A 224,632-nucleotide genomic window follows, 5' to 3' on the forward strand; every position below is an offset into this window, starting at 1 on the left:
TGCAGAAGGATCTGTCGCGGGTGGCCTGGTCCTTCTGCAAGGCGGTGCGGCTGCTGATGCTGATCTCCTGCCCCATCTATCTGGGCATGGCCGTCACCGCAGAACCGCTGGTCGAGACATTGTTCGGCCAGAAATGGCTGGAGATGGCACCGTTTGTCTCGATCCTGGCGCTCGCCATGCCGTTCATGACGCTGCAGGTGATGTTCGCGCCGGTCAGCAATGCGCTGGGCCGCCCCGGCACCACCGCCCGAATCGCCGCGATCGGGGCGATATTGATGGCCGGCGCCTTCCTGATCGGTATCCAGTGGGGGGCGATCGGCCTGGCCTGGGCGTGGCTGGGCGCCTTCCCGATCCTCACCATCGTCACCGCCCGGCTCGCCGGCGGGCCGATGGGGCTGCGCGCGATCGATCTGATCCGTGCCGCCGCGCCGGGGCTGGGCTGTGCCATATTGATGGCCGGGGTCGTGCTGATGATCGACCGCCTGCTGCCGCCGCTCGCCGCGCCGATCCGGTTGGCGATCCTGGTGCCGGCCGGCGGCATCGCCTTCCTGGCGGCGCTGATGCTGTGCGCGCGCGGCACGCTGATGGAGCTGGTGCACCTGATCGTGCGCCGCGCGCCGCCGGTGCAGGCGCCCGCCTGACGGACCGGCGGACGCCCGGCCTTCGTCAGGCGGTCTGGATATAGTCGCGCAGGGCAGCGGCTTCCGATTCGATATTGTCGATGCGGAACTTCACCAGATCGCCGATCGAGACCAGGCCGATCAGGTCGCTGCCCTTCACCACCGGCAGATGGCGGATGCGCCGCTTGGTCATCAGCGACAGGGCATGGATCACCGGCATCTGGTCGTCGATAGTGATCGCAGGCCGGGTCATCACATCGGCGACCGTGTGGTTCAATGCCTCTGCCCCTTGCTGGGCCAGACGATAGACGACATCGCGTTCGGAAAAGATGCCGACCACCTGACCGCCATCGACCACCGGCACGCAGCCGATCCGCCGATCCGCCAGCAAGGTCACCACCGACAATACGCTGTCGGTCGACTGGACCTGGACGACGTCGCGCCCCTTGCCCTGCAAGATTGCCGCGATGGTCATGGCCGCTCTCCTTTTGTGGACTTACTGTCTCTGCGCTTGATGATCCCACTTTCGCGGCGCAAAGAAAAGGGAGGAGAGCAAGAGAATGACAGAGAAAAAGGGCCTGGACGATCCCCGGATCGCGGCAATCGCCTGGTCGCGATTCCGCCGGATCATGCTCTGGATGGCGCTGATCGGCGCATTATGCGTCGGCGCGGCCCTGCTGTTCCTGCGGCTATGGACCGGGCCGATGCCGGTTCACATGATCATCGCCACCATATTGGGCGTCTGGTTGACCTTCATGCTGGGAACGGGCTTGATGGCGCTCGTCTTCCTCTCCGCCGGGACGGGGCATGACGACCAGGTAATGGACCGGCTGAAGGACGAGGTGCCGCTTGACGATTGATCCCCATCGCGAAGTGATATTGCGGGTCGTGCCGCGCCCGGCCGACATCAACAGCAATGGCCATATCTTCGGCGGCTGGGTGTTGAGCCAGATGGATATCGCCGGCGGCATCGTCGCGGGGCGAATCGCCCAGGGCGCGGTGGCGACGGTCGCGATCGAGAGCATGAAGTTCATCTCGCCGATCCTGATGGGCGATCTGGTGTCAGTCTATGCGCAGGAAGAGAAGCGCGGCCGCACATCGGTGGCGATCCGCATCGACGTGGTGGCGACTCGCGGCGGCGGCGCGGAAACGGTGGCGCTGACCAGCGGCGTCTTCACCTTCGTCGCACTGGACGAGACGCACCGCCCCCGCCCCATTCCCGGCGACTGAGGAGGTCAGCGCAGCTTCTGGTCATAGCTGTAGCTGACCTGCCCATTGGCCGGGATGATGGCGCGCCAGACCCAGCTATTGCCGCGGCGCTCCATCTGCGTCGGACGCGGCGCGATGTCATGGGGAATGAGGATTTCCGCCGTCGCGTCGAACGGCCGTGCATTGGTGAGGGTCAGCGTCCAGCGCCGCGCCTTGGCCGACTGGCCGCCGATGACCGCCATGATGCGGACATCGGCGCTCTGGGCAATATCATAATCGACCCGCTCGCCTTCCGCCTTGTCGCCAATATCGGTTTCGCCCGCGAGCAGGCGCTGGCCGTCGATCGTCTCGAACAGGGCGACCCGGCCCGAAGGCATGGCGAGTCCCAGACCGTCGGCCTTGCGATTCTGGAGCCGCAACCGCAGCGTCATCGGGCGTGAGCGGCCATTGCCGTCGCTATAGTCGAGGGTCGCGGCATAGAGGCGCTCCACCAGCACGTCGGGCTGGCGCAGCAGGGCGACCTGTTTCTGGCCTTTCGCCGCGACATCCACCGTCACCGGGACGCGATAGAGTTTGAGGTCGCCGACATCCTCCGGCGGAGGAGGAGGTGGAGGCGGCGGGGGTGGCGGCGGGGGTGGCGGCGCGGCCATCATCGGCGCGGGTGCGCGCATCGACGTCACGACAATTTCCTGCGCCGAATCCATCATCGCCTCGGCCTGCGGCATGTCGATCGGGAACAGTTCCCACTGTGGATGAGTGCTGGTGATGTCCATTGGCCAGCAGCGCAGCTGCAGCGGTCCGCCGGTCGAACGGGGTTGCACCTTGCGCCCCTGTTTGTTGGGCTGGCCGGCGATGACGCTGAGCCGGGCGTCGGCAAAGCCGGTGACGCCGCCATTGGCCACGGTCAGCCAGGCCATGAGATCGAGATGGCGGCCATCGTCCTGCATGTCGGCGACATAATTGGCGGCCCAGTCGAATCCCTCGGCCAGATAGGTGAGCTGCAGCGTCACGCGGGCGGACCGGGCGCTGGTGGCGATCACCGATAGCGTCGGGCGCGGCGACAGGTCGGTCGGCACGCGCGGATAGAGCATGCGTTCGGGCAGGCCGCTGCACCCCAGCGCCTCATAGCCCTGCGCCGTCTGGACGATGACGCCGCCCATCGGCCCGGCGCTGATGATCGCATCCTGCTCGCTGACCTTGCCGGTCTTGCGGTCGGTGCGGCGCAGGGTGACGCTGCGCTTGAGATAGGCGTCGACCAGACCGGCGGGCGAGAGCAGCCGGGCATCGCGATTCTTCTCGCGCACGCCCTGCGGCATGCCCGAGAGGATCGCGGTTTCGGGCATCAGCCCCTCTGCTACCCCCTCGAACCGCACCACCGAGTCGCCTTTGGGCAGGTCGATGATGCGAGTCTCGTTGATCAGCGCATAGCCGCCAGGCCATTTGGGATCGATCGCCCCCTTGGCGCGATCGGGCTGGCGATAGACGGTGACCGAGACCGAATCCGCCTTGGCCGAAACCACCGTCCCCGCCCGCGCCGGCGCGATGCCGAGGCAGAGCAGAAGTAGGGCGAGGACGCGCAGCAGCACGGCGCCGGCCCGGTCAGTAGCGCGAATCGAAGGTGACGCTGAGATCCACCGCGCCATTGGCCGGCACCGGCACGCTCCATTCCATCCGGTCGGCCGAGACGCGCTTGCCTTCCAGGCTTTGTGCGGTAACGCGGGTGTCGCCCCACAGCCCCTGCTGGGCCAGGTCGATCGTCACCGCTTCGGGCCGGGCATTGGTGAGCGTGTAGCGCATCCGCGTTTCCCAGCGCTGGCTGCCCTTCTTCGTGCGCTGCTCGACGGTCGGGCGCACCTTGACGTCGAATGCCTCGCCGGTGCGCAGCGCCATGGAGGAGCCCATCGGCGTATGGTCGATGCTGTTTTCGCCGATGAACTGCGGATCACCGCGCGCGTCGCGCATATAGACGCGGATCGTGCCGGCGGGCAGTTGATCGCCAAGGCCACCCTGTTTCGAGGTCGAGAATTTGAGCACGCTCGATGCGCTCACCGGTTCGGTCGAACTGCCCATCCAGCTATTGAGATATTCATAGGTCGCGCGCGCCGGCGCGCCCTTCACATCGAGGAAGCTGACCTGCTTCTGCTGGGCATTGGCGATGGTCGTGCGATCGGCCAGCGGATAGAGATAATAGTCACCCAGCCGCTCGCGCGGGCCGCTTTCGGTGCCGACCTGGTCGATCGTCCCACTCGACGACTGCCACCAGTTATGCCTTCCGCCACCATTGGCCGGATTGCCGGCGACCAGGATGGTCTTCGCATTGGTGAAGCTCGTGCCCGTATTGTTGGTGAGCGTCACCCAGCCCTGCATGTCCATCGCGCCCTTGGTCGCGTCGAACAGCGCGACATAATCGGCCGTCCAGCCAAGATTGGGCGTCAGATAGGATAACCGGGCCGGCACGGTGCCGCCGCGCGCCGCCTCGATCGTCACCGACAGGGTCGGACGGGCGCGCAGATTGGGCGGCACCCGGTCGAAGATCACCCGCACCGGTAGGCCGTCGTCGCGCAGCACCTCGATCCGCGAACCGATCTGCATGACGATGCCGCCATTGGCCGCGAGTATCTTGGCGCGCTCGCGAGTCTCGGCGCCGGTCGCGGGATTGGTGCGCACCAGCGTCACCTCCTGCCCCACCGCCTTGTCCATCAGCTTGTCGGGCGAGAGCAGGTCGAAATCGAAATTCTGCTCGACGATCGAGAAGCCGGGGCCGGAGAGATTGACCGTTTCGGGCCGGATGCGGGCCGAGACGTCAGGAAATTCGATGCGGTTGCGGCCGGCATTGACGCTCAACTGCCGGTCATCCTGCACCAGCGACGGGCCGCCATTATAGATGGTGACGGCGACATCGCCCTGGGCGGTGGCGCCGGTGGGATCGACAGCAGCGGTCTGGGCAAAGACGGCGGCCGGCAGCAGCAGCGCCAGACCGGTCAACAGGCGGACAGTCGTCATCAGGTCGCACTCCCCTTATGCGACGATCTTCTGCCCCAAGCAGCTATATTTGCAAATAAAAAGGGCGGCGCCGGGATGGCACCGCCCTTTTTGTTTTTGGGGTTGCCCGAAAGCCGCGCTTATTCGGCGGCTTCGGTCGCCGGACGGGCGCGACGGGTGCGCTTGCGGGGCGCTTCCTCGGTCACGTCCGTGTCGCTGTCATTATCGGCGCGGGCGATCGAGGGCGGCAGGATGCTGACATCCAGGCCTTCATTCGCTTCGGTCGGCGCGGCATCGGCCTTGCGCGGGCGACCGCGACGCGGCTTGGGCGCTTCGGCGGCCGGCTCGGTTGCGAGTTCTGCGGGCTGTTCGGCTGCCACCGGCTGCTGCTCGGCGCCTTCCTCGGCCACCGGACGATCACGACGATTGCGGTCACGACGGTTGCGGTCGCCCCGGTCGCCACGATCATTGCGGTCACCGCGATCCTGGCGTTCGCCGCGCGGTTCGCGACGGTCATAATCACGTTCGGCGCGCTCGGGCTGTTCGGTGCGGCCCTCTTCGGCGCCGTCCTCATTGCCCTCGAAATCTTCGCCCTCATCGTCGAAATTCTCGTCATTCCGGCGGAAGCGCTGCTGCTGCTCCTCCTGGCGCGAACGATTGTCGGCCAGCACGCGGAAATAATGATCGGCGAACTGCAGATAATATTCGGCGTTCACACGGTCGCCGGCCATCTGGGCATCGCGCGCCATATTCTTGTATTTCTCAAGAAGCTGGGCCGCATTGCCGCGGGCGCGGTTGTCGATACGGTTGCCGTTGTCGCCACCACCCCGGTTACCGCCATTGGGACGACCGTTGTTGTTATTATTCCGGCCGCGATTGCGGCGACCGGCCTGCCGGTTGTTGATCAAGACATGATCCTTGCGTTCGCTATGATAATATTCACTGAAAACACTGTTCAGCTGCTATCCCCAAGCACCGCCCCTTCCGTGGGGCCGGATGTGGCTCCGCCGGACATGATCCGAACCGGACCACGCCCTCAGCCACCAGAGGCGCTTGCGCAGCAGCGCCATCTTGACTTTCAGGAGCAGGAAAATGCCTTATCCATCAATGGCCTGATAAGGCCATGTCGCCGGAATGGCGGTTTTCCTGATCCCGATGTAATGGCATTCACGCGATAAACCAAGCAATTTTCGCTGTGGTGGCGTGAAATCCCGCCTTCTTATTCGCCCGGCGTGGCGACGAGGCAGCGATCATGCCCCGCAAGGTCGCGGCGCAGCGACACGCCCAGCCCCTGTGCCCGCAGCAGCGCCGACACGCTTTGCCCCTGATCATAGCCGATCTCGATCGCGGCCATGCCGCCCGGCGCGATCAGCGCGGGCAGTTGCGGCGCGATGCGGCGATAATCGTCCAGCCCGTCGGCGCCGGCAAACAGGGCGCTGGCCGGATCGTGCAGCACATCGCCGGCGAGCGGCGCGTCGGTGGCGATATAGGGCGGGTTGATCAGCAGCAGGTCGAACGGCCCAGTCACGCCGGCCGCCCAATCACCCAGCTGGAAGCGCGCGCGCGTCCCCATGCCCAGCCGGTCGGCATTGTCCTGCGCCACCGCCAGCGCGGCGGCAGACGCGTCGATGCCCAGCCCTGTCGCATCAGGCCACTGGTCGAGCGCGGCGAGCAGCAGCGCGCCCGATCCGGTGCCCAGATCCAATATGGTCGTGGGCGCACGATCACGGAAATGATCGACCGCCGCCTCGATCAGCGTCTCGCTGTCGGGGCGCGGGATCAGCACATCGGGCGTGACGGTCAGGCTGATCGTCCAGAAATCGCGGCTGCCCAGGATATGGGCGACCGGTGCGCCGGTCAGCCGCCGCTGAACATGGACAGCGAAATTGACAGGGACAGACAGGTCGCGCTGGCGCAGCAACAGGTCATTGCGGCCGATGCCCAGTGCATGGGCCATCAGCAGTTCGGCGTCGAGCCGGGGGGTGTCGCTGATCGTGCTTAAGCTGACAGTGGCGTCGCGCAGCGCATCGGCGACGCTCACGCCACCCCGTCCAGCTGGGCGAGGCGCGCGGCCTCATCCTCGGCCACCAGCGCGTCGATCACTTCGGCAAGGCCCGGCCCTTCGAGAATTTCGGGCAGGCGGTGCAGGGTCAGGTTGATGCGGTGGTCGGTCACCCGCCCCTGCGGGAAATTATAGGTACGAATGCGCTCCGACCGGTCGCCCGATCCGACCATCGCCTTGCGCGCGCCGGCCTGTTCGCTCTGGGTGCGCTCGCGCTCCGCCTCATAGATGCGGGCACGCAGCACCTGCATCGCCTTGGCCTTGTTCTTGTGCTGCGACCGCTCATCCTGCTGCGTCACGACGATGCCGGTCGGCAAATGGGTGATGCGCACGGCGGAATCGGTGGTGTTGACGTGCTGGCCACCGGCGCCCGACGCGCGATAAATGTCGATCTTGAGGTCGGAATCGGCGATCTGGACATCGACTTCTTCCGGCTCGGGCAGGATCGCAACGGTCGCGGCGCTGGTATGAATGCGGCCGCCGCTTTCGGTGACCGGCACGCGCTGGACGCGATGCACGCCGCTCTCGAACTTCAGCTTGGCGAAGACGCCGGTGCCGTTGATGCTGGCCACCACTTCCTTGAAACCGCCCTGTTCCGAGGCGTTGGCGGAGAGCATCTCCATCTTCCAGCCCTGGGTATCGGCATAGCGCTGATACATGCGGAACAGATCGCCGGCGAACAAAGCCGCCTCATCCCCGCCGGTGCCGGCGCGGATTTCCAGCATCGCCGGGCGGGCATCGGCCGAATCCTTGGGCAGCAGCTGCAGCGCCAGCGCGCGCTCGGCATCGGGCAACTGCCCCTTAAGCAGCTGCATTTCCTCCTGCGCCATTTCGCGCATCAGCGGATCGGCGTCGCTCTCCTCGCCGCCGGCCATCTGTTCGAGGGCGCGCAGTTCCTGGCGCAACCGGCGCAGCTCATGCGCCGCCCGGGCGACCGGCTCGATCTCGGCATATTCCTTGGACAGTTTCACGAACGCATCGGGCGCGAGGTCGGCGCGCGTCATCGACGCCTGCACCTCGTCCCGGCGCGCCTCGATCTGCGCGATGCGTTCGGCGGAAATGTGCATCAGAGCGCCGTCATCGTGCCAATCAGCGCATCCAGTGCGACCGCCTGCTGCTCGCCAGTGCCAAGGTTGCGGACCGCCGCTTCGCCCCGTGCCAGTTCGTCGTCACCCAGGATGATCGCGCAGGCGGCACCCGACGCGTTGGCGCGCTGCATCCGCTTCTTCATATTGCCGCGATAGCCCATGTCGCAGGCGATGCCGGCACGGCGCAGATCGGCGATGATGCCGGTCGCCTTCGCCTCGGCCGCCTCGCCCATCGGGATCAGCACGATCTGCGGCTTGTCGATCGCCGGCTGGTCGATCAGCATCGCCAGCCGTTCGATCCCCGCTGCCCAGCCGACCGCCGGGGTGGACGGACCGCCCAGATTTTCGATCAGGCCGTCATAGCGGCCGCCGCCCAGCACCGTGCCCTGCGCGCCCAGCCGGTCGGTGATGAACTCGAACGCGGTGTGGCGATAATAATCGAGGCCACGCACCAGCCGCGAATTACGCTCCCATGCGACACCGGCAGCGTCGAGGCCGCTGGTCACCTTGTCGAAGAAGCTGCGCGCCTCGTCGGTCAGATAGGCGTCGATGTCCGGCGCGCTGTCGGCGATCGGGCGGTCGCGCGGATCCTTGCTGTCGAGGATGCGCAGCGGGTTCTTCGCCAGCCGGTCGATGCTTTCTTCCGACAGTTCGCCACGATGCGCCTCGAAATGGGCGATCAGCGCGGCGCGCCAGGCTTCGCGGCTTTCCGCGTCGCCCAGCGTGTTGAGATTGAGGGTCACGCCTTCCGACACGCCCAGTTCGCGCAGCAGCTGGTCGGCCAGCACCAGCAGCTCGACATCGGCCGCCGGCTCGCCCGCGCCCAGGATTTCGGCGTCGAGCTGGTGGAACTGGCGGAAGCGGCCCTTTTGCGGGCGTTCATAGCGGAACAGCGGACCATGGGTCGCGACCTTCAGCGGCGCAAATTGCTGCCAGCCCTCGGTAATATAGGCGCGCGAGATACCGGCGGTGAATTCGGGGCGCAGGGTGATGCTGTCGCCGCCGCGATCCTCGAACGTGTACATTTCCTTCGACACGACGTCGGTGCTTTCGCCCAGCGAACGGGCGAACACCGCGGTCGATTCAAAGACGGGCACTTCAACCCGCTGGAATCCATAGAGTTTGCGCACCCGGTCAAAGGTGGCGACGACATGGGCGAAGCGTTCCTGAAACGCCTCCGCCGTGCCGCCCAACATGTCCTGCGTTCCGCGCACCGGGCGCGGCGTTTCGATCTTCGCCATGGGGCAGCGCCTTTAACGATAATCGCGGCCCAAGGAAACGCGCTTTTTATGGCGGCATAAGGGGTGGACGCGGGCGATTCGCCCCGCCATGCTTGGGACAGACGGGCCGTCCGGCCCCCGTTCCTTTTCTGGAGACCGTCATGATCCGCAGCCTTGCTGCCGCCCTTTGCCTTTCGACCGCGATTGCCAGCCCGTTGCTGGCGCAGGACGTCATCCGTTCCAAGCCGACCGCCCTGCCCGTCGACAGCGCCAAGCCGATGCCCAAGGATGTCCCCTATCCGGGCGGCACGATCCGCCTTGACGTCGACGCCACCGACACGGTGCAGCGCATCTTCCGCGTGAAGGAAACCATTCCCGTCGCGTCGAGCGGCCCGATGACCCTGCTCATGCCCGAATGGCTGCCGGGCAACCATGCCCCGCGCGGCCCGATCGAGAAGCTGACCGGCCTGACCTTCACCGCCGATGGCAAGCCGATCAGCTGGAAGCGCAATCCGCTCAACGTCTATGCGTTCGAGATCGACGTGCCGGCCGGCACCAAGCAGGTGGTCGCATCTTTCCAGTTCCTGTCGGCGACCGCGACCAACCAGGGCCGCGTCGTCGTGACCCCCAAGATGCAGAATATCCAGTGGGAAGATGTGTCGCTCTACCCGGCCGGCTATTATACCCGCCAGATCCCGGTGCAGGCCAATGTCACCTATCCCGCCGGCTGGCAGGCGGCGACCGCGCTGCGCGGCAAGCGCAGCGGCGACACCATCGCCTATGACGTGATCGACTATGAGGCGCTGCAGGACTCGCCGGTCTTTGCCGGCACCCATTTCAAGGCGGTGGACCTGGGCCACAACGTCACGCTGAACATCGTTGCCGACGATGCCGACGAACTGGTGTTCAACACCGACCAGATCGCCAAGCACAAGAAGCTGGTGGCCGAAGCCGGCGCCGCGTTCGGCACCTATCATTTCGACCATTATGATTTCCTGCTGTCGATCACCGACGAAATGGGCGGCATTGGCCTGGAACATCATCGCTCGTCCGAGAATCAGGTCGAGCCGGGCTATTTCAAGAAGTGGGATTCGGGCGAGGCGCTGCTCGACCGCAACCTGCTGCCGCATGAATTCACCCATAGCTGGGACGGCAAGTTCCGCCGCCCCGACCTGCTGTGGACGCCCAATTTCGACGTGCCGATGCAGGACAGCCTGCTGTGGGTCTATGAAGGCCAGACCCAGTTCTGGGGCTATGTGCTGGGCGCGCGTTCGGGCATGTTCTCCAAGCAGGAGACGCTGGATGCCTATGCCCAGATCGCAGCGAAGCTGGACACTACGCGCGGCCGCGAATGGCGCCCGATGGTCGACACCACCAATGATCCGATCATCTCCGCCCGCCGTCCCAAGGGCTGGGCCAACTGGCAGCGGTCGGAGGATTATTATAATGAAGGCCTGATGATCTGGCTGGAGGTCGACGGCATCCTGCGCCAGCAGACCAAGGGCGCCAAGGGCATCGACGATTTCGCCAAGGCCTTTTTCGGCATCAAGCCGGGCGACTGGGGCCAGGTCGTCTATAATCGCCAGGACGTGATCGACACGCTGAACGGCGTCGCCCCCTATGACTGGGCCGGCCTGTTCCACAAATATGTCGACAGCCCCACCACGGAAACGCCCAAGGGCGGCTTCACCCTGGGCGGCTACAAGCTGGTCTATACCGATACCCCCAATGCCATCACCAAGGCGGCCGAAGGCGCGCAGAAGACGGTCGACCAGAGCTTTGGCGTGGGCCTGACGGTCAAGAATGACGGCGATATCGCGGCGGTGATCTGGAACAGCGCCGCGTTCAAGGCTGGTCTTGCGGTAGGATCTAAGATTATTGCGGTGAACGGCAATGAATATTCGAGCGACGCATTCAAGACGGCGCTGACCGAGGCTAAGGACGCGAAGAAGCCGATACAGCTTATCCTAAAGCAGGACAAATATTATCGCACCCTGACCCTCGCTTATTCGGATGGCCTGCGCTATCCGCACCTCGAAAAGACCGGCACCGGCGAAGGCAGCCTCGACAAGCTGCTGCAGCCGCGCACCTGAAGATTTCCAAGCAACCGCATGTAAAAGGCGAAGATGCATGAATATTGACCTGATCCCCGTCGGCGAAGATCCGCCAAACAGCCTGAACGTCATCATCGAGGTGCCGGTTGGCGGCGAACCCGTGAAGTACGAGTTCGACAAGGCCTCGGGCGCGCTGTTCGTCGATCGCATCCTGCACACGCCGATGCGCTATCCGGCGAATTACGGCTTCGTGCCGCACACCCTGTCGCCCGATGGCGATCCGCTCGACGCGCTGGTCATCGCCCGCTCGCCGTTCGTGCCCGGCTCGGTCGTGCGCGCACGCCCGATCGCCGTGCTGAACCTGGAAGACGAAGCCGGCGGCGACGAGAAGCTGGTCTGCGTGCCGGACAACAAGACCTTCCCCTATTATAATAATGTCGGCGAGAAGGACGATCTGCCCACCATCGTGATGGAGCAGATCGAGCATTTCTTCACCCACTATAAGGATCTGGAAAAGACCAAGTGGGTGCGCATCGGCACCTGGGGTGGCGCGGAAGACGCCAAGCGGATCACGCTGGAAGCGATCGAACGCTATCAGGCCGAGAAGAAGAAGGGCTGAGCCCTTCTCGGTATAGCCGATTGAAAAGGGCCGCGCGGTGATGTTCCGCGCGGCCCTTTTCTTATGGGTCAGATTTAAAGATTAGAGCCTGATTCACGCCATCGGTGAAAACGCGAAGCGCTTCCACCTCAGACGATCAGGCTCTAGATCAATCGGTCGGCCTCCAGGGCGAGGGCCAGCGGATCGCGGCCGCGCGGGGTGCGGGCGTGGAGCCGGGCATCGGCCTCCACCAGTCGGGCGACGCCCATGTCGAGCTGCGCCTCCGGCAGGGTGAAGGGCAGGCGCAGGAACCGCTCGAACGCGCCATTGACGCCGAAGCGCGGCCCCGCCGCGATGCGCACGCCATGATTGCCGGCCAATGCCGCCAGCGCGCTCGCCTCCGCGCGGGGCAGTTCGGCCCAGAGCGACAGGCCACCGGCCGGCGATTCCACCCGCCAGTGCGGCAGATGTTGTTCCAGCTGCGCCAGCAGATGGTCGCGCCGGTCGCGCAGCATCGCCGCGCGCGGCCCCAGCCCCTCGTCCGCATCCATCAGCTGGGCGACGGCGAGTTGCTCGACCACCGGACTGGCCATGTCCATCGTCGTGCGGATGCGGCCGAGCGCGGCCACGGTCTGCGGATCGGCACGAATCCAGCCAACCCGAAGCCCGCCCCAGAAGATCTTGCTGGCCGATCCCAAAGTGATGACATGGCGGCCGGATGGGTCATGGCAGGCGACCGGCGGCGGCGGCGATCCGTCGAGGCCCATCGCCACCATCGTCTCGTCGATCACCAGCGGCGTGTGGGTGCGCATCGCCACCGCAACCAGCGCGCGACGGGTCGCCGGGTCCATGCTGCGTCCGGTGGGATTGTGGAAATCGGCGATGATATAGGCAAAGCGCGGCGCGGTCTGGCGGAAGGCCGCGTCCATCGCGTCGATGTCCCAGCCATAGACCGGCAGGCCGACCGGCACCGGCACGACATTGGCCCGCTGCAACGCCTGGATCGCATTATGATAGGTGGGATGGTCGATTACCGCCCGGTCGCCCGGCCCCGCCAGCCATTGCAGCAGCAGCGAGAAGCCCTGCTGCGCACCATTGGTGATCATGATCTGGTCGGGATCGGTCGGGCAACCGCGCCGCTCATAATGGGCGGCGATCGCCCGGCGCAGCACCGGCAGGCCGAGCGGGTCATAGCCCAGGTCGCCCAGATAGGCCGGCAGCGCCTCGACCGCATGGGCATAGGCGAGGCCCACGCCGGGCGCTGCCGGCAGCGCGGCATGGGTCCAGTTGAGCAGATTGTCGCCAGTGACCCCGTCGATGTCGGGCGTCGGGGTCTCGACCCGGCCGGGCGGCAAGCGGGTGACGCTGCCCGACCCCTGCCGGCTTTCCAGATAGCCCTCGTCGCGCAGCCGGTCGAAGGCGGCGGCGATGGTCGTGCGGCTGAGCCCCAGCGCGGCGGCCAGTTCCCGCTCGCCCGGCAACCGGACATTGAGGCCGATCCGCCCGTCCAGCACCAGCATCCGCAGCGCCTGCGCCAATTGGCGATAGGCCGGCTCGGCACTGTCCTGCGCGCGCCAGGCGCCCAGCAACCGCAGCAGCGAGGGGGGCCGAAGGAAGGAAGTGGACATGGCAATCAATCCAATCAGAGAGATTTGAAGGCCACTTACGCGTCATTGGTCCTTTTGTAAAAGGCCAATTTGGCTAGGTCTGATGCCCATGATGATGACCCGCCGCCTTTTCCAGCTCTTCTGGGGCCTTGTGCTTTACGGCTTTGCCATGGCGCTGATGCTGCGCGCCAATCTGGGGCTCGATCCCTGGGATGTGCTGCATCAGGGACTGGCGCCCAAGCTCGGCCTCAGCTTCGGCATGACGGTCAACCTGGTCGGCGCGGTCGTGCTGCTGCTCTGGTGGCCATTGCGGCAGCGGCCGGGGATCGGCACGGTCTGCAACATAGTGGTGATCGGCACGGCGGTGGACATCAGCCTCCATTATCTGCCGACGCCGGACGGCTATGCGATGCGCGCCGCCTGGCTGGGCGCGGGGATCATACTGAATGGGATTGCCGGTGGCGCCTATATCGGTGCCGGGCTTGGGCCGGGCCCGCGCGATGGATTGATGACCGGCCTGTGCCGCCGCAATGGCTGGCCGGTCAAATGGGTGCGCACCGGCATCGAGATCGCGGTGCTGGCGACCGGCTGGATGCTGGGCGGCACGGTCGGCATCGGCACCATCGTCTATGCCGCGACGATCGGCTGGATCGTCCACCATGCCCTGCCCTTCTTCACGATCAAGCCGCCCGAGCGCCCGGCGATCGCGGCATAAGTTGCCCCCTGACCGGCCGACAGAAACCCGTCGGCCGGTCCTTTTCCCGTTGAAAATGCGTCGCACCTTCCTTGATCGGACCGGCCTTGACCGGACCTTCCTTGACCGGATCGGGCAGTCGGGCATGATCCCGCCTCCGCCATTCCCGACGATCAAGGAGTCCCCGCCATGCGCGCCTTCCTCGCCGCTGCCCTCGCCCTGCCCTTCGCCGTTGCCGCCTCCGCCGCGCCGCCGGAGCAGGCGCTCGCCCCCCTCGCCTTCGAACAGATCGCACCCGCCGGCACCAAAATGCCGCGCTTCAAGGTGGATGCCGCCTGGCCGGCGATGCCCGATGACCTGCTGCTGGGCCAGGTCAGCGGTGTCGCCGTCGGTCCGGACGATTCGGTCTGGGTCGTGCATCGCCCGCACAGCCTGACCGCGACCGACACGGGCCTTGCCGAATCGCCCGCCACCGCCGTCTGCTGCAAGCCGGCCCCGCCGGTGGTGCGCTTCGCCAGGGATGGCCGCTATCTGGGCGGCTGGGGCGGCGCGGACAGTGCGCCCACGGTCGATGGCGTCAACCAATGGCCCGCCAGCCTGCACGGCATCTTCGTCGACAAGGCCGGCAGCGTCTGGTTCGGCGGCAATGGCAAGGGCGACCATGTCGTCATGAACTATACGCCGGAGGGCCAATATATCCGCAGCTTCGGCCGGCGCGAGAAGACCGGTGGCAATGACGCGACCGACCAGCTCGGCAACCCGTCCGACGTCAATCACAGCGACGGCATGGTGCTGATATCCGACGGCTATGTGAACCGCCGGGTGATCGGCTTCGACGACCGGACCAACAGCTATAAGGGCCGCTGGGGCGCCTATGCCAAGCCGCCGAGCGGACCGGTGCTACAGGGCACGTTCGACCAGAGCCATGCCGTCGATCCTAGCCGGGTCGCCGATCCCAAGTCCGCCATCTTCAACAGCATCGTCCATTGCGTGGTGCCGACGCGGGACGGCCACCTCTATGTCTGCGACCGCAACAACAATCGCGCGCAACTGTTCAAGCGCGAGAAGGATGGCGGCCTGACCTTCGTGCGCGACCTGGCGATCGCGCCGGAGACCGGCGGCACCCACACGGTCACCGACATCGCCTTCTCGCCCGATCCGGAACAGACCTATCTCTACGTCGCCGACATGATGAACGGCCGCATCTGGGTGCTGGAACGCAAGACGCACACCGTGCTTGGCGCCTTCGGCCGGATCGGGCGGCAGGCCGGGCAATTCACCTGGCTGCACAGCATTGATACCGACAGCGCCGGCAATATCTATGCAACCGAAGTGAATACCGGCCGCCGCGTGCAGAAGCTGGTCTTCACCGGCATCGAATGAAGGGAATCCTCGCAACGTGGCGACCGAACTTTACGACCTGACCGTCCCGGCCTTCCTGCGCGGCCTGCGCGTCCTCTCCACCCTGCTCGACAAGGGCGCCGCCTTTGCCGCCGAACAGGGGATCGATCCCGCCACGCTGACCGGCGCCCGCCTGATCGAGGATATGCGCCCGCTGACCGCGCAGGTGCAGCTTGCCACCGACAGCGCCAAGGGCGCGGTCATCCGCATCGGCGAGCTGGAGCCCTTCCCCCTGCCCGACACGGAGGAGACGTTCGCCGACCTGCAGGATCGCATCGCGCGGACCATCGCCTTCCTGGAATCGGTGCCGCGCGACCGGATCGACGGGCGCGAGGAGGCGACGGTCATCCTCAAGACTTCGCGCGGTGAATTTTCCTCCACCGGGCGCAGCCATGTGCTGACCTTCTCGCTACCCAATTTCTATTTCCACCTGACGACCGCCTATGCCCTGCTGCGCCAGGCCGGCGTGCCGCTGGGCAAGCTGGATTATCTGGGCGGGCTGTAATCAGCCCGCCACCAGCCGGACATAGGCGCTGGAGACCCAGCCGCTGGTGCAGGGACCGGCATAAGCCTGCTTGCGGTCGACCGGTTCGCGCACGCCGCAATCGGTCGGCGTCGCGCCTTCGCTCGCTGGCGGCGGGATCACCACGCCCAGCCATTTCTGGTCGATGCTGCGGGTGCAGACATGCACCCGTGCGCCTTCGGCCAGTTGGGCCAGCGCCTTCGCCTCGGCAAAGGGGGCGGACCGGACGCTCAACCCCTGCGGGCCGACACGGGTCGCCTGTCCCATCGCGCCGCAGGCATCCAGCCGGGGGCCATCCTCGCCGATCGTCACCGGTCGGGCCAGGGTCGCCTCGATCCGGGTTTCGGGCATCGCTTCGCGCGGGGCGCCGGCCAGCGAGCTGTTGGGCAATTCGTCGGCCACTTCGCTGCTGCGCGAGCAGGCGGAAAGCAGCATCAGGGCAAGGATCGGGACAACACGCATGAGCGCCTGATAAACCGCCCCAAAGCCGGGTGGAAGCCGCCATGTTTCGCTTTAGTTTCGAGGCGCCATTCCCTATATGCTGGGTATGAGCGACGAACAGCAGAACAGCCCCAACAGCAATGAATATGGCGCCGACAGCATCAAGGTGCTGAAAGGCCTCGACGCCGTGCGCAAGCGGCCCGGCATGTATATCGGCGACACCGACGACGGGTCGGGCCTGCACCATATGGTGTTCGAGGTCAGCGACAATGCGATCGACGAGGCGCTGGCCGGCCATTGCGACCGGATCGTCATCACGCTCAACCCCGACAACAGCGTCAGCGTCGAGGATAATGGCCGCGGCATCCCGACCGGCATCCACAAGGAAGAAGGCGTGTCGGCGGCCGAGGTCATCATGACCCAGCTACACGCGGGCGGCAAGTTCGAGAACACGTCGGACGACAATGCCTATAAGGTATCGGGCGGCCTGCACGGCGTGGGCGTCTCGGTGGTGAACGCCCTGTCCGAATGGCTGGACCTCAACATCTGGCGCGACGGCAAGGAACATTGGATGCGCTTCGCCTATGGCGATGCCACCGCGCCGCTCAAGGTGATCGGCGATGCGCCCGAGGGCAAGAAGGGCACGCGCGTGACCTTCCTCGCCTCGACCGAGAAGGTGCCGGGCGATGGCGGCACGTTCAAGAACCAGACCGAATATGATTTCGACAAGCTGGAGCATCGCTATCGCGAGCTGGCTTTCCTCAACAGCGGCGTGCGCCTGTTCCTGGTCGATGCGCGCCATGAGGAGAAGAAGGAAGTCGAGCTTTATTATGAGGGCGGCATTGCGGCCTTCGTCAAATATCTCGACCGCAACAAGAATGCGCTGATGCCCGATCCGATCGCGATCGCCGGCACCCGCGACGATGTGACCATCGACGTCGCGCTGGAGTGGAACGATTCTTATTACGAGAATGTCCTCTGCTTCACCAACAACATCCCGCAGCGCGACGGCGGCACGCACTTGGCCGCGTTCCGCGCCGCGCTGACCCGCACCCTCAACAGCTATGCCGAAAAGACCGGCCTGCTGAAGAAGGAGAAGGTGAGCCTCACCGGTGAGGATATGCGCGAAGGCCTGACCGCGATCGTCTCGGTCAAGCTGCCCGATCCCAAATTCAGCTCGCAGACCAAGGACAAGCTGGTCAGTTCCGAAGTGCGCCAGCCGCTCGAAAGCCTGATGGCCGACAAGATGGCCGAATGGCTGGAAGAAAATCCCGGCCACGGCAAGATGATCGTCCAGAAGGTGATCGACGCCGCCGCCGCCCGTGAGGCGGCCAAGCGCGCGCGCGAACTGACCCGCCGCAAGGGGGCGATGGACATCGCCTCGCTGCCCGGCAAGCTGGCCGACTGTCAGGAACGCGACCCCGCCAAGTCCGAACTCTTCCTGGTCGAAGGTGACTCGGCCGGTGGGTCGGCCAAGCAGGGGCGCAACCGCCACAATCAGGCGATCCTGCCGCTGAAGGGCAAGATCCTGAACGTCGAGCGCGCGCGCTTCGACAAGATGCTCTCGTCCAAGGAAGTCGGCACGCTGATCCAGGCGATGGGCACCGGCATTCGCGACGATTTCAACCTGGACAAGCTGCGCTACCACAAGATCGTCATCATGACCGACGCCGACGTCGACGGCGCGCATATCCGCACGCTGCTGCTGACCTTCTTCTATCGCCAGATGCCGCAGATCATCGAGGCGGGCCATCTCTTCATCGCCCAGCCGCCGCTCTACAAGGCGAGCCGTGGCCGCTCCGAAGTCTATCTGAAGGACGAAGCCGCGCTGGAGCAATATCTGGTCGACAATGGCGTCGACACGATGGCGCTGGAAACCACCGGCGGCGCCCGCACCGGCGACGATCTGCGCAGTCTGATCGACCATGCCCGCCGCATGCGCGCGGTGATGCGCTATGTGCCGCGCCGCTACGACCCGGCCATCATCGAGGCGCTGGGCCTGACCGGCGCGCTCGATCCCGAACTGTCCGAGGCGCAGCTGGCCGAACGGCTGGCAACCGCCGTCGCCTGGATCGCGTCGCATGATCCCGAGGGCAAGTGGACCGGCCGCATCGCCGAGGGCGGCGGCTTCCATTTCGAGCGGCTGTGGCGCGGCGTGACCGACCATCATGTCATCGAACATGGCTTCCTGGGATCGGCCGAAGCGCGCAAGCTGCACGGCACCGCCAGCGAAGAGGCGGAAAGCTATGCCAGGGGCAGCCGCCTGGTCTCGGCCAAGGCCGTCGCCGCGCAGGACGAACTGGGCGAGGACGAATTGCCGGCGGTTTCGGCCAAGGGCGTCAACATCTCGCGGCCCAGCGAATTGCTGGAAGCGATCCTGTCCGCCGGCCGCAAGGGCCTGTCGATCCAGCGCTACAAGGGTCTGGGCGAAATGAACGCGGAACAGCTGTGGGAAACCACGCTGGACCCGGACAATCGCTCGATGCTGCGCGTCGAGGTGGAACAGGCCGACGTCGCCGACGAAATCTTCACCAAGCTGATGGGCGACGTGGTCGAACCGCGTCGCGAATTCATCCAGGACAATGCGCTGAACGTCGCCAACCTGGACGTTTGATCGAATGACTGCGCCAGCCCGCAACCCCGCCCGGCCACCCAATCAGGATAATCTCTTGGGCGGCCGGGTGGGGGTGCGGGCCGGTGCGGCTCCGTGCGCCGTCAGGCGCACCCAAAACCGATGACCGATCTGCCACGCTGCAGCTGGGTGGGACCGGACCCACTCTACCAAAGCTATCATGACGAAGAATGGGGCGTGCCCCAGCATGATTCGCGCATGCTGTGGGAAATGCTGATGCTGGAAGGGTTCCAGGCGGGGCTCAGCTGGATCACCATCTTGCGCAAACGCGAGGGGTTTCGCGCCGCCTTTGCCGGCTTCGATCCGGACAAGGTTGCCGCCTTCGGTCCCGACGATGTCGAACGGCTGATGGCCGATCCCGGCATCGTCCGCGCCCGCGCCAAGATCGAGGCGACGATCAGGGGCGCGCACATCTATCGCGCGATGCGCGACGCCGGCGAGGATTTCGCCGCCTATGTCTGGTCCTTCGCGCCCGACGGGCCGATCGTCGGCGACGGCACGACCTTCCCGACCCAGACCGCCCTGTCGGAGGCGATTTCCAAGGATCTCAAGAAGCGCGGCTTCAAATTCGTCGGGCCGACCATCGTCTATGCCTGGATGCAGGCGATCGGCATGGTCGACGATCATGCCGCCCATTGTTTCCGGCGGGCCAGCGCGTGAAAGTGGCGGCGATGGTGACAGGGCTCTTAGCCCTTGCCGCCTGCTCGGGCGATCCCGTGCCGCCGAACAGGGTCGACAATCGCGCCGACAATGCGATCGCCAACGCGGCCCCGGCGCTCAACCAGGCGATCGTCGCCAATGAGAGCGCCACGCCCGAACCGGCCCCTGCCCCGGCTGCGCAACCGGCGCCCGCCACTGTTTCCCGTGAAACACCGCCTCCCCCGCCACCGCAGGAGGAGTATCGCGCGATCGGCACCGAGCCTTTCTGAGCGGTGATCGTCAATGGATCGGTCGCGACCTTGCAGCGGCCCGATCATCGTCCGCAGCGCTATCCCGTCACCCGCACCGATGATCCCCGCGCCATCCGCTTCATGGGCGATGGCTTTGCCATGACGGTGATCGAAGGACCGTGCAGCGACGGGATGAGCGACGCCATCTGGTCCGATCGGGTGCAGCTTTCCTTCGGCGAAGGCGTGCTGAAGGGCTGCGGCGGCACCAAGGACGGCGGCGAATAGGCGGGATCGCCGCCATCGCTCGTCTAACCCGGCAAACAGGGAGCATGTGACGATGAGCGACCAGCCCAAAGCCGATGTTGCGCGGCGCAACTTTCTCCTGACCGCCGGAATCGCGCTCGCCGCGACCGGCACGACGGTCTCTGCGCAACTTTCCGTCCAGCCGCCCGTGCCGCCAAGCGGGCCAAAGAAGAAGCTCGGCATGGTGTTGTTCGACGGGTTCGAACTGCTCGACGTGTTCGGCCCGCTGGAAATGTTCGGCATGCTGAAAGACCGGGTCGAGATTGTCATGATCGCCGACAAGGCCGGACCAGTGCGCAGCGGCGCCGGGCCGCAGACGATCGCCGATCATGGCTTTGCCGATGCGCCGAAACTCGACATCGTGATGATCCCCGGCGGCCTCGGCACCCGGCGGGAGGTGAACAACGCCGACTTCCTCGCCGCCGTCCGCACGCTGGCGCAGGATACGCCGCAGGTGGCAACGATCTGCACCGGATCGGGCCTGCTGGCCAAGACCGGGCTGATCGACGGGGTGAAGGCGACCAGTAACAAGATGGCTTGGGCCTGGGCGACGGCGCAGGGGGCGAAGGTCGCCTGGATCCCCCATGCGCGCTGGGTGGAGGATGGCAAATATATCTCCTCCTCCGGCATTTCGGCGGGCACGGACATGGCGCTGGGCCTGATCGCCAAACTCTATGGCAAGGAGATGGCCCGCTGGGTCGCCAACCGGACCGAATATCGCTGGCAGGAGGATGCGAGCGACGATCCCTTTGCGAAACTGAACGGGTTGCCGGGGTAAGCCCAAAACCTCCCCCATTCCGTCATGCCAGCGCAGGCTGGCATCTCTCTTTCTTGGCATCAGTGGAAGAAAGAAGCGGGATCCCAGCCTTCGCTGGGATGACGGTAGTGGAGAGTGGTGGTTCCTGCCCCCCTCAATCCGCGCGCATGGCTTCCGCCACCAGCGCCTCGGCCTCGATCAGCAGCGCGTCCTCGGCATCGCGCTGCGCCACCTGTTCGCGGCCGATCAGGATCAGCAGCGGCACCGCGAGCGGGCTGACCCGGTCGAGCGGCACATGCAGCATGGTCGACGCCGCCCGGTCAATGAGGTCGCCCAGCCGCCCGACATCGGTCATCCGCGCCCGCGCATCGGCCCAGGCGGCCTTGAGCAGCAGATGGTCGGGCTGATATTTGCGCAGCACATCATAGATGAGGTCGGTGGAGAAAGTGACCTGCCGCCCGGTCTTGCGCTTGCCGGGATGCTGCCGCTCGATCAGGCCGGAGATCACGGCGACGTCGCGGAACGCGCGCTTGAGCAAGCTCGACTGTTCGACCCATTCGACAAATTCATGGTCGAGGATGTCGGCGGAAAACAGGCTCTGCGGATCGGTCACGGGCTTGAGGCCATAGACCGCCAGCGCATAATCGTTCGACACGAAGCCCAGCGGCATCAGCCCCTGCGCGTCCATCCGCCGCGTCAGCAACATGCCGAGCGACTGGTGCGCGTTCCAGCCCTCGAAACTGTAGCAGACCATATAATGGCGCCCTTCATGCGGGAAAGTTTCGACCAGCAATTGCCCCGGCTGCGGCAGGGCGGAGCGGGCGCGCTGCACCTCCAGCCATTCGCGCACATCGTCGGGAAAGCGGTGCCAGGCGTCGGGTTCGGCCAGGAAATGGCGCACCCGATCGGCCAGCCGCGTCGACATCGCCATGCGGGTGCCGCCCCAGCTGGGGATGCGCGCACTCTTGCTCGTGGCGCGGACCACCAGGTCGCTGGTATCCATCCGCACCACCTCCAGCGCCATGCCGGAGAAGAAGAAGCTGTCGCCCGGCCGCAGGGTGGCGGCGAACCCCTCCTCCACCGTGCCGAGCTTGCGCCCATTGGCGAAGCGCACTGCGAGTGCGGGCTGATCGACGATGATGCCGGCATTCATCCGGTGCTGCTGGATGAATTTGGGGTGCGACACCCGCCATGTGCCGTCACCCTCGCGCACCAGCCGCTTGAACCGGTCATAGGCGCGCAGCGCATAGCCGCCGCCCTCGATGAAATGCAGCACATGGGCAAAGCCCTCGTCGGTCAGCGCGCTATAGGGGGTGGCGGATCGGATTTCGGCCAGCAACTCCTCCTCGCGAAACGGCCCGGCACAGGCGATCGCCATCACATGCTGGGCCAGCACGTCGAGCGCGCCGGGGCGGAAATCATCGGCGTCCCGCTCGCCCGCCTCGACTGCGTCCAGTGCCGCCCGCGCCTCCAGATATTCGAAGCGATTGCCGGGGATCAGGATGGCCTCCGACGCCATGTCGAGCCGGTGATTGGCGCGGCCGATGCGCTGGAGCAGGCGCGAGCTGCCCTTGGGCGCGCCCATCTGGATCACGCAGTCGACATTGCCCCAGTCGACGCCGAGGTCCAGCGAAGCGGTCGCCACCAGCGCGCGCAGCTTGCCCGCCGCCATCGCCGTCTCGACCTTGCGCCGCGCCTCGATCGACAGGCTGCCATGATGGATGGCGATCGGCAGGTTCGCGTCATTGACCGACCATAATTCCTGAAAGATGAGTTCAGCGAGGCCGCGCGTGTTGCAGAAGACGAGCGTGGTCTGCCGCGCGGCGATCTCCGCCATCACCTGGCTCGCGGCATATTTGCCCGAATGGCCCGACCAGGGCACCCGCCCTTCCGGAATCAGGATGGTGACGTCCGGCTCGGCCCCTGCCTCCCCCAGCACCGGCGTCACCGCATCGATATCGCCATCGGGCGCCAGCCAGGCGCGATAGGCATCGACATCGGCCACCGTCGCCGACAGCGCCACCCGGCGCAGGCCCGGATTGATCGCCTGCAACCGCGCCATGGAGAGATTGAGCAGGTCGCCGCGCTTCTGCGTGGCAAAGGCATGGACCTCATCAACGATGACGGTGCGCAGATGTTCGAACAGCAGCGCCGCGTCGGGATAGCTCAGCAGCAGCGACAGGGATTCGGGCGTGGTCAGCAGGATGTGCGGCGGCCGCACCCGCTGCCGCGCCTTGCGGTCGGACGGGGTATCTCCGGTGCGGGTCTCCACCCGCACGGCCAACCCCATTTCCTCGATCGGCGTCAGCAGGTTGCGCCGTACATCGACCGCCAGCGCCTTCAAGGGCGAGACATAGAGGGTGTGCAGCCCGTCGGCGGGGTTCGCGATCAGGTCGGAAAGCGTCGGCAGGAAGCCCGCCAGCGTCTTCCCCGCCCCGGTCGGCGCGACCAGCAGCGCATGCTCCCCCCGCTGCGCCGCCGCCAGCATATCCACCTGATGCCGTCGCACCCGCCAGCCGCGCGCGGCGAACCAGTCGGCGAGGATGGGAGGGAGCACGGGCGGCATTGGAGGAGATGTAGGGGCTGTGGCGGATGGGGGGAAGTGGTGGCGGAATTGGCGCTGCCTGCCGCTTGGCGACAAAGACGGCCATTCGGCTGCAAAGACAGACTCGCCGTATCGAGCGCAGCTGATTTCCGTCAGCATGATCCTAATATGTTTTTGAAGGACGCTCGGTTGCCTTGTCGCGTTGGTAATGATGACGTATATACGATATCATTACCAGACGGAGTGGAGATCATGGCCAAGGAAGCCGTTTTTACGATGAAGCTGGAAGCCGATCTCCGGGCAGATTTCATGGCTGAGACGGATGCCCTGCATCGACCGGCGTCGCAGGTCGTGCGGGAACTGATGCGGGAATTTATCGAGCGCCAACGGATGAAGCGTGATCATAGTGGTTTCGTCGAGCGCAAGGTGGCTCTGGCGCGCACCTCGATGCAGGCGGGCCAAGGTTATTACCATGACGAGATTGAAGCGGAATTCGCCAGCCGCCGCGCGCGCCTTTCCGATCAAGCGTGAAAATTCTCTGGACGCCGGAGGCGCGCCAGGACCGCGTCGATATATGGGACTATCTCGCGGCGCACGATGGCGATGCCGCCGTCAGGATCGATGATCTGTTCAGCGAGGCGGTCGCCCGACTCGCCGATTTCCCGATGCTGGGGCATGAAGGCGAAGTGCCCGGCACGCGGGAACTCACGCCGCACAGCAGTTACCGATTAATCTATGAGATATACGCAGACACCATCTGGATTCTCACCATCATTCATACCAAGCGCCAATGGCCACCGCTGCGCGGTTGAGACGTTCGGCGCCCTCAGAAACAATCATACCCCGCCACGAAAGATTATATCACTCTCCGCTGGCCCCCTGCCCCGCTCCTGCGTTACAGTCCCGCCATCCATGAGCGGCACAGCAGAGGCCGCCAGACGCAGGAGAATGACATGACCGGCGAAACCCCGCCCCCCGTCACCGAGGCCGACCTGACCGGCGCCGAGCCGCCCCATAATCGCCGCCGCCCCAAGGCCCCGATCCTGGAGATTGACGGCCGCAAGCTGAAGCCCGCGACCCTGATGATGGGCCATGGCTATGACCCGACTCTATCCGAAGGATCGCTGAAACCGCCGATCTTCCTCACCTCCACCTTCGCCTTCGAGAGCGCGGCCGCGGGCAAGCGCCATTTCGAGGGGGTGACCGGCATCCGGCCCGGCGGCGCGGAGGGCCTCGTCTATTCGCGCTTCAACGGTCCCAACCAGGAAATTGCCGAGGATCGGCTGTCGGTGTGGGAGGAAGCGGAGGACGCCCTGCTCTTTTCCAGCGGCATGTCGGCGATCGCCACCACCCTGCTCGCCTTGGTGCAGCCGGGCGACGTGATCGTCCATTCGGCGCCCCTCTATGCCGCGACCGAATCGCTGATCGGCCGCATCCTCGGCCGCTTCGGGGTGCAGTGGCTCGATTTCCCCGCCGGCGCGACCGAGGCGGAGATTGGCGCGGTGATCGAGAAGGCCAAGGGGCTGGGCCGGGTCGCCATGCTCTATCTGGAAAGCCCGGCCAATCCGACCAATGTGCTGGTCGATCTGGAGGCGGTGGTCGCGCGCCGCGACGCGCTGTTCGCCGGCGAGGATCATGTCCCGCCGATCGCGATCGACAATACCTTCCTGGGGCCGCTGTGGCATCGGCCGATCAACCATGGCGCCGACCTCGTCATCTACAGCCTGACCAAATATGCCGGCGGGCATAGCGATCTGGTCGCGGGCGGCGTGCTCGGCTCCAACGCGCTCATCAACAGCATTCGCCTGATGCGCAACACGATCGGTACGATCCTGGACCCGCACAGCGCCTGGATGCTGTTGCGCAGCCTGGAGACGCTGGAATTGCGGATGAGCCGTGCGGGCGAGAATGCGCAGAAGGTCTGCACCTGGCTGAAGGACCAGCCGCAGGTGGAGAAGGTCGTCTATCTGGGCTTCCCCGAGACCGAGCGGCAGGCCGATATCTATCGCCGCCACTGCACCGGCGCCGGCTCCACCTTCTCGCTCTATCTGAAAGGTGGCGAGGCGGAGGCCTTCGCCTTCCTTGACGCGCTCAAGATCGCCAAGCTGGCGGTGAGTCTCGGCGGCACCGAGACGCTGGCCAGCCATCCCGCCGCGATGACCCATTTGTCGGTGCCGGCCGAGCGCAAGAAGGCGCTGGCGATCGGCGACAATATGGTGCGTATCTCGATCGGCTGCGAGGATGCCGACGATCTGATCGCCGACTTCGCCCAGGCGCTGAAGGCGATAGGATAATGGCCCATCTGCGCCCGGTCATCCTGATCGCCCAGCCCCATCTGGCGCCGCTGCTGCCGATCCTGGCGATGCAATATGACGTCATGGGGCTATGGGAGGAGGCTGGGCGCACCCGCCTTGCCGAGGCGGAGATACTCGTCACCGCCGGCGAGTTCCGGCTCGATCCCGCCATGCTGGCGGCGATGGACCGGCTGCGGCTGATCGCCTGCTTCACCGTCGGCTATGACGGGGTCGACCTCGACTGGGCCCGGGCAAACGGCATCGCCGTCAGCCATGCGGGCGACGCCAATGCGGAGGATGTCGCAGACCATGCGATCGGCCTGATCCTCGCCCATCGGCGCCAGATCGTCAGCGGCGACCGGGCGCTGCGCGCGGGCGAATGGCTGCCCGGCGGCAAGACCATCACCCGCTCGGTCGCCGGCGCCCGGCTGGGCATCGTCGGCATGGGCAGCATCGGCATCGCCATCGCGGCACGCGCCGATGTCCTGCGCATGACGACCCGCTGGTGGGGGCCGCGCGACAAGCCCGGCCTCGCCTGGCCGCGCAGCGAGAGCCTGGCGGCACTGGCGAGCGAGAGCGACATATTGGTCGTCGCGGCGCGGGCGACCGACGACAATCGCGGCATGATCTCCGCCGCCATCCTCGATGCGCTTGGTCCCAATGGCCTGCTCGTCAATGTCGCGCGCGGGCAGCTGGTGGACGAGGACGCGCTGATCGACGCCCTGCGCGCCGGCCGGCTGGGCGGCGCGGCGCTTGACGTCTATGCGCAGGAACCGACCGATCCGGCGCGCTGGGCCGATGTGCCGAACTGCATCCTGACCCCGCACACCGGCGGCGCGACCGACGCGGCGGTGGCGCAGATGGCGCAGATGCTGCTCGCCAATATCCGTGCCTTCGTGGCGGAAGAACCGCTGCCCAATCGCGTGCTCTGAACCAAGCCGCAACGCCGCGCGTTGAGCGCCGACACGGCCGACCGGGCCGGACGGGAGAGCGATGCGGATGGCCAGCGGGGCAAAAGGATGGGTGGCGCGTGGGCTGGTGGGCCTGATCCTGCTTTGCGCGATCCTGCTGCTGGCACTGGCCGCCTTTCCCTGGGGCTGGATGAAGGGACCGATCGAGCGCCGCCTGTCCGACCGCATCGGCAAGCCGGTGACGATCGGCGCGATGGCGCGGGCGGACAGCCTGTCCTTCCACCCCGTCGTCACCCTGCGCGACCTGCGCGTGCCGCAACCCGGCTGGGTGAAGCCCGCACTGCCCGACCTGGCCCAAATCGGCGAGATCCGCGCCGGCTTTTCGGTCTGGGGCCTGCTGACCGGCGGGCCGGTGCTGGAGCGGCTGGAAGCGCGGCGTGCCCGGCTCCATTTCTATCGCGACGCGCAGGGCCGCGAGAATTGGAGCGGCGAGCGCAGCAAGGGCAGTGACAGGCGCGGCGGCCGTCCGGCGCTGCACAGCCTGATCGTCGCCGACAGCCGCATCGCCTATCGCGACGACAAGCGCGAGCGATCGGTCGATGCCGCGCTGACCGTCGATCCGCGCGGCCTGCGCCTGTCGGGCAGCGGCGATGTGCGCGGCCATCCCGTGACCGTCACCGCGATCGGCGGTCCGATCCTCGACAGCCGGCCGGGCCAGCGCTGGCCGTTCGACGCAGCGATCAGCGGCGACGCCGTCGGCTTCACCCTGAAAGGCACGATGGATGGCCCGCTCGACATCGGCCATCTGCGGGGCGAAGCGACCGCCCATGGCACCGACCTCGCCCTGCTCGACGCCATCATCGAGGCCGGCCTGCCCGGCACCCAACCGGTCCGCCTGACCGCGCGGGTCACGCGCGACCGGCCGGACTGGATCGTCGAAGGGCTGAAAGGCACGATCGGCCGGTCCGACATTGCCGGCCATGCCACCATCCGCAAACGTGACGGCCGCACCCGGATCGACGGCGCGCTGAGCGCCGACCGCTTCGATTTCGACGATCTGGCGAGCAATGCCGGCAAGGCGAAGGCGGCGGCCAAGCGCGCGCAGCTCGGACCGCGGCTGATCCCCGATACGGCGATCGACCTCGCCACCGTCGATCACACCGACGGCAAACTGGACCTCCAGGTCCGGCAATTGCTGTGGCCCGGCCCCAGCCCGTTCCGCTCGCTCCATGGCACGATCAGCCTGGAGCGCAGCCGGCTGTCGGTCGAACCGCTGACGCTGGGCCTCACACGCGGCACGCTGTCGGGCCGGATCGGCGTCGATCAGCGCAACGGCGGTCCCCTGCTCGACATCGCCATGACGATGCGCGGCGCACGGCTGCTCGATTTCTTCCCCGACGCCCGGATCGACGGCGCCCTGGTCGGCCGGGTCGCGATCAAGGGACGCGGCAGAACCATCCGTCAGGCACTGGGCACATCGACCGGCACGATCGCCCTCGTCGCCCGCGACGGCCGCATCCCGGACCGCACCGCCGCGCTGATGGGGCAGGATGTCGGCCGCGGCCTGACCCTGTCGAAGCGGAAGGAGGCGGTCCTGCGCTGCATCATCACCCGGCTGGATGTGCGGGACGGTATCGCCCGGCCGGGTCCGGTGCTGATCGACACATCCCGCGCCCAGACCCATGCCACGGGCACGATACGCCTGTCGGACGAGCGGCTGGCGCTGGCACTGAATGGGGTTCCCAAGCAGGACAGCCTGTTAGGGCTGAAGGGCAGCGTACCGGTCGGCGGCACGATCAAGACCCCCGATATTCAGCTGCCCAGGGATGCCCGTTCGGCCAAGGGCATAATCAGGATGATCGGCGATGCGATCGGCGGCGAGAAGCAGCCGACCGTGGGCGACGCCGATTGCGATAGCCTCGCCCGCACCGCGATGCGCTGATCCCTTAGCTCCAGTCCACCCGCGTCCAGCCGCGCTCGGCCGCCAGCCTGGCGAGCGGCGGGTGCGGGTTGGACGCGAAGGCCTCATCGGCGAATTCCAGCATCGGCGCGTCCGACACATGGTCGGAATAGGCGCGGATATGCGCCTGGCTGCGGTCGATCGCCTCGGCCGCCATCCACGCCTTGATCATCCGCAGCTTGCCGGTGTCGTAGCAATTCTCGCCGGAAATCTTGGCGCGGACATAGGGCAGATCCTGCCCGACATGGTCAGTCGCGATCACCGTGTCGAAGCCCAGCCGCCGCGCGATCGCCTCGACATAGAGGCGGTAGGAGGCGGTGGCGAGCACCAGCCGATAACCGGCCGCGCGATCCTTGGCGATCTGCTCCAGCGCGCCGGCACGGACATTCTTCGCCATCACCTTGTCGGCATAGCTTTCGATATGCGGCTGCAACTTCGCCCGGTCGGCGCGGCCGCCGATCATCAGCCACTGGTTGGTTTCCTTGAGCGTCTGGCGGCTGATCAGCTTCACCACATAGGCCAGCATGACGAAGGGAATGAGCGGCAGGAAGATCAATCGCCAGGGCGCCATATGGGAGGCCACATGGATGAGGAAGCCGGTATAGGTGCCCGAAAAGGTCACCGTGCGGTCCATGTCGTAAATCGCCAACCTGTATGTCATGCCGTGTCCGAAACTTTTATCCCTGCCCGTCGTTCTGTCTGGCGGATGGGCCGTTTCGGCTTGCCGCGCAACCGATAATGGACCACTAATCCCTCCACATGAACAAAGCCGCTGATCTCGTTGAGGAAAGCCGCGACGACGGCGGCAAGGTCATACGCCTGTCCGGCACCTGGTCGATCGCCTGTCTGCACGACATGCCGAACCGGCTGGATGCCATTTCCGGCCCGGTCGCCAGCATCGACGTCGCCGATATCGATCATATGGACACGATCGGCGCCTGGACCATCCACCGCACCGCCAAGCGGCTGGAAACCGAAGTGTCCGGCGGCAGCACGGACTGCAAGCGACTGATCGGCGCGGTCGGCAAGATCGACGAGCCGGTCGATATCCGCCCGACCTATGTTTCCCCCTTCAACCGGGTATTGGGCCAGATCGGCGAGGCGGTGATCAATTCCGTCAACACGCTGGTCGGCCTGCTCGGCTTCTTTGGCGGCGTGCTGGTCACGGTCTGGGGCCTGATCCGCCATCCCAGCCGCTTCCGCATCAATGCCGTGGTCCAGCGGTTCGAGGTGGTCGGCGTCTCGGCGCTGGGCATCATCGGCCTGATGAGCTTCCTGATCGGCATCGTCATCGCCCAGCAGGGCGCGGTCCAGTTGCGCCAGTTCGGCATGGAGATGCTGACCATCAACCTGGTCGGCCGCCTCACCTTCCGCGAACTGGGCGTGCTGATGACCGCGATCATGGTCGCCGGTCGTTCCGGCTCGGCCTTTGCGGCCCAGCTCGGCACGATGAAGCTGACCGAGGAGGTCGATGCGATGCGCACCATCGGCGTCTCGCCGATGGAGGCGCTGGTGCTGCCGCGCACCCTGGCGGTGGTCGTGATGATGCCGCTGCTCGGCTTCTATTCCTCGATCATCGCGATCATCGGCGGCGGCTTCCTGTGCGCCGTGTCGCTCGACATTCCGCCGATCACCTTCGTCCAGCGCCTGCGCGAAGTGGTGCCGATCCACGATCTGTGGGTGGGCCTGATCAAGGCGCCGGTGTTCGGCCTCATCATCGGCATCAGCGGCTGTTTCCAGGGCATGCAGGTCAAGGCCAATGCCGAGGAAGTCGGCCTGCGCACCACGGCGGCCGTGGTCCAGGCGATCTTCCTGGTGATCGTGCTCGACGCCTTCTTCGCCGTCTTCTTCACCTGGGTGGGCTGGAACTGATGACCACCGATGAACGCCAGGCCAAGGAAGAGCGGATCGAACGCGCGGTCGCGTCCGACGACATCGCCATTTCGGTGCGCGGGCTGAAAAACAGCTTCGGCGACCAGACTGTCCACGAAAATCTCGACCTCGACGTGCGCAAGGGCGAGATATTGGGCGTGGTCGGCGGATCGGGCACCGGCAAGTCGGTGCTGATGCGCTCGATCATCGGCCTCCAGGTGCCCGATGAGGGCGAAGTCCATGTCTTTGGCGAGGATATGGTCGGCCGCCTGGACGATGACGAGGCACTGGCGATCCGCAAGCGCTGGGGCGTGCTGTTCCAGGGCGGCGCCCTCTTCTCGACCCTGACCGTGGCCGAGAATGTCGAAGTGCCGATCCGCGAATATTATCCCAATATCGGCCCGGTGCTGCGCGACGAGATCGCCGCCTACAAGATCCGCATGACCGGCCTGCCGGCCGAAGCCGGCCCCAAATATCCGGCCGAACTGTCGGGCGGCATGAAGAAGCGCGCCGGCCTGGCCCGCGCCCTGGCGCTCGACCCCGACCTCTTGTTCCTCGACGAGCCGACCGCCGGCCTCGACCCGATCGGCGCGGCCGCATTCGACGACCAGACGCGCAAGTTGCAGGAGACGCTAGGCCTCACCGTCTTCCTCATCACCCATGATCTCGACACCCTCTATTCGATCTGCGACCGTGTCGCGGTGCTGGCCGACAAGAAGGTGATCGCGGTCGGGACGATCGACGAATTGCTGGCGCTCGATCACCCCTGGATTCAGGAATATTTCAACGGTCCGCGTGGCCGCGCCGCAACCGCGGCGGTCACGCGCGAACGCGGCAAGGCCGCTGCCGAAAAACAAGCGGACGGAAGGCAATAGGATATGGAAACCCGGTCCAATCATGTGCTGGTCGGCGCGGTCACGCTGCTGCTGCTGGCCGCCATCATGGCGGCGGCCTTCTGGTTCTCGCGCCTGTCGCAGGGCGACAACAAGGAATATGACATCTTCTTCAAGCAGTCGGTGAACGGCCTCGCCAAGGGATCGGGCGTCAATTATTCCGGCGTCCCTTCCGGCCAGGTCGAGAAGATCGAGCTGTGGAAGCGCGACCCCAGCTTCGTGAAGGTGCGCATTTCGGTGAAGGACGGCACCCCCGTGCTGCAAGGCACGACCGCGACCATCGCCGGCGTCGGCTTCACCGGCGTCAGCGAGATCGTGCTGGACGGCGCGGTCAAGGGCGCGCCGCCGATCCTCTGCCCGGCCGAGAATATCACTTCCGCCTGTCCCGACGGCGTGCCGGTGATCCCGACCAAGCCGGGTGCGCTGGGCGAACTGCTCAACAATGCGCCGCAGCTGCTGGAGCGGCTGTCGACCCTGACCGAGAAGCTGACCGAGCTGCTCAATGACAAGAATCAGCAGTCGATTGCCGGCATCCTCGCCAATCTTGACCGGGTGACCGGATCGCTGGCCGATCGCAGCCCCGAAATCGCCGCGACCCTCGCCGAAGCGCGCATCGCGGTGCAGCGCACCGGCGTCGCCGCGCAGCAGATTGGCGAGCTGGCCGCGACCACCAACGGCCTGATCAATGACGAAGGCCGCCCGCTGATGGCCGACCTGCGCAAGAGCGTCGCTTCCGCCAGCCGCAGCATCGACACGCTCGACAAGACGATCGCCGAAGCGCAGCCGGGCGTGCATGCCTTCAGCAACCAGACCATGCCGGAAGTGAACCGCCTGGTTCGCGACCTGCGCGAAATGTCGCGCGCCTTCCGCGGCGTCGCCGAAAAACTCGACCAGCAGGGCGCGGGCTCGATCGTCGGATCGCCCCAGCTGCCCGACTATAAGCCATGAAAGGGAGCCGGATGATGGTCCACAAGAAACTGGGTGGCGCATCGCTGGCGCTGGCCGCTGCAATCGCCCTGTCCGGCTGCGTCTCGATCGGCAGCAAGCCGCCGCAGCAGTTGCTGACGCTCGACGCCGCGCACAAGGTGCCGACCGGCGCGCAGAGCAATGCCGGCGGTGGCCGCTCGATCATCATTACCGATCCCGAAGCCGCGCGCGTCATCGACACGGTGCGCGTGCCGGTGCAGGTGACGCCGACCTCGGTCGCCTATGTCACCAAGGTGCAGTGGGCCGAAACGCCCCGCCATCTGTTCCGCCGCCTGCTGGCCGAAACCGTATCGGCAACCACCGACCGGATCGTGCTTGATCCCGGCCAGTTTTCCGGTGACGGCGGCCAACGCCTGAGCGGCGAGCTGATCAGCTTCACCATCGACCAGGCCAGCAACAACGCCGTCGTCACCTTCGACGCGGCGCTGATGACCCCGGCCGGCGTCGCGATCGCCCGCCAGCGCTTCACCGCCAGCGCGCCGGTCGGCGGCAAGATCGACGCCAGCAGCGTCGGCGCGCCGCTCAACAGCGCCGCCAACAAGGTGGCGACCGACGTCGCCGCCTGGGTCGCGGCGCAAAAGGACTGATGGCCCGGCCGGGGTTTGAACGCCCCGGCCGCCGCCTTTCCCTTATCCCTCCAGGCTCTTGCTCGCCTGCTCGGTCACGTCCTTGGACAGGCCGGGCTCGTTCAGGATGCGCTGCAGTTCCGCCCGCATCAGTGCGGCGCGGCCTTCATCGAAGCGCTTCCAGCGACCGAGCGGCGGCACCAGCCGCGCCGCCGTCTGCGGATTGAGCTTGTCGAGCGCAATGATGCAGTCGGCGACCAGCCGATAGCCCTTGCCCGACTTGTGGTGGAACGCCCACTGGTTGCCGGCAAAGGCGCCATAGAGCGATCGCACCCGGTTCGGGTTATTGAGCGTGAACGCCTTGTGCTGGCCCAGCTCTGCAACCAGCTCCACCGTATCGGGATGGAAGGCGAAGGCCTGGGTCTGGAACCATTTGTCCAGGGTCAGCGCATCGTCACTGTAGCGATTGTAGAAGATGTCGAGCGCCGCCTCCCGCTCAGGGCTGGTGCCGCTTGCCAGCGTCGCCAGCGCCGACTGGCGCTCGGTCATATTGTCGGCGTCGCTGAATTGGCCATAGGCGATCGCCGGCCCGTCGTCCGCGCCCGAGGCAACCAGATAGAGCAGCGCGACATTGCGCAGCTTACGCGCGCCCTTGGCGGCCGGGGAGACCGCAAAGCCGTTCGCCTTGGTTCTGGCATGGATATCGCGCCACAGCGGCTCCAGATCGGCGCCCAGGCGCGTCTGGAGGGCATCGCGGGCGGCATGGATAGCATCCGGGTCCACCTGCTTCATCTGGTCGCCCAGATAGGCTTCGCTCGGCAGGCGCACCGCCTCGGCGACGAAGGCCGGATCGAGCAGCGGATCGGTGATGGTGTTGCGCACCGCGTCGACCACCGCGCTCACATCGACGCTCTGGCCCGCCACCTGGCCGACCAGCACATTGACCATCAGCTGCTGCATCGCCTCATAACGGGCGAAGGGATCGTCATCATGCGCCGACAGGAAGGCCAGGTCCGCCTGGCTGCGGTTGGTCTCGACGATCACCGGCGCGGAAAAGCCGCGGTTGATCGACAGGATCGGCAGGCTGGCGAAATTGTCGAACGTGAAACGCTGCTGCGCCTCCGTCAGCATCAGCAGCTCATCACCATGATGGCTCCCGGTCGCCGGATCATAGAGCGCGACGCGCAGCGGGATCGCCATCGGCCGCTTGTCGGGCTGGCCCGGCGTCGGCGGTACGCTCTGTTCCAGCAGCAGTTCGGCGGTGCGGCTGACCGGATCATGGCTCAGCAGCGCGCGGACATGGGGCGTGCCGGCCTGCTCATACCAGCGGCGGAACTGGCCAAGGTCAATCTCGCCGCCCTCCTCCATCGCGCGGACAAAATCCTCGCAGGTCGCCGCCTCGCCATCATGCCGGTCGAAATAGAGGTCGGTGCCGGCGCGGAAGCGCTCCGCGCCCAGCATCAGCGCCATCATGCGGATCAGCTCGGCGCCCTTGTTATAGATGGTCGCGGTGTAGAAGTTGCTGATTTCCATGTAGGATTCGGGCCGGACCGGATGCGCCAGGGGGCCTGAATCCTCCTGGAACTGGGCCGCGCGCAGGATCCGCACATCCTCGATCCGCTTGACCGCGTGGCTGCCCATGTCGGCCGAGAAATTCTGATCGCGAAAGACGGTGAAGCCTTCCTTCAGCGACAGCTGGAACCAGTCGCGACAGGTGACGCGATTGCCCGACCAGTTGTGGAAATATTCATGCGCCACCACGCCCTCGACACCATCATAGTCGATGTCGGTCGCGGTCTCCGGATCGGCCAATATGTAGCGCGAATTGAAGATGTTGAGGCCCTTGTTCTCCATCGCGCCGAAATTGAAGTCGGCCACCGCGACGATGTTGAACACGTCCAGATCATATTCGCGGCCATAGACGCGCTCGTCCCAGGCCATGCTGTTCTTGAGCGCCTGCATCGCATGGTCGGTGCGCGGCAGATCGGCCTCGCGCACCCAGATGCCCAGCGCCACCTCGCGCCCGCTCATCGTCACGAACCGGTCGGCGTTGCAGGCAAGGTCGCCGGCCACCAGCGCGAACAGATAGCAGGGCTTGGGGAAAGGATCATTCCACAGCGCCCAATGGCGGCCCCCCTCCAGATCGCCCTGCTCGACCGGATCGCCATTGGCGAGCAGGATCGGGTAGCGCGCCTTGTCGGCGGTCAGCTTCACGCTGTAGCGCGACAGGATATCCGGCCGGTCGGGGAAGAAGGTGATCCGGCGGAAGCCCTCCGCCTCGCACTGGGTGCAGAGCAGCCCGCCACTGGCATAAAGGCCCATCAGCTTGCTGTTGCTCTCCGGCGCCAGCTCGACCAGCACCTCGACCTTGTGCGTCGCGCCGCCGAGGGGGACAACCAGCGCGCCGGCCTCCAGCGTCCATTCCGTTTCGTTGAGGGTGCGGCCGTCGACCTTCACCGCCAGCGGCACCAGCCCGTCACCGTCCAGCCGCAGCGGCCGGTCATGGTCGCCATTGCGCGCCACCGACATGTCGGACCAGACCCGCGTCCGCGCGGCATCCAGGTCGAAGTCGAGGGCGATGTCGGGGATCAGCCAGTCGGGCACGCGATAATCGGCGCGGCGGATGATGGCGGGGGCGGCGGCTTGGGTGGATTGGATATCGGCCATGGCACCAGCCTAGTGCCTGATTCTGTGAGGGGGAAGCGCTTTGCACGTCCCCCTCATCCAGAACCGAACCGACGCGGCGTTTTTAGATCCGCTCGCCCGACAGGCGCTGGCAAAGCATGTCCAGCTGGTCGAGGGTCGAATAGCGCAGCGACAATGTACCTGGTCCCTCACCGCTATCGGCAATCTCGACCTTCAGGCCAAGAATATCGGCCAGATGCTGCTCCAGTGCCGCGATATCGGCATCCTTGCCGCCGGGAGTTGCGCCGCGCGACTTGGGCTCGGCATCCTCGCCCTTCTTGGTCTTGCGCACCAGTTGCTCGGTCTCGCGGACCGAAAGCCCCTTCTGCTCGACCATCAACGCCATCGATTCGCAGCCCGGCACGCCGATCAGCGCGCGGGCATGGCCCATGCTGATCCGCCCGTGCGACACCGCCTGCTGCACCGGATCGGGCAGGTCGAGCAGGCGCATCAGATTGGCGATATGGCTGCGCGACTTGCCGACGATGCGGCCCAGCGCTTCCTGGCTATGATGGAATTCGCCGATCAGCTTGCGATAGGCCTCGGCTTCTTCGATCGGGTTGAGATCCTCGCGCTGGATATTCTCGACCAGCGCGATTTCCAGCGTTTCCTGCTCGTCGAAGTCGCGCACGATCGCCGGGATGCGATGCAGCTGCGCCTTCTGCGCCGCGCGCCAGCGCCGCTCGCCCGCGACGATCTGGAAACCACCGCCATGCGGACGCACGATGATCGGCTGGATCACGCCACGCTTGGCGATGCTGTCGGCCAGTTCCTGCAACGCGTCCTGGTCGAAATGCCGGCGCGGCTGTTCGGGGTGCGGCTGTATCAGCGCGACCTCGATATTCTGCACCGCCTTGCTCGACGGCGCGGCGCTGTTGGCGCTCGCCGCCACCGGCTCTTCCCGGCTGACATCGCCCAGCAGCGCCGACAGGCCGCGACCCAGACCGTGCGGCCGCTTTACCGGCTTCTGCTTTTCCCCAATTTCGTCGCTCAAGCCGCTACCTCCTGTCGGGGAAGACGCGCGATCAGTTCGCGCGCCAGACGCATATAGGCTTCCGACCCCGAACAGCGGAAATCATAGATGAGCGCCGGCACGCCATGGCTCGGCGCCTCGGACAGGCGCACATTGCGCGGAATGACGGTGGTGAAGACAAGGTCGCCCAGCACCGCGCGAACATCGTCGGCGACCTGATCGGTCAGCCGGTTGCGGCGATCATACATGGTCAGCGCCACGCCCAGGATCGACAGGCCGGTGTTGAACCGGCTGCGGATGCGCTCGACCGTCTGCAACAGCTGGGACAGGCCTTCCAGCGCAAAGAATTCGCACTGCAACGGCACCAGCAGCGACTGCGCGGCGACCATCGCATTGACCGTCAACAGGCCGAGCGAAGGCGGGCAGTCGATCAGGCAGATGTCCCAGCGGCCGGCGGGCGCCTCGGCCAGCACCCGTTCCAACCGATGGGTGCGCTGCTCATAGTCGATCAGCTCGATCTCCGCCCCGGACAGATCCTGGGTCGCCGGGATCAGGTCCAGCTTGGGCACACGGGTGGTGACGACCGCCTCGTCCAGTTCGCAATTGCCGACCAGCAGGTCATAGCTCGACCGTTCGCGATCGGCATGATTGACGCCCAGCCCGGTCGAGGCATTGCCCTGCGGATCGAGATCGACCAGCAACACGCGCAGCCCCGTCGCGGCCAGGCCGGTCGCCAGATTGATAGCCGTGGTGGTCTTGCCGACTCCGCCCTTCTGATTGGCGATGGCGATACAAATCATCCTCGACCCTTCTTTTTGACAGGTTTGACGGATCGCGCGACGATGATGGCGCTGTCGGCGTCGGTCACGCTGCGTTCCACATGAAACGCACCTTGCCATGCCGGACGCGCGGTCTCCAGTTCATTCTGCGCATTTCGTCCCTTGGGCAGCACCCAAATCGTCTTTTCATCGGACAGATGCTGGGCCGACTGGAGCAATTTGGGCAGCGGCGCATAGGCGCGGGCGCTGATGACGGCGGACTTGGTCGGCGGCGCGACCTCGACCCGCCCGCCAAAGACGGAGGCGTTGGTCAGCCCCAGCTCCGCGATCACATCATTGAGGAAGTCGATCCGCTTGCGGCGCGATTCGACCATTATCAGCGGCCGGTCGGACATGCTGGCGACGACAATGCCGGGCAGGCCGGCACCCGAGCCGAGGTCCATCCAAGGCCCCTCCCCTGCATCCCTGGCATGCAACAGCAGTTGGGCCGAATCGACGATATGCCGGGCCCAGACATGGGGCCGGGTCGATTCGGCGATCAGATTCTGCTCATCCATGGCGGACAGCAAAAGCGACACATAGCGCTCCAGCCGATCCCATGTTTCACGTGGAACATCAAAATGCGCGTCGAGCCAGGCCCGCGCTTCGTCTTCGGTCATGCTGCCTTCCGCCGCACATGGACAAGGATGGCGGCGAGCGCCGCCGGGGTGATGCCGCGGATACGGCCCGCAGCGGCCAGCGTGTCGGGACGGGCCCCGTCCAGCCGCTCGATCATCTCGGTCGACAGGCCGCCGACACTGGCAAAGTCGAAATCCGCCGGAATGGCCACGCGCTCATCCCGACGCAGGGCCGCAATCTCCGCATCCTGTCGTTCGAGATAGGGCGCATAATGGGCGTCCTCCAATATCTCGGCGCGCAGGTCAGCCGGCGCCTCTGCCAGGCTCGGCGCCAGCGTCACCAGCAGATCGGCCTGCACCTCGGGGAAGCGTGCCCATTCGAACAGGCTGCGCCGCGCGCCATCCTGCCGCACACTCGCCCCTGCCCGCGCCATCTCGGTCGCGGTATAGGGCCGGGCTAGGTCGCCCTCGATCACAGCTCGCGCACTGGCCCGTGCAGCGAAGCGCGCCGCCCGATCCGGACCGATGATGCCATGGGTCAGGCCGATCTCGCCCAGCCGCGTCTCGGCATTGTCGGCGCGCAGCCGCAGCCGATATTCGGCCCGCGCGGTCAGCATGCGATAGGGTTCGGTCACGCCCTGCAGCACCAGATCATCGATCATCACGCCGATATAGGAGCTGGCCCTATCGAGGATCATCGGCGCTTCATCCCGTGCCCGCGCCGCAGCATTGGTGCCGGCGACCAGCCCCTGGGCCGCCGCCTCCTCATAGCCGGTCGTGCCATTGATCTGCCCCGCGCAGAAGAGGCCGGGCAGCGCCCGCACTTCCAGGCTGGCATCCAGCGCGCGCGGATCGATATGGTCATATTCGACCGCATAGCCGGGCACGACGATCTCCGCCTGCTCCAGCCCGCGCATCGACCGGATCATCGCCCGCTGCACATCAGCCGGCAGCGAGGTGCTGATGCCATTGGGATAGACCAGCGCATCATCCAGCCCCTCGGGCTCCAGGAAGATCTGATGGCCGTCGCGATCGCCGAAGCGGATCACCTTGTCCTCGATCGACGGGCAATAGCGCGGCCCCCGCCCCTCGATCGCACCACTGAACAAAGGCGAACGTCCCAGCCCCTCGCGGATGATCGCATGGGTTCGTTCATTGGTGCGGGTGATGGCACAAGCCAGTTGCGGCAGCGGCCGATGATCCGACAACGGCGACATGGTCCAGCCCTCGCCGTCCGACGCCTGCTCCTCCAGCACCGCCCAGTCGATGGTGCGGCCGTCGATGCGCGGCGGCGTCCCGGTCTTCAGCCGGCCGATCGGCAGGCCGATCTCGCGCAACTGCACGCCCAGCGCGGTTGCCGCCCGCTCGCCAGTGCGACCGCCGACATCCACATCCTCACCCCGGAACAGCTTGCCGCCCAGGAAGGTGCCGGTCGCCAGCACGACCGAGGGCGCCGCCAGCGTCCGGCCATCGGCCAGCGCCAGACCCGCCACCGCACCATCGCAGACCATCAGGCCCACCGCCTCGCCTTCGACAATCTCCAACCCCGCCTGGGCATCAAGCATCTGGTGGATTGCCGCCTTGTAGCGCTTGCGGTCGGCCTGCACGCGCGGCCCCTGAACTGCCGCGCCCTTGCTGCTGTTGAGCATGCGATAATGGATCGCCCCGGCATCAGCGGCGCGACCAATCAACCCGTCGAGGGCATCCACTTCACGGACGAGATGACCCTTGCCCAGACCGCCGATCGCCGGGTTGCAGGACATGGCACCCACCGTTGCCCGCTCGAAGGTCAGCAGCGCCACCGCTGCGCCCTTGCGCGCTGCCGCAGCGGCCGCCTCGCAGCCGGCATGGCCGCCACCGACCACGATCACATCATAGCTTGTTCGCATGGCGGCCCCATATCAGATTCAGGGGCCTGCGGTCAAAAGCGTTCCACGTGGAACATCGCACTATCAGCCATCACTCGCGCAAATTTCACTTACTTCCCGATACAGAATCCCGAGAAGAGACGGTCGAGCATATCCTCGGTCCCCGCCTGCCCGGTCAACGCATCGATCGTCCGCCGACCCAGGCGCAATTCCTCCGCCAGCACCAGCAGGTCGCGAGCCTGTCCTGCGGCGAGCAGATGATCGTGCAGTTGGCGTACGCCGTCCCGCTGCCGCGCGTGCAGGGCATAGTCGCCCTCGCCCGGCAGCAGCGTCGCCGCCCGATCGAGCAGCATCGTCACGAGCGCGTCCACCCCCTCACCCGTCCGCGCCGACAGACGCAGACCGGGCCGGTCGGAACCGTACAGCGCGACATCGCTCTGCGCCGCGATCAGCAGCGCATCCTCGCGCGGTGCCTCGGCCGGGTCGCCCAGCCACAGGATGATGTCCGCCGCCTCCAGCGCCGCCCGTGCGCGATCGATGCCGATCGCCTCGATCGCGTCGCCGGTCTCGTCGCGCAGCCCGGCCGTGTCGGTGAACAGGAAAGCGGTGCCGCCGATCGAAGCGGGCACCTCGATCCGGTCGCGGGTGGTGCCGGCAATGTCGGACACGATCGCCGCCTCGCGTCCCACCAACCGGTTGAGCAAGGTCGACTTGCCGGCATTGGGCGGCCCAGCCAGCACCACCCGGATACCGTCGCGCAGCCGCTCGGCAGAAGGTGCGGATATCAGTGCGCCGACATCATCCGCCAGTGCCATCACCCCCTGCCCGATCCGCGCCTCGATATCGGCGTCGGGGACATCATCCTCGTCGGAGAAGTCGAGCGCCGCTTCGGCCATCGCCGACAGATCGAGCAGCCGCATCCGCCAGCCGTCGATCCGCTGCGAGAAATGGCCCTCCATCATCGCCAGCGCTGCCCGCCGCTGCTGCTGCGTCTCGGCCGCCAGCAGGTCAGCCAGTCCCTCCACCTCGTTCAGGTCCATGCGGCCATGGGCGAAGGCGCGGCGGGTGAATTCGCCCGCAGTTGCGCGGCGCAACTCTGGCATCGCGCCCAGTGCTGCCTCGACCGCTGCGATCACCGCCCGGCCGCCATGGCAATGCAATTCGGCCATATCCTCGCCCGTCACCGTACGCGGCCCCGGCAACCACAAGAGCAACGCCCGGTCGAGCGGCGCGCCATCGCGCGGATCGCTCAGCAGCGCCAGGCTCGCCATGCGGGGGGTGGGCAGTCGCCCGGCCAGCGCCTGCAGCGCATTGCCCGCCATCGGGCCGCTGACGCGCACCACGCCAATCCCCGCCGGCGGCGCACCGCTCGACAGGGCGAAGATCGTCTCGCTCACTTAATCCTTCTTGTCGCCATTCTTGCCCGCCATGCCGGACAGGCCGATATCCATCATCTGCTTGAACAGGCGCACGCCGGCATCGCCCATTGGCGAGAAGCTCTTGAACAGAGTCTCCATCTGCTCGACGCTGCCGATGCCGTCCATGCTGTCCAGCATCGTCTTGATATATTTGTCGTGGATGGGGCTGACGTCCGGCAGGCCCAGAAAGGCGCGCGCCTCGGCCGGGGTGCAATCCACGTCGACGGTCACTTTCATCTGCTGCCCTTCCCTGTCGCGGTCATCCGCCTGTCGCTCCATCTCATGCCGCAAACAGGCCGGCGATGGCAAATTTTTTGGGCGTGACAGCGCGCTTGCGCCCCTCGCCCAAGGCGCCAATATGCGCCTCGACCAACAGACTCCCCAAGGCGGAAGGATATCCCATGGCAGACTATATTCCGATCAAGACGCTGGAAGGCGACGGCCAGTTCGACGCCTATGTCGCCACGCCCGACAGCCCGGCCAAGGCGGCGATCATCGTCATCCAGGAAATTTTCGGCGTCAATGAAGGCATCCGCCGCAAATGCGACAGCTGGGCCCGCGCCGGTTATCTGGCGATCGCGCCCGACCTGTTCTGGCGCATCGATCCGCATATCGAGCTGGACGCTGACATCCCCGAGCAGATGCAGCAGGCGCTCGACTATATCCCCCGCTTCAACCAGGATCAGGGCGTCCGCGATATCGAGGCGACGATCCGCGCCGCGCGCGCGATGCTGGAAGGCCCGGCCAAGGTCGGCGTCGTCGGCTATTGCCTGGGCGGCCGCGTTGCCTTCATGACCGCCTGCCGCACCGATGGCGATGCCTTTGTCGGCTATTATGGCGTGGGCATCGACGGGCTGCTGGGCGAACAACATGCCATCGGCAAGCCGACCATGCTGCATATCCCGACCAATGACGGCTTCGTCCCCGCCGACGTTCAGGCCAAGATGCATGACGGGCTGAAGGACAACCGCCACGTCACCCTGCATGATTATGAAGGGCTGGATCATGGCTTCGCCGCCGAGATGGGCGATCGCCGGGTCGAGGAAGCCGCCCAGCTGGCCGACCGTCGCACCGCCGACTTCTTCGCGCAGGCGCTCGCCTGATGTCGGGTGATGCATACCGGATGATCGTCCGGGCCCATGGCGGGCCCGAGACGATCGAGCGCGAGAATTTCGATCCGGGCACGCCCGGCGAAGGCGAGGTCCTGATCGCGCAGGATGCGGTCGGCCTCAACTTCATCGACACCTATTATCGCACCGGCCTCTACCCCGCCCCCCTGCCCCTGACGCTGGGATCGGAAGGTGCAGGCCATGTCGTTGCGGTTGGTGCGGGCGTCAGTGGCATTGCCGTGGGGGACAAGGTCGGCTGCGCGGCGGGCCTGGGCGCCTATGCCACCCACCGCATCGTCCCGGCCGATCGGGTCGTGCGCATCCCCGATGCGGTCAGCACGCGCGATGCCGCCGCGATGATGCTCAAGGGCATGACCGCCTGTTATCTGGCGGAGGACATGATCGACCTGCTGCCCGGCGATGTCGCCTTGGTTCATGCCGCCGCGGGCGGCGTGGGATCGGTGCTGGTGCCCTGGCTGCGCGACAAGGGCGTGGTCGTGATCGCCCATAGCGGATCGCCGGAAAAGGCGGCCAAAGTCGATGCCGACCACAGCCTGTCCGGCCCGCTCGACGATCTGGTGGCACAGGTGCGCGACCTGACCGACGGCAAGGGCGTCGCCGTCGCCTATGATGGCGTCGGCAAGGATAGCTGGGCCGCATCACTCGCCAGCCTGCGCCGCCGCGGCCTGCTGGTCAGCTATGGCAATGCGTCGGGTGCCGTCCCGCCGATCAGCCTGCTCGATCTCAGCCGCAATGGCTCGCTCTATGTCAGCCGCCCGACCCTGTTCGACTATGTCGCGACGGCGGAAGAACTGGCCAACACCGCCGAACGCCTGTTCGACCGTATGGCACGCGGGATCGTGTCAGCGCAGATCGGCCAGAGCTTCGCTCTCGCCGACGCTGCGGACGCCCATCGCGCATTGGAAGGGCGCCAGACGACCGGCAGCACCATCCTGATCCCCTAAGCCTCTGGTTGATCTGCATAATCCTATCAGGGACGGCATTTGCACATGCCGTCCCTTTTTTTGTGCAGGCGGTCTGCCCGCCCTTCCCTATTGATCGCCATTTGCAGTATCCGACAGGAGATGCAGCCGTCCCGGAAGAACAAGAACATGCCCCGATTGGCCAAGCTGATCCTGCTGCCATGGTGGACCGTGCAGCTGGCGACCGGCGCCAAATCTTTTCTCGACAATCCGCTGATCGGTTCGTCCCGGCTCAATGCGCTGGGCCTCCATGTCGGGCGCGTCAGGCTCGCCCAATGGATGACAGCCCGTCGTCGCTCGCGTCTCGCCGCAAATCTCTCCGCAGCCGATCGTCATGCCTTTGATCGCGACGGTTTCATCGAGATTCGCGACTTCCTGCCGCCGGAGCAGTTTGCTGCCCTGCGCGAGCAGATTGCAGCCTATCAGGCTGTTCCACGTGAAATGGCACAGGGCCATACCATCACCCGCCGTTACGCACTGGACGGGGCTGCACGGCGCGCCATGCCCGCTATGGCCCGCTTTCTCGATCATCCCCGCTGGCGTGCGCTGGCGCGCTATGCCGCCGGCTTCAACGTCGAGCCGCTGATCTACATCCAGACCATTCTCACCCATCGGCGGGACGGCGCGCCCGATCCGCAGACCCAACTGCACGCCGATACCTTCCATCCCGCGATGAAGGCCTGGCTGTTCCTGGAGGATGTCCCGGCCGAAGGCGGCCCCTTCACCTATGTGCCCGGATCGCATCGCTTGACCCCCGCGCGCGCGGCCTGGGAGAAACAGCGCAGCCTGACAGCGCGTGATGGCGATTGCCGCCTGTCGGCGCGCGGATCGCTGCGGATCGACGAAGCGGAACTGGCCGGTCTTGGCCTCCCCCCGCCGCGCCAGTTTCCGGTCCCTGCCAACACATTGGTGATCGCCGACACATTCGGCTTCCATGCGCGCGGAGAAGCGGCACAGCGTTCCACCCGCGTCGAACTCTGGGCCTATGGCCGGCGCAACCCCTTCCGCCCGCTGGTGGGGCTCGACATTTGGAGCCTGCCCGGCATCACCGAACGGCGCATCAACCTGCGCTGGGGGCTGCGCGATGCCGTGGCGCGCTGGATCGGCCACCCCTGGCGGCACGCAGGCATGAAAAGGCCCGCCGACGACTGAGCGTGGGCGGGCCGATTGGGATAGCGTCGATCAGATCGATCAGAAGAGCGTCAATATGCCGACCGACCGGTCCATGATGCCGTCATAGATCATCGAGCAGGCAACATAGACGATCACCGCCAGGCCCAGATAGGCCAGCCAGCGGAAGCGCTCGATATATTTGGCGATGATGTTCGCCGCGATGCCCATCATCGCCACCGACAGGATCAGGCCGATGATCAGGATGCCGGGATGTTCCCGCGCCGCACCGGCCACGGCCAGCACATTGTCCAGGCTCATGCTGACGTCGGCGATCGCCACCGACCAAGCGGCGGCGGCAAAGCTCTTGGCCGGGCGCACGCCCGATACATCGTCGTCGCTCGGATCATCAGGCGTATGCGCGCCGGCATTGGGGCGCAATTCGCGCCACATCTTCCAGCTGACCCACAGCAGCAACAGGCCGCCGGCCAGGATCAGGCCGACAATCTGCATCAGCTGGCTGACCACCAGCGCGAAGCCGATGCGCAGCACCAGCGCGGCGATGATGCCGATCAGGATGACCTGCTGGCGCTGCTTGGGCGGCAGGCCGGCGGCCAGCGCGCCGACGACGATCGCATTGTCGCCCGCCAGCAGGATATCGATCATCAACACCTGGCCGAAGGCGGCTAGGGCGCTGGGCGTCCCGATATTGCTGAAGTCGTTGACGATATGCTGCCAGATATCCGCCGGGGAACCGAGCCCCTGGGCGGCCGAAGCGGCGGTGGCGATAAGGTCGAGCATGACGGCCTAACGTCCCTGTATGTGAAAATGAAGAAAGCCGGACCATATACATGGCCCGGCTCTCACCGCAAAATATATGGCAGGGTGGCCGCACATCCGTGCAGCCGCCGCCGCGCTTACTGGTTCATGGTCGCGAAGAAATCCTCGTTGGTCTTGGAATCCTTCATCTTGTCGAGCAGGAATTCCATCGCGTCGACCGTGCCCATCTGCATGAGGATGCGGCGCAGCACCCACATCTTGCTGAGCGTCGGCTTCTCGACCAGCAGCTCTTCCTTGCGGGTGCCGGACTTGCCGACGTCCAGCGCCGGGAAGATGCGCTTGTCCGCAACCTTGCGGTCCAGCACGATTTCCGAGTTACCGGTGCCCTTGAACTCTTCGAAGATGACTTCGTCCATGCGGCTGCCGGTGTCGATCAGCGCGGTCGCGATGATCGAGAGCGAGCCGCCCTCCTCGATGTTGCGCGCGGCGCCGAAGAAGCGCTTCGGGCGCTGCAGCGCGTTGGCGTCGACACCGCCGGTCAGCACCTTGCCCGACGAGGGCACGACGGTGTTGTAGGCGCGGCCGAGGCGAGTGATCGAGTCGAGCAGGATGACGACATCCTTCTTGTGCTCGACCAGACGCTTGGCCTTCTCGATCACCATTTCAGCGACCTGGACGTGGCGGGTGGCAGGCTCGTCGAAGGTCGAGGAGACGACCTCGCCCTTCACGCTGCGCTGCATGTCGGTGACTTCTTCCGGACGCTCGTCGATCAGCAGGACGATCAGGAAGACTTCGGGATGATTGTCGGTGATGGCCTTGGCGATGTTCTGCAGCATCACCGTCTTGCCGACGCGCGGCGGCGCGACGATCAGCGTACGCTGGCCCTTGCCCTGCGGCGAGACGATGTCGATGACGCGGGCCGACTTGTCCTTGATGGTCGGGTCCAGCGTGTCGAGGCGCAGCTTCTGCTCGGGATAGAGCGGGGTCAGGTTGTCGAAATTGACGCGATGGCGGACGACGTCCGGATCATCGAAATTGACCGACAGCAGCTTGGTCAGGGCGAAATAGCGCTCGCCATCCTTGGGCGCGCGGATCTCGCCCTCGACCGTGTCGCCGGTGCGCAGGCCGAAGCGACGGACCTGATTGGGCGAGACATAGATGTCGTCGGGACCAGCGAGGAAATTCGCCTCCGGGCTGCGCAGGAAGCCGAAGCCGTCCGGCAGCACCTCGATCGTGCCCTCACCCATGATCTGCGCGCCATTTTCGGCCTCGGCCTTCAGGATGGCGAACATCAGATCCTGCTTGCGCAGGGTCGATGCGCCCTCGACGCCCAGTTCTTCCGCCATGGTGACGAGGTCGGCGGGAACTGTCTTCTTGAGGTCCTTGAGATGCATTGCGAGTCGGTCCGATGGAGTGAGGGATAGAATAGCCGGGTAAGAAAGGAGATTTTGCCCGGTCAATGTCTCGGGAAAGCCTCGCGCCGGACGGGCGAGGGGAATAGTCGGCGTTTAGCGAGCGCCCGGCCCTCAAGTCAAGCGAGGACATTTCCCTATTCCGCCTGAAATCATGGGCGATCCGGGGATTTTCGACAGGTGGTGCCCCATCTGCGGCGATGGACGACATATCCTGCCCCATGATATGATGAGACATAAAATATCGGAAGGATGAGGAAATGCGTTATTTCCGTGCCCTGATGGCGATCGCCACGGGCGCGCTCACCGCGCTGCCACTCGCCGCGCAGGATAGCCCCCCGCTCGATCCCGACATACCCCCCACCGTCGTCCGCACCGGCCCCTCGCTCGACGACCGCGTCACCATTCCCATCAATATCGACGGCAAGGGGCCGTGGAACTTCGTGATCGACACCGGCTCGCAGCGCACGGTCATCGCCCGCGACCTGGCCGACCGGCTCGCCCTGCCCAATCGGCGGATCGTCACCATCCTCAGCATGACCGGCAAGGCGGAGGTGCCGACCGTCGCCGTGCCCCGGCTCGGCTTCGGCGCGACCACGGTGGACGATATAGAGGCACCGGTGCTGAATGGCGAGCATCTTGGCGCCGCCGGCCTGCTCGGCCTCGACAGCCTGCATGCCAAGCGGGTGCTGCTCAATTTCCGCACTGGCCGGATGGAGATCAGCGAAAGCCGCCGCCTGGCCCCGCGCGATCCCGACGCGATCATCGTCGAGGCGCGCCGGCGCAAGGGGCAGCTGATCCTGCTCGATTCCGACGTCAACGGGATGAAGGTGAACATCATCCTGGATACGGGCGCCAATTTCAGCGTCGGCAATCTGGCACTGCGCGACAAGCTGGTCCGCAAGAAGCGCGCGCCCGCACTGCTGCAGGCCAGCCTGATCAGCGTGACCGGCGACACGCTGACCGGCGATGTCGGGCGACTGGATTTCGTGCGCATGGGCCGGGTCAAGCTGACCGGCGTGCCGGTGCTGTTCGCCGAGGCCAGCCCCTTTGCCGAGCTGGGCCTGGCCGACAAGCCGGCGCTGATGCTGGGGATGAACGCACTGCGGCTGTTCGACCGGGTGGCGATCGACTTCGGCCGGGGCAAGGTGGATTTCCTGCTGCCCGATACCGGCGCGCTCGATCCGGTCCGGCTGGCGGCCTCAGCGCCCCGTCAGGGACGCTGAGGCACGGGATCAGGGATTTTCGGGTCGCTGCTGCTGGGCCGGCTGGCGCTGGCGCGGCGTGCGGCCCAGCACATTGTCGATCCACTGCTGGTCCAGGCGCGGCGGCGCCGGGCGATCGGCCGGATCGGGCTGGGCCGCCTCCTCGCCATCCTCCGCCTCGCTGCCGGCCGGCCGGGCGCGGTCGATCGGCAGGCCATTTTCATCGACCATCATGCCGCCTTCCATGCCGTTATCCGGCTGGCCGTAATAGGCTTCCTCGTCCGGCTCCAGCTGCCATTCCGGCAGGGTGACCTGGGTCTCGAACTGCTCCACCGGCCGCTTGGCGACGGCGACCTTCATATAATCGGCGAAGGCGTGGGCGGGTGCGCGACCGCCATAGAGCGAAGGCACCGCCTTGGCGTCATCGCGACCAACCCAGACGCCAGTGGTGATGCCGCTGGAAAAGCCCAGGAACCAGCCATCCTTGCCACTGTTGGTGGTGCCGGTCTTGCCCGCGACCGGGCGACCGATCTGCGCCGCCCTGCCGGTGCCGGTGCTGACCGCGGTCTGCATCAGGTCGGTCATGCCCGCCGCGACCCAGGGCGCCACCAGCACGCGGCTGGTATCGTCCTGATGCTGGTAGAGCATCCGTCCATCGGCAGTCGTCACCTTGGTGATGCCATAGGGGGTCACCGCCACGCCCTTGCGCGCGATCGAGGCAAAGGCGCGGGTCATGTCGATCAGCCGCACATCCGACGTGCCCAGCACCATCGAGGGGTGGGTGTTGATCGGCGTGGTGATGCCGAAGCGGCGCGCCATGTCGGCGACGGTCGGGAAGCCGACCTCCACGCCCAGCTTCGCCGCGACCGTGTTGATCGAATAGGCAAAGGCGGTGCGGATATCGATCGCGCCGGCAAAGCGGCCATTGCTGTTGCGCGGGCTCCAGCCATTGATCGTCACCGGCTCGTCGGTAACGCCGGTATCGGGCGTATAGCCCGCCTCCAGCGCCGCCATGTAGACGAAGATCTTCCAGGCCGAGCCGGGCTGGCGCACGGCGGTCGTCGCGCGGTTATAGTTGGACGTCACATAGTCGAGCCCGCCGACCATGGCGCGCACTGCCCCATCGCGGTCCAGGCTGACCAGCGCGCCCTGCATGCCGTTCGACACGTTTGCCTTCACTGCAGCGGTCGCCGCATTCTGCATGCCAAGGTCGATGGTGGTATAGACTTCCAGCGGCTCATTGGGCTCGTCGATCAGCGTGTCGAGCTGCGGCAGCGCCCAGTCGGTGAAATAGCGCACGCTGTTCTGCGGCGGCTCGGGCGCCATGCGCACGCCGTCCAGATTGGCATTGGCATGATCGGTAGCGCTGATCTTGCCATTTTCCTGCATCAGGTCGAGCACCACCCCGGCGCGGCCGATCGCGGCCTCGGCATCGGCGGTGGGGGAATAGCTGGACGGCGCCTTCACCAGGCCGGCGATGATCGCCGCCTCGGGCAGGTCCAGGCTCTGCGCGGGATGGCCGAAGAATTTGCGGCTGGCAGCGTCGATGCCATAGGCCCCGCCGCCGAAATAGACCTTGTTGAGATAGAGTTCCAGGATCTGCTGCTTGGAGAATTTGCGCTCCAGCGCCATCGCCAGCACCATCTCGCGGACCTTGCGGCCCCAGCTATAGCTGTTGTTGAGGAAGATGTTGCGCGCGACCTGCTGGGTGATGGTCGAGGCACCCTGCCAGCGCCGGCCGCTGCCGCGCCGTTCCAGCGCGACCCAGGCCGCGCGTGCCATGCCGACCGGATCGACGCCGGGGTGCATGTAGAAACGGCGATCCTCCGTCGACACCATCGCATCGACCATGACCGAGGGGATCTGGTCATAGCTCAGCCAGCGGCCGAAGCTCGGCCCCAGGGAAACGATGACCGATCCGTCCGCCGCATGGACGCGGATCATCTGGCCATTGGGGGAGGATTTGAGGCTGTTATAGTCGGGCAGCGACTGCATCGCGATGAACACGGCCACGCCGATCGCGACCAGACCGGCAAAGGCGCCGACCAGACCGATCTTGAGCCCGCGCACCAGCCATTTCTTCGCCTTGCCCGGCGCCTTCTTGCTCTTGTCAGATCGTGCCATTTGCCGCCCCGGATACGCGCTATTACCGGCCCGGACCAGCGCAAATCAGGGCGCTCGTCCGGAAAACTCCCCGGTCTGTAAGGATGATGCGGCTTTACCCGCGATGAATATTCTCGGTGGAGGTCCGAACAAGCCGGGGCGGGCAGGACATACTGCCCCCGCTCCGCAGCGGTCCGTCCCTCTGTCGTTCCTATTCCGCGTCGTCGCGCGACTTGAAATCCAGCGACGCGCTGTTCATGCAGTAACGCAGGCCGTTGACGCCGGGGCCGTCAGGGAAGACATGGCCCAGATGGCCCTCGCAGGTGGCACAGCGCACCTCGGTGCGGATCATGCCATGGCTGGCGTCGCGAATTTCCTCGACCGCGTCGATATCGACCGGCGCGGTGAAGCTGGGCCAGCCCGACCCGCTGTCATATTTTTCCTCGGCATCGAACAGCTCCGCGCCGCAGCCGGCGCAATAATAGACGCCGTCAGCCTTGTTGCTGTTATATTTGCCGGTGAAGGCCCGTTCGGTGCCCGCTTCGCGCAGCACATGATATTGTTCGGGGGAAAGGCGCGCACGCCATTCGGCTTCGCTCAGGTCCAGCTTTTCCATGGCCGCAATATGGCGTCCGCCGAAGCCCTTATCAAGTCCGCGATCAGGCCCGCTCGCGCGCCGCCTGTCGGGCGATCGCCAGCAGCTCGTGCCGCACCAGCAGATCGCCCAGCCCCTTGCCGCCGCGGCTGGACCGTTCGGCCTGGGCCAGACGCTGGATGACGCGGGCGATGCCGGTCGCGTCCCACAGCCGCACCTGGCGGGTGACCAGCCCCTTCTCCTTCCAGAAGACCGCCTTGCCGGCCGATTCCACCGCCGCCTCCAGCCGCCCGCTGCTGTCGAAATCGGCGCGGATATTGGCGATCAGCATGGCACGGGTCAGCAGCGGCCGGATCACCGACGCCATGGCCGCGCCGATCTCCGCCAGATTGTTGAGTTCCTTGTGCATCGCCCTGAGGTCACCGCCCAGCACCGCATTGACCAGCGGCGCGGCATCGGAATCGGGATTGTCGGCCGACAGCGCGTCCAGCGCCTCCGCCGTCGCCTCACGCGGCTGTTCCGGCGCGGCGTCGAGATAGAGGACCAGCTTCTCGATCTCGATTCCCATCAGCGCCCGGTCGCCATTGGCCAGGTCGACGATGCGGCGCGCCAGTTCCTGCGGCAGACGCAGGCCGTTCTCGCGCGCGGTCGCCATCGCGATCTGCTCCGCCTCGCGGGCATCGGGCTGATAGGAGATGAAGGCCATGCAGCCCTTGTGGTCGAGCGCCAGCTTGACCAGCTTCGACGTCGCCTTAAGCGCGCCGGCGATCGCGATCACCGGATTGCCCGCCGCCTCCGCCTCCAGCAACGCCGTCACCGCCGGCAACGATTCGTCGCCCATGCCGTTGATCCGCACCCAGCGCTTGTCGCCGAACATGGAGAAGGACGCCGCTTCGTCCGCCAGCCGTGCCGGATCCTCGCGCAGCGTGGCCACGTCCAGATCAACCCGCTCGGCCCCCGGCCCCATCGCCCGCTCCAGCCGCCTGGCAAGCGCGGTGCTGCCCGCCTCGTCAGGACCGTAGAGCAGGAAGAAGCGGATATCCGACGGCGGCGCGTCGAGCGCCTTTTCTATCTGGCCGCGATTGGCTTTCACTGGCCGGTCGACGCCGCCGGCGATGGGGCCGACGATGGCGCCGCCTGGGCGCCTTCCTTGCGCGTCGCATACAGCGCCAGGCGGGTGACGATCTGGTCGGCGACGATCTCCGACAGCCGCTCCAGCGCCGTGTCTTCGGCCGCGATCGTCGCATATTCGCTCGACGTCGCGTTGATGCCGGCATCCGACCCGGCGCTGTCGTCCAGCACCTGCGCGCCGGTCGCTTCATCGATCAGCTGATAGCGCGCCCGCAGCGTACGCCGCTCACGGGTGATGGCCGCGTCGGACCGCAGACCGAAACCGCTGATCTGGTCGTCCAGCTTCACCACCAGCTTGTAGCTGGGGCCGGAACCATTGCTGATCGCGCCAAGCCGGTCGTTGAGGGCGTTGCGCATCAGCCAGCCGCCCTTGCCCGCAATATCCTGCACTTCGACATGGCCCAGCCCCTGCGCCACCGCGCCATGGCTACCGCCGCCATAGACCGGGCGCAGCCCGCAAGCGGTGAGAAGAGTCAGGGCGACGAGGGGAAGGATGCGCTTCATGGGCATGATCCTTATCCCGTCACCCCGCCCTTGTCGAACCAAAGGTCGGGGTGACGGGCACAGGTCAGATGACCAGATTGACCAGACGATCGGGCACCACGATCACCTTCTTGGGGGTGGCGCCATCCAGCGTGCGAACGACGTTCGGCGCGGCCAGTGCCAGCTTTTCCAGTTCATCCTTGGGCGTGCCCTTGGGCACGGTGATGGTGTCGCGCAGCTTGCCCATCACCTGGCAGGCGATGGTCACTTCATCCTCGACCAGCAGTGCCGGATCGACCGCCGGCCAGGCGGCTTCGGCGATCAGGCCCGGCTGCGCCATCTCGGCCCAGCCCTCTTCGGCCAGATGCGGGGTCATCGGCGCGACCAGCAGCGCCAGCGCGCGGATCGCCGCGGTACGGCTGGCCGACGGCTTGGCCTTCTCGATCGCGTTCACCAGCTCATAGATCTTGGCGACGGCCTTGTTGAAGCCCAGCGCCTCGATATCCTTGGAAACGCCGTCGATCGTCTGGTGCAGCTTGCGGTCCAGGGCCTTGTCCTGGCCCTCTGCCGCCGCATCGGCTTCGCCGAACAGGCGCCAGACGCGGTTGACGAAGCGCCAGCTGCCCTCGATGCCAGCCTCGGTCCAGGGCAGGTCGCGCTCGGGCGGGCTGTCCGACAGCATGAACCAGCGCACGGCGTCGGCGCCATATTGTTCGATGATGTCATCGGGATCGACGACATTCTTCTTCGACTTGGACATCTTCTCGACGCGGCCGACTTCGACCTCAATACCACCGCCAAGAGTATAGACTTTCCCGTCACGGCGTTCGATTTCAGCCGGAGAAAGAAACTGGGTCGTTCCGTTAACCGGCGTAATTTCTACGCCATCAACAACCATTTTCGGCTTTTCGATCTTGTAAGTCTCGTGCGTCACCATGCCCTGGGTGAACAGGCCGGTGAAGGGCTCGGCAAAGCCCAGCTGGCCCATATGCTGCAGCGCGCGGGTCCAGAAACGGGCGTAGAGAAGATGCAGGATCGCATGTTCCACGCCGCCAATATATTGGCCGACCGGCAGCCACTGCTCGACGGTCGCACGATCGAACGGCTTGTCGTCGGGCTGGCTGGCGAAGCGGATGAAATACCAGCTCGAATCCGCGAAGGTGTCGAGCGTGTCGGTCTCGCGCCGCGCCGCCTTGCCGCAGGTGGGGCAATCGACATGCTTCCAGGTCGGATGGCGGTCCAGCGGGTTGCCGGGAATGTCGAAGGTCACATCCTCGGGCAGCGTCACCGGCAGCTGGTCCTTGGGCACGCCCACCACGCCGCAATCATCGCAATGGATGACCGGGATCGGGGTGCCCCAGTAACGCTGGCGCGACACGCCCCAGTCGCGCAGGCGGAACACGGTCTTGCCCGCGCCCCAGCCTTCACCCTCGGCGCGCGCGATGACGGCGGCCTTGGCGGCTTCGACCGCCATGCCGTCCAGGAAGCGCGAGTTCACCAGATGGCCGGGGCCCGTATAGGCCTCGTCATGGATCGGCTTGTCGGCTTCGCCATCCAGCGCGACGACGCGCTCGACCGGCAGCATATATTTGCGCGCGAAGTCGAGGTCGCGCTGGTCATGCGCGGGCACGCCCATGACGGCCCCGGTGCCATAGTCCATCAGCACGAAATTGGCGATGAAGACGGGCAGGTGCCATTCCGGATCGAACGGATGCGCGACCGTCAGGCCGGTGTCGAAGCCCAGCTTCTCCGCCGTTTCCAGCTCGGCGGCGGTGGTGCCGCCTTCCTTGCACTTCTCGATGAAGGCAACGGCATCGGGATTGTTCGCGGCAACGGCCTGCGCGACCGGATGGTCGGCGGCGATCGCGACGAAGCTGGCGCCGAAGATGGTGTCGGGGCGGGTCGAATAGACCTCGATCTCGCTGTCGAACGGCGCGACCGGCTTGAAGCTGAACTGCAGGCCGACCGACTTGCCGATCCAGTTTTCCTGCATCAGGCGCACCTTGTCGGGCCACTGGTCGAGCGTATTGAGGCCCTCCAGCAGATCGTCGGCAAACTGGGTGATCTTGAGGAACCACTGGTTGAGCTTGCGCTTCTCGACCAGCGCGCCCGAACGCCAGCCGCGCCCGTCGATCACCTGCTCGTTCGCCAGCACGGTCATGTCGACCGGATCCCAGTTGACCTGGCTTTCCTTGCGATAGACCAGGCCTGATTCCAGCATGTCCAAGAACAGCGCCTGTTCATGGCCATAATAATCCGGCTCGCAGGTGGCGAGTTCGCGACTCCAGTCGATCGCGAAACCCAGCTTCTTCAGCTGCGCGCGCATATTGGCGATGTTCGACCGGGTCCATTCGCCCGGATGCACCTTCTTTTCCATCGCCGCATTTTCGGCCGGCATGCCGAACGCGTCCCAGCCCATCGGATGCAGCACTTCATGGCCGGTCATCCGGCGGAAGCGTGCCAGCACGTCGCCCATCGAGTAGTTGCGGACATGACCGATATGGATGCGCCCCGACGGATAGGGGAACATCTCCAGCACGTAGCTGCGCGGCTTCGTCGAGGCATCGTCCGCCTTGAAGCTCTGCTTCTCGTCCCAGACGGCCTGCCAGCGGGCGTCGGCCTCCAGCGGGTTGAAGCGCCTTTGCATGTCATGTCCTTACAAATGCAAGCGGGCTGGGCTCTGTGAAAGCCCAGCCCCGATGGTTTGAAAACAGGGCGTTACCGTATCAGTCGCGCCCGAAAGGGGTGGTTCAGCCGATCGCCATGCGGCGCAGGTCGCGCGCCTTGGTCAGGATGATCTCTTCCAGCTTCTGCACCGTCGCGGCCTGCACCGGGGCATCGACCCACTGGCCATTCTGGTTGACCTGACGGCTGGCGGCCACGCGCAGCGCGTCGGCGCGCAGATCCTGGTCCAGGATCGACACGGTGACCTTCATCCGCTCACTCGGCGTGTTGGGATTGGTATACCAGTCGGTGACGATGACGCCGCCGTTGGAATCGGTCTGCACCATCGGCATGAAGGACAGCGTGTCCAGGCTGGCGCGCCACAGATAGGCGTTGACGCCGATGGTGGTGACCTTCGACGCGGCCAGATCGGCCTTGGGCCGTTCCTTCGCGCCGCCCCCGCATGCGGCAAGCGGCAGGAGCGCAGCCAGCAGAAGACCGGAGGAAAGGGTAACGGGAAGGCGACGGACCATCAGGCATGTCCTAGCTTGAAAAAGACGAAAAACGCCCCGCTTCTATAGTCGACGCGCGCCATTGGGCAAGGGGGCGCGCGGGTCCGACACGCCACGGATCGTCGCAACCCGTCCTCGGAGTCTGTGTGCTCTGTGCAACAGCTCAGACAAAAAGCGGATAGCGCCTCTGGTCAATGGCGCTTTTTGGTGTCTAATGCGTCTTGAAAAATAACCGGTGGGGAAGAGATTCGAATCATGCGCGTGAAACGGGGACATTTGGCATTGGCAGGCTCGGCGATCGCCGTTGCTGGCTTCATGCTGTCGCCCGCTTTTGGCGCCGCAACCGATCTCGTCCGCATGCGTGAGGAAGCCCCGGTGTCGCTCGGCGCGCTGGGCAGCATTTCCTCCTTCACCCCCACGACCAAGGATTCGCGCCTGGCTGCGGCCTATGCGAAGATCGCCGCCTCGGCCGGTCGCCAGAATTTCCGCTTCACGCCGACCAGCGGTTCGCTCAGCGGCCAGCGCTCGATCACCGTCATGGTCCGCGCCAGCGACGTCGATCGCGTTGCCGCCAACCGCTCGGTGGTGCCGGTCAACATCGCGCCCGTCAGCTTCAGCCTGAACGGCGAGCATGGCTGGCGCAAGTTCGCCCTGCCGGAAAATACCGGCCGCAAGGCGCTGGACCCGGTGCCGGTCGAAACCATGGTCGATGCGAAGAATTTCTCGCTGGATGACGGCAAGAAGGATCGCTTCAGCACCAAGGTGCTGTTGGAAAGCCGTCGCGAGCCGACGGCGACCGTCCGCAACCCGAGCGCGGACAAGGATTATTCGCTGGATCTGGCCAGCTCCTATTCGCTGACCCGCAACCTGAACGTGACGGCGGGCATCCGCTACAACAACAGCGTGGCCGGCCGCCTGACCCCGATGACCGACGAGCGCCAGGACAACCAGGCCGTCTATCTGGGCACCATCTTCAAATTCTGATCGCCTGAAAAGGCAGGGATACGGACGATAGGCATCGCCTGATGCCGATCGCTCCAACGCGTCAACAGTAACTGCCGCCACCCTTGGCGCAGAGCATGACCGGCTCCGTCTCGATCAGGCGCAATGACTGCACCATGTCGGCGGTGCCCTGCTTATATTTCAGGAAATGCGGTGTCTTGAGATGCGCCTGATAGGCCGCGTTACTGGCATAGACTTCCAGCAGGCGGATGCTGGCAGGCTTCCCGGCGATCGCCACCGCCGACAGCGACAGCACGCCCGGCTCCTGCGCCACCGATGCGGCAATCTCCTCGCGCAGATAGGCCTTATACTGCTCGATCTGCGCCGGATCGATCTCCAGCTCCGCGATCCGCACGATCGGCCTATCCGGGGCGGCCTGCGCCCTCGCCTGCCGCCCGGCCCCGACGCCCAGCATGAAGGCGGCCAGCGTCAATGCGCCCATCGCCGCCTTACCCCTGCGCATCGTCGAACAGCTTACGGGCGATCCCCAGCGCCGTCATCGCCGGCGGCCAGCCGGCATAGAAGGCCAGATGGGTGATGGTCGCGATGATCTCCTCGCGCGTCAGCCCATTGTCCAGTGCCCGCTGCAGGTGAAAGGGCAGCTCATTGCCGCGATAGAGCGAGATGAGGCTGGTGATGGTGATGAGGCTGCGGTCGCGCGGCGACAGTGCCGGATCGGCCCAGACTTCGCCGAACAGGGTCTTGTCGGTCATTTCCGCCAGATGAGGCGCCAGATCGCCAAAGGATCGGCGCGCGTCAGTGGGTTCGGTCATGTTGGGTCTCCGCAAAATGGACGGCGTCTCTCCAACCTACCCGACTTATCCACAGGCTATTAGGCCCGTATCCGCGCTAGGCCCCATGACCCGGATTCATATATCATCGGTCAATCCATCGATCGCCGCCCAGCCCGCCGCGCCGATCCCGCGCAGCATATGCCGGTGCTTTACCCTGACCCCGCCCAGCGCGATCACGGGGGCCTTCGCCTGCCGCGCGAGCGCCGCAAAACCGATCCGCCCCAGCGCCCCGGCGCCGGGATGCGACCGGGTCGGGAACAGCGGCGACAGGAAGACCAGGTCAGCCGACCGTGCCACCACGACCTCCCGCCGGTCATGCGCCGCCAGGCTGTGGATAAGTCTGTGGAAATTTTTCGACCCATCCCGCCCATGCCAGCCATCCGCGCGCCAGGCCGCCGCCGTCCGCGCGTCCCCCGCCAGCATCAGCACCAGCCGCCGCTGCCGCGCAATCGCCCGCAACGCCTCGAACAGCGCGCGTCGTTTCACCGCTTCGGTATGATAATGGCGAAAGACGATTCCCGCGCGCCCGCATGGCAAGCGCGCCGCCGCCGCCAGCAACGACGCATCCTCCACCCGCTCATCGGTCATCAGCCAGAGGCCGGGCAGCTTTTTGCGGTGGCGGGCGTGCATGGCCATCGCCTATAGCAGCCGCCATGACCACCGACATCCCCGAAGCTGCGGCCCGCCTCGCCACCCTGCGCGACCAGATCGACCGCGCCGCCCGCCTGACCCAGCGCAGCGCTGATGACATCAACCTGATCGCCGTGTCCAAGACCCAGCCGGCCGAAGCGATCCTTCCGCTGATCCACGCCGGCCAGCGCGTCTTCGGCGAAAACCGCGTCCAGGAAAGCCAGGACAAATGGCCCGCCCTGCGCGAGCAATTTTCGGATCTGACCCTGCATCTGGTCGGCCAGTTGCAATCGAACAAGGCGGCCGATGCCGTCGCCCTGTTCGACGTCATCCATTCGCTCGATCGCCTCTCGCTGCTGACCGCGCTCGCCAAGGCGATGGACGCCGCGGGCAAGCGCCTGCCCTGCTTCATCCAGGTGAATATCGGTGCCGAGGAACAGAAGGGCGGCTGTCCGATCGCCGATGTCCCGGCGCTGATCGCCGCCGCGCGCGACGCCGACATCCCGCTGCTCGGCCTGATGTGCGTGCCGCCGGCCGATATGGAGCCCGCCCCCTATTTTGCCCTGCTCGCGAAAATGGCGCGGGAAGAGGGCCTCCCGCGCCTGTCGATGGGCATGTCGGGCGATTTCGAAACCGCCCTGATGCTGGGCGCCACCGACATTCGCGTGGGCACCGCCCTGTTCGGCGAACGCGCCCCCGTCAGCCGCCCCGTTCCCCGGAGCGGCCTGGGGATGATCAAAAACGCCCCCGCAAGGTAATGCCATAGGTGCGGGGTTCGGCCAGATAGGCGGAGATGAGCTGGTTCGCCATCGGCGCCCCTTGCGCGAACTGCCCGGTGGTCGATGTCGCCGGGCTGCTCGACTGGAGCGGGCTGCTGAAGGCGACCTGGGTATAATCCTGGTTGAAGATATTCTGGCCCCAGAATTCGACCGCCCAGCGCTGGTCCTTGCCCCGCAGACCGACGCGCGCGTTGAACACCGCAAAGCCGTCCTGCGCCTTTTCCGGGAACAGGTCGGACCCGGTATTATAATCGCTCATCATGCGGCCATCGATGTAGAAGAGCGCGGACAGGCCGTTCGACCCGATATCGGGGGTCCAGGCCATGCTCGCGGTCGTCACCAGTTGCGGCGCATTGCTGTTGATCGATCCCGGCAGCAGGAACAGTGCCGGATCGAGCGGCACGCTGCCATCGCCGCTGCCGACCAGCCGCTTGGCGAATTTCGCCCGTGCATAGGTCAGGCCGCCGGTCAGGCGGAAATGGCGCACCGGTGAAGCGGTCAGTTCCAATTCCACGCCCTGGCTGATCAGGCCCGGCCCGACATCGCCGGAATCGCAGGTCCGCGCCGCCGACAGGGCGCTGTCACAGCCATTGATATTCTGCACGACGAAGCTGGTGCCGTTGAAGGTGTTCAGCTGGAAATTCTTGAACTCCTGACGGAAGGCCGCGATGTTCGCGCTCCATTTCGGCTGAGTATATTTAAGGCCGATTTCAAAGGCATCGACCTTCTCCGCGGCAAAGCGCAGGCTCGTCACATCGGCATTGGTGCGCGGCGCATAGACCGCCGGCACGCTGTTCAGGCCGGTCGATCCCAGCTGGAAGCGGTCGAGGTTGAAGCCGCCCGCCTTATAGCCCTTGGAATAGCTGCCATAGACCAGCATCTCGTCGATCGGCTTCCACGACAGCACCGCCGTGCCGCTAAACTCTCCGTCGCTGATCTTGTCGTTGAGATCGAGCGCATTGAGCGTCGTCGAGCCATTGCCAAGGCAGCCGAGCGTCAGGATGCCGCCCGCCAGCGCCGCCGCACTGCCCAGCGACGCATTGGTCGCCAGCGTCGGCAGCGAAGAGGCCTGCAACGCCGCGCAGGTCGCGTTGTTGTTATTGAAATCCGAAGAGAATTTCTTCGATTCATGGGTGTAGCGCAGGCCCAGGGTCAGATCGAGCCGCTTGGTGATGTGGATGATATTATGGGTGAAGAGCGCCCAATTCTCGCTCTTCTGGCGATAGATGGAGGCAACGTCACCGGTGCCTTCCGGGATCGCCGCCAGCGCGCGCAGGCCGTTGCCAAGGCCGGTGGAGATCGCCCCCGCCTGCGCCGCCGCGACGCCGGCCGGCAACCCGGCATTGATCAGCGCGGCGGTCAGGCCGGCGTTGAGGTTCGCCTGCGTGCCGCCGATCAGCGCCGACGTGGCAAGACCGCTGCCGCAGGCCGCCAGTTGTGCTGCGGTGAAGTTGCTGTTGACGCCCGCGCCCGCCATCAGGCGGCAGGCAGCAAAGCGGCCATAATCGGCGCCAAAGCGGATATTATCTTCCAGCGTCAGCTTCTCATTGGCGTAATAGCCGCCCACCAGCCAGTCGAGCGCCTCGTTGAAGGCCGAACCCTGCGCCCGCAATTCCTGGGTGAAGGTCTTGAACTGGCGATAGGTGTTGGGATCGCGATAGAGAAGGTCGGCGCCCGAATAGTCATAATCGCCATAGTCGCGGGATTTATAGTCGCGATAGGCGGTGATGCTGGTCAGTTTCGCGCCGCCCAGATCATAGTTGATCTCGCCCGACACGCCCCAGTCCTTGAGCTTGCTGACATAGTCGCGCCCTTCGGTGATGGTCAGCTCGCGATCATAGGGATCGGCGGGGAAGACGCTGCCCTGCCCGGCCAGGATCGCGCCGATGCGGTTGAACGGCGCCGTGCTATAGCCGCCGCCGGTCGCCGGCCGCCGTTCGCGCGTCTCGACATAGGCCGCGCCGCAGCAGCTTTCGTCGCGATTGGTATAATCGCCGATCAGCCGGATCGACAGGGCATCACTGGGTTCGATCAACGCCTGACCGCGCAGGAAATAGCGGTCGCGATCATTGGTATCGCCGACCTTGTTGCCGCTGGCATCGACCAGATCATAGAAACCGTCGCGCTTCGACCAGACGCCGTCCAGGCTCAGCGCAATCCCCTTGGCGATCGGGCCGGTGATGCGCCCGGCCAGGCGCCAATAATCATAATTGCCATAGGTCGCCTCGGCCATGCCGCCCAGGGTGAATTCCGGCGCCTTGCTGACGATGTTGATCAGGCCGGCCGACGCATTGCGGCCGAACAACGTACCCTGCGGCCCGCGCAGCACCTCGACCCGCTCGATCTCGCCCAGATCATTGAGGCCCGCGCCGGTGCGCGAACGATAGACGCCGTCGATGAACACCGCGACCGAGCTTTCCAGGCCGGGATTGTCGCCGACCGTGCCGATGCCGCGAATGCGGGCCGAACCATTGGCCTCCGTCCCGGTCGAAGAGACCAGCAGGGACGGCGCCAGCTGGTTGAGCGCGCGAATATCGTTGGCGCCGCTATTCTGCATCGCCTGCTGGCCGACCGCCGACACCGCGATCGGCACGTCGGACAACGGGCTGGCGCGGCGGGTCGCGGTGACGATGATGTCGACGCTTTCGGTGTCCACCGCCGCCTGCGGCGCGGCATCCTGGGCATGGGCAAGCGGTATGGCGCCCACCAGCGCGACGGCACCGGCGGACAGCAGCCAAAGGCTCTTGTGCATCATGATGTGCATCCTCTCCTGGCCCGCCTGGCTTTTTGCCGGGTCGGGACTATGCGCGATTATGCTGCCACAGTCGGAATAACGCAATATATCGCGTGATTCCGGGCTTTTTCCGCAGTTGCGTGATGATGGCTGCATGGCCCTGTTGCCTAGCAGCAACAATTTAACGCCCGGTTTCCGTAGCGTTTGCTTACGTCAGCGGAAAGCGCAGCAATCGGTCGGAAACGGGTATCAACGCCATTGCACCCGGCCCGACGGCCTTTTGTATCTCGCCATGGCCTGCATCCAGCCCGCCGGTCAGCGCACCCAGCGCCGGCAGGATCAGCTTGGTCGGCGATCCGACGAAGCAGCGGCGCGATACATGCCGGCCGCGCAGCGACAGGCGCAGCTTGGGGTGGAAATGGCCCGATATCTCCGGCCGGGGATCGGCCGGGTCGGCTTCATGCCGCAGCCAGACGCCGTCCACCTCCGCCTCCACCGCGCGGCGTCCGCCCGGCATCTGCGCCACGCCGACGTCATGATTGCCAGTTATCCACAGCCAGTCGAGCCGTTCGGTCAGCGCCTGCAATCGCGCCCGCGCCCGCGGGTCCAGCCGCGCCGCGCCATCGGCATCGTGGAAACTGTCGCCCAGCGACCAGATCGCCCGCGCGCCGGTGCGCGCCGCCAGTGCCTCGATCATGTCCAGCGTCGCCGCGCTGTCGTGCGGCGGCAGGAACTGGCCGAAGCGCGCATACCAGCTCGCCTTCTCGAAATGCAGGTCGGCCACCAGCAGAGCGCCCTGCGCCGGCCAGAACAACGCCGCCTCCGGCAAAGCCAGGAAATCATGACCTGCGAACGAAAGGGGAACCATCGCCCGGCTATGCGCCCTCTTCGCCCGGCTTTCAAGTATGCGCGCCAGCGCCTATAGGGCTCCCCATGTTCACCGTCGCAGCCCTCTACCGTTTCGCCACCTTCGCCGACCCGCAGGCAACAGCCGCCGATCTGCGCCTGCTGTGCGCCGATCTCGGCACCTGCGGCACGCTGATCCTGGCGCGCGAGGGCATCAACGGCACGGTCGCCGGCACGGCCGACGCGATCGAGCGGCTGGTCGCCCATATCCGCGCCCTGCCCGGCTGCGCCGATGTCGACGTCAAATATGCGACCGCCGACAGCGCGCCCTTCGGCAAGATGAAGGTCAAGGTGAAGGCGGAGATCGTGACCCTGGGCGCGGGCGACCTGGACCCCGCCCATCAGGCCGGCGTGCATCTCGATCCTACGGACTGGAATGCGCTGATCGCCGATCCCGACACCGTCATCATCGACACGCGCAACGCCTATGAGGTCGCGGTCGGCACGTTCGAGAATGCGATCGATCCGGCCACCCGCTCCTTCCGCGAATTTCCCGCCTGGTTCGACGATTTCGCCGCCAAGCTGCGCGACGAAGGCCGCAGCCCCAAGATCGCGATGTTCTGCACCGGCGGCATCCGCTGCGAAAAATCGACCGCGCTGGTCAAGGCGCGCGGCTTTGACGAAGTCTATCACCTCAAGGGCGGGATCCTGCGCTATCTGGAGGAAATGCCACAGGCGCAAAGCCGCTGGCAGGGCGACTGCTATGTCTTCGACGAGCGGGTTGCGGTCGGCCACGGCCTGAAACAGGGCCATTATGCCACCTGCAGCGCCTGTGGCCTGCCCTATCCGCGCGATACCGACCATGACTGCCCCGGCGGCGACGCCGACGGCGCCTGGCCGCATCGGGGCTAGTCCGCGCTTTCCACCAGTTCGACCATCTCGAACTGATAGGATGTCCAGCCGCGCATCCGTGCGCCATCGGGCGCGGCCGCGCGCTTCTTCTTCGCCTCGGCCAGCGAGCGGGTATGGCCCCAGAACACTTCGGTCTTGCCATTTTCCAATATGGCGACGATCCGCCAATAATGGGTGAAGGGGTCGGCGGTCGGCCCGATCTTCTTCACATAGCCATCCGGCATGGTGGCGGTCAGATAGCGTTTCCGGCGCGCCATCGGTTCAGGCCTGATAGCGGTGCAGGCCCGCCCCATGCGCCTTCAGCCAGGCGCGCGCCGGGCGCGGATCCTCGCCATAGATGCGCGCATGGGCGGCGTGGAAGGCGGGGCTATGGTCCATGTGCAGCAGATGCGCCAGCTCATGCGCCACGGTCGAACGCCGCACCCAGGCCGGCGCCAGGATCAGCCGCCAGCTATAGCGGATCGCCCCGCTCGACGTGCAACTGCCCCAGCGGCTCCGCGTATCCCCGGTGCCGACCGAGGCGACGATCAGGCCATGATCCTGCGCCATCGCCAGCGTCTCCGCCTCCAGCACGGCCTTCGCCCGCGTCTTGAGCCAGCGCAGCACCCGCGCACCGACCGATTCCGCGGCTCCGCCCAGGATCAGCCGGTCGCCCTCCAGCCGGATCGTCCGGGTCGCCCCCGCGATCCAGCAGATGCGCACCTCGCGCCCTTCCAGCGGGAAGGTCGCGCCATCGCCCAGCAGCGTCACCGCCGGCGTCACCGCCATCTGCGCCCGGACCCAATCCTCATGCCCCTGCGCCCAGCCCAGCGCGCGCTTGAGGTTTGCCCGCGCCGGCAGCGACAGGCGCAATTCGCCACGCAGCCCGTCGATCGTCAGCTTGTAGGCGCGCGCCCGCGCCGACCGGCGCACCCGCACCGGCATGGCGACGCCATCGATCAGGATTTCTGCCTCAGAGCTCTCGGTCGACAAGATGATGTTCCCAATCGCCCGCATCGGCCTCCGCCACGGTCCAGCCGCGCACGGATTCCTTGGCCCGATGCACCGCCTCGCGATCGCCGCAGACCAGATAATGCCAGTCGGGCAGCGGCAGCCCCGCCTCGCGCAGCCGATAGGCACAGGTGCGCGGCAGCCAGCTGATCTGCTTCACCTTGGCCGGGGTCAGCCGCACGCAATCGGGCACGAACCGCCGCCGGTCGGGATAGTTGGTGCATTGGCCGCTATGCCGGTCGAGCAGGCGGCAGGCGACATTGGTCGGATAGATGCGGCCCGTGTCCTCATCCTCCGCCTTGTGCAGGCAGCATTTGCCGCAACCGTCGCACAGCGCTTCCCATTCGGCGCGGTTCAGCTTGTCGAGGGGCTTGTCCCAGAAGTCCAAATGTCACTTGATCCATTTTTCGAGAAAGGCGCGCACGATATCCGGCGCACCCTCGTCCACGTCCGGCGTGCCCGGATCATCCACCGGCACCAGCGCGATCGGCTTGCCGTCCGGCCCGAACAGATAGGGCGTGCGGCTGTGGCTGACCAGATAGTCGCTCGCCCCTTCCGGCTTTTCCGCATTGTAGAGGACGACGAAGTCCTTGGCCACCTTTGCGATCTGTTCCGGCGTGCCGGTCAGGCCGACGAGGCGCGGGTGGAAGGCCGCGACATAGGTTTTCAGCACCGCCGGCGTGTCCCGCTTCGGGTCCACACTGATAAAGATCGGCTGCACCTTCGCGGCGCGGGCGGGCGCTGCCTTCTCGAAGGCACTGAACGCCTGCATGATCCGCTGCAGATCGACCGGGCAGACATCCGGGCAATAGGTATAGCCGAAATAGACGATCCGATACTGGCCCTTATAATCGTCCCAATGCACGGTCTTGCCATCCTGGTCGGTCAGGGTGAAGGGCGCACCGATGCGCGCACCGACCAGATTGCCCTGCTCGCTCTCGCCGCTTGATGCATTGCCGCCAGCCCCCATATTGCATGCCGTCAGCAAGGCCAGAAGCGGCAGGGCGAGCGAGATCAGCGCTTTGTTCATGGTGTCGCCTGCCATGCCTTGCTATGGGCCGATTTGCAAATCGAACGGGGCGCGCGACGATGAAGATTGGGATGAAGAGCGGACTTTCCACCTGGCTGTTTCTGGCGCGGCCTGCCGCCATCACCCTGGCACTGATGGCCCCGGTTGCGGCCCAGGCCCAGTTTTCCAACAATTACAACTTCCTCAAGGCGGTGAAGGACGCCGACGGCGAAAAGGCGACCGACCTGCTGCAGAAGCCGGGTTCGACCGTCATCAACAGCCGTGACGTCACCACCGGCGAAACCGCGCTGCACATCGTCATCGGCCGCCGTGACACGACATGGCTCAACTTCATGCTGTCGAAGGGCGCCAATCCGAACCTGGCCGACAATAATGGCACCACGCCGCTGCTGCTCGCCGTGCAGAACCGGTACGAGGAAGGCGTGCGCCTGCTGCTCGCCCGCGGTGCCCAGGTCGACAAGACCAATGGCAGCGGCGAGACCGCATTGATCCGTGCGGTGCAGCTGCGCGACATCGGCCTGGTCCGCCTGCTGGTGGCGCAGGGCGCCAATGCGGACAAGCGCGACACGATCGCCGGCATGTCCGCCCGCGACTATGCCGAACGCGACAGCCGCACCCCCGGTCTGGTCGAAGCGCTCGATTCCGCCAAGGCCAACGCCGCAGCGCCCAAGGGCCCGGTCCAGGGTCCGGTTTTCTGATATGAAAAAGGGCGGCCTGACCGCCCTTTTCTTTAACCCTTACCAGCCCAATTCCGCCGCATAATCCGGGTCGGCCAGCGCCGACAGGCGGCGAGCGGCGCGGCGGGCAAAGCGCAGCGTCTCTGCCTTGCGCCGGGCGGCGGCCAGCGGCTCGAACGGCGCGGCGCGCACCAGTTCGGCATCATATTGGTCGGCGACGATCAGGCCGGTGCGCGTCGGCCACAGCGCCTCGCTGTCGAACAGGCCGGTGTCGAAGCCCGATGGCACCGCCCAGAAATAGCGGTCGCAATAGTCGAAATAATCCGGCCATTTCATGTCGCCCAGCAGGTCCGCCCGGCTGCACTTGATCTCGACGATGGTCAGGCGCCCGGCGCTGTCGATCGCCATGATGTCGGCCCGCCGGCCATTGGGCAGCGGCACTTCCAATATGCCGTTCATGTCATGGCGGTGGAACAGGCGCAGCGTGCCGCGCGCAACCGCCAGCGCGGTCCCGTCGGTCAGCGGTGAACAGCGATCGGCGTCTTGGGCGGCGTCTTGGATGGTCATGGCACCAGATTAGAACAGGAAGGGAACAAAAGAAAAGACCGATTCGGACATGGGGTCCGAACCGGCCTTCAAAAGGGCGTCACTGTCGCGCGGTGAGCGCGGATCAGCGATAGAAGACGTGATTGTCGATCGACGCCAGCTTGGTCTTGCCCCAGCCCGGCGACACGCGGCGGGCATGGAAGAACAGTGCGCCTTCGGCCTGGCTGTCCCAGCTGTCGTCGAGGGCGATCTGCGCGATCGCAACCGCCTCGCGCCAGGAATCGCTGGCGATGTTGATCGGCGGCATGCCGTGACCACGCACGAAGCTGAACTGGCTCGGCTGATAGATGACGCCGCACAGGCTGCTGGCGAAGCGGCCCGACTTGGCGCGGTTGATGATGACGCGAGCAACGGCCAGCTGGCCCTCCAGCGTTTCACCCTTGGATTCGAAATAGACCGCACCGGCCAGGCACTTCATGTCGCCTTCGACATCCTCGGGAGCGCCTTGCGCATCAACCAGGGCTGCCAGGGTCTCGGCCTTGGGCTCGATATCGGTCGAAAAATTGCTGCCAGCCTTGGAGCCGGAATCCAGCGACTGCGCGACTTCCTGCGGCGCAGCGAAAACGACGGCGGGCTTGGTGCCGGCCGTGGGTGCGCTAGTCAGCGCGGCGGTTTCCGGCAGGGAAACCGTGGACAGGGAGGCCTCGCTGGCGCTCGACATGTCCGACGCCGTAACAGCCGCAGCGGCCGACAGCGTAAATGCCGCGATGATCGCGGCCTTCAGACGAAAACTCATTATTGCTCAAAATCGTGCGGTTATTGGCCAGAAACGTCGATTGTAACCGATATTCTGTGACGTTCGGCCGCCCCCCGTCTGCGTGTTTACCGGCCCGCCCCCCATGGACGAATGCAGGCAACCTGCGCGTTCAGCGTTGGCCGCCATTGCCCGCGCGCGTGCAAGGAGTCAACGATCAGCAGATCGTTTCAGCGGCGAACCGTTCCGCATCCGCGATATCAAGCTCCACCAGCCACAGGTCGGGGTCCGATCTGCGCCGGCGTTCGGCATAGGCGGCGAACGCCTCAGGCCCCTCTTCCGCAGGGGGTCCACAGCGCATCAATGCATGGCCGCCGCGAAAGTTCGATACCCGTTCGAAAATTGCGGATTCCCGCCCCTTGTCCATCACCTGGACCAGGATGACGCCGCTCATTGCATCGCCCTTGGCCAGGATCATGGCAAATCCGCCGGCGGCATTCACCCGCTTCACCAGCGCGCCGACCAGCATCGCGCTGGTCAGCCGCGCGGCCGGACTGTCCTCAGCCATGATATCCCGGCAGCGATGACAGCGGAATCTGCGATCGCATGAAGGTGCCGGTGCCCCGGCCCACCTCTTCCCCGTCCGAATCGAGGATGCTCGCCTCGGCGACATAGACACGGCGCTTGCCGCTGATCCAGCGCCCCTCGGCGCGCAGCTTTCCGGGACCGATCGGCCGGGTGAACAGCAGGTTGAAGGCGGTGGTCAGCAGGAAACGATCGCTGACCAGACTGTTAGCGGCATAGAAGGCCGCATCGTCCAGCATCTTGAAATAGACGGTGCCATGCACCGCGCCGGCGGCATGGAAATGCCGCTCGTCGACCTCGAAATCGATCACCGACCGGCCGGGTTCCGGCACGCGCAGGGTCGACAGGAACAGGTCGTTGATCGGCGCGCTGTTGTAGAGATGCTCCAGCGCGCGAAAATGCGCCGCCTCGCCACTGGCGAGCGCGGCGGCCTCAGGCGGCGTCACGCGCCTCACCACCGGCCAGCAGCGCATGCAGCGCCTCGGCCGACTTGGCACCGCGCAGGCGCGTCACCTGCGCCTCGTCGCGCAGATAGCGGGACACACGCGCCAGCGTCTTGAGATGCTCGGCGCCGCTGTCCTGCGGCGACAGCAGCGCGAACACGATATCGACCGGCGCATCATCGACCGCGTCGAACGGCGCCGGCGGATCGAGCAGCACGACCACGCCGCACATGCGATCGAGGCCCGGCAGCTTGGCATGGGGAATGGCAACGCCGCCACCGAAACCGGTGGAGCCCAGACGCTCGCGCTCCAGCAGCGCATCGGCGGCCGCTTCGGCATCCACGCCATAGGATTGCGCGGCAAGAGCCGCGATCTTCTGGAACAGCATCTTCTTGCCGTTCACAGTCACCTCGGTGGCCAGCGCGTCCGGCGAGACAATATCGTTGAAATGCACCATTTTACTTCCGGGGGCAGCCGAGGCGCGCCCAGCCTGTCGAAAAAAATGCGCGTTGCTCGGAGAAACTAAAGCCCGGCCCCATAGGCCGCCTGCACCCGGAGGTCAACAGGCGGCCCGGCTTGGCAGGGGGTCAGCCGCGCGGCTCGACCCAGCCGATCGTGCCGTCCTGACGGCGATAGACCATATTATAGGCCGACGTTCCGGCATTGAGGAACAGCAGCGCATTGGTGTTGCGCAGGTCCAGCATCATCACCGCGTCGGACACGCTGGCTTCGGGAATGTCGACCCGCGTTTCGGCGACGATCAGGGGCGCATCGGCCACTTCGGCCTCCTCGTCGGCGGCACCGGCGAAGATGGTGTAACCCGCACCGTCGATATCATCGACACTATAGCCATTGGCGCGCTGCGCCTCGGCAGCGGCGGCCTGGATGCTGCGGTCCTTCAGGCGGCGCATATAGCGGCGCAGCTGCTTCTCGATCCGGTCCGATGCCTGGTCGAAGGCGGGATGCGCCTCCTGCGCCTCGCCGGCGCCCTTCAGGATCAGGCCGGTCATCACATGGCAGACGATATCACAATGAAAGGCGCCATGCGGGGCCGGTCGGAAGGTCACCTGGGCGGAAATCGTGCGGGAGAAATATTTCTCGGCTATCGCTTCCAGCCGGTCGCTGACGTGCTGCTTGAGCGCCTCGCCCGTCTCGACCTGATGCCCGGAAACACGGATATCCATATGCCTTCTCCTTATTCTTGCCGGGACGCCGGATCAGCGGCCCGGTTGGCACGTGGCAAACGCCGGCAGGTTCAGGCCGGCGGCGCCTCCTCGAGCCAGAGCGGCTTATCCAGCTTCGCGACGAAAGCGGCATGCCTCTCCAGCTCCTCCGCGCTCGCCGTGAAGACGCGCGCGGGACGAACAGGGCGAACAACGGCGGTTTCCGTCAGTTCCACCCTGACGATCTCTTTCTCTTCCTCCTGTGCAAGACCCAGGCCGATCTGACGGCCGCCGGTCAATTCGACATAGAGCTGCGCCAGCAGTTCGGCGTCGAGCAGCGCGCCATGCTTGACGCGATGGCTGCGGTCGATGCCGTAACGGGTGCAGAGCGCGTCCAGGCTGTGCTTGGCGCCGGGATGCAGGGTGCGAGCGATCGCCACCGTGTCGATCATCCGGTCCATCGACACGGCGTCGCGCGCGCACAGCTTCAATTCGTGATTGAGGAATCCGAAGTCGAAGCGCGCATTATGCGCCACCAGCGGACTGTCCTCCAGGAAATCCATCAGTTCGGCCACGCCCTCGCGGAACAGCGGCTTGTCCGACAGGAACTGGCTCGACAGGCCATGCACCGCCTCGGCGGCGGAGGGCATGTCGCGCTGTGGATTATAATAGGCGTGGAAGGTGCGGCCGGTCGGCACGCGATTGATAAGCTCTATGCACCCGATTTCGACCAGCCGATCGCCGGATGCCGGATCAAATCCCGTCGTTTCGGTGTCGAAAATGATCTCGCGCATCGCCCTTTTGAACCGACTCTCTATGACTCTACTTATCTGCCTGTCCGGGCGCCAAGGCAAGCGACCAGACGCCTGACCTGTGCCCGGGTTGCGGCAAATGTCGTACCCGTGTTGATGATATAGTCTGCCCTTAGCCGCTTTTCAGCATCAGGCAGCTGCAAGTGCAGGATTCTACGAAATTTTGCCACCGTCATGCCTGGCCGGGCCAGCACCCGCCGCCGCTGTTTCCAGGCGGGCGCACTGACGACGATGATCCCCGCCATGCGCCGGTAGCCACCTGTCTCGAACAGCAAGGGCACGTCCAGGATCACGAATTGGCGCGATCGATGGCGTTTGAGGAATCGCCGCCGCGACTCGCCCACGGCGGGATGGACGATCGCCTCCAGTGCCTTGAGTTCCACGGGATGGCCGAACACCGCCGCGCCCAGCTTCGCCCGGTCGACCCCCTGCGGCCCGGTGGTGCCGGGAAAGCGCGCCTCGATCGCCGGGATCAGCCGGCCGCCCGGCCCCTGCAGCCGATGCACCTCGGCATCGGCATCGAACACCGGCACGCCCTCGCGGCGAAACATCGCCGCAACCGCCGACTTGCCCATGCCGATCGAGCCGGTGAGGCCGTAAATCTTCACCCCGTCCCCGTTCAGTCCGCCGCCAGCAGCAGCGCGCGCAGTTCCGCGTCCAGCTCGCGCGGTGCCTCCGCATCGAAGAAGATGTCGAATGCCAGCGCCGCCTGGCCGATCAGCATTTCCAGCCCGTCCAGTGTCTTGAGGCCCCGGTCGCGCGCCGCCTTCAGCAAGCCCGTCTCCAGCGGCGCATAGACGATGTCATAGACGGTCGCGCTGCCCGGCAGCGGCGACAGGTCCAGATCCAGCGCCGGCTGGCCGACCATGCCCAGCGACGTGCTGTTGACCAGCAGGTCGGCGGCCGGCAGCGCATCGGTCATGCCGATCACTTGGCCCTTCACCCCGGCCCGGTCGAGCAGCGCCTGTCCCTTGGCCGGGTCGCGCGCCATGATCGTGATGTCGGGCACGCCCAGGCTGGTGAGCGCGAACAGGATCGCCCGCGCCGCGCCGCCCGCGCCGATCAGCACCGCATGGCGGCCCTTCCACTTGTCGCGCAGCAGCGGCTGCAGGAAGCCGCCGGCATCGGTGTTGGTGCCGATCAGCGGGCCTGCGGTCTCGCTGGCGATGGTGTTCATCGCACCGATCCGGTCGCGCACCCCGCCCGGATCGTCGGTATAGTCCATCACCGCGATCTTGTGGGGAATGGTGACATTGCAGCCCAGCCAGTCGGGATCGGCCCGGCGCTGCAGGAAATAGGCGGACAGCCCCTCGGGCGTCACATGGGTCTTCTTATATTCCGCCTCGATATCCAGCGCCTGCAGCCAGAAATTGTGGATAAGGGGCGATTTGCTGTGGTCGATCGGATCGCCGATCACCTCGGCATAGGGGAGCTTGTCGGTCATGACGCCAGAACGCCCCTTATGCGCAGGAAGTCAAGCAGCGGCAGCAGCGGCAGGCCCTGGATGCCGAACTGGCTGCCTTCCACCCTGGCGAACAGTTGCGCGCCCGGCCCCTCGATCCGATAGCAGCCGACACACCATTGGCATTCGTCCCAGTCGTCCTCCAGATAGGAGTCGATGAATCCGTCGGACAGGGTCCGCACCGTCATCCGCACCCGCTCGACATGGCGCCAGATCGGTTCATTGTTGAGCACGATCACCGCCGCACTGTGGAGATGATGGACCCGCCCCGACAGCAGGCGCAGGATGCGCGCGGCATCCGCCTTGTCGATCGCCTTGTCGATCATCGTCCCGTCGTCGAGAGTCAGGGTCTGGTCGCAGCCCAGCACCAGCGCGCCCGGCACGCGGCGCGACACCTTGAGCGCCTTCAATTCCGCCAGCGCATCGGCCAGCGCGCGACCGTCATGGCCATCGGCGCGCAATGCTTCCTTGGCGGCCTCTTCATCCACACCGGGCGACAGCGCCTCGAACGGCACGCCGGCCGCACTCAGCATGGCGCGCCGGCTGGCGCTCTGCGAGGCTAGGACGATCATGCTTCATTTCCTTCCGCCAGTTCGCGGTCGTTGAACAGGTTGATGATGGCGGCGGCCGCTTCCTCGATCGACCGGCGGGTCATGTCGATCACCGGCCAGCCATTGTCGGCGAACATGCGCCGGGCAAAGGCCAGTTCCTCCTGCACCTTGTCGCTATCCACATAGGCGGTCTCCGGCGCCTGGTTGAGCGACAGCAACCGGTTGCGCCGTATCTGGATCAGCCGCTCGGGACTGATGGTGAGGCCCACCACCATCGGATGCTTCAGGCCATAAAGGCTGCGCGGCGGCGGCGATTCCGGCACCAGCGGGATATTGGCGGTCTTGTAGCCGCGATTGGCAAGATAGATGGAGGTCGGCGTCTTCGATGCGCGCGACACGCCCGCCAGGACGATATCGGCCTCCTCCCAATTCTCATGCCCCACGCCATCATCATGGGCGATGGTGAACTGGATCGCCTCGATCCGCGCGAAATAGGCTTCGTCGAGGATATGTTTGCGGCCCGGCCGGGTCCGGGTTTCCTGCCCCAATATGTTGGACAGGGCATCGGCCACGCTGTCCAGCGCGGCGACATGGGGCAGGCCGAGCGCGCGGCAGCGCGTTTCCAGCCGCCGCCGCAGCACATGGTTGGTGAGCGTGAACAGCACCAGGCCGGGATGGGCGGATATCTCCTCCATGATCCGGTCGAGATGCACTTCGGATCGGACCATCGGCCAGAAATGGCGGATCGCCTCGACATTTTCGAACAGGCCGATCGCCGCCTTGGCGATATTCTCCAGCGTCTCGCCGGTGGAGTCCGAAAGCAGGTGAAGATGGATACGTGACACAGGCATATCTCTGTGAGTCCCCTGTGGATAAAGCAAGGGATAGAGTTGTGGATAACTTTGCAGCCCCATTTCGTCCCCAGAAACCGGAATCTTATCCACAGCCTCTCAACAGGGCCGGAATCTTATCCACAGCCTGTGGGTAATGGGGATGATTCAGATGACTCGCCGCGGAATCGCGTGACTCCAGGAGTCAAGCTGTTGGCAAAAGCGGGGACAGCGCATAAACCCCCGAACCAACAGCCCAACAACCTCAACATTCCTTTTTAAATATCTTTATAAAGTAGAGAGTTCATGACGGGTCCCGACGCTCACGCCGGCGCAGTCAGCGCCAAGCCGCTCCTTTCCGTATTGCGCGGCGCGGTGCCGCCCGTCCCGCCGATGTGGCTCATGCGCCAGGCCGGCCGCTATCTGCCGGAATATCGCGCACTCCGGGCCGACAAGGGCGGCTTCCTCGAACTGGTCTATGACAGCGCCGCCGCGGCAGAGGTCACGCTCCAGCCGCTACGCCGCTTCGGCTTCGACGGCGCCATCCTCTTTTCCGACATCTTGATCGTCCCCTATGCGATGGGACAGGATCTCTGGTTTGAGGCCGGGGAAGGCCCGCGTCTCGCCCCGATCCTGGCGGAGACCGACCTGTCGGCGCTGACACCCGATTTCAGCCGCTATGAGGCTGTGTATGAAACGGTGCGGCAGGTGAAGGCCGCGCTGGACCCGTCGGTGACCTTCCTGGGCTTTGCAGGCAGTCCCTGGACGATCGCCACCTATATGGTCGCGGGACAGGGCAGCAAGGACCAGGGCGCCGCGCGGCGCATGGCTTATCAACAGCCCGATCGCTTCGCCGCGCTGATCGACGCGATCGTCGATGCCACCGTCATCTATCTCTCCGGCCAGATCGAAGCCGGCGTGGAAGCGGTGCAATTGTTCGACAGCTGGGCCGGCAGCCTCGCCCCGCTCCAGTTCGAACGCTGGGTGATAGAGCCCAATGCCGCGATCGTCCGCAAATTGAAGGCGCTCCATCCCGACATTCCGGTGATCGGCTTTCCCAAGGGGGCCGGCGCGAAACTGCCGGCCTATGCGATCGGCACCGGCGTCGATGCGGTGGGTGTGGATGAAACCGTCGACCCGCATTGGGCCAACCAGACGCTGCCCGCCGGGCTTCCGGTGCAGGGCAATCTCGATCCGCTGGCGCTGATTGCCGGCGGTCAGGCGGTGGAACAGGCTGTGGATAACTTGCGCGCCGCCTTTGCCGGCCGGCCTCATATCTTCAACCTGGGCCATGGCATATTGCCCGACACGCCGATCGCCCATGTCGAGGCGCTGATCGCCTATGTGCGCGGAACGGAGACACGCTGATGCCCTATCTCGGCGCTGCCTATCTGTGGGTGAAGGCCGCCCATGTCATCTTCGTCATCTTCCTGATGGCGGGGCTGTTCATGATGCCGCGTTTCTTCGTCTATCATCAGGAAACCGTGCCGGGCTCGGCGGAGGACCAGCGCTGGATCGAGCGTGAGACGCGCCTGCTCAAGATCATCCTCAACCCGTCGCTGATCCTCACCTGGGTCTTCGGCCTGATGCTCATGGTGGAAATCGGCGCCTGGCATTTCGGCTGGTTCCACCTGAAGCTGCTCTTCGTCCTCGCGCTGTCGGGCCATCATGGCTGGATCGCCAGCTATGCAAAGAAGCTCGCACGCGGTCAGCGCAGCCTTGCCGACAAGCAGTTGCGCATGCTGAACGAAGTGCCCGGCATCGCCGCGGCGGTGATCGTCATCATGGTGATCGTCCGCCCCTTCTGACGGTCGTAGCGTAAAGCGTCCGAAAAGATCGGGCGCTTTACTTGGCCTCTGGCGCAAGTCTTCGGACTATGCTTTGCCTCCGCCGGTCCGCATCCTGCGGACTTTCTGTGGGGGTATCATGATTCGTCTGTTTTTCTGCGCGGCCGCGTTGGCCGCGCCGATGGCGGCTGCGCAGCAGCCTGCCGTCACCATCGCGCCTGCCGTCGATGGCAATGTCCTGCGTGCCGGTGCCAAGGTGCCCGTTCGCACGCTGGTCGAACTCACCACCAAGAAGAAGGCGGTGAAGGTCGGCGATCGCGTCAATATCGAGACCGCCGAAGCCGTGATGGTCGGCAATAATGTGGTGATCCCTGCGGGCACGCCCGGCATCGCGGAAATCACCAGCGTGCGGAACAAGGGCATGTGGGGCAAGTCCGGCTTCATCGAGGGCCGCGTGCTCTATGTCCGGCTGGGGGGCCGGCAGGTGCGCTTGACCGGCACCTTCAATGACAAGGGCGTGACCGGCACCGCCGGCGTCGTCGGTGCGATCGCGCTGATCCCGGTCGCCGGCTTCTTCACCACCGGCACCAGCGCCAACATCCCGTCGGGCTCGATCATCCCCGCCTTCCTGGACGAGGATCTGGCCTTCTCGGTCGACAGCGCGGCGGCGACGCCGGCCCCGATCGCCGCGACCCCTGCCGCAACGCCGGCAGAAGGAACCGCCGCTCCGGCCGCTGGCGCGCTCTGATCGACAGGGGGGATCGGGGCCTTCGCCCCGGTCCCTCGGGCTGCTGTCCTACGCCGCCATGGCCATGCTATAGCCGGGATGTCGCCGATCGGGTGACAAGCGAATAGGATCGCCCCCGCGCAACATAATGTCAAAATGTGCGGGAAATGTGCGAAGTTAAGCGGAAGGCGCCCATGAATGACCCGCGCATCTGGTTCGGCCTCAAGCGTATCGGCTGGGGCTATGGTCCCCGCACCTGGGAGGGCTGGGCGGTGGTCGGTCTGCTCGTCCTTGCCGCTGTCCTGCTCAAGCGCGGACTTTCGGCTTAGGCCGGATCGACCGCGATATTGTCGATCAGCCGGGTCTTGCCCAGCTTCGCCGCGCCCAGCAGCCGTGCCGGACGGTCGAGCGTCGCGATCGGCTCCAGGCTGTCTGCGTCGCACAGGGTCACATAGTCGATCGGGTCGAAACCATGGGTCGCCAGCGTGGCGATCGCCTTCGCCAGTGCCGCCTCGACCGGCTCGCCCTTCTCGATCTGCCGCTTCGCCTCACCCAGCGCGCGCGGCAGCGCCAGCGCATCCTTGCGCTCCTGTTCGCTGAGATAGGCATTGCGCGACGACAGCGCCAAACCATCCTCGGCCCGCTGGGTCGGCATGCCGATGATCTCGATGTCCAGATTGGTGTCGGCAACCATGCGACGGATCACGGCGAGCTGCTGATAATCCTTCTCGCCAAAGATCGCGACATCGGGCGCGACCTGGTTGAACAGCTTGGTGACGACCGTGGCGACGCCATCGAAATGGCCCGGCCGCGCCGCGCCATCCAGCCCTTCGCTCACCCCCGACACCCGGATATTGGTGGCATAGCCGGCCGGATACATGACTTCCACGCTTGGCGCCCACAATATGTCGACGCCGGCGGTCTGCAACAGCTGCGCGTCCTTCGCCTCGCGCCGGGGATAGGCGTCCAGATCCTCGTTCGGGCCGAACTGGCGCGGATTGACGAAGATCGACACAACGACATGGCGGCCATGGCGGCGCGCTTCCTCGACCAGCGCCATATGGCCGTCATGCAGCGCCCCCATGGTGGGGACCAGCGCCAGCGTCTTTCCGTCGGACTTCAGCGCGGCGATGGCGGCACGCAGGGCGGGAAGGTCACGGAGAATTTGCACGGGACGAGGGGCTCCGATAAGGGCAGGGACACAGGGGCGTCCTGCTAGGCTTCGCGCCACGGGACCGTCAAGAATCTAGAGCGACAAACACGGGGTTATCAAGGTCCGATGGCGAACGCGCAAACGCACCTCATCGTCTTCGCCAATGAAAAGGGCGGAACCGGCAAGTCGACGACCGCCGTCCACACGGCGATCGCGCTGACCGCGCTCGGCCATAGCGTCGGCCTGATCGATCTCGACCCGCGCCAGCGCACCGTCACCCGCTATATGGAAAACCGCGCCGAAACCGCGCGCCGCCGCGGCATCGACCTGTCGGCACCCGACTTTGCGGTGTTTCAGGGCGACAATGTCGCTGCGCTTGACGAACAGGCGGCAGCGGTTGCCGAGGGCAAGGATTTCCTGATCGTCGACACGCCCGGCCGCGACGATGATTTCGCCCGGCATATGGCGGCCCGCGCCAACACGCTGGTCACGCCGATGAACGACAGTTTCGTCGATTTCGACCTGATCGGCCAGGTCGATGCCGAAACCTTCCGGGTGCGCCGCCTGTCCTTCTATTCCGAACTCATCTTCGAAGCGCGCAAGTCCCGCGCCAAGGCCGATGGCGTGTCGATCGACTGGGTGGTGCTGCGCAACCGCGTCCAGCATCATGATGCCCGCAACAAGAAGCGCGTCGGCGATGCGCTGATGGAATTGTCGCGCCGGGTCGGCTTCCGGGTCATTCCCGGATTGTCGGAACGCGTCATCTTCCGCGAACTCTTCCCCTCGGGCCTGACCCTGCTCGACAAGGGACATCTGGGCGACCTGGGCATCAGCCACATCGCCGCGCGCCAGGAATTGCGCGAGATGGTGGCCGGATTGGCCTTGCCGACCGGCGATCATGCCGCGTCCGTGGACATGCTCGGCGCCGCCTGATGGGGCTGATCGCGCTGGTGCTGATCGGCCTGGCGGGCTGGCTCATCTGGACCGGGAGATTGCAGCGCATGTCGACCAAGGATGGCATGGCATTGGGGGCGGCACTGGTCGGCGCGGTGCTGGCGGCCAAGGGCAAGCCGGCGCTCGGCGCGCCGATCCTGCTGGGCGCCGCCCTCTTCTTCGCGTCGCAGGGCAAGGCGAAGAAGGGCGCTAACCGCGCCAGGCGCAAGGCTGCGCCGCCGGTGCAGACTGACAGGGCCGACGTGGAGGGCGCCCGCGCCCTGCTCGGCCTGTCGGCGGATGCTCGCGCGACCGATATCCGCGCCGCACATCGCCGCCTGATCGCCTCGGTCCATCCCGACAAGGGTGGAACCGAAGCGCTGGCTGCCCAGATCAATGCCGCGCGCGACCTGTTGCTCGCCGACCTTGCCGAGCGGGATCGTCCGTCCGCCGGCTGATTGCTCCAGAAAGGACTATATGGCCCACCGCTTCCACCCGACCCTGCTGCGCGAATATGATATGCGCGGCGTTGTCGGCCCGATGCTCGGGGAAGCGGACGGCTATGCGCTGGGGCGCAGCTTCGCGACCTGGGTGCGGCGCGCCGGCGGATCAGCGGTCGCGGTCGGCTATGACGGGCGGCTGAGTTCGCCCATGCTGGAGGGCGCGCTGGTGCGCGGCCTCACCGACAGCGGCGTCGATGTGCTGCGCGTTGGCCTGGGTCCCACGCCGATGCTCTATTATGCCGAGGCCGAACTGGACGTGGCGGGCGCCATCCAGGTGACCGGCAGCCATAATCCCGCAGATCAGAATGGTTTCAAGCTGGTCCTGGATCATGCGCCCTTTCATGGCGAGGCGATCCAGCAGCTCGGCGCGATCGCGGCGGCCGGCGACTGGCTGGCGGGCGAAGGCCGGGTGCGCGATGTCGATGTCATGCCGGCCTATGTCGAACGGCTGGTGCGCGATTTTGACGGCGCCGCCTGGCGGATCGGCTGGGACGCGGGAAACGGCGCCGCAGGACCGGTCGTGGAGAAGCTGGTGCAACTCCTGCCGGGTGAGCATCATCTGCTCTTCACCGATGTAGACGGCAATTTTCCCAACCATCATCCTGATCCCACCGAAGAAGCGAATCTGGCCGATCTTCGTTCCCTTGTCCTCTCCAGGAAGCTCGATTTCGGCGTGGCTTTCGATGGCGATGGCGACCGGATCGGCGTGGTCGACGGCCTCGGCCGGATTATCTGGGGCGACCAGTTGCTCGGCCTGTTCGCGCAGGTGGTGCTGAAGGATCGGCCCGGCGCCCCGATCGTCGCGGATGTGAAGGCCAGCCAGGCCCTGTTCGACGAGATTGCGCGGCTGGGCGGTGAGCCGGTGCTGTGGAAGACCGGGCACAGCCATATCAAGTCCAAAATGAAGCAGATTGGCAGTCCGCTGGGTGGCGAGATGACCGGCCACATCATGTTCGCCGACGATTTTTACGGTTTTGATGATGGACTCTATGCCGCCGTTCGCCTGATCCGCGCCGCGGCCCGGTTGCGCCGCACCGTCACCGACCTGCGCGGCGACATGGCCGAAATGGTCAACACGCCGGAAATCCGCATCGCCGTGCCGGAAGACCGCAAGTTTGCGATCATTGAAGACCTGCGCGACCGCCTGATTGCATCCGGCGCAATCGTGGAGTCGATCGATGGTGCCCGCGTCCGCACCATCGATGGCTGGTGGCTGCTGCGCGCGTCCAACACCCAGAATGCGCTGACCGCGCGGGCGGAGGCGTCGGATGCCGCGGGATTGGCGCGTCTGCTGGCCGAAATCGAATCCCATTTGCGTGATTCGGGCGTCGATCAGCGATTGCAAGCGGCGAAATAGCCTGTCGCAGCGCGCAAAATTGATATCGCTATCATTATTTCATGCGGAATTTCCCTTAGGGAAACATTGTCTTGTGACACCGGTTGCATGAAACGCAATCGCGCCATCATGTTTCGCATTTGCGACGAACGCCGCCTGGCCGCAAAAGGAACTCGCCTTTCAGGCATCCTCTCCTAAAACTTCATAGCCGTCCCTCGGGGCGGCTTTTTTTTTGACCTGTGACGTTGGCGCAACAGGGCGGCACTTGCCGTAGCGTCCAGCCGGCCGAAATCCGGGCAATTGAGCGAAAAATCGCGGAAATCCGTCATTGGCGCCTGTAGAAATCGTCGGGATAGCTGTTATGCGCATGGTTCCATAAGTCGCATGAGGCGTTTAAGCGCCCGCACCAAATGGCCAAATGAGTTTTTAGCAGAGGAAACGCCATGTCCCTTCGCCGTCGCATTCTTCCCACCATCCTGCTGACCGGCGCGATTGTCGCACCGATGCCGGCGCTGGCTGGTGGCTTCTATCTTCAGGAACAGTCGCCGGTGGAAACCGGCCGCGCCATGGCTGGCGGCGCCGCTGCAGGTGACGATCCCTCGACCATCTATTTCAACCCTGCCGCCATGACCCAGCTGTCGGGCGTCCAGGTTTCGGCCGGCGTCAACGCCCTGATGGCTTCCGCTCACCAGACTAACCGTGGCAGCTATCGCTCGGTCCCCGGTTCGACCGCCCGCGTGCCGGTGACCGGCAATGACGGTGGCCAGCCGTTCGAAAGCGTCATCCCGGTCCCCAATTTCTACGCCTCGGCGCAGGTCACCGACCGGCTGTGGCTGGGCCTCGGCGTCAATGCGCCCTTCGGCCTGAAGCTGGAATATGATGACGGTTTCTTCGGTCGCTATGACTCGATCTACACCGACCTCAAGACCTACAACATCCAGCCGTCGGCCGCGTTCAAGCTGAACGACAATTTCTCGATCGGCGGCGGCGTCGACGTGCAATATGTGAAGGCGAACCTGACCAACGCGCTGCCGCAGGTGTCGCCGCTGGTCACCACCGACGGCTTCACCAAGCTGAAGGGCGATGACTGGACCGTCGGCTGGAACGCCGGCCTGTTCTACACCAACGGCACCACCAATGTCGGCGTCCACTATCGGTCGGGCATCAACCACAAGCTCAAGGGTACCCAGACCATTTCCGGTCTGGTGACGCCGCTCAGCGCCGCCAATGGCGAATTCGATGCCTCGGCACCGCTGGACCTGCCCGATATCGTCACCGTGTCCTTCATGCACAAGCTGACGCCGAACCTGCGCGCGATGATCACCGGCAAATGGTATGGCTGGTCCAGCTTCAAGGGGATCGAGGTCACCTCGGCCACCGGCACCACCAACAAGGAACTGGATTACAAGGACAGCTACAGCGTCAGCCTGGGCGGCGAATATGATTTCAGCCCCGCCTTCACGCTGCGCGCCGGCACCATGTTCGACCGTTCGCCGACCAATCCGCAGCATCTGACCACCCGCGTGCCCGATGGCGACCGCGTGTGGCTGACCGGCGGCGCGACCTGGAATATCTCGCCGGCCTTCGCGCTGAACGTCGCCTACGCCCATACCTGGGTGGAAAAGGCGAACATCATCCGCCCGGACAGCTATTTCCCGTCGCCGGCCACCGTCACCGCCACGACCCTGGCCCAGACCAGCGGCAATGCGGACCAGGTTGCCGCATCGCTGACCGCGCGCTTCTAAAAAGCCGCGTTAATGCTTATAGGGGGCTCCAGAGATCTGGAGCCCCTTTTCATGTCCGAACATAATCCCGGCCTGCGCCCCTGGCGCGACATCGCCCGACGGCAGTCGCGGCAGATCATGGTCGGCAACGTCCCCGTGGGCGGCGGCGCGCCGGTCACGGTGCAGACCATGACCAACACGCTGACCCATGACGTCAAGGCGACGATCGACCAGATCCGTCGCTGCGAGGATGCCGGCGTCGACATCATCCGCGTGTCCTGCCCCGACGAGGAATCGACCGCGGCGCTCAAACAGATCGTCCGCGCCGCGCGCGTGCCGATCGTCGCCGACATCCATTTCCACTATAAGCGCGCGCTGGAAGCCGCCGATGCCGGTGCTGCCTGCCTGCGCATCAATCCGGGCAATATCGGTTCGGCCGCGCGGGTGAAGGAAGTGGTGGACGCCGCCAAGGCCAATAATTGCTCGATCCGCATCGGCGTCAACGCCGGCAGCCTGGAGCGCGACCTGCTCGAAAAATATGGCGAGCCCTGCCCGGAAGCGCTGGTCGAAAGCGCGCTCGACCATATCAAGCTGCTGCAGGACCAGGATTTCCACGAATATAAGGTCGCCGTGAAGGCGAGCGACGTGTTCCTGGCGGTCGCGGCCTATATGCAACTGGCCGATGCGGTCGATTGCCCGCTGCATCTGGGCATCACCGAAGCCGGCGGCCTGATCGGCGGCACGGTCAAGAGCGCGATCGGCATCGGCAACCTGCTCTGGGCCGGCATCGGCGACACGATCCGCGTCTCGCTCTCGGCCGAACCGGAGGAGGAAGTGCGGGTCGGCTATGAGATGCTCAAGACGCTCGGCATCCGCACCCGCGGCGTCAAGGTCATCTCCTGCCCCAGCTGCGCACGGCAGGGCTTCGATGTGATCCGCACCGTCCAGGCGCTGGAGGAACGGCTGCAGCATATCAACACGCCGCTCTCGCTCTCGGTGCTGGGTTGCGTCGTCAACGGTCCGGGCGAAGCGCGCGAGACCGATATCGGCCTGACCGGCGGCGGCAATGGCAAGCATATGGTCTATCTGTCGGGCGTCACCGATCACACGATCCAGGATGCCGACATGGTCGACCATATCGTCAGGCTGGTCGAGGCCAAGGCGGCCGAGATCGAAGCGGCGGCGAGCGACGCGGGACAGGTCCAGGCGGCCGAATGACGGACAGCGCCGACCGGTCCGCCATCGCCCATGGCGCAAGCGCCACGGGTGCGCAGGCGGTCGGCGCGTCCGCTATCGGGACATTGGCCCTGGGCGCGATCGCATTGGGGGCAATAGCGGTGGGCGCCCTGGCCATCGGTCGGCTGCGCATCGGCAAGGCACGGATCACCCGGCTTCATATCGACGAATTGCATATCGGCAGGATCGTCGGCCCCGGTCGCGACTGATCCCTTCACCCCTCGATGGATCGTCCGCTTTCCTCTCCCCGCAGCCCGTCCGTGCTGTTGCCCTTCCTCATCTGCTGCCTTGGCGTCGCGCTTTTTTCGGTGATGGACGCGGCGATGAAGGGGCTCAGTCTCTCGATCGGCCTTTATAACGCGCTGCTCTGGCGCGCGATCACCGGCAGCCTGCTGGGGCTGGTCCTGATGCTCGCCACCCGCCAGCGCTGGCCCAACCTTTCCGTGCTGCGCCTGCATCTGCTGCGCGGCGTGGTGGTCGCGCTGATGGCCAGCTTCTTCTTCTGGGCGATCATGCGCCTGCCGCTTGCCGAAGCCATTGCCCTCTCCTTCATCGCCCCGCTGATCGCGCTCTATCTTGCGGCCTTGCTGCTCAAGGAACGGATCGGGCGGCAGGCGATCGGCGCTTCGCTGCTTGGTCTGGTCGGGGTGGGCGTGATCCTGTCGGGGCGGATGCGCGGCGACTATGATGGCGACGCGCTGATGGGGGCGGGCGCGGTGCTGCTTTCGGCGATACTGTTCGCCTGGAACCTGATCCTCCAGCGCCAGCAGGCCCAGCTTGCCTCGCCGATAGAGGTCGCCTTCTTCCAGCATCTGGTCATGCTGGGCGTGTTCGCGATCGGTGCGCCGGCCTGGGCGATCGTGCCGACCGGAGCGGCGGTGCCGCTGGTGCTGCTGGCCGCCATGCTGGCCTTCACTTCTCTCGCGGCGCTCGCCTGGGCCTATGCGCGTGCGGAAGCCCAGCGGCTGATCCCGGTCGAATATACCGCCTTCGTCTGGGCCGCGATCTTCGGCTGGCTGGCCTTTGGCGAGCAACTGACGCTCGCCACCCTTGCCGGTGCCTTGTTGATCGTCGCCGGCTGCCTTATCGCCGCGCGCACGAAACGGGCGGATATCGCCCATGTGGAAGCGGGAGCGGCATGAGCAAGGTCATCATCAGGGACGCGCAATCGACGGATATCGATGCAATCGCGAATTTCATCCTGGCGCTCGCCGACTATGAGAAGCTGGCCCATGAAGTGAAGGCCGACCGCGAGACGCTGGCCCGCTATCTGTTCGGTCCCCGGCCGATGGCGGAGGTGCTGATCGCCGAGCATGATGGCGCACCGATCGGCTTTGCCCTCTTCTTCCACAATTTCTCTACCTTCGAGGGGCGTCCGGGCCTCTATCTGGAGGATCTGTTCGTCCTGCCCGAAGCGCGGGGGCTCGGTGCCGGCAAGGCGTTGCTCGCCCGTCTCGCCCAATTGGCGATCGCGCGCGACTGCGCCCGGCTCGAATGGTCGGTGCTCGACTGGAACGGACCGGCCATCGCCTTCTACCGGGCGCTCGGCGCCCGGCCGATGGACGAATGGACCGTGCAGCGCGTCGATGGCGACGTGCTCAGCGCCCTCGCATCGCATCCTGCAGGCTGACGCCCAGCAGCACGATCGCAAAGCTGCTCAGGGCAATCACGATAAAGGCGGGATAGAAAGAGGCGAACATGGCGACATCTCCTTTCGCCGCTTATTTTGCGCCTGCGCCCCAGGCCCGCGACATACGCAATGTTGCGGATGGGGCGGGACGAGCCGAGGGGCCGCAGGCTTGACGAGGACTCCTGGCTCGGCGCATTGTGCCGGAACGGAACATTTGGGGGACATTTGACCATGGCTGTCAGCCGCGGAGCCAAGCGCGCGCCGGAATGGCGCGAAATGCTCAAGCGCAGCATCGTGCGCAGCGGCGCGCTGATCGGGGCGATCTCGCTATTTCTGGCGACCCTGTTCCTGGCGCTGGCGCTGCTGAGCTATCAGCCCAGCGACCCGTCGATGAACACGGTGGCGGGCGATCATGTCGCCAATATCATGCGCGCGCCCGGTGCCATGGTGGCCGACATGCTGCTGCTGCTGTTCGGCGTGCCGATTGCGCTGCTGCTGCCGCTGATGGGGATCACCGCCCGTCGCCTGTGGGGCGATCATGAGATGATCGGGTGGAAGGCGCAGTTTGGCAAATGCCTGGTCGGCATCATCCTGATCGGCATCGCACTGGCCCTGTTCCAGCCTGATCCGCTGGTCGGCCTGCCTTCGGGCTGGGGCGGCATGATCGGCCTTGTCACCGCCAAGGGGGTGATCAGCCTGACCGCCCAGGCGCCGGCCGCGCAGGGCTGGATCATCGGCATATTGGTGGTCGTGGCCATGCTGGCCGGCCTGTTCGTCTGGTATCGCAGCCTGGCGCTGGAAAAGCCGATCTTCACCATCCGCCGTCCGACCCTGCCCCGGCTCAGCCTGCCGCGCCCCTCGCTCGCCTTTGCAGGACAGGGAGGAGCGGTCGATCTGGACGAGGATGATGACGGCCCGGTCGAACGGGTGATCGCGCCGCGCAAGCAGGTGTCGAACGAGCCCAAGCCGCCGATCACCATTCAGGCGCCCAAGCCCGCCCCGGTGCAGCGCTCGACCGCGCCGGTGTCGCAGGATGATCTGTTCGGCCATAGTTCGCTGCCGTCGGCCGACCTGCTCAATCCGATTCCCGCCAATCAGGGGCAGAAGATCGACAAGGCGGCGCTGGAACGCAACGCCCGCCTGCTGGAGAGCGTTCTCGACGACTTCCATGTGAAGGGCAATATCGTAGAGGTCCGCCCCGGTCCCGTCGTCACCATGTATGAGCTGGAGCCGGCACCGGGCATCAAGGCGAGCCGCGTGATCGCGCTGGCCGACGATATCGCCCGCAACATGTCGGCGCTGTCGGCGCGCGTCGCGACCATTCCCGGCCGTACCGTCATCGGCATCGAACTGCCCAACACCAATCGCGAGGGCGTGTCCTTCCGCGAACTGATCACCAGCGAGCAATTCGGTGCGGAAGCGACCCTGCCGATCATCCTGGGCAAGAATATCTCGGGCGAGCCGATCATCGCCGATCTGGCGCCGATGCCGCATCTGCTGATCGCAGGCACCACCGGCTCGGGTAAGTCGGTCGGCCTCAACGCTATGATCCTGTCGCTGCTCTACCGCATGACGCCGGACCAGCTGCGCCTGATCATGATCGATCCCAAGATGCTGGAACTGTCGACCTATGACGACATCCCGCATCTGCTCGCCCCGGTCGTGACCGAGCCGAGCAAGGCGATCCGCGCGCTCAAATGGGCGGTGGAGCAGATGGAGGATCGCTATCGCATGATGGCGTCGATCTCGGTCCGCAACCTCGCCAATTACAACGAGAAGGTTCGCGCCGCCAAGGCCAAGGGCAAGCCGCTCGGCCGTCGCGTCCAGACCGGCTATGACCCCGAGAGCGGCAAGCCGATCTATGAGGAAGAACAGCTCGATTTCCAGCCGCTGCCGCAGATCGTGGTGGTGGTCGACGAGCTGGCCGACCTCATGATGACGGCGGGCAAGGAAGTCGAATTCCTGATCCAGCGTCTGGCGCAGAAGGCGCGCGCCGCCGGCATCCACCTGATCCTCGCGACCCAGCGTCCTTCGGTCGACGTCATCACCGGCGTCATTAAGGCGAACCTGCCGACCCGCATCAGCTTCTTCGTGACCAGCAAGATCGACAGCCGCACCATCCTGGGCGAACAGGGTGCCGAACAGCTGCTGGGCAAGGGCGACATGCTCTACATGCATGGCGGCAAGGGCCTGATGCGCGTTCATGGTCCCTTCGTTTCGGACGATGAAGTGCGCGTGGTTGCCGACCACTGGCGCGCGCAGGGCGCGCCTGATTATATCCAGGCGGTCACGGAAGAGCCGGAAGAAGGCAGCTTCGCGCTCGACGGCGTGGACCTGGGCGATGACAGCCCGGACGCGCAGCTGTTCCGTAAGGCCTGCCAGCTGGTGTTCGAGAATCAGAAGGCCTCGACCAGCTGGCTGCAGCGCCAGCTGCGAGTCGGCTATAACAGCGCCGCACGCCTGATCGAACGGATGGAGGAGGAAGGGCTGGTCGGCCCGCCCAACCATGTCGGCCGCCGCGAAGTGCTGCGCGATGAGAATGGCAATCCGCTCTGACGCTACGAAATGCCTGTTTTCCTTGAGCGATTGCGTTCCGTGCAACCATGCTTGCTGCCTTCGCATTTGTCGTGACAGGGGCTTTGGGACATTAGGAACAGGCCTTTCAGGCATCCTCTCCTAAAAACTTTTCAGGCTGATCTTCGGATCAGCCTTTTTTTTGTCCGCGAATCGGTCTAGGCAGGCGTCGCTGCTGCCGCGCCGATAAACATAATTGGAGCGGTGCCGCCGGTAAGACCGGCATGGCGAGGCGGGAGCACGGGGGATCGAGCCAGCCATTTCACGGCCGCTCTCCCCCGTCTGGTCTTTCCGATCGATCCTTTCCCTGCGATGGAACAGCAAGGTTCACAGCGGGTTCAAGCCCCACCTCCTATGCCCCCTTTTCCGAACAACCCGGAGATGATTGCATGAAGCGCATCCTCGCGCCTGTCGCCCTGTCCCTCGCCACCGCGCTGGTTGCGGTGCCGGCGGGCTATGCCCTTGCCCAGCAGGCGGCACCGTCCGACCTCAATCAGGTCAATGCCTATATCCGCGCCGTCACCACCCTGACCGCCGATTTCAGCCAGACCGACCGCAATGGTCAGGTGCTGACCGGCAAGCTGACCCTGAAACAGCCGGGCAAGATCCGCTTCCAATATGAAAAGGGCGTGCCGCTGCTGATCGTGGGTGATGGCAAGGCGCTGACCCTGATCGACTATGAAGTGCGCCAGGTGCAGCGCTGGCCGATCGGCAATTCGCCGCTGGCCGCGCTGATCGACCCGACCAAGGATCTGTCGAAATTCGGCACCGTCGTCCCCACCGGCGACCCGACCGTGCTGAGCGTGCAGGCAAAGGATCCCAAGCGGCCCGAATTCGGCACCATCACCATGATCTTCAAGCGCAAGCCCGCGTCACCGGCCGGGCTGGAGCTTTATGGCTGGGTCGCGCTCGACGCGCAGAATAATCGCACGGCGGTGCGCCTGTCGAACCAGCAATATGGCGTGCCGGTCGCCGATTCCGCCTTCCGCTGGACCGATCCGCGTCCGCGCGGCCGTCCGAACGGCTAGGGCGGGCCACAGGAACGATGGGCTGAAAACTTTCTGCCATCGTTCATCTGCCGCTCATATCGGATCGCCTAGATAGAGATCACGGCGAGAGACGCAGACCGGGATTTCCCCCCTGTTACCCGGCACACCGCTCCCGTCGCAAAGCGCTTCAAGGGCGCGATCGAGACCCCCGTTCCACGCCCCCGGAGCGGGGGTCTTACTTTGTCCGGCGCTTGCGCGCGGGCGCGCGGCACCCTAGGTGCTTTTCATGGCCGATACCCTTTCGATTGCATCCTGGAACATCAACAGCGTCCGCGCCCGGATCGACATCGTCGAACGCTTCCTGACCGAGGAAGCGCCCGACATTCTCTGCCTGCAGGAAACCAAGGTGGTGAACGAGATTTTCCCCACCGACATGTTCAAGCGGCTGGGCTATGTCCATCAGGTGCTGAACGGCCAGCGCATGCATCATGGCGTCGCGATCATGAGCAAGGTGCCGATCCATGAGGATGACCGGTTCGACTGGCAGGCCAATGGCGAAGCGCGTCATGTCGGCATCCGCCTCGACAATGGCGTGCGGATCGAGAATGTCTATGTCCCCGCCGGCGGTGATGTCGCCGACCGCACGGTCAATCCGAAATTCGGCCAGAAGCTCGACTTTATCGAGCGGATGATCGAGTGGTCCGGGGCGCTCGACAACAAACCGACGATCCTGACCGGCGACTTCAACATCGCGCCGCTGGAATGCGACGTCTGGAGCCACAAGCAGCTGCTCGACGTGGTCAGCCATACGCCTCAAGAATGCGAACTGCTGGGCCGGTTGCAGGCGTCGAACGACTGGGTCGATATCGGCCGCCATTTCCACCCTGCCCCCGCGCGCCTCTACACCTGGTGGAGCTATCGCGCGAAGGACTGGGCGGCGTCGGATCGCGGCCGTCGCCTCGACCATATGTGGATGACCAAGGATGTCGCCGACAAGGCGGTCGCCCACCGTGTCGTCGAACCCGCGCGCAGCTGGGAAAAGCCGTCCGACCATATCCCGATCATCACCGAGTTCGCCTTCTGATGAACGGGCGGGATGCTGCCCGCGCCATCGATGCGCTGCGTCGCGGCTGGGCGATCCGCCTGACCGCGCCCGACGGCGCCATCCGGCTGATGGCGATCGAGGGCGCGGATGCGGTGACGCTGGCCGATTTCGATCCGCAGGGGCAGGCCGATATCTTGATCTCTGCCGCCCGCGCCGAGACGCTCAAGCTCGCCAATCAGCTGGCGGCGGCCGATCCCGATCTGCCGGTGCTGATCGAACGAGCGCCGTGGATCGACGCGGATGTCGCGACCTCGATTTCCGATCCCGTGCTGGACCTCGCCTCGCCGCTCAAGGGGCCGTTCCGCGCGCGGGCCTTGCCGGCGCCACAGGCAGCCAATGCCGCGCTGCGCCTTGCCCGGTTGGCTGGTATCCTGCCCGCCTATTTCCTTACCGAAGGCGACGGCCCGGTCGAGGCGGAAGTCAGCGCCGATGATGTCGGCGATTATGACGATGCCATCCACCTCGCCATCGCCACCCGTGCCCGCCTGCCCGTATCGGCGAGCGAGAGCGCGGAGATCATCGCCTTCCGCAGCCCCGACGAGCCGCGCGAACATGTCGCGCTGGTGGTCGGCAAGCGCGACGCATCCCCGCCGGTCATCCGCATCCACAGCGAATGCCTGACCGGCGACGTGTTCGGCAGCCTGAAATGCGATTGCGGCCCGCAATTGCATCAGGCGCTGCACCAGATCGCCGACGCCCAATGGGGTGTGCTGCTCTACCTGCGCCAGGAAGGACGCGGCATCGGCCTCGTCAACAAGCTGCGCGCCTATGCGTTGCAGGATCAGGGCTTCGACACGGTCGACGCCAATGTGCGGCTGGGCTTCGCGATCGACGCGCGCGATTTCTCGGTCGCGGCGCGGATGCTCGACCTGCTCGGTATTGACGGCGTGCGCTTGCTCACCAACAATCCGCAGAAGGTCGCCGGCTTGCAGGCGGCCGGGATCGAGGTGGTCGAACGACTGCCGATCATCCTGCCGGCCAACCCGCATAATGAACGCTATCTCGCCACCAAGCGCGACCGGACCGGCCACCAGCTATGAGCGTCGTCCATGTCGATGTCGCCACCGGGCGACTGCGCTTCGGCGATCTCGACATGGCCTGCACCATCGGCCGCAGCGGCGCCTGTGCGGCCGCCGACAAGCGCGAAGGCGATGGTTGCACCCCCTTGGGCAATTGGCCGATCCGTGCGGTGCTGCTGCGCCCCGGCAAGGTATCCACCACCGGCATCGCCCTGCCATGGCGCTGGATCCATGCGGGGGATGGCTGGTCGGACGATCCGGCCGATCCCGCCTATAATCGTCCCGTGCGCCTGCCCCGGCCCTTCTCGACCGAAAGCCTGCAGCGCAGCGACGAGGCCTATGACGTGATCGTCATCCTGGGCCATAATGACGCGCCGCCGGTGCCGGGCATGGGCAGCGCCATCTTCTTCCATCTGTCCGAAGGACGTCCGACCGCCGGCTGCGTCGCGGTCGACCGCGACGACATGCTGCGCCTGTTACCCTTGCTGTCACCCGGCGACGTAATGACCATTGCCTGAGTAGCGATCAGGCGCGCTCCAGTGCCTCGCCCACTTCGCCGCCGGCCGCCTCCAGCAGCCGCCGCTCCAGCGTCTGCAACCGGGCCTTGCTCTCGATCTTCCCGCCCAGCAGGTCGGTGACGTAGAAGGTGTCGACCGCGCGCTCGCCATAGGTGGCGACATGGGCGCTGTGGACCGTGACCTTCGACTGGAACAGCGCATTGGCCAGGCTGAACAGCAGCGCCGGCCGATCGCGGGCATTCACCTCGATCACGGTGAAGCGGTTCGACGCCTTGTTGTCGATCAGCACATTGGGCTCGATGCGGAAGGCTTCGGCGCGGGTGCGGGGCAGCGGGCGCGCTTCCAGCTTGGTGATCATGCGGTGGCGGTTGGACAGAGAGTCCTCGATCGCCGCCTTGATCCGCGCCAGCTGCTCGGGACTGTGGAAGGCGCCGCCCAGCGGATCCTGCACCAGGAAATTGTCGATCGCGACGCCATCGCGCGTCGTATGGATGCGCGCGTCGATGATGTTGCCGCCGGCCAGATGGATGGCGCCGGCAATGCGGTAGAACAGGCCCGGATGGTCGGTCGCATAGACGGTGACCAGCGTGGCACCACGTTGTGGATAATATTGCGCGGCGATCGACAGCGAGGAGTCACCCGCTTCCAATATGTGCCGCGCATTATGGACCAGGATATCGTCCGGTTCGGCGATCCAGTAGCTTTCGGGCATGCGGCCGCTGAAGGCGGCGAAGGTCGCCTCATCCATGCCCAGCGCCTGGCGCAGGGCCTCCTGCTTGGCGGCGACCCGCTCGCTGCGGCCCTTCTGCTTGTGGCCCAGGCGCAGTACTTCCTCGGCGGCATCATAGAGGTCGCCCAGCAGTTGCCGCTTCCAGCTGTTCCAGACGCCCGGCCCCACCGCGCGGATATCGACCACGGTCAGGCACAGCAGCAGGCGCAGTCGCTCCGGACTCTGCACCACTTCGACGAAATCGAGGATCGTCTTGTAGTCGGCCAGGTCGCGCTTGAAGGCGGTGGCCGACATCAGCAGGTGGTAACGCACCAGCCAGGCGACGGTCTCGGTCTCGGCGGCGGTCAGGCCCAGACGCGGGCAGAGATGTTCTGCCACTTCCGCGCCCAATATGCTGTGGTCGCCGCCGCGCCCCTTGGCGATGTCATGCAGCAGCACCGCGACATAGAGCACCCGGCGCGACAATATCTTGCCCATCAGCTCGGTTGCCAGCGGATGGTCGGTGGCCAGTTCGCCCTTTTCGATCCGGGCCAGCAGGCCGACGGCGCGGATGGTATGCTCGTCCACCGTATAATGATGGTACATGTCGAACTGCATCTGCGCCACGACGCGGCGGAAATCGGGGATGAACCGACCGAACACGGTGGATTCGTTCATCCAGCGCAGCACCGTTTCCGGGTCGCGCGGGCTGGTCAGCACATCCATGAAGGCGGCATTGGCGCGTGCGTCCTTGCGCACCTTGGCGGTGATCAGGCCGGCGTCGCGGCTGGCCGCGCGCATCGCGCTCGGATGAATCTGCAGCCCATGCCTGTCGGCCACGGCGAAAATCTCGACCAGGCGGACCGGATCGGCCTGGAAGAAATCGTCGCTCGGCAGCGCCAGCCGCCCGCGATCCAGCACGAAACCATCCAGCTTCTTGGGTCGGCGAAAGATCGACGGAATATAGCGGCGTCCGCGCTCGGCCAGCTGGTCGTCCAGATGCGCCAGGAACACCGCAGTCAGGTCGCCGACTGCCTTCGCATTGAGGAAATAATAGCGCATGAAGCGCTCGACCCCGGATCGTCCGGCCCGCGCGGTGAAGTGCATCCGCGTCGCGGTTTCCAGCTGCAGGTCGAAGGTCAGCCGGTCTTCGGCCCGACCCGTGATCATGTGCAGGTGACATCGCACCGCCCACAGGAAATCCTCGGCCTTCTGGAACTGGCGCAGCTCGCTCTGCGTCAACAGGCCGACATCGACCAGTTCGGCGACCGATTTCACCCGGTTCACATATTTGCCGATCCAGAACAGCGTGTGCAGGTCGCGCAGGCCGCCCTTGCCTTCCTTGACATTGGGCTCGACGACATAGCGGCTGTCGCCCATGCGGCGGTGGCGCTCGTCGCGTTCCTCCAGCTTCTCGGTGACGAAGGTGCGGGCGGTGCCCTGCATGATCTCGCTGTCGAAGCGAACGGCGACTTCCTCGTAAAGCGCCCGGTCGCCCCACACATAGCGTGCTTCCAGCAGGGCGGTGCGCACGGTGAGGTCGGCCTTGGCCATCCGCATCGTCTCGTCGATCGAACGGCTGCTATGGCCGACCTTCAGCCCCAGATCCCACAGCGAATAGAGCATGGATTCGATGATCTGCTCGGTCCAGCCGGTCGGCTTCCAGGGGGTGATGAAGCCGATGTCGACATCGCTGTGCGGTGCCATCTCGCCCCGGCCATAGCCGCCGACGGCGATCAGCACGATCCGCTCGCCGGTGCTGCGGTTGCCGGCGGGATAAAGATGATGGGTGGTCGCGTCGTAGAGCAGCCGCAAGATCTGGTCGATCAGGAAGGCAAAGGCCGTCACCGCCTCGCGCCCGCGCGTCGGTTTTGCCTCGAGCCGGCGCGCGACATCCTCACGGCCATGCTCCAGAGCGGCCTTGAGTTCCTTGACGATCAGCCCGCGCAGCTTGATCGGATCGCCCCGGTGCTCCTGCGCCAGGGCGTTGATGCTGTCGGAAATCGCGCGCCGGTCAATGATCGCGCGGCGCGACCCCAGGCTGGGGAACTGCATGACCATGGCTCTCGTCTACTCGTGGTGACTGGCGGCGGCCAGTTGTTTCAAACGATATATGTGATCGAGTGCCTCACGCGGGGACAGGGCGTCGGCATCAATGCCATCCAGTGCGTCGCGCAGTGGATCGACCACCTCTTCGACCTGGGTTGCGACGCTGGCGAACAGCGGCAGGTCGTCCAGCCCCGCGGCAATGCCGCCGGTCTTCGCCTTGCCTGCCTCCAGCCGGCCCAGCACATCCTTGGCGCGCTTGAGCACCAGGGGCGGCAAGCCGGCCAGCCGCGCCACCGCCAGGCCATAGCTGCGATCGGCAGGCCCTTCGGCCAGTTCGTGCAGCAGCACCAGGTCGCCCTTCCATTCGCGTGCCCGCACATGATGCAGCGACAGCGCATCGAGCGTTTCGGACAGGCGTGTCAGCTCATGATAATGGGTCGCGAACAGGCAGCGGCAGCGATTGACCTCATGCACCGCCTCGACAACCGCCCAGGCGAGCGCGAGACCGTCATAGGTGGATGTGCCGCGCCCGACCTCGTCCAGGATGACGAAGCTATGCTCGGTCGCCTGCGCCAGGATCGCCGCGGTCTCGACCATCTCGACCATGAAGGTCGACCGGCCGCGCGCCAGATTGTCGGAGGCGCCGACGCGGCTGAACAGGCGGTCGACCAGGGTCAGCGTCGCCGATTCTGCCGGCACGAAGGCCCCGGCCTGGGCCAGGATGACGATCAGCGCATTCTGCCGCAGGAAGGTCGACTTACCGCCCATGTTCGGGCCGGTGACCAGCCATAGCCGGTCAGTCGCGACCAGCCGGCAATCATTGGCGACGAAGGGCTGGCCCTGCGCACGCAGCGCATCCTCGACCACCGGATGGCGCCCGCCGACAATGTCGAGGCAGGGGCCGACCCCGTCCTCGACCACGAAATGGGGGCGTTGCCAGCCGCCTTCGGCCGCCCGCTCGGCCAGCGCAGCGGCAACGTCCAGCCGTGCCAGCGCATCGGCGGCGCGGGCGATGTCGGCCTTGCGGTCCAGCACCGCCTCGATCAGCGTTTCCAGATGAGCAGCTTCCGCCACCAGCGCATGGGCGCCGGCCTGCGCCACGCGGCCAGCCTGCTCGTGCAGGTCGATCGAGTTGAAGCGCACGACCCCGGCCAGCGTCTGGCGATGGGTGAAGCCGCTTTCGGGCTGCATCAGCTGGTCGGCGGCGCGGGCCGGCACCTCGACATGATAGCCCAGCACGCCATTATGGCGGATCTTCAGCGCGCTGATCCCCGTCTGCTCGCGATATTGCGCTTCCAGCGCGGCGATTGCGCGGCGGCCGTCACCGGCGAGGCGGCGCAGTTCGTCGAGCGCCGGGTCGAAGCCGTCGGCGATATAGCCGCCATTATTGGTTTCGGTCGGCGGGCTCGGCACCAATGCGCGCGCCAGCGCATCGACCAGCGCGCCATGACCGTCGAGCGCCGGCAGCAATTGCGTCAGCAGCAGCGGCTGATCGGCCAGCCGCCCCAACCGCTCGCGCAGCAAGCGCGCCTCGCCCAGGCCGTCGCGCAATTGACCGAGGTCACGCGGACTACCGCGACCGATGGCGACACGTCCCAGCGCACGGCCGATGTCGGGCAGCGCGCGTAGCGCCGCGCGCAACTGACTGCGCAGCGTCGCGTCATCATGGAACAGCTGGACCAGGCCCAGCCGCGCGTCGATCAGCGGCGCATCCATCAGCGGCGCCGACAGATCCTGTGCCAGCAGCCGGGCGCCTGCCCCGGTGACGGTCCGGTCGACCGCCCCCAACAGGCTGCCCGCACGGGTGCCGCCGGTGGTCGCGACGATTTCCAGGCTCTCGCGCGTCGCTGCGTCGATGGCGACATGGGCGCCGCTGGTCTTGCGCAGCGGCGGCGCCAGGAAGGGCAGCGTGCCCTTCCCCGCATGATCGAGATAGGCAATCAGCCCGCCCATCGCCGCCAGTTCGGCGCGGCTGAACTGGCCGAAACCATCCAGCGTCGCGACCGCGAACAGGCGCTTGAGCGCGTCTTCAGCACGGGCGCTGGAAAAGGCCGCCTTGTCGAACGGATGGCTGTTGGCGACCTCCAATGTCGACCCTTCGGCGATCACCACTTCGCTCGGCCGCAACCGGGCGAGTTCGGCGGGCAGGTCGCCAGCGCGCACCGTCATCGTCTCGAACCGGCCGGTCGAGATGTCGGCGGCGGCCAGGCCCAGCTCGCCTTCTCCACCGGTCTGGGCGAGCGCCACCAGCATATTGTCGCGCCGGCTGTCGAGCAGGGTTTCCTCGGTCAGCGTGCCGGCGGTGACATAGCGGACGATGGCGCGTGCCACGAGCGCCTTGCCGCCCCGTGCCTTGGCCTCGGCCGGCGTCTCGGTCTGTTCGGCGATGGCGACGCGATGGCCGCCCTTGATCAGTCGGGCGAGATAGGATTCGGCGCTATGCACCGGCACGCCGCACATCGGGATCGGCTGCCCGGCATGTTCGCCACGGCTGGTGAGCGCAATGTCGAGCGTCGCGGCCGCCATCTTGGCGTCATCGAAGAAGAGTTCGAAGAAATCGCCCATGCGGTAGAAGAGCAGGCAATCCTGCGCCTCTGCCTTGAGGGTGAAATATTGTGCCATCATGGGGGTAGGCTGGTTGGTGGTGGAGGTCGAATTGGCCATGGGGCAAGCGGATAGCCTGATCGCTCCGCTGAAACCAGAGCTTCGCCAAAGGGCAGGAAAATTGCGCTTCTCGCACTTGCCCACAAGATAATCTTGCCGCTAGGGCGGCGCTATTGTTCCATTATGTGGGTATCGCGATGACCGAAAAGTCAAATGTGGAATTTTCCGAGCGCGAGGCGCTGTTCTTCCACGCGACCGGCCGCCCCGGCAAGATCGAGATCATTGCCTCCAAGCCGATGGCGACGCAGCGCGATCTCTCGCTCGCTTATTCGCCCGGCGTCGCGGTGCCGGTGCGCGCGATCGCCGAAGATCCGGCGACCGCCTATGATTATACCGCCAAGGGCAATCTGGTCGCGGTGATCTCCAATGGCACGGCGATCCTGGGCCTCGGCAATCTCGGCGCACTGGCGTCCAAGCCGGTGATGGAGGGCAAGGCCGTCCTCTTCAAGCGTTTCGCCGATGTCGATTCCATCGATATCGAGCTGAAGACCGAGGATGTCGATCGCTTCATCGACGCGGTCGAACTGATGGAGCCGAGCTTCGGCGGCATCAATCTTGAGGATATCAAGGCGCCCGAATGCTTCGTCATCGAAACGACGCTCAAGGAACGGATGAACATTCCGGTCTTCCATGACGACCAGCATGGCACCGCGATCATCGCGGCGGCGGGCGTCATCAATGCCGCGCTGCTCACTGGCCGCGACATGAAGGACATGAAGGTGGTGGTGAACGGTGCGGGTGCCGCCTCCATTTCCTGCACCGAACTGATCAAGGCGCTGGGCGTCCCCAATGAAAACGTCATCATGTGCGACAGCAAGGGCGTCATCTATCAGGGCCGCACCGAGGGCATGAACCAGTGGAAGTCGGCCCATGCGGTCAAGACCGACGCGCGGACCCTCACTGAAGCGGTCAAGGGCGCCGACGTGTTCCTCGGCCTTTCGGTCGCCGGCGCCATGTCGCAGGATATGGTCAAGTCGATGGCGGCCAACCCGATCATCTTCGCCATGGCCAATCCCGACCCGGAAATCCTGCCGCCCGACGCCCATGCGGTTCGTCCCGACGCGATCGTCGCCACCGGCCGGTCGGACTTCCCCAACCAGGTCAACAATGTCCTGGGCTTCCCCTTCATCTTCCGTGGTGCGCTCGACGTGCGGGCGACCGGCATCAACGAGGCGATGAAGCTGGCCGCCGCCAAGGCGATTGCCGATCTGGCGCGCGAACAGGTGCCCGAAGAAGTGGCCAAGGCCTATGGCCGTTCGCACAGCTTCGGCCCCGACTATATCATCCCCGCGCCGTTCGATCCGCGCCTGATGGAAGTGGTGCCCGCCGCCGTCGCCCAGGCGGCGATGGATACCGGCGTCGCACAGAAGCCGATCGCGGATATGGCCGCCTATCGCGACTCGCTCAAGGCGCGGCTCAATCCGACCACCTCGGTTCTCACCAGCGCCTATGAACTCGCCAAGGCCAATCCCAAGCGGGTCGTCTTTGCCGAGGCGGAAGAGGAAGTGGTGCTGCGCGCCGCGATCCAGTTCCGCGAACTGGGCTATGGCATTCCCGTGCTGGTCGGCCGCGATCATGTGCGCGACAAGCTCAAGGAACTGGGCGTCCGGGATCCCGACAGCTTCGAACTGCACAACAGCGTCAATTCGCCGCTGGTGCCCGAGATGGTCGATCTTCTCTATGCCCGGTTGCAGCGGCGCGGCTATCTGCGTCGCGACTGCGAGCGGATGGTCAATCGTGATCGCAACATCTTCGGATCGCTGCTGGTGAAGATGGGCGTGGCCGATGCGATGATCAGCGGCGTTACCCGGCCCTATGGCCAGACCCTGCGCGAAGTGAAGCGGGTGATGGATCCGGCGGCCGGCCGTACCCCCTTCGGCATCCATGTCATGGTGACCAAGGACAAGACCGTCTTCCTGGCCGATACCACCGTGCATGAACGGCCGTCGGCGTCCGAACTGGCCGACATTGCCGAGGGCACGGTCGCGGTCGCGCGGCGCATGGGGCATGATCCGCGCGTCGCCTTCCTGTCCTATTCCAATTTCGGTAATCCGCCCGGCGCCTTCCTCGACAATGTGCGCGACGCGGTGAAGCTGCTCGACCAGCGCGACGTCGATTTCGAATATGAAGGCGAAATGACGCCGGATGCAGCGCTCAATCCGACCGTGATGAAGAACTACCCGTTCAGCCGTCTGTCCGGCCCGGCCAATGTGCTGGTCATGCCGGGGCTGCAGTCGGCCAACATCTCGGCCAAGCTGCTGCGCGAACTGGGCGGCACGTCGATGATCGGCCCGGTGCTGGTCGGCATGGAAAAGTCGGTGCAGATCGCGACCATGTCGTCCAATGCGTCCGAGTTGCTGACGCTGGCCGTGCTGGCCGCGGGCGGCATCGCGCTCTGATGATCGTGGCGGGGCACCAGCCCCGCCCCTATCCGCTACGACCGGTTGGTTTCTGACCGGTTTCGCTTGCCTTGCGCCATCGTCTGCTGGAAGACCATGGCATGAACAGCGCAACCATGATCGACAGTGCCACCTTCCGCCGCGTCCTGGGCCATTATCCGACCGGCGTGTGCGTCGTTACCGCGTCCGCCGAGGATGGCGCCCCGGTCGGCATGGTTGTCGGCTCCTTCACCTCGGTGTCGCTCGATCCGCCGCTGGTCGCCTTCTTCCCGGCCAAAAGCTCGGGCAGCTGGCCGCGCATCCAGCAGATTGGCCGCTTCTGCGTCAATGTCCTCGCCAGCGATCAGCAGCCGCTCTGCCGCCAGCTGGCCGCACCTGGCCCCGACAAGTTCGCCGGCGTGTCGCACCGCGTATCCGACAATGGATCGCCCATCATCGACAATGTCGTCGCCTGGATCGATTGCAGCCTGCATGCCGTGCATGAGGCCGGCGATCATTATATCGTGCTGGGCGAAGTGGTCGCGCTGGAAGTGGAACGGCCCGACCGGCCATTGTTGTTCTTCCAGGGCAATTATGGCGAATTTTCGCTGCTCGCATGAGGAACTGGCGGCGTGACACCGTCTGATTGGACAAGAGGGCAAGAAAAAAGGGGTAAAGCTCGTTAAAAGGCCGTAATGATCCATACATGGGTCAGAAACATCACGGCTCCTTAACGTCTGCCGTCTATCATCGTCCCCATTCCGGATCGGACTGATCATGACTGCGCTGCTCATCACCATCGACACCGAATTGTCCGCAGCGCTGCACCAGCGCGGCGTCGGTCTTGAGCAGAATCTGCGCCAGTCGATCTGGGGCGAGACGGCGGCCGGTGCTTACGGCATCGGCTGGCAGATGGACCTGATGGACCGCCATGGCCTCAAGGGCGTCTTCTTCCTCGATCCCCTGCCGGCGCTGATCCACGGTCCCGCCTTTCTCCAGCCCATCGTTGCGGCCATCGTCGGGCGTGGGCATGAAGTGCAACTCCATCTGCACAGCGAATGGCTGGCCTGGGCCAAAGATTCGCCGATCGAAGGGCGACAGGGCCGCAATATCGGTGATTTCAGCCTGGCCGACCAGATCACCCTGCTTGGCCTTGGCCGCGACCTGCTGGAGCGGGCAGGCGCCCCGCGGATCAGCGCGTTCCGGGCCGGCAATTTCGGCGCCAATGACGATACGCTGCGGGCGCTGGCGGCGATCGGCATCGGCTGGGACAGCAGCGTCAATCCGGCCTATCTTGGCCAGGGATGCGGCATAAGCATGGACGCCGGCCAGATCGGCGCGGTTCGCGCCCACGGGCTGGTCGAACTGCCCGTGTCGGGGATCGCCGATCGCCCCGGCCATTTCCGCCCGGCACAGATCTGCGCCATGTCGGCCGCCGAAATGCGCGCCGGCATGCGCCACGCTGCGCTGGAAGGTCATGATGCCTTCGTCATCGTCACCCATAGTTTCGAAATGCTCTCGCGCGACCGGATGCGCCCGAACCGCACGGTGATGCGCCGGTTCGAACAATTGTGCCGGACTGCCGCCGCAATGCCGGACATACGCCCTGCCGGCTTTCACGATCTTTCTTCGGCGCTCGCTGATGCCCCCGCGCGCACGCTGACCCGCGTGCCGCCCAACCGGCTGCGAACCGGCCTGCGTGTCGCGCAACAGGCCTGGGCGACATGGCGCTACGAACATCGGCTGGTGCCTGCGTGAGCCGCCTGCCCTGCGCGATCGTCATCGGCCTGGAAAATGCGATCAGCCTGACCATCGTCCGGGAACTCGGCCGCCATGGCGTGCCGGTCCATGGCGTCGGGCCGGCAAGCGGCATCGCGGCGGCATCGCGCTATTGCACGGACTCCACCGATCGGCCGTCAGGCCCGGCGGCCGATTGGCTGCCCGACCTGATCGCCCGGACCGGCGCGCGCGCCGTCTTCGCCATTTCGGAGACCGATCTGCTCGATCTGGCGCTGCTGCCGCCGATGATCGGCGATTGCCATATATTGGTCCCGCGCGCCGAAGCGCTCAACCAGGTGATCGACAAGCGTCGCACCCTGGCGGCCGCGGCGGCGCAGGGCCTATTGATACCGCAAACCTGGCAGCCGATGGCGGGTGATGATTTCCAGGCGCATGCCGCATCCATGCCCTATCCGCTGGTCGCCAAATGGGCCAATCCGCCGGCGGTGATGCCGTTGCTCGAGCGGGCCGGACTGGAATGGATCAAGGCGGAATATGTGCGGACGCCGGATGCGTTGCAGGCGCTGCTTGCCCGCTATCGTCCGGTCGGCATCTGGCCGATGATCCAGCAATATTGCGGCGGTGTTGGCCTGGGGCAGATGCTGTTCATGGCCGATGGCGATGCGACCTTGCTTTTCCAGCATCGCCGCCTGCACGAATGGCCGCCCGAAGGGGGCGTATCGACCCTGTGCCGTGCCGAACCGCGCGACCGCCACGGGCCACAAATGGCATTGTCCGAACAATTGCTGCGGGCGCTCGGCTGGCAGGGGCCGGCCATGGTCGAATATCGCTATGATGCAGGCAGCGGTCATTACTGGTTGATGGAGGTGAACGGCCGTTTCTGGGGCAGCCTGCCGCTGGCCGGCCATTGTCATGCCCATTTCGCCTGGGAAGCCTATCGCCGGGCGGTGCTGGGTGAAACGGATGCCGCGCCCCTGCCCCGTGATACGCTGCGCGCCCGCTACATGGTGCCGGAAACCAAGCGCCTGCTGCGATTGCTGATGGGCGGAAAGATCGCCGATCCCTTCTTCCGGGCCAGCCCATGGCGCGACCTTGCCACCTATCTGCTGGGTTTCCTCGACCCGCGCATGCGCTATTATGTCTTCAGCTTCAGCGATCCCCGGCCGCTGCTGCGCGATCTGGGGCAGATCGTCAGGAAGGCGTTGCGCCGGGATAAGTCCTGATCAGCGCCGTCACCGCCTGCTCGATCCGCTGCAGGCAATAGGCCATGTAGCGATCGTCCAGGCCATAGGGATCGTGCAGATGCGGCATCATCGGTTGCGTCCATGTGCCGAGCAACTGGCGCGGCAGGTGCGACAGGCGCGGATCGGCAGCCAGTCGATGCAGTTGCCGCACTTCCATCGCCAGCAGCAGGTCGCCCGGCTGCGGCTGATAGTCGGTCCTGTCGAGCGCCTTGTGGGCAGACAGGTCATGGCCCAGGGCCTGCGCCGCTGCGATTGCCGGATCATGGGCCGGTCGTCCGGTGGTGGTCGACAGGCCGAAGGAGGCCGTGCGGGCGCCGGCCTTGCGGGCCACCACATCGGCAAAGGCGCTGCGACAGATATTGCCCTGGCAGACGAAGACCAGCCGATGCACTTCGGCCGGGCTGGTGCGCAGCGTGGCCGATTGCCCCAGCGCGAGCTGCGGATAGGACAAAGCCAGGCGGACCAGACCGCGAAATGTGCCGAAACGTGCGTTGATCATGCGACGGTGCCGATAGGGAGCAGGGAATCCATTGAAAGGGCCTTAGCCCAAACAGGTTGCGATTTCCCTCCCCCTGTGGCTAGCCGCAAACATGCGATCAACAAAGGACAGCCCGCAGGGAAGCGATTCCACCATTGCCGATGTCGCCGCTGCGGTGGGCGTCTCGATCCGAACGGTATCGCGGGTTCTCAACCAGTCGCCCAAGGTCAATGCGGAAACCCGCGAGCGCGTCCAGAAGGCGATTGCGGCGCTCAATTTCCGTCCTTCCATGCGCGCCCGCGCCTTCGCCATGGGCCGATCCTTCCTGATCGGCATGGTCCATAATGATCGCAATGCGCTGGTGCTCGACGCCGTGCAGCGCGGCATCGTCGGCGAAGCGGGCCGGCGCGGCTATGAACTGGTGGTCCATCCCACGCCGATGGATGCCGCCGCCTCGGTCGAGGATGTGCTGCAATTCGTCCGACGTTCGCGCACCGACGGTCTGGTGGTGCTGCCGCCGGTATCGGGCATTGCCGGCCTGCCCGAAGCGCTGGCGCGCGAGCATATTCCCGCCGTTGCCCTGTCGGCCCTGCCGATCACCGGCTATGCCGATGTGATCCTGTCGCCCGAGCGCGAGGCGGCCGCACAGGTGGCGCGCTATCTCCTCGATCTCGGCCATCGCCGCATCGCGATGGTCGGCGGTCCGGCCAATGCCATTTCCGCGCAGGAGCGCCGGGCGGGCTTTGTCGAGGCACTGGCCGCCGCCGGTGTCACTTTGCTGGACGAAGCGGAGGGCGATTATGGCTTCCAGTCAGGCCTTGCCGCCGCCGAGCGTTTCCTGTCGCTGCCAACTGCGCCCACGGCGATCTTCGCCGCCAATGACGTCATGGCTGCCGGCGTCCTCAAATGCGCCGGAATCAAGGGCATTGCCGTTCCGCAGTCGCTATCCGTCGTCGGCTTCGACGGCAGCCTGTTGTCGCATGTCGTGTCGCCGGCGCTCACCACCATCTGGCGCCCCTTTGGCGACATGGCGCGGATCGCGACCCAGCAGTTGATCGACCGGATCGAGGGGCAGACCGTCACCGCCGAACTGCCCCCGCCACTGCGGCTGGTGGAGGCGGAATCGAGCGGTCCCGCCCCCGCCTGACCGATCAGAGCCGATAGGCGCGGCGCACCAGCCCGACGGTCAGTTCCTGCGCCAGTTCGGCCGCTTCCCAGTCGGCCAGCCGATGTTCGGCGACCAGCCGCGCCAGGAAGGCGCAGTCGATGCGGCGGGCGACATCATGCCGCGCCGGGATCGACAGGAAGGCGCGGGTGTCATCGTTGAACCCGACCGTATTGTAGAAGCCGGCGGTTTCCGTCGTCATCTCGCGGAAGCGGCGCATCCCTTCCGGGCTGTCATGGAACCACCAGGCCGGGCCCAGCCGCAGGCAGGGATAATGGCCCGCCAGCGGCGCCAGTTCGCGGGCATAGGTGGTCTCGTCCAGGGTGAAGAGGATGATGGTCAGATTGGCGTCGTTGCCGACCACGTCCAGCATCGGCTTCAGGGCACCGACATAGTCGGTGCGCATCGGGATGTCGGCGCCCTTGTCGCGACCATGGCTGTGGAACAGCGCGGCATTATGGTTGCGGCACGAACCGGGATGGATCTGCATCACCATGCCGTCCGCCTGGCTCATCTTGGCCATTTCGGTCAGCATCTGGGCGCGGAACAGTTCGGCATCGTCGGCATTGGCCGTGCCGCCGACGATCTTCGCGAACAGCGTCTCGCACTCCACGGTCGACAGGTTGGCGGTGCGGGGCGTCGCAAAGCCATGGTCGGTCGCGGTCGCACCCATGGCGCGGAAATCGGCGCGCCGCTTGGCATGGGCGGCCAGATAGCCTTGCCAGCTTTCCACATCCTCGCCGGTCATGTCGCCGAAGCGGATCAGCGCGTCGCGAAATTCCTCATGCTCGGGGTCGATCACCGAATCCGGGCGATAGGTGGTGACCACCCGCCCCTGCCAGCCGGAAGCGCAGATCGCCTGATGATGACGCAGATCGTCGTCCGCGCCTTCGGTCGTCGCCAGCAATTCGATGTTGAAACGCTCGAACAGCGCGCGTGGACGGAAGGCGTCGGTGGCGAGCGCCGCGTTGATCGCATCATAGACCTGGTCGGCGCTCTGCGCGTCCAGTGCCATGTCCAGCCCGAACACTTCGGCAAAGACATGGTCCAGCCACATGCTCGACGGGGTGCCCCGGAACAGATGATAATGGCTGGCGAACAGGCGCCAGGCCGCGCGCGGATCGGTATCGGGCAGGCCGCCGCGATGCGGTACGCCCAGATCGTCCAGCGCGATGCCCTGCGAATAGAGCATGCGGAACAGATAATGGTCGGGCGCCAGCAGCAGTTCGGTCGCGTTGGACCAGGGGGCATTGGTGGCGAACCAGGCCGGGTCGGTATGGCCATGCGGGCTGATGATCGGCAGGTTGGCGACTTCGGCATAGAGCGCGCGGGCGATCGAACGGGTCGTCGGATCGGCGGGGAACAGGCGGTCGGGCGACAGGGTAAGCGGATGCATGGCGATCTCCTTGTCCGCCGGTTACCGCCTTGTGCCAACGCTGGCAATGACCTATTCCAAACCCATGTCGATCCTTGCCGAAACCGCCCCGCTGCTGGCCCTTCAGGTCGCGCCCGAAGATGATATCGCCGTCGCGCTGCACCCGCTGGAGGCTGGGCAGACCGTGCGCGTCGGCGCGGCCGATGTGCAGTTGCGCGATCCGGTCCCGGCCGGGCACAAGTTCGCGCTCCACGATATCGCGGCCGGCGCGCCGGTTTGCCGCTATCGCGCGCCGATCGGCCTGGCGACGCGGGCGATCCTGGCGGGCGAGCATGTCCACAGCCATAATCTCCACACCGCGCTTTCAGGCGAACTGGCCTATCGCTTCACCGGCGCGCAGCCGCAGCCGCAGCCGCTATCCCCGACGGACCGACCCGTCCCGCATTTCCGCGGCTATGTCCGTCCCGACGGCAGTGTCGGCACGCGCAACGAGATATGGATTCTCCCGACCGTGGGTTGTGTCGGCCGGCTGGGTGAGCGGCTCGCAATGAAGGGGGCGGCGCTGGCGGAGGGACGTATCGATGGCGTCCATGCCTTCAATCACCCCTTTGGTTGCTCGCAACTCGGCGCCGATCTGGACGGCACGGCCGCGATTCTCGCCTCTCTGGCGCTCAATCCCAATGCCGGCGGGGTGCTGCTGCTTGGACTGGGCTGCGAATCCAACCAGCTCGATGCGCTGCTGTCGCGCATTCCGCCCGATCGCCGTGCCCGGCTGCGCACCGTCCGCGCGCAGAGTGAAAGCGACGAGTTCGAGGCCGGCATGACGGCGCTCGCTGAACTGATCGATCTGGCCAGCGCGGATCAGCGGCAGGATGTGCCGCTTTCGGCGTTACGTCTGGGGGTCAAATGCGGTGGCTCCGATGCGATGAGCGGCCTCACCGCCAATCCGCTGATCGGCCGCATGGCCGATGCCGTGGCCCAGGCACAGGGCAGTGCGATCCTGACCGAAATCCCGGAGATTTTCGGCGCGGAGACACTGTTGATGCAGCGCGCCGAGAATGAGGCGGTGTTCGATCGGCTGACGCAGGTGGTCAACCGCTTCAAACGCTATTTCCTCGACCATGGCGAGCCGGTGTCGGAAAATCCCAGCCCCGGCAATATTGCCGGCGGCATCACCACGCTGGAGGAAAAATCGCTGGGCGCGGTGCAGAAGGGCGGGATCGCCACCGTGACCGACGTCATCGATTATGGCGACCGCATCAGCCGCACCGGCCTCACCATATTGGAAGGCCCCGGCAATGATGCCGTGTCGACCACGGCGCTGGCGGCGGCTGGCGCAACCCTGACCTTGTTCTCGACCGGTCGCGGCACGCCGCTCGGCAGTCCGGTGCCGACGGTCAAGATCGCGTCGAACAGCGCGCTGGCCGATCGCAAGCCGGGCTGGATCGATTTCGACGCCGGACGCGTCCTGCAGGAAGGGATGGATGCCGCGGCCGATGCGCTGCTGGCGCATATCGTCGCGATTGCCAGTGGTGCGCCGGCCCGGAATGAAGTGAATGACGAACGCGCCATCGGCATCTGGAAGCGCGGCGTAACCCTTTAGTTTTTCGCCCAGGGATCAATGGCGTTGGGGCAATCCGTCCGTGCGGGACCGGAGGATGCCGGCAGAATAAGCCCGGCGCCGCGCCATCAGGCGGGCACCGGGCCAGTTCCTCAGCCGTTCAGCTTGTCCTTGACCGCCTTGGCGGGGGTGAAGCCGAGCTTCTTGGAGGCAGCGATCTGGATGGTCGCGCCGGTCGAAGGATTGCGGCCTTCACGGGCGGCCGACTCCTTGACCTTGAACTTGCCGAAGCCGTTGAGCGAGATTTCTTCGCCCTTGGCAGCAGCATCGGCGATCGCGGCAAACACGCCATCGACCAGCTTGCGGGCATCGGCCTTGGTGATGTTGTGGGCCGAAGCCAGGGTGTCGGCGAGGTCGCTGTTGTTCATGGAATAGGCTTTCCTTTGTTGTTGGCGCGCATTGCATAGCTGGCACGAAAGCCAAGGTCCATCGGTCCTGAGCGTCCGATTGCGCTTAAAAGTGCGGTTAATGCGGCGTCTCAGACGCTTTGTGCATGCGCGCATGCCAACCGGCCGGTCAAAGGCCGATATTGCGGCCTGAGCGGCCGGATCATCGTCAATGGAAAGGTGGCGGAGACGGAGGCCGCCGGGAATCGAACCCACCGAGTCTCATGACGTGCCATTTTGTGTAGGTTTTGATTGGTCGGTGCGGAACAAATGTGCAACGTTGTGCCGTGATGTGCCGCCATAGCCCGCGCCATTAGTGGGGAAAACAGTATGAACGAACAAAACGAGAAGGCCCGCGAGCGCCGGACCAAGCCGGCTACGGTGACCGAGGTTAATTCGCTGGCTCGCAAGCCTGGTCGGCACTCGATCGGCGAAAGTCTCATCCTGTGCGTCAGTTCGTCAGGCGCAAAAAGTTGGGTGGCGAGGGTTCGCGATTCGGACGGGCGCCGCCGCGACATGGGGCTTGGGCCTTTCGCGGACTTGACCCTGGCTGAAGCGCGCGAGAAGGCGCGGACGCTGCGCAAAGCAGGCCGCGACGGTCTGCCGATTCTTACCCGCGCCGAGCGCCGGAAGGCCCTGCGCAAGGTGCCGACGTTCAAGGAGGCGGCGGAAACCGTCTATGAGCGCGACAAGGGCGAGTGGAAAAACGAGAAGCACGGCGCCCAGTGGATCAAGACGCTGCGCGACTATGCTTTCCCCTCGCTGGGAAGCCTTTCCATCAACCGGATCGAGGAAAACCATGTCGCCGAAGCGTTGGCCCCGATCTGGCGCGAGAAGCCGGAAACGGCGCGGAGGGTGCTGCAGCGCGTCCTGACGGTCATGGATTGGGGCCATGCATTCAAGCACTGCACCGTCCAGCTCAACCGCAACGGCATCCGCAAACTGCTAGGCAAGCAGGACGCGGCCAAGGGCAACTTCGCTGCCATGCCTTATGGCGAGGTTTCGGGGCTCGTCGCCACGCTCCGGGCCAGGGAGACGATCGGCAACATGGCGCTTGAGTTCCTGATCCTCACCGCAGCGCGATCGGGCGAGGTGCGCGGCGCGACATGGGATGAGTTTGATCTCGAGAGCAAGCTATGGATCATCCCGGCCGAGCGGATGAAGGCAAAGAAGGAGCATAACGTCCCGCTCTGCGACCGGGCGCTGGCGCTGGTCAGGCGCGCGCAGGAGATCGCTTCCAGCGAGACAGTCGTGTTTCCGGGGCTACGCGGCAACCCCATGTCGGACGCCACGATGGCGAAGGCTCTGCGAGAGGCCGGCGTCGCCAAGGAGGCCGGAACGGTTCACGGCATGCGATCGGCGTTCCGCGATTGGGTGTCGGAAGAAACCAGTTTCCCCGGCGATGTGGCAGAGGCTGCTCTGGCCCACACCATCAAGAACAAGGTGGAGGCCGCCTATCGCCGCGGCAAGCTGTTGGCTAAGCGCCGGGAGATGATGGCGGCATGGGAGCGGCATTGCCAGGGTAGCAATAGTGTCATCCGAATGGTGGCCGGATGACCAAGATTTATGAGAGCGATGACTGGCATGACTCGCCGGGGGGATGGCGTAGTACGATCAAGAACGTTGTCCCTGAGCGTTGGATATCGGTTGTTGAAGGCCTGGCCCGATGCAAGGCAGCATGTCCCGATTATCCGCAAGTCGCTCATGACATGTTGGTTTGGCGGCTTCAGAACTGTCTCATCGCCGCGAAGGCCGCGGTTATCGAGGTCAGGCACGGGGAGGATGATGACATAGGTCGCTACCACCATATACCGGTCATTGAAGAATGGAGTGATCAAGCTTGGGCATCGATCAATTCTGAAGTTTGGGCCGCGGGCAACATTCGCACCATAGAAAACCGCTTCGGCACCTTACGGCGGATCCAGTACAAAGACGTTGCTATTGATCGGGACGGACTAGATGCGCTGGTGAAGCATTTGGCCGGCCTCATACCAACTGCGACGAAACCAAAGCCGAAGCCTCCCTCTGAATTTGTATGGTCTGCTTGGGTGCAGGAGCGCAAAGCGCGAGGGGCGCTTCCTAGCGTGGAGGCGCTGCTGGAAGAGGCTCAAATAGCCTTCCCCGAAAATAAGATCACTCAGGCCGCTGCACGTCGAGCATTTGGCGGCGGGAGACCCGGCCCTCGCAAACACATTCCGTGACAATCTGAATTCCGTCGACAACGGATTTTGCCCACCGAATTGGACGACGTGACTGTCCCTCCATAGCCCAAGGCATCCCGCCAAGGGCCGATGGAGGAATTATGGCAATCGCGCCCGTTACCTGCAGCGTCGATGAAGCTGTCAATGCGCTCGGCATCGGCCGGTCCACTTTCTATCGCCACATGCGCGCCGGCATGATCGACACGGTGCGTGTCGGCGGTCGCCGCCTGGTCAAGATCGAGAGCGTGAAGCGCCTCGTGGAAGCGGCATGACCGCCCATGCCTCAGAACCGAAACGCCCCCGGCCATAAGGCCGAAGGCGCTCTTAATCACTGTGGAGGTGACAAGAGCGCTTATAGCACGGCAGCGTCCGCTCAGACCATCGAAATCGCCCATGAGGCTTTCGGCTGTGGCTTCGATGTCGTGGTGAAGCCCCAGATCGTGCCTGACAATCAGGGTTGGGAATTCCGCGAGCATGCGCAGGCGATGGCGTTCGCGCAGTCGCTACACCAGCAGCATGGTTGGGCCATAGTCGACCGGACGGGAGGCGCGGATGCATAGCGCCGTAATCAGCCGGCGCAGCAATGTTTTGCGCGTCGCTTTCCCGATCGTTCGTGCTTGGCTCGTTTACCGTGCTGCCCGGTTGGATGGCGAGATCGACGGTTGGATGGGCCACACCATCGGCATCCCGGCGCCTGACGACTATGTGACGCCGATCGCTTCCTATGATCTGGTGATGAGCGCGGTTTCCTCGTCGGATAACCGGATGGGCCTGCCGATCATCGTCAGCGATTATAAGCAGGGCGAGGTGGCGGCATGACGATCAGCGCCGATAACGCCGCCCGCCTCTCCAAGATCGCGGCCCGGCTTGAATCCGCACATGATGGCGAGATCCTAGCGGCCGCCCGCATGCTGGTGAAGCAGCTTGGCGGACATGGCCTCCGCGTTGCCGACGTGATCGAGCGGGGCATTGCGGGCGGAAAGCCTGGTAATTTCGATTGGTCGAACACATTCCAGGCGAACCCATCCCCACCGCCCGCCACACATCGGGTCAAGATCGACGCTATGTTGCGTGATCCGAAGTTCATGGGCGAATACTTGACCCGGCGCTCGGTCGATCGGTTGCGCAGCCTATATCGCGCCGACATTCTCGATCCGATCAACATGTCTTGGGTGGATGGCCTCATGGAAAAGGCACGCGATCTGCGCGCCGGGAGGGCCGCATGATCGCCCTGTTGGAGTTTTCCTACGGGTATCGCGCTGTGCTTTGCCTCATTGTCATGGACCGTGACGCACGCATCGGGAGGGCCAAATGACCCTCGCGCAGGACATCACCAAGCGCTTCAATGGCGACTGGCACGGTGATTATGGGGCTTTCCCGACGCCGGGCCACAGCCCGAGCGATCGCGGCACGACCGTGAAGGATGATCCCGGCGCTCCTGACGGCGTGCTGATCAACTCCTTCAACGGCGGCGATGCGATCGCGATCAAAGACCAGTGCCGCGAATGGGGTATCCTTCCCAGCCGCGACGCCGATCAAATCCGCAGCCGCTCGACCTGGCGGGTGACCGGCACGTTCGAATATGTCGATGAGGACGGCACAGTCCTTTACCGGACGCAGCGCCGGGAGAAGGCAGGCGAGCGCAAGAAGTTCGCCGCTGAGCGGCTCAACGGCACGGAATGGGCGGGCGGCATCAAAGGCATCAGGCGCGTTCTGTACCGGCTGCCGGACATCCTTGCCGCGCGGGCCGATGAACCGGTCTATCTGGTCGAGGGCGAGCGGAAGGCCGACAAGCTGGCGTCATGGGGCCTGATCGGAACTGCGGTAGCGTTCGGGTCCAATGGCTGGCTCTCGTCCTATGCTGATGCGCTGGCCGGCCGCGCCGTTATCATTCTGCCCGACAATGACGATGTGGGTCGTACCTTTGCCGAGAAGGCAGCCGCAGACCTGCAGGGGGCCGGTTGTTCTGTTCGTGTGATCGACCTTCCCGGCCTGCCGCCCAAGGGCGATATCATGGACTGGACCGGTAGCGCTGACGATTTGCGCGCGCTGGTCGAGAAGGTGCCAGCGCCCGCGGCAGAGACATTCGCCGTGGCCGATCTCGGAGCATGGGCGGGTATCCAGCCGACGCCCAAAGCGTTCATCATGGCGGGCTTCGTACCGGCTCGGGAGTTGACCCTAGCGACCGGTGCCGGCGGAGCGAACAAATCGACCTTCGGCCAGCAATTGGCGACGTGCTGCGCCGCGGGCGTTCCTATGCTGGGCATCGATGTCATGCAGGGCCCAGCCCTCTACATCACCGCGGAGGATGACGACGACCGTCTGCACTGGATGCAGACGCACATATGCCGTGCGCTGGCGGTTGATATGGCCGGCATGGCGGGTAAGCTTCACCTCGTCTCCCTGCGCGGACGGTTGGGCAATGAGCTGGCGACGTTCGACGCAGAGGGCAAGTTGCGCCCGGCGCCGTCGTTCCAGCTTCTCAAGGCGACGATCGAGCAGACCGGCTCAAGCCTAGTCGTGCTGGACAATGCCGCGCACCTGTTCGCTGGCAACGAGAACGACCGCCAGCAGGTCACCGCGTTCGTAAACCTGCTCTATAGCCTATGCCGCGATCTCGGGGTGACGATCATACTGGTCGCGCACTCCAACAAGGCGGGCGACAGCTATAGCGGCTCTACCGCCTGGCTTAACGCCGTGCGCTCGCAGATCGTTCTGCAGCGGCCGGAAGGGGCAATCGATCCCGACGAACGCCTGCTGACACTCGGCAAGGCCAACTATGCCCGCCAGGGCGAGGAACTTCGCTTTCGCTGGCATGAGTTCGCGCTACGGCTCGATCGGGAACTGCCGGATGATACTCGGGCGCAGTTGGCTGACGCTGTGGCGTCGGCCGGCGCCAATGCTGCCTTTCTGGAATGCCTGCGCGCCCGTGCCGCCCAAGGCGAGGGACGCGGCGTGGGCCCGAACACCGGCCCGAACTATGCCCCATCGCAATTCGAGGGGATGCCGGAGGCCAAGGGCTTCACCCGCATGGCGCTCAAGGCGGCAATGGATCGCCTTTTCCACCTCGGCCGGATCGAAACCTACCAGTTCGAGAACAAGGGAAAGGGGCGTCACGTCACACTGTTGAGAGAGCTTCCCGAACCTCCCCGAACGGCTCCCCGAACGGCTCCCGAACACTCTTCCCGAACTCCCCCGAACGACACCCGAACGCACCCCCCACACACTCCCTATACTACGTATAGGGGCGCGGCCTCTCAGGCCGCCGCGCCCCAAGACGATGGGCTGGATGAAAGCGGCGACATCATCGGGTGGAATGACAAATCTCATGGAGGCCGCTGATATGCCGAGGAAGAAAGCCGCTACCAAAGCTGAACCTGAACTTGCTCGCGGCACGAAAATTGCCAATCTTCGAGCTTCAGGCCGTCTCATCGATAAGGTGGAGAAAGGCGGCGAGCGCGTCATGCTCAACGTTCGCAGCACGGGGAATAACCAGACAACTCGCGAACCGCTCGAAGGCATGACCGATCAGCAACTGACGATGCGTCTGGCCGATGCCATGGGCACGACGAGCCCGGAGTTCATCGATGCCACGCTTGTCAACTTGCTGACCGTGTTCGACGCCCCGACCGATCGACGGGCTACTCGGGAGATCAACGCGGCGCTCGCAGTTCTCGACGGCATGAAGCCGGAAAACGAAGTGGAGGCGATGCTGGTGACCCAAATGGTCGCCACGAACGATGCTGCAATGAAATGCCTCGCAGCGATCAGCAAAGGCCTCCACCCCGAGATGTGGGGCAACATGTCGGTGAAGCTTTTGCGGACCTTCACCGGTCAGGCAGAAGCTCTGGCCAAGTTGCGCCGCAAGGGCGAGCAGACTGTTCGGGTCGTTCATGTCCATCCCGGCGGCCAGGCCGTCGTTGGCGACGTTCACAACCATTCCGGCCAGGGGAGGAGGGGGCAACATTCAGAAAATGGGGGTCAATCAGATGCAGCCGATAATGCTAATGAACGCGAAGCGCTGCCTAGCCCAAACCCGATCGGGGAAGCCGTGCCAATCCCCAGCAGTGGCCGGCAGGAAGCGGTGCCGAATGCACGGCGGGACCAACCCCGGCGCCCCGATAGGTAACCGCAACGCTCTCAAGCACGGATATTATTCGGCTGACGCGATCGCGATGCGCCGATTGGCAAAGGCAATGCGCCGCCAGTTGAGGGAGTTGGGGTGAATTGGAGAAATGAACATGACCGATCAGGAACGCGAGTTCGCCCGCCAAGCTGCCTACCTCGCGAACGTCCATCTTCTCGCGGATCGGGCGGAGGATATCGCCGGGATCAATGGCGCGTCGACGCTTCTGTTCAATGCAGCTCTAGCCTCGCTCAATCGGATGCATGACATCGGCCATGCCATGACCATCGCGCGGATCTGGGCGGAGTCCCTGGAAGCGCAGCAAGCAACGCGCGAGGGGACACACTGACGGAAGATGTCGGCGTTCATCGGCCACGGCTGAAGTAGGCATAGATAGCCGTCCCGCAAAAGCGGGCCCAATGCGCGCAGGCGATGTTCGACCGTATCATTGAGATTTAGCCGCTGCTAGGTTGGCAGGCTGGTGGGGAAACGCTTCAGTATGGAGCGAAATGCGCTGGGAATTGCCCATTAGCGAGAAAATCGAGGCAGAGGGTTTCTCCGCTTAACCAACGAACGTAAGCTATAGTCCCTTGCTACTCCCTGGGATCGGAAACTGAGATATTATCTGTCGATCTCCGTCGCGGAAGGTTCTCAGAGCCATGTCACTAGCAATCATTACGCTGCTAACGTACCATCCTGGATAATATACTTCTCGCCCATTTTTGTCTGAGCGCGGAGAAGCCTTATGTTCCTGATAATAATTCCAGAAACTTTCGATTGCAGACTCTGATTGCCTTAACCGTGCTCGATGTCGAAAACTCAATCGCCGGCCGGTCGCCAGTGCTTCCTTTGTGATGGTCATGCATTCCCAAGACGAAGATGCCAAATCATGGTAAGATCTCTGGAATTCTGGTGAATCATCGTCGTATTTGTCTTGAGATATCTGCATAACCGTTTTGGCCTTTGTATTCAGAACCTCGTACTCAGCAATCAACATCTGCAACTCAGAATGGAGTTCAATGCGTGCCGTTCGATCAGCGAGCCAAGCTGCACCTGCAACTGTCGTGGCCGCGCCGATTAGGGCGCCCATGAACGACAACAAGGCTTCTTGCGAAGCTCCAAACTTGATCATTGCAACGGCTGATACACCAACTGCAGCCGCAGCGGCACCGACCGATATCCCCTCAATCGCAAGATCCCAATTCTTCATTTCGCACCTGCAAATGAGTTTCTTCGCAGGAATATAGCTGCCCGATGGCGTGAGGGAAGTCGCGCTGAGGGGTATAAACCCCGCCCCCTGAAAACCTCATGCTCCTGACAACTGGCGATCCCGCCAGCCGCGCCGCCCTCGTTTTCTGGGGCCAAGGAGCAAGGCAGATGCCTTTGACGTTTCACGATCGCGCACCGCTTGAGAAGGTGCGCCGCCTGGCCGATGGGCGAATTGCCGCCGTCGCCAAATTTGCCCGCAGCGGATGCTACACCTATTCCGGCGCGGAGGTCGGTCGTCCCGATCTTGGCACGGTGACCGTCTATCGCCCGGAAGATGAGGTTTTCTCCGACGATGCGATGGCCAGTTTTGCTCACAAGGCAATCACCCTCGATCACCCGAGCGAGGGCGTAACTGCCGCCAACTGGAAATCGGTCAGCGTCGGCTTCACGGAAGGTCGCGTCGCCCGCGATGGCGGTTTCATCGAAATTCCGCTGATGCTTGCCGATGCCTCCGCCGTGGCTGCCTATGACAGCGGCCGGGCGCGGGAACTGTCCGCTGGCTATTCGTGCGAACTGGTGTGGGGTGATGGCGTCGCGCCGGATGGAACGCCTTTCCAGGCCAAGCAGACACGGATTCGCGGGAATCACATCGCTCAGGTGCCCGCCGGCCGCGCGGGCAGCGATTGTCGGATCGGAGACAGCATGACGAACGACGCCAACGCCACCACGCAATCGATCCGAGACGCAGCCTTTGGCAAGTTCCGGCTGAGCGACAGCCAGAAGGCGACCATCGACGCGCGCGCCGCCGCCGAGATCGCTTCGATCGAAAACGATCCGCGCAAAGCCTGGCAGCAGGATGATGGAGTTCGGTCCAGCAAAGCCGTTCGTGACGCAGCTCTCGCCGCTCGCTACCGCTAAGGATATTTCACATGGCAAAACCTCTCAACGAGCGCATCGCAAGCGCCCGGGCGACGGATCGCGTCACCATCACCGACCTTGAAGCCATCATCGCCGAAGCCACCATCGAGCGTGACCGTTTCGCCGGCATCGTCAGCCAGGCTACTGCAGATTCGATCCGCTTCGAATTAAGCGAGAACGAGCGCGACGAGGCTGCTCAGAAGGCCGAGCGCGCCAAGCGCAACAGCTTCGCGATGTCGGCCGCGGTCGATGAATTGGCGGCCAAACTGACCGCAAAGCGCGCCAGCGAGGAACAGCGAGCCCGCGCGGCGGAGAAGGCGGCTGCAATCGCCGAACGCGATGCCCTAGCTGAGCGCATCCGCACCGAATGGCCGGCAGCAGAAGCCCTGATGGTCGAACTGCTATGGGCGATCAAGGAAAGCGACGCCCGCCTTCATGCGCTGCGCCTGCCCGAAGCCAGCGCGGAAGCGGTCGCGCGAGACTTTCCCGGCAACTTCATGCGGAACGGCGTGCAAGTTCGCCGCCTGCAGGATGCGCGCCTGCCGTCGTTTGTCGAGCCATGCGATTATGCCTGGCCAAAGCCCCAGCGGATCAATCCCGATCTGGGCCGCGCCCAATACTTAGCTGATAAGGAGCGCATGCGCGCCGAGAACGCGCGCTGGCAGCGCTATCTCGTGACGCCGCCCGCGGGCAACCGCGAGCCGATCCCGCTGGACATGCGCAATGGCCCCGGCGTGGCCCTCGACCTGCCGGTGATCGGCAACATGACGGAGGAAGGCGTAGCGGACGCCCGCGAGGCCGGCTGTGACGTTCAGCCGGTCAGCGCCAATGTCTCAATCGGCCTGCCAAGCGCGCAGTTCATTTGAGGAGGAAAGCCATGATCAAGAAACTGCGTGCGCTGATCCAGACGAACACCACCAAGAAGGCTCTCGCTGCGGAACAGGGCGCCTCAGATGGCATCGATCGATCGTCTCCGGCCTACCGCCTCGGCAAGACCATCCACGAGATCGGCGACGACCTCGCAAAGCGGGGGGCTGCCTGATGGCCAAGATCACCCACCTCCCCGCCCAGCCGTTCGGCGATGGTGTCTATCGCATGGAACTCGGCCCCGATCAGCTCAGGGAACTGGAGACGGGCCTGAAGATCGAAAAATGCGGCACCTGCATGGTGGCGACGAAGGTTAACCCCCATCCCAAGCCGATCTATGAAACCTTCGCCGGACTGATGTCGGGCCGCATCGAGACGGAGGGCAGGACAATCGGCAATGCCTTCCAATCCGGCGCTTCAATGATCGACATCTGCAACATCAACCGCCTGGGCCTTATCGGCGGCGGCATGAGCGATGCTGCCGCGGCGAAGCTGGTTCGCGAGAATGAGCCGCCGCATCGACCGCTGAATGACCTGTGGGAGATCGCGGCAGCGCTGGTCTATGCCACGCTGTGCGGCGTCGAAGAGGATGCGCCCGCCCCGGCGCCGGCAGATGGCTGATATGGCGTTCATCTCCGCGCCGGCTGGTCATGGACGCGGAGAGGCAGGAGGGGCCGTCACCCCCCTCCTGCTTTCCCCTTCAGTCAACCTGACGGAAGCCCGCCGCATCGCCGCAGCCTATCCGCCTGAGGCCCGCTGTGTGCCGCGCGCTGAGCGGGAAACCTATCTGACCGAAACCCAGCAGCTTGCATGGTTGCTCAGGTTCCATCCGAAAGAGGCGGCGGAGGTGATGTCCGCCTTCAATGCGGCGTCGCCCCAGCCTAGCCGGTCGGATCGGCGCCGCCCTCGCGCCCTTCCCCACCTGGATAACCACCATGGCTAACGTCCGCGGCCATCAAAAGCTGGTGAGACAGTTCAAGGCCATTGCCGACGAGAGCATGGTTCGGGCCGTTGGCGTAGCGATGTTCGCGGCTGGTGAGGTGATCGAGGACGCGGCCAAGGGCAGCATTATGGCCGGCAGCATCTCCGGCAAGAATCATGTGCCGTCCAAGCCTGGCGAGCCACCCAACAATGACACGCATTTCTTGCACAACAACATCGAGACGATCCAGCGCGCGCCGCTGCTGGTCGAGGTGTCCTCGAATGCCCCATACAGCGTCCCGCTTGAGTTCGGCACGTCGAAGATGGCCGCGCGCCCATTCATGGGTCCGGCCGCCCGCGCCGGTAAGCAGGAGGCGCTTTCTCTCATCAATCAGGCAATCAAAGCCCAGCTTCGGAAGGCGGTGAAGAAATGAGCGTTGTCGCAGAGGATCTGGTTGTCCGCATTCGCGCCGAAATGGCCGACCTCGACGCCAAGATGGCGCGCGCGGCGACAGTCACGACGAACACCACCCGGACGATCGAGAAGTCTACTGATAAGGCGTCGAATGCTGGCCGCAATATGGGGCGCACGCTGATTGATGTGGGCGGGCAACTCGCCGGCGGGCAATCCCCGTTCAACGTCTTGGCACAACAGGGGCCTGTCGCTGCTGATGCCTTGGCTGAGGTTGGCGGCAAAGCGGCCAACGTTGCTGCGTTCTTCAGCGGTCCATGGGGCGTTGCGATTATGGCCGCTGCTTCTGTGGTAGGAGAACTGATCGGGCAAATGTTGGAAGCAGGCGAAGCAGCCGAAAAGACCAAGCCGAAAATCGACAATCTCACCAACGCCTATGCCAACCTCGCGGCGAGCCTCGGCAAGATCGACCCCGCCGGCGCCGACGCGCTCGCGCGGGCGGGGATCAAGCTCGCCACCGATCGGCGTGACCTTGCCAAGGCGACGGATGCGCTGAGCGCCGCAGAAGCCCGGCTGGCGGCCTCCCAGCGTGTCGATCCAAAGGGGCGCGGCTCAGCGCCGGCGCAACGCGATGTTGTCGAGGCACAGGCCCGCGTTAAGGCACTGCAAGATGAGATCCAGACCGGCCAGAATCTGGTGAGCCTCGGCGAAAGCCGGTTCAAGCAGTCCCAGGCACTCGCGGCGGCAGAGACGAAGGTCGACAAGGCGACGCGCGGCCGGGCCGGTTCATCGGTCGCAGCGGCCGACAGCACGGATCGGGAGAAGAAAGCGCAGGGCGAGCTGGTGGCGCTCCTTGAGCGAGTGGCGGGCAAATATGACCCGGTGCGTGCCGCAGCGATCGAAACCGGGAAAGCCTTGGCGGACATCGACAGGCTGGAGATGAACGGCATCATCAGCGCCGCCGATGCGCTGGCATACAAGCTGCAGCTCGCACGCGATCAGGCGGTAGCCGTGGCCGATGCAATGTGGAAGCTGCAGGAACAGCGCTGGCTCGATGTGGGCTTCGACAAGGGCGACTTCGACGGATCGAACATCACCAAGTCGATTAATGACGCGCTGGAGCAGCGCCAGAAAGCGGCCGACGATGAAGAGGCGGCGTTGATGGCCTCGAATGAGCGGGTCGCGCAGGATTTCCAGGACCGGCAGCAGGCCCAGATCTACTACCTTGCCAACCTCTATGAGGACTTGTTCCAGGGCGGCAATGGCAACATCTGGCGGAACTTCAAACAGATGGGTTTTCGCGCGGTGGCGGAGGTTCTGGCCCGCCTCACGGTGTCGAACTCGGGCAGCAGTGGCGGCGGTTTCAACTTCGACTCAATCGCGGCTGCGATCGGCGGCCTGTTCAAGAAAAGCGGCGGCGGCGAGACGGGGACCGGCGTTGGCTTCTCGGCTGGTGGCTATACAGGTAACGGCCCGCGCAACGAGGTTGCTGGTGTCGTCCACCGTGGCGAATATGTCATCCCCGCCGATGTCGTCAGCAAGGTTGGTGTCGGCAATCTCCAGGCGCTCGGCAGCGCTTCCGCACCAATCAGGGGCGCCATATCCGCCCTGCCCAAGTCCATCCCGGCGCGCACGGAAACGCAGGTCGTCACGGTCGTCGTGCAGGAGGGCGCCCTGTTCAAGGCAAAGGTGGCGGGCATCAGCAAGGCAGTCGCCGCACCGATCGCGCAGACCTATGCCACGCAAGCCGCCGCCGGCATGGGGCAGGCTGTCATGAAGGCAGTCCCCTCGCGCCTGGCTCAGTATGGCCGCGACGGCATCTGATGTATGGCTTGGCCGGCCCGCTGATTGACGATGTGCGCGCCCGGCTCACGGCTTCGTCCGCATTCCGGACGATGATGCCGCCGGCCGGGATGGAGGGGCGCGGCGTTCCGCACCTTCGCCTCTCATCCCCCGATGAGCGTGTGATCCGCGGCGGCGCGCTCAATCGACTGGAGATCGACCTGGCGTTGAGTGTGGTCGCCCCCGTTCGACTGGAGGCGTACCGGATCGGCCGGGCGGCGATGGCGGCGATCAGCCCTCGAAAATATCGCGTTCGAAATGGCCGATCGATGGCGGCCCTTATCCTGCGATGGCGGAGCGACCATCTCGCGCAGGAAGCGGATGAGGACGGGCTTTGGCATTATGCGCAGGTGTTCGTTGCGCAGGGCTTGGCGACCTAGGTCGGGTCGGTTTCATTAATGAGGTTCAGCAGGGAATCATCGATCGATCCGCTGCGCTTGCCCAGGCATCGATCGATGCCGATCATGAATTCCTTCATGCCGAGATCTTCGGGCAGCCAGGCCTTGCCGTTTTCGTAGAAGAACGGGGCCGAGCCGGCATAGGCGCCCAATGCGTTTTTGGCGTTGATGCGTCCCATCACCATCCCCGGCTTGTCGCATTCCCGCACGTCGGTGAATTTGGCAGAGGACGGATCAGGGGCGCGATCGGCGGCTACTTCCTTGGCCTTGGCGACCAGCGCGCTATCGCTATCCTGCGGGCTGCATCCAGCCAGCAATGCCAATGCGATGATTGTCCGCTTCATTCCGCCTCCCCGCGCTCGATCGCGGCAGGGTGGCACCCGACGAAGGCGAGAGCAAGTTATGGCTCAGGGTTTCGGCGTTTCGTTCTGGCTGATCAAGGTCGCCATGATCGAACATAGCTCGTCAATCTTTTGAGACTGCGCCGCCATCATAGCTTCGATCGCGCCGCGATTATCAAGGGGGGCCAGCATCTGCGCATGCAGATATTCGACATCACCCTTTGACAAGATGCCCCTGCCAGCCATTGCAGCGGCCAGAGCGAAGACGCCGTTGAAAGCAGACAGAGCCAAGGAAATTGCGCTCTGAGCGGCCTCCTCCGGGCTACCTTGGAATTGATCTTTCATCTTCGTCGCTCCCCCATGAATGGGCGATCAAGCGCTCCTCGTCCCGGCAGATCGCCGTCCGAAACACTGCCACTTTAGCCCCCGCCTGTTTTGCCGCTATATCATTATCAGGCCGATCGGCTGCCTATGATCAAAATCACACTTGGCTGCCGCCCCCTGGCACAACCATATAGTCGGTATGCGCGGCTGGCTGAGGGATGAGCATGTCGGATGATCATTGGGATAGTATGAGCGTGGAATTTCGCCTCACGAATGCGAGCGTCGTGGCCATGTTCGAGAATTGCTCGGCGATCAGTGAGATCGGTCTCTCGCTGACCGTTCAAGAGGGGCGCCTGCTAACCTTCTATGGTCTGCCCGACGACGATGACGGGGATGATGACGCGACGACACTTGAATATAAGTGCATCATCACCGCTACCGGATCCAATTCGGAGAAGGTTGAGTCGCGCGAGGCGCGGATCAATGTCGACGGGACGCACGACAACGGGCGCCGGCTAACCATCAAGGGGCATGGATGGGCCGGCCGAGATCAAGACGGCCTGCTTGAGCTGCTTTTCGATGAGCCGCCGACCATGGTGGTATATGATTACCCCATCGAATTCGAAGATGGCGGCGATGAGCGGGTTCACAAAGACAATGTGGTAGCCCTCAACCGCCCAGGTGGTTCACGCGGTGGGGAATAGGGATTCAGCGGCGGCGAAGCGCTGCTAGCGCTGGCCTCGCCGATCGCCCATCGGCGGACGGATGCTGTGCCAACGACCGGCAGTGTGACATTTCAGCCTAATGGCAAAAATATCGTCTCGTTCCCTTTTCGGACTCGTTGCAATTCGGCGTCTAGAGGAGTCTAAGGGTGACGGCCCGCCGCAAGGTGGTCTATACTATCCTACCCCGGGACTAGCGGGACGGATAAGACCGGCAGTGAGAGCTGACATGCTCCCATTTGCCGAACCGAAAGCGCCAGTAATTAATCACTGACACAGCCTTCGGCCACGCGCACGATACACGCATCGACTTTCTCCTGTGGGTCCGGGGTAAAAGCCCCGGGCTCCGGGACGCCCCATGCGCCCCGCCTCGAAAGGACCAGGGGCATTGCAGAAGAAAGACGGCGGACCGTCGCGCTCAGTAATAAGCGGGATGTCAGGGGAGTCGAGAGGCTTCACCAATCATTTTGATTGGTTAATGAACGATTGACGGCAATTGTGGCTGCGAAAGCACAAATGGAGACTTCTTTATATAACGAAGGCTTTAAGTAGTTCGTCGCGTCCCTTGTGGAGCTTTCGGGCGACGGAGAGCTGCCGCCATCAATCGTTCTAAGGTGCTAATCTCCCTCCGATATTCTCTCACCCCGCCCGGTTTGGCGATCGGTATCTGCGAGCGGCGAATACGCCGACCGATTGTCCTACGTGGCTTGCTGATGTGCATTTATGACTTCCCGCGCGATGATGTGCTCAGCTAGTTCAACCATTTGATCATGGCGCTCAATCGCCACAGGGGCATGATCATGCCCGCCAGCCAAGCGCCGTAGGCAAAAGTTGTCGCCCATGCCGCCGGCAGTGAATAGCCGAAATCGGCCGGTGGTAGCTCGTGAAGATAGTCCCTCTGGTCTATGAACTGAGCACGATTTAGGTCGTTAAGCTCTGTATCTAGCGAGGCCCTCAGGCTTTCTTCACGGCTCAAACGATCGAACTGCTCTGCAGCCTCTCCCGGTACTCGCCATGATTCGATTACGGCGCCAGCACCCGCTAATATGGTTCCGAGCATGAAACATGCAGCCGAATACGCTAAGTCGGAAATGCTCACTCCGAACTTAGATTGTGAGACAAGATTGGTTCCAAGAGCTGTAAGGACACCGAGCAGTGACGCGGCATTGACAGCCATGGCTCCAATCCTGAGCTGATCTTGGATTTTGTCTCGCCGTTCTAGCAGATAGTCATATCGCGCGCGGGCAGCGGGCAAATGAGATTTGCTGAGACTGTCACTATATCGCTGCTCGTCGCGAACTAAGCGAGGGAAATCGCCATCGGTCATTCAGCCTGCACCGTCATCCCGAGCCGAATGAGTTTGCGCACCGCTTCCGGCCGGGTCGGCTCCTCGTCCTGAGCAGCAATCCATGAGTCGAGCGCGGCCAGGTCGGCCGGTTGCAATCGAACCATGATGGGGGCGCCTTTGCCGGCAGGGCGTTTTTTCGTGGTATCACGAGTTGCGTCACTCATAATCTCGTGGTATCACGACAGCGACCTGAAGGAAAGGCGGCAACCTCTCCTCCAGGCCTGACCGCAAACCCTGTACTAGAGGGATTGAAGCTATGAACGATCTAGCATTGTCTAGGCGTGCCGTCACGCGCGCGCTTTTCCTACTCCCCGCTGCCGCTGTTCCTGCTGCTGCCGTCGCGGCGCCGGCTTTCGTGTGCAGCCCGGCATCAACCAGTCCCGAGATGTCGGCGGTAATTTCTGCCCTCCGCGCCGCCCAAGCTGCAAGCGACTGCCACGGCAAGGTGATTGAGGATCCGGCATGGGAAGCTTTGCGCCAGTGCCGTGACGCAATCCCTCATCGCACCACCGCGAGCGGCTTCGAATATCGCGGGGCGGTCAGGCATATGTCGACGGATCGCGCCGCTGACGTGGGCGCCGCCAAGACGGCATGGCGGGCTGCGACGGCCGATCTGATGTCCGAAGACTATGCGCGGACCTGCGCTGAGCTTCGTGGCCTGATCGAATGGCGCGAAGCGGAAGAGATCCGCGCGCGACACCGGCTCAACATCAATTCGATAGTCGCAGAGAGCAATCGCCTCAGTGATGCCAGCGTCGACGCCCTCTATGATGTCGAGAACTTCGCTGTGGCGACGATCGCTGATCTGATCGCCAAGGTTGAGCTGATCGAAGAGACGGATGGACAGGTCGACATCGAAGTTTTGCTGCGCGACCTGCGCCGCATTGCTGGGGAGGTCGTGGCATGATCGACTTCAATCCCACAGGCTGGATTCGCAGCTTCATCGCTGTCGGAGGCACGATCTATCTTAGCGCGGACGGCGTTCGCATCGGGTACTCGCCGGAGAACGAGGTAGCTACCGAAGCCGTCCGGGCAATCGGGCGCGAGCCGGAAAGCTGGAGGGCAGTGAAGGCTCAGCTCTCGGTATTCACCGGGGAGGCTGACGCATGATCCTCTATCGCCAGAACTATGCCGCGCTGACTTTCGTGCCGAAGCCGCGGAAGCGTAGGCCGATCCTGAGCATCCGCCCGCGCCGCGTTCGTGGTCGGCGGAAGCCCAATGCGCCAACCGGTGCGACGCGGCCGGCCTTCGACCTTCTCGGTCGGATTGATGAGATCCGCGATCGGCATGGGCTCAGTGACAGCGCGATCGGCCGCCAAGCGGTCAATGATCCGAATCTGGTCTACGCATTGCGCGAGGGCCGGCGGATCAGGGAGCAGACGCGAGCGAGGATCGAGGCCTGCCTCGACCAGATCGAGGGAGGGTGCTGATATGGCGAGTAGAGCCCCAAAGCCCCTGCCCTATCGCCCGCGCCACCGGCGGACGTGGCTTCGGCGTCACGACCGCCGGCGCGCCCAGCCGGTTCCGACCGTTGCAGCTATGCTGACAGTTTTTCCGGTCCTTCGCCGCGCCGAACTGGAGCGGATCGCGCATCGAGCGATCGACCAAATGGACGAGATCGACGGCGACTCCGATCGGGAGGAGGACGACTGGCTGGAAGAAGATGACTGGCCGGGCGGCAATGTCGAGGATGAGGGGCAGATCAACGAGATCGAGCCCTACACCGGGCCGATAGCAGGGCCAGGGTCGCGCGACATTGCAAATGAGCGCGCATCGCATCTGGGCAGCCGGCCATGTTGATCCGGCGGCGCAACGCCGAGGATCAGCAGCAGCTTCCGCTTATCGAGCCTGATGCAATCCCCCTTTCCGGGGATAGCCCAAAGGGTGGCCGGCAGGCGCAGGATGCAAGCTACCTTTCCCCGATCCTTCTGGAGATCGAAAGGAGGCTCAGAGCGACGGGAATGTCCGCCAGCCGATTCGGGCGTCTCTCGGTGAACGATCCGCGCCTGGTGCATGATCTGAGACGCGGCCGCGATCCGTCCTCGCGCATCGTTGCCCGCGTGCGCGCATTCATGGCCAAGGATGCCAGCGAAAAACGCTAGTGGGCGGAATAGTGGGGAAGAAATACCGGCGGCAGAAAAAATGCCACCTTTTCAACGTTGTAGAAGGAAAGGTGGCGGAGACGGAGGGATTCGAACCCTCGGTAGCCCCTTAAGGCTACGACGGTTTAGCAAACCGCTGGTTTCAGCCACTCACCCACGTCTCCGCACGAATTTGCCTACCGGAAACCGGGAGGCAGTGGCTAGGCGACGGGCTATAGCGACGGCTTTGATCCATGGCAACGGTCCAAATGTGCGATTTTTCATGCGGATTTGCACAATCGGATTCAATCTGGCTTAGAATCGACTCCGGTGGGCGTTCGTTCATTGTCGTTTCAGCTTGGCGACGGATAATCTGACGGATGTTTTCAAGAGCGGGCTTCGGGGAGTATCGGGTAATGATCGGCAGCATGGGGCGCACGGGCGCCCGCTTCGCACGGGTGGGTGCCCTGATGGCGGCACTCGGCGGGCTCCTGCTGGCGCCGGTCGCCAGCGCGCAGATTCGCACGGTCGATCCCAACACGGCGATCGATTCCGATCTTGCGCCGCCGCCGGTCCAGAACAGCACGCCGACCGATCCCGGCGTCGACTCCAGCCTGCCGCCGCCAGCCACCTCGACTGATTCCGGCACCTATAATGCCGCCCCCGCTGTCGGCGGTGCCACCGCCACCGGCGCGCCCGTGACGTCCAATTCGCCGCCGGCCGCGATGGCGCCGGGCGAATCCTATCAGGAAGATGATCTGATCGGCGCGGCCGAAGGCGTGTTCGGCAAGGGCGCTGAGGGCCTGGCCGGCATCATCGAGAAGATCCTCAAGGATCAGGGCCAGCCCAATGCCTATATTTCCGGGCGCGAGGCGTCGGGCGCCTTCGTGGTCGGCCTGCGCTATGGTTCGGGCACGCTCAATCACAAGATCGAGGGCAAGCGCGAAGTCTATTGGACCGGTCCGTCGATCGGCTTCGACGTCGGCGGCAATGCCGCCAACACCTTCGTCCTGGTCTATAATCTCTATGACAGCCAGGATCTCTACCACCGTTTCCCGGCGGCCGAAGGCACCGCCTATCTGGTCGGTGGCTTCACCGCCAGCTATCTGCGCTGGGGCAGCGTGGTGCTGATCCCGATCCGCCTGGGCGTCGGTTATCGCCTCGGCGTCAATGCGGGCTATATGAAGTTCAGCGAAAAGCGGACCTGGCTGCCCTTCTGACGGTCATAGCAGGGAGAGCTGGGCGCCTGCGTCGCCGCTCTCCCCCGCTTCTCCCTCGCCTTCCAGATTATGGATGCCCAGGCCCAGCAGCCGGGCTCCCATGCGCAGCGGCAATTGCGCCTTCAGCAGCGCGCGACCAGCATCCACCAACTGTTCGACCGACCGGACCGGCGCGGCAAAGCTGCGCGACCGGGTGATGATGCGGAAATCGGCGAACTTCACCTTCAGCACCACGGTCCGGCCATAGGCCTGCGCCTTCTCGATTCGGGCCCACAGGCTTTGCGCGATCCGCTCGATCTCGCGCAGCAGCGCTTCTTCGGCGACAAGATCCTCGAAGAAGGTGTCCTCGACGCTGACCGACTTGCGCCCCTGTCGCTCATGCACCGGCCGGTCGTCCTCACCCCGCGCGGCGCGATAATAGAAGAGCGCGCTGCTGCCGAAATGGGTCTTGAGGAAGGGCATGTCGCGATCGCGCAGGTCGGCGCCGGTCTCGATCCCTAGCTTGTGCATCCGTTCGGCGGTGACCGGGCCGATGCCGTGAATCCGCCGCACCGGCATGCGCGCCATGAAGTCGGCGCCTTCCGTCGGCCGCACCACGCACAGCCCGTCGGGCTTGTTCTGGTCCGACGCCAGCTTGGCGATCAGCTTGTTGTAGGACACACCGGCCGATGCGGTGAGGCCTGTTTCCTCCTGGATCAGCCGCCGGATTTCCTGCGCCACCTGCGTCGCCGACGCGATCCCCGGCTTGTTCTGCGTTACGTCCAGATAGGCCTCGTCGAGCGAGAGCGGCTGGATCATGTCGGTGAAGCGCGCGAAGATCGCGCGGATCTGGGCAGATACGCTGCGATAGACTTCGAAGCGCGGCTTCACGAACAGCAGCTCGGGGCATAATCGCCGCGCTCTTGCACCCGGCATCGCCGATCGCACGCCGAATTTCCGCGCTTCATAGCTGCAGGTGGCGACCACGCCGCGCGGACCGCCTCCGCCCACGGCGATCGCCTTGCCGCGCAGGCCGGGATCGTCACGCTGTTCGACCGACGCATAAAAAGCGTCCATGTCGATATGGATGATCTTGCGCAGCGCGGGCGGCGGGGCGTCCATGGCCGGCCTTATGCCACCATGGGAACGAAAGGGAAACAGTCGGGCGTGTCAGCCCTTCTTCTTGCCCTTTTCATCCTTGGCCATGGCCAGCAGCGCGGCAAAGGGGCTGGCCTGATCCTCGGTCAGTACCCCGGCCTCGCGCAGATAGCTGTCGGCCTCCGGCGCGCGCGGATAGGGTTCCATCGCCAGCGCCACGGTTTCGGCCACCGCCTCGCCCATGTCGATGACATTGCCGTCATAGCCGATCGTGTCGCAATCCTCCGCGTCCAGCTCCAGTTCCTCGCCCTCGGGCAGGTCGCCGCTCTCGGGCACGAAGCGCAGCAGGAAATCGGTGTCGATCGTCTCGGGCACCGGCAGGCCGGTGGCGACGCAGGGCTGGGCCAGGGCGGCGCGGACCCGCCCGCGTGCCAGGATCGTGCTGCCCTCCGCGCTCAGCCGATAATCCGCCTCCAGCCGGTCGAGCGCCAGCAGCGCAAAACGGCGCATCAGCGCGGCGCGCTCGCCCTCATCGGCGCTGATGGTCACCAGACTGTCGCCCAGCTTGCCCAGCTGGTCGGCGCGCACGGGGCGCGAAAATTCGATCATGTCGCTCATCCAAGGTCTCCAGCCAGCAAGGCGTCGCGGGTCAGGCATGCCAGGCGTGTCCAGCGTGCGCGCAACGCGCCCTCGACATGGCAGAGCGCTTCTGCCGACGGGGCATCACCGCGATACAGGTTTCGGCGCAGCGCATCCTCCAGATCGCCCTCCCCCGTCAAGGCCGCACGATAGGCCGCCAGTCGTCCGCCCAGCGCGCTCATCATCCGGCCGATATGCTTGCCGACGACAACATCGCCAATCCCTTCCTGGCGCAACTGGCCGTCCATGTCGTCGACGAAAAGTTCGGTCAGCCACACGCTGTCCTGCGCCGCGCCCAGCGCCTCCAGTCGCATCAGCACCTGCGCCAGTATCGCGACGATCATGTCGAACCGGCCGTCCAGCGTATCGGGCACACCGCCCTGCAGATACCAGTGCGGCTGCCGTCCCTCGGCCACCACCGCATGATAAAGCGGCATCAGGCCCGCCTTGGGATCATCGCGGCCCAGCAGGCGCTGGAGGAAGGAAGGACGGGATTGGGACATGGGTTGCCGTCTTTTCGTGATGGAATGTGGGCCAGCGGGCTTCGCGGGCGCGTGCGCCCCTTGCCGGGGCCTGCGCATTTCCATATTGATCGCTGGGCCGCCCGATGCAATGGCGGCTTTCTGTTTCTTGGGTTCGCGGGCCCGTCCCCGCAGGAGAAGACCATGCGCAAGTTTAGCCGCCAGTCCCGCCGCGGGCGTTTCCTGCTGGCTCTGGGCCTCGGCGCGATCGTGATCAGCGCATCGGGCTGTACCCGCATCCGCACGCATCAGGGCTATCAGGTCGACAAGCTGCTGGTGGACTCCGTCCAGCCCGGCATCGACAACCGTGCCTCGGTCGAAGGCACGCTGGGCCGTCCCAGCTTCGTCGCCCAGTTTGGCGAACAGGACTGGTATTATGTGTCGCGCGACATGCGCTCGCTTGCCTTCTCCAACCCCAAGCCGGTGTCGCAGACCGTCCTGCATGTCCGGTTCGATCCGGCCGGCAACGTCGTCGCGGTCGATCGCATGGGCCTGGAACAGGTCGCGCACATCTCGCCGACCGGCGACAAGACCCCGACGCTGGGCCGCCACCGCAGCCTGTTCGACGAGATTTTCGGCAATATCGGTGCCGTGGGTGCCATGGGTGCCGGCTCGGCCGGTGGTGCCGGTCCGGGCGGCGGCCCGAACGGCAGCTGAGGCTGTCCACACTGTGAAGACATAAGCGCCGTCCTGTCCATCATGGACCGGGCGGCGTTTTTGTTCGGACGGCATAGCCTGGTCATCGGATCGACAGCGGTTCGACCTGCGACAGGCACAAAAAAAACGCCGTTTCCGGCGGTTTTTGCTTCCTTCCTCACCGAAGGAAAATGGTGCCCAGAAGAGGACTCGAACCTCCACGACCTTGCGATCGCCAGCACCTGAAGCTGGTGCGTCTACCAATTCCGCCATCTGGGCACGGGGTAGGAGTGCGCCTCTAACGGCGGCCTCCAGACCTGTCAACGCGGCAATGCGTTTTTTTTGAACTTTCACGGGAAAGGGCTATTTTTGCCGTCAAAACATGGCAATCCGGAGCCATGCCGTGCCCCGGTCCACAGCGATGGAGCCTTTGAAACTTGAACGCGCCCGAATCTTCCCCCCAATTTCTCGCGCGTGCCGACGGGCTGCGCCTCGCCTATCGCCATCGTCCGGGGCAGGGGCCGACCATCCTCTTCCTGCCGGGCTACATGTCGGACATGGAAGGGGGCAAGGCGATCGCGCTCGACGCCTGGGCCGCCGAGCAGGGCAGGGCGATGCTGCGGCTCGACTATGCCGGTTGCGGCGCCAGCGAGGGCCGGTTCGAGGATGGCACGCTCGCCAGCTGGCGTGATGATGCGCTGGCCCTGATCGACGGGCTGACGCAAGGGCCGCTGCTGCTGGTCGGATCGTCGATGGGCGGCTGGCTGGCGCTGCTGATTGCGCTGGCCCGCCCGGACCGCATCATGGGGCTGGTCGGCATCGCCGCCGCGCCCGACTTCACGCAGTGGGGCTTTACCGATGCCGACAAGGCGCTGCTGGCGACCGAGGGGCGGATCGAGGAACCCACGCCCTATGGCGACCATCCCTATGTGACGACGCTCGGCTTCTGGCAGTCCGGTCAGGCGCATCGCTTGCTGGACGATGCAATCGCGATCGACTGCCCGGTCCGGCTGCTCCAGGGGCAATGCGATACGGATGTCCCCTGGGAGATCGCGTTGCGCACGGCCGACCGGCTGCGTTCATCCGATGTGCAGACGCTGCTCATTAAGGATGGCGACCATCGCCTTTCCCGCGACGGCGACATCGCCCTGCTGATCCGCACCGTCGCCGCTCTTCTGGACAATCGCTGATGCCCGTCATCCTCCCCCTCCTGATGTTCATGCAGGCCTATGATCCCGAGATCGAGGCGGTGATGCGCAACAGCCGCAAGAAGAAGGAGGATGCCGCAGCGGCGGCCGCCTCCGCAGCGTCAGTCCAACAGGCCGCGGCCGCCCGTTCGGCGCCCGACGCCGACGGGCGCATCCCGGTCCCGGCCAAATTTGCCGGGCCGTTCCAGGCCTGCCTCGACCAGGCGCTGGAATCGCCGGACAAGGCAATCACCTTCGCCCAGAATTGGCGGATCGACGGCGGCAGCTTCTACGCCCGCCACTGCATGGGCTTTGCTTTGTCGCGGGCGGAGCGCTGGGGGCCGGCGATCGTCGCCTTCCAACAGGCGGCGGAGGAGGCCGAGCGCGGCGGCGAGATCGTGCAGAGCGCGCGCCTTTGGGGGCAGGCCGGCAATGCCGCCCTTGCCAGCGGCGACGCCAAGAAAGCGCGGGAGGATTTCGACGCGGCGCTGGCGCGCGGCCTGCCCGATGGCATGGAAAAGGGCGAACTGCATCTCGATCGCGCCCGCGCGCTGGTGGCGCTGGGCGATGTCGATGGCGCGCGTGGTTCACTCGACACCGCGCTGACCCAGGCGCCCAAGGATCCGCTCGCCTGGCTGCTGTCGGCCACGCTGGCGCGCCGCACTGGCGAACTGTCACTGGCCCAGGCGCATATCGCCCGCGCGGTGCAATTGTCGCCCGATGATGCCTCGGTCGCGCTGGAGGAGGGTAATATCGCCGTCCTCACAGATCATGCGGACATCGCCCGCTCGGCTTGGCAGCGGGCGGTGAAGCTGGCGCCGGATGCACCGGCTGGCAAGGCAGCGGCGGAAAATCTGGGACGTCTGGAACCGGAGGCAACGGCGCCCAAGCCGGCGGGCTGATTGATCAGCAAGATTTTGTCACGGAACCCCCATCCGATCCCGCCCGTTCGCCGACCGAGCGGGATAACGGAATGGATGGTAATGATATGACTGGCAAATTTTCCCGCATGATAGCGCTTGGCCTGTTGCTGGCTGGCGCGACCTCGCTCACGGCCTGCTCGCGCGGCGCAACCCGTGGTGGCCTGATCGGTGGCGCAGGCGGCGCGGTGATCGGCAGCGCGACCGGTCTCGGCACCACCGAGGGCGCTGTCATCGGTGGCACTGCCGGCGCGATCATCGGCGACAAGAGCGACTGTTCGAAGAAGGACCGCCGCCGGGGCCGCTGCTGACCCTATTTCAGGTAGAAGTCGACGGTCGTGACCACGCGCACCTTCTTGTAGGGCGTGTCGCTCGATCCGTCGCCGCCCTCGCCGTCGCGCGGGTCGATCGAGAAATAGCCCTGGGTCGCGCTCTTGATGCCGCCGACGCCGGACCCTGAATCCTTGGCGAACTGCTCGGCCGCCGCGCGCGCATCCCGCGTCGCGGCCGCCACCATCGGGGGTTTGAGGTCGTTGAGCCTGGTAAAGCTGTAGCGCATCCCCGATCCTTCCTGCAGCGTCACGCCGCGCCGGACCAGGTCGAACTGCTGGGCGACGGCGCGCTGGGCGCGGGCAATGTCGGTGGTGCGCAGCAGCATCCGCTGGGTGATGGTGATATTGTTGATGCCATTGTTGAGATATTGGTTCACGCCCGCGCCGACCGGGGTCAGCGCATCGGGCTTGAACCCCAGGCTGGCGAAATAGGCCTTGAGTTCCTGGGTATTGGCGTCGATTTCCGCCCGTACCGTCGGCAGGTCGGTGCCGGTCGCCGAATAGCTGATCGACCAGGTGGCAAGGTCGGCGGTCACGTCCTTCTCGGCCAGGCCCCGCACCGTGACCGATCGGTCCGCCGCCCTCGCGCGCTTGAGGCCGTCACCCAGCAGATAGCCGCCCGCGATCACGCCGACCGCCAGTACCGCCGCCGAACCCAGAAGCACCTTGTCCCGCATTTCCAGAGCCATGATCGCTTTCCTCTTCCGCCGGGCCGGTCCCGGTCCTATCTAGGGAGCTATCTGCCAATCTACCGATGAACCGTTGCTTTATGGCGACGAACGGAGAAAGCTTTGCTCAAATATCTGCACACGATGATCCGCGTCACGGATCTCGACAAGACCATCGGCTTTTTCGAACTGCTCGGCCTCAAGGAGGTCAAGCGCTTCGACAGCGAGGCGGGCCGCTTCACCCTCGTCTATCTCGCTGCGCCGGGCGACGAGGACGCGCAGGTGGAACTGACCTACAACTGGCCGCCGCAGGATGGCAGCCCGGCGGAAGTCTATGATGGCGGCCGCAATTTCGGCCATCTCGCCTATCAGGTCGACAATATCTACGAGACCTGCCAGCGGCTGATGGACGCCGGCATCATCATCAACCGCCCGCCGCGCGATGGCCACATGGCGTTCATCCGCACCCCCGACAATATCTCGGTCGAACTGTTGCAGGACGGCCGGCTCGACCCGGCCGAACCCTGGGTGTCGATGCCCAATATCGGGGCGTGGTAAGCCGATGCTGCAGGTCGTCCGCGTCCCTGTCCTCTCGGACAATTATGTCTGGCTGCTGTATGATGATGCCAGCGGCCAGACAGTCGCGGTCGACCCGTCGGTCGCCGACCCCGTGCTGGCGGCTGCTGCGGAACGCGGCTGGACCATCGACCAGATCTGGAACACCCATTGGCACCCCGATCATGTCGGCGGCAATGCCGGTATCAAGGCGGAGACCGGCTGCCTCATCACCGGCCCGGCGGCCGAAGCGGCGAAGATCGACACGCTCGACCGGCAAGTGGGGGAGGGGGACAGCGTCCGCATCGGCGATCATGTCGCCATGGTGATGGCCGTTCCCGCCCATACCGCCGGCCATATCGCCTATCATCTGGCCGATGACGCGATCCTCTTCGTCGGCGACACGCTCTTCGCCATGGGCTGCGGCCGCCTGTTTGAAGGGACGGCGGCGCAGATGTTCGCCAATATGCAGCGGTTCAAGGCGCTGCCAGGCGATACCATCGTCTATTGCGCCCATGAATATACGGAGAGCAATGGCCGCTTCGCGTTGACGGTGGAGCCGGACAATGCCGCGCTTCAGGCGCGCATGGCGGATGTCGTTGCTGCCCGTGCGCATGGCGAGCCGACAGTGCCCACGACGATCGCGCAAGAGCGCGACACCAACATCTTCATGCGCGCGCAGGACGTCGCCCAACTGGCGGAGCGGCGCGCCGGCAAGGACGCATTTTAGGCGCGGTCCTCGACGGATTCCGCACTATCATGGCGTCCTGTTTGCAAGGACATGGATGGAGAGAGGCGATGCGCGCATGGATATGTCTGGCCCCGCTGGCGCTGGCGGCCTGCAGCGGCACTTATGAGCCCACGCCGCTGACCGAGAAGCAGGCGGCCAAGATGGACAAGGCGCTGGCCGGACTGGTGCCGGGCGACAAGCTGACCTGCGTCAACCGCGAGCCGCAGACCAATTTCACCGTCATCAGCGGCAATACGCTGCTCTATCGTGTCAGCAAGAAGCTGGTTTACAAGAATGAACTGATCGGCAGCTGCAATGGCCTTGCCCGTGGCGACACGATGATCGTGCGCACCTTCGGCTCGCAATATTGCCGGGGCGACATCACCAGCAGCGCCGATCTGGTCAGCGGCATCGCCACCGGCAATTGCGCGCTGGGCGATTTCATCCCCTATCGCGCACCGGCAAAATAGGTCCGGGGACGCGCCTACCCCTTGTAGAGCGCGTCCAGCCGGTCCTGATAGCGTTTGCGGATGACATGGCGCCGGATCTTCATCGACGGCGTCAGCTCCTCATTCTCGATCGCGAACGGCTCATCCGCCAGGATGAAGCGGCGCACCCGCTCGATCACCGACAGATCGTCATTGACCCGGTCGACCGCCGCGCGCAGCGCCGCCAGATAGGTCGGATCATCGGTGATGCCCTTGATCGGCCGGCCATTGGCCGCCGCCCATTCCATCGTCCATTCCGAATCCGGCACCAGCAGGCCGACCAGATGCGGGCGACGATCGCCATAGACCATCGCCTGGCCGATCTCCGGCTGCAGCGTCAGCATGCCCTCGACCTTCTGCGGCGACACATTGTCGCCCTTGTCGTTGACGATCAGATCCTTCTTGCGGTCGGTGATGCGGATGCGGCCGCGGCCATCGATCTCGCCAATGTCGCCGGTATGCAGCCAGCCATCCTTGAGCACCTTCTCGGTCTCGGCCGGGTTGCGCCAATAGCCGTGCATCACCAGCTCGCCGCGCACCAATATCTCGCCATCTTCCGCGATCTTGACCTCGACCCCGTCCAGCGGCGGGCCGACCGTGTCCATCGCGATGCCGGCGGCGGGGCGGTTGCAGCTGATCACCGGTCCGGCCTCGGTCTGGCCATAGCCTTGCAGCAGCATCAGCCCCATAGCCTCGAAGAACAGGCCGACATCCGGGTTCAGCGGCGCGCCGCCCGACACCAGCGCCTTCATCCGCCCGCCGAAACGGGCGCGAATCTTGGGGATCAGGGTGCGCGCCAAAAGCGCCTTCATCGGCAGGTCGACGATCGACGACTTGCCCTGCTGTTCCTTGGCGGCGATGCGCAGTGCCTGGTTGAGCAGATAGGTGGGGAATTTGCCCTGCTTCTCGATCGACTTGATGATGCGGGTGCGCAGCACCTCGAACAGGCGCGGCACCACGACCATGATGGTCGGCCGGGCTTCCTCGATATTGCTGGCCAGCTTCTCCAGCCCTTCGGCATAATAGATCTGCCCGCCCAGCAGCATCGGCAGGAACTGGCCGCCACTATGTTCATAGGCGTGGCTCAGGGGCAGGAAGGACAGGAAAACCTCGTCGCCCCAGCCAAAATCCTCCAGCACCACCTGTCCCGCACCTTCGACATTGGCCAGGATCGCGCCATGATGCTGCATCACGCCGCGCGGGGCGCCGCCGGTACCGCTGGTATAGATGATGCAAGCCTGGTCGCTGCGCACGGCAGTCTGGGCCAGCGCACAGGCATCGACATCGGCCGGATGGGCGGCGATCAGGTCGGACCACAGGCGGCAGGTATAATTGCCCTGCGCACCGCGGATCGGCTCCATCGGAATGACCAGGCTGACCTGCGATCGCAGCACCGCCGGCATCAGCGTCGTCGCCAGCTTGGCGGTCGACACGATCACCGCGCGCGCGCCGCTGTCGGTCAGGATATGCTGATGGTCGCGCGTCGTATTGGTGGTGTAGGTCGGCACCGTGATGCAGCCCGCCGCCATGATGGCGAGGTCGGCGATGCAGAATTCCGGGCGATTTTCGCTGACCAGCATCACCGGGTCGCCGGGCTTCAGCCCTTCCGCCTTCAGCCCGGCCGCCATCGCCGCCACCTGGCGCGCGACTTCGGCCCAGCTCAGCAATTGCCATGTGCCCTGCGTCTTGCGCCACAGGAAGGGCGCGTCGCCCTTTTCCTTGGCGCGGGCAAAGAACATGGTGACCAGATTGGGGAAACGTTCGATCGCCCTCACAGGCTCAACTCCTCTTACATCGGCGCGTCTGCCGCGCGCCTGCAGCGCCAGCTGGCTATAGCCCGGCCTTGCCGTAACGGCCATGCACAATAACCGGTTTCGGCGCATATCGCTGCGTCGAATCGGGAAAGCGCGCGCTCTAGAAAGGCTGGCCGAATGGCGCAAGCGCCAATGGGATCAGTCGAACAGCCCGTCCTGCGACCCGGCCGGGGGATTGAGGCCCAGATGCTTCCAGCCCGGCCCGTTGAGGCAGCGACCCCGTGCGGTGCGGGCGATCAGCCCCAACTGGATCAGATAGGGTTCGACCACTTCCTCGATCGTGTCGCGCGCCTCGGACAGTCCGGCCGCCAGCGTCTCGACCCCCACCGGACCACCGCGATAGATATCGGCGATCATGTGCAGATAGCGCCGGTCCATCAGGTCGAGGCCGAGATGATCGACCTCCAGCCGTTGCAACGCGGCGTCCGCCACCTTGGCATCGACGGTCGGGGCGCCGGCGACATTTGCAAAGTCGCGCACCCGGCGCAGCAGCCGCCCGGCGATGCGCGGCGTCCCGCGCGACCGGCGGGCAATCTCGATCGCGCCGTCCGACGTGATCGCCAGGTCCAGCAGGCGCGCCGCGCGCCGGACCACCAGCTCCAGCTCGTCGACGGTATAGAATTGCAGCCGCACCGGAATGCCGAAACGATCGCGCAGCGGCGTCGTCAGCAACCCCTGGCGCGTGGTCGCGCCGACCAGGGTGAAGCGCGGCAGGTCGATCCGGACCGACCGGGCCGACGGGCCTTCGCCGATCATCAGGTCGAGCGCCCGGTCCTCCATCGCGGGATAGAGCACTTCCTCGACCGCCGGATTGAGCCGGTGAATCTCGTCGACGAACAGGACATCGCCCTCGTCCAGATTGGTGAGCAGGGCGGCCAGGTCGCCCGACTTGGCGATCACCGGGCCGGACGTGGCGCGGAAACCCACGCCCATTTCCTTGGCGACGATCTGTGCCAGCGTCGTCTTGCCAAGGCCGGGCGGGCCGAAGAACAGCACATGGTCCAGCGCCTCGCCACGGGTGCGCGCCGCCTGGATGAAGATACGCAGATTCTCGCGCGCCGCCTGCTGCCCGACAAATTCGTCGAGCGACTTGGGCCGCAGCGCCGCATCGACATCCTCGGCACGACGGGCCGGGGTGATCAGGCGATCCTCTTCGCTCATCAGCGGATATCACTCATTTCGTCATGCTGAACTTGTTTCAGCATCCATCCTGCCCCCGTCACGGACTTAAGGGGGGCAATCCCAATTCCATCGCCAGATCGCTCCATTGCGGATTGTCGGCTTCGATGAGATTGATTTTCCATTGGCGATGCCACCGTTTCAGCTGCTTTTCGCGAAGGATGGCCTGTTCCATCGTATCGCAGGCTTCGTAACGGACAAGCCGATGCACGCCATATCGAGCGGTAAAGCTCGGCATCCTGCTTGCGCGATGCTGCATCATCCGGCCCAGCAAGTTGGAGGTCACGCCGATGTAGAGCGTGCCGTATGGCTGACTCGCCAGAATATAGACGCACGGCTGCTTCATTGATGCCTCCGTTCGGTGCAGCCGGCGCCATGGATGCTGAAACAAGTTCAGCATGACGGCCTTGGCGGAAGGCCGTCACTTCGCCGCCTTCCGCAGCGCCAGGCGGACCAGCGCGTCAAGGCTGGCGCCTTCGCCCAGTTCCTCTTCGGCGGCGGCCACCGCGCCGCTCGCCTCGGCCGGCTTGAAGCCCAGATTCTGCAGCGCCGACAGCGCGTCGGCGGCAAAGCTGCCGGTCGGCAGCGCGACCACGCCCGGCATGCCGGGCGCACCGGCCGGGGCGGCGCCGATCTTGTCCTTCAGCTCATTGACGATGCGCTGGGCGAGCTTCGGGCCAACGCCATTGGCACGCGCGATCATCGCCTTGTCGCCCATCGCCACCGCGCGGTGCAGTTCCAGCGGCTCCAGCGCCGACAATATCGCGAGCGCCACGCGCGATCCCACGCCCTGCACATGGGTCAGCAGCCGGTACCAGTCGCGCTCCTCGGCGCGGGCAAAGCCGACCAGCCGGATCGAATCCTCGGCCACCAGCATCTCGGTATGGATGGTCACCGCCTCGCCCACCGGGCCGAGCGCCGCCAGCGTCCGCGATGACGCGCCGACCAGATAGCCGACCCCGCCGACATCGATGATGGCATGGTCGATGCCCGTGCTGTCCAGCCGTCCTTTGAGTTTCGCGATCATCGCCATTGCCCCATGGTCATGATCTGTTCTTTACAGCCTCTTGCGCCCCGCGCCAGACAAAAGCGCATGGCCGCTCGGGCACCAAATGGCGGCCCGTGCGTAATGCCGGTCGATTGCCATCCGCCAGAGGACCAAGAGACGATGCTGATGACCGCGCCGATGCTGACCCCCAAGGATTTCGAATTTCCCGCGATCATGCTGTCGGGCGTGGTCGATCATGGCATGTATCTGCATTTCAAGAATTGCCTGTCCACCGCGCCGCAGCAGGGGCTGGTGGTGGTGGAAATCTCCACCCTGGGTGGCGATCCGGAGATCGCGCGGATGATGGGGGAGGATATCCGCTTCCATTCGGACCTCTATCCCGAACGGCGCCTGGTCTTCCTCGGCAAGACCGCGGTCTATTCGGCCGGCGCCACCTTCATGAGCTTCTTCGCCACCGAGAATCGCTATCTGACGCGCGGCACCCGGCTGATGATCCATGAGCGGCTCATCACCAAGAATATCCATCTCGAAGGGCCGCTCTCCACCTGCATCGCTACGCTCAAGGCCTCGCTCCACGAGATCGAGGCATCGATCGCGATCCAGAATGAGGGGTTCGCCAATCTGATCCTGGGATCGCAGGTGACGATGGAGGAGGTGCTGCAGCGTGCGCCGGAAAACTGGTATCTGGAAGCCAATGAGGCAGCCGCGCTCGGCCTGGTGGCGACCGTGCTCTAAACGCTTGCGCGGCGGCATTTTCAGGCCTTTGATGCGCCATGGCCAAGACGCAGAAGCGATCCACCCTCTTTCCCTGGCGCTATGGCATGTTCCTCATGCTGCTGTTGTCGATCGCGCCGCTGGCCCTTTGGCTGCCCTGGCATGAGGCGGTGATGGGCGGGTTCGACCTGGCCGCCATCGCCTTCTGCCTCGCCGCCGTGCCGCTGATCGATTCCGATCCGGCACAGATGCGGCGCGAGGCCGTGCTCAACGACGCCAACCGGCAACTGATGCTGCTGCTGACCGGGGTGGTGTGCATCGTCATCCTGGTCGCGGTCGGCGTCGCCGCCAGCGCGCCGGGCCATCCCGATGCGGAAAGCGTCGTGCTGCTGCTGGCGACGCTCGTCATCGCCTGGCTCTTTTCCAACCTCGTCTATGCGATGCACTATGCCCATGCCTTCTACCTCGCCGATGACAAGGGCAAGGATGCGGGCGGCCTGGATTTCCCGGACACGGACGAGCCGGTCTATTGGGACTTCCTCTATTTCGGCTTCACCCTCGGCATGACCTTCCAGACCTCCGACGTGTCGATCACCGCGACCGGCATGCGCCGCACGGTGACGCTCCACTGCCTCGCCGCCTTCGTCTTCAACCTCGGCATCCTCGCCTTCACCATCAACGTGCTGGGCGGCTGAGGCGATGGCTTCATGGCTTGCTTACCAATATCGGCTATAAGCCCGATCCCATGAGCAAGAGCGCCGATCCCTGCCCCAAATCCGCCGTCAGCCATGGTGTCGGCATTGCCGGCCTTGTCGGCCTTGGCCTCTGGACCCTGGTGGCGCGCCATTATGGCATGAACGGTCCCAATGCCGGTCTGGCTGCCGTAGTCGCCTGCGGCATACCGATGGTGCTGTGGTCGCTGCTGGTGGACAAGGTGCATCGCAACCCCAGCACCGGCGTCGACTGGAACGCGCCGGCCCGCTCGGTCCGCAGCATGCTCGACATCAGCCTGGTGAAGATCGCAGGCCTGTGGGCCACATGGCTGGCCATTGCCGTCTGCTACTGCATCGGTCGCTGGTATTGGACCGGCAGCTATCGTTTCGCCATGGATCTGCTGATGGCGGCGGCGCCCTGGCTGCTGTTGCTGTCCATCCCCTATGTCATCTGGCTCGACCGCCGGCTGGTCGAACCGCGCGATGCCTGTTTCGCCTTCGGTCAGTGGGTCATCGGTGGCGCGGCCGGCAAGGCGGACATGGCACAGGTCGCCAACCATGCCCGCGCCTGGGCGGTGAAGGGCTTTTTCACCGCCTTCATGATCAGCATCGTGCCGGGCAATTTCGCCAGCGTCATCGACTGGCGGCTCGACGACCTGCTGCACAATCCGGTCGCGCTGACCGGTTTCCTGATCGGCATCATGTTCATGATCGACGTCTGCATGGCGACGGTCGGCTATCTGCTGACGATGAAACCGCTGGATTCCCATATCCGCACCGCCAATCCCTATCTGGGCGGTTGGCTCGCGGCTTTGCTCTGCTATCCGCCCTTCGTCATGATGGGGGCGGGCGGCCCGTTCGACTATCATGGCGGCGGCGCCGAATGGGATGTCTGGACGCACGGCATGCCGGCGCTGCAATGGGGGCTGGGCGCCTTGCTGGTGCTGCTGACCGCCATCTATGCCTGGGCGACGGTCGCCTTCGGCATCCGCTTCTCCAACCTTACCCATCGCGGCATATTGACCCATGGGCCCTATCGCTGGACCCGCCACCCGGCCTATCTGACCAAGAATCTCTTCTGGTGGTTCTCGTCGCTGCCCTTCCTCACCACCACGGGCAGCCTGACCGACATGGTGCGCAATTGCGCGCTGCTGGGTGTCACCAACGCTGTCTATTATTGGCGGGCCAGGACGGAGGAACAGCATCTGTCCGCCGATCCCGCCTATCAGGCCTATAGCGACTGGATGGCACGCAATGCGCCGGTGCCGCGCTTCTTCGCCTGGGTCGTCGGCCGCAAGCCGGACGCGCCACGGGAAACCCAGCCCGCCGAATGACCGGCGGGCTGGGTAGGATCAGAAGCTTTCCTCGGCATAGACGCGGCTGACATCGCCGCCCCATTCGCCATGATAGCGGTCGAGCAGCCGTTCGGCCGGGGTCTTGCCGGTGGCGATCACTTCATCGAGCGCCGACAGATAGCCGGTCTCATTGTCGCCTGCGGCGTTGAACCGCTGGCGCGCGGCCAGCCCTGAGCGAGCGATGTCCAGCACCTGCGGCGCGATGTCGCGCAGCGTGCGCCCGCCCGACACCGGCGCGTCCAGGCCCAGCTTCGGCACGGAATCGCGCAGCACCTGCCGCTCCTCCATGCTCCAGTCCTTGACCAGATCCCAGGCCGCGTCGAGCGCACCCTGGTCATAGAGCAGGCCGACCCACAAGGCCGGCAGCGCACAGATGCGATTCCACGGCCCGCCATCGGACCCGCGCATTTCCAGGAAGCTCTTGAGGCGCACTTCGGGGAAGGCAGTGGAGAGGTGATCCTCCCAATCCTTCTCGGTCGGCTTTTCGCCCGGCAGCACCGACAGCTTGCCGTCGAGGAAGTCGCGGAAGGACAGGCCCGCCGCATCGATATATTTACCGTCGCGATAGACGAAATACATCGGCACATCGAGCGCATAGTCGGCATAGCGCTCATAGCCAAAGCCGTCCTCGAACACGAAGGGCAGCATGCCGGTGCGCTGCGGGTCGGTGTCCGACCAGATATGGCTGCGATAGGACAGGAAGCCGTTGGGCTTGCCCTCGGTGAAGGGCGAATTGGCGAACAGCGCGGTGCCGAGCGGCTGCAGCGCCAGCGAGACGCGGAACTTCTGCACCATGTCCGCCTCGCTGCCATAGTCGAGGTTGGTCTGGATGGTGCAGGTGCGCAGCATCATGTCCAGGCCCATCGATCCCACGCGCGGCATGTGCCGCAGCATGATGTCGTAGCGGCCCTTGGGCATGATCGGCAGCTCGGCGCGGGTCTTGTCGGGCCACATGCCAAGGCCCAGGAAGCCCAGCCCCAGCATGTCGCCGACATATTTCACCTGTTCCAGATGGCGGCCGGTCTCGGCGCAGGTCTGGTGCAGATTGTCGAGCGGCGCACCGCTCAGTTCCAGCTGGCCAGCCGGCTCCAGGCTGATCGTGCCGTCGGCGCCGGACAAAGCGATGATATTCTCGCCCTCGAACACCGGGCTCCAGCCATAGCGAGTGAGGCCGATCAGCAGCGTGTGGATGCCGCCCTTTTCCTCATAGGCCGGGGCGTGATGGTCCTTCGTCGAATAGACGAATTTCTCGTGTTCGGTGCCGATCCGCCAGCGATCCTTGGGCTTGGCGCCCTTGGCAAAGGCCGCGATCAGCTGGTCGCGGCTTTCGATGACGGGATCATGTCCGCCCGAGTCTGTTCTGGTGCTCATGCCCCGCCCTTAATCTTTCCCCTTTGCGCGTCAAATCGAGGCGCGAATGCGACAGATAAGGCAGGCCTATGTCCGCTTCAATTGGTTGCGGAAGAAAACCATTAGCCCCAGTCGCCATTCACCGTCATCCAGGCCGCCGTGGCGGCGATCGCGGCCGTCTCCGCGCGCAGGATTCGCGGGCCCAGCGACACCGGCACTGCCCCCGGCGTCGCCCGGATCGCGTCGCGCTCGGCCGGGTCGAATCCGCCCTCCGGCCCGACCAGGAAGGCCGCCGGGCCGGGATGGGCGCGCAAGGTTTCGTCCAGCGATGCGCCGCCGGTCTCGTCGGCGAAGAACAGATGTCGCTCGGCCGACCAGCCCTTCAGCAGCGCGTCGAGCTTCACCATCTCGGTCAGTTCGGGCAGGGCGGTGCGGCCGCATTGCTCGGCCGCCTCGACCAGATGGGCGTGCAGCCGGTCGAGATTGAGTTTGTCGACCACCGCCCGCCGGGTCAGCACCGGCTGCAATCGCGCCACGCCCAGCTCGCACGCCTTTTCCGCGATCAGGTCGATCCGCCCCTTCTTGATCGGCGCGCAGCACAGCCAGAAATCGGGAACCACCTCCGGCGGCTTGGTTTGCTGCACGCATTCCAGCACCAGGTCGCGCTTGCGAATATCGCGCGCCCGCGCCGCCCATTCGCCCGACTTGCCGTCGAACAGCAGCACGATATCGTCCGGCTTCACCCGCATCACGCTGATGAGGTAATGGGCGCCATTGCCGTCCACCGGCACGGCGACCCCTTCGCCCAGCAGCGTTTCGACATGCAGGCGCGGGGCGCTCTGCGGCGGCCAGGCGGGGGTAGCGGTCATTTTGTCTCGTCCATTCCGGCCGCGCTTGTCGTCGGCCCGATCTTCCCTAAAGAGGAAAGCGCGTTCCCGACAAGCGCGGGACGAACGGAGTTGCAGTGAATCAGTCGATCGTCCCCGACAGCGAAGCGCGCGGCCTGCTCGCGCGCCTGCCGGAAACCCCGCGAATCCTGGCCTCGCTGGCCCGACTCGACCGGCCGATCGGCTGGTGGCTGCTGTTCTGGCCGGGCGCCTGGGCCGTGGCACTGGCGGGCGGTGCCCTTGTCCGCTGGCCGCTGATCCTGTGGCTGCTGCTCGGCAGCATCGCGATGCGCGGCGCGGGCTGCGTCTTCAACGATATCGTCGATCGCGATCTCGACGCGCGGGTCGCGCGCACCGCCGCCCGGCCGCTCGCCAGCGGCGCGATGTCGGTCAAGACCGCCTGGGCCTGGCTGCTCGCGCTCTGCCTGATCGGCCTGATCGTGCTGTTCCAGTTCAGCGGCTATGCCCAGGTCGTGGCGCTCGGCTCACTGGCGCTGGTAGCGGCCTATCCCTTCATGAAGCGGATCACCGGCTGGCCGCAGGTCTGGCTCGGCATCGTCTTTTCCTGGGCGGCGCTGGTCGGCTGGAGCGAGATTGCCGGTGCGCTGACCCTGCCGGGCCTGTGCCTCTATGCCGGCTGCATCTTCTGGGTGCTGGGCTATGACACCATCTATGCGCTGCAGGACCGGGAGGATGACGCGCTGATCGGCATTGGCTCCAGCGCCTTGTCGATGGGCCGTCATGTCCGGGGCGGGGTGACGCTCTGCTATCTCGTCGCGCTTGCGCTGTGGGCCAGCGCCATCTGGCAGGTCCGGCCGCAGCTGCTGGCGCTGGTCGCGCTGGCGCCGATGGCCGCCCATCTGTTATGGCAGGTCGGCACGCTGAAGGAAGACGGCACCGATCCGCTCGTCAAATTCCGATCCAACCGTTTTGCAGGATTGCTGATGTTCCTTGCCTGTCTGGTCGTCGGAAGTGCCGGCGCATGAGCATGACCGGCCTTCCCACCCCCGGCGAGGATTGCTGGCGCATCGAACAGGCGGTGCGTGCCAGCGTGATCGTCGATGCCGATGCCTATTTCCGCCATGCCCGCGCCGCGATGCTGAAGGCGAAGAAGCGGATCATGCTGATCGGCTGGGATTTCGACGCCGCGATCAGCCTGATCCGCGAAGACCAGTCCGATGATGGCGCGCCGGTGGTGATCGGCGACTTCATCAGCTGGCTGGTGGAACGCACGCCGGACCTGGAAATCTATCTGCTGCGCTGGGACATGGGCGCGATGAAGTCGATGGTCCGGCCGACCAACCTCTTCACCACGCTCAAATGGATGGCCCATCCGCGCGTCACGGTGAAGCTGGACGGCCATCATCCGCCCGCCGCCTCCCATCATCAGAAGATCGTCGTGATCGATGATTGTTTCGCCTTTTGCGGCGGCATCGACATGACCGGCGACCGCTGGGACACCCGCCATCATCGCGACGAGGATCCGGCCCGCCGCCATCCCGACGGCTCACCCTATGGCCCCTGGCATGATGCGACGACCGCCTTGCAGGGGCCGGTGGCGATGGCGCTGGGCGACCATGCCCGCGCCCGCTGGGTCGGTGCCGGCGGCGATGAACTGGCCCCGGTCGAGGGCGAATATGATTGCTGGCCCGACGCGCTGCCGGTCCATTTCGAGCATGTCGATGTCGCCATCGCCCGCTCCGCGCCGAAGATGGACGATCAGGAAGAGCTGATCGAGATCGAGCAGCTCTATCTCCACCAGATCGCGGCCGCCCGGCACTGCATCTATGCCGAAAGCCAATATTTCGCCTCGCGCCGCATTGCCGAGGCGATCGCCAAGCGGCTCGGCGATCCGGACGGGCCGGACATCGTCATCATCAACCCGCTCCAGGCCGATGGCTGGCTGGAACAGCAGGCGATGGACACCGCCCGCGCCCGCCTGTTCGAGGCGCTCAAGGAGCGCGACCCGCATGGCAAGCTGCGCATCTACCACCCCTTCACCACGCGCGGCGCCCCCATCTATGTCCATGCCAAGATATTGATCGTCGATGACCGGCTGATCCGTGTCGGCTCGTCCAACATGAACAACCGCTCGATGCGGCTCGACACCGAATGCGACGTGGTGATCGACACCGCGCTGCCCGGCAATGACGGCCGGCAGGAAACCATTCTCGCCATTCGCGACGACCTGATCGCCGAACATCTCGATTTGCCGCGCGAGCGTGTGTCGGCGGTGATCGCCCAGCGTGGCCTGATCGCCGCGATCGAGGAATTGCGCACCAAGCCCGGCCGCACCCTGCGCCCCTATGAGGTGCCGGACCTCGCCGATGTCCAGGCCTGGCTCGCCGATAATGAGGTGCTCGATCCCGAAGGGCCGGACGAGATGTTCGAAGCGGTCAGCGAGCGCGGCCTGTTCCGCCGGATGAAGGGCTGGTTCGGCCGCAGCTAAAATAGGGTGAGGGCAGTCGCGATCCGCTCCGCCGCGATCGCGAACCCTTCGGCCTGCTGCGCGAAGCCCAGCCGCATATGCGCCGGTTGGCCGAAGCAGTCGCCCGGCGCCAGCAGCACGCCCTGCGCCGCCAGCGCCTCGCACAGCGGCCGGCTGTCGCGCCCGTCCCCCAGCCAGGGGAAGGCGGTGGTGCCACCCTGCGGCCGCACCCATTGCAGCTTGCCATTCGCTTCCGCGATCAGCCGGTCGAGGACAGCGATGTTGACAGTGGCAACGGCCTTCAGCCGATCGGTGATGGCTGCGCTATGCTCCAGCGCATGGGTCGCCAGCCGTTCCAGCAGCGGCGAACTGCTGATCGTGAAATAGCTGCGCGCATCGATGATCCGGGCGCGCTGCGCGTCGTCGGGCGCGATGATCCAGCCCATCCGCAACCCCGGCAGCGACAGCGCCTTGGACATGTCGCTGGTGACATAGGCGTTGGGGATGCCGGCGGCCGATTGCTGCGGCGCGCCGAAATAGAGCGGATGATAAACCTCGTCGACCAGCAGCGGCACGCCGCGCTCGGCCAGCGCCGCCGCCAGCCGTGCGATCTCCGCGCGCGGCATCACCGATCCGCTGGGATTGTGCGGCGTGTTGACCACGACCCCGGCGGTGTCGCCATCGACCAGCGCCAGGATCGCATCCACATCCTGCGCAAAGCCGGTCTCGCGGGTCAGCGCATAGTGCCGCGTTCCCAGCCCCCAGGCCTGCGCCACCGCCGCATAGGCCGGATAGCCCGGATCGGGCAGCAACATATGCGCGCCCGGTCGCGCCGCGAGGCAGAAGAAGATCGACAGCGCCTCCGACGATCCGGTGGTCACCACCACCCTGTCAGCTTCGCTGTCATGAAAGGCGGCGATCGCCGCGCGCAAGGCCGCGCTTCCCTCGGGCGGCGCATAGCTCAGCACAACATCGTCGATCGCCAGCGGTGCGTCGCCCAGCGCGCAAATCTCCGCCACGCTCCAGCGCGGCCCGGTGCTCGACGCCAGATTATAGGCGATCGGCGGCGTCGCGAAATCATAGGCCGACAGCCAATGGTCGAGGGCAAAGGGCGGCAGGTCCATGGCACAACTCCGTGATCAGGCCGCCAGCTTCGCCAGCCGACACGCGGCGGCAAGGACCGGTTGCGCGGCGCTGGCCCTATTGCGCCGCCAGCAGCGCCTCGGCGCCATGCAGGTTGACCGACACCAGCCGGCTGACGCCGCGCTCCACCATGGTGACGCCGAACAGGCGGTGCATGCGCGCCATCGACACCGCATTATGGGTGACGATCAGGTAGCGGGTCCGGGTCTGGGCGACCATCGCATCGAGCAGGTCGCAGAAACGCTCGACATTGGCGTCGTCCAGCGGCGCGTCGACTTCGTCCAGCACGCAGATCGGCGCCGGATTGGTGAGGAACAGGCCGAAGATCAGCGCCACCGCAGTCAGCGCCTGCTCGCCGCCCGACAACAGGGTCAGCGCCGCCAGCTTCTTGCCCGGCGGCTGGGCCATGATCTCCAGCCCCGCCTCCAGCGGATCGTCGCTGTCGATCAGTTCCAGATGCGCCTGGCCGCCATTGAACAGCGTCGTGAAGAGCCGGCGGAAATGCCCGTCCACTGCCTCGAACGCGGCCAGAAGCCGCTGCCGCCCCTCGCGGTTGAGGCTGCCGATCGATCCGCGCAGCTGGTTGATCGCCTGGGTCAGTTCCGCGCTTTCGGACCGGCTGGTCGCCTGGATCGTCTCCAGCTCCTCCAGCTCCTGCGCTGCGACCAGATTGACCGGGCCGATCCGCTCGCGCTCGGCCGAGAGGCGATCATGCTCGGCCTGCTCGCTCTGGGCGATGCGGATGTCGGCGCTGGGAAAGCCCAGTTTCTCCGGCAGCACCGGCGGCGGGCATTCGAACCGCTCGCCCGACAGGCGATTGGTCTCGATCCGCCGTTCGTCCGCCGCCTCGGCGCGCGCCACCGCCGTCGCCCGCGCCTCACGCGCACCGGCCAGCGCTTCGCCGGCATCGGCCGCGCGCTTTTCGGCTGCCTTCAGCGTCGCCTCGGCCTCGATCTCGGCGCGGCGGGCCTGTTCGGCACGCTCGACCTGCGCCTCGCGCTCCTCGGTCAGCGTGGCGATGCTGGCGCCCAGCGCCTCGGGCTGGCCCTCGATCGCGGCACGCTCCTGCACCACCGTCTCGCCGCGTGATGCCATGGCGGCGATGCGCTTGGCCGCCTCGCCGGCGCGGGTATTCCATCCCTTGGCCTCGGCATCGGCGGCCGCCATGCGCTCGCGATCGCTCGACAGCGCCCGGTCGGCCAGTGCCTGGTCGGCCTGCAACTGGCTGACGGCCATGCGCGCCTTCTCGCTCGCCTGCGACAGCGCCGCCACCTGCGCCCGCGTCTCGGCGCCATCGGGCAGGGCGGCGCGCGCGGCCGACGCCTTGTCATGTTCGGCCTGCGCCGTCTCCTGGTCGCGCCGGGCCTCGGCCAGCCGTTCCTCGATCGCCTCGCGCTTGCCGCTCAGCCGCTCCAGCGCCCCCGCCGCCTCGTCCGCCGCGCGCAGCGCCGTGCGCAATCGCTGGTCGGCATCGCTCAATTTGGTGCGCCCGGCCGCCAGCGCATCCACCGCCGCCTTCTCGCGCGCGCCGGCCTCGGCCTGTTCCGCCTGCGCCGCCTGGACCGCCTGCGCAGCCTCTGGGCGCGCGGCATCGATCGCCTCCAGCCGGTTGATGCGGATCAGTCGTTCGGCGGCCGCCGCGCCACCCTCGACCGCGATATAGCCATCCCAGCGCCGCAATTGCCCATCCAGCGTCACGAGCCGCTGGCCCACGTGCAACGCCTGGCCGTTGTCATTTTCCACCACCGCCACCTGCGCCAGCCGCCGCGCCAGCGCCGCGGGTGCGGTCACGTGCGCGGCCAGCGGGCTGGCGCCGTCGGGCAAGCCGGGATCATCCTTCAACGCGTCAGCACCCGCCCAGCGGCGCGGCCCCTCGGCCCCGATCGGTGCTTCCAGATCATCGCCCAGCGCCGCCGCCAGCGCCCGCTCATAGCCCGGTGCCGCCTTCAACTGGTCGAGCGCCCGCGCCCGGCCGCTGCCGCCGGCATCGATCGCCTTGCGCAGCGCCGTCGCCTCGCTGTCCAGCGCCGCCAGCGCCGCCCGTGCCGATGCCAGCGCGGCCTCCGCTGCCGCCCGCGCCTCGCTCGCCACCTGCCGCTCCGTCTCGGCCGTCGCGATCGCCGCTTCCGCCGCCTCGCGATCGGCATTGGCGCGGACCTGCGCCGCCGTCGCCTCGTCGCGCTTCGCTTCCAGCGGTGCGGCATCGGGCAAGGCCGCCGCCTCCCCCTCCAGCCGCCGCATCGCCTGCTCCGCCCGGCCCAGCCGGTCGCGCGCTGCTGCCAGCGCCGCCTCCGCGACGCGCAGTTCGGCCTGCTCGCCCGCCTGCTTGGCCATCGCCCTGGCCAGCTCCAGCTCGGCATCGCGCGCACCATCCTCGGCGCGGGCGATGCGCGCGGCGAAATCGGGACGCATCGCCTCGGTCTCGGCAATCCGGGCCTTCAGGCTCGCGACCTCGGCCGTCAGCCGCGCAATCGCCTCGGCCGCGTCATTGGCCAGCGTCCCCTCGCGCTCGCGATCCTCGTCCAGCCGCGCCGCCTGCTGCGCCAGATCATGCAGCCGGCGCACCACCCCGTCGCGCTCGGCCTTCAGCGTGTTGAGCTGGTGGCCGGATTCGCTGGCGGCATCGCGCGTTGCCAAGGCCTCGGCCCGCCGCTCGGCCAGCGCGGTCACGGCCGCGCCGCTATGGACATTGGCCGCGGTCAGCGCCTCCTGCGCCGCGCCCACCGTGGCTTCGGCCAGCTTCGCCTCGGCCCGCGCCGCCTCGGCACTGGCATTGGCCTCGCGCCAGCGGGCGAAGATCACCCGGCCTTCGGCAATGCGGATCTGTTCGGACAGGCGGATATAGCGTTCCGCCGCGCGCGCCTGACGCCGCAAATTGCCGGCACGACTGTCCATGTCGGCCAATATCTCGTCCAGCCGGGCCAGATTGCCCTCGGCCGCGCGCAATTTCTGCTCGGCATCCTTGCGCCGGACATGCAAGCCGGCGATCCCCGCCGCTTCTTCCAGCATGGCGCGCCGTTCCTGTGGCCGGGCGGCGATGACGGCGGCGATCCGGCCCTGGCTGACCAGCGCCGGGCTGTGCGCACCGGTGGCGGCATCGGCGAAGATCAGCGCCACATCCTTGGCGCGCACATCCTTGCCATTGGCGCGATAGGCGCTGCCCGCGCCGCGCTCGATCCGGCGGGTGACTTCCAGTTCGCCATCCGCGCCGACATCGACCGCGTTGAACAGCTCGCCCTGTTCCTGGATGGTCAGCAGCGACACTTCGGCAAAGTCGCGCTGCGGCCGGCTGGTGGTGCCGGCGAAGATCACATCCTCCATGCCGCCGCCGCGCATCGACTTGGCGCTGGATTCGCCCATCACCCAGCGGATCGCTTCTAAGAGGTTGGATTTGCCGCAGCCATTGGGGCCGACAATGCCGGTCAGGCCCGGCTCGATGCGCAATTCGGTCGCATCGACGAAGCTCTTGAAGCCCGAAAGCTTGAGCCGCTTTATCTGCATGGGGAAACGCCGGGGCAGGGTGCCGCCCCGGTCTCCTTGGGCCTCAGGCCTTCAGATGTCGCCCCCCCTTGCGCCAATCAGATACCCGCTTCCTTGAGCTTGTTCTTCAGCACCGGCCAGGACGAGGCATTCTCGACCACCACGCCGTTCATCAGGAAGGTCGGCGTGCCGGAGATATTATATTGGGCATTGGCCGCTTCGACGCCCTTGGCCAGCTTCTCGGCAGTTGCCGTGTCGGCCAGGCACTGCTTGGCCTGATCCTCGGCGATGCCGCGCTGCTTGGCATAGTCGATGAGGCCCAGCGCGTTGGCCAGCTGGCCGAAACGCTGCGCCGGCGGCGCCGACACCATCGCCTGATAGGGGGCGTCGCCCAGGCCCTGCGCCTTTTCGAACATCGCGCTCTGGTTGGCGAAGAACTGTTCCGACAGCGGATAGTAGATGTCCTTGCCGCCGCAACGGGCCAGCAGCGCCGTCGTGATGTCGATCGGGTCGCGGACATAGACGCGGAATTCGTAGCTGATCTTGCCGCTATCGACCATCGCCTTCAGTTCTTCCGACGATTCATGGGCGAAGTCGCGGCAGTGGCTGCAGGTGAAGGAGCCATATTCGACCAGCTTCAGCTTGGCATTGGGATTGCCCATCACGAAATTGCCCTCGGGCGTTTCGGCGACGGTTTCCGACCAGCTGGTGCCGGCGGGCGCGGACACGGCGGCGATCGGCGCGGCGGAGGTTGCATTGCCCTCATCCTTCTTGCCGCAACCGGCAAGCGTCAGGGACAGGGCGATAAGGGCAAGGCCGGACAGGACTTTCACGACGGGCGACGCTCCGAATTATGGATAGTTGGGGACGGTTTAGATCAGCGGGCGGCTGCGGGCAATGCGGCCTTGAGCAACTCCCAGGTCGATCCCTGGACCAGCGTGCCGTTGACGACGAAGCCGGGCGTGCCGGTGATCTTGACCTTGTTCCACGCCTCGTCGGTCATCGCCAGGATCGCCTTTTCCGATGCCGGGTCGGCGATGCAGGCGTCGAGCTGCGCATTGGTGAAGCCGCGCTTGTTCATCAGCGCATAAAGGCCGGTCTTCTGGCCGATATCGCGCAGCGCCGCCTTCTGCTCGGTCGGCTTGGCGGCACCCTTGTCATAGGCCATGATCTGCTCCATCCAGGCATCCTGGTTGGCGAACAGCGCCTCATGATTGCCCATGAAGCGCTTGGCGCCGCCGCAGCGGGCCAGCAGCGCGGCGGTCAGGTCATATTTGTCGCGCACCGCGTTGCGCACTTCGGCGCTGACCTTGCCGCCCTTCACATAATCGGCCTTCAGCGATGCACTCGCGTCATTCACGAAATGGGCGCAGTGGCTGCAGGTATAGCTGACATATTCGACCAGCTTGGTCGGCGCGGCGGGGTTGCCCATGACATGGCCGCCGATCGGCGAACGCACCACCTGCGCGACCCAGTTGGGCGCGGCGGCGACGGCGATGGCGGGAACGGCGATCAGGGCAAGCAGGGAAAGGCGGAACTTGGTCATGGGGCAGTCCTAAGGCATCGCCCCGGACGGGGCGGGTTGCATCAACCGATCTTGGGCAGGCCATTCGAATTCGCAAGCCCCTGTGCCAGCGATTCGAGGACTTTGCGCAATTCCGGATCACCGATGTCGCGCAGGGAATCCCCCAGCTCGACCGGAATGGGTTTGAGGTTTCGGGGCGGCGGGCGCCGCTCGACCGGTGCGGGACCGACCATGCCCTGCTTCATCGCCACCTTGGCGACGGCGGCATAGCCGAAGAAGCGGTTCACCCGCTCGATGATGTCGGGCAGCGCATGCTGGATCATCGGCGCATGGCCGCTCATCACGGTGAGTTGCAGCGTGCCGCCCGATTTCTGGCCGACCGGGAAGCGGATCGATTCGGGCGCGGTGATCGCGGCATAGTCGGCGCCGACGATATCGTTCCAGCGGGTAACGATGCTCGACTGGACGAAACCGAACTTGCGGAATGCGGTGCGGCCGATTTCCGGCATCAGATCGGCGATCGCGCGCGGCGCACCCGTGCGGGGGCGCTCGGCCGGCGGCGCGGCGCGGCTCGTCTTTTTCGCGGTCGGGGGGCGTTCCGTCATGGCGCGCTACATGGCATAGGGCCGCCATGCGCGTCGAGATGTCGGGTTCAAAAATCGCACGGGATCTGCTGGCCCATTATGACGTCCATGCCCGGCGCCTGCCCTGGCGCGCGCCGCCGGGCGCCAATGCGGCCGATCCCTATCATGTCTGGCTGTCCGAAGTGATGCTGCAACAGACCACGGTCGCGGCGGTCGGCCCCTATTTCGAGAAATTCACGGTCCGCTGGCCGACGGTGGAGGATCTGGCCGCCAGCGCCGACGCCGATCTGATGGCCGCCTGGGCGGGGCTGGGCTATTATGCCCGTGCCCGCAACCTGCTGGCCTGCGCCCGCGCCGTGGTGGCCGACCATGGCGGCCGCTTCCCCGATACCGAAGACGCATTGCGCGCCCTGCCGGGCCTGGGCGCCTATACCGCCGCTGCCGTTGCCGCGATCGCCTTTGGCCAGCGCGCCGTGGTGGTCGATGCCAATGTCGAGCGGGTGGTCGCCCGCCTGTTCGCGATAGCGACGCCCTTGCCCGCCGCCCGGCCGGAAATACGCGCGGCGGCCGACAGCATCACGCCGGACCTGCGCGCCGGTGATTTTGCCCAGGCGATGATGGACCTGGGCGCCACCATCTGCACGGCGCGCAATCCCGCCTGCGGCATCTGCCCGCTGCGTCAGGATTGCGCGGCGGTGCGCACTGCCGATCCTGCCGCCTTCCCGGTCAAGGCGCCGAAAAAGGCCAAGCCCCATCGCCTCGGCCATGCCTGGTGGATCGAACGGAGCGACGGCCAGGTCTGGCTGGTGCGTCGCCCGGACAAGGGATTGCTGGGCGGCATGCGCGCGCTGCCCAGTTCCGACTGGAATGCTGCGCCTGACGCCACGCCGCCCTTCGTCGCGCAGTGGCAGACCATCGATCCGCCGGTCGCCCATGTCTTCACCCATTTCTCGCTGGCGCTCAGCGTCCACACTACCCATGTGGGGCTGGACCATGTGCCGGCGGGCGCGGGCGAATGGTGGCCGCGCGACCGGATCGGCGAGGCGGGGCTACCCACCCTGTTTGCGCGGGCAGCCGATGCGGCGATGAAGGAGATGACGGACGATGCACGGAACTGACCCCCAAGCGCATGGCCTGCCCGGTTTCGTCGGCGGCACGCTCGACCGGGTCGACCATATCCGCAGCAATCCCGCGCTCCATGCGCAGGCCTTTGCCGCGTCCAATGCCCGGCTGCTGATCCTCGAAGGGCTGGAGCCGGTGACCGACGATCATGGCCTGGCCCTGGCGCCGCTCGGTCCCGACGCCCGGATCGAGCAGCATGTGCTGCTCGGCGTCGATCTGCAGGATCGCCCGATCTTCGCCCATCTGGTCGAGACGCTGGAACAGGGGCCCAACGCGACGCCGCGATCGCGTGGCCTCGCCGATCTCGTCTCCGCGTCCGACGTTGCGCTCTACGGCACCGCGCGCAGCCTCGTCTTCTGGCATGCCCGCCACCGTTTCTGCTCGGTTTGCGGCGCGCCGACCCATGCGCACAAGGCCGGCTGGGCGCGGCGCTGCGAATCCTGCGCTTCCGAACATTTCCCGCGCGTCGACCCGGTCTCGATCATGCTCGCCGAACATCAGGGCCGTGTCCTGCTCGGCCGCCAGCATAGCTGGCCGCCCGGCCGCTATTCCGCGCTCGCCGGCTTCATCGAGCCGGGCGAGACGGTCGAGGAAGCGGTCGCGCGCGAACTGAAGGAGGAAGCCGGCATCACGGTCCATTCGGTCCGCTATGTGATGAGCCAGCCCTGGCCCTTCCCGTCCTCGCTGATGATCGCCTGTGTCGCCCAGTGCGACGATCCCGCGCTGACCCTGGACGAGACCGAGATCGAACATGCCTTCTGGTGCGATGCCGATGGCGTCGCCGCCGCGCTGGCGGGCGATCCCGACGCGCCCTTCCTGGCGCCGCCGCGTATGGCGGTCGCCTGGCACCTGCTCGACCATTGGCTGCGCGGCGCGGTTGCCCCGTCCGACGCAAGGGCGTAAGGCCCGGCTTCGTCTTCACTACAGGATCGACCTCCCCTTATGCTCAGCCTCGAAGAAGCCCAGTCGCGCGCGCAGGATCTGGTGACGGCGGCGCGCAAGGCGGGGGCGGACGCGGCCGACGCCATCTATGCCTGCAACGCCTCGACCACGGTGGCGGTGCGGCTTGGTGCGCTGGAGGATGTCGAACGGTCCGAGGGGGAGGAGATCGGCCTGCGCGTCTTCATCGGCCAGCGCTCGGCCAGCATTTCCGCGTCGGACATGAACCCGGCGACGCTCGCCACGCTGATCGATCGCAGCATCGCCATGGCGCGCGAAGCGCCGGAAGATCCCTATGCCGGCCTGGCGCCGGAGGATCGCCTGCTCAGGAAGCGCGCGCCCTCGCTCGACCTGGTCGACGAGGAAGAGCCTGAACCCGCCGCGCTGCGCGAACGCGCGCTGATCGCGGAAGAAGCGGCGCGCAGCATCCCCGGCATCACCAACAGCGAAGGCGGCGGCGCCGCCAGCGGCCGCAGCCAGGTCGCGCTTGCCACCAGCCATGGCTTTGCCGGCGCCTATGCCGCGACCAATCATTCGACCTGGGCCAGCGTGCTCGCGGGCAGCGGCGCCGACATGCAGCGCGACCATGCCAGCCATGCCAGCCGCCATCTCAAGGATCTGGACGATGCCGAAGCGGTCGGCATACGCGCCGGCCAGCGCGCGGTCGCCCGACTCAATCCGGGCAAGGTGGAAAGCGGCGTCATGCCGGTCATCTTCGATCCGCGCATCGGCTCCAGCCTGGTCGGTCATCTGATCGGCGGCATGGTCGGCCCGGCGATCGCCCGCCGCTCCAGCTTCCTGCTGGACTCGCTGGGCGAAACATTGTTCGACAGCAAGATCACGGTCATCGATGATCCGCTGCTGCTGCGCGGCCTGCGCTCGCGCCCGTTTGACGGCGAAGGGCTGCCGGTCGAGCGCCGCGCGCTGATCGAGGATGGCGTGCTGACCGGCTGGCTGATGGACAGCGCCTCGGCCCGCCAGCTTGGCCTGGAACCCACCGGCCATGCCAGCCGGGGCGGCGCCGGTGCGCCGGGCGCGGGCATCACCAATGTCCATATGGAAGCGGGCAGCCTGTCGGTCGGCGAACTGATGGCCGATGTGAAGCGCGGCATCTATGTCACCGAACTGATCGGCATGGGCGTCAATGGCGTCACCGGCGACTATAGCCGCGGCGCCGCCGGCTTCCTGATCGAAAATGGCGCGGTCGGCCCGGCCGTGTCCGAAATCACCATCGCCGGCAATCTGAAGGACATGTTCCGCACCCTTGTGCCGGCCAATGACCTGATGTTCCGCTATGCCATGAACGTGCCGACCCTGCGCGTCGACGGGATGACCGTTGCCGGCGGCTGAGCCTCTGTTGCCGGCCGTCGTCGCGGCGGTCACCGATGCGGCCGATCGCGCGCTGGCGCTATGGGCCGATGGCGAAACGCGCGTGCGCCAGTGGGAAAAGGTGCCCGGCCATCCGGTCTGCGAGGCGGACCTGGAAATCGACGTCATGCTGCGCGAACGGCTGGCGGCGATCGATCCGCAGGCCGGCTGGCTGTCGGAGGAGACAGCCGATACCGTGCATCGCCTGGGCGTATCGCGTGTCTGGGTGGTCGATCCGATCGACGGCACCCGCGACTATCTGCGCGGCCGGCCCGGCTGGGCGGTCTCCGTCGCCCTGGTCGAGGATGGCGCGGTCAGGCTCGGCATTCTAGCGGCGCCCGCGCGCAAGGAATTGTGGATTGCGCAGGCCGGGCAGGGGGCGACCCGCAATGGCGTGCCGCTCCATGCCGGCAATCGCACCATGTTGCCTGGCGCCCGCGTGCCCGCCGATCAGCTGCCGCGCGCCGACCGCGATCTCGTCACCGTGGACAAGCCCAACAGCATCGCGCTGCGCATGGCGATGGTCGCCGCCGATGAGGCCGATCTGGTCGCCACCGTGCGCTGGGGCAATGAATGGGATGTCGCCGCCTCCGCCCTGATCGCGCAGGAGGCCGGCGCCATCGTCACCGACGCGCTGGGCGATCCGCTCGCCTTCAACCGGCCCCAGCCGGTCGCCTTCGGCCTGCTCTGCGCGGCGCCGGGCATCCATGCGGCCGCCGCCGCCCGCCTCGCGCCGCGCGCGAAGGAAATATTGGGCAAGGCCTGATCAGCCGCCGGTGCAGGCCTTCACCGTCTGGGCGGGCAGCACCTCTTTCAGTCTAGCCCGCACGACATCGGCCCAGATGCGGTAACCGGCCGGGTTCATATGCACCTTGTCTGCCTGATAATTGTCGCCCAGCTTGCCGTCCTTCAGCAGTGGCGTGGTGATGTCGGCATAATGGACATTCTGCATGTGCGGGATCAGCCGCCGGGTCGCATCATTATAGATTTGCTGCTGCGGAAAGATCGCCCAGCGCCCCGGACTGGGCTTCACCGACAGGATGATGACCGGCACATTGCCCAGCATGTCGCTGCGCATCTCCAGGAAGCGGGCCATATCGTGGAAGATCGGCCGTAGCTGTCGCCCGCCCGCCAGATCATTCTCGCCGGCATAGAGGATGATCGCCGCCGGTTTTGGCGTTCCCGGCTCGATATTGGCGAAACGCGGCAATATCTCGTTGAAGGTGGCGCTGTTGATGCCGCGATTATGCGCGACCCAGGGCGCCATATCCTGCTCCAGGCTGGTCCAGCGCTTGATCGACGAACTGCCCACGAACCACAGGGCGCATGGCCCTTCGCGCCCCTGCCCGTCCGGCAGGGTCTGGCTGGCATCGCGATAATGGGTGAAGGCGAACCAGCCCCCGACGATCACGCAAAAAATCGACAGGGCCAGCAGACGCTTGCCCAAAGCTGTATCCAGTCTCTGCAAGATGATGGCGACCCTCCTGCTAATGGCCGAAGTCTAAACGATATTTTCCTTAAGAAAAGATGGCTGCGACGGAATGATGCCATTGCGGATTTTAAGAGCTTGGCAATATTGTGACGCTATCGTTTCGATGGCAAATTTTGCGAGCATATCGTGACCAAGAACCCGTCGATCGACCTGCTGAAAGGCTTGCTGATCCTGCTCGTCATGGGCGGGCACGCGATGGAATTGACGCATCAGCAGCATGTCCTGCTGTGGATCGGCTCGGGTTTCCGCATGCCGCTGATGATCGGCATTTCCGGCTATCTGCTCAACGTCACGCGCACCCGCTCCATGCCGACGGGCGAGATGTTCAGCCGCTATGGCCGGCGCATGCTGCTGCCCTGGGCGGTGGCGATGCTCGTCTACTGGCTCGCCAGTGGCGGCCTGCTTTCCTGGCAGACCCCGCTCGACCTGCTGCTGCGTCCGCCCTTCCATCTCTGGTATGTGCCGGCGCTGTTCCTGTTGATCCTGGTGACCCGGTTGCTACCACTTTCACCGCTTGTGCTGCTGGCGATCGGCACGCCCGTCAGCCTGGCCACCATGTATAGTTTCGGCCTCGACCATGGTGCAGTGGGCGGCAGCCTGTTGTCGCCCGACAGCCGTTTCCTGCGCTACCCCGTCTATTTCTTCTTCGGCATGCTGATGGCCGAACGGGGCATGCCCAAACGCTATCTGTGGCCCGTGCTGCTGGTCGGGGCGCTGGGGCTGTTCTGGTGGTCGGATCTTTATGGCACCGGCAATGCGCTTGCCTTCGTGCCCGCCCGCTTGCTCATGTGTCTGGCGCTGATTGCGCTGCTGCCCAGCATCTCGGCGGTGCGCCTGCATTTCGGCCCGATCAACAGGATCGGGCGCGAAAGCCTGTTCTTCTATCTCTGGCATCCGCTGGTGATGGGGCTGGTGGCGATGCTCGACCCGCATGGCGCCGTCATCCTCGCTGGTGCGGTGCTGCTGCTCTACATCGCCAGCGCGCTTGCGGGGCAGGGGCGATTGCCGCCCCTGTTGCTGGGCGCAGTGCCGCAACGCAGGCCGGCCCCGGTCGCCATGCAACCGGAACCGGTCACGGCTTAGATCTTGCCATATTTCGCTTCGAAGCCGGCAATGTCGCCGGCGGCGAGATATTTGGCCTGGTCGATCCACTGGTCGCGGACCGGCCGCCCCTTGAAATTGCCCAGCTTCGCGTCGATCGCGGCGATGTCGCTGTCGCTCCAGCCGGCGATCTGGGCATAGCGGGTAACGCCCAACTCGGTCAGCAATGCGCCCAGCTTGGGGCCAACGCCCTTCAGCTTCAGCAGGTCGTCGGCGCCATCGGCCGGTGCCGCGACGGCAGGCGATGACGGGATCGGCGCCGGCGTCGGTTCGATCACAGGCGCGGGCGCAGGCGCTTCCTCGACCACCGGCTCGACCGCGACCGGCTCGGCGACCACGGGCTCGGCGACCGGCACCGGATCGGGCGTCGCCACCAGCGGCGCGACGACCGGCTCGGCAATCGGCTCGGCGGCGACGGGCGGCGCCACCGGGGCGGGGTCTTCCGCCACGGCCGACTTGCCCTTGCCCGACAGCAGGAACACCAGGCCGATCACGACCAGCAGCGCGATCAGCAGCCACAGGCCATAGTCCATGAAGAATTCCTGCATCGCCCTTTGCCTCCCGGAATGGATATGTCGCCCTATTTAAGGACGCTTGGCGGCGCGGGACAAGGGGGACATGTCCCGATCCCGCGCCGGTTTGGCCCTTATTGCGCCTCGCGGGCGACCTCGCGCCAGCCAATGTCGCGGCGGCAGAAGCCGGTCGGGAAGTCGATCGCGTCGACCGCGGCATAGGCGGCGGCCTGCGCCGCGCCCACCGTATCGCCGGTCGCGGTGACGTTCAGCACGCGCCCGCCATTGGCGACGATCGCACCATCCTTCTCCGCCGTACCGGCATGGAAGACGCGGGCGCCCTGTGCCTCGGCTGCGTCGATCCCCGTGATCGCGCCGCCCTTTTCCGGCGTGCCGGGATAGCCATTGGCCGCCATCACGATGGTCAGCGCGGTGCGATCGGCCAGCGCGACCGGCCCCTGCTCGGCCAGCCTGCCTTCGGCCACCGCCAGCAGCAGTTCGACCAGGTCGCCGTCGAAACGCATCATCAGCACCTGGCATTCGGGGTCGCCGAACCGGGCATTATATTCGATCAGCTTGGGGCCTTCCTCGGTCAGCATCAGCCCGGCATAGAGCACGCCGGAATAGGGCATGCCCTCGGCCGCCAGCGTCTCGACCGTCGGCTTGATGATCCGCTCGATCACCTGTGCTTCCAGTTCGGGCGTCAGCACGCGGGCCGGGCTGTAGGCACCCATGCCGCCGGTGTTTGGGCCGGTGTCGCCGTCGCCGACGCGCTTGTGATCCTGGGCCGAACCGAAGGGCAGGATCGCGCTGCCGTCGGTCAGGGCAAAGAAGCTGGCTTCCTCGCCCGTCATGAACTCTTCCAGCACCACTTCCTCGCCGGCCTTGCCGAACGCGCCGGAGAACATGGTGTCGAGTGCGTCGAGCGCTTCCTGCCGGGTTTCGGCGATGATCACGCCCTTGCCGGCGGCCAGGCCATCGGCCTTGATCACCACCGGCAGGGTGAAATCGTCGAGCGCGGCGATCGCGCCATCCTTGCTGGTGACACGGATGTAGCCGGCGGTCGGGATGTTGGCGCGCTGGCACAGATCCTTGGTGAAGCCCTTGGAGCCTTCCAGCTGCGCCGGCTTCTTGTCGGGACCGAACACGGCGACGCCCATGGTGCGGAGGTTATCGGCCAGGCCGTCGACCAGCGGCGCTTCCGGCCCGATCACCACCAGCGCGATCGAATGGCGGGTGCAGAAATCCAGCACCGCGCGATGATCCGTCGCGTCGAGGTCGACCAGCGTGGCATGCTGGGCTATGCCGGGGTTGCCAGGCGCCGCATAAAGCGTCGAGAGGCGTGGCGATTGTGCCAGCTTCCACGCCAGCGCATGTTCGCGGCCGCCGCCGCCAAGCAGAAGGATGTTCATCTCGGCCATGTCCCCGGAATTTGATGCCTATGACAGTTCGGGCCGCCTGTTAGCCGAGGAAAGGGCGGGGGACAACGCGCCGCCGCTCAGTGTCAGCGAATTGTCGGGCCTGCTGAAGCGCACGGTGGAGGATCGCTTCGGCCATGTCCGCCTGCGCGGCGAGATTTCCGGCTTCAAGCGCGCGGCTTCGGGCCATCTCTATCTGGCGCTCAAGGACGACAATGCCGTGCTCGACGGGGTGATGTGGAAGGGCGGGGCGCAACGGCTCGCCTTCCAGCCGCAGGACGGGGTGGAGGTGATCGCCACCGGCAAGCTCACCACCTATCCTGGCCGCTCCAAATATCAGATCGTGATCGACCGGATGGAGTTGGCGGGCGAGGGCGCGCTGATGGCGCTGCTCGAAAAGCTCAAGGCCAAGCTCGCGGCCGAAGGGCTGTTCAACCGCGACCGCAAGCGCCGCCTGCCCTTCCTGCCGCGCACCATCGGCGTCGTTACCTCGCCCACCGGCGCGGTGATCCGCGACATTCTCCACCGCCTGGCGGATCGCTGCCCGACCCAGGTGCTGCTCTGGCCGGTACTGGTCCAGGGGCAGGGCGCGGCCGAACAGATTGCCCGCGCCGTGCGCGGCTTTTCCGCCATGGACGGCAGCGGCCCGCTGCCCCGGCCCGACCTCGTCATCGTTGCGCGCGGCGGCGGCTCGATCGAGGATCTGTGGAGCTTCAACGAGGAAATCGTTGTCCGCGCTGTCGCCGAATGCTCGATCCCGACCATTTCGGCGGTCGGGCATGAAACCGACACGACCTTGTGCGACTATGCCGCCGACATGCGTGCGCCCACACCGACCGCTGCCGCCGAAATGGCGGTGCCGGTCCGCGCCGAACTGCTGGCGATGCTGGGTGAAATGGGCCTGCGCTCCGGCCGGGCGGTGCGGCGCGGGGCGATGCAGGCGCGCGAACGGCTGGAGATGCAGGCGCGGCTGATGCCGACGCCCGACACCCTGCTCGCGCCGCAGCGGCAGCGGCTCGACCTTCTGTCCGACGGTCTCAACAGCGGCCTGCGCCACCGTCTGGCCGACGCCCGCGCCCATCTGGGCCAGGTCAGTGGCGCGCTGCGCCCGGCCTTGCTGCGCCAATATGTCAGCCGCGCGGCGGAGCGGGTCGACCGGTTGCGGCTGCGCCCCGACTATCTGACCCGCGTCTATCGCGACCGGGCGACCGCCTTCGATCGCCTCTCGCGCCTCTTCACCTCGGTCAATCCCGATCTGCCGTTGCAGCGCGGCTTTGCTCGGGTGATGGCGGGCGACCGGCTGGTCCGTTCGGTCACCGATGCGCAGGCCGCAGGTCAGGTCAGCCTGCACTTCGCCGATGGCGCCGTGGCCGCCGCGATCGACACCGCCGCACCTCTTGAGCCGGCCCCCGCGCCCGCTATATCCGCCCCATCCCGTCCCGCGCGCAAGCCGCGCGACACCGTTGAAGGTGGCCAGCAGGATCTCTTCTCCTGATGCGCCGCAGAAAGGCCTGATCCATGCTGATGTCCAACCGCGACCGCCCGGCCCGGCTGCATTATATGCCCTACAGCTTCCGCGTGCTGCAGGCCGGCGACCATGTGCTGTGCGCCATATCCGGCCAGCGCATCCCGCTGGAGGATCTGCGCTACTGGTCGATCGCCCGGCAGGAACCCTATGCCAGCGCCGCTTTGTCGGTCGAGGCGGAACTGAAGGCACGCGCCGCCGGATGACCCGCCGGCTCGCCGCTTTGCTGGTCCTCACCGCGCTGCCGCTTGCCCCGGCGATACTGCGCGCAGCGCCGGCTATGGTGGCTGGACCCGATTTCATCCTGTCCGGCCCGGCGATCCAGGGCGGCACTTTGCTCGGCACCGCGCCGGCCGGCACGGTCGCGCTGCATTTCGGCGACCAACTGGTGCCGGTCGATGCCGATGGCCGCTTCCTGATCGCCTTCGATCGGGATGCGCCGCCACCGGCCAGGCTCAGCGCACGGCTGTCGAATGGTCGGGTCATCGATCGCGCGCTGACCGTCGCGCCGCGCGAATGGCGGCTGGAACGGATCAACGCGCCGCTGCGGCCGACCAAAAGCAGCGAGGCCTTCCTTGCCCTGCGCAAGCCCGAACTGGAGCAGATCGCAGCCGCGCGCGACAAGGTGACGGACGCGCAGGGCTGGCGCCAGACTTTCATCTGGCCGCGCCTGGGTCGGATTTCCGGCCTGTTCGGGTCGCAGCGCATCTATCAGGGGCAGCCGGGCGCCTATCATGGCGGCGTCGATGTCGCGGGCGCGACTGGCGAGCCGGTGGTGGCGCCGGCGGACGGGGTGGTGATCCTGGCCGCCGATCACCCCTTCACGCTGGAGGGCAATCTGCTGATGATCGACCATGGCCATGGCCTCAACAGCGCCTTCCTGCATCTGTCGCGGATCGACGTGAAGCCCGGCGACCATGTGGCACAGGGGCAACGCATCGGCGCGATCGGCGCCACCGGTCGCGCCACCGGCCCCCATCTTCACTGGGGCATGAAATGGAACGATGCGCGCATCGACCCGCTGCTGCTCGCCGGGCCGATGCCGCAACCGCGATAGGGATCAGCCGACGCGCTTCACCCGCACGGCGCGTCCGCCCTCGACCTTGCCCAGGAAGCTGCCGATGGCGCCGCGCTTGATCTCGATCATGTTGCCCGGCTTTGGATCACGACCGGTAACGGCTTCGGTGGTCATCCACTGCGCGCCATCCTCCAGGGTGATCAGCCACTTGCCATAGCCCATGCTCTTCACCGCTGAAATCTTCGCTTCGATCTGCGACAGACCTTCGGCTTCGGGCGATTCTGCCTTGTCATCATCGCCGCCTAGGAACGGCAATTTGGGGAAGGAGAAGCCGAACAGGGTCCGCCGGGTCTTGGTGAGCTCGCTCTTGTCGAGCACGACCACTTCGTCGCGCTGCGCCGCGCCGTCCATCGCGGCAACCTGCCGATCGAAACAGGCCAGGCGGGTCTTGTCGTCCGGGATTTCACGACATTTCAAAAGGTCCGTGAAAATTTCGGGCTTGGGCTGCTGGCGGGGTGCGGCGATGCTTTGGGTTGTCGCCAGGCAAAGGGAAAGGGTCAGAAATAGGCTTGAAATGGCCTTGGTGCGCATGATTCTTTCTCGCTCGCCGGATGAGGGCCGCAGCATGCACCGGCCTGAAAGAAGGTCAAGGGCGGCCGGGCTGGTGCAGCGCAGATGGGTGCAAGGTCATATTATGATCGCTGATTTGCTCGCAAATGCAGCATTGCTGCAATCATTTCAATCGTCGTGAAATTATCTTGCTTATCAGGTGTAAAATTGCGGTTGTTACGCCTTGTTGCATTTTTGATACAGCCCTGTCCAAAAGCGGCAAACTACGATTTCCCGCGCTTTACAGCAGCTTTCCCACCGCGCAGGTTCCGCCAATCCGTACGGGGGGATCGCTGTCGGGCACCTTATCCCCTTGTAGGTACACATGAAGGCAGGTGACTGCCCAACTCCAGAGCAAGGGACTGGAAACGTGAAGACATTTTCGAAGAGGGCACTGCTGCGTGCCAGCGCCGCTCCGGCGATCCTCGGTGCGTCGCTGATCGCGACGGCCGCGTTCGCGCAGGATGCGCCGCAGGCCGCCGATGCGGAAGCCGCCGACACCATCATCGTCACCGGCTCGCTGATCAAGAATCCGAACCTGGCCCAGTCGACCCCGGTCCTGGCCACCACGTCGGACGAAATCGACCTGCGCCAGAGCAACAACGCGGAACAGCTGCTCCGTGAAATTCCGGGTGTCGTTCCCAGCATCGGTTCGGCCGTGAACAACGGCAACGGCGGTGCATCGACCCTGAACCTTCGTGGTCTGGGTTCGAACCGCAACCTGGTTCTGGTCGATGGCCGTCGCATGGTGCCTTATGGCCTGGGCGGCGTTTTCGATCTTAACAACATTCCGCTGGCCCTGGTCGAGCGCGTCGACGTGCTGACCGGTGGTGCATCGACCACCTATGGCGCCGACGCCATCGCCGGCGTGGCCAACTTCATCCTGAAGAAGGACTTCTCGGGCTTCGAAGCCAATCTGTCGGAACAGCTGACCGACGATGGCGACGGCAACACCTTCCGCGCCGACGTCACCATGGGCGCGAACTTCGATGACGGCCGCGGTAACGCCGTGTTCAGCATCGGTTATCAGGAAGTCGACCCCGTCTATCAGGGCGCGCGTTCCTTCTCGAGCACCTATCTGGAATCCTATCTGGCCGAATGTACTTCGTGCCAGGGTTCGGGCACGTCCACGCCGACCCGCATGTCGCTGCCGGGTGTCGGTACGCGTCAGATCAGCGCCGACGGCAATTCGCTGGTTCCGACCTACCAGACCTATAACTTCAACCCGTACAACATCTTCCAGACGCCGTTTAAGCGTTTCAACATGTTCGGTTCGGCCAATTACGAGATCAGCGACTCGGTCAAGGCCTATACCCGTGGCATGTTCTCGAAGAACACGGTCAACACGATCATCGCGCCGTCGGGTGCCTTCGCCCTTTCGGTCGTGATCCCCTACAGCAACCCCTATCTGACCGATGGCATCCGCAACCAGTTCTGTAACGCGAATGGTCTGACCACCGCACAGTGCTCGGCCGCTGCTGCTGCCACCGATCCGACCAGCGCCGACTACCGCACCTTCAACACCACGATCTCGCGTCGTGCGGTCGAAGCCGGTCCGCGTATCTCGGAATTCAAGACCACCTTCTTCGACTATGCACTGGGCTTCCAGGGCGACATCGGCTCGCACCTGAGCTGGGACGTCGGCGGTTCCTATGGTGAATCGGAGCAGGTTCAGACGCAGAAGGGCTACACGCTCAACTCGCGCTTCCGTAATGCGTTGCTGGCAACCAACACCACGACCTGCCTTGACGGTTCGGAAACTTGTGTTCCCGTCAACATCTTCGGCCCGACCGGCTCGATCACCCAGGACATGGTCGACTATCTGAGCGCGAACAGCCAGATCACGACCAAGACCACCCTGGCCCAGGCGCACGCCACCCTGAGCGGTGACTTCGGCGTGACCTCGCCGCTGGCATCGAACCCGATCGGCTTCGCCGTCGGTGGTGAATATCGCAAGTACACCGCGTCGATCGAATCCGATCTGCTGTCGCAGGCGAACGATCTGGGCGGCGCTGGTGGTGCCCAGCCGAACGTGAACGGCGGCTTCGACGTCTATGAAGCCTATGGCGAACTGATCGCTCCGCTGATCGAGGACCGTCCCTTCGCGAAGCTGCTGTCGGTTGGCGCTGGCGTTCGTTATTCGAGCTATTCGGTCGATGCGCCGACCAGCCCGAGCTACGACACCTGGACCTACAAGTTCGAAGGCAGCTGGGCTCCGGTCGCTGACCTGAAGTTCCGCGGCAACTACTCGCGCGCCGTTCGTGCGCCGAACGTTTCGGAACTGTTCACGCCGGTGACCGTCGGTCTGACCAACCTCGGCACCGATCCCTGCGCCGGCAGCGCTCCGCTCGCCAATGCCAACCTGGCTGCGGTGTGTCTCGCTCAGGGCGCGCCCGCTTCGACGATCGGCTTCATTGATCAGCCTTCGGCGGCGCAGGCGAATGCCAGCAACGGCGGCAACCTGAACATCAAGCCGGAAACCTCGGACAGCTGGGGCGTCGGTGCGACCTTCACGCCGACCTTCCTGCCGGGCTTCAACGCCACGATCGACTATTATAACATCAAGGTGAAGAACGCGATCACCAGCCCGACCCCGGGCGATGCGATCGCAGCCTGCTTCGACAATCTGACCGCAGACAGCGCCTCCAAGCCTGCCTGTACCTCGATCGGTCGTTCGGAAGATGGCAGCCTCAATGGTACGGCCACCGGTCTCTACCTGCCGCTGTCGAATACGGGCCGTTTGAAGACCGACGGTATCGACCTCTCGCTGAACTATAAGCATGAGTTCGACTTCGCGACGCTGACCCTGGGCTTCAACGGCAACTGGACCAACAGCTCGAAGTTCCAGGCGCTCCCGACCTCGCTGAACCGCGATTGCGTCGGTTACTACTCGGTCAACTGTGCTTCGATCCAGCCGAAGTTCCAGTGGTCGCAGCGCACCACCTTCACCTTCGGTGATGTCGATCTGTCGCTCCTGTGGCGCCATATCAACAAGGTCAAGTATGAGCCCGCTCAGCTGCAGGCTGATATGGACGCCGCTGAGGCGCTCAATCGCGACGAAGACGGCAATCTTCTGCCGGTGGCGGACCAGGGTTGCCCCGACTATGCTGGCGCGGATGAAGGCGGTTGCGTGGTTGACTCGCAGTTCCGCAAGATCAAGTCGTACGACTATTTCGACCTGACCGCTCGTGCGCAGGTTTCGGATAACGTGATGCTGACCTTCACCGTCATGAACATGTTCGACAAGAAGCCCCCGATCCTCGGTGGTTCGGTCGGTTCGACCAGCTACAACAGCGGCAACACCTACCCGTCGACCTATGACGCTCTGGGCCGCAAGTTCGCTGTCAGCGCGAAGATGAAGTTCTGATCCTGATCGGAACCATCTGAACAAAAAGAGAGGCGGATCGCAGGATCTGCCTCTTTTTTATTGTCCAGTCGATATTGCGTCGGCGCTGGGCCTATGGGGCCGTCTTATCCGGCCAGGCCATGGTCCAGTTGCATGGGCACGTCGAAACGCTTCGCCAGTTCCTCGGCCCAGTGCAGCACCATCGCGATCTCCTCGCCATGGGCGGCGATCGCCTGCCTCTTGTCATCTTTGCGCCGCTCGGCGCCAAAGGCGTTGCCGGTCTTGCTGTCGGTGGTGAAGGCGGGGCCGGCCAATATCGCATCGATCCCGCCATCGTCGATCGACAGGCGGAAATGGCGGATCAGTTCCGCCATGCTGCCGGCCGGGTCAGCCATCAGCCGGTCGCTGTCCAGGGATCGCACGCGATCAGGACCCAGCGATTGCAGCAGTGCGGCAAATTGCGCCTTCTGGGCCAGCCATCCCACTGCTGCCGCCTGCAGGTCGGTCAGTTCCAGATAGTCGCTCTGGTCAAAGCCGAAGGGAATGGCGCCGTCGCGTATCTGCTTGATCAGCAATTCCCGCGCCCAGCGACGGCTCCACAATCCCTTGCGGGCGATGGAGGAGAGATATTGTTCCAGCGGCGCGTAAAGCAGCAGGGCCTTCGCATCCGGCTTCATCGCCATCATCGCCGGGATCAGGCCGTTGACGATATTGGACGGCTTGATGATCATCGCTTCGCCGGCCGCGAACGGACGGGCAAGCAGGCCCAGTCCCTGGTCCATCACCATCGCGATCTGCCGCCCTGTGCCGCCCCGATGGCGCCAGCCGACCATGTCGTTCAGCAGCACCGGTTCCTTCAGCGTCGAAGCCATGCCCGGCCGATCCAGCGCGCGCGCCAGCAGCGTCGAGCAGCAATAGGCAGTATGAAAAATGAAATGCATCGGCGCCGGCGCGGGCGCCTCGGCCAGCATCGCGCTGCGGCTGACCACCAATGGCGGATCGGACTTCAGATATTCGTCGGTCAGGAACGTCGCGGACGCGCGCTGTTCGCGGTCCACATGGATCAGATGGATCTGGTCCTGTCGTTCATCATAACGATGCGCCAGCCAGGCCGGATTGCGGGCGATCGCGCCCATGTCGGTGACCTTGTCGTTCATTGCCGGAGCCATCGCATGCTCCCCTTGGAACGACAAGCGTCGGCCCGCCGATTTCGGGTTGCCGGATGGCCGGCCCTTGGGCAGTTTCGGTGCAGGGGGAATGATGATGACGATAATGGTGGAAGATTATTTGCGCGCGGCAGATGGTGCGCGCAGCCGGGGGGATCGCGCCGAGGAAGCGCGCCAGTTGGACGCCGCATTGCGGCAGGCGGACAATTCGCCGCAACTGCTCAACCGGCGCGGCATGCTGGCGCTGACGATGGGGCAGGCGAAAGAAGCCTTTGGCTTTTTCGAGCAGGCGGCGCAGCTTGATCCGAAGGAGCCGGCGCTGTGGATGAATCTTGCGACGGCGGCCCGCGGTGCGGGGAACAGCGATGGCGAACGCCGGGCGCTGGAACAGGTGGTCACGCTCGACCAGACTCACTTCATGGCCCAGCTGAGGCTCGCGGAATGGGAGGAGCGGGCAGGAGAATTGGCCGCTGCGACCCAGCGCTGGGGCAACGTCCTGGCACTGGCGTTGGGATATGAGGATCTTCCACCCGCGCTCACTGATCGGCTGGCCGAGGCGCGGGCCTTCGTTGCCCAGCGCATGTCGGGCTTCGCGCAGGAAATGGATGCCGCGCTTCAGCCGGCGATGGAGGGGCTTGATCCTGGCGAGACGCGGCGGTTCCAGGCCGGCATGGACCGGCTGCTGGGGCGGCGGCGCATCTACCATAATGAATGTTCGGGCCTTCATTTTCCGTTTCTGCCAGCCGATGAATTTTTCGACCGCTCTCACTTCCCATGGATGGCGCAGCTTGAGGCGAAAACCGATGCGATCCGCGCCGAACTGCTCAACCTGCTTGAAAATGGCGATGACCTGCTTCGCCCTTATGTCCGGCTGGAGGACGGGACACCGACGAACAAATGGACGGCACTGGACCAGTCGCTTGACTGGGGTGCCTGTTTCCTGTGGGAATATGGTCGTCGCAATGATGCGGTCTGCGATCTATGCCCGGAAACGGCCGCCATCCTGGAGTCGCTGCCGCGCAGCGACATCGATGGACGTGCCCCTTCGGCCTTTTTCTCGCTGCTGCGGCCGCATGCTCATATTCCGGCGCATACCGGCGTCACCAATATCCGCACGATCATCCATCTGCCGCTGATCGTGCCGCCCGGTTGCCGCTTCCGTGTCGGTGGTGAAACCCGCGCCTGGGTCGAGGGCGAAGCTTTCGCCTTTGACGATACGATCGAGCATGAAGCGTGGAATGACAGTGACGCCTTGCGCGCTGTCCTGATTTTTGACGTTTGGAATCCGCATCTTACGCCGCTGGAGCAGCAATTGTTGGCTCGCTATTATGCAGCTGCAGATCAGAGTTCGCATCGGCCGCCGGAATAAGGACGCGCAACGCAGTTGTGACTTGCTGTGATGCGGCATTTATATCAGGATTATTGCATGGATTTCGGTTCGACCGAACCGATGGCTGGAGTTTCATCATGAAGGTGTTTTTGGTTCAACTGACCCTGGGGCTGACGCTGCTCGGCAGCAGCGTCGTCGTGGATGCGCAGGCCCCTGCGGCGGACGCGAAGCTGGATCGGAATGATCCCAATGCCGTGCGTTGCCGCCGTCTGGAGGTCACGGGTTCGCTGGTGCGCAAGGAGCGTGTCTGCAAGACCAATGCCGAATGGCGGGCGATCAGCGAGCAGCAAAATCGTGATGCCGATGACATGATCACCCGTAGCCGGGCGGGCATGAACCCGAACGGCTGAGCCGGCCTGCGGGCATGCTATTTTGCCTGTGCTCGCATGACCGGCCCGATTTCTACGCATGCGCAGGCCGATGGCATCGCCATCGGCCTGCCTTGTATTAGCCGACACTGAGTTTCAGCGCGCCGTCGCCGTCTTCCACTTTCACCGTCGATCCGTCCGGCACCTCGCCGCGCAGGATCAGGTCGGCCAGCGGATCCTGCAGGTAACGCTGTACCGCCCGCTTCAACGGCCGCGCGCCATAGACGGGATCATAGCCGACCCGGCCCAGCCAGGCGCGCGCGCCGTCGGTCAGGTTCAGCACCACCTTGCGGTCCTTCAGCAGCTTCTGCACCCGCGCCACCTGGATATCGACGATCGGCGCCATATGGCCGGCCCCCAAACGGTGGAACAGGATGATCTCGTCCAGACGGTTGAGGAATTCGGGGCGGAAATGGCTGCGCACCATCTCCATCACCTGGTCCTCGACCTTCTCGACCGGCTCGTCGTCGGGCTGGGCGGCGATATATTGGCTGCCCAGGTTCGACGTCAGCACGATGATCGTGTTGGTGAAGTCGACGGTGCGGCCCTGGCCATCGGTCAGGCGGCCATCGTCCAGCACCTGCAGCAGCACGTTGAACACGTCGCTGTGCGCCTTCTCGACCTCGTCGAACAGCACGACCTGATAGGGCCGGCGCCGCACTGCCTCGGTCAGCACGCCGCCTTCCTCATAGCCGACATAGCCCGGAGGCGCGCCGATCAGCCGCGCGACCGAGTGCTTCTCCATGAACTCGCTCATGTCGATGCGCACCATCGCGCTCTCGTCGTCGAACAGGAAACCGGCCAGCGCCTTGGTCAGCTCGGTCTTGCCGACGCCCGTGGGGCCAAGGAACAGGAAGCTGCCCAGCGGCCGGTTCGGATCCTGCAGACCCGCCCGGCTGCGGCGCACGGCGGTCGCCACCGCGCGCACGGCATCGGCCTGGCCGATCACCCGCTTGCCCAGTTCCGCTTCCATCGCCAGCAGCTTCTCGCGCTCGCCTTCCATCATCCGGTCGACCGGAATGCCGGTCCAGCGCGACACGACGCTGGCAATATCCTCGGCCGTCACTTCCTCGCGCAGCATCGCGCCCTTGGACGCGCCCTGGGCTTCGGCCAGCTGCTTTTCCAGCTGCGGGATGGTGCCATATTGCAGCTCGCCGGCCTTGCCATAGTCGCCGCCGCGCTGCGCCTGCTCCAGCTGGAGACGCGCCGCGTCGAGCTGCTCCTTCAGCTTGGCTTCGCTCGCGATCTTGTCCTTCTCCGCCTGCCAGCGCGTGGTCAGCTCAGCCGACTGCTGTTCCAGATTGGCGAGGTCGGTCTCCAGATTGGCCAGCCGGTCCTTCGACGCCTGGTCGCTTTCCTTCTTCAGCGCCTCGCGCTCGATCTGCAACTGCATGATCCGCCGGTCGAGATTCTCGATTTCCTCGGGCTTGCTCTCCACCTCCATGCGGATGCGGCTCGCGGCCTCGTCCATCAGGTCGATCGCCTTGTCGGGCAGGAAGCGGTCGGTGATATAGCGGTTGGACAGCGTCGCCGCCGCCACGATCGCGCCGTCGGCGATGCGCACGCCATGATGCGCCTCATATTTGTCCTTGATGCCGCGCAGGATCGAAATCGTGTCCTCGACCGTCGGCTCGCCGACGAACACCGGCTGGAACCGCCGCTGTAGGGCCGGGTCCTTCTCGACATATTTGCGATATTCGTCGAGCGTGGTCGCGCCGATGCAATGCAGCTCGCCGCGCGCCAGCGCCGGCTTCAGCAGGTTGCCAGCATCCATCGCGCCCTCGGATTTGCCCGCGCCGATCAGCGTGTGCATCTCGTCGATGAACAGGATGATCTGGCCGTCCGCGCCCTTCACCTCGTCGAGCACGCCCTTGAGGCGCTCCTCGAATTCGCCGCGATATTTGGCGCCGGCGATCAGGCTGCCCATGTCGAGCGCCATCAGCGTGCGGTCCTTCAGCGTATCGGGCACGTCGCCATGGGCGATGCGCAGCGCCAGCCCTTCGGCGATCGCGGTCTTGCCGACGCCCGGCTCGCCGATCAGCACCGGGTTGTTCTTGGTCCGGCGCGCCAGGATCTGGATGGTGCGGCGAATTTCCTCGTCGCGGCCGATGACGGGATCAAGCTTGCCGGCCTTCGCCGCCTCGGTCAGGTCGCGCGCGAATTTCTTCAGCGCATCATAACGGTCTTCCGCGCCCGCAGTATCGGCGGTGCGGCCACCGCGCAGCTGGTTGATCGCGCCGTTCAGCGCCTCGGCGCGCACGCCGGCGGTCGCCAACGCCTTGCCCGCCGTCGTGGTCGTCGCCAGCGTCAACGCCAGCAGCAGCCGTTCGACGGTGACGAAGCTGTCGCCCGCCTTCTGCGCCACCTGCTCGGCGCTATCGAGCACGCGCACGGCATCATTGTCCAGGCCCGGCGTCTGCTGCGCGCCGCTGCCCGATACGGCCGGCACCCTCGCCAGCGCGGCATCGGTCTCGCGCAGCGCGGTCGCGGCATCGCCGCCCGCCGCCTTGATCAGGCCGGACGCCATGCCCTGCTCATCTTCCAGCAGCGCCTTCAACAGATGTTCGGGGCTGATCCGCTGATGGTTCATGCGGATCGCAACGGTCTGCGCCGACTGGAGGAAACCCTTGGCGCGGTCGGTGAATTTTTCGAGGTTCATTAGCATCCCCTTCAAGGCATTGCTGGCGATGTAATGTTGCAAAAATGACACACAAGGGGCGCGGGTAAAAAATCCGCGCCCCTTGCCTATTTTACTTACTGCTTGGGCGCCTTGGCCGCTTCCGGTGCGAACAGGTCGCCGAAGAAGTCCGCCTTGTACCATTGCGGCGGAGTGTCGCTATCGGTCATAACCCGTGCAATGCGATAATTCGCCTCGGCAAAGCGGGCGCCGGCGTCCCAATCGATCTTCTGCGTCATGTCGTCGCCGGGATGGTGATAGGCGCCGCTCAGAAATTCGCCCCAGGCCTTCTCGCCACCATTGGCATAGCCGGTCGCCAGGAACACGGCGGGCACGCCCTGCTTCACGAACATATAATGGTCCGACCGCACGAAGATGGTTTCCTGCGGCATCGGGTCGGCAGCCAGCTTGATCCCCATCGGCGCCACCGCCTTGGCGACGATCGGCCCCAGCGTCGAATGGTCGGCGCCGAACGCGATCACGTCGGTGAAGGGATAGAGCAGCAGCGGCATGTCGAGGTCGACATTGCCGACGATCTGCTTGCCCGGAACGGTGGGGTGGCGGGCATAATAGTCCGCGCCCAGCAGGCCCTTCTCCTCGCCGGTGGAGGCCAGGAAGACGATCGACCGGCGCGGCTTGTTGGGCGACTGGGCCATGGCACGCGCCACTTCCAGCATGGTCGCGATGCCGGCGCCATTGTCCAGCGCGCCATTGTTGATGCGGTCGGTATCCGGCTTGTCGCCGGGCTTTGCCGGGCTGATGCCGATATGGTCGAGATGCGCCGACAGGACGACATATTCGTCTTTCAGCTTGGGGTCGCTGCCGGGCAGGATGGCGACGACATTGGGGCTGGTCACCCGCTCGCTGACGCTTTCGACCTGGATCTGGGCAGTCGACTTGAGCGCAAAGCCCTTGGGCTTGCCGCCGGCCTTGTCGGCTTGCTTGCGGATCGCCGCGATGCTGGTCGGCGCACCGGCGAACACCGCCTGCGCCGCGGCATCGTCCAGGCTGGCGCCGACCCGGATGCCGGGGGCGGCGTCGAACGGCACGCCCTCGGGCGAGACCCAGGTGAAGTCGGGCTCATCGGCGAACTGGACCATGCGGTTCCAGGGGCGGGCCTTCATCGACTGGAGGGTGCCGATGGACAGCATGCCGATCGCGCCATGCGCCTCGGCGATCTTGCCCTTGGTGGCGGACAGATGCGCGCCTTCCTCGCTCGGCAGGCCTTTGGGATAGCCGCGCAGGGTGACGACGATCTTCCCCTTCACGTCCAGCCCGGCATAGTCGTTGAGGCCGAGCCGCGCATTTTCCAGGCCATAGCCCACGAACACCAAAGGTGCCGACACGTCCAGCTTGGGCTCGGCCGCGTTCATGCCGATCAGCACGTCGCCGGCATGGGTGAAGCTTTTGCTGCCGGCCGGACCGGTGACGGTCAGCGTGCCCGGCGTCCTGGCGCGCTCGGTCTTCTGGAAGCCGATGCGCTGCAGCCAGCTTCCGTTGTCGCCGGCGGGCTTGAGGCCCAGACCATCGAACTGGCTGGCGACATAGCGGGCAGCGATTTCATGGCCTTCGCTACCGGTGTCGCGCCCTTTCAGCAGGTCCTCGGCCAGGAATTCGACATGGGCGCGCACCGCTGCGGCCGAGAAGGTCGGCGCATCGGCTGCGGCCGGGGCAGGGGCCGTGGCGGCGGTCTGGGCGGGCAGGGTGGCGGGCAGCACAAGGGCGGCGGTGGCGGCCAGCAGGGCCAGGCGTTTCATGGGATCGGGGACTTTCCGTCTCTATGGATGATGGCGTGCAGACTTGCCGCTGCGCCCCGTCGCTGTCCAGCCTCCGCTTGTCGATATCATGCGTATTGCACCGCTATCACGCCCCGCTATGCTGCGCGCCATCGCGGCGGGGTCCGTCCCGACCGCATCGACTGCCCTCCTGTCCTAGAGGTCTTCATGATCCTTACCCGCATGTCCCGCCGGCTTCCCCTGATGCTCGGCCTGTCCGCGCTTGCGTTCGCGCCGCTTGGTTCCGCCGCGCAGGCCGCCCCGGCCGCTGCTGCCGCCGCGCCCGCGCCGCTCTCCAGCCTCGTGTCGGCGGTGGACATCCCCTATCAGGAATTTCGCCTGCCCAACGGTCTGCGGGTCATCGTCCATACCGATCGCAAAGCGCCGATCGTCGCCGTCTCGGTCTGGTATCATGTCGGCTCGCGCTTCGAGCCTGCGGGCAAGACCGGCTTTGCCCATCTGTTCGAACATCTGATGTTCTACGGCTCGGAAAATGCCGACGGTCCCTTCTTCGGCCGTCTGGAGGATATCGGCGCCACCGACTGGAACGGCACGACCTGGTTCGACCGCACCAATTATTTCGAGACGGTGCCGACCGGCGCGCTCGATCGCGCACTGTTTCTGGAATCCGACCGCATGGGCCATCTGCTCGGCGCCGTGACCCAGACCAAGCTCGATGCCCAGCGCGGGGTCGTCCAGAATGAAAAGCGCATGGGCGAGAATGAGCCCTATGGCCTGGTCGAATATGCCCAGCTTGCCGGCATGCTGCCCGAAGGCCATCCCTATCGCCACTCGACCATCGGCTCGATGGCGGATCTGAACGCGGCCAGCCTGACCGACGTCCAGAGCTGGTTCAAGACGCACTATGGCCCTAACAATGCCACGCTGGTGCTGGCCGGCGACATCGACGTGCCGACCGCCAGGGCGAAGGTCGAAAAATGGTTCGGCAACATCGCGTCGGGCCCGGCGCCGCAGGATGTCGACGCGACCGTGCCGACGCTCGACAAGGATGTGGAAAAGGTGATGCACGACAATGTCGCTGCCACCCGCCTTTACCGCAACTGGATCGTCCCCGGCGTCAACTCGCCCGACCTGCAGCAGCTTGACCTTGCCCTCTCGGTGTTCGGCGGCCTCGGCTCCTCGCGCCTCGACAATATCCTGGTCCGCGACGAGAAGGTGGCGGTCGCGGTCAAGGCCAGCATCCAGCCGTTCGAAAAGCTGTCGATGGTCGAGATTACCGTCGACGTGAAGCCGGGCCAGGATCCGGTCGCCGTGGGCAAGCGGCTTGACGCGCTGCTCGCCGACTATCTCGCCAAGGGGCCGAGTGCGGACGAGGTGCTGCGCGCCGCGACCCAGCAGCTATCCGGCACGATCGGCGGCCTCGAAAAGGTCGGCGGCTTCTCGGGCAAGGCGGTGACCCTGGCCGAAGGCGCGGTCTATTCCGATGATCCCGGCAAATATAAGAAGGATCTCGCCATCTATGCCGCCGCGACGCCCGCCAGCGTCTCGGCCGCCGCGCGCAAATGGCTGGGCCGCCCGGTCTTCCGCCTGACCGTGTCGCCGGGCGAACGCTCGGCGCAGGATAATGCGCTCGCCGGCAATGCGCCTTCGGGCAGCGCGACCATGCATCCCGCCCATTTCCGCGATCCCAATGGCCCCGCGCCCAAGGCCGGCACGCCCCCGCCGCCGACCAAGGTTGCCGAGCCGCCGATCGAGCCGGTCAAGGATCTGGTCTTCCCGCCGGTCGAGCGCGCGAAGCTGTCCAACGGCATGTCGGTCGTCTTCTCGCGCCGCGCCACCGTGCCGGTGGTGAAGGTTTCGGTCGCCTTCGACGCGGGCAATGCCGCCGACAACCGGCAGAAGCTCGGCACCGCCGCGCTCACCACTGCCCTGCTCGACGAAGGCACCACCAGCCGCAACTCGGTGCAGATTTCCGAGGAGCAGGAACGTCTGGGCGCCGGCATCAGCGCGGCCAACAGCATGGATGCGACCAATGTCGGCCTCTATGCGCTCAAGCCCAATCTCGACGCCTCGCTCGGCCTGCTCGCCGACATCATCCGCAACCCCGCCTTCGATCCCAAGGAAGTGGAGCGGTTGCGCAGCCAGATGCTGACCCGCATCGCCGCGGAAAAGACCCAGCCCATGGCCATCGCCCAGCGCATGCTGCCGCCGATGCTCTATGGCCAGGCCCATCCCTATGGCATTCCCTTCACCGGCTCGGGCACCGAAAGCGGGGTGAAGGCGGTGACGCGCGCCGATCTGGTCGCCTTCCATGACACATGGATGCGCCCCGACAATGCGACCATCTTCGCGACCGGCGACACGACGCTGGCCGAACTGCTGCCGCTGCTCGAAAAGCGCTTCGGCGACTGGAAGGCGCCGAGCATGGCCAAGGGCGCCAAGCTGTTCCGCATGGACCGCATGATGCGCCCGTCGCGCATCGTCCTCATCGACAAGCCGCAAAGCCCGCAGTCGATGATCCTCGCCGGCCAGCTCACCAACAAGTCGGGCACCGACAATCCGGTCACCCTCATCACCGCGAACGAGGTGCTGGGTGGCAGCACCACCTCGCGCCTGACCATGGACCTGCGCGAGGCGAAGGGCTGGGCCTATGGCGCGGGCACTGGCATGCCCGGCGTCAAGGAAACCATCCCGCTGCTGGTCTATGCCCCGGTCCAGACCGACAAGACCGGCGAATCGATCATCGCCGCGCGCCAGGACATCAAGGATTTCCTGACCAGCAAGGGCACGACCCAGGCGGAGCGCGACCAGACGATCAACGGCCAGATCCTGTCGCTGCCCGGCAGCTTCGAAACCTCGTCCGACCTGCTCTCGGCGATGATGCGCAACAATCTGCTCGGCCGGCCCGACGACTATTACGCCACCCTGCCGGCAACCTATCGCGCCATCACCGCGGCGCAGATGGATCAGGCCGCGCGCGAGGCGATCAATCCCGATCGGCTGATCTGGGTCGTGGTCGGCGATGCGAAATTGGTGAAGCCCCAGCTTGACGCGGTCGGCCTGCCGGTGGAAATGGGCACATTGGCTGATTGACGCTAACGTAAAGGAGAAGTGAGATGGCTGCAGTGGATGGTGCCTATGATTGCGTGGCTAAGACCCCGCTGGGCGAACAGACCGGCGTGTTCACCGTGATCAGCACGGGCGACCGTTTCAACGGCACCTTTGCCGGCATGATGGGCTCGCTCGACGTCAAGGATGGCGTGGTCGCCGGCAACAAGCTGACCTGGAAGATGGAAATGACCATCCCCATGCCGATGACGCTGGAATGCGAAGCCGAAATCACCGGCGAAAGCCTGACCGGCACGATGCAGCTCGGCGCCTTTGGTGCCGCGCCCTTCACCGGCACGCGTCGCGCATAATCCCGATCAGTTGCGGCCCGGTTCACGCCGGGCCGCAACCGACATTACCAAAAATTCATGGCCGGCCCGTTGCACTATAAAATTAGTTAGCTATCTAAGCGTTCGTGAATCGGACCGAACTTCAGCGCGCCCTGGCGCATAATATGCCGCAGATCGCGCGCCTCTGGCGCCAGCTTGCCGATTCCACCCTGGCCGAATTCGGCGTCTCCAATTCCGCTGGCTGGTGTCTTCTCTATCTCGACCGGCTGGGCGCCGACGTGCGCCAGATCGAATTGGCCGACGTTCTGGGCATCACCCAGCCGTCGCTGGTCCGCACCCTCGACCATCTTCAGGCCGCCGCCCTGATCGAGCGCACCCCCAATCCCGAGGATCGCCGGTCCAACTGCCTGTCGCTCACCACTTCCGGCCGCGACCTTGTCGGCCGCATCGAAACGCGGCTCAGCAACATGCGCAACGACCTGCTCGATGGTGTGCCAGAGGCGGATATCGAGACGGCGGTCAATCTGTTAGAACTGCTGCGACGCCGTATCGGGGAGCGCCGGGGCCAGTCATGAAAAAGGCCGCTTTGTCAGCCTGGAGCGAGCGCCTCGGCGTTCCCGCCGCGCTATTCTCGCTCAAATGTTTCCTGGCGGCGATGCTGGCCCTTTATGTGGCGCTCAGCATTGGCCTGGAACGTCCCTATTGGGCCTTCCTCACCTCCTATATCGTCGCCCAGCCGCTCGCCGGCGCGGTGATTTCCAAGGCGATCTTCCGCGCCATCGGCACCATCGTCGGCGCCGCCTTCTCGGTCGCGATCGTCCCGCCGCTGGTGAATTCGCCCGAACTGCTGACCCTTGCCATGGCCGCCTGGCTGGCGCTCTGCGTCTTCGTCTCGCTGCTCGATCGCACGCCGCGCTCCTACATGTTCGTGCTGGCCGGCTACAGCGCCTGCCTGATCGTCTTCCCCGACGTCGACTCGCCCCAGACCATCTTCACCGTCGCCACCCTGCGCGTGCAGGAAATCTGGATCGGCATCGCCTGCGGCAGCATCGTCCATGGCGTCGTCCTGCCCGGCTCGATCACCGGCAACCTCTTCGCCCGCGTCGAAGCCATGCTGCGCGACGCCGAACGCTGGTCGCGCGACGCGATCGCGACCGATCCGGTGCCCGGCCTTGATGCCGAACGCCGCCGCCTGGCGCAGGACGTCACCGAACTGCACCAGATGTCGATCCATCTGCCCTTCGACATCGGCCGCCTCGCGCCGCGTGTTCGCACCGTGCGCGCGATGCAGGACCAGCTCTCGCTGCTGCTGCCGCTCGGCGCCGCGGTGGAGGATCGGCTGGCCATGCTGAAACAGGCCAATGGCGGCATCGTCCCGGCCCAGGTCGAACAGCTGATCGCCGATGCGCGCGGCTGGCTCGATCATCCCGGCACCGACAGCGCCACCCGCGCCGCCGGCGCCCAGGCGCTGATCGACCGCTGCGCCGCGCTCGAACCGGCGGCCGACAGCGATATGGACTGGGCCGGCATGATGCGGCTCAGTCTCTATTCCCGCCTCGGCACGCTGATCGCGGTCCATCGCGACTGCCGCGACCTGTTCGACCAGATGCTGACCCACAGCCGCAGCCCGGTGACGCCGCGTGTCGCCGAACTGCTGGAGGGGCGCCGCAACCGCGAACTGCATCGCGACTATGCCGGCGCCGCGCGCGGCGCCTTCGCTGCCTTCATGACGGTGACGATCGGCTGTGCCTTGTGGATCGGCAGCGGCTGGCATGACGGCGGCAGCGCGGTGATGCTGGCCGGCGTCTTCCTTGCCCTCTTCTCCGCGTCGGACAATCCGCTCGCCCCGCTCAAGGGCTTCATGATCGGCACGATCATCGCCACCTTCCTCGGCGCCCTCTATGGCTATGCCATCATGCCCCGGCTCGACGGCTTCGCCATGCTCGCTCTGGCCTATGCGCCGCCGCTGCTGATACTGGGCGCGATGATGGCCTCGCCGCGCTGGATGGGCATTGCCCTGCCGACGCTCCTTGGCCTGGGCAGTCCGGTGCTGCTCTCCAGTGCCTATGTCAGCGCCTTCGCCTCCTATGTGAACGGCTCGGTGGCACAGCTGGTCGGCATCTGGTTCGCGATCATCATGGCCGGCCTGCTGCAATCGGCCGGGGTGGAGCGCGCCGTGCGCCGCACCGTGCGCGCCGGCTGGGCGGATATCGCCACCCGCGCCAACCTCATGACCCAGCCCGACGTGCGCGGCTGGATCAACCGGATGCTCGATCGCATCGCGCTGCTCGCCCCACGCCTCGCCGCCATGCGCACCGACAGCGGCAAGCCGCTCTATGACGCGCTGCGCGACCTGCGCACCGGTGTCGCCATCGGCGAACTGCGCCAGCTCCGGGTCGATCTTCCCTTTGACGAAGGCGCCCCGCTTGGCCGGGTGCTGGGCGGCGTGGCCGACCATTATCGCCGGCTCGATCCCGATGCGCCGGCCGCGGCCGACCCTGCGCTGCTCGACGATATCGACAGCGCCATCGGCGACCTTGCCGCCAATCCCGCGCCCTCGGTCCGCCGCGATGCGATCCTGGCGCTGGTCAGCCTGCGCCGTAATCTCTTTGCCGACAGCGCCGGCTATCGCATGACCCCCATGACCGGAGTTCCCGCATGACCGGCGAATTGTCCATCGACGGGGTCTTCTTCCCCACGCTGCTGGCGCTGGCGCTGGCCGCGCTCATCCTCACCTATGGCCTCACCCGCCTGATTGCGGCGTTCGGCCTCTACCGCTTTCTTGCCTATCGGGCCCTCGTCGACCTCAGCCTGTTCGTGCTGACGCTCGGGGGCCTGTCCATTCTCGTTCCGATGCTGGGAATCCGCCTATGAACCGCCTGACCGGGACGCTGATCCGCAGCGCCGCCACCATCATCATCGTCATCCTCGCCGTCATCGTCGCCGTGTGGATGTGGAACCATTATGAGCGCAGCCCCTGGACCCGCGACGGCCGCGTGCGCGCCGACGTGGTGCGCGTGACCCCCGATATTGGCGGCCTCGTCACCTCGGTCGCGGTGCGCGACAATCAGCAGGTGAAGGCGGGCGACCTGCTCTTCGTCATCGACACGCCGCGTTATGCGCTGGCGCTGGAACAGGCGGAGGCGCAGATCGCCAGCGCCCAGGCGACGCTCGGCCAGGCCCGGCGGGAGGCGACCCGCGATCTGGCGCTGGGCGACCTCGTCGCCAAGGAAAGCCATGAACAGAATGTCGCCCGCGTCGCCACGGCGCAGGCCGCGCTGGCCGAGGCGCGGAGTGCGCGCGACGCCGCCGCCTTGAACCTCAAGCGCACCCAGGTCCGCGCCTCGGTCAACGGCGTCGTCACCAATCTCGATCTCCATCCCGGCGACTATCTTGGCGCCGGCACCCAGGCGATGGCGTTGATCGACAGCGACAGCCTGCGGGTCGAGGGCTATTTCGAGGAAACCAAGCTGCCTTTGGTCTGCATCGGCGCGCCGGTCACCGTCCGCCTGATGGGCGAGAAGCAGGATCTGCACGGCAAGGTCGAAAGCATCGCCTATGGCATCAATGACTCGACCCGCAGCGACTCCGGCAATCTCCTGCCCACGGTGGAGCCGACCTTCTCCTGGGTTCGCCTCGCCCAGCGCATCCCGGTCCGGGTGAAGCTCACCAATGTCCCGGCCAATATCACGCTGATCTCGGGCCGCACCGCCACGGTGACGGTCGAACCGGCGAAGAAGGATGCCAAGCCGGAAAGCTGCCGCCATGCGTAAGGGTATCACCACATCCTTGCTGGCACTGGCGCTCAGCGCCTGCGCCACCGCCGGGCCGGACTATCATCCGCCCGAACATTCGGCCGCGACCGCGCCGGGCGCGCAGGGCGCCTTCCAGTCGGCGCAGGGCGCGGGCTTCAGCAATGCCGACCTGCCCGACCATTGGTGGAAACTCTATAACGACCCCCGGCTCGACGCGCTGATCGCCGAAGCGCTGACCGCCAATACCGACCTGCGCGTCGCCGACGCCAATCTGACGGCGGCGCAGGCGGTGCTGCGCGAGACGGAGGCCGGGCGCCAGATCAGCACCACGATCAGCGGCGGCGAAACACTGGCGCGGCCTTCGGGCGTGACCCAGCATCTGCCCGGCTCGATCAGCTATGATTTCGGCCTCAGCGCCTCCTATCCGCTCGACCTCAACGGCCGCATCCGCCGCGCGATCGAATCGAGCGGCGCCAATGTCGAGGCGGTGACCGCCGCGCGCGACTATGTCCGCGTCAGCGTCGCCGCCGCCACGGCCAAGGCCTATGCCCAGGTTTGCGCCGCCAATTATGCGCTCGGCGTCAATCGCCGGGTGGTCTCGCTCCAGCGTGATACGCTCAACGCCACCCAGCGCCTGTTCAGGGGCGGTCGCGGCACCGCCTTCGACGTCAGTCGCGCCCAGGCGGCCGTGGACCAGAGCGAGGCGACGCTGCCCGTCTATGAAGCACAGCGCCAGAGCGGCCTCTATCTGCTCGCCACCCTGCTCGGCCGTCCGCCGGCCGATTACCCCAGGGATGTGGAGGGCTGCGCCACCCTGCCGTCGCTCGGCGCGCCGCTGCCGGTGGGCGATGGCACCGCACTGATCCGCCGTCGCCCCGACATCCGCCAGGCCGAACGCATGATCGCCTCCGACACGGCGACCCTGGGCGTCGCCATGGCCGATCTCTATCCGCAGGTCAGCATCGGCGGCTCGGTCGGCCTGTCCGGCCCGCTCAAGGATTTCGGCTCCGGCTCCGCCTTCGGTTTCAGCCTCGGCCCGCTCATCAGCTGGACCTTCCCCAATCGCCCGGTGGTTCGCGCCCGTATCGCGCAGGCCGATGCCCAGGTGCAGGCCGATCTTGCCAGCTTCGACGGCAGCGTGCTCGAAGCGCTGCGCCAGACCGAAACCGCGCTCGAAACCTATCGCCGCGACGCGGAAAAGGCCGCCGCGCTCGATCGCGCCCGCGACAGCGCCAATGTCTCGGCGGGGCAGGCGAACAAGCTGTTCCGCTTTGGCCGCAGCGATTTCCTCGACCTGCTCGATACCCAGCGCAGCCTCGCCAGCGCCGAATCCTCGGCCGCGGCCGCCCGTGTCCAGCTGGTGCAGGACCAGATCGCCATCTTCCTGGCGCTGGGCGGCGGCTGGACCTCAAACGATGCCGGCGACCAGAGCGCGGGGAACGCGCAGCAATGAACCGTGGCGCGCACCGGCCGGCATGGTCAGGCGCGCGCTGACGTCGGTCCACGTCACCATGTCGCGCGTCATCGCCGCGCCCCAGCGACCTTCCTTGTAGACGTCATAATAGCAGAGCAGCGCATCGCCGACCTGCGCGCTCATCGGCCCCTCGACCCAGCCGGGGGAGAAGGGCGGCGACAAGGGGCCGAACGGCCCGGTCGGGCTCTCCGCCTTCGCCACCTGCAGCCATTTGTGCGGCGGCTGCACCGTCTCGTCCTTGACGATCAGGTATAGGCCGCCGCTTGGGCCCTGCGCGAATGTCCCGTCGATCACGCTGAAGCCGGGATCATAAAGCGGCGCGGGCGCGCTGAACGTCTCGAAATCGGCCGTGCTGACCGACCAGAGCCGATGATTATAGCCCGATTCCGATGTCCCCGCCGTCTCGGTGAAGCGGCCGGTCACGGTGCTCGACCAGAACAGGATATGCCGCCCGGTCGCCGGATCGCGCACCGCCTCGGGCGCCCAGCAATTGCGGGTGCCGGGCACGTCCTGCATCACCGGAATGGCGCGCTGCGGCGACCAGTGGACCAGATCGCGGCTGGTCGCATGGCCGATCGTCACCCCTTCCCAGGCCGTGGTCCACAGCAGATGATAGACGCCCTTGTCCGCGAACAGATAGGGGTCGCGCATCAGCTTCTTCTCGCCCACCTGCGGCACCAGCAGGCTGCGCCCGCCCGCCAGCGTGCGAAAGGCAAAGCCATCCTCGCTCACCGCCAGTTTGAGGCCGTCGGCCTCGCCCTTGCCGGTGGTGAAATAGGCAAAGACCAGCAGGTCATCGGCGCGCGCTGCCGACCGGGTCGCGCACCCTGCCAGCGCCAATGCGCCCAGTCCCAGCGTGAAGTCGCGCCGTCTCATCAGCGATAATCCTTGGCCATTTGCGGGTAGAGGTCGAGCAGCTTGTTGGCGACATAGTCGCCGCCATGGCCCATCGGCCCGGTCGGTTCGGGTTTCGGCACGGCCGGCTTCTGCGATGCCAGCCCGCCTGGCGCCTCCGCCCCGTTCAGACCCTGGCTGATCAGGTCGGGCTTGGCCCCTTCGCCGGCATTATGCCCATCCTGGTCGAAAATCGCTTCCTGGTGCCGGATCGGCTCCCAGATGAAGCTGCCCCAGCCATGCTTGCCGGGCAGGGCATGGACCAGATCATTGATATAGCGCTTGCGGCTCGAATATTCGGCGACCAGCAGCCCCTTGTCGGGATAGCGCTTCACATATTCGCTGAAGGTCGTGGCCCAGTCGCCCTGCGCCCGCTGCTGGTAGCAGGAAAAGCCGACCACATCGAAATCCACCTGCCGCGCGATCAGCGCATCGGTCCATTCGCGCACGATCGGCCAGTGCCGGCCCAGATGATTATGCACCTGGATCGCAACGTCCGGCTCGGCCCGGCGCGCACCGGCGATCCCCGCGCGCAGCAACGCGGCAAAGCCGTCGAACCCGCCAACCTCGCCGACCCTGGCATGATTGGCGTCGGTCACCGGATTGCCGGTCGACGTCGACAGCTTCACCCGGCCATGGGGCCACAACATGCCGAAGGTCGTCTCATTGCCGATCACCGCCATGTCGACCGGCGCGCCGCCCGCCCGCATCGCCACCAGCGTGTCGTGCGTATGTGCCTCGACCGCCTTGGCCAGCGCCGGCAGGTCATGGCCGGCCCAGGCCGCGGGCACCGCCTGATGCTCCGGGTCGGCCCAGGTGTCGCTATAATGGAAACTCAGCACCAGCCCCATGCCGGCGTCGCGCACGCGCTTGCCCAGCTTCACCGTCTGGGCCAGACCGGCCCAGCCCTTGTCCGGCTCCCGCCTGGAATAGCCCTTGGCCGGATCGACGAAGATGCGCAGCCGGATCGCGTTGAAGCCGGCATCGCGCAGGATCAGGATCGGGTCCTTCTGTTCGCCATCCACGAAATAGCGCGCCCCCGCCGCCTCATCCTCGGGCACCCAGCTAATGTCAGCGCCGATCAGATAGGGGCCGGGCCGCGCACCATTCTTCCCCGCCTTGGCCAGCGCCGGCCGGGCCAGCAGGGGCAGGGTGGCAAGGCCGAATGTGCCGCGGCGCGTGAACCGGGTCATGCCTTCACCTCCATGCGATATTCCGGAACGATGCGCAGCACCTCCAGCGTCGCGACCTGCGCCCCCGCCGGCAGCTTCGCCCGTGCGGCATCGTCCAGATAGATGGGCGCGTCGGCGCGCAGCGGCATCACCGTCAGCGTCCAGGGCCGCCCCAGCCGCGCGGCAAAGCGCTTGAGGCCGATCCGCCAGACCCGTCCGTCCCAATAGGCATCGTCCAGCATGTCGGGGCCATCGAACAGCCGGCCGATATCGCCGCGCCAGTCGATCTCCAGAAAGGCGTCGCCGCCCTTCGCCAACACATCCTTCGGAATGGTGAAGCTAAAGGCCGCCGCCGCCTTGTGCGCCTCGGGCAGGGGCTGCATCGCCGCCTTGGCCGGCCCGCCAATCTCGATCGGCGGCGCCGTGCCGGCCTCGCGCGTCTGGGTGAAGGGCAGGGGCGCGATGGCTGTCGCCTTCGCCGTCATCATCGCCGCCTTGCCGGGCAATATCTGCCAGGCGAAACGCGCCTCGCCGCGCTGGCGCAGTTCCAGCCCGTCCGGCCCGAACAGCGCATCCGCCGCGCTCAGCACCACGCGCCGCTCGCCACCGATCTCGCCGACCCAGATGCGCTTTGCCGCCTCCCGGTCGATCAGCAGCAGCCGCACCGATCGCCCGTCCGCGCCGGTCACCCGCACCGGCCGCGTCGCGGATGGCGGCACCTGGACGATCACCCGCCCGCCTTCGCTGCGCGCCGGCGCATCGACCTTGGTGCCCGCCGGGAAGGCCAGCTCCACGGGGCCGGGCAGGCAGGCCGCCATCACATGGATCGGCCCGTCGCTGTCGGCGATGCGCGTCACCGGCTGCGCCGTCGCCCAGTCGAGCCGCACCCCGTCCAGATCCATGCCGATCGGCCAGAAGAAATTGTCGCCTGGCGCGATCGTCACCGGCCGGCTCGGCAGGCGAACCGGGCCGCCGGCCAATGTCACATCGAACTGCGTGCCGGGATGCGCCGCCGTGCCATATTGGCGGACATGATTGTTGACGAACAGGAAGCCGGTGTCGCCCTTCGCCCGCACCGCCCAGCGCAGTGTCTTCAGGTCATCCTTGTCTGCCGGCAGCACGGCCGGCGCATGCACCGTCATCGGCGCCAGCGTCTCGCCATATTCGGCCAGGAAATAATGGAGCGGGCGCAGCGCCGCGCTGACCGGATTGACCTCGCCATATTGGCCGATCGGCGCCTGGAAATCATAGGCGATCGCCGGGCAGTCATTATAGCCGCCCGACCGCTGCGTCTCCTCCAGCATGCGCCCGTTCGCCATCGGGTTGGCGCCGCCATGGAACATATAATAGCCCAGCAGATTGACGCCCGACCCGACCTGCGTCGTCACCGCCGCCGCCACGTCGGCCGGCTGCAACAAAGGCCGCCGCCGATACATGACCGGCACGCCGCCGCCATATTCCGCGCCCAGGAAGGGCGTGTCTGCCATGTCGCTGTCGGCGTCGCCGCGCCGCCCGCCGCGCGTCTGCGCGCCCAGGTCGCCGCTCACCCGGCTGTCGAAGCGGAACAGGTAATTTTCCTTGGGCGGCAGTTTCACCGTCTTCGCCGACCAGGGCTCGTCGGGATAGCCGCCATGCACCGGCACCACCTCGCCCTTGGGATAGACGGTCTGGTCCCATCCGGTCACGGTATAGAGCGGCACGTCGAAGCCGATCCGCACTGCCAGCGCCTTCAGCGCCGCGATATGCTCCCGGCCCTGTCCGGGACCGCCCAGATTATATTCATTCTCGACCTGCATGCCGACGATCGGCCCGCCATCCTTCCACATCAGCCCCGAGAGCTGATCGTGCAGCCCGCGCCAGAAGCGCTCGACCTGCGCCATATAGGCCGGGTCGTTGCTGCGCGTGCGGGTGCTGCCGGCGATCCAGTCGGGGATGCCACCAAAGCGCGCCTCGGCATGGCCCCAGGGGCCGGGGCGCAGGAAGAAGAGCAGGCCATGTTTCTGGCAGAGCCGCACGAAGCGCCCGATATCGCGATCGCCGGTCCAGTCGATCCTGCCGGGCGCCAGCTCGACATGGTTCCAGAGAACATAGGAGGCGACGATGCCGACACCGGCCGCCTTCATCTTCAGCAATTCCTCTTCCCAATAGGCGCTCGGGAAGCGGGTGAAGTGAAATTCGCCCATCACCGGCAGCCAGGGCCGGTCGTCGCGGGTCAGATAGAGATTGGTGATGCCGATCCGTCCCTGCGGCCCGGTGCCGGTGCCCATATGGAGATGGCCGGACTTGAGCGGCAGGCCGGGCTTGCGCGCGTCCAGGCTGTTGGCCGTCTGGGCAAGGGCATCGGTGGGAAGGGCGAGGCCCAGGCCGGCAAGGCCCGTGGCAGTCAGCGCCGTGCGCCGGTCGATATCGGGCATCCGTCCTCCTGTGATGGGTCGGGAGGCTGAGCCCTCCTCTTGGATCAGGTTTGTCCTGCGCCCACCCGCCTAGGAACGGGCGCAGGACGGGATATCAGCGGGCCAACCAGCCGCCATCGACGGCCAGGATATGGCCATGGATATAATTTGCCGCCGGCGAGGCCAGGAACACGGCGGCGCCGCCAATGTCGCTGGGGTCGCCCCAGCGGCCGGCCGGGATGCGTTCCTGGATCTGACGGTTGCGGGTCTCGTCGGCCTGCAGCGCGGCGGTGTTGTTGGTGGCGATATAGCCCGGCGCGATCGCGTTGACGTTGACGCCTTTGGCCGCCCACTCGTTCGCCAGCAGCTTGGTGAGGCCAGCGACGCCACTCTTGGACGCGGTATAGCTCGGCACGCGGATGCCGCCCTGGAACGACAGCAGCGAGGCGATGTTGACGATCTTGCCGCTACCCTGCGCCAGCATGTGCCGCCCGGCCGCCTGGGCTAGGAAGAAGGTGGATTTGAGATTGGTGTCGATCACCGCGTCCCAATCTTCCTCGGTGAAGTCGACGCTGTCGGCGCGGCGGATGATGCCGGCATTGTTGATCAGGATGTCGAGCCCGCCCAGCTTGGCGATCGTCTCGTCGACGACGCGCTGCACCGGTTCGATGCTCGACAGGTCGGCCGAGACGATCTCCGCCTTGCGGCCGAGTGCCCGGACCTTCTCGACGGTCTCTTCCGCCGGGGTGCGGCCGACCGCCGCAATGTCGGCGCCGGCTGCGGCGAGCGACAGCGCGATCGCCTGGCCAATGCCGGTATTGGCGCCGGTGACGATGGCGACCTTGCCGGTCAGATCGAAGATGTTGCTCATATAAGCTCCAAATCCCCCTCCCTTCAGGGAGGGGTTAGGGGAGGGCATGTGAGGGGAGAGGGCGTGACAGCCTCTCCCCCTTCTGGCTTAGGCCAGCTGGCAGATGTCCAGCACGTTCATGTCGGTATAGTCCTGGTTCTCGCCGGCCATCGCCCAGATGAAGGCATAGGCCTTGGTGCCCGACCCCATATGGATCGACCAGGGCGGCGAGATCACCGCTTCCTCATTGGCCATGACGATGTGACGCATCGCATCGCCTTCGCCCATATAGTGGAAGACGCGGTCGGCATCGCCATCCAGCTCGAAATAGAAATAAATCTCGCTGCGGCGCTCATGGATGTGCGGGGGCATGGTGTTCCACACCGAACCGGGCTTGAGCACGGTCAGGCCCATGACCAGCTGCGCGCTGTCGCAGATGCCGGGGATGACGAGCTGGAAGATGGTGCGCTCGTTCGATTCTTCCAGGCTGCCGCGCTCCAGCGCATTGGCGTCGGCAATGCCGAGCTTGCGGGTGGTGAACGCCTTGTGCGCCGGGCAGGAGGCGAGATAGAAACGCGCGCCGGCGCCGGCGAACTCCACATCCTTGGCGCCCATCGTCACATAGAGGCAATCCTTGTTGCCCAGGGTGAAGACTTCGCCGTCGACGGTCACGGTGCCTTCAACGCCCGAGACATTGACGATCGCCAGTTCGCGCCGCTCCAGGAAGGGATGGCCCGCCGCCGAAGCCGGCTCACTCTGCGCCGGCAGCTTCACCGGCGCATCGGCCACCGCCACGCCGCCGATCACGAACCGCTCGGCATGGGTGTAGTTCAGCACACATTCGCCGTCACGGAACAGCCCGCCGATCAGATAGCGATCCCGCAGCTCCTCGTTCGACACGCACTCCATCATGTCGGGGTGCGTCGCATAATAGGTCTTGTCGAACATCGGGAATCTCCATCTAAACTTTGGGAAAGCTTATAACGGCGCAGGCGGCGAATGTAAGCCTGTTTTCCCGGAATGTGGACTATTGTTCCGACATATGAGGAAAGTCGCCGCGCAGCAGGATGACATGCAGGAAGCGGGGACCATGGGCGCCGCGCACATAGGTGCCCTCGATATCGGTCGTGCCCGACACGCCGGTGATCCAGTAATGGGCGCGCGGTTGCGGCCCGGCCAGCGGCGCTTCCTCCAGCCAGGGGGCGATGTCGGCCACGCGCAGCAGCACCAAATGATGCAGCGTCAGGAAATTGGGCAGCATCGGCGCCTGCGGGCTGGTCTCGAATATCAGCGACCCGGTCTCGGCAATGCCCTTGCGCGCAATCGCCAGCGTCGCTGCCTCATCGGGTGCGGCATCCTGATGCAGGGCAAAGCCGCTCCAGTCGCAGCCCGACAGGCGCGGGTCGGGCGGCAGGCACAGCGCGCGCGCCTCGCCCTGCGCATCCAGATAGCGCGCGACGGCGGCGGGCAGCTCGGATATTGTTTCGATAACGTCATGACTGGCGCTGACGCTGGGCAGGGCCAGCCGCGCCACAAACTCCGCCTCGACATGGGCGACATCGACCGCCGGTCGCTCCGGCGTGCCGAGCAGCGCCGCAGCCTCCGCCGCTATGTCAACTTCGCTGTCATCTTTCAGGCGACCAAGGATGGCCTCGCGCGCATTCATCGGCCGTTTTCCTTGCGATATTGGTCCATGAAGGTCTGCGCCGCAGGCTTGGGCATGTCGCGATAGCGGGTCCAGCCGCCCGCCAGCGGCAGCTTGCTGATCCAGCCCTTGCTGCCCAGCCGCCGCATCGCCCGCACCGCCATGCTGGTGCCCATCCGATAGAGGCGCGGCCGGGTCGCGACCCAGGCCCATAGGCCCAGCCCCGCGCGCAAGGATTGCGGCTCAAGCCCCTCGCGCCAGCTCTTCTCGCGCCAGCCGCGCAGCAGCGTCGGCAGCGGAATGCGCACCGGGCATACTTCCTGGCACTTGCCGTTCATGGTGCAGGCATTGGGCAGGTCGCGGCTCTGCTTCAGCCCGTCCAGCACCGGGGTCAGCACCGCGCCCATCGGCCCCGGATAGGTACCGCCATAGGCATGGCCGCCAATCTGGCGGAACACCACGCAATGGTTCATGCAGGCGCCGCAGCGGATGCAGCGCAGCATCTCGGCCAAGCCTTCCTCGCGCATCCGGGTGCGGCCATTGTCGACCAGCACGATATGCATCTCTTCCGGCCCGTCCCGGTCGCCGGGGCGCCTGGGGCCGGTATAGAAGGTCGTATATTGGGTCAGCGCCGCGCCGGTCGCCGACCGCGCCAGCATCCGCAGCATATGCACGGCATGGGGCATGCTCGGCACGATCTTCTCGATCCCGGCGGTCACGATATGGACGCGCGGCGGGACGAGCGACAGCTCGGCATTGCCCTCATTGGTGACGGTGCAGATCGCGCCGGTGTCGGCAATCAGGAAATTGGCGCCGGAAATGCCGACATCCGCGCCCAGCATCTGCGTGCGCAGCTCGCGCCGCGCGCTTTCCGCCATGGCGGCGATCGTCTCTTCCTCATGTGGGGTGCGATGCTTGGCCTTGAACAGGGCGGACACCTGCTCGCGGGTCTTGTGCATTGCCGGCCAGATGATGTGCGAGGGCCGCTCGTTGGCCAGCTGGATGATATGTTCGGCAAGGTCGGTCTCGACCCGGCCGATGCCGGCCTCGGCCAGCGCATGGGGCAGGCCGATCTCCTCGCCCAGCATCGACTTGGACCGGGCGACGCTCCTGGCCTTCGCCGCCTTGCACAGGGCGATGACGATGTCGCAGGCCTCGTCGGCGGTGCGTGCCCAATGGACCTTCGCCCCGGCGGCGACGGCATTCGCCTCGAACTGCTCCAGATAATGGCCCAGATGGGCGACGACATGGTCCTTGATCGCCGCCGCACGGGTGCGCGCTGCCTGGAAATCGGGAAAGGCGTCGACCGCGACGGCGCGCTTGGCCTCGGCCGTGCCCGCCGTCCGCTCGACCGCAACCTTCAGGATGCGGTCGGCCAGCGCCGCATCGGCGCGATCCTTGAAGCTGGTCGCTTCGGCCGGTGCGCCGCTCATGCCTCTTCCCCGATCGCCGGGCCGTTGCCCATGCCGGCGATCAGCTCGATCGCGTGGAAGGCGCGGACCTTGCTGCCCTGGCGGTTGAGCTTGCCCGCCATGTTCATCAGGCAGCCAAGGTCGCCCGCCAGCAGCAGGTCGGCGCCGGTCGCCTCGATCGCGTCCGCCTTCTCGCCGACGATCGCGTTGGAAATGGCGGGATATTTGACGCAGAAGGTGCCGCCAAAGCCGCAACAGGTCTCCTCGCCGGCCAGCGGCGTCAGTTCCAGCCCGGCGATGGGTTTCAGCAACCGGCGCGGCTGTGCCTTGACGCCCAGCTCGCGCAGGCCCGAACAGCTGTCATGATAGGTCGCCTTGGCCATGACCTCCACGCCCTCGGGCTTCCACCCGCATATCTCGTCCAGATAGGCCATGATCTCCCATGTCCGGCTTGCCACTGCCTGCGCGCGCGGCAGCCACTCCGGGTCATGCTCGAACAGCTCGGGATAATGGCAACGGATCGTGCCGCCGCACGACCCCGACGGCACCACCACCGCCTCATAGGGTTCCAGCGCGACGATGGTCTGCTTGGCCAGCGCGATCGCATGTTCGGTATCGCCGCTGTTGAACGCCGGCTGGCCGCAACAGGTCTGGCCCTCGGGCACGACCACGTCGCAGCCCGCCGCCTCCAGCGCGCGGATCGCGGCAAAGCCGATGCGCGGGCGCATCATGTCGACCAGGCAGGTGACGAACAGGGCAATTTTGCGCTGGGTCACACGCCATGCCTCTTGGCAAAGGCCAGGAACAGGTCGGGCCAGGGCGCGGCCGACTGGGCCTGCGCCGTAATGCCGAAGCCATGGCCGCCATTTTCGAACAAATGGCATTCGGTCGGAATCTTCTGCGCCCGCAGCGCCGCCAGCATGGCGATGCTGTTGTCGACCGGCACTGCCGGATCGTCGATCGCATGGGCCAGGAACACCGGCGGCGTCTGCGCGCTCACATCCTGGTCCAGCGAATAGGCGCGCATCCGCTCGGGCGACGGATTCTCGCCCAGCAATTGCGTGCGCGATCCCTTGTGGACGAAAGGCCCCTCCATCTGGATCACCGGATACATATAGGCGGCGACGGCGGCCTTGATCGGCTCGCGATCGGCGGCATCGACCGGCTTGTAGCTTTCCACCGGCGTCCGGCTGGTCAGCCAGGCGGCCAGGTGCCCGCCGGCGGAAAAGCCGATCACGCCGACCCGATTGGCGTCGAACTTCTCCTTGCCCGCCAAGCTGCGCACCAGCCGCAATGCGCGCTGTGCATCCTGCAGCGGGGCCTCGGCCCCGGCGGCCCAGCCATCGGCCGGCAGGCGATAGAGCAGCACGAAGCAGACATAGCCGGCCTCGGCAAAGCGGCGCGCGATCGAATAGCCCTCATGGCCGATCGCCACCCGGCTGTAACCGCCGCCGGGGATCAGCATGATCGCCGCGCCATTGGGCTTTGCCGGGCGCAACAGGGTCAGGGTCGGGGTGACGATATGGGCGAACACGCCATCGTCCGGCCCGCTGTCGGGCCGGCGCAGCGTCTCCACTTCCTTCACCGTCACATGCTCGCTGCCCGGCGCCTTGCCCGGCCAGATCGGAAAGCGGACGAAGCCCTGGGGCAGCGGAAAGCTCTGCGCCAGCGCCTCGCCCATCGGCGCAAGCGCGGCAGCAACGGCGGCGCCGGTCAACAGGCCGCGACGGTCAAGCATGGTCATTGGCATTCGGTCCTTCCCAGCGGCGTGGTCCGATTAAGTGCCGGCCGGCTCGCCAGCACCTTGGCCGAAATCGGCAGGTTCAGCGCCTTGAGGCCACCGGCGACCAGATCGGCGACATTGCGCGCGCCCAGTTCGCTGAAATGGGTATCGTCGTCGATCCCCTTGGGGAAGCCGGGCATCTTGTCCTCCGCCTTGTAGTGGAGGAAATAGGTCTTTGCCTTGTCCGGCCCGGCCCGGTCGACCCAGGCGCGTGACAGCGCTTCCAGATCGATGATCGGTACATTGGCGCTCGCCGCCAGTTCGCGCATCACCGCGGAATATTCGGCGAAGTCGGCCTTCGCCTTGCCATCGGCGCCAAAGCTGCGCCGCGTCACCGGCGTCACCAGCACCGGCGTGCCGCCGGCCCCGCGCACGTCCCAGATGAAGCGCAGCAGATTGTTGCGATAGTCGGTCTGCGCCGGCGCCCAGCGCTGCGGCTTGGCGCGATAGGCATCATTATGGCCGAACTGGATCAGCACCGTGTCGCCGGGCATCAGCTCGCTCATCAATTTCGTCCAGCGCCCTTCCTCGATGAAGGTGCGGGTCGACCGCCCACCCATCGCATGGTTGGACACCCGCACCTCGGGCGACAGGCCGCAACCCAGCATCATGCCCCAGCCGGTCTGGGGATAATTGCCCTTCTTGTAATTGGCCGCGGTCGAATCGCTGGCGATCAGGATCGTGTCGCCCGGCTGCGTCGCCAGCGCCGGCAGGGGCGTGGCCAGCAGGGCGAGGGTGGCGGCGGCTTTGGTGACGATCCTCATCGGCGATGTCCTGTTTCCTGAATACCGTCATCCCCGCTTTCGCGGGAATGACGGCGCTCAATATCTTATTGCAGGTTCACATACATGCCGCCGTCGACCAGCAGCGCCGCGCCGGTGACATAGGCGGCCATGTCCGACGCCAGGAACACGATCGGCCCGGCCAGGTCTTCGGGTGCGCCCAGGCGGCCGAGCGGTGTGCGCTTTTCCATATATTCGCGCTTCTCGACATCGGCCAGGTCATCCTTGTTGATCTCGGTCAGGATGGTGCCGGGCAGCACGCTGTTGCAGCGGATACCATATTTGCCGAGGGCAATGGCCGTCGACTGCATCAGCGAATGCACGCCCGCCTTGGTCGGGGTGTAGTGGGTCTGAAATTCGCCGCCAACCAGCGCGGAGATGGAGGAGACCGCGACGATCGACCCGCCATGGCCCTGCTTCACCATCTGCTGCGCGGCGGCCTGCACCATGAAATAGGCGCCGTGCAGATTGACCTTGAAGGTGCGCTCCACCACGTCGACCGGCATGTCGAGGAAGCCGTGGAACGGGCAGATGCCGGCATTGCTGACCATCACGTCGACCTTGCCGAACGCCTCGACCGCCTTGGCGACGAAGTCCTGCGCGGTCTGCGGATCGGCGACATCGCCCTTCACCGCGATCGCGCGCTGGCCCAGCGCCTCGATCTCGGCGACGCAGCTGGCGGCCGGGCCGTCGCTATGGGCATAGTTGATGACGACGTCGGCGCCATGCTGGGCGGCGCCGATGGCGGCCGCCCGGCCGATGCCGGTCGATGCGCCGGTGACGAGGACGGTCTTGCCTTCAAGCAGCTTCATGCGAGCATTTCCTTGGATTAGCGCCGCACCGGGCGGCGGGGGGATTTGACGCCGGGGGTCCAGCCCAGGTCGGCGCTGACCTTCTGCGCGGCGGCGCGGACCTCGTCGCTCAGCGATGCCATGCGCTCATCGTCCATATATTGGGCGGCGCTCGACAGGCTGATGGCGGCGACGATCGCGCCCGACGCATCGCGGATCGGCGCGGCGACGCAGCGTATCTGGTCCTCATTCTCTTCCAGGTCGAACGCGCGCCCGGCCGCGACATAGCCGCGCATCCGCTCCAGCCATGTCGCCGGGTCGGCATCATGGGTGCCGTTCTCCCGCTCGCTCTCCAGCAGCCGGGTCCAGCCTGCCTCCGGATCGTCCAGCATCAGCGCCTTGCCAAGGCCGGTCGATGTCAGCGGATGACGATCGCCGATCCGGCTCGAAATCTCGACCCGGCGGCGACCGGGAATCTTGTCCAGATAGAGCGCCTGGTCACCGTCCAGCCGGCCCAGATGCACCACATCCTCGCTCGCCGCGGCCAGCGCTTCCAGATGGGGGCGGGCAATCTGCACCACGTCGGCCTGGCTCTGCGCCAGGAAGCCGAGCTGCAGCAGCTTGGGGCCAAGCTGATAGCCCTCGCGCGGCAGGAAGGTCAGGAAACCGCGCTCGACCAGCGCATTGGCGAGGCGATGGGTGGTGGAGCGCGTCAGGCCCATGCGCTCGGACAGGTCGGCGAGCTTCACCGGCCCGTCGATCACCTGGTCGAGCAGGTCCAGCCCGCGCTGAAGGGTCTGCGACCCCTGCGTCTTCGACTTTTCCTCTCGCGGACCCGATTCCGGGTTTGACGTATTTTGTCTCATCTACTAACACTCTATCCCACAAAATGAGAAAAACAAGGGTGTAGGAGAGGCGGGACGCGATTCTTCCCCTCAATTGCCCCACGTTGTGCGCATTTTGTCCATATGGTGGAAGTGTTATTGCCCATCCCCTTGCGATGGGTCTGGCCCAAGGGAGTTTCAGCGTGCCCATCGTGACGTTGCCGAAGATCAAGCATGTCCGCGCCTTCACCGTGCGCGGCGGCGGTGCCGATTATCATGACCAGGGCGAAGGCCACTGGATCGACGATCACATCGCGACGCCGATGTCGAAATATCCCGAATATCGCCAGTCGCGGCAGAGCTTCGGCATCAATGTGCTCGGCACCTTGGTGGTGGAGATCGAGGCGGAAGACGGCACCATCGGTTTCGCTGTGACGACCGGTGGCGAGCCCGCCGCCTATATCGTCGAAAAGCATCTCGCCCGCTTCCTCGAAGGCCGGTCGCCGACCGACTATGAGAAGATCTGGGACCAGATGTATTTCTCGACCCAATATTATGGCCGCAAGGGCCTGGTCATCAACGCCATCTCGGGCGTCGACCTCGCGCTCTGGGATCTGCTCGGCAAGCTGCGCCAGGAACCGGTCTATCATCTGCTCGGCGGCGCGGTCCGCGACGAACTGCAATTCTACGCCACCGGCGCGCGCCCGGACAAGGCGAAGGAATTCGGCTTCATCGGCGGCAAGATGGCGCTGCACCATGGCCCGGCAGAAGGCATTGAGGGCCTGAAGAAGAATATCGCCGAACTGGCCGACATGCGTTCCAAGGTCGGCGATGATTTCTGGCTGATGTGGGACTGCTGGATGGCGCTTGACGTCGACTATGCCACCCGCCTCGCCATCGCCGCGCATGAGCTGGGTCTCAAGTGGATCGAGGAAGCGATCAGCCCGGACGATTATTGGGGCTACCAGCAGCTCAAGCGCAACGTGCCCAAGGGCATGTTGGTCACCACCGGCGAGCATGAAGCGACCCGCTGGGGCTTCCGCATGTTGATGGAAATGGATTGCTGCGACATCATCCAGCCCGATGTCGGCTGGTGCGGCGGCGTGACCGAACTGCTCAAGATCAGCGCGCTGGCCGACGCCCATGGCAAGATGGTCGTGCCGCATGGCTCGTCGGTCTACAGCTATCATTTCGTCATCACCCGCCACAACTCGCCCTTCGCCGAGTTCCTGATGATGCATCCGGGGCCGACGGAAGTGGTGCCGATGTTCCACCCGCAATTGCTGGGCGAACCGGTGCCGGAAAATGGCCGCATGAAGGTGACCGCGCTCGACAAGCCGGGCTTCGGCGTCGACCTCAACCCCGACATCGCGATGCACCGCCCCTACACCCACTGATCGCCTGAACAGAGAAAGACTGATCCCATGAAATTTGTTCGTTTCGGCCAGCGTGGCCAGGAAAAGCCCGGCGTGATCGATGCCGAAGGCAAGATCCGTGACCTCTCCGGCGTCGTCGCCGACCTGACGATCGAGAGCCTCGCCGCCGCCAAGGGCGTCGACATCGCATCGCTCCCCGTCGTCGATGGCGACCCGCGCTATGGCGTGCCGGTCAAGGGCATCGGCAAGATCGTCGCCATCGGCCTCAACTATGAGGACCATGCGATCGAATCCAACCTGCCGATCCCGACCGAGCCGATGATGTTCATGAAGGCGCTGTCGTCGCTCAATGGCCCCAATGACGAAGTGATGCTGCCCAAGGGCGCGACCCATGGCGACTGGGAAGTCGAACTGGGCGTCGTCATCGGCGAAACCTGCCGCTTCGTGTCGGAAGAAGATGCGCTGTCGAAGGTTGCTGGCTATGTCCTCGTCAACGACGTGTCGGAACGCTTCAACCAGAAGCAGCGCGGCACCCAGTGGAGCAAGGGCAAGGGCCATGACACCTTCTGCCCGGTCGGCCCCTGGCTGGTGACCGCCGACGAAATCGGCAACCCGCAGGATCTCGACATGTATCTCGACGTCAATGGCGCGCGGATGCAGACCGGCAATACGAAGACGATGATCTTCAACGTCGCCCAGCTCATCTCCTATGTCAGCGAATATATCACCCTCTATCCGGGTGACCTGATGATCACCGGCACCCCTCCGGGCGTGGGCGAGGGCAAGAAGCCCGAAGCCGTCTACCTCAAGGCCGGCGACGTCATGGAACTGGGCATCGCCAAGCTCGGCAGCCAGAAGCAGAATGTCGTGGAATGGCGCCACCTGGGTGACGAGGTGCTCGGATGAGCGTCTTTTCCGGACGCTATGAAGGTCGCTGCGCCATCGTCACCGGTGGCGCCTCGGGCCTGGGCAAGCTGGTTGCCAAGCGCATCGTCGAAGAAGGCGGCAAGGTGGTCCTGTGGGATCTGAATGCCGACGCCCTCGCCGCTGCAAAGGATGAAGTCGGCGCGACCCATGTGGTTGCACTCGACGTCTCCGATCAGGCCGCCGTCGCCGCCGCCGCCAAGGCCAGCGCGGATGCGCTCGGCAAGATCGACGTCCTCGTCTGCTCGGCCGGCATCACCGGCGCGACCGCCACGGTGTGGGACTATCCGGTCGACAGCTGGCAGCGGGTGATCGACATCAACCTCAATGGCCTCTTCTACTGCAACCGCGAAGTCGTGCCCTTCATGCTCGAAAACGGCTATGGCCGGATCGTCAACCTCGCCTCGGTCGCAGGCAAGGAAGGCAATCCCAACGCCAGCGCCTATTCGGCCAGCAAGGCCGGCGTCATCGGCCTCACCAAGAGCATCGGCAAGGAACTGGCGGGCAAGGGCGTGATCGCCAATGCCCTGACCCCGGCGACCTTCGAAAGCCCGATCCTGGAGCAGCTGCCGCAGAGCCAGGTCGACTATATGCGCTCGAAGATCCCGATGGGCCGGCTTGGCCTGGTCGAGGAATCGGCCGCCATGGTCTGCTTCATGGCCAGCGAGGAATGCAGCTTCACCACGGCGTCGACCTTCGACACCTCGGGCGGCCGCACCACCTTCTGATCCAGCCCTCTACGCGGCGCGACCGGCCATCCAAGAGCCCGGCGCGCCGCGATTTATGCCAGTTTCTCCCGTTCGCCCTGAGCCTGTCGAAGGGCAGGCTGAGCGAAGTCGAAGCCTTCGCCACGCTCGGCCCGAACGGAAAAGAGGCTGCTGAACTGTTCATGGGAGAGGACGCATGATCCCCTTTGTCGATGCCCATATCCATCTGTGGGATCTCCACCATATCCGCTACGATTGGCTGAGCCCGCCCTTTTCGGACGATGGCCCCAATGGCAGCGTCGAGCCGATCGCCCATGACTATGGCGTCGCCCAATATCGCGAAGACCTTGCCCGCTGGAACGTCATCGGCGCCGTCCATGTCGATGCCGGCGCGGCTGCGGAAAGCGCGCTGCGCGAGACCCAGTGGCTCGACACGCTTGCCGCCGTCGATGGCCTCCCCACCGGCTTCGTCGCCTTCGCCGCGCTCAACGACCCGGATGTCGATGCGCTGCTGGCCGCACAGGCCGCCCATCCCCGCGTCAAGGGCATCCGCCACATCGTCAACTGGCATGCCGATCCCCAGCGCACCTATGGTCCGGTCGATCTCACCGTCGATCCGCAATGGCAGGCGGGCTATGGCCTGCTCGCCAAACATGGCCTCTCCTTCGACCTGCAATGCTATCCGGGGCAGATGCCCGGCCTCGTCCCGCTGATCGAGCGGCATCCCGACATCCCGGTCATCATCAACCATATGGGCATGCCGGTGCTGACCGATCCGGATGGCCTCAACGACTGGCGCCGGGGCATGAAGGCGCTCGCCGCGCTGCCCCATGTCGCGGTCAAGCTGTCGGGCATGGGCTTCATCCGCCGCGACTGGACCATGGCCGGCATCGCGCCGCTGGTGCATGAGGCGATCGACATGTTCGGCGTCGACCGCTGCGCCTTTGCCAGCGACACGCCGACCGACAAGCTGTTCGGCCCGATCGACCGTTACATGGAATCCTATCACGCCATCGTGTCGGATTTCCCCGAAGCCGATCGCCGCGCCATGTTCGCCGGCAACGCCAATCGCCTCTATCGTCTGGGACTTGCGCTATGACCCCCAATCCCCTGCTCGGCGTCCTCTTCCACTGGCTCGGCGGCTTCGCCTCGGCCAGTTTCTATGTTCCCTTCCGCGGCGTGAAGCGCTGGAACTGGGAGATTTTCTGGCTGACCGGCGGCATCTTCTCCTGGGTGATCGCGCCCTGGTTCTTCGCCTCGGTCCAGACCAACGACCTGATGGGCGTGATGGCTCAGGTGCCCTCGTCCGTAGTTGGCTGGTGCATCTTCTTCGGCTTTCTCTGGGGCTTTGGCGGCCTCACCTATGGCCTTACCATGCGCTATCTCGGCCTCTCGCTCGGCATGGCGGTGGTGCTGGGCCTGTGCACCGTCTTCGGCACGCTGATCCCGCCGATCTTCGACGGGACGTTCATGACCGAAATTGCCGGAACCCTGCATGGCCAGATCGTCCTGCTGGGCCTGGCCGTCACCGTGCTCGGCATCGTTGTCGTCGCCCGCGCCGGCGCCCGCAAGGATGCGGCGCTCTCGACCGAACAGAAGGCCGCCGTCGTCGCCGAGTTCGATTTCAAGAAGGGCATCGCCGTCGCCATCTTCTCGGGCATCATGTCGAGCTGCTTTGCCTTCGGCCTCGCCGCCGGTGAACCGGTCAAGGCGCTGTCGGCCGCCGCCGGCACCGGCCCCTTGTGGACCGGCCTGCCCACCCTCTGCCTCGTCATGTTCGGCGGCCTCATCACCAACGCGCTCTGGTGCGGCTGGCTGATCGCGAAGAACAAGTCGGCGGGCCAGTGGGCCGGCGCGCCCGATGCCTCGGGCCAGCGCCCCAAGCTGCTGCCCAATTTCCTGCTCTGCGCGGTGGCGGGCACGGCCTGGTATTTCCAGTTCTTCTTCTACACCATGGGTGAAAGCCAGATGGGCCGCTTCGGCTTCTCCAGCTGGACGCTGCACATGGCCTCGATCATCATCTTCGGCACCTGCTGGGGCTTTGCCTTCCGCGAGTGGAAGGATGCCGCGCCGGCGGTCCGCCGCATGGTGTGGAGCGGCGTTGGCCTGCTGATCCTCGCCACCCTCATCATCGGCTATGGCAACAGGCTGGCCAGCTGATGCGTCGCTGGCTCGCTGCCCTACTGCTGACGCTCGCCGCCCCGGTGGCGGCGGCCGACGCACCGCTGCTGACATCGCATCTGCGCATCCATGATCCCTTCGTCGTGGCGGAGCAGGGGAGCCGAACCTACTGGCTCTTCTCGAAGAATGACCCGGCCGTCACTGGCGATTCGCGCATCGGCATCATGGCCTATGCCAGCAGCGATCTCGCCCATTGGCAGAAGCCCAAGCTTGTCTTCGCCCTGCCGAAGGACAGCTGGGCCAATGACGGCGGCTGGGCGCCGGAGGTGCATCGCTGGAAGGGGCGCTATTATCTCTTCGCCACCTTCCACAATGACAAGGCGGCGATCCCCGCCAGCGGCAAGCGCCCCAATTATCGCCGCGCCACCTTGCTGGCGGTGTCGGACCGCGTCGATGGCCCCTATCAACTTATCCACAAGGGTGAGCCGATCACCGGACCTGATGCCATGACGCTCGACGGCAGCCTCTATGTCGACCCGGCCGGCAAGCCCTGGATGGTCTATGCCCATGAATGGCTGCAGATGGGCGTCGGCACGATGGAGGCGCTACCGCTCACGGATGATCTCTCGCCCGCCGGCAAGCCGCAATTGCTGTTCCGCGCCAATGAAGCCGACTGGGTGATCGGCCAGAAGCAACCCGAAGGGGACATGGGCTATGTCACCGACGGCCCCGAACTCTATCGCACCAAGACCGGCACCCTGCTGATGCTCTGGTCGAGCTGGGGGAAGGGTGGCTATGTCCAGGCGCAGGCCCGCTCCAAATCCGGCACGCTCGCCGGCCCCTGGGAACAGCTTGGCCCGCTCATCATGCAGGACAGCGGCCATGGCATGCTGTTCCATGCCTTTGATGGCAAGCTGATGCTGGTCCTCCACCGCCCGTTCAAGCGGGCGATCGCCAAATTCTACGAAATGCGCGACGCCGGCGATCGGCTGGAGGTCGTGCGCGAGGCCGTGGAACTGGATGGCGAAGCCTATCCCACCCATGGCTGCCCGATGGGAGTGTCCGATGCTCGCTGCTGATCTGGTCTGGCCGCTGCGCGATGCGCCAAGCGGCGCCTTCGTGCTGGAAGACGCCAATGCCGCGCCCGAACAGGCGGTCGTCACCGCTGTCGATCGCCCGGTGCTGCTCGGCTATGCGCCTGACAGGCCCAATGGCCGCGCCATGCTCATCCTGGGCGGCGGCGGCTATGTCGCGCTGATGGCCGGACGCGAAGGGGTGCAGGTCGCGCAATGGCTGACATCGCTCGGCTATCATGCCTTCGTCCTCGTCCACCGCTTCCCCCATGCCGGCACCGGTCCCTCCGCGCCGCTCGACGATGCGCTCGCCGCGATGCGGATGATCCGCGCGTCCGATCTGGCGCCCGATGGCGTCGGCGTCGTCGGCCTCTCCTCGGGCGGCCATCTCGCCGCCTGCCTCGCCACGCATTATCCGGCGGACTGGGGCGATGTCGCGCCGCAGCGGCCCGATGTCATGGTGATCGGCTATGCGCCCATCTCCACCAATGCCAAGGGCCGCACCATCGTCGCCGACAAGCCGCCGCTGCCGCCGGTGGAAAAGCAGGCGCTCTACGACGCGCTTCAGCCCGATGCGCAACTATTGCCCGGCCCGCCGCCGGCCTTCATCGTCTATGCCGGCAATGATCCGGTGGTGCCGGTCGAAAACGCTTATCGCTTGAGCCGCGCCTGGCAGGATGCGGGCGGCAGCGCGGAACTGCACATCTTCGCCGACGCCCCCCATGGCTTCGCGCTCGACACGCCGGATCAGCCCGTCTCGCTCTGGCCGCGCCTGTGCGAAGCCTGGCTCAGACAGGTCTGCTTCCTGTAAACGTCGCTGTCATCCTGCGCGGGCTTTGATCAGCCCGCGCGGCGCCTGAGCGTTTCAAGCTGCCGATGCGTCAGCATCCTGGCAGCTTGGAATCAATGCCGTGAGGGCACGGCATCGGACTGGCGCCGGATCAGCTGATAATCCAGCTTCACCCGGCCCAGCGCCTCTTCGCCGGCGCCATCGTCCTGGCTGCTGAAATGGGCGCCCAGCAGGCCGATCGCCTCGCGCGCCATGTCTCGGATCGGCTGGCGGATCGTCGTCAGCGCCGGCCAGATCGCGCTCGCCAGCGGCGTGTCGTCGAAACCGCAGATGGTGATGTCGCCCGGCACGTTGATACGCCGCTGATGCGCCACCGTGATCGCCGCCGCCGCCATATCGTCATTGCAGGCAAAGATGGCGCTGGGCGGCGTGTCGAGGCTCAGCAATTGCTCGGCCGCGTCCAGCCCCGATCGATAGGAAAAGTCGCCCGGCACGATCCAGCGCTCGTCCAGCCTTATCCCCCGGTCGGCCAGGCAATCGCGAAAGCCCTGCAGGCGCCGGGCGCTGGCGCGGTGGCGGATATTGCCGGAGATGAAGCCGATCTGCCGATGGCCAAGGTCGATGAGGTGCCGGGTCAGGTCATAGGCGGCATGGCGGTCGTCGGTCCCCACCGCCAGCATGCCGGGCACATCGCCATCGGGCGCGATGCCGACCACGGCGATGTCGCGCGCCTGCAACGCCTCGACCAGTTCGGCCCAGTCGCACAGCGGCGGCGGCAGGATGACGCCGGCGACATGCGCCTTCGACACCTGATCGACGATCTCCTTGGCAAAGGCGCCCGGCGCGCATTGCTCGACCACCAGATGCAGATGGCGCTGCGGCGCTTCGCCCAGCGCGCCGAGCAGCAACTCGCCCAGATAGGCCGATGTCGTCGAATTGCTGTGCAACAAGGCCACCCGCCGGTCGGCACTGCCCACCAGCGCGCGCGCCGACGCATTGGGCACATAACCCAGATCCTTGACCGCCTGCTCGACCGCCTGTTGCGACTTGGCGCTGACCAGCGCCTTGCCGTTGATCGCGCGTGACGCGGTCATCATCGACACGCCGGCACGGGCGGCGACCTCGCGGATCGTGGGCGGCTTCTTCTTCGCGGCTTTCTGCATCACCTGACGTCCTAGCCGGTTTTCCCGGCAAGGAAAATCGCGGCGATCAGGGCTTTAGTCGTATATGCGCCGGCGCATCGCGATCGACGCTGACGATCCCGTCCTTCTCGGTCAGTTCGGCGATCTGCAGCACCGACCGCCGCTTCCAGTCGGGATTGGCCTTCGCCTCATCCTCGCCCTCCTGATGGACGAAATAGATGATATAGGCGCGGTCGCCCGACACGATGATGTCGGGATGCTGGCCCTTGGCCCGGTCGGTCGGCGCCTTGCCCGGTGTCGCGAGGATATAGTCCGGCTGGCGCGTCCAGTGCGTCCCGTCGTCGGATCGCATCACCAGCAGCCCCTTCCACGCGTCGGAGATCAGCCAATATTTGCCCTTCCAGCGAAACGCCTTGGGGCCTTCGCCCGGCGTGTCGGTCAGCCGGTCCTTGACGCTCCAGTGAATGAGGTCGCTGCTGTCAGCGGTGCGGATCGCCTTGTTCATCCGCTCGTCGTTGAAGAACAGCCGATAGCCGCCGCCCGGCAAGGCGAGGACACTGGCATCGATCACCCGGTCGGAGCCGAGATCGAGCCGCTCGCCACAGGTCCAGCTTTTGAGGTCCGGGCTGGTCAGATGGACGATGAAGCGCGGCGCATTCCAGTCGCGATAGATGCCCGGCACCACCGTCAGCCACATATGCCACTGGCCTTCCAGCCATTGCACTTCGGGCGCCCACAGCGTCTCGCCGGTGCAACGGGTCGGGATCGTCGCGGTGCCGCTATAGCGCCATTTCGCGCCATCCTTCGACCGCGCCGTGCCGATCGCCGTGCCATGGACCCAGCGGACATCCTTGGCGTCTTCCATCGGCAGGTCGGCGCGGCGATTGGTGTAGAACATCACCCATTCGCCGCTCTTGCGATCATAGACGGTCGACGCATCGGCCGCACCATCATGCACCGGATCACGCAGTAGTGGCTTGGGCGCCACCGGCCCACTCGCGGCGGCGGCCATCAACAGCAGCGATGCGATCATTTGAACAGCCTGAGATCAAAGGCATCGGCCATGACGCGGAACCCTTCGTCATTGGGGTGCAGCGCGTCGCCGACATCATAGGGCTTAGCCATGCGCGACGGATCGGCCGGGTCGGCCACCGCCCTGGCCAGGTCGACGAAGCCGTCGGCCTCCTTGGTCGTGCGGATCCACTCATTGACGGCGATGCGCACCGCATCGCCCTCCGCGCTCCAATAGCCCGCGCCCTTGTATGGCAGGATGGTCGCCAAAATGACCTTGATATTGCGGTCATGCGCCCGCGCGATCATCTGGCGATAGGCGCCGATGACGGTCTGCGGCGTCAGCATCGGGCGCTTGTCGCGCGCGGCCCCGCCCAAATCATTGACGCCTTCCAGAATGACGACATGGGTGACGCCCGGCACTGCCAGCACATCGCTGTCGAACCGCGCCAGCGCATTATAGCCGTCCGCCTCGCTCAGCAGTCGGTTGGCGCTGATCCCGGCATTGGCCACGCCGACGCTCTTGCGGCCCGCCTTCTGCAGCCGCTCGGCCAGAAGGTCGGGCCAGCGTCGGTTGCTGTCGGAGGTAGCGCGCACGCCGTCGGTGATGGAATCGCCCAGCGTCACGATCGCCGTGCCGCGCTTGGCATTGTCGACCTCGACCGCCGAAATCACCACGCGCGGCCCGATGACGGTCGGGCTGGTCAGCGTCTCCGCACCGGTCTGGTCGCCCGGCGCGGTCCAGGTGGTCGCCGCCGAATAGCTATGCACCGTCGCATCCGCCGCGCCCTGCGGCAGATGGATGGAAATGCTGATCCGGGTCAGCGGCTTGACCGCCAGGTCGATGGGATCGCTCAGCAGCGGCGCACGCGCGGGGATGGTCGCGCCCTGCGCCTGGTTGAAGGTCACGACATGGTCGCTGCCCGGCACGATCGCGCCATTCTCGCCGGCCAGCGCGACATGCACGCTGCCCACCAGCAGCGGATTGACCGACATCTCGTTCGACAGGCGGATGCGGATGCGCTGCCCGCCGCTCGACAGGCGCACGACCTGGCGGACGGTGCGATCGTTGAGATCGGGATGCTTCTCGGGCGGGGCGCGGTTGACCAAAGGCGCTGCCATCCAGCTGCGCGACCAATATTGGGCCTGCGCCGGCGTTGCCGCGACCATCGCCAGCAGCGCCGCACCCAACAGCATCCTCTTGCCCATGTCCCTCTCCCTTATTGTCTGACCGGCCCTTATTGCGCCACCGGGTTACGGCCCCACAGCTGGTCATAGCGCCAGCCCGACAGATCCTCGACCACTTCGGCGGCGACCGGCGATGTCGGCGTGCGCGCACCGCTGCGCAGATGCTCGATCTCGCGCATCAATATGTCGTGCGTCGCCGGGCTCAGGCGGAATTTGGTCGATACCCAGATACCCAGCCCCAGGCAGCCAACCGTGCCGACGCCCAGCAGCAGCGCCATGGTCAGGATCGCGCCATGGCTCTGCTCCGCGGCGCCCGACACGAAGCCGCCGGCCTGCATGATGAAGCCCACGCCGGCGACGGCCGCCGCCTGCGTCGCCTTGCGCACGAAGGTCATGACCCCGGCAAAGCTGCCCTCGCGGCGCTGTCCGGTCACGATCTCGTCGACATCGGCCATATAATTATAGGTCGCCCAGGGGATATAGTTGAGCGCGCCGCGGCCCAGGCCGCACAGGATGATCGGCAGCCAGATCCACGGGCTGGTCGCCGGCACACCCGCAAACCACAGGCCGATCAGCGTCAGGCAACCGACAGCGAAGTCGGCGGCGGCGACCTGATAGGCCTTGGCCGGCGATGCCCGCAGCGCCAGGTTGATGGCGATGATCACCGCCACGAACTGGACGATATACATGGTGCCCAGCAGGCCCGATGCGATCGCCGTCGATCCGGCCAGCGCGAAGATCACGAAGAAGGTGAAGGCCGCGTTGAAAATGTCCTGGCTGATATAGCCGCCCAGATACATGCCCAGATGCAGGCGGAAGGCGCGGATGCGCATGGTGGAAAACAGGTTGCGGTAGAGCGCCTTCAGCGCCTGTCCCGGCCCGCCCGCGCCGACCGGATTCTGGCCGATCGCCTCGGCCGATCCGGGCAGATGCCGTTCCCAGCTGAACAGGTAGAGCAGCCCCGCCGTCACCATGAACAGGGCGGCAAAGATGATGCCCATGTAGAAGAAGGTGTCGGCGCTGTCGCGGCCCAGCGCGTTGATCAGCCACAGCGGCAGGAAGCCGGCCAGGATCGCCGATGCCTGACCGAACAGGATGCGCGACCCGGCGAACTTCGCCTTGGTGCGATAGTCGGTCGACATTTCCGCGGCGAGCGTCTCGAACGGAATGATCTCCATCGCATAGACCAGCTCGAACAGCACATAGCTGACCAGATAATACCAGAAGCCCTGACCCGGCAGCCACATCAATGCAAAGCTTGGCAGCAGCGGAATCGCGGCCAGGATGAAGAAGCGGCGGCGGCCGAACTTGCGGCCCAGCCAGGTGCCGCCGAAATGGTCGGAAATATAGCCGATCATCGGCGAGGCGAAGGCGTCCAGGATGCGCGCGACGGCAAAGATGGTCGCCGCCTGCCCCGCGCTAAGGCCGCAGAATTGCGTGTAGAAGATCAGCACCCAGCCGGAAATGACCGCCATCGATCCCGCGCCCAGCACGTCGTTGGAACCATAGGCGAGGTAATTTTGCAGGCGGACGGGACGCGCGGTGGATGGGGCAGTCTCGGGCAATTCAGGTCCTCCGCCTAGGGCAATGATCGGCGCTTGGGCTCTTGTTCTGACGCGCGCGGGCATATGAGACATATGCCACATAGTGAACGGCTATCACACGATATGAGACTAATGCAAGCCGCGATCGGCCTTTTCTGCGGGCGCCGGCACGAAGCGGATAGCCTCGATCAGCACGCCGGGATCGGCGCGCTCCAGCGTCACGACATGCCGCCCGCCGCTCAGTCGTTGCGTTAACGTCATGGTCGCCCGGTTGTCCAGCACCCCCATCGCCCAGTCGCGACTGCCGGTCTCGCGCCGACTCTCCAGCGCCTGCGTCACGCCATCGATGCCGACGGTCAGATGCAGCGCGTCGCCATCCCGGTCGGCATAGGTCGGCAAGATATCCACAAGCACGGTCCACTCACCCGGCGGCAGGTCGATCGTCGCGCGGCTGGCTTCTTTCTTCCCGCTTGGCGCCAGCATTGCGCCATGACGACCCAGCCCCTCCACGCGCGTCCATCCGGCGAATCGGTCCGGCGTCAGCAGCGGCAGGACAGGGGCGGCCGGTTGCGCTTTCACCGGCCCGGCCGGCGGCGCCGGCGCATCGACCGGCGGCAGGACCACCGGCGTCTGGCGATAGCTGCGCCATTGCCCGTCTGCCGGCTCCACCGCCATGATTCCGCGCCATTTTCCGCCCGCCAGTTCGCGGTTATAATAGGTCGTCAGCCTGTCAATTTCGCTGTCCGCTTCATGTGCGATCCTGCCGCGCCGCGTTGCCTCGGCCAGGTCGCTGTCGCGCAGCCGGTCATGCGCCTCGGCCGCGAAGAAGCGCCGGTTGGCCGCCGCCGATGCCCGCACCGGATAGGCCAGCAATTCATAGAAGGCGTCGCGCCGCTCGGCTGGGATCGCCGGCTCCACTTGTGCCAGCGCCGTCTCCATCGCCGCAAACGCCGCCAGCCGTTCATCCGCTTCGCCGATCGTCAGCGGGCTTTGCCGATACTTATCCACAGGCAGATTCCACTGCAGATGCTCGGGCCGCCGGGCGAAATTCAGCCGGTGATAATCGCGCAATATCTCCGCAATGGCGGGCGCCTGCGCGGCATCGACATTCTCCGCCGCCCAGTCTTCCACAAACTTATCCACAGGCTTTGCCCGCACCTTATCCACAGCCCAGGCGAGGCTCAGAAAATAGTCGGTGGCCAGTTCCGCCGGCTTCAAGTCGCCGACATTGGCGACCCAGACCTGTCGCGCGCCGGCATCCCAGGCACGCCCCATTTCCTCCCGGATCAGCGCCGGCGGGGTTGTGGATAACCATAGGTAGGAGAGCGGCGCGCCCAGATAGGAGAGATGATAATAGACGCCCGACCCGCCCTTGCGCGCCCGCTCGGCGGCATCGGGGAAGTGGCGGATATAGCCGAAATTATCGTCCGGCCACATCAGCGTCACATCGTCCGGCACCTTGAGGCCCGCGCGATAGACGTCCAACACTTCCTTATAGGGGGTGAAGACCTGCGGCGCGTCCGCCGCACCGGCCCTGGCCAGCATCGCGCGCTGGTCGGCAAAGATGCGCTCCAGCGCGGCGCGGCGGTCCTCCACCGTCTTGGGGCCCACCATGCCGCTGTCATGGATACCGCGCATCCCCAACGTCCAGATGCTCTCATAGCCGGCATTGCTGCGCACCCGCTCGTCCCAATAGCGCCGCACCTCGTCGGGGTTCTTGAGATAATCGAAATCCTCGGCCGGGGCGGTCCATTCGCCGACATTGTTGCGCAGCATCGGCTCGGCATGGCTCGATCCCATGATGATGGCATAGCGATCGGCCAGCGCCGCATTGGCCGGGTCGGCATTGAACGGCGTCGTCACCTTGTGCATCGCCGGCCACAGCAGATTGGCCTTCAGCCGCAGCAGCAGCGCGAAAACCTGTGCATAAGTTTTCGGCCCCAGCGGCTTTTCCTCGGGCGCATGGTTCCCCGCCGCCCAGGGCACCAGCCCCCAATCCTCGTCATTCAGGAATATGCCGCGATATTTGACCGAAGGCGGCCCGAACCGCCGGGCATCCCTGGCGACATAGAGCGCATCGCGATGCAGCGGCGTCACATCCGCCCACCAGTGCCAGGGCGACACGCCGATCGCGCGCGACAGTTCATAGGCGCCATAGGCGGTGCCGCGCCGGTCGCTGCCGATGATCAGCAGCGCGCGGGCCACGCCGGGCGCCGGCCGCTCGATCGGCAGGATCAGGAAACTCTCCCACGCGCCCTTCAGCTTCGCGACATCGATCCGCTTGTCCGCCACCAGCCGGTCGATCGCTTCATTATGGCCCAGCGTGCCGATCCATACCTGCGCTGCGCCGCCCTCGGCCGCGCCGGTGACCCGGCCAATATCCTGCTTCAGATCCTCGGCGGCGATTCCTACCACGGCGTCTTCGGCCGGGTCGGTGACGATCCGCGCCGCCTGCCCCCGCGCCACCAGCGGGAAATCCCCCCGCTGCGCCACCGACCGCACCCAGTCCGCCGCCTGCGCCGGCGTGGCGCCGAGCAGCAGCAGCGCCAGCCACCAGCGCATCAGAAACGCACCATGTTGGTCGTGTCGATCCGCCGATCCGGCAAATCGCGGATCGCGCTGCTACGAAAGCCGGTCACATTCTCCAGCCGGAAGGCATCCGCGGCGCCCGGCATTTTCAGATAGGATCCATCAAACCCCTCGACATGCTTCAGCCAGAAGGCCGGCCGCGCGTCCGCCGTCCGCGTCCGTATCTCGACATGACTCAGGTCCACATTACGCGCATGACGGATGAAGAAACCGCTCGCCGGCAGGGGCCCGAACCGGTCGGGATCGGGATAATCCTCTTCCTTGGCCGGTGGATTGATTCCGGCCATCGCCGCGTCGCCGCCGCCCGGCTGGTCGATGAAGAGATTGCTGATCTGGACGTCCTCGACCGGATGGCCGGCCACGCCCGCGATGATCGACGGCAGCATCGACCCGCTCTGGCAGGTGATATTGTCGATCAGCACCCGCCGCATCGACCCCACCGCCGCGCCCGCCGGCCCGCGCATCCGCCGGCCCAGCCGCAGGAACAGGGCCGGGCTGTGACAGCCGCGCATGGCGATGTTGCTGATCGTCACATCCTCCATCACCGCGCCGTCCACCGTTTCCAGCGCCAGCCCCCAGCATTGATCGAACACGCAATTGCTGATCGTGATATTCTTGAACCCGCCATTGCTTTCGGTGCCGCACTTGATCCGGCCCAGCAGCCAGGTGTCGCGATTGCGCGCCAGCGGCCGGAACGTCCCGTCCAGCAGCGTGCCGACGACATAGGAGCCGCTGACATGGCAGTTGGTGATGGTCACATTCTCGGTCGCGCGCGGATAGCCCAGCGCATAGCTGGACTTGGGCACGATCGCGTCGTCATAGGGGGTGTTGAGCGTGCAGTTGCTGACCCGCACATTGCGGCAGCAGTCGATGTCGAACCCGTCGCGATTGGTGTCGACGGTCAGATTGTCGATCAGCAGATTGTCGACCCCGGTCGCCAGCAACGCGAAATGCCCGCCCTCCAGAATGGAAAAGTCCCGCAGCGCGACATTGCGGCAATTCTTGAGCGCGATCGCCTTGTTGCCGACGCCGGGCAGTTCGGCGGCCGGCCGATCCTTGTCGGGATGGCCCCGGCTCAACCCCTTGCCCCAGATCAGCCCGTCGCCGCAGATCGCGATATCATGCAGTCCCTCGCCATGGATCAGGCTGTTGCGCCAGTGATTATGGCCATAATCCTGATAGGGGGCGATCGCCGGGTCCTGCGGCTCGGCCGCATCATAGCCGCCATTGGCGAGGCCCGTCAGCGGCACCGACGCGGCCAGCAGGGTGGCGCCTCGGTCCAGCCACAGGGTGATATTGCTCTTCAGGTGAATGGTATAGCAGGCGTAGCTGCCGGGGGGCACATAGACGGTCCCGCCGCCGCGCTCCGCGGCAAAGGCGATCGCTCGGTCGATCGCCGGGCTGTCGATATGGCTGCCATCGCCCTTCGCGCCGAAATCGCGGACATTGACCATGCCCTGAGGCAGGGCGCGGCCGAAAGCGGGCAGTGCCGCCAGCATGGATATGCCGGCGGCACCTTTCAGCAGGAAACGGCGATCGAACGGTCCTTCCATTTACCCCTCGATCCCCGTTTCCCGTGACTCAGATATAGGTGCGCAGGAACTCGCCGAGTGCGCACATGGCCAGGCTCTGGCCATAGGGCATGGAGGTGAGCGCGATGTCCTTGTAGAATTGCATCGTGTCGCCCATCGCCGTGCCGAAGCTCACCTGCTGCAGCTCGCCGGTCTCGTCGATGTTCGCCAGCACGCCGCGCACCGCCTTGATGCCGACCGCTTCATAATGGCGCGGCAGATAGCCCTTCCGCACGGCCTTCAGGATGCCATAGGCAAAGCCGGCGGTGGCCGATGCTTCCAGATAGCTGGTCGGGTCGACGATCAGCGTGTGCCACAGGCCGGTTTCGGCGTCCTGCGTCTCTGCCAGCGTCTTCACCTGGGCGGCCAGCGTGTCGATCAGGAAGGTGCGGAAGAAATCGCCTTCCTTCAGGTCGAGGATCTCGATGATCTCGGGGATGGCGATCGTCACCCAGCAATTGCCGCGCGCCCACAGCGCTTCGGCGAAATTGTGGCGGCCGTTGAAGTCCCAGCCGTGGAACCACAGGCCGGTCTTCGTATCATAGAGATATTTGATATGGACCAGGAACTGGCGCTTGGCTTCCTCGACATAGGCCGGGCGACCTAGCAGCAGGCCGATCTTGGCCAGCGGCAGCACCGACATCATCAGCGTGTCGTCCCACATCTCGCCGGGATTCACGTCATTATAGACGATGTGCTGGAACCCGCCTTCTTCGGTCTTGGGCAGGCCGTCGGCCGCCATCAGCCATTCGGCCCATACGTCCAGATAGGGGATGTAGCGCGGGTCGGGCTCATATTCATACAGATAGGCCAGCGTGATGAACGGGGCCATCGTGTTGATATTCTTGGTCGGCGTGCCTTCGGCAAAGCGATCCTCGAACCACTGCTTGATGATGCCCAGCGCCTTCTGGTCGCCGGTCTGCTCGAAATAGCGCCACATGCCGAACAGGCCGACGCCATGGGTCCATTCCCATCCGGCCCAGCCCTTGGTGTCGATGATGCGGCCATCTTCCAAATGGAGCAGGAATTCGCCTGTCTCGTCCTTGATATTGACGAGATTGTCCATCAGCCGGTCGATGGAGTCGACGACCTGCTGGCGCGGTACATCATGGGTGAGAGCGGCCACTTACTTGGTCTCCTTGAGGTCTGAAGGTGCGTTTGGCGCGGTCACCATCTGCACCGGCAGACCGCCTTTCACATTGCGTAGGGTGACGAGGCGCACGGTTTCGAGCGCATCGCCCGGCTGACCGTCGGACGTGACGGCCAGCGCGACATGGTTCTGGCCCCTGTGGTTCAGGATGCCTTCGGGAATGGGGAAGGTCCGCTGCGGCCCGACATGGGCGATGAACTGCCCCATGTTCCAGCCGTTGACGAAGATCAGCACACGGTAACGGACCGGCGAACGCGGCTTGCTGGCGTCGCCGAAGCTCAGGCCAATGGTCGCGTCCTGCCCCTTGGGCACGCTGAGGGCAAAGCTGGTGCGATACCAGCTCGTCCCGGCCGTCGCCTGGGTCGCGGGCACGCTGGCCTTGGCCCATGCGCTGTCGTTGAAGCCGGGCAGGTGCCACCCCATCCGCTCGCCATAAAGGCCGCCATTATTGGCCGGACCACGGGCGACATCGGGCAGATCCTCGCCGCCCTGCTTGCCCTGGATCTTCCAGTTGATCGGCACCGCGAAGCTGCGTCCGCTCGGGCCGCCCTCCAGCGATGCGGACACCAGGCCGCGCGCTTCCTTGTGGAAATCGTCGCTGTCCAGATCCCAATTATGGCCATTGTTGCGGACCATGACGGAGAGGACATGCTCGCCCGCCGCCTGCGCCTCCGCCGGCAGGGCGAAGCGCGCGGTGCCGGTGGTGATCGGCCGGGGCAGGCCGCCGGGCGTTTCGCCTTCGCCCAGGAACTTGCCGTCGATCCAGGCCTGCACCAGTCCCGAACCGCCGGCGCCATAATAAAGCGACAGCGCCTTGGCGTCGGGCGACCCGGTGAAGCGGCCGCGATACCAGACGTCGCCGTCATGGAAGCCATAGGCGTCCATCAGCATATTGGGCTGGCCGTCGGGCTTGGCGGTGGTGCTGGCATAGGATCGGTTGTCGATCGCCTGCCAGCCGCTGTCGTCGAAACCGGGCTGCGCCTCGGGCGAACCCTGCGCCATGCGCCAGTCGTTGAGCGCCGGCAGCGCGACATCGACCGGACCGGCGAGCGGCTGGACGGCGGCGATGCTGCCGATGGCTGTCGCCTTCGTCGTCACCTTAGCGCCGTTCCAGCTGACGGATCGGACTGCCCTGGGCGCCCAGATTTCGAGCGGGCTGGCTGCACTCGTATCGCCGGTCAGCGCCAGCGAACCGCCTTTGGCAACGGCGCTGCGCACCAGCGCCGGCCCGCGCACCAGCATGTCCTTCTCGCGCCAGTAACGCGCGCCCTCGGCCTCATCGGCCAGGATCAGGGTCAGCGGCGGACGCCCGCCCCCCTCGATTCGCAGCACGGCGCGGCCCTGATGGCTGTAATCCAGCTTCAGGTCGCCCTTGGCGGCATCGAACGCGCTGCGCGCCTGGCCTTCCAGCACCGTCACCTTGGGCGCGGAAGCGTAGCGCAGCACCGTCTCGCCCTGCTCGCCGGTGCGGCCATAGAGCAGGATCAGGTCGTTGCCGTCGATCTGCTGCGCCGACTGGAGTTCGGAACTGGAATAGACCAGTCGCTGCCCGCCCAGCGTCACGCCCGCGACCAGCCATTTGGCGTCAAAGCCGTTGAGCTGCATCGGTACGCTATAGCGGCCATCGGGCAGGTCGGCGGTGAAGCTGAACGCGTCGCTCGTCTGCCCGTTGGACGGCTTGTGCGTCACCATCAGGAAGCGCGCGTCCGTCTCCGGGCTCTTGTTGTGATAGACCTGAATATTGGGCGAGCTGATCTCCGGCGTCCCCGCCGGGATCATGCCGGCCATGTCGGGGACGGAGGCGATCAGGCCGCCCAGCTGCTTCATCTCCAGCGCCTTTTCGCGCACCTCGCGCGGCTCGGAAATGGCGGAGCCATAATCATAGCTGCTGAACACCACCGGCGCGGGCAGCCAGCCCCAGCTGGTGCCGCCATAGCCCATGTAGAAGCTCTGGATGCCGATGCCATTGGCGAGGTTGGTGCCATAGAAGACGCGCTGGAACCGCTTGCCACGCTGGATCGCGTTGCACTCATAGCCGCCGTTCGACCCCCAATAGTCGAACCAGCCGCCGCCGAATTCGGCCAGGAATCCGGGCGTGTCGGGCGATGCGGATGCGCCGCCCTTGGCGCCGCCGGGACCATAATAGCCCCAGTCGGGCGCGGCCGACCCGCGCGTCGGCTTGCCATCCACGGTACAGGTGCCACCGGGATAGCCATCGAACGCATACATGTCGTTCGGGCCATGGACGACCTTGTCCACCTTGCTGCTTTCCGGCGCCCAGTAACCGTTGCGGCCCTGGTCATTGTGGAACAGCGGCACGGTGATGCCGTCGGCGCGCGCCTTGGCATAAAGATGATCCATGTAACGCCGCTGGGCGGGCGTGGTCATCGCCAGCTCATTCTCGATCTGGTGCAGGATCACGCCATATTTGCGGCTGGGATCATTGTTGATCTGGTGCTTGGCGATGATCGCGTTGACCTTGGTCAGCCATTCGTCGGCCGCCGCCATATAATCGGGGTCATCGGTGCGGGCGCGGGCGCGCTGGTTGACCAGCCAGCCGGGAAAGCCGCCGCGCGACAGTTCCGCATTCACATAGGGACCGGCGCGGGTGATGACGTAGAGGCCTTCCTCCTCCGCCATCGTCAGCAGCCGGTCGATGTCACGGATACCACTAAAGTCGTACACGCCCTTTTTCGGGCTGTGGAAACCCCAGTCGAAATAGACGGCGACGCTGTTGAAGCCGCTCGCCTTCATCTTCTGCAGGATGTCGCGCCACAAATCGGGCGAGGGCAGGCGGAAATGATGGAATTCCGACGACCAGATCACCATCCGCTTGCCGTCGATCATCAGCGATCGCGCATCATAGGAGAGGCGGCCGAACGTCTTGACCGGCGCGGAGAGATTGGCGGTCGGCTTGGCCTGTTGCGCCATGACAGGCGTGGCCAGCATGGTGCCAAGGGCGAGGGCGGTGATGAAGCTACGCATGGATGTCAGCCTGTTCCTGCACTCAATCCATGTGGAACAGCAGCGACAGCGGCCATTCCTTGGGCTGGTTGCTCGGCTGCACTTCCATCAGCGGCGCCATATAATCCCACCAGCGCTTCATCACCGGATGGTCGGGCAGGCTGTCTCGGCTATTGTCCTCGCGCAGCTTCAGCACCGCGAACAGGCTCAGCGTCTCTTCGTCCAGGAAGATCGAATAGTCGTAGATGCCCGACTCGGTCAGCAGCGCCGACAGCTCGGGCCAGATCTCGTCATGGCGCTTGCGATATTCCGCGACCACGCCGGGCTTGAGCTGCATCTTGAAGGCGTGGACGGACATCGGCTCTCCCCTGTGAACCATATTATGGAACTCGAAACCGATATTTGGGTAACATCGTCCCACATGTTCGTCAAATGCTAAGAATGGGTGGGACGATGTCCGTTTCAGCGCGCCAGGATCGGGCTGTTGCGGATCGTCAGGCCGGCGACATCATCGAACAGCGCCGCTGGCCGCGCGTCCGGCGTCGCCGTCTCGGCGGAAAAGCGCTCGATCGTCAGCTGCTCGGCATGGCGCGCCCATAAGGCCCAACTGGGCAGCACGCCGAACATGCTCGGTTCGGGATAGGCATCGGCCAGTTCGGCGGGCCTGCGCGCCGCATCCTGCGCGGTGCCGCCGCCCTGATAGACCAGATGCACGTCGCGCAGCGTCACGTCGCGCACCGGATGGCCCGGCAGGCCGGCAATGCTTGCGGCAAATCTGTGATCGATCCCGCGCGCATCCACCTCGCTGATCTCCACGCCGGTGATCGCGCCGATGCCGGTGCCATCCGGCCCGCGCCGCCGGTCGCCGATGCGCAGGAAGATCGGTGCGGTCGTCACCTCGCGCATCGTCAGCCGCCGCGCGACGATATTTTCCATGACCCCGCCATCGACCGTCTCCAGCGCCAGCCCACGGCAACGGGTGAAGCGGCAATCCTCGATCCGGATATTGCGATATCCGCCATTGCTCTCGGTGCCGAGCTTGATGCGGCCGGTGACCCGGTCCTGGTCGGGTGCGATCTGCTGCGTGCTGCGTTTCGTGCCGTCCAGCATCGATCCCATGTCATAACCGGACACGTCGCAGTCGCGGATCAGGATATTCTCCGATGCGATCGCCCGACCCAGCGCATAGCTGCTCTTGACGACGATGCCGTCATCATTGGGCGAATTGACCCGGCAGCGTTCCACCACCACGTCGCGCACGCAGTCCAGGTCGATACCGTCGCGTTCGGTGTCGATCGCCAGATCGTCGATGCGCAATTGCTGCGTGCCGGTCGCGATGATCGCGAAATGCCCGCCCTTCAGGATCGAAAAGCCGCTCAAATGAATGTTGCGGCCGTTCTTCAGCGCAATCGCCTTGTTGCCAAGGCCATTCATCTTCGCAGCATCGGGCTCCAGCTCGGCAATCTGCGCGTCGCTCATGCCGCGCATCGACAGCGGCCGTTCGCCCGCCTGCTTCTTCCAGCGCGCGCCCGGCCCGTCGCGGGTCAGGCCCAGGCCGTGGATCATGCCGGGGCCAAGAATCGCGACCTCGACCAGATCCTCGCCCCAGATCAGGCTATTGTGCCAATGGCTATGGCCGAAATCCTGGTAAAGCTGGTCGATCCCCGTCTCGGGCAAATCATAGCGCCCGGCATGGCGCGCCGGATCGGCCGCCTCGATCACCGCGCCTTCGCCGATGACCAGGGTGACATGGCTTTTCAGCCGGATCGAGAAGCAGAGATAGCGGCCGCGCGGCAGCAGCACCGTGCCGCCACCCGCCTGCGACGCGGCCAGGATCGCCGCATTGATCGCATCGCTGTCGATCGCGATGCCGTCGCCGCGCGCGCCATGATCGCGCACGTCGAACCGCCGCGTCGCATGACCGGCAAAGGGAAAGGCGGTGCCGGGCGCCAGCAGCGCGCCGGCGGCCAGGCCCAGGCTCATCTCGCGCCGGCTCATCTCCAGCATGGCTCAGTTGCCCGCCGGACGCACATCGCTATGCGCGCGGCTCGGCACGATCGCCGCTTGAGCTGCGCTCGGCGGTTGGGCCGGCACAAAGGGTGCGGCCACGACATGGGGCGCCAGTTCGGGGATCTGCGCCCTGATCCGCTCGGCCACCGCGCTCGCCAGCAGCCAGGCGCCATAATTATCATGATGGGTCTTGTCCTTGCCGCCATCATTGAAGGCGGTGGGCGCGACCTGCGGCCCCAGCGCTTCATAAATGGCGCGGCTGTCGGCATTGAGGTCGATCAGCGGCACCCGTTCCTCAGCCGCCAGCTTGCGCACCGCATCGGCATAGCTGCCCAGCGTATCCTTGATGTGGCCATTCTCGTCGAAATTGCGCCGTTCGGGGGACGTCACCAGCGCCGCATGGGCGCCGCGCCGCCGCGCCTCGGCGATATAGGCGCGCAGATAGGCGGGGTAGGTGGTGGCCGCATCGGCATAGGTTTGCGGCCATTCCTGTTTCTGGTCATTATGGCCGAACTGGATGAACAGCCAGTCGCCCGGCTTCACCGCCGACAGCAGCTTGTCGAAGCGCAGGTCGGTGAGGAAGGATTTGAGCGTCGCACCCGACTTGGCATGGTTGGCGACCGCGACATTGCCGTCCAGCATTACGGGGAGCATCTGGCCCCAGCTCGCTGCCGGCTCGGCCGCCTGATCGGTGACGGTCGAATCGCCTGCGAGGAAAATCGTGGGCGCGCTCACCGGTTCGATCGTCACCGAAGCGACCTGCGGCTTGCCCAGAAATTCCAGCGTCAGCCGGTCGTCCCACGTATATTCGCGCGCGTCGCCCGCAGTGATCCGCACGGCCGTTCCGCCCGGTGCATTGGCGGGCGGCGGCGGCAGGGCAGGGCTGCGGACATTGACCAGAAACTGCCGCTCGACGAACTGCCCCTTCTTGGTCGCGACATTGCGCAGCATCAGCCGCCGCGCCTCCGCCTTGACCGTGGTTTCGCCGGCTGTCTTGCGGTTGCCCAGCGTCAGCGTCACCCGATAGGTGCCGTCGGGCACCGCCACCGAAAACAGGAAGTCATCGTCCGTGCTGCCCGGTTCCATGCCATGGCCGCCGGCCTGATAGGGCGTCTGCCGTGTGGCACTGCCCGCCGACAGGTCGAAGGATTGCGGCGCGGCGATGGAGGATCCTGCCATCAGGATCAGGGCAAGGCTGGTGCTGAGCGGCATGACGCAAACATCCTGAGCGAGACAAATAGGGGAGCGCGCCAAGACGCGCTCCCCCAAGAAAACCGCCCGTGCAGAGGCGGAAGCAGGAATCCGGTCGCGATCACGATGGGATCGGTCTCATAAATTGATAGCATGATCCATATATAGGGAAAAAATTCCGGTCAATCCCTCCCTGCAACCAATGCGATCAGCGTCATGGCGGTCCACAGTGTGGAACTTGCGATCATATTATGATTTTTATGGAAATGTCGTGAAATATAATATAGTGTGACACAAAATTTCACATAGTGGGAATGCTGGCGAGGGCCGGCACATTGGGGAGGAAGTCATGATCGAGCATTACAGCCGTATTGCGTCCGCGCGCCGTTCGTCGGTGATCGCGCTGGCCGTTGCCATGATGGCGGGCGCGCCGGCCTTGGCGCAGGACCAGGCGCCGCAGGCACAACCTGACCAGGAAAATGCCGACATCGTCGTCACCGGCTTCCGCGCCTCGCTCAACAGCGCGCTCAGCATGAAGCGGCAGGAAGCCGCCGCGATCGACTCTATCGTCGCCGAAGATATCGGCAAGTTCCCCGACTCCAACCTCGCCGAATCGATGCAGCGCGTGCCGGGCATCGCGCTCCAGCGCGGCGATGGCGGCGAAGGCCGCAACATCTCGGTCCGCGGCCTTGGCCCGGCCTTCACCCGCACCCGCATCAACGGCATGGAAGGCACGTCGCAGACCGGCTCGTCGGACATTTACGGCGCCGGCAATAATGGCCGCAGCTTCGACTTCAACGTCTTCCCGACCGAAATCTTCTCGGCCCTGTCGGTGCGCAAGACCCCCTCGGCCGATGTCGAGGAAGGCTCGCTCGGCGCGACGGTCGATCTGAGCGCGCCCAAGCCGATGGAGCAGAAGGAGGATTTCGTCCTCTCGATGACTGCGCGCGGCGTCTATAACGAGCTGTCGAAGGAGGTCGATCCGCGTGCCTCGCTGCTGGTATCGAAGAAGTTCGGCGACAGCGGCTTCGGCATCCTCGGCTCGGTCGCCTATCAGAAGCGGCATATCCGCGAAGTCGGCTATTCGGCGGTGGACATCCTGTCGGCCAATACCAATGGCGGTTTCTGCTCGCCGGTCGGCTTCGCGCTGCAGAACCCGGCCGACAATGCCGCCAAGGGCGCCGATGCGCTCAATTGCTCGACCGGCAATCCGCGCACCAGCACCAGCGCCGCCTATCAGGCCATCTATGATCTGCGTCGCGACGACCTGCCCAACACGCCGGGCAGCGGCGCCTTCCTGCCGCGCATTCCGCGCTACCTCAATTCGGAACAGAATCAGGAACGGATCGGCGGGTCGCTGACCCTGCAGTTCAACCCCGACGACGATACCGACATCTCGCTCGACATGCTTTATTCGCGGTTCGAGGTGACCCGGCGCGACAATTATATCGCCGCCATCTCCTTCGCCCGCTCGGCCGCCAACAACGGCCAGCCGATGACCTCCGTGCGCGATATCGAGTTCGACGAGAATGGCTCGCTGGTCCAGGGCGTGTTCGACGGCGTCGACGTCCGTTCCGAAGGGCTGGTCGATCATTTCGTTTCGACCTTCAAGCAGGCCAACCTCAACTTCCGCCGTCGCCTCAACGACAGCCTGGAACTGAGCGGCATCGTCGGTTTCAACCGCTCCATCTGGGACGGCAAGAAGCGTCTCCAGACCTTCATGGACGCGATCGACACCGATGGTTTCTCGATCGACTATAGCAAGGGCGGCACCACCCCGACCTTGGGCTTCGGCATCGACGTCAATGACCCCGCCAGCTTCAACTATGCGCCGGGCCGTTCTGACGGCACCGTGCTGGGTGGCTTCAGCTATCAGGGCAAGCCGTCGAAGAACACCACCGACAACATGACCGCCGACATCAACCTCAAATGGACGGTCAGCGACGCCTTCTCGATCAAGGGCGGCGCGCAATATCGGCGCAGCAATTTCCTTTCGACCTTCCTGCGTCCCTATAATGCCGATACCGTGGTGCGGGCGCTGCCGGCCGGCACGACGCTGGCCGATATCACCACCACCATCACCGGCGTCGACAAGCTGTGGGGCCATGGCGCCCCGTCCAGCTGGGCGGCGATCGATCCCGACAAATGGGCCGATACCTTCGGCTTCGACGATGTCCGCTATTGCGGCGTCGAATGTGGCGGCGGCCGCAGCCGCGTGCGCGAAGAGGTCATGAGCAGCTATCTCATGGCCAATTTCGATCTCAGCGATGCGATCGGCTTCGGCATTCGCGGTGACGTCGGCATGCGCTACGTCAAGACCGACATGCTGTCGTCGGGCTATATCGCCGTGGCGCAGGCCAGCTCGCCGACGGGTCTGACCGGCCAGTTCGCCGCCGCCAGCAACAGCTATGACGATTGGCTGCCCTCGGCGAACATCGTCGTCGAACCGGTCGAGAATGTCCTGGTCCGCTTCTCCGGCGCGAAGGTCATGGCCCGTCCGGAACTCGGCCTGTTGACCCCGACCAGCGGCGTCAATCCGGTCACTCGCGTCGGCAATGTCAACAATCCGTTCCTCGACCCGATCCGCGCCAACACCTTCGACGTCGCGGTCGAATGGTATTTCCGCCCCGGTTCGCTGCTCTCGGCCGCCTTCTTCTACAAGGACATCAAGAGCTTCATCCAGAATGTGAACAGCCAGATCCCGTTCAACCAGCTCGGCCTTCCCAATGCCCTGCTGGAAAACAGCAACACCTTGCCGGATGAGCTGTTCACCGTGTCGCAGCCGTTCAACACGCCAGGCGGCAAGCTCAAGGGCATCGAGCTCAATGCCCAGATTCCCTTCACCTTCCTCGACGGCTTCTTCAGCAATTTCGGCGTGCTGGCCAACTACACCCATGTCACGTCGAAGATCGACTATATCCTCGCCAGCGTGAACGGCGTGCCGACCGTGACGACCACGGCGGACCTGGTCGGCCTGTCGCCCAACACCGCGTCGGGCACGCTCTATTATGAGGATGACAAATTCTCGATCCGCACCACCGGCAACTTCCGTGACAAGTTCATCCGCGGCATTCCGGCCTCGCCCGGCAGCGACCTTCAGGGCAATGCCAAGACCTTCTACATGGATGCGTCGGCCAGCTATAATGTCACCGATCGCCTGAAGATCATCGTCGAGGCGCAGAATCTGACCGACGAACAGAACCGCCTCTATATCGACAGCCAGCGTCAGGACACGCTGTTCGAAACCCGCATCGGTCGCACCTTCACCTTCGGCGTGACCTACCGGATGTAATTTCCCAGTCCTCCCCAACCTCAAAGGGCACGGCTACCGTTGGTAACCGTGCCCATTTTCTTATCCGGGACGAAAGGAAATTCAGCGCTGGCCGCTGAAGCCCACCGCGGCGCTGATCTGTTCGGCCGACTTCATCACCTGCTCGGCCAGGGCCGGGCGGACATCGTCGGTCAGATAATGGGCCGCGCTCGCGATCGAGATGGCGACGCAGATCTGCCCCTTGGCATCGCGCACCGGCACCGCGATCGACCGCACGCCATCGCCCAGTTCGCTGTCGTGCAGCACTTCGCCGCGCGCCTTGTGGATGCGCATCTCGGCAATATAGGCGTCGATCTGCGCCCGACTGGCCTCGCCGCCCTTGGCCTCGACATAGAGCCGTTCCCAGGTCGCCTCATCCTCGTCCAGCAGCAGCGCCTTGCCCAGGCCCGTTTCGGCGACCGGACGACGATCGCCCGGCGCGGTCGCGACGCGCAGCCGCTGGTTGCCGGTCACCCGGTCCAGATGGCGCGACCAGTCGCCCTCGCGCTTGCCCACGAACACGCAGAAGCCGGTCTTTTCCGACAGCAATTCCATGAACGGGCGGGCGACACGGACATAGTCGATCTGCTCGGTCGCCAGCACGCCCAACTGCAACAGCTTGGGGCCAAGCGCAAAGCCGTTGCGCGTTACCGCCAGATAGTCGCGCGATTTCAGCGCCTGCACCAGCCGGTGCGCGGTGGTCTTGCTCATGCCCAGCTTGCGGGCGAGATCGGCGGCGCGGATCGGCCCGTCGATCACCTCGTCCATGATATCGAGCGCGCGCATCAGCGTCTGCGTGCCCTTAACGCCCTGTTCCTGCTTCTCTTCGCCATCTTGCATATGTTTTTTCGCTTCCTGTTTTCGTCCCATATATAGGGTCGTCCCACATATCGGAAACGAATTTCGCAATGACGGAGCGAAGATCGCGATCAGCCCAAAAACATAAGGGCCCGCCGATCGAAATCGGCGGGCCCATAGCCGTCAGTCGCGACCCGACGGGGATCAATATTGGACGGTAACGGTCACTGCGCGGCGGTTCTGCGCCCAGCTTGCCTCGTCCGAACCCAGAGCCGCCGGCCGTTCCTTGCCATAGCTCACGGTGTTGATGCGGCTGGGCGAAATGCCCAGCGAAGCGAGATAATTTTTGGCCGCATTGGCGCGACGGTCGCCCAGCGCGATATTGTAATCGCGGGTGCCGCGTTCGTCGGCATGGCCCTCGATGGTGATGCGGACATTGGGGTTCTGCTGCAGCCAGGCGGCCTGGCTCTGCAGCGTCGCCTGATCCTCGGCATCGACATCATATTGGTCGAGGCCAAAGAAGATGCGGTCGGACGACACCGACGCGACGAAATCTTCCTGGCTGCCCTTGACCGGACCGGTCTGGCCGACCGGACCGCCCGTCTGGGTCGTGTCGCTGCCACCCGGCGCCGGCGGCAGTTCGGCCGGCGGCTTCTTCGAGCAGGCGGCGAGGGCCAGGACGGCGGTTGCCATGAGCAGGGGCCGGGTGATCTTCATCGGGGTCTCCTAAGGATATCGCCATTCTGCCACCCGGACGGGCAACAGCATGGTTGGTAAAAATCGTTACGCTGTCAAGACGATAGGGTTCCCTATCGCGTCGAAAAGCTGTGGAAAACTTATGGCAGCAACGGACCCCAGGCCGGGTCGGAGCCGCTGAGCGGCGTCGGGATGCGCCGTTCGTTCACGCCGGTCAGGTCGACCTGCCACACCTGGCTGCTGCCCTGGCGGCCCGGCGTGGTGCGGAAAAATTGCAGCACGCGGCCATTGGGCGACCAGGTCGGCTGCTCGTCCTGCCAGCCATTGGTCAGGATGCGCTCATTGTCGCCGCTCGGCGTCATCACCGCGATCTTGAAATCGCCCGACAGCTTGGTGAAGGCGATCAGGTCGCCGCGCGGGCTCCATTCGGGCGTCGCATAGCGGCCGCCGCCATGGCTGATGCGGCGCTGGTTCGACCCGTCGGCATTCATCACATAGATTTGCTGTCCGCCCGACCGGTCGCTTTCGAACACGATCTGGCGGCCATCGGGCGAATAGGAACCGCCGACATCGATGCCCGGCGAATTGGTCAGCCGCACCGGCGCGCCGCCCTGGGCGGACACGCGATAGATATCGGTATTGCCCGACACCGCCATCGAGAACAGGATGTTGCGGCCATCGGGCGACCAGCGCGGCGCGAAGGTCGTGTTGTTGCTTTCGGTCACCAGCCGCTGCTGCCCGGTGCCGATGTCATAGACATAGATGCGCACCCGGCTGCCCAGATAGCTCACATAGACGATCGACTTGTAATCGGGCGAAAAGCGCGGGGTCAGGGCGATCGACTGGCCATTGGTGATGAAGCGGTGGTTGGCGCCGTCGGAATCCATGATGGCGAGGCGCTTGACGCGGTTATCCTTGGGGCCGCTCTCGGCGATATAGGCGATGCGGCTGTCGAAGAAGGGGCTCTCGCCCGACAGCCGGGCATAGATGGCGTCGGCGCATTTATGCGCGGCGCGGCGCCAGTCGCGCGGCGCGACGACATAGCCCTGGCGCGTCAGTTCCTGCTTCAGCGCGACGTCATAAAGGTAGCAGCCCACGGTGATGTCGGCCTCGCCGCCGGTGGTGCGGACAAAGCCCTGCACCAGCGCCTGATAGGCACCCCATTTGTCATAGACCGGGTTGGTCACTTCCGGGAAAGCGAGCGCGGGCATGCCGGCCGGGCCGGACGGATCGAACAGGCCCGATCCTTTAAGGTCGGTGGCGATCACCTCGGCGATCTTGCGGCCCAGTTCATTGGCGGTGCCGGCCGGGGTCGCCACATCCTGCTGCGCCGGCAGCGCGGGCACCGCGATCTTCAAATTGCTGTCGATATCGCCGGTCACGTCGACCGACAGCTGCGCCAGCGCGGGCATGGTGGTGAAGGCGAGCAGGGCGGCGGTCGCCGCTGCCAGGCGGCGGAGCAGGGTCGTCGTCATCGGGTCAGCCTCGCGTCAAAGCGGAGTGGCCGCAGCCATTTCCATTGTTCATAATATTCGGGCGGCAAATTGCGGAAGGGCGATGCCAGTTTGACCGCCTGGATCGCGCGTTCCGCATGCAGCTTGGCCTGGGGCCGGTTGCTGGCGGTGACGCCCAGCTGGTCGATCACTTCGGGCGTACCGATCACCGCGCCATTCTTGTCCAGCCGCACTTCCAGCAGGGTGACCAGCTGGTCGGCATCCGCGCCTGACGGCGGGCGCCAGTTGGGCTTGAGCTGCCGGCGAATCTCGGCGTCGAGCGCCGCCTTCTGCTGTGGCCCCATCGCGGCAGCCTGCGGTGCGGCGGCCGGTTTGCGCGGCGCGTCGGCACTGGTGTCGATCCCTTTGAGGAAATCATTGCCCAGCAGCGATCCCTTGGGCTTGGCCGCGGCCTTGCCTGATCCCGATGCCGCGGCCGGCTTTGCGGCTTTGGGCGCGGGCTTGGCGCTCGCCTTGGCGGGCGCGGCGGCCGCCGCCTTGGGTTTCTCCGGCGCCGGCTTCGCCCTGGGCTTTTCCGCCGGCTTTTCGGGTGCCGGCTTGGGCTTGGGCGCCGCCTTGGGCGTTTCCTTCTTCGGCGGCGTTGGCTTCGGCTTGGGCGGCGCGGGCTTCGCGACTTCCTTGGGCGGGACCGGCTTTGGTTTGGGCGGCGCCGGGGTCGGCTCGGGCACGGGGGCCGGCTCGGGCTGGGCGGCGGGCGCAGCGTCCTCGGTCGGGCCCTTCTCAGGCGCGACGCTGGGCGGTGGCGGCTCGGTCGAGATGCGCGGTGCGGTCGACTGCAGCGCCACTTCGTCCACCAGGCTGACATCCATTGGCGGGCTGTTCAGCTTCAGCGGATTGGGCGTCGCCAGGAACCCGGCCGACAGCAGGCCGAACAGCAGGACATGTCCTGCCGTCGCAACGCCAAGGCCGATTTTTTCCGCGCGTTCCATCGGTTTGACCTATGGCCCCTATTCTGAACCTGCGCTGACATCGTCGGCGCCGTCCTGCCCGCCGGTGCTGACCAGCGCCACCTTGTTGAGG

The 224,632-nt window shown here is 65.5% G+C and carries 220 protein-coding genes, 2 tRNA genes and 1 pseudogene (2 of these 223 running past the window's edge); 114 read left to right on the forward strand and 109 right to left on the reverse strand.

Annotated features, from left to right (window positions below; translation table 11 throughout):
• Positions 1–641, forward strand: the final stretch of a protein-coding gene (locus tag U0025_RS19285) for a lipopolysaccharide biosynthesis protein (protein ID WP_004209124.1). It extends 847 nt beyond the left edge of the window; the window shows 641 of its 1,488 coding nt (coding positions 848–1,488); its start codon lies beyond the left edge, outside the window; the stop codon is at positions 639–641.
• 25 nt (positions 642–666) lie between these two features.
• Here U0025_RS19285 and U0025_RS19290 read toward each other — a convergent pair whose 3' ends face one another.
• Positions 667–1,095: a CBS domain-containing protein gene (locus tag U0025_RS19290; RefSeq protein ID WP_004209125.1), complete on the reverse strand. Its 429-nt coding sequence runs from the start codon at positions 1,093–1,095 to the stop codon at positions 667–669.
• An 85-nt stretch (positions 1,096–1,180) separates the two neighbouring features.
• Between U0025_RS19290 and U0025_RS19295 the strand changes: the two genes are divergently transcribed.
• The gene (locus tag U0025_RS19295; RefSeq protein WP_004209126.1) at positions 1,181–1,480 is read left to right on the forward strand and encodes a hypothetical protein; all 300 of its coding nucleotides are present in this window, start codon (positions 1,181–1,183) and stop codon (positions 1,478–1,480) included.
• The gene (locus U0025_RS19300) at positions 1,470–1,850 is read left to right on the forward strand and encodes an acyl-CoA thioesterase (RefSeq protein WP_004209127.1); all 381 of its coding nucleotides are present in this window, start codon (positions 1,470–1,472) and stop codon (positions 1,848–1,850) included. The genes U0025_RS19295 and U0025_RS19300 overlap by 11 nt, the downstream gene beginning before the upstream one ends.
• Positions 1,851–1,855: 5 nt before the next feature.
• Here U0025_RS19300 and U0025_RS19305 read toward each other — a convergent pair whose 3' ends face one another.
• The 6 genes from U0025_RS19305 to hisS all read right to left on the reverse strand — a co-directional run bounded on the left by U0025_RS19305 (position 1,856) and on the right by hisS (position 9,202).
• The gene (locus U0025_RS19305) at positions 1,856–3,415 is read right to left on the reverse strand and encodes a DUF4139 domain-containing protein (protein ID WP_004209128.1); all 1,560 of its coding nucleotides are present in this window, start codon (positions 3,413–3,415) and stop codon (positions 1,856–1,858) included.
• A gap of 13 nt (positions 3,416–3,428) precedes the next feature.
• Positions 3,429–4,832: a DUF4139 domain-containing protein gene (locus tag U0025_RS19310; RefSeq protein WP_004209129.1), complete on the reverse strand. Its 1,404-nt coding sequence runs from the start codon at positions 4,830–4,832 to the stop codon at positions 3,429–3,431.
• A gap of 119 nt (positions 4,833–4,951) precedes the next feature.
• Positions 4,952–5,719: a DUF4167 domain-containing protein gene (locus tag U0025_RS19315; RefSeq protein ID WP_004209130.1), complete on the reverse strand. Its 768-nt coding sequence runs from the start codon at positions 5,717–5,719 to the stop codon at positions 4,952–4,954.
• Positions 5,720–6,030: 311 nt separating this feature from the next.
• Positions 6,031–6,852, reverse strand: coding sequence for a peptide chain release factor N(5)-glutamine methyltransferase (gene prmC / locus U0025_RS19320; RefSeq protein ID WP_004209131.1), 822 nt, complete (start codon positions 6,850–6,852; stop codon positions 6,031–6,033).
• Positions 6,849–7,940, reverse strand: coding sequence for a peptide chain release factor 1 (gene prfA, locus U0025_RS19325; protein WP_004209132.1), 1,092 nt, complete (start codon positions 7,938–7,940; stop codon positions 6,849–6,851). The genes prmC and prfA overlap by 4 nt, the downstream gene beginning before the upstream one ends.
• Positions 7,940–9,202: a histidine--tRNA ligase gene (hisS, locus tag U0025_RS19330; protein WP_004209133.1), complete on the reverse strand. Its 1,263-nt coding sequence runs from the start codon at positions 9,200–9,202 to the stop codon at positions 7,940–7,942. The genes prfA and hisS overlap by 1 nt, the downstream gene beginning before the upstream one ends.
• A 140-nt stretch (positions 9,203–9,342) precedes the next feature.
• Between hisS and U0025_RS19335 the strand changes: the two genes are divergently transcribed.
• Positions 9,343–11,274: a M61 family metallopeptidase gene (locus tag U0025_RS19335; protein WP_004209135.1), complete on the forward strand. Its 1,932-nt coding sequence runs from the start codon at positions 9,343–9,345 to the stop codon at positions 11,272–11,274.
• Between the two features lie 37 nt (positions 11,275–11,311).
• Positions 11,312–11,854, forward strand: a complete 543-nt coding sequence (gene ppa / locus U0025_RS19340) for an inorganic diphosphatase (protein WP_004209136.1) — start codon at positions 11,312–11,314, stop codon at positions 11,852–11,854.
• A gap of 143 nt (positions 11,855–11,997) precedes the next feature.
• Here the strand turns inward: ppa and yczR are convergent, their stop codons facing one another.
• Positions 11,998–13,461 carry a MocR-like transcription factor YczR gene (yczR, locus tag U0025_RS19345; RefSeq protein WP_004209137.1) on the reverse strand — a complete coding sequence of 488 codons (1,464 nt, stop codon included), beginning with the start codon at positions 13,459–13,461 and terminating at the stop codon, positions 11,998–12,000.
• A gap of 88 nt (positions 13,462–13,549) precedes the next feature.
• On the opposite strand from yczR, the gene yczE reads away from it, so the two are divergent.
• The 3 genes from yczE to U0025_RS19360 all read left to right on the forward strand — a co-directional run bounded on the left by yczE (position 13,550) and on the right by U0025_RS19360 (position 16,040).
• Positions 13,550–14,155 (forward strand): membrane protein YczE, encoded by a 606-nt coding sequence (yczE, locus tag U0025_RS19350; RefSeq protein ID WP_004209138.1) that lies wholly within the window; start codon positions 13,550–13,552, stop codon positions 14,153–14,155.
• A gap of 168 nt (positions 14,156–14,323) precedes the next feature.
• The gene (locus U0025_RS19355; protein ID WP_004209139.1) at positions 14,324–15,517 is read left to right on the forward strand and encodes an NHL repeat-containing protein; all 1,194 of its coding nucleotides are present in this window, start codon (positions 14,324–14,326) and stop codon (positions 15,515–15,517) included.
• 16 nt (positions 15,518–15,533) lie between these two features.
• The gene (locus U0025_RS19360) at positions 15,534–16,040 is read left to right on the forward strand and encodes a DUF1993 domain-containing protein (protein ID WP_004209140.1); all 507 of its coding nucleotides are present in this window, start codon (positions 15,534–15,536) and stop codon (positions 16,038–16,040) included.
• On the opposite strand, the gene U0025_RS19365 is transcribed toward U0025_RS19360, so the two are convergent.
• Positions 16,041–16,520, reverse strand: a complete 480-nt coding sequence (locus U0025_RS19365) for a hypothetical protein (protein WP_004209141.1) — start codon at positions 16,518–16,520, stop codon at positions 16,041–16,043. It lies immediately after the preceding gene.
• An 85-nt stretch (positions 16,521–16,605) separates the two neighbouring features.
• Between U0025_RS19365 and gyrB the strand changes: the two genes are divergently transcribed.
• The 4 genes and pseudogenes from gyrB to U0025_RS19385 all read left to right on the forward strand — a co-directional run bounded on the left by gyrB (position 16,606) and on the right by U0025_RS19385 (position 21,102).
• Positions 16,606–19,113, forward strand: a complete 2,508-nt coding sequence (gene gyrB / locus U0025_RS19370; protein WP_037490667.1) for a DNA topoisomerase (ATP-hydrolyzing) subunit B — start codon at positions 16,606–16,608, stop codon at positions 19,111–19,113.
• Between the two features lie 120 nt (positions 19,114–19,233).
• Complete coding sequence (locus tag U0025_RS19375) at positions 19,234–19,791, forward strand: DNA-3-methyladenine glycosylase I (protein WP_004209143.1); 558 nt, start codon at positions 19,234–19,236, stop codon at positions 19,789–19,791.
• A pseudogene (locus tag U0025_RS19380) lies at positions 19,767–20,306 on the forward strand (membrane-like protein). The gene U0025_RS19375 and the pseudogene U0025_RS19380 overlap by 25 nt, the downstream one beginning before the upstream one ends.
• Positions 20,307–20,358: 52 nt before the next feature.
• Positions 20,359–21,102, forward strand: a complete 744-nt coding sequence (locus tag U0025_RS19385; RefSeq protein ID WP_004209147.1) for a DJ-1/PfpI family protein — start codon at positions 20,359–20,361, stop codon at positions 21,100–21,102.
• A gap of 133 nt (positions 21,103–21,235) precedes the next feature.
• Here U0025_RS19385 and U0025_RS19390 read toward each other — a convergent pair whose 3' ends face one another.
• Positions 21,236–23,647, reverse strand: a complete 2,412-nt coding sequence (locus U0025_RS19390) for a ligase-associated DNA damage response DEXH box helicase (RefSeq protein ID WP_004209148.1) — start codon at positions 23,645–23,647, stop codon at positions 21,236–21,238.
• Between the two features lie 231 nt (positions 23,648–23,878).
• On the opposite strand from U0025_RS19390, the gene U0025_RS19395 reads away from it, so the two are divergent.
• The 5 genes from U0025_RS19395 to U0025_RS19415 all read left to right on the forward strand — a co-directional run bounded on the left by U0025_RS19395 (position 23,879) and on the right by U0025_RS19415 (position 28,773).
• On the forward strand, positions 23,879–24,157 hold the full coding sequence (locus U0025_RS19395) for a hypothetical protein (protein WP_004209150.1): 279 nt from the start codon (positions 23,879–23,881) through the stop codon (positions 24,155–24,157).
• Positions 24,154–24,438, forward strand: a complete 285-nt coding sequence (locus tag U0025_RS19400) for a type II toxin-antitoxin system RelE/ParE family toxin (protein ID WP_004209151.1) — start codon at positions 24,154–24,156, stop codon at positions 24,436–24,438. The genes U0025_RS19395 and U0025_RS19400 overlap by 4 nt, the downstream gene beginning before the upstream one ends.
• Before the next feature lie 141 nt (positions 24,439–24,579).
• Positions 24,580–25,920, forward strand: coding sequence for a cystathionine gamma-synthase family protein (locus U0025_RS19405; RefSeq protein ID WP_004209152.1), 1,341 nt, complete (start codon positions 24,580–24,582; stop codon positions 25,918–25,920).
• Complete coding sequence (locus U0025_RS19410; protein WP_004209153.1) at positions 25,920–26,852, forward strand: 2-hydroxyacid dehydrogenase; 933 nt, start codon at positions 25,920–25,922, stop codon at positions 26,850–26,852. The genes U0025_RS19405 and U0025_RS19410 overlap by 1 nt, the downstream gene beginning before the upstream one ends.
• Positions 26,853–26,919: 67 nt before the next feature.
• The gene (locus tag U0025_RS19415; RefSeq protein ID WP_004209154.1) at positions 26,920–28,773 is read left to right on the forward strand and encodes an AsmA family protein; all 1,854 of its coding nucleotides are present in this window, start codon (positions 26,920–26,922) and stop codon (positions 28,771–28,773) included.
• 4 nt (positions 28,774–28,777) lie between these two features.
• On the opposite strand, the gene U0025_RS19420 is transcribed toward U0025_RS19415, so the two are convergent.
• Complete coding sequence (locus U0025_RS19420; RefSeq protein WP_004209155.1) at positions 28,778–29,452, reverse strand: HAD family hydrolase; 675 nt, start codon at positions 29,450–29,452, stop codon at positions 28,778–28,780.
• A 98-nt stretch (positions 29,453–29,550) separates the two neighbouring features.
• On the opposite strand from U0025_RS19420, the gene U0025_RS19425 reads away from it, so the two are divergent.
• The 4 genes from U0025_RS19425 to U0025_RS19440 are packed head-to-tail and all read left to right on the forward strand — an operon-like array spanning position 29,551 to position 33,130.
• Positions 29,551–30,663, forward strand: a complete 1,113-nt coding sequence (locus U0025_RS19425; protein ID WP_004209156.1) for an MlaE family ABC transporter permease — start codon at positions 29,551–29,553, stop codon at positions 30,661–30,663.
• Positions 30,663–31,538, forward strand: a complete 876-nt coding sequence (locus tag U0025_RS19430) for an ABC transporter ATP-binding protein (RefSeq protein WP_004209157.1) — start codon at positions 30,663–30,665, stop codon at positions 31,536–31,538. The genes U0025_RS19425 and U0025_RS19430 overlap by 1 nt, the downstream gene beginning before the upstream one ends.
• 3 nt (positions 31,539–31,541) lie before the next feature.
• Positions 31,542–32,504 (forward strand): MlaD family protein, encoded by a 963-nt coding sequence (locus U0025_RS19435; protein WP_004209158.1) that lies wholly within the window; start codon positions 31,542–31,544, stop codon positions 32,502–32,504.
• Between the two features lie 11 nt (positions 32,505–32,515).
• Complete coding sequence (locus tag U0025_RS19440; protein ID WP_139278763.1) at positions 32,516–33,130, forward strand: ABC-type transport auxiliary lipoprotein family protein; 615 nt, start codon at positions 32,516–32,518, stop codon at positions 33,128–33,130.
• Positions 33,131–33,172: 42 nt separating this feature from the next.
• Here the strand turns inward: U0025_RS19440 and pepN are convergent, their stop codons facing one another.
• From pepN to U0025_RS19475, 7 genes are all read right to left on the reverse strand, one after another.
• Positions 33,173–35,776 carry an aminopeptidase N gene (gene pepN, locus U0025_RS19445; protein WP_004209160.1) on the reverse strand — a complete coding sequence of 868 codons (2,604 nt, stop codon included), beginning with the start codon at positions 35,774–35,776 and terminating at the stop codon, positions 33,173–33,175.
• 82 nt (positions 35,777–35,858) lie between these two features.
• Entirely contained in the window at positions 35,859–36,788 is a 930-nt protein-coding gene (locus tag U0025_RS19450; RefSeq protein ID WP_004209161.1) for a ParB/RepB/Spo0J family partition protein, read from the reverse strand.
• Entirely contained in the window at positions 36,785–37,567 is a 783-nt protein-coding gene (locus tag U0025_RS19455; RefSeq protein WP_004209162.1) for a ParA family protein, read from the reverse strand. The genes U0025_RS19450 and U0025_RS19455 overlap by 4 nt, the downstream gene beginning before the upstream one ends.
• A complete protein-coding gene (gene rsmG, locus U0025_RS19460) occupies positions 37,564–38,205 on the reverse strand; it encodes a 16S rRNA (guanine(527)-N(7))-methyltransferase RsmG (RefSeq protein WP_004209163.1) in 642 nt (213 codons plus the stop codon). The genes U0025_RS19455 and rsmG overlap by 4 nt, the downstream gene beginning before the upstream one ends.
• Positions 38,202–40,052, reverse strand: a complete 1,851-nt coding sequence (gene mnmG / locus U0025_RS19465; RefSeq protein WP_004209164.1) for a tRNA uridine-5-carboxymethylaminomethyl(34) synthesis enzyme MnmG — start codon at positions 40,050–40,052, stop codon at positions 38,202–38,204. The genes rsmG and mnmG overlap by 4 nt, the downstream gene beginning before the upstream one ends.
• An 89-nt stretch (positions 40,053–40,141) precedes the next feature.
• Positions 40,142–41,428: a tRNA uridine-5-carboxymethylaminomethyl(34) synthesis GTPase MnmE gene (gene mnmE / locus U0025_RS19470; protein ID WP_004209165.1), complete on the reverse strand. Its 1,287-nt coding sequence runs from the start codon at positions 41,426–41,428 to the stop codon at positions 40,142–40,144.
• Positions 41,429–41,686, reverse strand: coding sequence for a DUF6489 family protein (locus U0025_RS19475; protein ID WP_004209166.1), 258 nt, complete (start codon positions 41,684–41,686; stop codon positions 41,429–41,431).
• Positions 41,687–41,850: 164 nt separating this feature from the next.
• On the opposite strand from U0025_RS19475, the gene U0025_RS19480 reads away from it, so the two are divergent.
• The 3 genes from U0025_RS19480 (at position 41,851) to U0025_RS19490 (ending at position 44,693) form a co-directional block, all read left to right on the forward strand.
• A complete protein-coding gene (locus U0025_RS19480; protein WP_004209167.1) occupies positions 41,851–42,552 on the forward strand; it encodes a dienelactone hydrolase family protein in 702 nt (233 codons plus the stop codon).
• Positions 42,552–43,523 (forward strand): quinone oxidoreductase family protein, encoded by a 972-nt coding sequence (locus U0025_RS19485; RefSeq protein ID WP_004209168.1) that lies wholly within the window; start codon positions 42,552–42,554, stop codon positions 43,521–43,523. The genes U0025_RS19480 and U0025_RS19485 overlap by 1 nt, the downstream gene beginning before the upstream one ends.
• A gap of 147 nt (positions 43,524–43,670) precedes the next feature.
• Positions 43,671–44,693: a phytanoyl-CoA dioxygenase family protein gene (locus tag U0025_RS19490; RefSeq protein WP_037491839.1), complete on the forward strand. Its 1,023-nt coding sequence runs from the start codon at positions 43,671–43,673 to the stop codon at positions 44,691–44,693.
• A 39-nt stretch (positions 44,694–44,732) separates the two neighbouring features.
• On the opposite strand, the gene U0025_RS19495 is transcribed toward U0025_RS19490, so the two are convergent.
• Together U0025_RS19495 and rho are read right to left on the reverse strand one after the other, a co-directional pair.
• On the reverse strand, positions 44,733–45,452 hold the full coding sequence (locus U0025_RS19495; protein ID WP_004209170.1) for a YjbE family putative metal transport protein: 720 nt from the start codon (positions 45,450–45,452) through the stop codon (positions 44,733–44,735).
• 116 nt (positions 45,453–45,568) lie between these two features.
• A complete protein-coding gene (gene rho, locus U0025_RS19500; protein WP_004209171.1) occupies positions 45,569–46,825 on the reverse strand; it encodes a transcription termination factor Rho in 1,257 nt (418 codons plus the stop codon).
• 278 nt (positions 46,826–47,103) lie between these two features.
• On the opposite strand from rho, the gene U0025_RS19505 reads away from it, so the two are divergent.
• Positions 47,104–48,069, forward strand: coding sequence for a retroviral-like aspartic protease family protein (locus tag U0025_RS19505; protein WP_004209172.1), 966 nt, complete (start codon positions 47,104–47,106; stop codon positions 48,067–48,069).
• A 9-nt stretch (positions 48,070–48,078) separates the two neighbouring features.
• Here the strand turns inward: U0025_RS19505 and U0025_RS19510 are convergent, their stop codons facing one another.
• The 6 genes from U0025_RS19510 to U0025_RS19535 all read right to left on the reverse strand — a co-directional run bounded on the left by U0025_RS19510 (position 48,079) and on the right by U0025_RS19535 (position 55,557).
• On the reverse strand, positions 48,079–50,172 hold the full coding sequence (locus tag U0025_RS19510; RefSeq protein WP_004209173.1) for a transglycosylase domain-containing protein: 2,094 nt from the start codon (positions 50,170–50,172) through the stop codon (positions 48,079–48,081).
• A gap of 190 nt (positions 50,173–50,362) precedes the next feature.
• A complete protein-coding gene (msrB, locus tag U0025_RS19515) occupies positions 50,363–50,767 on the reverse strand; it encodes a peptide-methionine (R)-S-oxide reductase MsrB (protein WP_004209174.1) in 405 nt (134 codons plus the stop codon).
• A gap of 43 nt (positions 50,768–50,810) precedes the next feature.
• The gene (holA, locus tag U0025_RS19520) at positions 50,811–51,839 is read right to left on the reverse strand and encodes a DNA polymerase III subunit delta (RefSeq protein ID WP_004209175.1); all 1,029 of its coding nucleotides are present in this window, start codon (positions 51,837–51,839) and stop codon (positions 50,811–50,813) included.
• A complete protein-coding gene (gene lptE, locus U0025_RS19525) occupies positions 51,836–52,381 on the reverse strand; it encodes an LPS assembly lipoprotein LptE (protein WP_004209176.1) in 546 nt (181 codons plus the stop codon). Before lptE ends, holA begins: the two co-directional genes overlap by 4 nt.
• Positions 52,382–52,445: 64 nt before the next feature.
• Positions 52,446–55,007, reverse strand: a complete 2,562-nt coding sequence (gene leuS, locus U0025_RS19530; protein WP_004209177.1) for a leucine--tRNA ligase — start codon at positions 55,005–55,007, stop codon at positions 52,446–52,448.
• A gap of 103 nt (positions 55,008–55,110) precedes the next feature.
• Positions 55,111–55,557, reverse strand: coding sequence for a DUF3576 domain-containing protein (locus U0025_RS19535; protein WP_004209178.1), 447 nt, complete (start codon positions 55,555–55,557; stop codon positions 55,111–55,113).
• Between the two features lie 234 nt (positions 55,558–55,791).
• Between U0025_RS19535 and U0025_RS19540 the strand changes: the two genes are divergently transcribed.
• Positions 55,792–56,520, forward strand: coding sequence for a hypothetical protein (locus tag U0025_RS19540; protein ID WP_004209179.1), 729 nt, complete (start codon positions 55,792–55,794; stop codon positions 56,518–56,520).
• A gap of 61 nt (positions 56,521–56,581) precedes the next feature.
• Here U0025_RS19540 and U0025_RS19545 read toward each other — a convergent pair whose 3' ends face one another.
• From U0025_RS19545 to U0025_RS19555, 3 genes are all read right to left on the reverse strand, one after another.
• Positions 56,582–57,001 (reverse strand): putative quinol monooxygenase, encoded by a 420-nt coding sequence (locus U0025_RS19545; RefSeq protein WP_254792266.1) that lies wholly within the window; start codon positions 56,999–57,001, stop codon positions 56,582–56,584.
• Positions 56,988–57,311 (reverse strand): carboxymuconolactone decarboxylase family protein, encoded by a 324-nt coding sequence (locus U0025_RS19550; RefSeq protein ID WP_004209181.1) that lies wholly within the window; start codon positions 57,309–57,311, stop codon positions 56,988–56,990. Before U0025_RS19550 ends, U0025_RS19545 begins: the two co-directional genes overlap by 14 nt.
• A 96-nt stretch (positions 57,312–57,407) precedes the next feature.
• A complete protein-coding gene (locus U0025_RS19555) occupies positions 57,408–57,962 on the reverse strand; it encodes a thiamine phosphate synthase (protein WP_004209182.1) in 555 nt (184 codons plus the stop codon).
• 23 nt (positions 57,963–57,985) lie between these two features.
• Between U0025_RS19555 and U0025_RS19560 the strand changes: the two genes are divergently transcribed.
• Positions 57,986–58,720 carry a YggS family pyridoxal phosphate-dependent enzyme gene (locus U0025_RS19560; RefSeq protein WP_004209183.1) on the forward strand — a complete coding sequence of 245 codons (735 nt, stop codon included), beginning with the start codon at positions 57,986–57,988 and terminating at the stop codon, positions 58,718–58,720.
• Here the strand turns inward: U0025_RS19560 and U0025_RS19565 are convergent.
• Together U0025_RS19565 and pdeM are read right to left on the reverse strand one after the other, a co-directional pair.
• On the reverse strand, positions 58,698–61,493 hold the full coding sequence (locus tag U0025_RS19565) for a TonB-dependent receptor (protein WP_174320770.1): 2,796 nt from the start codon (positions 61,491–61,493) through the stop codon (positions 58,698–58,700). The genes U0025_RS19560 and U0025_RS19565 overlap by 23 nt on opposite strands.
• Positions 61,494–61,683: 190 nt before the next feature.
• Positions 61,684–62,343, reverse strand: a complete 660-nt coding sequence (pdeM, locus tag U0025_RS19570) for a ligase-associated DNA damage response endonuclease PdeM (RefSeq protein ID WP_037490677.1) — start codon at positions 62,341–62,343, stop codon at positions 61,684–61,686.
• A 65-nt stretch (positions 62,344–62,408) separates the two neighbouring features.
• On the opposite strand from pdeM, the gene trhO reads away from it, so the two are divergent.
• Complete coding sequence (trhO, locus tag U0025_RS19575) at positions 62,409–63,233, forward strand: oxygen-dependent tRNA uridine(34) hydroxylase TrhO (protein ID WP_004209187.1); 825 nt, start codon at positions 62,409–62,411, stop codon at positions 63,231–63,233.
• Here trhO and U0025_RS19580 read toward each other — a convergent pair.
• From U0025_RS19580 to U0025_RS19595, 4 genes are read right to left on the reverse strand one after another with little or no spacing between them, the layout of a single operon-like run.
• Positions 63,230–63,490 (reverse strand): hypothetical protein, encoded by a 261-nt coding sequence (locus U0025_RS19580; RefSeq protein ID WP_004209188.1) that lies wholly within the window; start codon positions 63,488–63,490, stop codon positions 63,230–63,232. The two genes, trhO and U0025_RS19580, sit on opposite strands and share 4 nt — an antisense overlap.
• A gap of 4 nt (positions 63,491–63,494) precedes the next feature.
• Positions 63,495–64,229: a M48 family metallopeptidase gene (locus tag U0025_RS19585; protein ID WP_004209189.1), complete on the reverse strand. Its 735-nt coding sequence runs from the start codon at positions 64,227–64,229 to the stop codon at positions 63,495–63,497.
• A complete protein-coding gene (locus tag U0025_RS19590; RefSeq protein ID WP_004209190.1) occupies positions 64,186–64,611 on the reverse strand; it encodes a YcgN family cysteine cluster protein in 426 nt (141 codons plus the stop codon). The genes U0025_RS19585 and U0025_RS19590 overlap by 44 nt, the downstream gene beginning before the upstream one ends.
• A 3-nt stretch (positions 64,612–64,614) precedes the next feature.
• Positions 64,615–65,268: an SCO family protein gene (locus tag U0025_RS19595; protein ID WP_037490681.1), complete on the reverse strand. Its 654-nt coding sequence runs from the start codon at positions 65,266–65,268 to the stop codon at positions 64,615–64,617.
• Positions 65,269–65,312: 44 nt separating this feature from the next.
• Here U0025_RS19595 and U0025_RS19600 point away from each other — a divergent pair, with 44 nt between their 5' ends.
• Complete coding sequence (locus tag U0025_RS19600) at positions 65,313–65,951, forward strand: ankyrin repeat domain-containing protein (protein ID WP_004209192.1); 639 nt, start codon at positions 65,313–65,315, stop codon at positions 65,949–65,951.
• Between the two features lie 39 nt (positions 65,952–65,990).
• Here U0025_RS19600 and U0025_RS19605 read toward each other — a convergent pair whose 3' ends face one another.
• The 11 genes from U0025_RS19605 to U0025_RS19655 form a co-directional block, all read right to left on the reverse strand.
• Positions 65,991–66,497 carry an MmcB family DNA repair protein gene (locus tag U0025_RS19605; protein ID WP_004209193.1) on the reverse strand — a complete coding sequence of 169 codons (507 nt, stop codon included), beginning with the start codon at positions 66,495–66,497 and terminating at the stop codon, positions 65,991–65,993.
• 103 nt (positions 66,498–66,600) lie between these two features.
• The gene (locus U0025_RS19610) at positions 66,601–67,272 is read right to left on the reverse strand and encodes a cell wall hydrolase (RefSeq protein WP_004209194.1); all 672 of its coding nucleotides are present in this window, start codon (positions 67,270–67,272) and stop codon (positions 66,601–66,603) included.
• A 175-nt stretch (positions 67,273–67,447) separates the two neighbouring features.
• Positions 67,448–67,798, reverse strand: a complete 351-nt coding sequence (locus U0025_RS19615; RefSeq protein WP_004209195.1) for a DUF1491 family protein — start codon at positions 67,796–67,798, stop codon at positions 67,448–67,450.
• Positions 67,791–68,288, reverse strand: coding sequence for a PaaI family thioesterase (locus tag U0025_RS19620; protein ID WP_004209196.1), 498 nt, complete (start codon positions 68,286–68,288; stop codon positions 67,791–67,793). Before U0025_RS19620 ends, U0025_RS19615 begins: the two co-directional genes overlap by 8 nt.
• Positions 68,248–68,715, reverse strand: a complete 468-nt coding sequence (locus tag U0025_RS19625) for a PTS sugar transporter subunit IIA (RefSeq protein WP_004209197.1) — start codon at positions 68,713–68,715, stop codon at positions 68,248–68,250. The genes U0025_RS19620 and U0025_RS19625 overlap by 41 nt, the downstream gene beginning before the upstream one ends.
• 130 nt (positions 68,716–68,845) lie before the next feature.
• Complete coding sequence (hpf, locus tag U0025_RS19630; protein ID WP_004209198.1) at positions 68,846–69,442, reverse strand: ribosome hibernation-promoting factor, HPF/YfiA family; 597 nt, start codon at positions 69,440–69,442, stop codon at positions 68,846–68,848.
• Between the two features lie 71 nt (positions 69,443–69,513).
• Positions 69,514–70,215, reverse strand: coding sequence for a DNA polymerase III subunit epsilon (gene dnaQ, locus U0025_RS19635; protein ID WP_004209199.1), 702 nt, complete (start codon positions 70,213–70,215; stop codon positions 69,514–69,516).
• 32 nt (positions 70,216–70,247) lie between these two features.
• On the reverse strand, positions 70,248–70,841 hold the full coding sequence (coaE, locus tag U0025_RS19640) for a dephospho-CoA kinase (protein ID WP_004209200.1): 594 nt from the start codon (positions 70,839–70,841) through the stop codon (positions 70,248–70,250).
• An 11-nt stretch (positions 70,842–70,852) separates the two neighbouring features.
• A complete protein-coding gene (gene aroE, locus U0025_RS19645) occupies positions 70,853–71,677 on the reverse strand; it encodes a shikimate dehydrogenase (RefSeq protein WP_004209201.1) in 825 nt (274 codons plus the stop codon).
• The gene (locus tag U0025_RS19650) at positions 71,674–72,267 is read right to left on the reverse strand and encodes a Maf family protein (RefSeq protein WP_004209202.1); all 594 of its coding nucleotides are present in this window, start codon (positions 72,265–72,267) and stop codon (positions 71,674–71,676) included. The genes aroE and U0025_RS19650 overlap by 4 nt, the downstream gene beginning before the upstream one ends.
• Positions 72,264–73,091 (reverse strand): pyruvate, water dikinase regulatory protein, encoded by an 828-nt coding sequence (locus U0025_RS19655; protein WP_026108809.1) that lies wholly within the window; start codon positions 73,089–73,091, stop codon positions 72,264–72,266. The genes U0025_RS19650 and U0025_RS19655 overlap by 4 nt, the downstream gene beginning before the upstream one ends.
• Positions 73,092–73,382: 291 nt before the next feature.
• On the opposite strand from U0025_RS19655, the gene hemE reads away from it, so the two are divergent.
• The 4 genes from hemE to U0025_RS19675 all read left to right on the forward strand — a co-directional run bounded on the left by hemE (position 73,383) and on the right by U0025_RS19675 (position 75,919).
• Entirely contained in the window at positions 73,383–74,444 is a 1,062-nt protein-coding gene (gene hemE / locus U0025_RS19660) for a uroporphyrinogen decarboxylase (RefSeq protein ID WP_004209204.1), read from the forward strand.
• Positions 74,444–74,884 (forward strand): CopD family protein, encoded by a 441-nt coding sequence (locus U0025_RS19665; RefSeq protein WP_004209205.1) that lies wholly within the window; start codon positions 74,444–74,446, stop codon positions 74,882–74,884. Before hemE ends, U0025_RS19665 begins: the two co-directional genes overlap by 1 nt.
• Before the next feature lie 118 nt (positions 74,885–75,002).
• Complete coding sequence (locus U0025_RS19670) at positions 75,003–75,611, forward strand: hypothetical protein (protein ID WP_004209206.1); 609 nt, start codon at positions 75,003–75,005, stop codon at positions 75,609–75,611.
• A 173-nt stretch (positions 75,612–75,784) separates the two neighbouring features.
• Positions 75,785–75,919 carry a hypothetical protein gene (locus tag U0025_RS19675; RefSeq protein WP_004209207.1) on the forward strand — a complete coding sequence of 45 codons (135 nt, stop codon included), beginning with the start codon at positions 75,785–75,787 and terminating at the stop codon, positions 75,917–75,919.
• Here U0025_RS19675 and panC read toward each other — a convergent pair.
• A complete protein-coding gene (panC, locus tag U0025_RS19680) occupies positions 75,916–76,761 on the reverse strand; it encodes a pantoate--beta-alanine ligase (RefSeq protein WP_004209208.1) in 846 nt (281 codons plus the stop codon). The two genes, U0025_RS19675 and panC, sit on opposite strands and share 4 nt — an antisense overlap.
• A 108-nt stretch (positions 76,762–76,869) precedes the next feature.
• Here panC and U0025_RS19685 point away from each other — a divergent pair, with 108 nt between their 5' ends.
• From U0025_RS19685 to U0025_RS19745, 13 genes are all read left to right on the forward strand, one after another.
• Positions 76,870–77,676, forward strand: coding sequence for a division plane positioning ATPase MipZ (locus U0025_RS19685; RefSeq protein WP_004209209.1), 807 nt, complete (start codon positions 76,870–76,872; stop codon positions 77,674–77,676).
• Positions 77,676–78,134, forward strand: a complete 459-nt coding sequence (locus U0025_RS19690) for a J domain-containing protein (protein WP_004209210.1) — start codon at positions 77,676–77,678, stop codon at positions 78,132–78,134. Before U0025_RS19685 ends, U0025_RS19690 begins: the two co-directional genes overlap by 1 nt.
• A 19-nt stretch (positions 78,135–78,153) precedes the next feature.
• Positions 78,154–79,536 carry a phosphoglucomutase/phosphomannomutase PgmG gene (pgmG, locus tag U0025_RS19695; RefSeq protein ID WP_004209211.1) on the forward strand — a complete coding sequence of 461 codons (1,383 nt, stop codon included), beginning with the start codon at positions 78,154–78,156 and terminating at the stop codon, positions 79,534–79,536.
• 422 nt (positions 79,537–79,958) lie between these two features.
• Positions 79,959–81,260, forward strand: coding sequence for an OmpP1/FadL family transporter (locus U0025_RS19700; RefSeq protein WP_004209213.1), 1,302 nt, complete (start codon positions 79,959–79,961; stop codon positions 81,258–81,260).
• A gap of 51 nt (positions 81,261–81,311) precedes the next feature.
• Positions 81,312–82,457 (forward strand): flavodoxin-dependent (E)-4-hydroxy-3-methylbut-2-enyl-diphosphate synthase, encoded by a 1,146-nt coding sequence (ispG, locus tag U0025_RS19705; RefSeq protein WP_004209214.1) that lies wholly within the window; start codon positions 81,312–81,314, stop codon positions 82,455–82,457.
• The gene (locus tag U0025_RS19710) at positions 82,454–82,684 is read left to right on the forward strand and encodes a hypothetical protein (protein ID WP_004209215.1); all 231 of its coding nucleotides are present in this window, start codon (positions 82,454–82,456) and stop codon (positions 82,682–82,684) included. The genes ispG and U0025_RS19710 overlap by 4 nt, the downstream gene beginning before the upstream one ends.
• Before the next feature lie 15 nt (positions 82,685–82,699).
• Positions 82,700–83,617, forward strand: coding sequence for a DMT family transporter (locus tag U0025_RS19715; protein WP_004209216.1), 918 nt, complete (start codon positions 82,700–82,702; stop codon positions 83,615–83,617).
• Positions 83,614–84,105, forward strand: coding sequence for a GNAT family N-acetyltransferase (locus U0025_RS19720; protein ID WP_004209217.1), 492 nt, complete (start codon positions 83,614–83,616; stop codon positions 84,103–84,105). The genes U0025_RS19715 and U0025_RS19720 overlap by 4 nt, the downstream gene beginning before the upstream one ends.
• Positions 84,106–84,336: 231 nt before the next feature.
• Positions 84,337–86,661, forward strand: coding sequence for an FtsK/SpoIIIE family DNA translocase (locus tag U0025_RS19725; protein ID WP_004209220.1), 2,325 nt, complete (start codon positions 84,337–84,339; stop codon positions 86,659–86,661).
• 407 nt (positions 86,662–87,068) lie between these two features.
• Complete coding sequence (locus tag U0025_RS19730; RefSeq protein ID WP_004209221.1) at positions 87,069–87,707, forward strand: LolA family protein; 639 nt, start codon at positions 87,069–87,071, stop codon at positions 87,705–87,707.
• Positions 87,708–87,954: 247 nt separating this feature from the next.
• A complete protein-coding gene (gene xth / locus U0025_RS19735; RefSeq protein ID WP_004209222.1) occupies positions 87,955–88,752 on the forward strand; it encodes an exodeoxyribonuclease III in 798 nt (265 codons plus the stop codon).
• Complete coding sequence (ribA, locus tag U0025_RS19740; RefSeq protein WP_004209223.1) at positions 88,752–89,813, forward strand: GTP cyclohydrolase II; 1,062 nt, start codon at positions 88,752–88,754, stop codon at positions 89,811–89,813. The genes xth and ribA overlap by 1 nt, the downstream gene beginning before the upstream one ends.
• Complete coding sequence (locus U0025_RS19745; RefSeq protein WP_004209224.1) at positions 89,810–90,310, forward strand: L,D-transpeptidase family protein; 501 nt, start codon at positions 89,810–89,812, stop codon at positions 90,308–90,310. Before ribA ends, U0025_RS19745 begins: the two co-directional genes overlap by 4 nt.
• 7 nt (positions 90,311–90,317) lie before the next feature.
• Here U0025_RS19745 and U0025_RS19750 read toward each other — a convergent pair whose 3' ends face one another.
• Together U0025_RS19750 and mutS are read right to left on the reverse strand one after the other, a co-directional pair.
• Complete coding sequence (locus U0025_RS19750; RefSeq protein WP_037490690.1) at positions 90,318–93,080, reverse strand: [protein-PII] uridylyltransferase; 2,763 nt, start codon at positions 93,078–93,080, stop codon at positions 90,318–90,320.
• Between the two features lie 9 nt (positions 93,081–93,089).
• On the reverse strand, positions 93,090–95,732 hold the full coding sequence (gene mutS / locus U0025_RS19755) for a DNA mismatch repair protein MutS (protein WP_004209226.1): 2,643 nt from the start codon (positions 95,730–95,732) through the stop codon (positions 93,090–93,092).
• Between the two features lie 137 nt (positions 95,733–95,869).
• On the opposite strand from mutS, the gene U0025_RS19760 reads away from it, so the two are divergent.
• The 4 genes from U0025_RS19760 to U0025_RS19775 all read left to right on the forward strand — a co-directional run bounded on the left by U0025_RS19760 (position 95,870) and on the right by U0025_RS19775 (position 101,073).
• The gene (locus tag U0025_RS19760) at positions 95,870–98,131 is read left to right on the forward strand and encodes an NADP-dependent malic enzyme (protein ID WP_010335805.1); all 2,262 of its coding nucleotides are present in this window, start codon (positions 95,870–95,872) and stop codon (positions 98,129–98,131) included.
• A gap of 101 nt (positions 98,132–98,232) precedes the next feature.
• A complete protein-coding gene (locus tag U0025_RS19765) occupies positions 98,233–98,730 on the forward strand; it encodes a flavin reductase family protein (RefSeq protein WP_004209228.1) in 498 nt (165 codons plus the stop codon).
• 157 nt (positions 98,731–98,887) lie between these two features.
• The gene (locus U0025_RS19770) at positions 98,888–99,868 is read left to right on the forward strand and encodes a polysaccharide deacetylase family protein (protein ID WP_004209229.1); all 981 of its coding nucleotides are present in this window, start codon (positions 98,888–98,890) and stop codon (positions 99,866–99,868) included.
• A complete protein-coding gene (locus tag U0025_RS19775) occupies positions 99,865–101,073 on the forward strand; it encodes a carboxylate--amine ligase (RefSeq protein WP_037490693.1) in 1,209 nt (402 codons plus the stop codon). The genes U0025_RS19770 and U0025_RS19775 overlap by 4 nt, the downstream gene beginning before the upstream one ends.
• On the opposite strand, the gene U0025_RS19780 is transcribed toward U0025_RS19775, so the two are convergent.
• Positions 101,042–101,593 carry an arsenate reductase/protein-tyrosine-phosphatase family protein gene (locus tag U0025_RS19780; RefSeq protein WP_004209232.1) on the reverse strand — a complete coding sequence of 184 codons (552 nt, stop codon included), beginning with the start codon at positions 101,591–101,593 and terminating at the stop codon, positions 101,042–101,044. The two genes, U0025_RS19775 and U0025_RS19780, sit on opposite strands and share 32 nt — an antisense overlap.
• 91 nt (positions 101,594–101,684) lie before the next feature.
• Here U0025_RS19780 and U0025_RS19785 point away from each other — a divergent pair, with 91 nt between their 5' ends.
• Positions 101,685–102,719, forward strand: a complete 1,035-nt coding sequence (locus tag U0025_RS19785) for a LacI family DNA-binding transcriptional regulator (RefSeq protein ID WP_004209233.1) — start codon at positions 101,685–101,687, stop codon at positions 102,717–102,719.
• 4 nt (positions 102,720–102,723) lie between these two features.
• Here the strand turns inward: U0025_RS19785 and uxaC are convergent, their stop codons facing one another.
• Positions 102,724–104,133 (reverse strand): glucuronate isomerase, encoded by a 1,410-nt coding sequence (gene uxaC / locus U0025_RS19790; protein ID WP_004209234.1) that lies wholly within the window; start codon positions 104,131–104,133, stop codon positions 102,724–102,726.
• Positions 104,134–104,179: 46 nt separating this feature from the next.
• On the opposite strand from uxaC, the gene U0025_RS19795 reads away from it, so the two are divergent.
• A complete protein-coding gene (locus tag U0025_RS19795) occupies positions 104,180–105,715 on the forward strand; it encodes a UxaA family hydrolase (protein WP_004209235.1) in 1,536 nt (511 codons plus the stop codon).
• A 110-nt stretch (positions 105,716–105,825) separates the two neighbouring features.
• Here the strand turns inward: U0025_RS19795 and U0025_RS19800 are convergent, their stop codons facing one another.
• On the reverse strand, positions 105,826–106,101 hold the full coding sequence (locus U0025_RS19800) for an HU family DNA-binding protein (RefSeq protein ID WP_004209236.1): 276 nt from the start codon (positions 106,099–106,101) through the stop codon (positions 105,826–105,828).
• Positions 106,102–106,449: 348 nt separating this feature from the next.
• Here U0025_RS19800 and U0025_RS19805 point away from each other — a divergent pair, with 348 nt between their 5' ends.
• The 9 genes from U0025_RS19805 to U0025_RS19840 all read left to right on the forward strand — a co-directional run bounded on the left by U0025_RS19805 (position 106,450) and on the right by U0025_RS19840 (position 112,795).
• Positions 106,450–107,676, forward strand: coding sequence for a tyrosine-type recombinase/integrase (locus tag U0025_RS19805; protein WP_004209237.1), 1,227 nt, complete (start codon positions 106,450–106,452; stop codon positions 107,674–107,676).
• A complete protein-coding gene (locus tag U0025_RS19810; protein ID WP_004209239.1) occupies positions 107,673–108,320 on the forward strand; it encodes a hypothetical protein in 648 nt (215 codons plus the stop codon). The genes U0025_RS19805 and U0025_RS19810 overlap by 4 nt, the downstream gene beginning before the upstream one ends.
• A 101-nt stretch (positions 108,321–108,421) precedes the next feature.
• On the forward strand, positions 108,422–108,592 hold the full coding sequence (locus tag U0025_RS19815) for an excisionase family DNA-binding protein (protein WP_004209240.1): 171 nt from the start codon (positions 108,422–108,424) through the stop codon (positions 108,590–108,592).
• Positions 108,593–108,872: 280 nt separating this feature from the next.
• Positions 108,873–109,139, forward strand: coding sequence for a hypothetical protein (locus U0025_RS19820; protein ID WP_004209242.1), 267 nt, complete (start codon positions 108,873–108,875; stop codon positions 109,137–109,139).
• Positions 109,136–109,546, forward strand: coding sequence for a hypothetical protein (locus U0025_RS19825; RefSeq protein WP_004209243.1), 411 nt, complete (start codon positions 109,136–109,138; stop codon positions 109,544–109,546). The genes U0025_RS19820 and U0025_RS19825 overlap by 4 nt, the downstream gene beginning before the upstream one ends.
• A gap of 85 nt (positions 109,547–109,631) precedes the next feature.
• Positions 109,632–111,662: an AAA family ATPase gene (locus U0025_RS19830; protein ID WP_004209245.1), complete on the forward strand. Its 2,031-nt coding sequence runs from the start codon at positions 109,632–109,634 to the stop codon at positions 111,660–111,662.
• Entirely contained in the window at positions 111,649–112,449 is an 801-nt protein-coding gene (locus U0025_RS19835; RefSeq protein ID WP_169331137.1) for a hypothetical protein, read from the forward strand. The genes U0025_RS19830 and U0025_RS19835 overlap by 14 nt, the downstream gene beginning before the upstream one ends.
• On the forward strand, positions 112,388–112,546 hold the full coding sequence (locus U0025_RS26130; protein ID WP_409371845.1) for a hypothetical protein: 159 nt from the start codon (positions 112,388–112,390) through the stop codon (positions 112,544–112,546). Before U0025_RS19835 ends, U0025_RS26130 begins: the two co-directional genes overlap by 62 nt.
• A 15-nt stretch (positions 112,547–112,561) precedes the next feature.
• Positions 112,562–112,795, forward strand: coding sequence for a hypothetical protein (locus tag U0025_RS19840; protein WP_004209247.1), 234 nt, complete (start codon positions 112,562–112,564; stop codon positions 112,793–112,795).
• Between the two features lie 231 nt (positions 112,796–113,026).
• Here U0025_RS19840 and U0025_RS19845 read toward each other — a convergent pair whose 3' ends face one another.
• Complete coding sequence (locus U0025_RS19845) at positions 113,027–113,656, reverse strand: hypothetical protein (RefSeq protein WP_004209248.1); 630 nt, start codon at positions 113,654–113,656, stop codon at positions 113,027–113,029.
• 206 nt (positions 113,657–113,862) lie between these two features.
• Between U0025_RS19845 and U0025_RS19850 the strand changes: the two genes are divergently transcribed.
• The 8 genes from U0025_RS19850 to U0025_RS19885 are packed head-to-tail and all read left to right on the forward strand — an operon-like array spanning position 113,863 to position 118,995.
• Positions 113,863–114,573 carry a DUF2213 domain-containing protein gene (locus U0025_RS19850; RefSeq protein WP_257010959.1) on the forward strand — a complete coding sequence of 237 codons (711 nt, stop codon included), beginning with the start codon at positions 113,863–113,865 and terminating at the stop codon, positions 114,571–114,573.
• 11 nt (positions 114,574–114,584) lie between these two features.
• The gene (locus U0025_RS19855; protein ID WP_004209252.1) at positions 114,585–115,439 is read left to right on the forward strand and encodes a hypothetical protein; all 855 of its coding nucleotides are present in this window, start codon (positions 114,585–114,587) and stop codon (positions 115,437–115,439) included.
• A gap of 11 nt (positions 115,440–115,450) precedes the next feature.
• Entirely contained in the window at positions 115,451–115,615 is a 165-nt protein-coding gene (locus U0025_RS19860) for a hypothetical protein (RefSeq protein ID WP_004209253.1), read from the forward strand.
• Positions 115,615–116,061 (forward strand): GTA-gp10 family protein, encoded by a 447-nt coding sequence (locus tag U0025_RS19865; RefSeq protein ID WP_004209254.1) that lies wholly within the window; start codon positions 115,615–115,617, stop codon positions 116,059–116,061. The genes U0025_RS19860 and U0025_RS19865 overlap by 1 nt, the downstream gene beginning before the upstream one ends.
• Positions 116,054–116,383: a hypothetical protein gene (locus U0025_RS19870; protein WP_157225198.1), complete on the forward strand. Its 330-nt coding sequence runs from the start codon at positions 116,054–116,056 to the stop codon at positions 116,381–116,383. The genes U0025_RS19865 and U0025_RS19870 overlap by 8 nt, the downstream gene beginning before the upstream one ends.
• Positions 116,376–116,795 (forward strand): HK97-gp10 family putative phage morphogenesis protein, encoded by a 420-nt coding sequence (locus tag U0025_RS19875; protein ID WP_004209255.1) that lies wholly within the window; start codon positions 116,376–116,378, stop codon positions 116,793–116,795. The genes U0025_RS19870 and U0025_RS19875 overlap by 8 nt, the downstream gene beginning before the upstream one ends.
• On the forward strand, positions 116,792–118,597 hold the full coding sequence (locus U0025_RS19880; RefSeq protein ID WP_004209256.1) for a phage tail length tape measure family protein: 1,806 nt from the start codon (positions 116,792–116,794) through the stop codon (positions 118,595–118,597). The genes U0025_RS19875 and U0025_RS19880 overlap by 4 nt, the downstream gene beginning before the upstream one ends.
• A gap of 8 nt (positions 118,598–118,605) precedes the next feature.
• Positions 118,606–118,995, forward strand: a complete 390-nt coding sequence (locus U0025_RS19885) for a DUF3168 domain-containing protein (RefSeq protein WP_157225199.1) — start codon at positions 118,606–118,608, stop codon at positions 118,993–118,995.
• On the opposite strand, the gene U0025_RS19890 is transcribed toward U0025_RS19885, so the two are convergent.
• The gene (locus U0025_RS19890) at positions 118,992–119,357 is read right to left on the reverse strand and encodes a hypothetical protein (RefSeq protein WP_004209258.1); all 366 of its coding nucleotides are present in this window, start codon (positions 119,355–119,357) and stop codon (positions 118,992–118,994) included. The genes U0025_RS19885 and U0025_RS19890 overlap by 4 nt on opposite strands.
• 63 nt (positions 119,358–119,420) lie before the next feature.
• A complete protein-coding gene (locus U0025_RS19895) occupies positions 119,421–119,699 on the reverse strand; it encodes a hypothetical protein (protein ID WP_004209259.1) in 279 nt (92 codons plus the stop codon).
• Positions 119,700–119,926: 227 nt separating this feature from the next.
• On the opposite strand from U0025_RS19895, the gene U0025_RS19900 reads away from it, so the two are divergent.
• Positions 119,927–120,382, forward strand: coding sequence for a hypothetical protein (locus U0025_RS19900; protein ID WP_037490701.1), 456 nt, complete (start codon positions 119,927–119,929; stop codon positions 120,380–120,382).
• A 769-nt stretch (positions 120,383–121,151) separates the two neighbouring features.
• Here U0025_RS19900 and U0025_RS19905 read toward each other — a convergent pair.
• Both U0025_RS19905 and U0025_RS19910 read right to left on the reverse strand, forming a co-directional pair.
• Complete coding sequence (locus U0025_RS19905) at positions 121,152–121,577, reverse strand: hypothetical protein (protein WP_157225200.1); 426 nt, start codon at positions 121,575–121,577, stop codon at positions 121,152–121,154.
• Between the two features lie 146 nt (positions 121,578–121,723).
• Positions 121,724–121,912 (reverse strand): hypothetical protein, encoded by a 189-nt coding sequence (locus U0025_RS19910; RefSeq protein WP_037490707.1) that lies wholly within the window; start codon positions 121,910–121,912, stop codon positions 121,724–121,726.
• 92 nt (positions 121,913–122,004) lie between these two features.
• Between U0025_RS19910 and U0025_RS19915 the strand changes: the two genes are divergently transcribed.
• The 5 genes from U0025_RS19915 (at position 122,005) to U0025_RS19935 (ending at position 123,850) form a co-directional block, all read left to right on the forward strand.
• On the forward strand, positions 122,005–122,655 hold the full coding sequence (locus U0025_RS19915) for a hypothetical protein (RefSeq protein ID WP_004209263.1): 651 nt from the start codon (positions 122,005–122,007) through the stop codon (positions 122,653–122,655).
• The gene (locus U0025_RS19920) at positions 122,652–122,858 is read left to right on the forward strand and encodes a hypothetical protein (protein ID WP_004209264.1); all 207 of its coding nucleotides are present in this window, start codon (positions 122,652–122,654) and stop codon (positions 122,856–122,858) included. The genes U0025_RS19915 and U0025_RS19920 overlap by 4 nt, the downstream gene beginning before the upstream one ends.
• Positions 122,855–123,178 carry a hypothetical protein gene (locus U0025_RS19925; protein WP_004209265.1) on the forward strand — a complete coding sequence of 108 codons (324 nt, stop codon included), beginning with the start codon at positions 122,855–122,857 and terminating at the stop codon, positions 123,176–123,178. Before U0025_RS19920 ends, U0025_RS19925 begins: the two co-directional genes overlap by 4 nt.
• 109 nt (positions 123,179–123,287) lie before the next feature.
• A complete protein-coding gene (locus tag U0025_RS19930; RefSeq protein ID WP_257010960.1) occupies positions 123,288–123,548 on the forward strand; it encodes a hypothetical protein in 261 nt (86 codons plus the stop codon).
• Complete coding sequence (locus tag U0025_RS19935; RefSeq protein WP_051156888.1) at positions 123,542–123,850, forward strand: hypothetical protein; 309 nt, start codon at positions 123,542–123,544, stop codon at positions 123,848–123,850. The genes U0025_RS19930 and U0025_RS19935 overlap by 7 nt, the downstream gene beginning before the upstream one ends.
• A 72-nt stretch (positions 123,851–123,922) precedes the next feature.
• Here U0025_RS19935 and U0025_RS19940 read toward each other — a convergent pair.
• A tRNA-Ser gene (locus U0025_RS19940) sits at positions 123,923–124,014 on the reverse strand.
• Positions 124,015–124,245: 231 nt separating this feature from the next.
• On the opposite strand from U0025_RS19940, the gene U0025_RS19945 reads away from it, so the two are divergent.
• Entirely contained in the window at positions 124,246–125,049 is an 804-nt protein-coding gene (locus tag U0025_RS19945) for a DUF1134 domain-containing protein (RefSeq protein WP_004209269.1), read from the forward strand.
• Positions 125,050–125,052: 3 nt separating this feature from the next.
• Here U0025_RS19945 and dinB read toward each other — a convergent pair whose 3' ends face one another.
• From dinB to U0025_RS19960, 3 genes are read right to left on the reverse strand one after another with little or no spacing between them, the layout of a single operon-like run.
• Entirely contained in the window at positions 125,053–126,150 is a 1,098-nt protein-coding gene (gene dinB, locus U0025_RS19950; RefSeq protein ID WP_004209270.1) for a DNA polymerase IV, read from the reverse strand.
• 48 nt (positions 126,151–126,198) lie between these two features.
• Complete coding sequence (locus U0025_RS19955) at positions 126,199–126,744, reverse strand: YceD family protein (protein ID WP_004209271.1); 546 nt, start codon at positions 126,742–126,744, stop codon at positions 126,199–126,201.
• Entirely contained in the window at positions 126,741–127,268 is a 528-nt protein-coding gene (locus U0025_RS19960) for a ubiquinol-cytochrome C chaperone family protein (protein WP_037490710.1), read from the reverse strand. Before U0025_RS19960 ends, U0025_RS19955 begins: the two co-directional genes overlap by 4 nt.
• Positions 127,269–127,430: 162 nt before the next feature.
• Here U0025_RS19960 and U0025_RS19965 point away from each other — a divergent pair, with 162 nt between their 5' ends.
• Positions 127,431–127,943, forward strand: a complete 513-nt coding sequence (locus U0025_RS19965) for an outer membrane protein assembly factor BamE (RefSeq protein ID WP_004209273.1) — start codon at positions 127,431–127,433, stop codon at positions 127,941–127,943.
• Between the two features lie 171 nt (positions 127,944–128,114).
• Here the strand turns inward: U0025_RS19965 and U0025_RS19970 are convergent.
• Positions 128,115–128,201 (reverse strand) — tRNA-Leu (locus U0025_RS19970).
• 158 nt (positions 128,202–128,359) lie between these two features.
• Between U0025_RS19970 and U0025_RS19975 the strand changes: the two genes are divergently transcribed.
• From U0025_RS19975 to U0025_RS19985, 3 genes are all read left to right on the forward strand, one after another.
• A complete protein-coding gene (locus U0025_RS19975) occupies positions 128,360–129,112 on the forward strand; it encodes an alpha/beta fold hydrolase (protein WP_004209274.1) in 753 nt (250 codons plus the stop codon).
• Positions 129,112–130,011, forward strand: coding sequence for a tetratricopeptide repeat protein (locus U0025_RS19980; protein WP_004209275.1), 900 nt, complete (start codon positions 129,112–129,114; stop codon positions 130,009–130,011). The genes U0025_RS19975 and U0025_RS19980 overlap by 1 nt, the downstream gene beginning before the upstream one ends.
• Before the next feature lie 86 nt (positions 130,012–130,097).
• Complete coding sequence (locus tag U0025_RS19985; protein WP_037491869.1) at positions 130,098–130,340, forward strand: hypothetical protein; 243 nt, start codon at positions 130,098–130,100, stop codon at positions 130,338–130,340.
• A gap of 2 nt (positions 130,341–130,342) precedes the next feature.
• On the opposite strand, the gene U0025_RS19990 is transcribed toward U0025_RS19985, so the two are convergent.
• Positions 130,343–131,050: an SIMPL domain-containing protein gene (locus U0025_RS19990; RefSeq protein ID WP_004209277.1), complete on the reverse strand. Its 708-nt coding sequence runs from the start codon at positions 131,048–131,050 to the stop codon at positions 130,343–130,345.
• A 102-nt stretch (positions 131,051–131,152) separates the two neighbouring features.
• On the opposite strand from U0025_RS19990, the gene U0025_RS19995 reads away from it, so the two are divergent.
• From U0025_RS19995 to U0025_RS20005, 3 genes are all read left to right on the forward strand, one after another.
• Positions 131,153–131,587 carry a VOC family protein gene (locus U0025_RS19995; protein WP_004209278.1) on the forward strand — a complete coding sequence of 145 codons (435 nt, stop codon included), beginning with the start codon at positions 131,153–131,155 and terminating at the stop codon, positions 131,585–131,587.
• A 4-nt stretch (positions 131,588–131,591) separates the two neighbouring features.
• The gene (gloB, locus tag U0025_RS20000; protein WP_004209279.1) at positions 131,592–132,314 is read left to right on the forward strand and encodes a hydroxyacylglutathione hydrolase; all 723 of its coding nucleotides are present in this window, start codon (positions 131,592–131,594) and stop codon (positions 132,312–132,314) included.
• Between the two features lie 68 nt (positions 132,315–132,382).
• Positions 132,383–132,784 (forward strand): hypothetical protein, encoded by a 402-nt coding sequence (locus tag U0025_RS20005; RefSeq protein WP_004209280.1) that lies wholly within the window; start codon positions 132,383–132,385, stop codon positions 132,782–132,784.
• Between the two features lie 14 nt (positions 132,785–132,798).
• Here the strand turns inward: U0025_RS20005 and U0025_RS20010 are convergent, their stop codons facing one another.
• The 4 genes from U0025_RS20010 to ruvA form a co-directional block, all read right to left on the reverse strand.
• Positions 132,799–134,577 carry an AMP-dependent synthetase/ligase gene (locus U0025_RS20010; protein ID WP_004209281.1) on the reverse strand — a complete coding sequence of 593 codons (1,779 nt, stop codon included), beginning with the start codon at positions 134,575–134,577 and terminating at the stop codon, positions 132,799–132,801.
• A gap of 177 nt (positions 134,578–134,754) precedes the next feature.
• A complete protein-coding gene (gene ruvB / locus U0025_RS20015; protein ID WP_004209282.1) occupies positions 134,755–135,777 on the reverse strand; it encodes a Holliday junction branch migration DNA helicase RuvB in 1,023 nt (340 codons plus the stop codon).
• A 58-nt stretch (positions 135,778–135,835) separates the two neighbouring features.
• Positions 135,836–136,141 (reverse strand): GIY-YIG nuclease family protein, encoded by a 306-nt coding sequence (locus U0025_RS20020; RefSeq protein ID WP_004209283.1) that lies wholly within the window; start codon positions 136,139–136,141, stop codon positions 135,836–135,838.
• Between the two features lie 75 nt (positions 136,142–136,216).
• Positions 136,217–136,822 carry a Holliday junction branch migration protein RuvA gene (gene ruvA, locus U0025_RS20025; RefSeq protein WP_037491871.1) on the reverse strand — a complete coding sequence of 202 codons (606 nt, stop codon included), beginning with the start codon at positions 136,820–136,822 and terminating at the stop codon, positions 136,217–136,219.
• Between the two features lie 141 nt (positions 136,823–136,963).
• On the opposite strand from ruvA, the gene U0025_RS20030 reads away from it, so the two are divergent.
• From U0025_RS20030 to U0025_RS20040, 3 genes are read left to right on the forward strand one after another with little or no spacing between them, the layout of a single operon-like run.
• On the forward strand, positions 136,964–137,539 hold the full coding sequence (locus U0025_RS20030) for a hypothetical protein (protein WP_004209285.1): 576 nt from the start codon (positions 136,964–136,966) through the stop codon (positions 137,537–137,539).
• Positions 137,540–137,577: 38 nt separating this feature from the next.
• A complete protein-coding gene (locus U0025_RS20035) occupies positions 137,578–138,213 on the forward strand; it encodes a DUF1345 domain-containing protein (protein WP_004209286.1) in 636 nt (211 codons plus the stop codon).
• A 50-nt stretch (positions 138,214–138,263) separates the two neighbouring features.
• Positions 138,264–139,565 (forward strand): methyltransferase family protein, encoded by a 1,302-nt coding sequence (locus U0025_RS20040; protein ID WP_037491874.1) that lies wholly within the window; start codon positions 138,264–138,266, stop codon positions 139,563–139,565.
• 18 nt (positions 139,566–139,583) lie between these two features.
• On the opposite strand, the gene U0025_RS20045 is transcribed toward U0025_RS20040, so the two are convergent.
• Both U0025_RS20045 and U0025_RS20050 read right to left on the reverse strand, forming a co-directional pair.
• A complete protein-coding gene (locus U0025_RS20045; protein WP_004209288.1) occupies positions 139,584–140,957 on the reverse strand; it encodes a glutamate--cysteine ligase in 1,374 nt (457 codons plus the stop codon).
• A 101-nt stretch (positions 140,958–141,058) separates the two neighbouring features.
• On the reverse strand, positions 141,059–141,805 hold the full coding sequence (locus U0025_RS20050) for a 16S rRNA (uracil(1498)-N(3))-methyltransferase (RefSeq protein ID WP_004209289.1): 747 nt from the start codon (positions 141,803–141,805) through the stop codon (positions 141,059–141,061).
• 95 nt (positions 141,806–141,900) lie between these two features.
• Here U0025_RS20050 and ubiA point away from each other — a divergent pair, with 95 nt between their 5' ends.
• Both ubiA and U0025_RS20060 read left to right on the forward strand, forming a co-directional pair.
• Positions 141,901–142,809: a 4-hydroxybenzoate octaprenyltransferase gene (gene ubiA, locus U0025_RS20055; protein ID WP_004209291.1), complete on the forward strand. Its 909-nt coding sequence runs from the start codon at positions 141,901–141,903 to the stop codon at positions 142,807–142,809.
• Positions 142,806–144,272, forward strand: coding sequence for a phospholipase D-like domain-containing protein (locus U0025_RS20060; RefSeq protein ID WP_004209293.1), 1,467 nt, complete (start codon positions 142,806–142,808; stop codon positions 144,270–144,272). Before ubiA ends, U0025_RS20060 begins: the two co-directional genes overlap by 4 nt.
• Here the strand turns inward: U0025_RS20060 and U0025_RS20065 are convergent.
• The 5 genes from U0025_RS20065 to U0025_RS20085 form a co-directional block, all read right to left on the reverse strand.
• Positions 144,269–145,375 carry a pyridoxal phosphate-dependent aminotransferase gene (locus U0025_RS20065; RefSeq protein ID WP_004209294.1) on the reverse strand — a complete coding sequence of 369 codons (1,107 nt, stop codon included), beginning with the start codon at positions 145,373–145,375 and terminating at the stop codon, positions 144,269–144,271. The two genes, U0025_RS20060 and U0025_RS20065, sit on opposite strands and share 4 nt — an antisense overlap.
• A gap of 76 nt (positions 145,376–145,451) precedes the next feature.
• Positions 145,452–148,895, reverse strand: coding sequence for a chromosome segregation protein SMC (gene smc / locus U0025_RS20070; RefSeq protein WP_004209295.1), 3,444 nt, complete (start codon positions 148,893–148,895; stop codon positions 145,452–145,454).
• 77 nt (positions 148,896–148,972) lie between these two features.
• A complete protein-coding gene (locus U0025_RS20075; protein ID WP_004209296.1) occupies positions 148,973–149,707 on the reverse strand; it encodes a thioredoxin domain-containing protein in 735 nt (244 codons plus the stop codon).
• A 44-nt stretch (positions 149,708–149,751) separates the two neighbouring features.
• Positions 149,752–150,420 carry a thioredoxin domain-containing protein gene (locus U0025_RS20080; RefSeq protein WP_004209297.1) on the reverse strand — a complete coding sequence of 223 codons (669 nt, stop codon included), beginning with the start codon at positions 150,418–150,420 and terminating at the stop codon, positions 149,752–149,754.
• A 41-nt stretch (positions 150,421–150,461) separates the two neighbouring features.
• Positions 150,462–151,004, reverse strand: coding sequence for a DUF721 domain-containing protein (locus tag U0025_RS20085; RefSeq protein WP_004209300.1), 543 nt, complete (start codon positions 151,002–151,004; stop codon positions 150,462–150,464).
• 26 nt (positions 151,005–151,030) lie between these two features.
• On the opposite strand from U0025_RS20085, the gene U0025_RS20090 reads away from it, so the two are divergent.
• The 4 genes from U0025_RS20090 to U0025_RS20105 are packed head-to-tail and all read left to right on the forward strand — an operon-like array spanning position 151,031 to position 155,178.
• Positions 151,031–152,101 carry an A/G-specific adenine glycosylase gene (locus tag U0025_RS20090; RefSeq protein WP_004209301.1) on the forward strand — a complete coding sequence of 357 codons (1,071 nt, stop codon included), beginning with the start codon at positions 151,031–151,033 and terminating at the stop codon, positions 152,099–152,101.
• Positions 152,088–153,008, forward strand: coding sequence for an NAD(+) diphosphatase (gene nudC, locus U0025_RS20095; RefSeq protein WP_004209302.1), 921 nt, complete (start codon positions 152,088–152,090; stop codon positions 153,006–153,008). The genes U0025_RS20090 and nudC overlap by 14 nt, the downstream gene beginning before the upstream one ends.
• Positions 153,009–153,047: 39 nt before the next feature.
• The gene (locus tag U0025_RS20100) at positions 153,048–154,394 is read left to right on the forward strand and encodes a TldD/PmbA family protein (RefSeq protein WP_004209303.1); all 1,347 of its coding nucleotides are present in this window, start codon (positions 153,048–153,050) and stop codon (positions 154,392–154,394) included.
• Positions 154,381–155,178: a 3'(2'),5'-bisphosphate nucleotidase CysQ gene (locus U0025_RS20105; RefSeq protein WP_026109305.1), complete on the forward strand. Its 798-nt coding sequence runs from the start codon at positions 154,381–154,383 to the stop codon at positions 155,176–155,178. The genes U0025_RS20100 and U0025_RS20105 overlap by 14 nt, the downstream gene beginning before the upstream one ends.
• Here the strand turns inward: U0025_RS20105 and U0025_RS20110 are convergent, their stop codons facing one another.
• On the reverse strand, positions 155,179–155,859 hold the full coding sequence (locus U0025_RS20110) for a GDSL-type esterase/lipase family protein (protein ID WP_037490711.1): 681 nt from the start codon (positions 155,857–155,859) through the stop codon (positions 155,179–155,181).
• A gap of 171 nt (positions 155,860–156,030) precedes the next feature.
• Here U0025_RS20110 and U0025_RS20115 point away from each other — a divergent pair, with 171 nt between their 5' ends.
• On the forward strand, positions 156,031–156,987 hold the full coding sequence (locus tag U0025_RS20115; RefSeq protein WP_004209306.1) for an acyltransferase family protein: 957 nt from the start codon (positions 156,031–156,033) through the stop codon (positions 156,985–156,987).
• Here the strand turns inward: U0025_RS20115 and U0025_RS20120 are convergent.
• Entirely contained in the window at positions 156,984–157,553 is a 570-nt protein-coding gene (locus U0025_RS20120) for a hypothetical protein (RefSeq protein ID WP_004209307.1), read from the reverse strand. The two genes, U0025_RS20115 and U0025_RS20120, sit on opposite strands and share 4 nt — an antisense overlap.
• 98 nt (positions 157,554–157,651) lie before the next feature.
• Positions 157,652–158,929 carry a phosphoribosylamine--glycine ligase gene (gene purD, locus U0025_RS20125; protein WP_004209308.1) on the reverse strand — a complete coding sequence of 426 codons (1,278 nt, stop codon included), beginning with the start codon at positions 158,927–158,929 and terminating at the stop codon, positions 157,652–157,654.
• A 7-nt stretch (positions 158,930–158,936) separates the two neighbouring features.
• On the opposite strand from purD, the gene xseA reads away from it, so the two are divergent.
• The 3 genes from xseA to U0025_RS20140 are packed head-to-tail and all read left to right on the forward strand — an operon-like array spanning position 158,937 to position 161,517.
• Positions 158,937–160,430, forward strand: a complete 1,494-nt coding sequence (gene xseA / locus U0025_RS20130) for an exodeoxyribonuclease VII large subunit (protein ID WP_004209310.1) — start codon at positions 158,937–158,939, stop codon at positions 160,428–160,430.
• Positions 160,431–160,453: 23 nt separating this feature from the next.
• Complete coding sequence (locus U0025_RS20135; protein WP_004209312.1) at positions 160,454–160,666, forward strand: DUF2093 domain-containing protein; 213 nt, start codon at positions 160,454–160,456, stop codon at positions 160,664–160,666.
• Complete coding sequence (locus U0025_RS20140; protein WP_004209313.1) at positions 160,663–161,517, forward strand: M23 family metallopeptidase; 855 nt, start codon at positions 160,663–160,665, stop codon at positions 161,515–161,517. Before U0025_RS20135 ends, U0025_RS20140 begins: the two co-directional genes overlap by 4 nt.
• 3 nt (positions 161,518–161,520) lie before the next feature.
• Here U0025_RS20140 and U0025_RS20145 read toward each other — a convergent pair whose 3' ends face one another.
• Positions 161,521–162,069 (reverse strand): hypothetical protein, encoded by a 549-nt coding sequence (locus U0025_RS20145; protein WP_004209315.1) that lies wholly within the window; start codon positions 162,067–162,069, stop codon positions 161,521–161,523.
• A gap of 388 nt (positions 162,070–162,457) precedes the next feature.
• Here U0025_RS20145 and U0025_RS20150 point away from each other — a divergent pair, with 388 nt between their 5' ends.
• Positions 162,458–165,454, forward strand: coding sequence for a TonB-dependent receptor domain-containing protein (locus tag U0025_RS20150; protein WP_004209316.1), 2,997 nt, complete (start codon positions 162,458–162,460; stop codon positions 165,452–165,454).
• 104 nt (positions 165,455–165,558) lie between these two features.
• On the opposite strand, the gene U0025_RS20155 is transcribed toward U0025_RS20150, so the two are convergent.
• Positions 165,559–166,602, reverse strand: a complete 1,044-nt coding sequence (locus U0025_RS20155) for a hypothetical protein (RefSeq protein ID WP_004209317.1) — start codon at positions 166,600–166,602, stop codon at positions 165,559–165,561.
• A gap of 103 nt (positions 166,603–166,705) precedes the next feature.
• Between U0025_RS20155 and U0025_RS20160 the strand changes: the two genes are divergently transcribed.
• A complete protein-coding gene (locus tag U0025_RS20160; RefSeq protein ID WP_037491876.1) occupies positions 166,706–167,968 on the forward strand; it encodes an aspartyl/asparaginyl beta-hydroxylase domain-containing protein in 1,263 nt (420 codons plus the stop codon).
• Positions 167,969–168,066: 98 nt separating this feature from the next.
• Positions 168,067–168,339 (forward strand): hypothetical protein, encoded by a 273-nt coding sequence (locus U0025_RS20165; RefSeq protein ID WP_004209319.1) that lies wholly within the window; start codon positions 168,067–168,069, stop codon positions 168,337–168,339.
• 97 nt (positions 168,340–168,436) lie between these two features.
• On the opposite strand, the gene clpB is transcribed toward U0025_RS20165, so the two are convergent.
• Together clpB and U0025_RS20175 are read right to left on the reverse strand one after the other, a co-directional pair.
• The gene (gene clpB, locus U0025_RS20170) at positions 168,437–171,016 is read right to left on the reverse strand and encodes an ATP-dependent chaperone ClpB (protein WP_004209321.1); all 2,580 of its coding nucleotides are present in this window, start codon (positions 171,014–171,016) and stop codon (positions 168,437–168,439) included.
• A 95-nt stretch (positions 171,017–171,111) separates the two neighbouring features.
• Positions 171,112–172,791 carry a M28 family metallopeptidase gene (locus tag U0025_RS20175; protein WP_004209323.1) on the reverse strand — a complete coding sequence of 560 codons (1,680 nt, stop codon included), beginning with the start codon at positions 172,789–172,791 and terminating at the stop codon, positions 171,112–171,114.
• A 186-nt stretch (positions 172,792–172,977) separates the two neighbouring features.
• Here U0025_RS20175 and U0025_RS20180 point away from each other — a divergent pair, with 186 nt between their 5' ends.
• From U0025_RS20180 to U0025_RS20210, 7 genes are all read left to right on the forward strand, one after another.
• The gene (locus tag U0025_RS20180) at positions 172,978–175,863 is read left to right on the forward strand and encodes a M16 family metallopeptidase (RefSeq protein WP_004209324.1); all 2,886 of its coding nucleotides are present in this window, start codon (positions 172,978–172,980) and stop codon (positions 175,861–175,863) included.
• A 23-nt stretch (positions 175,864–175,886) separates the two neighbouring features.
• On the forward strand, positions 175,887–176,189 hold the full coding sequence (locus U0025_RS20185; RefSeq protein ID WP_004209325.1) for a hypothetical protein: 303 nt from the start codon (positions 175,887–175,889) through the stop codon (positions 176,187–176,189).
• 104 nt (positions 176,190–176,293) lie between these two features.
• Positions 176,294–176,743: a MarR family winged helix-turn-helix transcriptional regulator gene (locus U0025_RS20190; RefSeq protein ID WP_004209326.1), complete on the forward strand. Its 450-nt coding sequence runs from the start codon at positions 176,294–176,296 to the stop codon at positions 176,741–176,743.
• Positions 176,740–178,830, forward strand: coding sequence for an FUSC family protein (locus U0025_RS20195; protein WP_004209327.1), 2,091 nt, complete (start codon positions 176,740–176,742; stop codon positions 178,828–178,830). Before U0025_RS20190 ends, U0025_RS20195 begins: the two co-directional genes overlap by 4 nt.
• Entirely contained in the window at positions 178,827–179,042 is a 216-nt protein-coding gene (locus tag U0025_RS20200; protein WP_004209328.1) for a DUF1656 domain-containing protein, read from the forward strand. The genes U0025_RS20195 and U0025_RS20200 overlap by 4 nt, the downstream gene beginning before the upstream one ends.
• Entirely contained in the window at positions 179,039–179,941 is a 903-nt protein-coding gene (locus tag U0025_RS20205; RefSeq protein WP_004209329.1) for an efflux RND transporter periplasmic adaptor subunit, read from the forward strand. Before U0025_RS20200 ends, U0025_RS20205 begins: the two co-directional genes overlap by 4 nt.
• Positions 179,934–181,376 (forward strand): efflux transporter outer membrane subunit, encoded by a 1,443-nt coding sequence (locus tag U0025_RS20210; RefSeq protein ID WP_004209330.1) that lies wholly within the window; start codon positions 179,934–179,936, stop codon positions 181,374–181,376. Before U0025_RS20205 ends, U0025_RS20210 begins: the two co-directional genes overlap by 8 nt.
• Here the strand turns inward: U0025_RS20210 and U0025_RS20215 are convergent.
• The 12 genes from U0025_RS20215 to U0025_RS20270 form a co-directional block, all read right to left on the reverse strand.
• Entirely contained in the window at positions 181,332–182,273 is a 942-nt protein-coding gene (locus U0025_RS20215; RefSeq protein WP_004209331.1) for a glycoside hydrolase family 43 protein, read from the reverse strand. The genes U0025_RS20210 and U0025_RS20215 overlap by 45 nt on opposite strands.
• Complete coding sequence (locus U0025_RS20220; protein ID WP_004209332.1) at positions 182,273–183,484, reverse strand: glycosyl hydrolase 53 family protein; 1,212 nt, start codon at positions 183,482–183,484, stop codon at positions 182,273–182,275. The genes U0025_RS20215 and U0025_RS20220 overlap by 1 nt, the downstream gene beginning before the upstream one ends.
• Entirely contained in the window at positions 183,481–185,877 is a 2,397-nt protein-coding gene (locus U0025_RS20225; RefSeq protein WP_004209333.1) for a beta-galactosidase, read from the reverse strand. The genes U0025_RS20220 and U0025_RS20225 overlap by 4 nt, the downstream gene beginning before the upstream one ends.
• A 94-nt stretch (positions 185,878–185,971) precedes the next feature.
• Positions 185,972–186,727 (reverse strand): 2-dehydro-3-deoxy-D-gluconate 5-dehydrogenase KduD, encoded by a 756-nt coding sequence (kduD, locus tag U0025_RS20230; RefSeq protein ID WP_004209334.1) that lies wholly within the window; start codon positions 186,725–186,727, stop codon positions 185,972–185,974.
• Between the two features lie 87 nt (positions 186,728–186,814).
• Positions 186,815–187,654, reverse strand: a complete 840-nt coding sequence (gene kduI / locus U0025_RS20235; RefSeq protein ID WP_004209335.1) for a 5-dehydro-4-deoxy-D-glucuronate isomerase — start codon at positions 187,652–187,654, stop codon at positions 186,815–186,817.
• 79 nt (positions 187,655–187,733) lie between these two features.
• Complete coding sequence (locus tag U0025_RS20240; protein ID WP_004209336.1) at positions 187,734–188,372, reverse strand: LutC/YkgG family protein; 639 nt, start codon at positions 188,370–188,372, stop codon at positions 187,734–187,736.
• The gene (locus tag U0025_RS20245) at positions 188,369–189,784 is read right to left on the reverse strand and encodes a lactate utilization protein B (protein ID WP_004209337.1); all 1,416 of its coding nucleotides are present in this window, start codon (positions 189,782–189,784) and stop codon (positions 188,369–188,371) included. Before U0025_RS20245 ends, U0025_RS20240 begins: the two co-directional genes overlap by 4 nt.
• Entirely contained in the window at positions 189,781–190,539 is a 759-nt protein-coding gene (locus tag U0025_RS20250; RefSeq protein WP_004209338.1) for a (Fe-S)-binding protein, read from the reverse strand. The genes U0025_RS20245 and U0025_RS20250 overlap by 4 nt, the downstream gene beginning before the upstream one ends.
• Positions 190,536–191,507, reverse strand: coding sequence for an alpha/beta hydrolase (locus tag U0025_RS20255; RefSeq protein WP_004209340.1), 972 nt, complete (start codon positions 191,505–191,507; stop codon positions 190,536–190,538). The genes U0025_RS20250 and U0025_RS20255 overlap by 4 nt, the downstream gene beginning before the upstream one ends.
• A complete protein-coding gene (locus tag U0025_RS20260; protein WP_004209341.1) occupies positions 191,504–192,310 on the reverse strand; it encodes a rhamnogalacturonan acetylesterase in 807 nt (268 codons plus the stop codon). The genes U0025_RS20255 and U0025_RS20260 overlap by 4 nt, the downstream gene beginning before the upstream one ends.
• A gap of 65 nt (positions 192,311–192,375) precedes the next feature.
• Positions 192,376–193,140, reverse strand: a complete 765-nt coding sequence (locus U0025_RS20265; RefSeq protein ID WP_004209342.1) for an SDR family NAD(P)-dependent oxidoreductase — start codon at positions 193,138–193,140, stop codon at positions 192,376–192,378.
• Between the two features lie 17 nt (positions 193,141–193,157).
• Positions 193,158–193,985: an IclR family transcriptional regulator gene (locus U0025_RS20270; protein WP_004209343.1), complete on the reverse strand. Its 828-nt coding sequence runs from the start codon at positions 193,983–193,985 to the stop codon at positions 193,158–193,160.
• A 134-nt stretch (positions 193,986–194,119) separates the two neighbouring features.
• On the opposite strand from U0025_RS20270, the gene rhmD reads away from it, so the two are divergent.
• From rhmD to U0025_RS20305, 7 genes are all read left to right on the forward strand, one after another.
• Positions 194,120–195,340 (forward strand): L-rhamnonate dehydratase, encoded by a 1,221-nt coding sequence (rhmD, locus tag U0025_RS20275; protein ID WP_004209345.1) that lies wholly within the window; start codon positions 194,120–194,122, stop codon positions 195,338–195,340.
• Positions 195,341–195,367: 27 nt separating this feature from the next.
• Entirely contained in the window at positions 195,368–196,225 is an 858-nt protein-coding gene (locus U0025_RS20280; RefSeq protein WP_004209346.1) for a fumarylacetoacetate hydrolase family protein, read from the forward strand.
• Positions 196,222–196,971 carry an SDR family NAD(P)-dependent oxidoreductase gene (locus U0025_RS20285; protein WP_004209347.1) on the forward strand — a complete coding sequence of 250 codons (750 nt, stop codon included), beginning with the start codon at positions 196,222–196,224 and terminating at the stop codon, positions 196,969–196,971. Before U0025_RS20280 ends, U0025_RS20285 begins: the two co-directional genes overlap by 4 nt.
• A gap of 175 nt (positions 196,972–197,146) precedes the next feature.
• On the forward strand, positions 197,147–198,049 hold the full coding sequence (locus tag U0025_RS20290; protein WP_004209348.1) for an amidohydrolase family protein: 903 nt from the start codon (positions 197,147–197,149) through the stop codon (positions 198,047–198,049).
• Entirely contained in the window at positions 198,046–199,110 is a 1,065-nt protein-coding gene (gene rhaT / locus U0025_RS20295; RefSeq protein ID WP_004209349.1) for an L-rhamnose/proton symporter RhaT, read from the forward strand. Before U0025_RS20290 ends, rhaT begins: the two co-directional genes overlap by 4 nt.
• Positions 199,110–200,150: a glycoside hydrolase family 43 protein gene (locus U0025_RS20300; RefSeq protein ID WP_004209350.1), complete on the forward strand. Its 1,041-nt coding sequence runs from the start codon at positions 199,110–199,112 to the stop codon at positions 200,148–200,150. The genes rhaT and U0025_RS20300 overlap by 1 nt, the downstream gene beginning before the upstream one ends.
• Positions 200,137–200,955 (forward strand): alpha/beta hydrolase, encoded by an 819-nt coding sequence (locus U0025_RS20305; protein ID WP_004209351.1) that lies wholly within the window; start codon positions 200,137–200,139, stop codon positions 200,953–200,955. The genes U0025_RS20300 and U0025_RS20305 overlap by 14 nt, the downstream gene beginning before the upstream one ends.
• A 92-nt stretch (positions 200,956–201,047) precedes the next feature.
• On the opposite strand, the gene U0025_RS20310 is transcribed toward U0025_RS20305, so the two are convergent.
• The 11 genes from U0025_RS20310 to U0025_RS20360 all read right to left on the reverse strand — a co-directional run bounded on the left by U0025_RS20310 (position 201,048) and on the right by U0025_RS20360 (position 217,315).
• On the reverse strand, positions 201,048–202,097 hold the full coding sequence (locus tag U0025_RS20310; RefSeq protein WP_004209352.1) for a LacI family DNA-binding transcriptional regulator: 1,050 nt from the start codon (positions 202,095–202,097) through the stop codon (positions 201,048–201,050).
• A gap of 46 nt (positions 202,098–202,143) precedes the next feature.
• Complete coding sequence (locus U0025_RS20315) at positions 202,144–203,109, reverse strand: glycoside hydrolase family protein (RefSeq protein ID WP_004209353.1); 966 nt, start codon at positions 203,107–203,109, stop codon at positions 202,144–202,146.
• Positions 203,106–204,296 carry an SGNH/GDSL hydrolase family protein gene (locus U0025_RS20320; RefSeq protein ID WP_004209354.1) on the reverse strand — a complete coding sequence of 397 codons (1,191 nt, stop codon included), beginning with the start codon at positions 204,294–204,296 and terminating at the stop codon, positions 203,106–203,108. Before U0025_RS20320 ends, U0025_RS20315 begins: the two co-directional genes overlap by 4 nt.
• 29 nt (positions 204,297–204,325) lie before the next feature.
• A complete protein-coding gene (locus U0025_RS20325; protein ID WP_004209355.1) occupies positions 204,326–205,840 on the reverse strand; it encodes an MFS transporter in 1,515 nt (504 codons plus the stop codon).
• 108 nt (positions 205,841–205,948) lie between these two features.
• Positions 205,949–208,381: a glycosyl hydrolase 115 family protein gene (locus tag U0025_RS20330; protein WP_004209356.1), complete on the reverse strand. Its 2,433-nt coding sequence runs from the start codon at positions 208,379–208,381 to the stop codon at positions 205,949–205,951.
• A complete protein-coding gene (locus U0025_RS20335) occupies positions 208,381–209,961 on the reverse strand; it encodes a rhamnogalacturonidase (RefSeq protein ID WP_004209358.1) in 1,581 nt (526 codons plus the stop codon). Before U0025_RS20335 ends, U0025_RS20330 begins: the two co-directional genes overlap by 1 nt.
• Positions 209,962–209,989: 28 nt before the next feature.
• The gene (bglB, locus tag U0025_RS20340; RefSeq protein WP_004209359.1) at positions 209,990–211,105 is read right to left on the reverse strand and encodes a beta-galactosidase BglB; all 1,116 of its coding nucleotides are present in this window, start codon (positions 211,103–211,105) and stop codon (positions 209,990–209,992) included.
• Complete coding sequence (locus U0025_RS20345) at positions 211,106–214,114, reverse strand: glycoside hydrolase family 35 protein (RefSeq protein WP_004209360.1); 3,009 nt, start codon at positions 214,112–214,114, stop codon at positions 211,106–211,108.
• A gap of 22 nt (positions 214,115–214,136) precedes the next feature.
• Positions 214,137–214,451 (reverse strand): L-rhamnose mutarotase, encoded by a 315-nt coding sequence (locus tag U0025_RS20350; RefSeq protein WP_004209361.1) that lies wholly within the window; start codon positions 214,449–214,451, stop codon positions 214,137–214,139.
• A 104-nt stretch (positions 214,452–214,555) separates the two neighbouring features.
• On the reverse strand, positions 214,556–216,091 hold the full coding sequence (locus U0025_RS20355) for a rhamnogalacturonidase (protein ID WP_004209362.1): 1,536 nt from the start codon (positions 216,089–216,091) through the stop codon (positions 214,556–214,558).
• Between the two features lie 12 nt (positions 216,092–216,103).
• A complete protein-coding gene (locus U0025_RS20360; protein WP_004209363.1) occupies positions 216,104–217,315 on the reverse strand; it encodes a rhamnogalacturonan acetylesterase in 1,212 nt (403 codons plus the stop codon).
• A 328-nt stretch (positions 217,316–217,643) separates the two neighbouring features.
• Here U0025_RS20360 and U0025_RS20365 point away from each other — a divergent pair, with 328 nt between their 5' ends.
• Complete coding sequence (locus tag U0025_RS20365; RefSeq protein WP_004209364.1) at positions 217,644–220,586, forward strand: TonB-dependent receptor; 2,943 nt, start codon at positions 217,644–217,646, stop codon at positions 220,584–220,586.
• A gap of 81 nt (positions 220,587–220,667) precedes the next feature.
• On the opposite strand, the gene U0025_RS20370 is transcribed toward U0025_RS20365, so the two are convergent.
• The 5 genes from U0025_RS20370 to tolR all read right to left on the reverse strand — a co-directional run.
• A complete protein-coding gene (locus U0025_RS20370) occupies positions 220,668–221,444 on the reverse strand; it encodes an IclR family transcriptional regulator (protein ID WP_004209365.1) in 777 nt (258 codons plus the stop codon).
• A 162-nt stretch (positions 221,445–221,606) separates the two neighbouring features.
• A complete protein-coding gene (gene pal, locus U0025_RS20375; RefSeq protein ID WP_004209366.1) occupies positions 221,607–222,119 on the reverse strand; it encodes a peptidoglycan-associated lipoprotein Pal in 513 nt (170 codons plus the stop codon).
• 119 nt (positions 222,120–222,238) lie between these two features.
• The gene (gene tolB, locus U0025_RS20380) at positions 222,239–223,573 is read right to left on the reverse strand and encodes a Tol-Pal system beta propeller repeat protein TolB (protein ID WP_004209367.1); all 1,335 of its coding nucleotides are present in this window, start codon (positions 223,571–223,573) and stop codon (positions 222,239–222,241) included.
• Complete coding sequence (locus tag U0025_RS20385) at positions 223,570–224,541, reverse strand: energy transducer TonB (RefSeq protein ID WP_004209368.1); 972 nt, start codon at positions 224,539–224,541, stop codon at positions 223,570–223,572. The genes tolB and U0025_RS20385 overlap by 4 nt, the downstream gene beginning before the upstream one ends.
• A gap of 18 nt (positions 224,542–224,559) precedes the next feature.
• Positions 224,560–224,632, reverse strand: the 3' portion of a protein-coding gene (gene tolR / locus U0025_RS20390; RefSeq protein ID WP_004209369.1) for a protein TolR. Its footprint extends 398 nt past the window's final position; the window shows 73 of its 471 coding nt (coding positions 399–471); the start codon falls outside the window, past its right edge — the gene reads right to left on this strand; its stop codon occupies positions 224,560–224,562.

It is taken from the genome of Sphingobium yanoikuyae (assembly GCF_034424525.1).
Classification (GTDB): domain Bacteria; phylum Pseudomonadota; class Alphaproteobacteria; order Sphingomonadales; family Sphingomonadaceae; genus Sphingobium; species Sphingobium yanoikuyae.

Coding starts and splice junctions, on each gene's coding strand:
- U0025_RS19355 (WP_004209139.1), top strand. CDS start 14,324: ATGCGCGCCTTCCTCGCCGCTGCCCTCGCCCTGCCCTTCGCCGTTGCC.
- U0025_RS19395 (WP_004209150.1), top strand. CDS start 23,879: ATGGCCAAGGAAGCCGTTTTTACGATGAAGCTGGAAGCCGATCTCCGG.
- U0025_RS20365 (WP_004209364.1), top strand. CDS start 217,644: ATGATCGAGCATTACAGCCGTATTGCGTCCGCGCGCCGTTCGTCGGTG.
- U0025_RS20080 (WP_004209297.1), bottom strand. CDS start 150,420: ATGACCAAGTTCCGCCTTTCCCTGCTTGCCCTGATCGCCGTTCCCGCC.
- U0025_RS19910 (WP_037490707.1), bottom strand. CDS start 121,912: ATGAGTGACGCAACTCGTGATACCACGAAAAAACGCCCTGCCGGCAAA.
- U0025_RS19375 (WP_004209143.1), top strand. CDS start 19,234: ATGACCGATCTGCCACGCTGCAGCTGGGTGGGACCGGACCCACTCTAC.
- ppa (WP_004209136.1), top strand. CDS start 11,312: ATGAATATTGACCTGATCCCCGTCGGCGAAGATCCGCCAAACAGCCTG.
- U0025_RS20265 (WP_004209342.1), bottom strand. CDS start 193,140: ATGAAGCTGCTTGAAGGCAAGACCGTCCTCGTCACCGGCGCATCGACC.
- U0025_RS19580 (WP_004209188.1), bottom strand. CDS start 63,490: ATGGCGCGCCGGAAACGCTATCTGACCGCCACCATGCCGGATGGCTAT.
- hpf (WP_004209198.1), bottom strand. CDS start 69,442: ATGGATATCCGTGTTTCCGGGCATCAGGTCGAGACGGGCGAGGCGCTC.
- lptE (WP_004209176.1), bottom strand. CDS start 52,381: ATGAAGCGCATCCTTCCCCTCGTCGCCCTGACTCTTCTCACCGCTTGC.
- U0025_RS19915 (WP_004209263.1), top strand. CDS start 122,005: ATGAACGATCTAGCATTGTCTAGGCGTGCCGTCACGCGCGCGCTTTTC.
- U0025_RS20155 (WP_004209317.1), bottom strand. CDS start 166,602: ATGGCTCCGGCAATGAACGACAAGGTCACCGACATGGGCGCGATCGCC.
- U0025_RS19935 (WP_051156888.1), top strand. CDS start 123,542: ATGTTGATCCGGCGGCGCAACGCCGAGGATCAGCAGCAGCTTCCGCTT.
- U0025_RS20100 (WP_004209303.1), top strand. CDS start 153,048: ATGCTCAGCCTCGAAGAAGCCCAGTCGCGCGCGCAGGATCTGGTGACG.
- purD (WP_004209308.1), bottom strand. CDS start 158,929: ATGAACATCCTTCTGCTTGGCGGCGGCGGCCGCGAACATGCGCTGGCG.
- xth (WP_004209222.1), top strand. CDS start 87,955: ATGGCCGATACCCTTTCGATTGCATCCTGGAACATCAACAGCGTCCGC.
- U0025_RS20240 (WP_004209336.1), bottom strand. CDS start 188,372: ATGAATGCGCGCGAGGCCATCCTTGGTCGCCTGAAAGATGACAGCGAA.
- U0025_RS20135 (WP_004209312.1), top strand. CDS start 160,454: ATGCTGATGTCCAACCGCGACCGCCCGGCCCGGCTGCATTATATGCCC.
- U0025_RS20215 (WP_004209331.1), bottom strand. CDS start 182,273: ATGAGACGGCGCGACTTCACGCTGGGACTGGGCGCATTGGCGCTGGCA.
- U0025_RS19605 (WP_004209193.1), bottom strand. CDS start 66,497: ATGACCATCCAAGACGCCGCCCAAGACGCCGATCGCTGTTCACCGCTG.
- U0025_RS19890 (WP_004209258.1), bottom strand. CDS start 119,357: ATGAAGCGGACAATCATCGCATTGGCATTGCTGGCTGGATGCAGCCCG.
- U0025_RS20225 (WP_004209333.1), bottom strand. CDS start 185,877: ATGCCCGATATCGACCGGCGCACGGCGCTGACTGCCACGGGCCTTGCC.
- U0025_RS20145 (WP_004209315.1), bottom strand. CDS start 162,069: ATGCGCACCAAGGCCATTTCAAGCCTATTTCTGACCCTTTCCCTTTGC.
- U0025_RS19815 (WP_004209240.1), top strand. CDS start 108,422: ATGGCAATCGCGCCCGTTACCTGCAGCGTCGATGAAGCTGTCAATGCG.
- U0025_RS19565 (WP_174320770.1), bottom strand. CDS start 61,493: ATGCACAAGAGCCTTTGGCTGCTGTCCGCCGGTGCCGTCGCGCTGGTG.
- leuS (WP_004209177.1), bottom strand. CDS start 55,007: ATGCAAAGGCGCTTCAACCCGCTGGAGGCCGACGCCCGCTGGCAGGCC.
- nudC (WP_004209302.1), top strand. CDS start 152,088: ATGCACGGAACTGACCCCCAAGCGCATGGCCTGCCCGGTTTCGTCGGC.
- U0025_RS19290 (WP_004209125.1), bottom strand. CDS start 1,095: ATGACCATCGCGGCAATCTTGCAGGGCAAGGGGCGCGACGTCGTCCAG.
- ribA (WP_004209223.1), top strand. CDS start 88,752: ATGAACGGGCGGGATGCTGCCCGCGCCATCGATGCGCTGCGTCGCGGC.
- U0025_RS19800 (WP_004209236.1), bottom strand. CDS start 106,101: ATGAACAACAGCGACCTCGCCGACACCCTGGCTTCGGCCCACAACATC.
- U0025_RS19960 (WP_037490710.1), bottom strand. CDS start 127,268: ATGTCCCAATCCCGTCCTTCCTTCCTCCAGCGCCTGCTGGGCCGCGAT.
- U0025_RS19865 (WP_004209254.1), top strand. CDS start 115,615: ATGGCCAAGATCACCCACCTCCCCGCCCAGCCGTTCGGCGATGGTGTC.
- hemE (WP_004209204.1), top strand. CDS start 73,383: ATGACGGGTCCCGACGCTCACGCCGGCGCAGTCAGCGCCAAGCCGCTC.
- U0025_RS19425 (WP_004209156.1), top strand. CDS start 29,551: ATGAACAAAGCCGCTGATCTCGTTGAGGAAAGCCGCGACGACGGCGGC.
- U0025_RS19955 (WP_004209271.1), bottom strand. CDS start 126,744: ATGAGCGACATGATCGAATTTTCGCGCCCCGTGCGCGCCGACCAGCTG.
- U0025_RS19905 (WP_157225200.1), bottom strand. CDS start 121,577: ATGGCTGTCAATGCCGCGTCACTGCTCGGTGTCCTTACAGCTCTTGGA.
- U0025_RS19365 (WP_004209141.1), bottom strand. CDS start 16,520: ATGCGTGTTGTCCCGATCCTTGCCCTGATGCTGCTTTCCGCCTGCTCG.
- U0025_RS19685 (WP_004209209.1), top strand. CDS start 76,870: ATGGCGAACGCGCAAACGCACCTCATCGTCTTCGCCAATGAAAAGGGC.
- U0025_RS20205 (WP_004209329.1), top strand. CDS start 179,039: ATGAACCGCCTGACCGGGACGCTGATCCGCAGCGCCGCCACCATCATC.
- ispG (WP_004209214.1), top strand. CDS start 81,312: ATGTCCGAACATAATCCCGGCCTGCGCCCCTGGCGCGACATCGCCCGA.
- U0025_RS20180 (WP_004209324.1), top strand. CDS start 172,978: ATGATCCTTACCCGCATGTCCCGCCGGCTTCCCCTGATGCTCGGCCTG.
- mnmG (WP_004209164.1), bottom strand. CDS start 40,052: ATGCGAACAAGCTATGATGTGATCGTGGTCGGTGGCGGCCATGCCGGC.
- U0025_RS20200 (WP_004209328.1), top strand. CDS start 178,827: ATGACCGGCGAATTGTCCATCGACGGGGTCTTCTTCCCCACGCTGCTG.
- U0025_RS20350 (WP_004209361.1), bottom strand. CDS start 214,451: ATGTCCGTCCACGCCTTCAAGATGCAGCTCAAGCCCGGCGTGGTCGCG.
- U0025_RS19710 (WP_004209215.1), top strand. CDS start 82,454: ATGACGGACAGCGCCGACCGGTCCGCCATCGCCCATGGCGCAAGCGCC.
- U0025_RS19455 (WP_004209162.1), bottom strand. CDS start 37,567: ATGATTTGTATCGCCATCGCCAATCAGAAGGGCGGAGTCGGCAAGACC.
- U0025_RS20220 (WP_004209332.1), bottom strand. CDS start 183,484: ATGACCCGGTTCACGCGCCGCGGCACATTCGGCCTTGCCACCCTGCCC.
- U0025_RS20385 (WP_004209368.1), bottom strand. CDS start 224,541: ATGGAACGCGCGGAAAAAATCGGCCTTGGCGTTGCGACGGCAGGACAT.
- U0025_RS19615 (WP_004209195.1), bottom strand. CDS start 67,798: ATGGCTGAGGACAGTCCGGCCGCGCGGCTGACCAGCGCGATGCTGGTC.
- U0025_RS19620 (WP_004209196.1), bottom strand. CDS start 68,288: ATGCGCTGCTGGCCGGTGGTGAGGCGCGTGACGCCGCCTGAGGCCGCC.
- U0025_RS19675 (WP_004209207.1), top strand. CDS start 75,785: ATGAATGACCCGCGCATCTGGTTCGGCCTCAAGCGTATCGGCTGGGGC.
- U0025_RS20030 (WP_004209285.1), top strand. CDS start 136,964: ATGCTGATGACCGCGCCGATGCTGACCCCCAAGGATTTCGAATTTCCC.
- U0025_RS19545 (WP_254792266.1), bottom strand. CDS start 57,001: ATGCGCAGGGGTAAGGCGGCGATGGGCGCATTGACGCTGGCCGCCTTC.
- yczR (WP_004209137.1), bottom strand. CDS start 13,461: ATGTCCACTTCCTTCCTTCGGCCCCCCTCGCTGCTGCGGTTGCTGGGC.
- U0025_RS20005 (WP_004209280.1), top strand. CDS start 132,383: ATGCGCGCATGGATATGTCTGGCCCCGCTGGCGCTGGCGGCCTGCAGC.
- U0025_RS19780 (WP_004209232.1), bottom strand. CDS start 101,593: ATGATCAACGCACGTTTCGGCACATTTCGCGGTCTGGTCCGCCTGGCT.
- kduD (WP_004209334.1), bottom strand. CDS start 186,727: ATGAGCAACATCTTCGATCTGACCGGCAAGGTCGCCATCGTCACCGGC.
- U0025_RS19900 (WP_037490701.1), top strand. CDS start 119,927: ATGAGCGTGGAATTTCGCCTCACGAATGCGAGCGTCGTGGCCATGTTC.
- U0025_RS19540 (WP_004209179.1), top strand. CDS start 55,792: ATGCGCGTGAAACGGGGACATTTGGCATTGGCAGGCTCGGCGATCGCC.
- U0025_RS19925 (WP_004209265.1), top strand. CDS start 122,855: ATGATCCTCTATCGCCAGAACTATGCCGCGCTGACTTTCGTGCCGAAG.
- U0025_RS20280 (WP_004209346.1), top strand. CDS start 195,368: ATGAAATTTGTTCGTTTCGGCCAGCGTGGCCAGGAAAAGCCCGGCGTG.
- U0025_RS19295 (WP_004209126.1), top strand. CDS start 1,181: ATGACAGAGAAAAAGGGCCTGGACGATCCCCGGATCGCGGCAATCGCC.
- U0025_RS19875 (WP_004209255.1), top strand. CDS start 116,376: ATGGCTAACGTCCGCGGCCATCAAAAGCTGGTGAGACAGTTCAAGGCC.
- U0025_RS19385 (WP_004209147.1), top strand. CDS start 20,359: ATGAGCGACCAGCCCAAAGCCGATGTTGCGCGGCGCAACTTTCTCCTG.
- U0025_RS19335 (WP_004209135.1), top strand. CDS start 9,343: ATGATCCGCAGCCTTGCTGCCGCCCTTTGCCTTTCGACCGCGATTGCC.
- U0025_RS19980 (WP_004209275.1), top strand. CDS start 129,112: ATGCCCGTCATCCTCCCCCTCCTGATGTTCATGCAGGCCTATGATCCC.
- U0025_RS19550 (WP_004209181.1), bottom strand. CDS start 57,311: ATGACCGAACCCACTGACGCGCGCCGATCCTTTGGCGATCTGGCGCCT.
- hisS (WP_004209133.1), bottom strand. CDS start 9,202: ATGGCGAAGATCGAAACGCCGCGCCCGGTGCGCGGAACGCAGGACATG.
- rhaT (WP_004209349.1), top strand. CDS start 198,046: ATGACCCCCAATCCCCTGCTCGGCGTCCTCTTCCACTGGCTCGGCGGC.
- U0025_RS19505 (WP_004209172.1), top strand. CDS start 47,104: ATGCGTTATTTCCGTGCCCTGATGGCGATCGCCACGGGCGCGCTCACC.
- U0025_RS19690 (WP_004209210.1), top strand. CDS start 77,676: ATGGGGCTGATCGCGCTGGTGCTGATCGGCCTGGCGGGCTGGCTCATC.
- U0025_RS20285 (WP_004209347.1), top strand. CDS start 196,222: ATGAGCGTCTTTTCCGGACGCTATGAAGGTCGCTGCGCCATCGTCACC.
- U0025_RS19440 (WP_139278763.1), top strand. CDS start 32,516: ATGATGGTCCACAAGAAACTGGGTGGCGCATCGCTGGCGCTGGCCGCT.
- U0025_RS19495 (WP_004209170.1), bottom strand. CDS start 45,452: ATGCTCGACCTTATCGCCACCGCCGCTTCGGCCGCCCAGGGGCTCGGT.
- U0025_RS19475 (WP_004209166.1), bottom strand. CDS start 41,686: ATGAAAGTGACCGTCGACGTGGATTGCACCCCGGCCGAGGCGCGCGCC.
- U0025_RS19730 (WP_004209221.1), top strand. CDS start 87,069: ATGAAGCGCATCCTCGCGCCTGTCGCCCTGTCCCTCGCCACCGCGCTG.
- rsmG (WP_004209163.1), bottom strand. CDS start 38,205: ATGACCGAAGACGAAGCGCGGGCCTGGCTCGACGCGCATTTTGATGTT.
- U0025_RS19760 (WP_010335805.1), top strand. CDS start 95,870: ATGACCGAAAAGTCAAATGTGGAATTTTCCGAGCGCGAGGCGCTGTTC.
- gyrB (WP_037490667.1), top strand. CDS start 16,606: ATGAGCGACGAACAGCAGAACAGCCCCAACAGCAATGAATATGGCGCC.
- U0025_RS19870 (WP_157225198.1), top strand. CDS start 116,054: ATGGCTGATATGGCGTTCATCTCCGCGCCGGCTGGTCATGGACGCGGA.
- dinB (WP_004209270.1), bottom strand. CDS start 126,150: ATGGACGCCCCGCCGCCCGCGCTGCGCAAGATCATCCATATCGACATG.
- U0025_RS19435 (WP_004209158.1), top strand. CDS start 31,542: ATGGAAACCCGGTCCAATCATGTGCTGGTCGGCGCGGTCACGCTGCTG.
- uxaC (WP_004209234.1), bottom strand. CDS start 104,133: ATGCATCCGCTTACCCTGTCGCCCGACCGCCTGTTCCCCGCCGATCCG.
- U0025_RS20255 (WP_004209340.1), bottom strand. CDS start 191,507: ATGACCATGCTTGACCGTCGCGGCCTGTTGACCGGCGCCGCCGTTGCT.
- U0025_RS20355 (WP_004209362.1), bottom strand. CDS start 216,091: ATGAGCCGGCGCGAGATGAGCCTGGGCCTGGCCGCCGGCGCGCTGCTG.
- U0025_RS19310 (WP_004209129.1), bottom strand. CDS start 4,832: ATGACGACTGTCCGCCTGTTGACCGGTCTGGCGCTGCTGCTGCCGGCC.
- rhmD (WP_004209345.1), top strand. CDS start 194,120: ATGGGTCTGGCCCAAGGGAGTTTCAGCGTGCCCATCGTGACGTTGCCG.
- U0025_RS19490 (WP_037491839.1), top strand. CDS start 43,671: ATGCCCCGATTGGCCAAGCTGATCCTGCTGCCATGGTGGACCGTGCAG.
- U0025_RS20315 (WP_004209353.1), bottom strand. CDS start 203,109: ATGATCGCATCGCTGCTGTTGATGGCCGCCGCCGCGAGTGGGCCGGTG.
- U0025_RS19510 (WP_004209173.1), bottom strand. CDS start 50,172: ATGGCACGATCTGACAAGAGCAAGAAGGCGCCGGGCAAGGCGAAGAAA.
- yczE (WP_004209138.1), top strand. CDS start 13,550: ATGATGATGACCCGCCGCCTTTTCCAGCTCTTCTGGGGCCTTGTGCTT.
- U0025_RS20345 (WP_004209360.1), bottom strand. CDS start 214,114: ATGCGTAGCTTCATCACCGCCCTCGCCCTTGGCACCATGCTGGCCACG.
- U0025_RS20035 (WP_004209286.1), top strand. CDS start 137,578: ATGGCCAAGACGCAGAAGCGATCCACCCTCTTTCCCTGGCGCTATGGC.
- U0025_RS19785 (WP_004209233.1), top strand. CDS start 101,685: ATGCGATCAACAAAGGACAGCCCGCAGGGAAGCGATTCCACCATTGCC.
- U0025_RS20165 (WP_004209319.1), top strand. CDS start 168,067: ATGAAGGTGTTTTTGGTTCAACTGACCCTGGGGCTGACGCTGCTCGGC.
- U0025_RS19880 (WP_004209256.1), top strand. CDS start 116,792: ATGAGCGTTGTCGCAGAGGATCTGGTTGTCCGCATTCGCGCCGAAATG.
- U0025_RS19610 (WP_004209194.1), bottom strand. CDS start 67,272: ATGAGTTTTCGTCTGAAGGCCGCGATCATCGCGGCATTTACGCTGTCG.
- U0025_RS19725 (WP_004209220.1), top strand. CDS start 84,337: ATGGCTGTCAGCCGCGGAGCCAAGCGCGCGCCGGAATGGCGCGAAATG.
- U0025_RS19795 (WP_004209235.1), top strand. CDS start 104,180: ATGACCTATTCCAAACCCATGTCGATCCTTGCCGAAACCGCCCCGCTG.
- U0025_RS20160 (WP_037491876.1), top strand. CDS start 166,706: ATGGTGGAAGATTATTTGCGCGCGGCAGATGGTGCGCGCAGCCGGGGG.
- pgmG (WP_004209211.1), top strand. CDS start 78,154: ATGGCCCACCGCTTCCACCCGACCCTGCTGCGCGAATATGATATGCGC.
- pdeM (WP_037490677.1), bottom strand. CDS start 62,343: ATGGTTCCCCTTTCGTTCGCAGGTCATGATTTCCTGGCTTTGCCGGAG.
- U0025_RS19720 (WP_004209217.1), top strand. CDS start 83,614: ATGAGCAAGGTCATCATCAGGGACGCGCAATCGACGGATATCGATGCA.
- U0025_RS20090 (WP_004209301.1), top strand. CDS start 151,031: ATGCGCGTCGAGATGTCGGGTTCAAAAATCGCACGGGATCTGCTGGCC.
- U0025_RS19600 (WP_004209192.1), top strand. CDS start 65,313: ATGAAGATTGGGATGAAGAGCGGACTTTCCACCTGGCTGTTTCTGGCG.
- U0025_RS19810 (WP_004209239.1), top strand. CDS start 107,673: ATGACCAAGATTTATGAGAGCGATGACTGGCATGACTCGCCGGGGGGA.
- U0025_RS19555 (WP_004209182.1), bottom strand. CDS start 57,962: ATGCACGCCCGCCACCGCAAAAAGCTGCCCGGCCTCTGGCTGATGACC.
- U0025_RS20290 (WP_004209348.1), top strand. CDS start 197,147: ATGATCCCCTTTGTCGATGCCCATATCCATCTGTGGGATCTCCACCAT.
- U0025_RS19770 (WP_004209229.1), top strand. CDS start 98,888: ATGACTGCGCTGCTCATCACCATCGACACCGAATTGTCCGCAGCGCTG.
- U0025_RS19485 (WP_004209168.1), top strand. CDS start 42,552: ATGTCGGGTGATGCATACCGGATGATCGTCCGGGCCCATGGCGGGCCC.
- U0025_RS19665 (WP_004209205.1), top strand. CDS start 74,444: ATGCCCTATCTCGGCGCTGCCTATCTGTGGGTGAAGGCCGCCCATGTC.
- prfA (WP_004209132.1), bottom strand. CDS start 7,940: ATGCACATTTCCGCCGAACGCATCGCGCAGATCGAGGCGCGCCGGGAC.
- U0025_RS19805 (WP_004209237.1), top strand. CDS start 106,450: ATGAACGAACAAAACGAGAAGGCCCGCGAGCGCCGGACCAAGCCGGCT.
- U0025_RS19765 (WP_004209228.1), top strand. CDS start 98,233: ATGAACAGCGCAACCATGATCGACAGTGCCACCTTCCGCCGCGTCCTG.
- U0025_RS19965 (WP_004209273.1), top strand. CDS start 127,431: ATGCGCAAGTTTAGCCGCCAGTCCCGCCGCGGGCGTTTCCTGCTGGCT.
- U0025_RS19750 (WP_037490690.1), bottom strand. CDS start 93,080: ATGGTCATGCAGTTCCCCAGCCTGGGGTCGCGCCGCGCGATCATTGAC.
- U0025_RS20020 (WP_004209283.1), bottom strand. CDS start 136,141: ATGAAGCAGCCGTGCGTCTATATTCTGGCGAGTCAGCCATACGGCACG.
- U0025_RS19920 (WP_004209264.1), top strand. CDS start 122,652: ATGATCGACTTCAATCCCACAGGCTGGATTCGCAGCTTCATCGCTGTC.
- U0025_RS19860 (WP_004209253.1), top strand. CDS start 115,451: ATGATCAAGAAACTGCGTGCGCTGATCCAGACGAACACCACCAAGAAG.
- smc (WP_004209295.1), bottom strand. CDS start 148,895: ATGCAGATAAAGCGGCTCAAGCTTTCGGGCTTCAAGAGCTTCGTCGAT.
- U0025_RS19845 (WP_004209248.1), bottom strand. CDS start 113,656: ATGAAGAATTGGGATCTTGCGATTGAGGGGATATCGGTCGGTGCCGCT.
- U0025_RS19585 (WP_004209189.1), bottom strand. CDS start 64,229: ATGCGGGCGATTGGGAACATCATCTTGTCGACCGAGAGCTCTGAGGCA.
- U0025_RS19855 (WP_004209252.1), top strand. CDS start 114,585: ATGGCAAAACCTCTCAACGAGCGCATCGCAAGCGCCCGGGCGACGGAT.
- U0025_RS20270 (WP_004209343.1), bottom strand. CDS start 193,985: ATGAGACAAAATACGTCAAACCCGGAATCGGGTCCGCGAGAGGAAAAG.
- U0025_RS19405 (WP_004209152.1), top strand. CDS start 24,580: ATGACCGGCGAAACCCCGCCCCCCGTCACCGAGGCCGACCTGACCGGC.
- U0025_RS20300 (WP_004209350.1), top strand. CDS start 199,110: ATGCGTCGCTGGCTCGCTGCCCTACTGCTGACGCTCGCCGCCCCGGTG.
- U0025_RS19840 (WP_004209247.1), top strand. CDS start 112,562: ATGACCGATCAGGAACGCGAGTTCGCCCGCCAAGCTGCCTACCTCGCG.
- U0025_RS20050 (WP_004209289.1), bottom strand. CDS start 141,805: ATGACCGCTACCCCCGCCTGGCCGCCGCAGAGCGCCCCGCGCCTGCAT.
- U0025_RS19835 (WP_169331137.1), top strand. CDS start 111,649: ATGGAGGCCGCTGATATGCCGAGGAAGAAAGCCGCTACCAAAGCTGAA.
- U0025_RS20360 (WP_004209363.1), bottom strand. CDS start 217,315: ATGCCGCTCAGCACCAGCCTTGCCCTGATCCTGATGGCAGGATCCTCC.
- pepN (WP_004209160.1), bottom strand. CDS start 35,776: ATGGCCGATATCCAATCCACCCAAGCCGCCGCCCCCGCCATCATCCGC.
- U0025_RS20335 (WP_004209358.1), bottom strand. CDS start 209,961: ATGGAAGGACCGTTCGATCGCCGTTTCCTGCTGAAAGGTGCCGCCGGC.
- U0025_RS20040 (WP_037491874.1), top strand. CDS start 138,264: ATGAGCAAGAGCGCCGATCCCTGCCCCAAATCCGCCGTCAGCCATGGT.
- U0025_RS19430 (WP_004209157.1), top strand. CDS start 30,663: ATGACCACCGATGAACGCCAGGCCAAGGAAGAGCGGATCGAACGCGCG.
- U0025_RS19930 (WP_257010960.1), top strand. CDS start 123,288: ATGCTGACAGTTTTTCCGGTCCTTCGCCGCGCCGAACTGGAGCGGATC.
- U0025_RS20305 (WP_004209351.1), top strand. CDS start 200,137: ATGCTCGCTGCTGATCTGGTCTGGCCGCTGCGCGATGCGCCAAGCGGC.
- U0025_RS20370 (WP_004209365.1), bottom strand. CDS start 221,444: ATGCAAGATGGCGAAGAGAAGCAGGAACAGGGCGTTAAGGGCACGCAG.
- U0025_RS20320 (WP_004209354.1), bottom strand. CDS start 204,296: ATGGGCAAGAGGATGCTGTTGGGTGCGGCGCTGCTGGCGATGGTCGCG.
- mutS (WP_004209226.1), bottom strand. CDS start 95,732: ATGGCCAATTCGACCTCCACCACCAACCAGCCTACCCCCATGATGGCA.
- U0025_RS19895 (WP_004209259.1), bottom strand. CDS start 119,699: ATGAAAGATCAATTCCAAGGTAGCCCGGAGGAGGCCGCTCAGAGCGCA.
- U0025_RS19715 (WP_004209216.1), top strand. CDS start 82,700: ATGGATCGTCCGCTTTCCTCTCCCCGCAGCCCGTCCGTGCTGTTGCCC.
- U0025_RS19595 (WP_037490681.1), bottom strand. CDS start 65,268: ATGGCAGGCGACACCATGAACAAAGCGCTGATCTCGCTCGCCCTGCCG.
- U0025_RS20195 (WP_004209327.1), top strand. CDS start 176,740: ATGAAAAAGGCCGCTTTGTCAGCCTGGAGCGAGCGCCTCGGCGTTCCC.
- U0025_RS19625 (WP_004209197.1), bottom strand. CDS start 68,715: ATGGTGCATTTCAACGATATTGTCTCGCCGGACGCGCTGGCCACCGAG.
- U0025_RS19820 (WP_004209242.1), top strand. CDS start 108,873: ATGCATAGCGCCGTAATCAGCCGGCGCAGCAATGTTTTGCGCGTCGCT.
- U0025_RS20210 (WP_004209330.1), top strand. CDS start 179,934: ATGCGTAAGGGTATCACCACATCCTTGCTGGCACTGGCGCTCAGCGCC.
- U0025_RS19990 (WP_004209277.1), bottom strand. CDS start 131,050: ATGGCTCTGGAAATGCGGGACAAGGTGCTTCTGGGTTCGGCGGCGGTA.
- kduI (WP_004209335.1), bottom strand. CDS start 187,654: ATGTTCGACAAGACCTATTATGCGACGCACCCCGACATGATGGAGTGC.
- aroE (WP_004209201.1), bottom strand. CDS start 71,677: ATGACCGACAAGCTCCCCTATGCCGAGGTGATCGGCGATCCGATCGAC.
- gloB (WP_004209279.1), top strand. CDS start 131,592: ATGCTGCAGGTCGTCCGCGTCCCTGTCCTCTCGGACAATTATGTCTGG.
- tolB (WP_004209367.1), bottom strand. CDS start 223,573: ATGACGACGACCCTGCTCCGCCGCCTGGCAGCGGCGACCGCCGCCCTG.
- U0025_RS19390 (WP_004209148.1), bottom strand. CDS start 23,647: ATGCCGCCCGTGCTCCCTCCCATCCTCGCCGACTGGTTCGCCGCGCGC.
- U0025_RS20310 (WP_004209352.1), bottom strand. CDS start 202,097: ATGCAGAAAGCCGCGAAGAAGAAGCCGCCCACGATCCGCGAGGTCGCC.
- U0025_RS19745 (WP_004209224.1), top strand. CDS start 89,810: ATGAGCGTCGTCCATGTCGATGTCGCCACCGGGCGACTGCGCTTCGGC.
- U0025_RS20045 (WP_004209288.1), bottom strand. CDS start 140,957: ATGAGCACCAGAACAGACTCGGGCGGACATGATCCCGTCATCGAAAGC.
- pal (WP_004209366.1), bottom strand. CDS start 222,119: ATGAAGATCACCCGGCCCCTGCTCATGGCAACCGCCGTCCTGGCCCTC.
- U0025_RS19650 (WP_004209202.1), bottom strand. CDS start 72,267: ATGATCGTCCTAGCCTCGCAGAGCGCCAGCCGGCGCGCCATGCTGAGT.
- ruvB (WP_004209282.1), bottom strand. CDS start 135,777: ATGAGCGAAGAGGATCGCCTGATCACCCCGGCCCGTCGTGCCGAGGAT.
- U0025_RS19700 (WP_004209213.1), top strand. CDS start 79,959: ATGTCCCTTCGCCGTCGCATTCTTCCCACCATCCTGCTGACCGGCGCG.
- U0025_RS20140 (WP_004209313.1), top strand. CDS start 160,663: ATGACCCGCCGGCTCGCCGCTTTGCTGGTCCTCACCGCGCTGCCGCTT.
- U0025_RS19415 (WP_004209154.1), top strand. CDS start 26,920: ATGGCCAGCGGGGCAAAAGGATGGGTGGCGCGTGGGCTGGTGGGCCTG.
- clpB (WP_004209321.1), bottom strand. CDS start 171,016: ATGAACCTCGAAAAATTCACCGACCGCGCCAAGGGTTTCCTCCAGTCG.
- U0025_RS19825 (WP_004209243.1), top strand. CDS start 109,136: ATGACGATCAGCGCCGATAACGCCGCCCGCCTCTCCAAGATCGCGGCC.
- xseA (WP_004209310.1), top strand. CDS start 158,937: ATGTCCCCGGAATTTGATGCCTATGACAGTTCGGGCCGCCTGTTAGCC.
- U0025_RS19985 (WP_037491869.1), top strand. CDS start 130,098: ATGACTGGCAAATTTTCCCGCATGATAGCGCTTGGCCTGTTGCTGGCT.
- U0025_RS20245 (WP_004209337.1), bottom strand. CDS start 189,784: ATGAGCGGCGCACCGGCCGAAGCGACCAGCTTCAAGGATCGCGCCGAT.
- trhO (WP_004209187.1), top strand. CDS start 62,409: ATGTTCACCGTCGCAGCCCTCTACCGTTTCGCCACCTTCGCCGACCCG.
- U0025_RS20120 (WP_004209307.1), bottom strand. CDS start 157,553: ATGCAGGAATTCTTCATGGACTATGGCCTGTGGCTGCTGATCGCGCTG.
- U0025_RS19535 (WP_004209178.1), bottom strand. CDS start 55,557: ATGGTCCGTCGCCTTCCCGTTACCCTTTCCTCCGGTCTTCTGCTGGCT.
- U0025_RS19560 (WP_004209183.1), top strand. CDS start 57,986: ATGACCACCGACATCCCCGAAGCTGCGGCCCGCCTCGCCACCCTGCGC.
- msrB (WP_004209174.1), bottom strand. CDS start 50,767: ATGGAAAAGCTGGACCTGAGCGAAGCCGAATGGCGTGCGCGCCTTTCC.
- U0025_RS19480 (WP_004209167.1), top strand. CDS start 41,851: ATGGCAGACTATATTCCGATCAAGACGCTGGAAGGCGACGGCCAGTTC.
- U0025_RS20065 (WP_004209294.1), bottom strand. CDS start 145,375: ATGGACCTGCCGCCCTTTGCCCTCGACCATTGGCTGTCGGCCTATGAT.
- U0025_RS20175 (WP_004209323.1), bottom strand. CDS start 172,791: ATGAAACGCCTGGCCCTGCTGGCCGCCACCGCCGCCCTTGTGCTGCCC.
- U0025_RS19945 (WP_004209269.1), top strand. CDS start 124,246: ATGATCGGCAGCATGGGGCGCACGGGCGCCCGCTTCGCACGGGTGGGT.
- U0025_RS19670 (WP_004209206.1), top strand. CDS start 75,003: ATGATTCGTCTGTTTTTCTGCGCGGCCGCGTTGGCCGCGCCGATGGCG.
- U0025_RS20060 (WP_004209293.1), top strand. CDS start 142,806: ATGAGCATGACCGGCCTTCCCACCCCCGGCGAGGATTGCTGGCGCATC.
- ruvA (WP_037491871.1), bottom strand. CDS start 136,822: ATGATCGCGAAACTCAAAGGACGGCTGGACAGCACGGGCATCGACCAT.
- rho (WP_004209171.1), bottom strand. CDS start 46,825: ATGCATCTCAAGGACCTCAAGAAGACAGTTCCCGCCGACCTCGTCACC.
- U0025_RS20330 (WP_004209356.1), bottom strand. CDS start 208,381: ATGCGCTGGTGGCTGGCGCTGCTGCTGCTCGGCGCCACGCCGGCGCAG.
- dnaQ (WP_004209199.1), bottom strand. CDS start 70,215: ATGCGCGAGATCATTTTCGACACCGAAACGACGGGATTTGATCCGGCA.
- U0025_RS20085 (WP_004209300.1), bottom strand. CDS start 151,004: ATGACGGAACGCCCCCCGACCGCGAAAAAGACGAGCCGCGCCGCGCCG.
- U0025_RS19830 (WP_004209245.1), top strand. CDS start 109,632: ATGACCCTCGCGCAGGACATCACCAAGCGCTTCAATGGCGACTGGCAC.
- U0025_RS19420 (WP_004209155.1), bottom strand. CDS start 29,452: ATGACATACAGGTTGGCGATTTACGACATGGACCGCACGGTGACCTTT.
- U0025_RS20185 (WP_004209325.1), top strand. CDS start 175,887: ATGGCTGCAGTGGATGGTGCCTATGATTGCGTGGCTAAGACCCCGCTG.
- U0025_RS20260 (WP_004209341.1), bottom strand. CDS start 192,310: ATGAGGATCGTCACCAAAGCCGCCGCCACCCTCGCCCTGCTGGCCACG.
- U0025_RS19410 (WP_004209153.1), top strand. CDS start 25,920: ATGGCCCATCTGCGCCCGGTCATCCTGATCGCCCAGCCCCATCTGGCG.